Raw genomic sequence first — 230,686 nt, forward strand, 5'->3', positions numbered from 1 at the left:
CCCTCCAGGTCAGGAGGAGATCATGCGCCGGTGCGGGAGGTCGACCCCGCACCAGAGTTTTTCAGCAGCCTGCTAGGCGCTCGGATGTGGGGGCAGGACGAGGTTCTCCCACTCCGCCACGAGAAAGTGATGCAGTGATTGCGCGGCCGTGTAGGCCGCATACGGCTGCCAATCATCGGCCTTGCTGCCATCCGCGAAGTCGCAGACCGCTTTGAAGGCCAGATACGGCGTTTCGGGCGAGACCGTATCTCGACAAGCACAATGCACGGCGTACGCCTCCATTTCGAGGCCGATGAGTTTGCGCCAATGCAGACCGATGTCGTCGACCACCGCGCGAGTCGCGACGACGCTGGAGCCGGATGCAAGCGGACCAATGAGCAATCTGGGCAGTCGATCAGGCTTGGAGCCGTCCCAATTGCGCCAGATGTCATGAAGCCCGTTGCCGCTCGCCTGCCAGTCCCTCAACAGAGACAGAAGTCGCGAATTGAGATGGACTGGCTTGGGGTCGGGCGTGAAGGCGACCTTCGTTTCATCATCCGTGAGCTTGCCCGAGCTGTAGTCGAACGTCACATCTGGGGAAAGGATGTCCCCAAAGCCTCGCGTATCCACCCGGGCTCCTGCCGCGATCCCCACCATCGCGACAAGCCGGGGCTTGAAGCGGAGGATCATCTTGGTGGCCAGCGCAGCAGCAGCAGGAGGCCCCATCTGATTCGGGGCAGCCGCGATCACACGCAGGCGGGTACCCGCCGCAGTCGTATAGACACCCCGATGGTAGGTCTGCGGGTCTCTCACATCCGGGGGGAGCCTCGTCCACCGCTCCGCACCTGTCTTGAGAACCTTCTCGAGCTCCGGCATGCGCAAGGCGCAAATGATGGCCACATCGAACAGCAGGTCTTGAGGCTCCAAGTTCGAATCGCCTTTTGCCGCGCTCAACGGTGCCGGAGCTTGCTGGGGAATGGCATTGCTGGGGGTTGCTGGAAGCGTGAGCGCCAGCCCGGCTTCAGTGTATAGATCAAGCCGCTTGGCCAGGATGCTGAGCCCATAGCGAGCCTTGCCGAGCGCCGCGAGGAGCTGCTCGCCAGAGTATGGGTGGACGACTTCAGGACGCACCAGCGCGGCGTTCAGTGGCGCCAATATTCCTTGAGTGAGCTGAGAGGTGCCGGGGGACAAGTCCTTGAACACCCGTGAAGCATCCTGGGCCCATGCTTGAGCCAGACGAAGGGAGTCGTCGAATTCAAGCTCCGACTCAATGGGGGCCTGAAGGATTTTCTCAAGTTGCGCCTCAAGGCTCTTCAGACGCTCCGTATTGCTTGGGGGCTCAGGCGGAGTGACGGGCGTCGCCAGTACGGTTTGCCTGGAGCCTGTCCCCGACTTCGAGCGATAGGTGGCGAGCTTCTCCAGGTAGGGGGCCACCTCTTTGTAGTCGGGCACGCCAATCAGCTGAATGGGGAGACCGCGCATCTCCATTCTCCGTTGAGTCTCTTGCAGCTCAGCCTCATGAACAATCCAGTAATGGGGACCCTGGATCCCCAGCAAGAACTGAGGCAAGAAGTCCAAAGGCGCGTTTGTTCCAACAAACAAGAGGGTGTTCTTCCCATCACAGACAAGCCGCAGTGCGCCTCCGAGGCGCATCATCCGCAGGCGCTCATCGTCTTCACTGAAAACAGACATTGAGCCATCCAGGGTGAACAGGGCGTCTCCCTCCTTGACTGAGCCGAAGACTGGCCACAATGTCGGACGGGAGTCTACCTTCATTTCCAGCTGTGAAACTGAATCGGAAAGCCTCTCCACCCAGTTGGGTGATGAGTCGTGGATTTCGTAGGGCTCGCCTTTAGGGCATGCCGCACTCAAAACCTGATCGTAAGCAGTCGTAACAACGAAATTATTGCTCACCTGCCACACCGCACGGGGGAGACCAAAATTGGCAGCGTTCACATCACCAAGCGAGGGAGTCAGCGTCTCTCGGAGGAAGTCGGGCCATAGCGGTCCAAGCGACATCCTCGCTTGGACAAGGGCATACTGGAGATCTGGCTGACGGACATCCAGCAAGCCTCGGAGCCGTGTGGCGGCGGCGCTCTTCAATTCCTCATCCAACCATTGCGCGGCATGCGTCACCACCCCGTGCCAGGACGGAATCAGGCCAGTCGAGAGCGTGATACCAGATCCAACGAAGGGCACGATCGTGCCCCGATCCACAGCGGCGCGGAGTGTTCTGGGAAATTTCGGCATCGCATCAGAAGCTACCAGAGGTACGCCCAGAACATTGAGGACGAGAAGGAACAACCAATGACTCAGTGACGAGAGCCAGGGCCTTCGAGTCCGGCATCCCCGTCGCGGTGCCAGTAGGACGCGGCCTTGACCCACTCCGCCGGGTGGCCGCGCTCCTCGATGACGTAGGTCCGCAGCTCGCGCACCCACTCCGCCTCGCCCGCCAGCCACACGAAGCCATCCCCCGGAGGAGGCGTGAACTTCGCCAGTTCGCGCCGCAGCAGCGCGCCATCTCCGGGCCCCGGCTCTCCACGCACCACCCAGGTCGGGTGCCAGGAGGCCTTCGTGACGAAGGTCTGCTGCTCGGACGCGTTGGCCACGACCGCCACGGTCGTCACGGGCACGCCCGGACGCAGCAGCTCCACCCGGCGGCCGAGCGCCGGCAGCGCGCTCTCGTCGCCCACCAGCAGGTACCAGTCGAAGTCATCGGGCACGAGCTGCGAGCCCTTCGGTCCGCCAATCTCCAGCGTGGAGCCGACCTTCGCGCCGGTGGCCCATTCCGTCGCGGGTCCGGAGCCGTGCAGCGCGAAGTCGATGGTCAGTGTCTGGCCGCGGTTGTCGTAGGCGCGAGGCGTGAAGTCACGCATCACCTGTTCCCTCGCCTGCGGGAAGAACAGCTTGATGTGGTCATCCGGCGACGGGCTGCTGAAGTCCGCCAGGTCCGGCGACGCGAAGTGGATGCACCGCATGCGAGGCGTCACGGACTCCACGCCGCTGACGACCAGGCTGCGCCGCCGCAGTTCGTGGCGCACGCGAACGATTTGATGCAGGTCCTGGGTGCTCATGAGCGGAGCCTCTCGATCTTCTGCGCGGCCTCGTCGATCAACGCCGCCACGTCGAGCACGACCTTCTTGTCGACGCCGGGCGACAGCGTGTCGAACAGCACGCTCTTCAGGTTCTGCATCGCGCGCCGGACCGGAGCCGCGTCCGTGCGCTCGCGAATCTCTCCGGCCTCTGCGAGCCGCCGCAGCAGCCCCTCCACTACCTTCGCGTTCTCCGCGAGCAGCGCCTTGCCCTGCTCCGTGATGGCGAAGAGCTTGCGCTGCGTGTCCGTCGTGTCCGGCTCGCCCACCAGCTCCATGTCCTTGAGCAGGGTGAGCGTGGGGTAGATGACCCCGGGGCTGGGGGCATACACGCCCCGGCTCAAGCCCTCGATGGCCCGGATGAGGTCGTACCCGTGCCGGGGCTCCGCGTTGATGAGGTGGAGCAGGACGAGGCGCAGCTCGCCGCCCTCGAACATCCGATGCCGCCCACCGCCGGGGCCGCCGTGCCGCCCCCGGTGGCCCTCCCCGCGCTCATGGTGATGCCAGTGCTCCGAGTCGCCCCGGTCTCTTCCGTGTCTGCCGCGCATGTCGCGTCCTCTCAGGGGTTCAAGATACTTTCCAGATGGCTCTGAGATATATCTCAGCATTGTCTGGAGCAACCCGATCTGCGGGCACTGGCCGGCTGACTACCGGGCCGGCCCTCGGGTGCATGCGCCGCCCGGTCTGGCTGGCTTGTCAGGGCTGACGGTTATGAACGGGTTCTGCACGCCGCACCGGAGTGCAGGCAGGAGGCACGAGCGATGCGCAACCGCGGGTGGGCGGTGCTTTGGCCGCGGTGCAGTTCCTGGAGCGCTCGGTGAAGGGCCTGGGAGTGGACGATGCGCGCTGACGTCCTGCTCGGGTGCGTGGCACTGCTCCTCGCCGGCTGCGCTTCGTTGCCTCCCGGGCCCGGAAGGACGCTGAGCTACACGTCCCGCACGGAGACTGACGCCCCTGGAGGACGAGCGTCGAACGACGAGGCACCGCGTGCATCTGCCTCGGAGCCGAGGGTCACGCCCCGCGAGGAAGCGCCTCCCCTCTACCGGCGCAAGACCGTCCGCGAAGAGGTGACGGGGTACGCCCCGTTCGTGCGGTGGCCCTGGCGGACGCCACCCGCTCCGACGATGTGCAACCGGATGCCTGGGAGCAGTTGCTGACGAACGCGGGACTGGAAGCGCGAGACGAACGCACCCTGGGAGGCACGCTGACGCCCACGCAAGCGGCGCGACTGATGGGAGTGCTCCTGGGCAAGCCCGTCACGTTGAGCACCTTCCCGCCTCGCATGGCCGCGGGCTTCATCCTGCGCGAGGTGATGGAGGGAGGCGAAGTCACCCGGAAGGAGCTGTCGCGACGGGTGGAGCGATTCTCCCGGGAGCAGATCGCGGTGTTGAGACCGGATGGCTACCTCGCGTGGGCACTCACCGGGAGTACCCAACAGAAGGTGGCAACGGTCGAATGGAAGGACGGCGCCTTCCGAGCGCATGGCTTCGAACTGGGCCGCTTCTACAGCGGCAAGGGCGGCGTCTTCCGGAACGTGGACGCGCAGCTTCAGGCTTCGGATTGGCGGCCCCTGGCCGAGGTGTACGACGACGCGGACGTCATCAGCCGCACCCTGGATGGAGCCGAGGACGCCGTCGTGGAGCTGTACCACGCGCTGGGACAGTTGCTCACGCGCCCCGTGGACAGCATCGCGGGATTGAGCCACCTGCCAGCGGGCGTGGCGGCGCTCATCGCGGCATCGCCCGCGTACTGGGAGCGCTTCCAGGCCATGACCCGTGGCGAGCAGATCCGCGAAGTGTCGCGACTGACGACGGGGATGCTCGTCACCTGGGGCGCGGCGTCAGCCACGACACGGACACTGAAGGGGATGTCCGTGGGCGCGGAGGCCACGGTGCCGGTGCTCTCGATGTCGGCGGAGGGCGCGATGGCGTTGGAGCGCGTCGCGGTGCCAGCGGGACGGGCGGCGGCAGTGCTGAGCGGCGGGCCGGGAGCAGCCATCATTCTCCAGCGTTCAAACGCTTCCGGTTCGGTACCTGCGCCATCGAATGGGCCCGGACAGTGGGCGCCTGCAAAGGAATCCATGTCTCCGCGTGCCCGGGGCTACCAGGAGCAGATCACGGGACACTCGGCGGATGAGGCGTATTGGGTGGGGGGTGTGGGGCACAACAACGGAGGCGTGAAGTTCGATGGCTTCAAGGATGGCGTGCTGTTGGAGGCGAAGGGGCCAGGCTACGCTGAATTTTTTGAAGCCGACCTTGCGCCCAAGCATTGGTTCGAGGCATCGGGAAAGGCCAAAGAGCTCGTCGACCAAGCCACGAGGCAGCGTGACATCGTCCTGAACACGGGTGTCCGCATTGAGTGGCACGTCGCCGAAAAGCATGCAGCGGCTTCAATCAAGCAGCTGCTGAAAAGCAATGGCATCACCGGGATTACCGTCATCCAAACTTCCGCACGTCTTTTGGTTCCCTGAGACAAGCTCCGCATGACAACGCTGGATCCATCCGCGACCTATCCCGAGACCTACTACGCCGGTGCCTACTGGGGACCGCGACGGGAGTCCCCTGAGGCATGTGCCCAGCGAGCGGCGGACTTCCTCAACATGCTGGCCGCGTGCGACCCGCTGTTCGCGAACTGGAACAAGATTCCCAAACCACGCGGCAAGGGACGCAAGACGCCCCTCATGCCTCCTGACCTTCCCACCCTGACGGAAGCGTTCCGGCGCGGCGTCAACCGCGAGCCGGGTGGGCCGCCCATCGAGCATCTGGGCTTGACCGTCTCGGCATACAATGACGGTACCAGCCAGGACCATGCTTCCGTGCGGATGACCTGCGGGAGCTACGCACAGCACAGCTCCACCAACGTGTGCGTCCTGTCTCTTCCATCAAAGGGGACGAACGCGGAACGAGTCCTTACGGCATCCGTGCTGACGAACGTGACGCGCAGCATGGCGCTGGCCTGGGAACCGGATTGGGCCGTGGCCATGTCTCACGCACATCGGGACACCGAAGGTGGAGAAGGAAAGGCCGACACCTGGCTCGGCTGGGTGACCTACCTGTCCCGCCACCGGGGCACGGTGCCGCCACTGCCCGCCCCCGTGCGCATCGAGCCCGTGGAGGACAGGGGCACGTTGATCATCCTGACCCCCGAGCGCTTCACCGTGGCCAACCCCGAGCACATCGCACTGGCGCGGCGGGTCCGTGAGCTGCTGGCCCGGGCAGGGCTCATGCGGTCTGACCGGCAGCCCACGGTCTGAAGTCCCGCCACTCAGTCCCGGAAGAACTCGGAGGGATGCGAGTCGACATAGCGCAGGAAGCAGGACTCGAGCTTCTCCTCACCTTGGAGCTGCTCGCTCAGTGTTCCGAGATGCGCGTCAATCCACGCTCGCGGCTTCGTGTCGAGGATGCGCCGACGCGCCTCGAGCGTCCCGGGAGGGTGGGCCCCAAAGAGCGCGTCGAGTCCCCTTCTCACCAGGGCGGCATGTCCGGCGGCGCCAAGCTCCTCGAAGCTCTGCAGCACGAACTCCACCGAGGAGGGAGCGAAGTTGTAGAGGGCCTGATCCAGCCCGCCGTTCCCGATGTCCCGGATGAAGAAGGTCGTGAGGGCCAGCACCTGTTGGCCGTGCGTTCCTTCGACGGCATCGTGCCCCCATGCAGGCTCCATGAGCAGCCACAGCCGCTCCCCCACCGGAAGCCCTTCGACGCTCGCACGCGGCAGCCGCGTATCCTTCCCAGACACCAATGGCGCCTCCCGTTCGCGGCCCAGGCCGTACGGGTTCCTCACATATCAGACGACCGCGAGCGCTACGACAGACGGCCCGGGCAACAGGTGCCCGGGCCGCCGGGTGTCTTCCGCTGATGATCAATGGAGCCGCCATGGAGTGCCTTCGGCATCCTGGACATGCCCTCGGGGGGCATGCATCGACCGGTCTGACTGACTTGTCAGGGCTGACGGTTATGAACGGGTTCTGCACGCCGCACCGGAGTGCAGTCAGGAGACACGAGCGATGCGCAACGGCGGGTAGGCGGTTCGGTGAAGGGCCTGGGAGTGGACGATGCGCGCTGACGTCCTGCTCGGGTGCATGGCACTGCTCCTCACCGGCTGCGCTTCGTTGCCTCCCGGGCCCGGAAGGACGCTGAGCTACACGTCCCGCACGGAGACTGACGCCCCTGGAGTGGGCGCGGAGGCCACGCTGCCAGTGCTCTCGATGTCGGCGGAGGGCGTGCTGGCGCTGGAGCGCGTCGCAGTGCCAGCGGGACGCGCGGCGGCGGTGCTGAGCGGCGGGCCAGGTGCGGCCATCATTCTCCAACGCGTTGATGACTCCGCGGGCTCAGGAGGTGGCGACGATGGAGGCCCACAAGGGACAGGTCCTTCACGCGGGCCGAAGGGTTACTCGTCCTTCAAGTCCTTCAAGCGGGCCATGGGACCTGCGGGTGACGGAAAGGAGTGGCACCACATCGTGGAGCAGACCGAAGGGAACGCGACCCGCTTTGGGCCACATGCTCTCCACAACAGCGAGAACATCGTCGCACTTGGCAAGGATGTTCACAGTGGAGTGAGTTCTCTCTACTCGTCGAAGCGGCCTAGACTCACGAACTCGGAAACCCTGACTGTGAGACAGTGGCTGAGCACTCAATCCTTCGAAGCGCAACGAGACTTCGGATTGGTGGCGATCCAGCACGTGACGAGAGGAATCTGGTGACGGACCTCGAAAAGTGGGTGGAGGAGTTCGCGCTGAACGTGTCAGCGCAGACGGCAGCCATCGCGCGTGGAGATGCCAAGGCGGGGAACAAGCATGCGGATCGTTACATCGCTGCTGTTCGGAAGTTGAAGGGGCAGGGAGATGCGGGGCGGGATGCGCTTGCGGTGCTGCTCAAGCACCCTGACAAGGACGTCAGCACCATGGCGGCGGCATACCTCTTGAGGCATCGGACGGCCGAATCGAAGGCTGTCCTAGAAGAGGCTGCGCAAGGCGAAGGGTTGATCGCCTTTGAAGCCGCGCAGGTGCTGAAGAACTGGGAAGCAGGTGTTTGGGCGCTGGATCCGGGATGATCTTCCAAGGCGCGTGGCGGTGAGGACAGGGGCACGCTGATCATTCTGCCCCCCGAGCACATCGCACTGGCGCTGACAAACGGCCCGGACAACAGGTGCCCGGGCCGCCGGGTGTCTTCCGCTACGGGTGGCTGGCGGGGTCCGCCGGGTTGGTGCCCGCGGCCCGTTCATCACCGTCCAGGAAGCCGTCCAGGTCCCGGTCGATGCCCACGCGCAGGCCTGAGCCCAGCGGCGCGCAGGTGTACGTCAGCACGCCCTGGCTCGCGGCCACGCCCGAGCGCAGCGACGCGGACGGCACCAGCGGCAGCGCCGCTCGGTCCGCCTTGAACTGCCCGCTGCCCAGGTAGCGGAAGCCCATCTCGTACGTACCCGCGCGGCCCTTCGCCACCAGGTCGCATTCGCCCGCGTCCGCGCGCGCCATCAGCAGGTCGATGCGTGTCCCCACCACCGCCGCGTTGGTCGCGGTGAGCGTCACCTGCTGCCCGACGATGGGCGCCAGGTTGGTCTCGAAGGCGAACATGTACTGCTCCATGTCCTTCTTCGCCTGGAAGCCCGCGGGCGTGTCCGGGATGCCCACCTGGTTGAAGATGGGGTGGAAGTCGAAGCCGCTGTTGAAGAGGAACAGCGTGGGGATGGCGCCGTCGCTGTTGAAGCCCGTGCCTCGCACCTGGTCCCCCAGGAACGGATCCACCGGCGTGTTGCCGAAGGGGAAGCCAGCGCCGAACATGCCGACCTTCTGGTACAGGTTCCGCAGGTGCGGGACCTTGGGGAACAGCGGCTCCGCGTCGAAGGAGCTGCGACCGTCCGTGCCGAAGAAGCCCTTGAAGGGGCCCTCGCCCGGGTTCGCGTTCACGTCCACGCGGTGGCAGGACTCGCACGACCCCGGGAAGAAGCTGGTCGTGTTCGTGAAGAAGTCCTTGCCCGCCTGCTGCGAAGCCGTGAGCGAGTTGTCCAGCTTGCGGATGGGGTTGGGCGGATAGACGACCTGGAGGATGAAGTCGGAGAACTTCTGCATCTCCACTTCCGTCAGCTGCGCGCTGCGGCCCAGCAGGTCCTTGAACGCGGGGTTGAACTGCTTGAACGCCGCGACCTCGTCGAAGGTGCCGCTGTTGGGCTGCACGCTGGGCGCGCTGTCGCCGCCGGTGCGGTCTCCACGCCAGTGCATGGGGCCCTGGTTGGCCATGCCGCGCAGGCTCTGCGTGGACAGGGGGCCCTTCATCGGATGGAAGGACGTGTCCTGGCCGAAGGTGGGGTCCGTGCCGAACTCCGGCAGCACCGGGACAATGGGGTTGTAGCTCGCCTTCACGTCACCGTCCGGGTTGCCCAGGTCCCAGGTGGTGCTGTCGAAGTCGCCGAAGATGTGGCAGCTGCCGCAGGACGAGTCTCCATGGCTGGAGCTGCTGCGCGCGTCGTAGAGGAACGGACGGCCCTGCACCACGCTGACCGGCTCCGGGTTGAACATGGGCAGGTGCGCGACCTCCGTCTTCGTCGCGGTGTTGACGACGGAGATGGCGTTGTCGAAGCGGGTGAGCACGTACAGGCGCCCCCGGGCTTCATCCAGCACCAGGCCGGTGGGGCCACCGCCCGTCAGCGCGACCTGGTTCGCGGTGGAGGGCGTGAAGGTGCCGGACTCCAGCTGGGACGTGGCGTACACGCCCAGCTTCGACGAGCCGAACGCGGCGACGTAGAGCGTGGCGCCGTCGGACGTCACGGCCATGCCCGTGGGCTGCGCGAGGCTCTTCTCGCTCTCCGCGTTGGGCGTGGCCGCGCAGCAGGCCGCGTAGTTGATGTGCGTGTTGAGGTGACGAGGCGTGACGGAGGGCGCACTGGGGCCGCCCAGCACGGTGATGCGGCTTTCGTGCAGATGGCCGCGCAGGGTGTTGCCCGTCAGGGTGCCGGGGCCCTCGAAGCGCAGGTCGTTTCGCGCTTCGGTGTTGCTCACGTAGACCTTCCCGCTCACCGGGTTGACGGCCATGTTGAACAGGATGGTGCCCACGCCCGCGTAGGTGCCCGCCGCGCCGGACACCTGCACGGGCGGGTTGGCGTTGGCGGAGATGGCGAAGACGTCCTTGTCCGGCAGGGAGAAGCGGAGCGAGTCCGTCCACGGGCGGTTGAGCATGTCCAACCAGTCCTCGCCGTTGTACTTCACGATGACGGAGACCTCCGGGGCGGGGATGCCCTGGTGGTTGACGTTGGGGCCGGGGACGCCGCCCTCGGACTCGCCGCCGTTGGGCACCAGGCTCTCGTGGACCACGGAGGTGCGGTTGCCGGAGTGGAACGCGGCCGCGTACACCCGGCTGCCGTCCGGAGTCGCCGCGAGCGCGCGAGGCGTGTCACCGAACAGGGTGAGGCGGGTGAGCGGCGTACCACCCAACGTCGTCCCCAGGTTGTCCGAGTCGAACACCCAGACGTCCGCGCGGCCAACGCCCGGCGTGGTGAGCTGCGGGTCGAACCCGGTGTTCTGTCCGCGGTGCGCGGAGGTGATGAACGCGCGCTTCTTGCCAGTGCCCGCGAAGACGATGTCGCGAGGCTCGTCGCCCACGAGCAGCGTGCGCGTCACGCTGCCGCCCTGCCCGTTCGCGTCCACCTTCACGACGCTGACGCTGTCGGACAGGTGATTGACCACCCACACCTCGTTGTTGGTGCGCGCGGCGACTGCCACGGGCTCCAGGCCCACGGGCACGGAGCCCTTGTGGGTGAGGCCGCTCGTCCCCACCTGGAAGATCTCCAACCGGTTGTCCGGCGTGTTGACGGCGTAGAGCCACTGGCCGTTGGGAGACAGGGCCAGCGGACGCACCTGGCCACTTTCAAAGACGGTGAAGTGCTGCGCGTGTGACGGGCTGCCCATGGCGAGGCCCAACAGCAGCGTCGCCGCGGACGCGGTGCGCTGGAAGACGCGGCGCACCGCCGGGTGTCTGACTTTCATGAATGTCTCTCGGGGAAAGGGGGCTGGGGACCCCGGCTTCACGGTAGGGGTGGCGTCTGACATTGAGGAACGGGTGAACCCGGACCCGGTGGAATCGTTGCGCGGCGCAACGACTCCCTCCCTGTGTACGCAGTGAAGGGCGTTCCCTGGTCGGGCCGCCTTTAACGAGGCCAGTCGCGCAGGATCCGTTCGGCGGCATCCTGCTGGTCCCATTGCACCCGGCCGGTCAGCGCCAGACCCCGGTGCTCGATGCGGATTCGCCGCCACACCGGGGAGCCCGGGACATGGCGCGCGTCCACGCGGGCCCAGGCCACGCCTCCAGTGGCCTCCACCATGCGCGACACGCAGGCGTCGAAGTCCGCCTCCGGCAGCCAGCGCAGCGCATCCAGCACCTGGTCCGATTCGAAGTCGCGCAGCGCCGTCGGCCTGCCGGTGACGGCGCTCAAGGACTGGGGACCCTTGCCCTCTGGAATGAAGGAAAGTCCCTGGGGCCCCAACACGCAGAACCCTTCACGCCGGCCGAGCTTCGCGGGGAACAGCGCCACGCTGTCCAGGCGCACACCCGCCCGGGCCGCGCCGCGCAGGGGGGGCTGACGGTGCAGCTCCACGAGCAGGGCGACCGCCGCGACTCCTCGGACGGAGCGTGCATGGAGTCGCCGATCTCCCTCTACCTTGAGGTCCACACTCTGTTCCAGCCGGAAGCCGTCAGGGGAAATGCTGCCCAGCCGCACCTCCTGCGGCTCACCGAACACCGGCGCCCAGATGAGCCGCTCGCTCGTGAGCCGGATCCGCCCCGAGCGCAGGAGCTGTGCTGCCACGAGGCCCAGGGTGCCCGACACCAGGCAGGCCATCACCGGGACAGTCATCGGCCTGGGGAGGACGAACGACAGCAGCAAGGCCAGCGCGGGCAGCGCTCCCAAGGCGAACACCAGACGCGGCGACACTTGCTGCCTCAGGAACATGGGCACGAGGCTCGGGTCCGAGCTTCGCCGGGTATCGTCCTCGAAGACGAGCACCTCGCCCGGCTTCAGCGCCCAGCTCGCGGGTTGGCGCACCAGCGCATCCAACCGCGTCAGCGCCTCTTCCAGCGAAACGTCCTCCCGCGCCACCGTCAGCACATCCAGCCTGCGCCGGGCCAGCCGCGTCAGCCGCTCCCGCCGGGCCGACAACTCCCGGGCCGCCTTCACCACGGGCGCGTCGTCCGGCCAGGCCTCCTGAGCCGCGCGGCGCTGGACGCGCTCCAGCGCCTCCACCACCGTCCGAGCCTCGGCCACGAGCGCGGGCACCAACTCCGGACGCCGCACCAGCGCCCGCCGCCACCGCCGGCCGGACAGCGCCTTCTCCAGCTCCGCATACGGGCGCCGCGCCGCCGCGAGGACCTCCGCGCGGCCCTCCAGCTGACGCTCGACGTCCGCCACCGTGAGGCCTGTCGGGGCAGTGATGGGACGTGACCGCTCGGGCATCGCGCGGGACAGCATAGCGCCGTGGACCGCAAGCCCCCACGCCGTTACTCCACCGGCGGCTCCAGCTCCAATCGCTCACACTGACGCAGCATCTCCTGCGCATCAGCGGGTTCGTCGGGCGAGGGCGGCGCCGCCTCCGACCAGGGCACGGACGGCCGGGCCGGCGTTCCCATCGACTCCTTCAGGAGCGCGATGAGGTCCCTCGCGGGGTCCCTGGGAAACGACGTCACCCCCCGCAACGGCCGAGGCGCGCCGGGCGGCAACTCCTCGCTCGGAAGCGCGGCGGCCTGGAGCAACAGCGCGGGCGAGGGCGCCGGGGCCACCACCGCCACGGGCTCCGCGGGCAGCAGGTCATCCGGGTCGAACCCGAAGGGCACCTGGGGCACCACCTGGAGCGACACGGCCTCGCGCTCCACGTCCGGCCCATCCCCTTCTCTCGGGATGCACCGCAGCGTGTTCAAGCGGGGCGTGGGCGCTTCCTCGAACGTCGGCGTGGACACGGCGTCCATGCGCTCCGGCGACAGGGGCTCTTCCACCCTGGGAGGCCACAGGGGCACCTGCAGCAGCACCACGGCCGGCTCGCGCAGGGGCAGCGAGCGCACGCGCGCGCCTCCCAACTCCACCGCCGCCTTCGTCACCGCGGCGGCGTGCTCCGCGAGCACCCGCTCCGCCCAGGTCTTCAACCACCGCGCCAGGGACAGCACCCAGGCAAGGTGCCGCCGCGCGCGAGGCCGCGCCACCAGGGCCTCGACTGGCGGAGCCGCGTGCATCGTCACTCCTCCTTCACCGGCATCCGGATGATCCACGGCGACGTCCCGGTGGCCAGCCCCTCCGATTCCACCGACAGCAGCTCCCCTTCCGCGCGCACCTCCAGCCGGCCCAGCGACTCCCCCCGCGGCGGGCGGGGAAAGTGGAAGTGCCCCTCCGCATCCGTGCGCGTACTCAACTGCAGCGAGGGCAGCGCCACCCACGCGTCCCGGATGGGCACGTCACCGGGCCCCACCACCCGACCCAGCAGGGGGGCCTGCGCGGACGCCCCGCCCACCAATGACAGACATCGCACCTCCGCCAGGGGTTGCTCCTTGCGCACCTGCACCCGCAGGCGGAAGGAGGGACGCGGCACGGAGCGCAAACCCGCCCACAGCGCCGCCGGCACCGGGCTCAGGTCCACCTCCAATTCCTTGTCGCCCATGGCCGCGAAGACCAGGTCACCCAGCAGCCGGTGCGCGCGCTCGGGCGTCTCCGCGCCCACCGTCACCAGATAGCAGACGGTGAACTGCAGGGCGCCCTGCTTCCCCGCCCGGGTCAGGGACGCCGGCCCCAGCTCCAGGAGGTAAAGACAGACACCCCGGTCCAGGGCCTCGCGGTCGGGCACGCCCAGGTGCACCGGCGCGTCCGTGGCAATGCGTCCCACCCACGCTCTCATGCGCAGATCGACTTCGTCGATCATCCTTGGCCCCCCGGTTTCCGGCCCTGAATGCCACGTCACCGTTTCCTCTCATCATACGCTCGCATCGAGAGGTTTTGCTGGACATCACCCAGGGGATTGAACAGGACGTCCTTGATTTGACAGGCATTGCACGCATTCCCAGGTCCTGGGGTACAGCGCAGCGTGTCGGGAACCGGGCAGTCCCTCCACCGCGGGTCGTGGCATCCCGGAAAGCCCGTACGGGTTTCGCGTGAAGCACTTCATTTCCTGCTCGCCTTCCGCGAAGAATGGCCGCTGGGCCGGCATTCACCGTGGAACTTTCGTCATGACGATGGACTCTTCTTCCTTGAGACGACGACACCCTTCCCTTCTCTCCTCCGGCATCGCCCTGGGGTGCCTGGCGGTGTTGGGCACCGCCACCCCGGCGCTCGCCCAGGACGACGCGCCCCACAGGGTGGGCCTGCTGCTGGACGCGGGCGCTCCGCACGGCATCGGCCTGTCCGCGGTGGTGCGCCCCACGAACTGGCTGCGGCTGCAAGCGGGCCCCACCACGAACACGCTCAGCATCGGCGTGCGCGGCGGTGTGACCCTCCTGCCGATAGACACCTTCATCGCGCCGACCCTCAACGTGGAGGCCGGGCACTACTTCGGTTCGGAGTACAGCGAGGTGCTGGACTGGCTGGGCCGCGAGCCGAGCTCCACGTCGGAGGCCATCCGCGACGTCACCTACAACTACGTGACGGGCAGCGTGGGCCTGGAGGTGGGCACGAAGAGCCGCTTCAACTTCTTCCTGAACGTGGGCCTGAGCTACGTGGCGCTCACCGTCCCGGAACCCACGCCGCTCATCCAGGACGCCTCCGGCGACGACAGCGTCACGTCCGGACCGCTGCATCTGCGCGCCACCATCCCGTCGGTGAAGCTGGGCTTCATCGTCTACTTCTTCTGAGCCAGGAGACCTCTCACCATGCGAACGAAATCCTTCCGCACCCTCCTGCTCGCTGGCGCCGTGACCCTGTTGGGCACGGGCTGTGATTCGCTCTTCACCATCGAGGTGGAGGCCGAGCGCATCTGCAAGACCGAGAACGACCTGTCCTTCCCCGCCTCCCCGCCCATCGCCGGCTCCGTGGAGCAGTCCTTCACGATTCCGCTGGGTGACTTCGCCAGCGCGCTGCCCGAGGACGCCGACGTGGAGACGGAGCTGCGGCTGAAGCTCTTCGACGCCACCGCCAGCACGGACATCAGCGGCATCGAGCGCGCCAGCCTCGCCGTGCGCAAGCCGGGCTCCGCGGAGTACGTGGTGCTGGGCGAGTTCCGGCGCACCGGCACCGGGGGCTCCACGAACAAGCTCGAGCTCACCAGCAGCGGCGCGGTGAACGTGCTGGACCTGGCCAAGCAGGAGGAGCTGGAGTTCCGCTTCCAGGCCACGGGGTCGCCCCCCACGCAGTCGTGGACCGCCGACGTCGAGGTCTGCGTGGGCGCCAAGGCGAGCGCCAACTACTTCGGCCTGCTGTTCTGAAGCCTCCACTCCCGCCCCGGCGCAGGACGCCGCCGGGGCGGCGAGTCGGCCGGAAGCTGGACGGGAACACCCGGCGCCCTTAAGTGGGGAGGGTGGGACGCAAGCGGGCCGTGGGCGGCATCGAGATTCCGAAATGGGCGTGGCTGGTGCCGTGCGCGCTGGTGCCCGTGGTGCTGCTCAACCTGGGCGTGGCGTGGCTGGGCGGGACGCAGGTGTCGCCCCTGTCCTTCTCCTTCCTCCAGACGAAGGCGCGCGCGCTGGGAGCCTACGTGGCACACCGGCCCGAGTGCGTGCTGGACGGACACCCGCCGCTGGAGCCGCTCATCGAGGACACGGAGCGCCGCCACGGGATTCCGCCGGGGCTCTTGAAGGCGCTCATCCAGGTGGAGTCGGAGACGCGGGTGCACCGCATCTCGCCCGCGGGGGCCATGGGGCCCGGGCAGCTCATGCCGGACACGGCGGCGCTGATGCGGGTGGAGGACCCCTTCGACCCGGCGCCATCCGTCGACGCGAGCGGGCGCTATCTGGCCGAACAGCTGCGCAGGTTCCGCGACGTGCGCCTGGCGGTGGCCGCGTACAACGCGGGCCCGGGGTCGGTGAACGGGCGCGTGCCGCACAACGGGGAGACGGAGTTCTACGTCGCCAAGGTGCTCGCGGCCTATGAGCACACGCGGCCGAAGGCACCGGTCGTGGTGAAGCGCCCGGCTGTCTCCGCGACTCCGGTCAAGGCGGTCGCGGTGAAGGCCCCCGTCGCGCGGAAGGCCCGTCCGCCGGATGCGTCCGTGAAGCCGGCCGCCGCACCGAAGCGGACGGCCCCCGTGAAGCCCGCGTCCCGTCCGGCCGCGGGCAGCAAGCCTGCCGCGAAGCTCGCCTCCGCGACGCGTTAGGGGCGAAGCCTGGGTGGGGCCTCCGGGTCACGGCGCAGCACGAAGAAGTAGGGCGCCATCTCCCGTGCATCCATCAGCCCCAGCAGCGTGTCCCCGTCCACCTTCCGGAACACATCGAGGCTGGGCCGGTCGTCGTAGACCATCGTCGCGCTGAGCCGTCCGCGGTACTCCATCACGCGCAGCCGCGCCTTGAACTGCCCGGTCTCCACCACGGCCCGGTGCGGCGCCACGGGACCTGGGAGCTCCGGCGACGGCCACTTGCGCGGATCCACCGGGAACACCGTCTTGCGGTCCTCCGTGTAGAAGAGCAACGGGTGCACGCTCTCCGCGTCGATGAACTGCTTGCCGTACCAGCCGGTCGACGCGAGCAGTCCGTCCAACGGGTGTCCCGTCTGGAACTCGCGCCCCTGCCACGTGCCGCGCATGGACCCGATGTCCACCGCGGGCAGACTGTCGAACAACGCGAGCGCATCCTCCACATGGACACGCCCGGCCTTCACTGCTTCATCGAACGTCATGTCGTTCCGCCTCCTGGCATGCACAGCACCGGTTTGACCGCCACGCGCGCCTCCATGTCGTGGACCGCGTCGTTGATTGCTTCGAAGGGATACGAGCGGCTCAGCTTCTCCAACGGGAAGCGCCCCTCCGCGTTCAGCGCGACCAGCCTGGGGATGAAGGCCTTCGGATCCACATTGCCTTCGAGGATGCCCACCAGCCTCCGCCCCATGAGCAGCGCCGTCATGGAGAGCGAGACCTCCGCGTCCCGGCCAGGAAGCCCGAGCAACCCGCAGGTCCCCAGCGGACGTGTCACGTCGAACGCCTGCCGCAACACCTGGGGCGACCCGACGCACTCCAGCGAGAAGTCCACGCCTCCGCGGGTGAGCGTCACCAGCGTCTTCGTGAGCCCGGGCTCGTCCGCCAGGAACGTGTCCGTGGCCCCCAGTTCACGCGCGAGCTCCAGTCGCTCCGCGCTGAGGTCCACCGCGAGGATGCGAGATGCGCCCGCGACCCGCGCCGCCATGATGGCCGCGAGGCCGACGGAGCCCGCCCCGAAGACAGCGAGCTGCTGCCCCCGCTGAAGCCGGAACGCCTCCAGCACCGCCCCCGCCCCCGTCTGGAACCCGCAGCCCAGCGGAGCAATCCGCTCGAGCGGCACCGAGGCGTCCACCTTCACCGCGTTGTGCTGATGCGCCAGCACGTGCGTGGCGAATGACGACTGATGGAAGAAGCTCGAGCGGACGGGCTCGCCGCGCCACCGCATGGGGAACGAGCCGTCCGGACGCGAGCCGGAGAAGTTCCCCGCGTAGCCCCGCTCGCAGTACGGAAAGTGTCCGCCCGCGCACGTGCGGCAGCCACGGCACGAGAAGTAGCTGAGCACCACCGCGTCGCCAGGCTGGAAGCCCGTCACGCCCTCCCCCACCGCCTCCACCACGCCCGCGCCTTCGTGCCCCAGCACCGCGGGCAACGGGAAGCGGCCCGCTCCCGCCCGGTACGCGAGGTCGGTGTGGCAGATGCCGCTCGCCGCCACCCGCACGCGCAGCTCGCCCTCCCGAGGCGCATCGAGCTCGACGTCGTCGATGACGAAGGGACCACCCACTTCCCGCAGCAGCGCGGCTCGCACTGGAAGACCCATGGCCGCATACTATTGGCACTTCGCCAATAAAGTCACATACCCCCGGCCTTTCGGGGTCGCACGTGCCTTTCCGGGTCAGGTCCGGGCTGCTTCCAGCTTGCGCCCGTGCAGGCCGCTGGCCGCGCCCGTGTCCAGCCAGAGCTCCACGTCACGGTGGAGCTGGAGGAACGACGCGGGCCACCGGGGCGTGAGCGGGCCGTGCACCATCGCCGTCACCGCCGCGGCCTTGTTCACGCCGAACGCGAGCACCACCACCTTGCGCGCCTGGAGCACCGCAGCCATGCCCAGCGTCAGCGCCGCCATGGGCACCTTGGACGGATCATCCCCGAACGCCATCACATGAGACAGCCGCGTCTCCCGCGACAGGCGCGCGCGGTGGCTCGTCGCCGTCAGCACCTCGCCGGGTTCGTTGAACGCGATGTGCCCGTTGGGCCCCACGCCCAGCAGCAACAGGTCCAGCCCCCCGGCCGCCGCGAGCGCCGCGTCATAGCGCGCGCATTCCGCCTCCGCGTCCGGCGCGCACCCGTCGAGGAAGTGGATCCGCTCCGTTGACAGATTCACATGCCGGAACAGGTGCCGGTCCATGTACGCGCGGAAACTGCCTGCGTCCTCGGGTGGCAGCCCCAGGAACTCGTCCACGTTGAACGTCGTCGCTCGCGACAGGTCCAGCGCCCCCTGGGCCGCCAGCTCCACCAGGTTCCGGTACACGTTGAGCGGCGAGCGCCCCGTGACGAGCCCCAGCACCAGCTCCGGCGTGTGGCGCACCGCCTCGGCGATCCGCGCCGCGCAGGTGGTGGCCGCCTCCTGCTCCGTCTGGAACACCCGTAGGTCCATGTGTTGGCCAGCATATGCCGGCCGCCCCGGTCGCCGGCCCCTCAGCCGCCCGGTGCGTGGCGCCGCGCGGCAAGGCCACACGCTTCCGGGAATGACACATGAGCGCCGCGGACGATTGACAAGCCCGGTCCCCCGCACGCCCGGGGACCGGGGGAGGTTTCCCACGGGCACTCCGTGCAATCCGTCCTCACGCGCGGAGGCCGGGTCGCGCTAGAACCGGATCCATGAAAGTCGCCGTGCTCACCGGCGGGGGTGATTGCCCCGGCCTCAATGCGGTCATCCGCGCCATTGTCCGCCGTGCCAGCGAGCACGGCTTCGAGATGATGGGCCTGCGTGATGGATGGAAGGGCCTGCTGGACGACAACCACTTCCGGCTCACGCGGGAGACCACCTCCGGCATCCTCCACCGGGGTGGCACCATCCTGGGCACCTCGCGCGTCAACCCGTTCAAGGTGGAGAACGGCCTGGAGCGCGTGAAGCGCTCCATGGAGCGCAATGGCATCCACGCCGTCATCGCCATTGGCGGCGAGGGCACCCTGTCCGCCGCCACGCGCATGTCCCAGGAGGGCCTGCGCATCGTCGGCGTGCCGAAAACAATCGACAACGACCTCAACGGCACGGACTTCACGTTCGGCTTCGACACCGCGGTCCACATCGCGACGGAGGCCGTGGACCGGCTGCACTCCACCGCGGAGTCGCACAAGCGCGTCATCGTCTGCGAGGTGATGGGCCGTCACGTCGGGTGGATCGCCACCTACGCGGGCATCGCCGGCGGCGCGGACGTCATCCTCGTCCCGGAGATTCCCGCGGACCTGGAGGCCGTCGCGCAGCACCTGCAGCGCCGTCACGCGGGCGGGCGCACCTTCTCCATCGTGGTGGTGGCGGAAGGCACGCGCATCAAGATGTCCGCGGAGCAGAACGAGCAGCTCGTCACGACCGGCTCCCTGGACGAAGCAGGCCGTCCGCGCCTGGGCGGCGTGGGCAACATCGTCGCGGCGGAGATTGAGCGGCGCACCGGCTTCGAGACGCGCGTCTCCGTGCTGGGCCACATCCAGCGCGGCGGCGCCCCCACGGCGCACGACCGGGTGCTCGCCACCCGGTTCGGCGTGCATGCGTGCGACATGGTGGCCCGGGGCGAGTTCGGCAAGATGGCCGCTCTGCGCGGCAACGAAATCGTCAGCGAGCAACTGGCCGAAGCCACCCGCGAACTCAAGCGCGTGCCCAAGGAGTTCTTCGAAGTCGCGCAGGTTTTCTTCGGCTGACATTGACGTAATGCGCCATGCCTGCCCCCACCGGGAGTGGCAGGCATGACGCCGCGCATCCGGTAGCATCCGGCCCTTCCCCCTCTCCCGAAGGGATGGTGCCGATGCTCACCGGTCGCATGATGGACTTCCCGCTCACCCTGACGCACTTCCTGGAGCGGGCTCGCTCCTATTACGCCGCGCAGGAGATCGTCAGCCGCAGGCCGGACAAGTCCCTGCACCGCTACACGTACGCGGACTTCCACCGGCGTGTCTGCCAATTGGCTAACGCGCTCACGCGGCTGGGAGTGAAGCCTGGGGACCGCGTGGCGTCGCTGAGCTGGAACCACCACCAGCACCTGGAGGTGTACTTCGGGGTGCCGGCGATGGGCGCGGTGATGCACACGCTCAACCTGCGGCTGCACCCCAACGACCTGGGCTACATCGCGCGCCACGCCGAGGACACGGTGGTGGTGGTGGACCGTTCGCTGCTGCCGCTGGTGGAGAAGTTCGAGAAGGCCGTCGGCAGCATCAAGCACGTCATCGTCATTCCGGATGACGGGCCGGTGCCGGAGGGGCGGCTGGACTACGAGAAGCTGCTCGCGGCGGAGTCGCCCACGTTCGAGTTCCCGCGCCTGGATGAGAACAGCGCGGCGATGCTCTGCTACACGTCCGGCACGACGGGCAACCCGAAGGGCGTGCTCTTCAGCCACCGCTCCATCGTGCTGCACTCGCTGGTGTGCTGCATGCCGGAGGTGCTGGGGCTGAGGGAGTCCGACACGGTGCTGGCGGTGGTGCCCATGTTCCACGCGGCGGCGTGGGGCCTGCCGTTCGACGCGCTGCTCACGGGAGCGAAGCAGGTGCTGCCCGGGCCGCACCTCGACCCCCAGTCGCTCCTGGAGCTGATGCAGAACGAGAAGGTCACGGTGGCGGGCGGCGTGCCCACCATCTGGCTGGGCATCCTGGCGCAGCTGGACCGGGAGCCGGGCAAGTGGGACCTGAGCCGGATGCGGCACATGGTGATTGGTGGCTCCGCGGCGCCGCCGGCGCTGATTGACGGGTTCCGCAAGCGGCACGGGCAGAACGTGCTGCACGCGTGGGGCATGACGGAGATGAACCCGGTGGGCACGCTCGCGCGGCTCAAGGGGGACCTGCACACGGCGTCGCCGGAGACGCAGCTGGATGCCTACGCGTCGCAGGGCTACTCCGTGCCGTTCGTGGAGACGCGCCACGTGAGCGACACGGGGGAGATTCTCCCCTGGGACGGCAAGGCCATGGGCGAGCTGGAGGTGCGCGGGCCCATGGTGGCGGCGTCCTACTACGGGGACGAGGGCAAGGACCGGTTCACGAAGGACGGGTGGTTCAAGACGGGCGACGTGGTGACCATCGACCCAGCGGGCTACCTGCACATCACCGACCGCAGCAAGGACGTCATCAAGTCCGGCGGCGAGTGGATCAGCTCCGTGGCGCTGGAGAACGCGCTGATGGCGCATCCATCCGTGCTGGAGGCGGCGGTGTTCGCGGGGCGGCATCCGAAGTGGGACGAGCGTCCGCTGGCGGCGGTGGTGTTCAAGCCGGGGCAGGAGGCGACGAAGGCGGAGCTGACGGCGCACCTGGAGAAGCAGTTCGCGAAGTGGTGGCTGCCGGATGACATCCTCTTCGTGGCCCAGATTCCGCGCACGTCGACGGGGAAGTTCCTGAAGATGAAGTTGCGGGAGGATTACGGCGACCACCTGATGAAGGCGTCTGTCGCGTCCTGAAGTGGTTGGAAGGACCGCCGGGCAGCTGACACTGGGAGTCCGTGGCTCGCGCTAGGGCGGGGCTGGGGGTAACGTGGGGGCGTGATGCCCTCTGTCCAACAGCTCCGCCCGTTCGCCTACGCGCCCGTCCAGGCGTTTCTGCAAGCCTCCGGACCGGTGGTGCTGATCCAACAGCCGCCGGAGCCGGTGTTCCAGCAGGTGGCGTTGCGCCTGGCGGAGGCGCGCACGGTGGGGATGGCGCACCGCTCACGGCTGGTGGACCGGCTGCTGGTGATGCTCCAAGCGTTCGACTCGCTGGAGGTCCACTTCCTGGGGCCGGAGCAGGACGGGCAGGAGCTGCGGGTGGGGCGGATGGAGGGGTGCACGCTGATGGTGCACGACCCCTCCGTGTCGAAGCATCACGCGGTGCTGCGCTGGCACGCGACGCAGGGGACGTGCTCGGTGAAGGACCTGGCGTCCATGAACGGCACCTGGCTGAACGCCGCGGAGCTGGGCGAAGGCGAGGAGCGGATGCTCACGGACGGGGACGCGCTGGCCTTCGGGGATGCGCAGTTCCTGTACCTGCGAGCGGAGACGCTGCACTCGCACCTGCGGCTCGCGAGCCCGGGTGGGGGGATGTGACTACTCGGCGGGAAGTTCGCGGTAGTGCACGTCGCTGGGGCCCAGGCGCTGCACGGTTTCGACGAAGCGTTCGCTGACGACGAGCAGGCATGCGCCTTCAACGCCGAAGACGTCGAGTCCTTCGGGCACAGAGGAGCGCAAGAGCCAGCGCTTTGGTGGCAGAGAGAAGGACTCCGGGCGGCCGCAGATGTCGCACGCTGGCGTCTTCCATTCGCCGATGCAGTCGGGGTGCAGCTTCGCCAGGGGCCGGGCTTCCAGTTCGTAGAGCGCAGGCATGTTGCTCCGGCGGGACTTGAGCTCCATCCGGACAGCGATGACGCCTTTCAGGCCTTCAGCCTTGAGCAATTCGACCGCGTCCTCGCGGAGGAGCACCACCCAAGAAGGCCAACAGGTCACAGGGCCGAACTTGCCTTGGGCGGTTCCGACCATGGGACCGAACGAGCCACCTGCATGAACGGGCAGTTCAGGAGGAACAAAGGGACGTACCAGTGCCACCAGCCGCTTGTACTCCTCAAGGGATGTAGGGCCCTTTGGATTTGCGAGCACCGGTTCATCCACGGCTGAAAGGTCCACTGAAGGAAATGCACCTATCCGTGACCAGATGCCGTAACGAGGACAGTCGACACCAGACAGGTGCCATCGGTGGCGTGCTCGGTATTTTCCGCTCCATTGTCCCGGCTCGTCGAAGCTCGGTTTCTCGATAGAGAAGTAGCGCATGGCTCAGTCCTCGGCGGATACGGGCGCGAGTTCTACCTGCTGCCAGTACGTCATCGTCAGCCCAAAGAGTCCGTACTTCTGAATCATCCAGGAGGCATGCTCAAAGTACGTCGGTATCGGTACGTCACCTTGGTCCCGCTGGATGAACGCATCCCAATCCTGGTTCCAAGGTCCACCATCCTTGCCCCGGTGGATGCGCGCATGAACTTCCGCATCAATCGCGATGACGTACTTATGGATGTCGATGCGCTTGTCATCGAAGTGATCCTTGAACGCCTGCGGGAAGATGTGGTGACGCTCCTTCGGCCGCTTCGCCCACTCCTGTTGCGCCTTCTTTCGGCGAAGCTCGCTGGGCAGCTTTTCCCGTGGATGCCAGCGGAACACCATGACGGGCACCGCGTCACGCGGCAGGCCCTGCGCACTTCCCCACGTCCGCTGCGGCCCGCTGCCGGGCGCAACGAAGATGGGCGCCACTGGCATGGCGCCTCGCGTCCGCACGATGCGCTTCGGTGACAGGTCCTCGCACCGGAACAGCGCGCAGACGTCGTCCTCGCAGACGTGCGTGAGGCACTGGTCCTCATCGCGGGCCTCGCACTCCCGCGACGACTCTGCCCGCACCCACTCATTCGCCGGTAAGGGCCCGGGTGCGGATGCACACCCCAGCAGCATCACCAGCCACAGCCACCCGACACGGGCGCCGGCCCCGGAGATTCTTCTCATTTTCCTGTTATTCCACGTTCACTCCCGTGGAGCCCAGGAGGCGAGCAACCCGGTCACGGGGCACAGCGCGCTGTCAGGCGAGCCGTTATCCTCGGGGTTCCTCACACCGAGAGCGCGCACACCATGGGAAGGCTGTTGGTCCTGCTGTTCGTCTACCTGGGCGCGTATCTCGTGCTGCGCAGGCTGTTGCCCGTCGTCACCCGAGGCTGGCGCCATGGCGTGCTGTTGGGCCTCTCTGTCTTCGCGTTCGCGGCGTGGACCGTGCCCGCTGTCACGGGCTACGGCCTGCACCACACGCCTCCGGCCCTCGTGCCGGTGAAGCTGTTCGCCGTGGTGTGGAGCATCGCCGCGCTGCTGGTGATGCTGATGGGCCCGCCGTTCCTCATCCTCAAGCTGCGCGCCGAACGCCGCCAGCAGGCCGCGCCTCCCGGCGTGAACATGGAGCGCCGCAACCTCCTGGTGAAGGCCGGACAGGCCATGCCCGTCCTCGCCATTGGAGCCAGCGGCGTGGGCGTCGTGAGCGGCAGCCTGGGCTTCACCGTTCGCGAGGTGGAGGTGAAGCTGCGCGGCCTCTCCGCCGCGCTGGACGGCTTCCGCATCGGGCAGATCACCGACGTGCACGTGGGACCCTTCATCTCGCCCGAGTACCTGCGCGGCGCCGTGGAGGTGATGAACACCGCGGGCGTGGACCTCCAGGTGATGACCGGCGACCTCATCGACGACGTGAACCAGGTCGACGAGACGATGGCCGCCCTCGCCTCCACGACGGCCCGCCACGGCATGCTCGCGGTGCTCGGCAACCATGAGCACTGGCGCGGGCTCGATGAAGTCCTGGGCGGCTATGAGCAGTTGGCCCAGCGTGGCGCGCCAGTCCGGCTGCTGGTGGATGAAGCCCACGTGCTGGAGCACGGCGGCCAGCGCGTGCGCGTGGTGGGCGTGGACTTCCCCATGTCCGGCGCCAGCCGCACCGGGAAAGAGCGCCGCTGGCAGCGCTCCGCGGAGACGGCCTTCAAGGACGGGAGCCCGGACGACGTGGTGCTCTGCCTCTCCCACCACCCGGACTTCTTCCCCTACGCCGCCGAGCGCGGCGCCCGCCTCACGCTCGCGGGCCACACGCACGGCGGACAGGTGGCCTTCCTGGGGATTCCCCTGTTCGGCTTCGCCTTCAAGCACATGCTGGGCCGCTACCGATTCAAGGACAGCCACCTCTACGTCTCCGGCGGCACGGGGCACTGGCTCCCCTTCCGCATCGGCGTCCCTCCCGAGGTGACGCTGCTCACGCTGCGCAGCGCCTGATCCCTCCGTCGAGGTAACGAGCGTTACAGCCATTCAGGGCGGTACGACATCCCTCTGAGGAGGGATGCCCAAGGTCCAGGCTTCCTCCTACCCTCCGGTGCTTCATCGCCCGCACTGGGGGGAAGCGACCATGTCGGAAGAGGTCACCCGATTCGGCAAGCTCGAGGAGCTTGCCTGGCAGGTCTACCGGGTCCGCACGGGCTCCAGCAGCTACACGGTCGGCGTCTACGAGTACGAAGGGCGCCGCTTCGCGGTCATGCGTGGCCAATCCAAGAACCTTGGAGGCCATGTTGACCTGAGGGATTCCGACCCGAAGGTGGAGGGGCGTTCGCTCTTCGAGGTTCCCCCCTCGGAGTGGGTGGGAAAGAGCCTGGAGATTGGCACCGCGACCACGTCGCGCGTCGTCGAGGTTCAGAGGGAGCGGGACTCCGACATCCTCACGAACATCACCCGGATCCAGGTGCTGGCACCGGCCGCCCCCGCGCCCACGGTCAAGAAGGCACAGGCCGCTCCCGAGCCCAAATACGAGGAGCCGCCCTATCCGGAGAACTGCGTCCAGGATGTCCGGTTCGCGGCGTACCTTCTGCGCAAGGTCTACAACCAGCAGCGGTTGATCGAGGACCTGGAGCAACGCCCGGAACAGTTCGACCGGTTCAAGGTCGCCCTCGCGGATGCCGCCCTCATGATGAAGGCCATTGGCCAGAAGCTCGGATAGGGACCGCCATGACCATCAAAGCCCATTTCGCCATGACCCATGCCACGCCCGATGATCAGGATCGGAGCTGGTCCATGTGGAGCGGATGGAAGGCACGTCACTGGCCGACCTTCGTCCTCCGCCCCGGACTTCACTTCTACGGCTACGACAAGAAGCTGAAACGCTTCACCACGCTCCTCAAGGTGACTCGCGGCAGGGCGTTCGAGTACGAGAACAAGCGTCAGTTCACCCACACGGTGAAACGACTGATTGAGGTCGACACCCATGACAATTCTGGATGGTTGAAAGCCATGCAGCCATCGGGGTTCGGCGTGGCCTTCGATTACGCCCTGGTCGCCAGGGTCGACATCGCGTTCCCCGGAAGCCGCTTCCCGCACCTCGGCTGGTACAAGATGCCGACGAAAGCGGCTCATGCGGCATTGATGGATGACCCGGGTGGCCATGAAGAAGGTGGGAAGCAGTACCGGACACACCTGACCTACGAGCGGAGCGCCCGGCTGCGCGCGGAGGCGAAGTCCCACTGGAGGAACAGGCGGGGCCGGATCACCTGTCACGTGTGCGGGTTCGACTTCGTCGAGCGCTACGGTGCGCTCGGGGAGGACTTCATCGAGATGCACCACGAGGTCCCGGTCTCGGAAGGGAAACGGGTAAACTCCGTGGAGTCACTCATCCCCCTGTGCGCCAACTGCCACCGGATGATTCATCGGAATCCGCAGGAGCTTCTCAGCATCCAAGCGCTTCGGCTCCTGCTCCAGAAGCCCGTTTCAACGAAACGCTAGAGTCAGGGCCGCGCGCCTGCGTCGAGCAGTCGCAGCGGCGTGTCCCGCCCCATGGCGATGAAGGGCGCCCAGTAGTGCGGATGGGGCTGCGCCCTGCGCAGCTCCCGCATCGCTTCGCGCAGCGCCGTGGCCAGGCCCTCACCACCGAGCAGGTGGCGATAGTAGGTCTCCATCAACGTACGCGTCGTCGCGTCGTCCACCTTCCAGAGACTCATCACCACCGTCTCCGCACCCGCCACCAGGAAGGCCCGGCGCAGGCCGTAGACGCCCTGGCCTCGTCGGACCGCGCCCCGGCCGGTGTCACACGCGGACAGGACCACCAGCTGCGTGCCCCACAGGTCCAGGCCCGCCAGCTCCAGCGCCGTCACCAGCGCGCTGTCGGAAGCATTCTTCTCCGTCTCCCCCGCGAGCAGCAGGCCGGAGCGCAGCAGCGGATCCGGCGGGCGCGCGGCCTGCGGATCCTCGCCCAGCGCTCCGAAGGTCGCGACGGCTCGCGCGTTCTCCGGCGCGGCGGCGTCCTCCAGGAAGAAGCCGTGGGTCGCCAGGTGCAGGATGCCCGGTGTGCTCAGGTGCAGCAGCCGCTCCTTGGTCGCCTTCGGCCCCAGGAACAGCTGCGCCTGCGGGAACAGGCGCTGGATGGCCTCCGCCTCCTCGCGCGAGCCCGGCAACGGCACCGGTGCCCAATCCCTCGCCACCAGGTCCTCACGCCGCAGCGAAGGCGAACGCTCCGCCACCACGGACGCGCCTCCCGCGGGGATCGGGGACGCCTGGAGCCCCGTGTTGAACGCGGGATCCGCCAGCACCACCACCGAGGACGCCGGCCTCCGCTGCTGGGGCCGGGGCAACAGGTCCTTGCCGGACGTCACGTAGGTGAAGTCGTAGCTGTCCACCAGGTACCGCCGCCCGTCGTGCAGCGCCGCGAAGGGCACCAGCGCCAGCTGACCATCCGGTGAGAGGAAGAGACGGCGGGCCTTCCCCAACAGCGGGAGCAGCGGCTGGAACGCGAGCCGGTAGAGCGCGTGGGCGGAGTCCTCGAAGGCCGCGTCCCGGCGAGCCAGCGCGTCTCGCAGGCTGGAGGCCGCGGCTTCGATGGGCGCCGCGGGCCCCAGGTCCAACGCGCGGATGTTCCCGTCGGGCAGCAGCACCAACGCCAGACAGCGGAGCTGGGCCGTGCCCCTTCCCAACACGAGGGGACGGTCCTCGTAGGTGATGAACTCCACGAGGGCACCATCGTCCGGCAGGGCTCCCGCGACACGGTCGACGATGTCATCCGGCGCGGGCAGCGCGGACAACGCGCGCAGCGGCGCGGAACGGCTGGCGAGCGTCGCCTCCAATGCATCGCCCTGCTCGGTCAGCGCCGTGAGCTGTCGCTGATAGGAGGACGGTGTGAGCGCCCCGGGCCCGTGCAGCGAGAGACTGGCCAGCTGGGTTCGCAGCTTGCGCAGCTGCTCGAAGGTGCCTCGCTCCTCCGCGCCCAGGCTCCGGTAGACCGCTCGGGAGATGTCCGCCGTTTCCTCCACGGAGCGGCCCTTGAGCAGCAGCGCGGCGCTCAATGCCAGACGCCGGACGTGGGCGGAGTCCGGGTGCGCTCGCACGAGCGCGTAGAGCTGCTCCTCGTCCGCGCGCAGGTGCTGGAGGAAGCTGGCCAGCCGCGCCTCGGAGAACTCGAGCGCCTCGCGACGCAGGCGCTGCTCGGAGACTCCGAAGGCGCGCGTGAACAAGGGCACCGCGTCGTCCAGGCGGTCCTGCGCCAGACGCAGGAGCGCCAGGTTGTTGAGCGACGCAGCGAGGTCCGGATGATTCCGGCCCAGCACGGCTTCGCGAATCGCCAGCGCGCGCTCGTAGAGCGGCTCCGCCTGGCTGTATTTCCCCTGGTCCCGGTAGAGCGTGGCCAGGTTGTTGAGCGACCCCGCGACGTCCGGATGCCTCTTGCCGAGAACCTCCTCCCAGATGGCCAGCGCGCGCGCGTAGAGCGGCTCCGCCTGGCTGTACTTCCCCTGCTTCCGGTACAGCGTGGCCAGGTTGTTGAGCGACGCCGCGACGTGCGGATGGTGCGTTCCGAACGCCTTCTCCCAGATGGCCAGCGCCCGCGCGTAGAGCGGCTCCGCCTGGCTGTACTTCCCCTGCGCCTGGTAGAGCGTGGCCAGGTTGTTGAGCGCGGCGGCCAGGTCCGAAGGGCTGCCGTCCGTCGCCGCCTCCCGGATGGCCAGCGCCCGCGCGTAGAGCGGCTCCGCCCGGTCGTACAGCCCCTGGTCCTGATAGAGATTGGCCAGGTTGTTGAGCGAGTCCGCGACCAACGGATGCTTCTTGCCCAGCGCCTCCTCCCGGATGGAGAGCGCGCGCAGGCCCAGCGGCTCCGCCCGGCCGTACTGCCCCTGGTCCTGGTAGAGCGTGGCCAGCGTGTCGAGCGAGTCCGCGACCAGCGGATCCTCCTTGCCCAGCGCCGACTCGCGCAGGGCGAGCGCCCGCACGTAGAGCGGCTCCGCACGGACATACAGCCCCTGCTCCCGGTAGAGCAGCGCCAGGTTGTTGAGCGAGTCCGAGACGGTGAGGTGATGCTTGCCGAGCACGGTCTCCCGCAAATCCAACGCGCGCGAGTAGAGCGGCTCCGCGCGGCTGTAGAGCCCCTGTTGTTGGTAGAGGTTGGCCAGATTGTTGAGGGACTCGGCGAAGGCGGACTGGTTCTCGCTGAGGGTCACCTCCTGGCTGGCGAACGCCCCCATGCGGCGACGCTTGTCCAGGCTGAACAGGTTGTTCGTCCGCCGGGACATCGCGTGCCCATGGTCGTAGAAGCCCCCGGCCTGACGGTCCGTCTCCATGGCGGGCGAGGCGGCGAAGCCGAGCAGCCTGGCCACCGTGACGGCCTTCACCGCGTCGTCGTTCACCACCGCTTCCCGGATGGCCAGCGCGCGCTCGTGAACGACGCCCGCCCGGGCGAAGTCTCCCTGGAGGCGGTACACCTCCCCCAGCAGGCTCAGGCAGTAGGCGACGTCCGGATGCGAGTCCCCGAGCACGGCCTCCCGCAGCGCCAGGGCGTGCTCACCGGGCGCCACGGCCTCCGCGTACCGACCCTCCTCGTAGAGCGTCGCGGACTGCTCGTAGGCCTGGAGCGCGTCCTTCAGCCGCGGATCCGAGGGTTCCCGCCCCACCGGCATGAGCGAGGCACACCCCAGTGCCATCATCACCATGCACCCGAGAACCCACCGCATGCCGACTCCTCCTGGAGACCGAGGCTGACCCAGCCGCCTCCCCCCTGTCCGACTTAGAGGCAGGGACCCCAAGAATCATGCAGGAACATGTGCGCGGAGCGACGCCTACTGGCCATACCCCCGGAATTGCTGGAACACACGCTCCATTTCCGCGTCGTCCAGCACCACGGGCTCGCCCAGTTGGAGCGCGCGCCAATACATGGCCGCCAGCGTCTCCACCTCCACCGCCAGCTTCCAGGCCGCTGCCAGGTCCATGCCCACGGCGACCATTCCGTGGTTGGCCAGCAGACACGCCTTGCGGCCCTCCAGGGCCACCATCATGTGCCTCGCCAGTTCCGGCGTGCCGAAGGTGGCGTACTCGGCGCACCGGATGTCCGTGCCGCCCGCCGCGGACACCATGTAGTGGAAGGCGGGGATGCCCCGGCGCAGGCAGGCCAGCGTGGTGCTGAACATGCTGTGCGTGTGCAGCACCGCGCCCACCTCCGGCCTCGCCTGGAGGATGTCCCGGTGCAGCTGCCACTCGGTGGACGGCTTGCGGTGACCCTCGTGCGAGCCGTCGAAGCGCATGAGGACCAGGTCCTCCGGCGTCATCGTCTCGTAGTTCATCCCGGACGGCGTGAGGAGGAAGCCGCCCTCCACCCGCTGGCTCAGGTTGCCGGACGTGCCCTGGTTCAGCCCGGAGGTGTTCATCCGCCGCGAGGTGGCCACCATCGCCTCGCGCAGTGCCTGGTGGCCCCCCGCCCCGCTCACTTCGCGGGGCTCCGCTGAGCGCGCCGCTCCGGGAAGAGGGACAGCATCCCCTCCTCCGTCGCGGGACACACGCCGCGCTCCGTGACGAGCGCCGTCACCAGCCGCGCGGGCGTCACGTCGAACGCGTAGTTCGCGGCGGGGCTCCCCGGAGGCGTAATCCTCACCGTGGCGATGTCTCCCGAAGGCAGCCGGCCCGTGACGTCACTGAGCTCCGCACCGTCGCGCTGCTCGATGGGGATCTCCTTCACGCCATCCTGGATGGTCCAGTCGATGGTGGGCGACGGCAGCGCCACGTAGAACGGCACGCCGTTGTCCTTCGCGGCCAGCGCCTTCAGGTACGTGCCAATCTTGTTCGCCACGTCCCCGCGCGCCGTCGTGCGGTCCGTGCCGACGATGCACAGGTCTACTTCCCCGTGCTGCATCAGGTGCCCACCGACGTTGTCCGCGATGACCGTGTGCGGGACGCCGTGCTGTCCCAGCTCCCACGCCGTCAGCACCGCGCCCTGGTTGCGCGGACGCGTTTCGTCCACCCAGACGTGCAGGGGGATGCCCGCGTCGTGCGCCAGGTACATGGGCGCCAGCGCCGTGCCCCAGTCCACCGTGGCCAGCCAGCCGGCGTTGCAGTGCGTGAGCACGTTGAGCCGTCCCTTGCGGCCCTTCTTGTCCCACGCCTCCTGGAACAGCTTCAGCGCGTGCTCGCCGATGGCGCGGTTGATGGCCACGTCCTCGTCGCACAGCGCCGCCGCCTGCCGGTACGCGGCCTCCACGCGCTCGGACGGCTTCAGCGGCGCGAGCACCTGGCGCATCCCATCCAGCGCCCAGTGCAGGTTCACCGCCGTGGGCCGCGTGGCCCGGAGCATGGTCAGCGCCTTCTCCAGCGCGCCGTCGGACGCGTCCTGCCGCATGGCCAGACACACGCCGTACGCCGCCGTGGCGCCGATGAGCGGCGCGCCGCGCACCAGCATGCTGCGGATGGCATGGCCCGCTTCGTCCGCCGTGGACAGCTTCACCTTCACGAACGCGTGCGGCAGGCGCGTCTGGTCGATGACGCCGACGCTCCAGCCGTCGGACTCGACCCAGATGGAGCGCATCGGAACGCCTTGGACTTTCATCGCCGTGTCTTCCTTGTTCGGCCGTTCAGCGCTTGAGGACGCGGCCCGCCACCGCGGAGAGCTTCTCCACCATGGCCGGGTCGCGCGCGTCGGGCGACGTCATGATGGCGTGCTCCAGCGCCGTCTGGCAGCCGGCGTGGCACGGGGTGGAGTGCTGGCTCACGAGCGGCGCGATGTTCTTCACCAGCCCGCGCGCCTTGCCCGCGTTGCCCAGCAGCACCGCGATCACCTGATCCACCGTCACCGCGTCGTGGTCCGGATGCCAGCAGTCGTAATCCGTGACCATCGAAACGCTCGCGTAGCAGATCTCCGCCTCACGGGCGAGCTTGGCCTCCGGCATGTTGGTCATGCCAATCACATCGCAGCCCCACTGCCGGTACATCTTGCTCTCCGCCAGCGTGGAGAACTGCGGGCCCTCCATCACCAGGTACGTGCCACCGCGCACGATTTTGATGTCCAGGCCCTCGCACGCGGCCATCACCGCGTCGCCCAGGCGCGAGCACGTGGGCTTCGCCATGGACACGTGCGCCACCAGCCCCTGCGAGAAGAAGCTCTTCACGCGCGCGAAGGTGCGGTCCACGAACTGGTCCACCACCACGAAGGTGCCCGGCGGCAAATCCTCCCGCAGGCTGCCCACCGCGGAGACGGAGAGGATGTCCGTCACGCCGCTGCGCTTGAGCGCGTCGATGTTCGCGCGGAAGTTCAGCTCCGACGGCGGAATCTTGTGCCCACGCCCGTGGCGCGGCAGGAACACCACCGGCTGGTCGCCGATGCGCCCGAAGCAGAACTCGTCCGACGTCTCACCGAACGGCGACGACACCCGGCGCCACGAGACATCCGTCAGGCCGTCAATCTGATACAGGCCGCTGCCGCCGATGATGCCCAGCACGGGCTTGTTGGAACTCGACATGGGGGAGGCTCCGCTCCGGGAAGGCTCGGGATGAGGAATCAATTCAAGACACGTGCGCGAACGGGTCGAGCGACGTGAAGTCGTGGAACACCGGGTGCCCATGGCCCGGCGGCAGGGCCACCTCGCCCCGGTCCAGGGCCGCGGTGCGCAGGCCCGCCTGCTTCGCCGCGTCCAGTTCCGCCGTGTTGTCGGAGAGGAACAGGATGTCGTTGGGCGGCAGCTCCAGCGCCTGGGCAATCTTCGTGTACGACGCCGCCTCCACCTTGGGTCCAGTGGTGGTGTCGAAGTAGCCGGAGAACACCGGCGTCAGGTCCCCCTCCACGCTGTAGCCAAAAATCAGCTTCTGCGCGGCGATGCTGCCGGAGGAATAGACATACAGGCGCATCCCCTTCGCGTGCCATTCACGCAGGGCCCGGGCCGCGTCCGCGTGGACGTGGCCCTTGATTTCGCCGCGCGCGTAGCCCTCCTCCCAGATGAGCCCCTGGAGCGTCTTGAGCGGCGTGGCCTTGCGGTCCACGTTCAACCAGCGCTGGAGCAGCGCGACGGTGCCCACCTCGTCCAGGCCGGGCTCGCCCGCGAGCGTGCGGGCGTCGGACAGGCACTGGCGCACGGCGGCCTGCTGCCCGTGCGTGGCGATGTACTCCGCCAGGTGCTTCCGGGCGAAGGGGAAGAGGACGTCCTTCACGAAGGCGATGGAGCTGGTGGTGCCTTCGATGTCCGTGACGACTGCCTTGGGAGCACTCACGGCGCGTACTTCGGGAAGCGCTCGGCGATGGTCTCGCCGGTGAAGTGGCCCACCCAGCCGTCCGGGCGGATGAAGAAGCGGATGGCGGCGAACCGGGGCGCGGCGCCCATGTCGAACCAGTGCTTCATGCCTTCCGGCACGCTGATGAGGTCGCCTCGCGTGCACTCCACCTGGAAGACCTTGTCGCCCGCGTGCAGGTAGAAGCAGCCGCTGCCCTCCACCATGATGCGCGACTCGTCCTCCGTGTGGGCGTGCTCGGAGAGGAACTTCGCGCGGGCGGCCTCCACGTTGGGCGCGTCCGGCTTGATGCGCGCCACGTCCACGGTGTTGTAGCCGTGGGCCTTCATCTCCGCGTCCACCACGTGCTTGTAGGCCGCGAGGACCTCTTCCTGGCCCGCGCCGTCCGGCAGGTCCACGGACGCGTCCACGCGCTCGAAGCGCACGCCCGCGGGCTTCAGCTCGCGACGGATGTCCTCGGGTTCGGTGAAGACGCCCAGCGGCGCCTCCGGCTGGTGGTCGTTGTAGACAATCAGCTTGCTCATCGCCGCACCTTCATCTTCTCGAGTTCGTACGTCAGCAGGTGTTCCAGCGCCACCACGTGGCGGCGGGCCTCGGCCATGCTCCGGCCCCAGGTGTAAAGCCCGTGGCCGGCAATGAGATACGCGACCAGGTCCGTGCGTTTCTCGAGCATCGCGGTCACCTTGTCCGCGAGCCGGGGGATGTCCTGGTCGTTGGGGAAAATGGGGATGGACACCGCCGTCTCGTGCGTGCGCGTGTCGCCCAGGGCCTTGAGCAGCTCGAAGTCCTGGAGGACCAGCTCGCCTTCCGGCAGCCGCAGGTTCGACAGGAGCGCGGCCACCACGGAGTGCGTGTGCAGCACGGCCTGCGCCTCCGGCCGGTCTCTGTACAGCTGCAGGTGAAGGGGCGTCTCCGCGGACGAGCCCTTGGGCGGCGGCGCGTGGATGTCCGCGACCAGGATGTCCGCCTCCACCAGTTCGCCCTTGTCCACGCCGGAGCGGGTGACGGCGGCGGTGCGGGCATCCAGCCTGCGGGAGAAGTTGCCGCTGGTGGCGGGCACGAAGTTGCGCACGCTGAGGAAGCGGCCCACTTCGACGATTTCACGGGCCGCTTCGGACAGGGTCGCGGCGGGGGCCGGGTCGATGCTCATCCATCCCTCGGGGGAGCTTGAGGACGCGATGAAACATCGCGTTGATGACACCGAGCATAATCCGGCGCTCACCGGTAGGCGCAAGGGAACGCAACGCAGGACGTCATGCGTCCTGCCGGGCCGCTCAGGTCCCGTCGAGCGCGAACTTGGCCAGCCGCGCGAGATCCTGCTGACCCTCCCGCTCCAGCACGTCGTTGTGGCCCGCGCCTGGCACGGTCACCACGAGGGCGTGCGGGAAGCGCTGGCCCAGCGTGCGGCCCATGTCCACGGGGACCACTTCGTCCTGCTCGCCATGGATGATGAGGACGGGGATGGGGATGTCCTTGGCCTTGTCGAGCGACTGGTAGCGGTCGCGCATCAGCAGCGACACTGGCAGGAAGGGCATGGTGCGCTGGCCCATGGCGACCATGGACGTGTACGGGGACACCAGCACCATGCGTGCACCGTAACCGCGCCGGGCCATCTCCACGGCGACGCCGGTGCCCAGGCTGCGCCCGCTGAGCACGATGTCCTCTGGCTTCACGCCCTGCTCACGGAGGAACTGGAGCGCGGCCTCCGCGGACGCGTACAGACCCGCCTCGGACGGACTGCCCGGCGACGCGCCGTAGCCGGGGTACTCGACCGCGAGGAAGCCCAACCCCACGTCCCCGAGCGCCTGGCCCAGGCCCTGCTGCCACAGGAGCTGCTCGCCGTTGCCGTGGAAGTGCACCACGGTGCGGGCTCCCGGAGGCGCGGGCAGATAGAAGCGGTCCACGTTGAGGCCTGAGGCCAGCGGCACCACGCCGAAGCCCGGCTGGTCGCGCAGGTTCGCGGGCTCCGTGTGGGGCGCGGGGTAGATGAGGGAGCGCTGCGCGGCGAAGGCAAGGGCGCACAGCGCGAGGTACAGCATGCCAGTGACGAGGACGAAGGCCATGAGGAGGCGGCGAAAGCGTTGCACGCCGCCAGTCCATCACACCGTGCGCGTCCGAGGCGACACGGTTCAGGTGAACATCCCAAGGGCGCTGTCCTCCCGGTAGCCGGGGAACACCTTCGCCAGGGCCACGCCGGGGCGGCAGGCGCGGAGGGCCTCGGACAGGGGGGCGCGAACGTCGGTCCAGGAGGGCACGTCCCGGCCGTCCTGGAGGCGGTCCACCGTGAGGGATTCGAAGCGGCCGTGCACGCCACCCTTCACGCCGCCGCCCAGCGCGAACATCACGCCGCCCACGCCGTGGTCGGTGCCCTGATTGCCGTTCTCCTTCACGGTGCGGCCGAACTCCGTCATCACCAGCACCGTCACGGTGTCGAGCTTCGGGCCCAGGTCCGCCGCGAACGCGGCCAGCGCGTTGCCCAGTTCCTCGCAGCGCCTCGCGAACGCGCCCTGGGTGACGCCCTGGGCGACGTGCGTGTCCCAACCGCCCATCTCCGTCGCGGCGACCTCCAGCCCCACGTCGCCCTTGATGAGGCGCGCGATGTCCTGGAGACGGCGGGACAGCGGCGTCCCCGGGTACGTCACACCGGGCGACACGGGCAGCTTCGCGAGGCGGGCTCCGTCCAGCTTCGACATGGCCTCGAAGGCGTCCGCGCCCGCGCCCTTCAGGGCTTGATCCACCGCGCCGGAGTAGAGCGCGGAGAAGCCCTGGCGCGCGTCGCCATGCTGGCGTCCGGTGCGCAGCCGGAAGTCCTCCAACCGCCCCATCGCGAGGGCTCCCGCGTTGCCGTAGAGGGCTCGCGGCAACGTGGGTTGCAGGGCCACGGCGCGCAGGGGTGCGTCGTCCTTCGCATCCAGGAGCGCTCGGTTGAGCCAGCCGTCCACGGTGGCCTTGCGGCCCGGCGTGCCGGACTCCATGAAGTCCTGCGCGTCGAAGTGCGAACGTGGCGTGACAGGAAGCCCCACGCCGGGGAGCACCGCGAGCTTCCCTTCCGACCACAGGGGCATCAGGGCGCCGAGCGAGGGGTGCAGACCGAAGGGGCCCTTGAGCTTCAGTGCGGCGTGCTCGCCCTCGAACTTGAGCGCGAGCGTGGGCCGTGCGCGCTGATAGGCGTCATCCTCCACGGGTGGCACCAACGACAGGCCGTCCGCGCCGCCTCGCAGGAACACCGTCACCAGTGCGCGACGGGCGGGCGCATCGCCTGGACTCGCGGCCCAGGCGCGGGACAGGAAGGGCGGCGCCAGCACGAGGCCCGCGCCCGCCATCCCCAGGGCTTGAAGGAGCTGCCTGCGGGAAAGTCGTGTCGTCATTGTTTCTGGAACTCCGGCGAGCCGAGCAGCAGCCCCGCGATGAGAGGCACGTCCACGGGTGGCGCTTCATCCACGGCGCTCGCTGCCTCTCGCTTCTCCGCCAGTGCCGCGAGGATGGTGGCTCGTGTCTCCTCCGACGGCTTCGCACCCAGCAGCGCCTGCCCCAGGCCGTCCACCCACTCAACGGCCGAGGGTGCCTGCTTCGGCGCGAACGCGTCCAATGACACACGCGCTCCGGGCAGCCGGCCTCCCACCAGGTCCAAGCCGAAGTTGAGTCTCGCCACCAGCGCTCCACTGTTCACCCAGGGCTCCGCCACCTCCGGGAAGCCGGTGGGCGCGGGGGCCCGGTAGAGCGGTTCTCCCATCAGGGCCAGGTGGCGCAGCAAGCGGGGCGTCACCTCCACCTGCGCGTTCGTCGCTCGCAGCGCGGACACCACGTACTCGAATGGCGTCTTCACCTTCGCGGCCCGTGCCTGTGGCGACTGGAACTCCGGCGACTGGAACAGGGCTCGATACACCGCGCGCAGATCCCCCTTCGTGTCGAGGAACACCTTCGCCACTCGCTCCACCAATTCCGGCGATGGTTCGTCCGCGACGAAGCGTTGCGCGAGCTTCCGCGCCACGTGGCGCGCTGTCGCGGGATGACTCGCCAGCAGGTCCAGCACCCGCTCCCCGTCCTTCTCCCCTCCTCCCGCCGGAATCACCTGACCCAGCACCACCTTCGACTCCGCGTCGTGCGCAACCTTGCGGAAGACGAAGCCCGGATCCTTCCTCGGCTGGCGGATGCTCCAGCCCGTGAAGCAGCGCGCGACCTCGCGCACGTCGTCCTGCGTGTAGCCTCCGTCCACGCCCAGCGTGTGCAACTCCAGCAGCTCGCGCGCGTAGTTCTCGTTGAGGCCCAGCTTCGGCTTCGCCTCTTCTTCGCCCTCCGCGTCCTCCATCATCGCGGCCTGGCGGCGGAAACGGCGCGGGTGGCGCAGCTCCTCCTGGCTCAGGCCCTCACGCGTGCTGCGCCAGTTGTCCAGATAGAAGAGCATCGCCGGGTGGTGCGCCGTCGCGCCCAGCAGCTCCCGAAACGTGCCGAAGACGTGCGGCCGGATGGCGTCGCGCTCGTAGGACGTGGCCAGCCACTTCACCGCGCCTTTGTCCTCGGAGACGTTGAAGTGGTTGAACCAGAAGTCCACCAACACCTCCTCCAACTGGCGCGGACTCTCCACTGCTCGCAGCACCCTCGCCGAGGAACGCTCGAAGACGACGCGCGCCGGGCCTCGCTCGCGCTTCTCCTCGCGTGGCATCTCCGGGGGCGGCCTTGGATAGTCCTCCACGAGTTGCGCCATCGACAGGCCCAGCGTGGGGAACGCCTGGAGTTTCGCGCTCAACCCGGGTGGTAGCGCATCACCAGACGCGGGCTGGAGCTGGGCATCCACCCACCCTTCCACGCCCAGCCGCTTCATCTCCGACAGGTCGCTCGCCGAGGGGCCGTACGCCAGCCGCTGCAGCACGTGCACCGCGCGCGCCTCGTCGAAGGGCGCAGGCGCTTCAGGTGCCGTGACCTGCGACCGTGACGCACACGACAGGCACACGGCCACCAGGGGCCAGACAGGGAGGGCGCGCATGGTGATGCATTCAACCCCGGACGCACCCGGAAGTTACGAGCCTGCCTTGAAACTCAGTGCAGCATCGCGCCGAAGAGCGACATGCCCAGGTTCACCGCCGACGCGATGACCAGGCCCGCGCCCACCAGACCCGCCGCCGTGAGGGCCATGGGGTTGCGGTCCGCGGCGCGCAGGCCCTTGTGCAGGGTCTTCTTCAGCATCGTGCGCTGGCAGTGCACGTGGATGCGGCCCTCCAGCGCGGCCTGCAACTGCGCCACCATGTCGTCCACGGACTCGAAGCGCTCCTTGGGGTCCTTGCTCATCCCCTTCTTCACGAACCACATCAGCTCCGCGGGCACCGGGCCCTGCGCGCTGTTCTTGTGCATGGACCCCATGTCCAGCGTGCGCTTCTGCACCGCCGTCATGATGTCCGGCACCGACTGGATGCCATCCAGGTAGTGCGACAGCGACAAGAGTTCGTGGAAGAGGACGGACAGGCTGTAGACGTCGCTGCGCGCGTCCATCGTGTCGTGCTCGCCGCGCGCCTGCTCCGGGGACATGTAGAGCGGAGTGCCCACCACGGAGCCCAGCTCCGTGTGCAGCGGCCGGGCCGAGTGCAGGTCCGTGGGCGCGCCAGCCGGGAGGGCCCTGTCGGAGGCCGCGCCCACGCGGCGCGCGAGGCCCCAGTCCAGCACCGTCACCTCGCCGAAGGGGCCCACCATGATGTTCGCGGGCTTGATGTCGCGGTGGATGAAGCCCTTGCCGTGCGCGTACGACACCGCGTGCAGCACGCCCAGGAAGATCTGCACCCGCACCTGGAACGGATAGCGCACCAGCGCGTCCAGCTCCGAGTGGCGCAGCCGGGCGATGATGGACTCCAGCGTCTCGCCCTTCAGGTGCTTCATCAGGAAGTAGTACCGGCCCTGCTCATCCACGCCCACGTCGTGCACGGGCGCGATGTTCGGGTGGTCCAGCATGCCCACCGTGCGGATCTCTTCCACGAAGCGCAGCACGCGGTCCAGGTCCGCGCCCGGAGGCAGCCGCTTGAGCGCGACCTCCCGCTCGATGTCGTGGTCGCGGATGAGCACCACCTCGCCCATGCCGCCCTGCCCCAGCGGGCGCACTTCTTCAAAGCGTTCGCGCTGCAGCGGCACCACGCTGGGCTGCTGGCCCTTCCACTCCACTCGCGGCAGCACCGTGTTGCGCCGCTGGGTCGTGGACCCACCGGGCGCCAGCGTGGGCGCCAGCGCGGCGGCTCCCGAGTTCGGAGAAATGAGCGTGTTTTCCAGGCCGACCGCGAGCGTTTGACTCATGGGACGCCAGGAATAGCAGGCACTCCCCGCGCGCGCCCACATACGCGCAGTCCATGATGCAAACGCGCGAAACTACAAGGCCAGCAGGCGGCCAGGCGTCACTCCGCGGGGGTGAAGGGCACGTCCAGCACCGGCAATTTCGTAGCGCCGGGCAGGTCGTAATGCCACCACTCCATCCGGTTGCGCTGGAAGCCGGCGCCCTCCATGGCCTTGCGCAGCACCTCGCGGTGTTCGCGCGAGGCGGGGGTGCCTCCGGTGTAGCCGTGGTGCGCCGCGGGGGTGAAGTCGTCGAAGGGGGTGGGCATCTCCACCTCCGCCCCGTCCTTCGTCACCAGGGTCAGGTCCACCGCCCCACCCCGGTTGTGGTTGGAGCCCTTGCGCGGGTCCGCCACGTAGCCGGGCTTCGGCAAAATCTTCCACATCTCGTACTGCACCGCGCGCGGCCGGTAGCAGTCGAACACCTTCAGCCGGTAGCCCAGGGGGCGCAGCGCGTCCGCGGCCTGCGTCAGGCGCTTCACCGAGTCCGGCAACAACAGACACCGCGCGCCATCCGGATACACCTGCCGCTTGAGGAAGTTGTCCTTCGTCGCGTAGCGCAGGTCCAGCACCAGGTCCGGGATGACGGTGGTCGCGTCCACCAGCTCCACCTTCGGCGCGGCGGGCTTCGGCTTCGCGGCCTTCGCATCCTCTGCGAGGACAGGGGAGCCTCCGAGCAGCGCCAGGGACAGCGTGAGGCCCGCCGCGGCGCGCATCAGCGCACCCCGTCCGTGTACACGGTGGGGTCCGGCACTCCCGCTTCCTGGAAGCCCTTGGCGCGCAGGAGGCAGCTGTCGCAGCGGCCACACGCCCGGCCCTGGGCGTCCGGGTCGTAGCAGGAGTGCGTCATCCCGTAGTCCACGCCCAGCTTCACGCCGGCCTGGATGATCTGCGCCTTGGTGAGGCCGGAGAGCGGCGCGTGCACCTTGAAGGTCGCGCCCTCCACGCCCGCCTTGGTGGCCAGCTGGGCCATGGTCTCGAAGGAGCGGATGAACTCCGGGCGGCAGTCCGGATAGCCGCTGTAGTCCACCGCGTTGACGCCGATGTAGAGGTCCGTGGCGCCCACCACCTCCGCCAGGCCCAGCGCCATGGAGAGGAACAGCGCGTTGCGCGCGGGCACGTAGGTGACGGGGACGTCGTGGGACATGTCGTCCTCCGAGCGGTCCTTGGGCACCGGGATGTCATCCGTGAGGGCGGAGCCGCCCACCTGCCGCAGGTCCACCGTCACCACGCGCACGTCGCGCACGCCCATGATGGCCGCGACCTTCTTCGCCCGCTCCAGCTCCACCGAGTGGCGCTGTCCGTAGGCGATGGACAGGCACACCGGCTCGAAGCCGTCCGCCTTCGCCATCGCCAGGCACGTCGTTGAGTCCAGGCCTCCGGACAGGAGCACCACCGCACGCTTCGCCATTCCATCCTCCACTTCGGGGCGGCGCACGTTACACGACGGGAACAGGCCCCGGGTGTTTCAGTCGATGCGGTCGCCGCTCACCGTGTACACGGTGGTGCAGGTGACCGGGTTGCATTTGCAGCTCGCTCCCTTGCCCGGCAGGAAGATGTCCGTGAGCGAGCCGCACGCGAGCGACACGTCGTAGCCGTTCTCCGTGGGCGCGGGGAGGTCACCTTCCGGCACGCCGCCGTCCAGGCGCTTGCAGTCGCGGGCCACGTTGCGCGCCTGGCTGTCGCTCAGGAGCATGACGTTCATGGCCTCCTCGATTTCGGAGTCCTCGCAGCCGGTGCCGCACGAGTCGCGGCGCGCGATGGCGCGGTGGGTGGAGGACACGCTCTGGCCGGTGTAGCCCGCGTCGCGCGAGAACCCCTGCACGGTGAAGAAGCCCGTGCCCGCGTCCGTGTCGCGGGAGAAGGTGCCCTCGAAGTAGAAGCTGCCCGCGTCGTCCAACTGCGCGAAGTCTCGCGCGCCCGCGTCACACGTGGTGCGCGCCGCGTCCAGCTTCGCCTGGAAGCGGAACGTCCCCATCACCTGGTTTCCCGGGTAGACGGGGTCGGAGAAACAACCCACCGCCACGGCCAGGGCCGCCGCGGGGAAGAGCGCCACTGCCAGTCGCTTCAGGTGCATGAGGCGCTCCAGGTTAGGCGTCCAGCGACGCCAGGGCCAATTGGCGGAAGGCTTCGCTGCGGGACAGCACCGCACCCACATCCACGCTGGCCGGGTCACCGCCACGCACGTCCGAGTCCAGCCGCGCCAGCACGCGCCCCGCCGCCAGCGTCGCGGGCATCGCACGCCAGGCCGCCACCGCCGCGTCCTCCCACGTCAGCACCGCGCCGGGACGGGTGAGCTCCACGCCCTCCGAGCCCAGCGCCAGCGCCAGCGCGCACAGCCAGCCCAGCTCCACCGCGCCGAAGCAACCCAGCGCACCCGCGCCCAGCACCAGCGCGTCCGGCGACGTGAGGTACGCCTCCACGCCGCCGCGAGGGTCCACGGACACGCGGACGGCTTCCGCGCCCAGCGACTCGAGCACCGGCTTCAGCGCGACGTGCAGCCGCGCGAGGCTCGACTCCGTCACCGGCACCAGGCCGTCCGGCTCCGGGTGCTGGAAGTCCTGCGCGGGACGCTCCAGCCTGGACACGGGCGCGCGCGGCGCGGGGGCGTCACTGCTCACGAGCGCGGCGCCAATGCCGTCCGTGCGCTCCGCCTCCGGACGTCCCAGGGCGTGCAGCGCTTCCGCGTACAGCGTCCAGCCGTCCACGTCCGGCCACTTCTCACGCAGGAGCGCGGGCCAGAAGCGCACCGCGAGCACCGCGCCGTCCGGGGACGGAGAGAAGCGCTCGGTCACCCACCGCGTCAGCGCGGGCGTGAGTTGCTGCGCGTCCGCGAGCCGCTCCGCCAGGCGCACCGCCGGGCCCACGAGCTGCGCGTCCAGGTAGCCACGGAGGATGACCTCCAGCTCCGCGGGGTCCTGCGTGAGGCGCTCGCGCAGCCGCAGCGCTTCGCCCACCAGGCCGCGCGCTTCCGCGAACTTCACGCGGCGGGCCAGCCGCTCGTCCGTGTCCGGGAGTTGCTCCAGCTGCGTGGCTGCTTCGGCCCAGCGCTGCTGCGCTTCGTAGGCGTCCGCCAGGCGCTCGCGGTACGGCGCCCACGCGTCGGCGCCCGCGAGCTTCGCGAGGGTGTCCGCCAGCGTGAGGAACACCGTGGACTCGCGCGCCTCGTCCACCAGCGCGAGCAGCGACTGCACGGCAGCGAGACTGTCCGCGTCGTCGGTGAGAGCGGCCTCGAAGGCCTCGCGCGCCTCGGCGGGCTGGGCCAGCGGGCCCTGCAGGAGTTCACCGCGCTCCAGGTGCAGCAGCGCGCGCGACTTCGCGTCCTTCGTGTCCTGGGCGATGAGCGCCAGCGTGCGCTCCGCGGACTCCAGCCGGCCCAGCTCGCGCTCCAGGGTGTAGCGCTCGCGCAGCAGTTCCTCGCGGCGCGCGGGCCAGCCGTCCGCGGCGAAGGCCAGGGACTCCAGCCGCGCGGACTCCGGCAACGCGCGCACGCGGGCGAGCACCGCTTCAGCCAGGGCCTCCGGCTCCAGGCCCAGCTCCGGCAGCAGGAGCATCAGGCGCGCGCCGAGGCCGGGCTCTCCGCCCAGTTCCTCCAGGGCGCGCAGGCGCGCGAACACCGGGGCCGGACGGGCGCGCAGCACCTCGTCTCGCAGTGCCACGGCGAAGGCGGCGTCACGGTCGTAGGAGAGGGCCGCCAGCTCCAGCAGGCCTTCCCACTCCGCGTCCTCGCGCAGTCCGTCCGCCAGCGCGGAGGCGTGAGCGGGGTCCGCGTCCGGCATCGCGACCAGGGCCCAGAGGGCCACGCGCGTGCGGGGCACGTCGCCCGCCTGCGCGGCCATGGCCAGCGCGTCGGTGTACTCGCCCGCGGCCATGGCGGGCGCGAAGCCCACGTCCAGGGCGCGCGCGAAGGCGCCCAGGCGTGCGAAGCGCTCGGCCAGCTCCGTCGCGGACAGCATGTCCGGCGCGTCGGTGGCGATGCGCTCGACGACCTCCAGCGCCTCGCCCATTTCGCCCGCCTTCTCCCAGAGGCCGGCGGCCTCCAGCAGCAGCGGGGGACGCTCCTCCGGGGCGGCGAGCCGGGCCGCCTGCAACAGCGCGCGGGCCGCTCGGGGCGCGTCTCCGGAGGCGCGGTGCAGGTGCGCGACGAGCAGCGCGGCGCGCAGGTCCGGCTCCGTGGCGACAGCGGCCTTCGCGGCCTTCAACGCGTCTTCCAGCAGCCCCGCCTTCTCGAAGGCACGAGCGGCGGCCACCAGCAGCGACACGCGCTGCTCGCCCGACGAGAGCTCCGCGCGGGCCACGCGCACCTCGGCGCGGCGCGCGTGCGCGTCACCGAGCAGCGGCTCCAGGGCCTCCAGCGCGTCGGCGTAGCCGGCACCGGAAGCGCCCCGAGCCACCACGACCTCCAGCGCGTCGCGAGCGGCTTCCTCGCGGGTCGCGTCCTTCGCCAGCCCCGCGAACTCCAGCCGGAGCACCGCGGACTCGTCCGCGTCGTCCGTGAGCGGAATCAGCCGCTCCAGCGCGGCGAGCAGCTCCGTGGACTCCTTGCGCGCACGCAGGCCGTCCACCAGCGCGCGCAGGGCGGCCGGGTTCTCCGGATCCGCCTCCGCCGCGCGGCGCGTGAGGGCCCAGGCCGTGTCCGCGTCCGACAGCGATTCGTTCGCCACGGACGCGGCGGCGAGCAGCAGCTCCGCGGCGCGCGAGCCTCCCGCGGCCTCCGCGCCCGCTTCGTAGATGCCCAGCAGGTCGCCGTGGCGGCCCAGGGCGCGCAGGCCCTCCACCGCGCGGTCGATGACGCCCGCGTCCGCCGGGCGCAGCCGGGCCAGGGGCACCAGCGCGTCGATGGCCTCGCGCGGGTCGTCGAAGAGGTCGGCCGCGCGGCGCAGCAGCACCTCTTCCGTCGCCGCGTCCTGGGCCCTGCGCGCCAGCTGCAACGACGCCCGGTACAGCCCGGGGCCGTTGCCCGTGCGCGAGTGCACCTCCGCGAGCAGCGACAGCGCCTCACCGCCGCGCGCGCCCTCTGGCTCCAGCGATACCACCGCTTCGAAGGCATCCGCCGCGTCGTGGAACGCGCCCGACGCGAGCGACGCATGGCCCAGGCGCAGCCACGTGCGCACGCGCACCGGCACCGGCAGCGAGTCTCCGCCCAGCGCCAGCACCCGGCGGTCATACGGTTGCGCGGCGGCGGGGCCTCCACCCTGGGCGGCCAGCTCGGCGCGCGCGCAGAGGGCGTCCACGTCACCGCCCGCGCGGCCCAGGTAATCGTCGAAGGCCTCCGCGGCCTTGAGCGCTTCGCCCGCGTCCAGCAGGCGCTGGGCCCGCTCACGCAACAGGGGCAGCGCGTCCTCGGGGTTCACCGCCTCCGCGCGCTGGCCCAGCAGGTCCGCCAGCCGGCGCACGTCTCCGGCGGCGCGCTCGCGCACGTGCTGGAAGGCCTCCGCGTTGGCGGGATCCAGCTCGAAGGCGCGGTCCTCGCAGAGGATGGCGCGCTCGCGGGCACCTTCTTCGCGGAAGGCGCTCGCGGCGGCGAGGTAGCTCGCGGCGGCCTCGGCGGGCGTCTGGCGCTCGGCGCGGCGGAGCATCAGCTCGGCCAGGGCCTGACGTTCGCCGCTCTCTTCCAGGAAGGCGCGGTGGCGCGTGAAGACGGGCTCGCGGAACGGATCCGCCTCCAGGAGGATGGCGTCGAACTCGGCGGCGTCCGCGGGGCGGCGCACCTGGTGCAGCAGCTCCGCGGCCTGCGCGGTCAGGTTCAGGTCGTCCGGCTTCGCGGCGCGTGCGGCGATGAGCGCGGCGGCGGCGGCCTCCGGCTTGTTCGCGCGGTCGCGGTAGAGGACCGCGGCCTGGTACAGCAGCGCCGCGTGACGGTCGGCGTCGAGCTCCGACTCCGCGCACTCCTCGTACCAGGCGGCCAGCTCCGCGAGCCGACCGTCGCGCTCCAGCAACTCCGCGAGCAGACCTTCTGCTTCCGTGAGCCAGCGGTCCTGGCGCAGGGCCTGGCGCAGGAAGCCCTCTGCCTTCGGCGTGTCCGAGAGCTCGCCCAGGTTCAGGCGGGCCAGGCGCAGCAGCACCGCCGCGCCCTCGCGCGTGCCCGTCATCCGGGGCAGCCCGCGCTCCCACCAGCGCGCCTCGGCGGCCGCGTCGTCGCGGCGCTCGGCCAGGGCCGCGCCCATGCGCGCGGTGTCCAGCTCCGCGGCCAGACCGAAGGCACGCTCCAGCGAGGCCTCCGCCGCGTTCAGGTCCAGCTTCACGTCGCGCAGCAACTCCGCGCGGCGGCGCTCGCAGGCGGCGGCTTCGGCGTTGCGTTCACCAGCGGCGAGCAGGTCACGGGCGTTGGCGAGCGAGCGCAGAGCATCGTCCGCGCGGCCCATCGACTCCGCGAGCCGGGCCTCCTCGTCGTAGGCCGCGAGCGCGGCGTCCACGTCCCCCGCCTGGAGGCTGAGCGCGGCCACCGGCTGGAGCTCCGCGAGGAGTTCCGACGTGCGGCCCGTCTCGCGGTAGAGGGTGACGAGCCGGCGGCGCAGCGGCAGCGGCTCCTTCGCCATCTGCGCCGCGTGGGACAGCAGCGATGCGGCGATGCCCGCGTCCGCCAGCGCCTCGCGCGCCCGCTCCGCCAGCGACACCAGCCGCGCGACGGTGTCCTCGGACGGCGCCAGCACGCGCGCGTGGGCGACGCGCACCTCGAAGGCACCGCGCGGGTCGTCGCGCTCCAGCAGCGCGGAGAGCCGCTCCACGGCGCGCTCGCACAGCGGACGCTCCGTGAGCAGGTACCGGTACGCGGTCACCGCGCGCTTCACATCGCCGGACTGCTCGGCCAGGTCGCCCAGGCGCAGGCTCGTGGCCTCCGCCGCCTCCGGGGCCGCGCGGAAGTCCGCCGCCTGGACCAGGGCCTCCTGCAACGGCAGGGCTTCGCGCACCACGCCGCGCAGGTAGAGCAGGTCCGCTAGCGTGGCCAGGTCCTCGCCCTTCGCGGGCACCCGCGCATGCGCGCGACGCGCCAGGGCCAGCGCCCGGTCCAGCTCCTGGGCCTGCCGCGCGTAGGTGACACCCTCGCGCAGCAGCGCCGCGGCCTCGGCGGCGTCGGCGTCCTCCGCCGCGGCCTCCAGCAGGCCCGCGGCCTCCAGCAGTTCTCCGCGACCGGCCACCAGCGACACCAGCCGGCGGCGCACCGCCGCGTCCGCCGGGGTCAGCCGCAGCGCCTGGCGCAGCGCGGCCTCGGCGGGCGCGCTCTGTCCCAAGCGGTCGAGGTAGAGGCTCGCGAGCTCCGAGTACAGGGACGCGGCGGCGGCGGGCGGAGCATGGGGCGCCTCGGCGGCGAGCAACTCCGCGAGCCGGGCCCAGTCCTCCAGGTCGCGCAGCACGCGCTGCAACGCGAGCGTGGCCTCCTCGTGGCGCGGTGCCAGGCCGAGCGCGGCTTCCAGGTCGCGCGCGGAGGCCTCGCGGTCTCCCTGGCCTTCGAGCAGCGCGGCGCGCATCAGGAGCGCTTCCACGCGGCGGGCGGTGGGCCCCTGGCGCGCGGCCTCGGCCAGCGCGGCGGCTTCGTCCGAGGGCTTGCCGTCGCGGCGGGCCAGCTCGGCGAGCTGGAAGAAGGCATCGCACCGCGCGTCAGCGGGCGGCTCCAGCGAGATGGCGGCACGGAGCGCGTCTCCAGCGGAGGCGCGCTCGTCCTTCTCCAGCAGCACCGTGGCCAGGGCCAGCAGCCGCTCCCGGGCACGGGCGCCCAGGGTGGCATCGGCGGCCACGGCGCGGCGCCACGCATCCAGCTCGGCGGGCGCGTCCGACGCTTCGCGCGCCAGCTCCGCCAGCATCAGCAGCAGCGGCGCGGGCCGGCGCGACAGCTTCGCGGCCTGGGCGCAGTCATCGCGCGCGGGACCCGTGCGGCCGGCGCTCCGGTGCAGCATGGCCCGGCGCGCGAGCAGTTCGGCGCGGGCTTCACCCGACGCCGCGGACACCAGCGTGCCCAGCAGCTCCAGCCGTTCGGACTCTTCTTCCAGCGTGCCCGTGCCGGGCGGAGGCAGCAGCTCCAGCAGCGCCTGCGCCGCCCACGCGTCCTGCGGCTCCTCCGCCAGCAGGCTGCGCAGCGAATCCGCCGAGGCGCTCGCGCGGCCCAGGGCAAGGCACAGCTCGGCCAGCTCGCGGCGGGCCTGACGTCGGGCGTCTCCGGAGAGGCGCGGCCACAGCTCCACCAGCAGGTCCGCCAGGGCCTCGCGGGCGCCGGCCTTGCGGTGCAGCGCGGCCAGCTCCAGCCGCGCGTCCAGGTCCTCCGGCGTGCGCGCGCAGAACTCCGCGAGCAGGCGCCGCGCCGCGTCCGTGCGGTTCGCGCGCACGGCGGCGGTGGCGGCCTTGCGCGTGAGGGCCACGCGCTCCGCTTCGCGCGGGGCATCCACGTCCGCGGGAGGCAGCGCCAGCACCGCCTCGAAGTCCTCCAGCGCGGCGCGGGCATCCGTGGCCAGCCGCAGCTCGCCCCGGCGGATGCGCGCGGGCGCGAACGTGGCGTCGCGCTCCAGCGCCTCGGCGAGGAAGGCCTCTTCGCGGCTCGTGCCGGCGGCCAGCAGCGACGCGCGGAAGAGCAGCTTCGAACCCGCCCGAGCATCCGGCACCAGCGTGGCCCGCCGCGCGTACAGCCGCGCCGCCTCCAGCTTCTCGCCGCGCTCCAGCTCCAGCTCGGCCAGGGCCTCCAGCACCTCCGCGGCGAGCGGTCCCTCGGGGCTCGCCTCCAGCGCGGAGGCCAGGCGCATCAGCGCGGCGGCCTTCTCTCCGCGCTCCAGCAGGGCACGAGCGCTCTGGAGGAACAGCGGCGCCGCCTCCTCCGCCCGATCCGCGCCGGCCAGTGCCTGCGCGCGCGTGGCCCACAGCTCGGCCAGCGCCTGCGTCTCACCGGCCTCCGTGTAGAGGGCCTCCAGCCGAGTGGCGAGCACGTCGTCCAGCCGCCGAAGCGGGAACGCCTGCGCGTATGCGGCGATGGCGCCCTCGCGGTCACCCAGCAGTTCGCACGCGCGGCCCAACCGAGCGCGCACGTCCGCCAGCTTCTCCGGCGCCGCGGTGCGCGGCAGCGTGGCCAGCAGCGACTCCAGCGCGCGCCGGGCGTGCTCGGGCCGCTCGCAGCGCAGGCTCAGGTCCGCCAGGTCCAGCAGCACCGCCGCGTCCGGAGCGAGCCGCGCGGCCTTCTCCAACGCCACCAGCGCGTCGCCCACGCGACCCAGCCGCGCCTCCAGCACGCCAGCCAGTTCACGCAGCGCCGCCGCCGCCAGCCGCTTGTCACCCTGCGCTTCCGCCACCCGCGCGCGGTCCTCCAGCGCGGTGGCGAGCCCTGCCAGGTCGGAGCGCTTGCGCTGCAACGCGCACAGCTCGCCCAGCGCAGGCAGGTCGTCCGGCTCCGCGCGCAGCACCTCCTGCAACGCGTGAACGGCGAGATCCAGATCGAACGCCAGGTCGCGCGCGGCCACCGCGAGGCGTCGGTACTTCTGCGCCCGCTCCTTCGGCTCCGTCGTCAGCCGCGCCAGCGCCGCGAGGCAGCGGGTGAGCTGCGCGCCGTCGCGGCGGGCCTCGGCCAGCGCGAGCAGCGACTCCAGCGCGGGCCGGTGGTCGCCGTCCGCCTCCAGCGCGAGCGTGAGAAGCTTGTCGGCCTTGTCCGCCAGTTGGAGCTTGCCCCGGTACAGCTCGCCCGCTTCGGCCCACAGCGCGGCGCGGGCCTTCGGCTCTTCCTTGAGGGCGGCGGCCTTCTCCAGCGCCTCGGCCAGCTCCTGCGAGCGGCCGGTGACGCGGAAGTACGGAATCAGCTCATCCAGCGCCACCGCGTCACGCGGATCCAACGCGAGCGCCGCTTCCAGGTGCTCACGCGCCCGCGCAGGGTCGCCCAGCTTCGTGCGCGACAGCCGAGCCAGCGCGTGGTGACTCTCGTGCGCTGCGTGACGGACGCTCTCCGAACGAGGCGCCGGCCCTGCCAGCTCCAGCGCCTGCTGGTAGCCGCTCAGGGCCTCCTGCAACCGGCCCAGTCCTTCGGCCACGCGCGCGGAGGCGAACAGCGGCTCCGGCTCACCGGGCAGCAGCGACACGGCCTCGCGGTAGCGCAGCAGCGCGTTCTCCGGCTGCTTCAGGCCCTCTTCCCACACCCGGCCCGCGAGCAGGTCCGCCTGTCCCACGCGGTCCAGCTCATGGCGCGCCATGGACACTTCGCGCAGCCGGTCCAGCGCCTTCAGCGCGCGCAGGTGCTCACCGCCGCGGTGGCACAGCTCGCCCAACAGCAGCAGCGCGTCCGGCTGGTCCGGCGACAAACGCAGCGCGGCCTCGCAGTGCAGCCGGGCCCCCGCGATGTCGTCCTCCGTCTGAGCGCACAGCCGCGCCAGATGCACGTGCGCGTCCGCGGCCTCCAACGGATCGCGAGCCAGGGCCGCGAGCCGCCGGTACGCCCGCACCGCGCCAGCCCGGTCGCGCGCCTGATCCGACGCGCGAGCCAGCGCCTTCAACGACGGCAGGTGGTCCGGCTTGAGGCCCAGCAGCTCATGCAACGCCTTCACCGCCACCTGGGGCGCGGTGTCGCGCGAGGAGCGCGCGGCGGCCTCGGCGGCGAAGAACGCAGCGGCCTCTTCCGAAGTACGACGGGCCAGCGCGCACAGCGCCAGGTAACGTTCCGCCGCGCGGGCACCCTCGCCCCGGCGCTCGCGCACCACGGCCTCGCCCCACAACGCCGCGGGGCTGCGGTCGCGTCGGCGAGACAGCGTGGCCGCCACGTCCAGGGCCAGGTCATGCGCCTGCGGATCCGCGACGAGCAGCGCGAGCAACCGCTCCGCCGCGAACGGGTGCGCGTCCTGCGCGTCACCGGCCTGGAGGTACGCCTGCCGCGCCTCCGCGAGCCGCCCCTGCGCGACCAGACCTTCCGCGTCCGCGAAAGCCCGAGCGCCCTCCAGCGCCAGCATCAGCTCCTCGTCCGGAGCGGCGGGCGGCGGCAGCCCTCCGGCGGCGAAGCGCAGGCGCAGGCCAGTGCTGGAGACCTCCGCCGCGGACAGGCGAGCGGTGTCCAGCGTGGGCACCTTGTAGCCCCGGCTCAGCGAGGCCAGCTCGCACAGCGAGGGCAGCACGCGAGTGGAGAAGCCGGTGGCGCCTCGAACCTCCACGTCCGGCAGCAGGCCCAACGCGCCCACGGCCTCCGACAACAAGCCCGGCAGCTGCACCGACGGCGTGGCGGAGAAGCCATACAGCCGCACGTCGTAGACGTAGACGGCCAGCCGGTCCCCGTCCGCGTCGAAGGCGATCTTGAACGTGAACGGCGTGCGCTCCGGCGCCGGCAGCCGGCCCTGGCCCTCCAGGTAGCCGGGGCGGAAGTGCAGCCGCAGCTCCTCGATGCCCACGAGCCGCCCGGCCAGCTCCGCCACCTTGCGCGTGACCAGGTCCGCGTCGACCGTCAGCTCCAGGAAGCCGAAGAGCAGCTTCTTGCGCTGGTAGCGCGTGGCGCCCGCGCTAACGTTGAACGGGAAGCTGACGTCCGGAATCTGGAGCGCGAAGTCGGCGATGCGCAGCCCGGGCTGGACCTCCAATGCCGGAAAGCCCACGAACGCACGCCGATCCAGCAGGCGAAGCTCGGGGGCGGCGCCTGAAGCAGGCGCTACGGGCTTGGGGGACTCGCTATCGGTGGCCATCGGAGGAGGCTGGGGAGGCTACCATGACCCCTAAGCCCTGGAATTTTTAGGCAAACCCTCGGTAGGGCGGCAGGCGGCGGGGCATGGCGTACCCAGGCGTTTCCCAGGTGATTCCGTCCAGGAGGAACCTCATGCGCCCAAAGCGGAAGCCGTGCAATATGCCGCGCCGTGCTGGCCCCCGACGCACTGGTCCTCGACGGTCGATTCCGGGTTCTCAAGCCCCTGGGCTCCGGGGGCATGGGTGAGGTGTACCTGGGTGAGCAGGTCTCCCTGGGCCGCAAGGTCGCCATCAAGGTCCTGCACCACGATCTGCACGCCCAGGCCGGCATGGCCGAGCGCTTCAAACGCGAAGCGCGCCTGCTCTCCGCCGTGGAGCACCCGGCGGTGGTGCGCATCGTGGACTTCGGCCAGTCCGGCGACGCCGCGTGCCTCGTCATGGAGTTCGTGGAGGGGCAGAGCCTCTACGACGCGCTCCAGGGCGGCCCGCTGCTCGCCCCCCGCGCGCTGGCGCTGCTCCAGCAGCTGGCGGAAGGGCTGGCCGCCATCCACGACAAGGGCATCATCCACCGCGACCTGAAGCCGGAGAACGTCCTCATCTCCCCGTCCGCGCGTGGGGAACAGGCGCGGCTGCTGGACTTCGGCATCGCTCGGCTGGTGGAGCCGGAGGCGGGCAGCGCGCTCAGCCAGGTGGGCGTGGTGCTGGGCACGCCGGAGTACCTGTCTCCGGAGCAGGCCGTGGGCGCGAAGGTGGACACGCGCAGCGACCTGTACTCCTTCGGGGTGCTGGCCTACCGCGTGCTGTCCGGGCGGCTGCCGTTCGACGGACCTTCACCGCGCCACTTCCTGTCGCAGCACGCCTCGCACGCACCGCTGCAGCTGGATCGCGCGGCGCCGCAGCTGTCGCGCTACGTGGGGCTGCTGTCGCTGGTGATGCGGCTGTTGGACAAGGACCCGGCGAAGCGCCCGCAGACGGCGAACGAGCTGGCGGAAGCGCTGGGCCTGGCGCACGCGGCGCTGATGGCGTTCACCCCCAGCCAGGGCACGCCCATCGTCCACGCGAACGCGACACCCTCCGCCGGCACGGCCGCCTTCGGACTGAACCCGGCGGCACCGCCCGGCCCGGGCTCCGGCACGTCGGCGTTCGGCGTGAATCCCGCACCCGCGGGCCCGGGCTCCGGCACGTCGGCGTTCGGCGTGGCGCAGGCTGCGCCTCCGGTCACGGCGCCCCCGGTGCAGACCGCGCCGCGCACGGGCACGGCGGCGTTCGGCATGACGGGCCGGCTGACGGGCCCGCTGGGAGCGGTGACGGGCGGCGCGGTGGTGACGAAGGCGCAGAACGTGACGGTGATGCTCACCGACATCCAGGGCTTCACCGACCGGATGAGCCGGCAGACGCACGAGGAGAACGCGCGGATGCTGGACACGCACGACCGGCTGCTGACGCCGCTGGTGCGCGAGCACGACGGAAAGCTGGTGCAGAAGCGCGGAGACGCACTGGTCGCGATCTTCCGGGCCCCCAGCGCCTCCATCCGCTGCGGCATGGCGATGCAGCAGGCGCTGTGGCGCTACAACCAGACGGTGCCGCAAGAGCACCAGCTCCACGTCCGCGTGTGCCTGCACGCGGGCGAGGTGCTGGTGACGAACGACTCGGTGCTCGGCGAGCCGATGGAGGTCGTGAAGGCGGTGGAGCACGTGGCCGCCGCGGACGAGGTGACCTTCACCGAAGCCGTGAACATGGTGCGAAACCGCGCCGAGGCCGCCGCCGAGCCCTGCGGCACCATTCCCCTGCCCGGACGCGATGAGAAGGTGCAGCTGTACCGGGTGACGCGCGCGACGGAGGGCTCACCGTTCGGCGCGGCGCTGGGCATCCCCGACTCCGGGGCGAAAGTGTCACCACTGGCTGGGCTAGTCTCGAAGGCACGCGAGGGTGCGGCCCTCTTGCGGCAACGTCCGCTCGTGCAAGCTGGCGTCGCGGGAGCGCTGGTGCTGGTCCTGGCGGGTGCGGCCTGGACGGTGCACGCGAATGATCCGCTGGTGCAGGCGCGTGGGTTGCTGAAGGACGGCAAGCCCAAGGAAGCACTCCAGCGTCTGGACGCGCCAGGCGTGCCAAAGGACGCGGCGACGGCGCGGCTGCGCGCGTTGGCGAAGCACGCGGTGGGCGCGCACAACGAGGAGCACGCCCTCATCCTGGGCCTGGACAAGGCAGGCCGGGAGGCTCCGGAGATGCAGCTCCTGGACGGACTGGCCGAGGACTTCGGGGACAACGAGAAGGACCTCTCCGCGCGCAGGGCCCTGGAGGCATTGCCCGCCACGACGGTGCGTTCCCATCTCGAGTCCCTGGCCAAAGGGACTCCCTCGACGAAGCAGTGGGGAGCGCTGCGCTATCTGGACTCGAAGGACAACTCGGGCCTGGACCTGGTGGGGCTCTACTCCACGTCGTTGGAGTCCAGCGACTGCGGCGTGCGCACGAAAGCAGCGTTGCGACTGGCGAGCCTGGGCAACGCGGCCGCCCTGCCCGCCCTCACGCGCGCGGCGGGAAACCCTCCCGGCGGCAAGGCCTGCAACCCGCAGACGTTCAATCGGGCCATTGAAGACCTGAAGAAGAAGTCCGCGCCCTGAGTCCGGCGTGGCTCCGCGGACGCGCGTGTGGCACGCAGGCCACGTGTTCCTCGCGGATCCGCTGTGCATCCATCTTGCACTCGCGGCGGGCCTCCCATGCGTTCCCCTTTCTGGAGCCTCATGAATCCACTGCGCTGCGGCCCTCTCCTGCTCCTCCTCACGGCCTGTGCCTCCACGCCCTCCGTGCCTCCTCCCCATTCCCAGGAGGAGTTCGTGCTCGCGAAGGACGTGCGTGTGCGGCGCATGGCGCCTGGCGTGTGGATGCATGTCACGGAAGCGAGCGGGGACTGGGCGGGTGTGACCGCGAACGGGCTCCTCGTGGAGGATGGTGACGCGTCCATCCTCGTCGACACCGGCTGGACGCCGGAGCACGCACAAGCGCTGCTCACCTGGGCCCGCGACACGCTCCACCATCCGGTGCGCGCCGCGGTGGTGACGCACTTCCACCTCGACCGGACTGGCGGCATCCCCACGCTCGACGCGCAGGGCATCCCCGTCCACGCTCGCGAGGACACCGCGCTCCGTGCGGGCAAGCAAGGCAACCCCGTTCCCTCGCGGCGGCTGGCGGATGCGCAGGACTTCGGACCGCTGTCGGTGTTCTTCCCCGGCGCGGGCCACTCGCCCGACAACCTCGTCGTCATGCACCCAGCGTCAGGCATCCTCTATGGCGGCTGCTTCATCAAGGACGCCCACGCCAAGAGCCTGGGCAACCTGGAGGACGCGGACGTCGCCGCGTGGCCGTCGAGTCTCCAGCGCGAGCGTGAGCACTTCCCCAACGCTCGCATCATCATCCCCGGCCATGAGCAGCCCGGCGGACCGGAGCTGCTCGACCACACCGAAGCCCTGCTGAAGCGCTGAAACACGCGGTGCTTCAGTCGTCCCGGTGCGCGTGGCCCTTCTTCTTGCCACGCCCCGGGCCGTCCCAGTCGTCATCCCAGTCGCGGCCCTTGCCCTTCACCTTGTCGTTCACCTTGATGAGGTTGCGCGAGTACGCGTCGTAGTCCAGGTGCAGGTGGCCCTTCTCGCCCCGGCCATCCACGCGGAACTTCACCTTCCACACGTCGTTGCCGGTGAGCTTCGCCTCCTGCAGGTCGCAGCGGTAGCCGCGCGAACGGCACTGGTCGAACCCGCGCCGCACGGCTTCGTCGTAGTTCATCGCCACGGGGCGTGAGGGCGGTGGTGGCCTCGGATGCGGACGCGAAGGACGCGTCTCCGCCACGATGCAGCCGGACGACAGCAACAGGCTTCCCAGGAGCAGGGGCAGTCTCATGCGAGGGATGACGCCACACCCGCGCATCAATTCAAACGTGCGCGCCGTGCGTCCCCTGCGACTGCCGTGAGACTACAAACCTCCAGGTGAAGCGAACGCGACGAACAGCTCCCCCGCGAGGTACGCGCGCATCCCCTTGCTCGCCGGTCGGATGAAGTCGTTAAGCAGCGCACCGGAGTTCAGCTTGTGCACCGTGGGGCGCGCCAGGTTCATGTGGCTGCGCGCCACGCCCTTGCCCCCGCGGTGGATGAACGTCACGGTGCCGTCCGGCGCCACGCTCTCCACGACCGCGATGTGCGTCATGCCGTCGTTGCGCTTGCCGTCGCGGTTGCGGTCGTACGTCTCCTTGAAGAACGCCAGGTCGCCCGGACGCGGGTTCAGCCGGTGCACCGCGCCCGCCGCCTGCGCGCGACGGAAGATGCCCGTCACCGCGTTCTCGCCCGCGAGGAAGCCGTGCGCCACCAGGTCGATGCCGGCCTGCAGGTACGCCAGCCGCACCAGCCCCGAACAATCATTGGGCACCGAGCGGTCCAACCGCCGCGCGCCCACCAGCTGCGCCGCGCGCGCCACGATGCCGCGCGCCAGCTTCGACGGCGGAGGCAGCAGCTCGTCCCAGAATCCGCCCGGCCCCTGCGTGGGACCGGTGAAGAGCGCCGCGGCCTCCAGCGCCGCCGCGATGACGCCCGCCTCCTCCGGCACCGGGTGCGGATCCGCCTCCAGCAGCGCAGCCAGTCCCGCGCTGCCCTCCGGCGTCACGAAGGCCAGCGGCGGAGGCGCTTCGGCCTTCACGCCAAGTGCGCCCTCCGCGCCCACCGCTGTACCCCTTGGCGCTTCAACTACGGGGGAGCGAGTGACGGCCGAGACCGGAGGTTCCACCGCCATGCGAGGCGCGGCGTCCGGGACGTGCGCACAACCCACCAGGCAGCCCAGCGACATCAGGATGACGAGCGACGAACGGCGCAGCAGCAACAAGTCCTCCGGGGGTGAAAACGGGCGCATTCAACCCCGGAATCGTTTTACGTCAAACAGCGATCATCCCTCCCAGGTCGCGAGCAGGTCGCGCACCCGCCCGTACTTCTGGAGCAGGGTGGCGCGGTGGGCGCTGAGCACCACCATGAAACCCACCACGAGCAGGCCCAGCATCGACAGGAACAGAGCGCCGATGCGGTGGTCGCGCATGCCGAAGCGCACCAGGTTGGCGGCCACCGCCGTCACCAGGAACGCCGAGCCCAGGTACACGTAGGAGCGGATCCGCAGCGCGATGCCCGCCCCCACGCCCACCAGGCAGAGGAACACGCACAGGAGCATCGCCCCGCCGTCGTTGAAGAGCAGCGGCTTCCACGCGCCGGCCACGTAGATGCCCGTCACCGCCATGGCGCGCAGCTGCGCGTAGGCGTCCTGCGACAGGCTCTTGCGGAAGACGCGCAGGAGCAGGAGCAGGGAGAGTCCCGCGGGGATGACGTAGTACTGCGGCTCGCCGGAGCCGGTGCCCAGCCACACGAGGTACAGCGCGGTGTTGAAGGCGGCGACGGACATCGTCGACGCGAGGCCCCTCTGCTTCGTGAACGCCCCGAGCGCCGCGAAGTGCGCCGCGTAGCCCACGAGCAGCGCCACCGCGATGAACGGCTGGCTCCACGGCACCGTCAACAGGCCCGCCAGCGGGAAGAGCCACGCGCCCGCCACGGCGGGACGGCGGAAGGCCTTGAGGCCCGCGCCCTCGCGCCGCACGAAGAGGTACAGGCCGATGAAGGCCGCGCCGCCCATGATGGACACCAGGCTGTCCGCGGCGTCGGGGCGCGCGTTCAAGCCGATGAAGCGTACGCAGAAGTAGCCCATCGCCACCGCCGCCTGCGCGAGCCACGCCGCGCCTTCGTCCTCCTCGCGCGCCGCGTGACGCACCAGCGCGAACAGCAGGAACACCAGCCCGCCGCACGCCACCCACGCCTCGCGCGCCGCGCCGCCCGGCAGACGCACCGCCAGCACCGCGAACAGCACCTCCGTGAGCGCGATGATGGAGAACGCCCGTCCCATGCGCCCGCGCACCGCCTTGCCCGCCACGGACAGCACCAGCGTGGCGAGCAGTGACGTCGCCGCGCCAAAGTACGGGAGGAGGAACTGCGCGCCCCGGCCGGTGGAGTGCGTCGCGCCGTAGTTCAGGATGAAGGCGTGCACGGCGAAGAGGGACGCAAGCCACCCCACCCACTCGCGGTCGCGGCGGCGCAGCACGACCACCCACGCCGTGGCCCACGCGAAGAACACGCACAGCGGCATGCCCGGGTGCGTAAGCGAACGCAGGCCCGCGAGTGACAGCAGCGCCAGCACCGCGCCACCGTTGTGCAGCGCCGCGCCCACCGCCACGCCGCGCTTGTCCAGCGCGAAGCCGACGACGGCCAGCAGCAGGCCCGTGCCCGCCACCATCGCGGGCGCCCACAGCGGCGGCACGGCGGCGACCAGCACCAGGCCCAGCAGCGCCGTGGCGGCGTTCATCATCAGGCGCTCGCGCGTCACCATCAGCGTCAGCGACGCGGCGCCCGCGACCAGCGCCACGGACAAGGGCAGCTCGCCCGGCCCCGCGTCCAGCAGCCGCAGGCCCACGAGCAGCGCCACGGTGCCGGCGCCGCCGGCCCACAGCGGCTCGCTCCAGGTGCCCTCGATGCCGGGGGTCAGGCGCGCGGTGACGTTCGTCAGCGTGCGCTGCACGGCGCCGGACTGGCACAGCGCGGACAGCAGCGCGGAGGCCAGACCCACGGCCGCGACGAGCAGGCCGCCTTCCGGACGCCACTGGCCCAGCGAGAAGACGTCCGTCTGGCCCAGCGGCGCGAGCGCGAATACCGCCACCGCCGCCGTGAGCAACCAGCGCTGCGACAACAGGAACGCGGACAGCAGCACCACCGCACCCAGCACCGTCAGAGCGCCAGGAGTCGGCGACATCAGCGTGGACATCACCGCGATCGCCAGGGCCGAGCCCGTGGCGGAGGCACGCAACGCCGCGTCACGCGGGCCGCGGAAGAAGGCGGCCAGGGCCTGAGGTGCGTGGTGGTCCGCCAGCCCCAGGGCCAGCAACAGACCGGTGGCCCAGGGCCGCGCCGCCGGGATGAACATCAGGATTCCGGACGCGGCGATGACGCGCAAGGAAGGCAGCGGGCCCGTCATGGGCACCAGCGCGATGGCGCAGACGAGGGCCGTGCGTTGGCTCAACCCCTGTTCCGGAACCAGCAGCGCCAGTCCGCCCAGGCACGCGAGCGCCACCTGCATGCACATCGACAACTCGTGACGCGGGCCCTCCTCCCGCGAGCGCAGGAGCAGCGAGGCGGCGGCCGGCACGTGCTCCACGACGCGCACCACCAGCAGCGGGAACAGCGGCAGCAGCGCGACCCACGCGAAGGGCGGGTGCCAGGCCATCAGGGTCACTACGCCGTAGGGCACCATCAGCGCCGCGGCGAAGGGCCGGTGCAGCGAGCGCGTCCACAACAGGGGCAGCAGCGCCGGACCAATGAGCGCGAGCTGAGTGGCGCCGCGCATCTGCGACAGCGCGTGCCCGTCCCACGACAAGGAGGCGTCCGCCAGCACCACCATCGCGCCCAGTGTGGCGACGATGCGGAAGGACTCGCCACCCGCGGCGATGCGCCGCACCGCGGGCACGTCCTCCAGGAGGGCCAGGACGCTGAGGAACGTGGCGAGTCCCAGCAGGGCCAGCGGGCCGGACGAGTGCAGCGCGAAGATGGCCTCGATGGAGGCCAGCATCAGCCCCAACGTCACGGGCAGCGTGCGGGCGGTGAAGAGCGCCGCCAGCGCCGCGCCCATCAGGAACAGGGACTGTTCACTGGAGCGGCCCAGGGCCACCGGCAGCAGCGGCAGGATGAGCGCGAGGATGCCCGCGGTGGTGGTGCTCGCGCTCTTGCCCTTGCGCGCGGCGACGATGGAGCCCACGAGCGATCCGGTGACGAGCAGCACCAACGACAGCCCTGGCGACAGCCCCCACGCGGTGTAGGCGTGCGGCACGTCCGGCAGGAGCGCGAAGCCCACGAGCACGACCGCGAACGGCCGCACACCGGTGAAGGAGCGGGAGGCCACCGCCACCGTCGCGGCGGCGGTGAGGAGCACGGGGCCCATGAAGACCTGCTCGGTCAGGCCCCACACCACCGCGAGCCCCGCGAACAGGAGGCCCGGCACGCCGAACCGCTTGAGCAGGCCGCCGCGCTCGCCCAGGAGCGCCAGCACCAGCGCGCCGCCCACCATCGCGGCGACCAGCGCCTGCGTGGAGTGGGCCGCGGCCAGCTTCGGCAGGATGGCGCCCGCGAGGAAGGCGCCGTAGGCCAGGAAGTTCTCGTCGCGCAGCCGGTACGCGGCCAGCAGGACGCCCGCGGCCCCCAGCGTCATGCCCACGACGGGCGCGGCGACGGGTGTGGTGCCCAGCGCGATGGCGACCCCGCACGTCGCGATGACACCGACCACGGCGGAGATGAAGCGCCGCGTGCGCTCGTCCGTGAGCCGCCACGTGAGGCCCGCGAGGCCCAGGGCGATGATGCCGGACACGACGACCGCGGGGGCCGCGCCGTAGACGCGGAAGGCGCTGTAGGGCAGCAGGCCGAAGAGCACCGCGCCCACGGCGGTCAGCGGGAAGCGCTTGAACAGCAGGCCCGCGCCCAGGGACATCGCGGCCAGGGCGAGCGTGGCGAAGAAGGAGGGCCGCGAGTCGGGCCCCAGGTGGGAGTAGATGACGAACGCGGGCGCGGCCCAGGTGGTGCAGCGCAGGAGCACGTCCGCGAGTCCCAGGGAGCGAGCGTCACCGGTGCGCTCGCCGCGCCTCTGGGCGAAGAACGCGAGCACCAGGCCCGCGAGCACGAACGGGACGGCCGTCAGCGCGCCGTACTGCAAGGGCAGCGGCGCCGCGGGCGGGTAGCCCATGCGCGTCTTGATGGCATTGATGAGGAGCGTGAGCGCGTGCGGGATCAACTGCGCGCTGGACGCATAGCTGAAGTAGGCGCCGGCGTACGCCGGGTAGAGCCACGGCAGGCGATTCAGGGGGCCGCGCGACAGTGACACGAGCGTGCCGGTGAAGATGGCGGCGGTGAAGAAGAAGGCGGGCTTGGTGCCGACGATGGCACCCGCGAGGCACGCCACCTGGAGCGCGATGGTGACGACCGCGAGCGGATCCGCGGCGCGCTTCTCATCGAGCGTGCGGAAGCGCAGGCAGGTGGCGAGCAGGAACGCCGCGAAGGGCGCGTAGGTGCCAGGAGGAACAGAGGTTCCGGCGACGCCCAGGGCCAGGTGCAACCGGATGGCGAACATCGCGGTGAGGAACAGGGGCGCGGCGAGCGCGAAGGTGAGCGCACCACCCTTGCGAGGGGTCTCGGTGGCCTTGCTCGACAGCAGGAAGAAGAGGATGCACGGCAGGGTGTTGAGCCACACCGCCGGAACGCCCACGCGCGCGGCCACGGGGGCCAGGCCCATGATGAGCGTGGCGCCCACGAGGCCCAGCTGGATGAACGGGCGCGAGGGCGCGTCGAAGGACTCGATGGGCTTGCGGGCGAGCCACGCGGCGACGCCGGACCAGGCGAAGAGGAGCGGCACGAGCAGCAAGGGGCGCACGCCGTCGAGGTGGAGCGCTTCACCGAAGCCCAGGGGCCCCAGCGCGACGCCACCCAGCGGAGCCACGGCGGAGCCGATGAGGCCGAGGATGCGGCCCGGCTTGCGCAGGGACTCGCGGCGGGCGAGGTAGCCGCCCCACACGGAGAAGCCGACGGAGTAGCCCACGGTCATGAGGAAGACGGTGAGCGAGCGGGTGACGGACGTCATCCCGTCCCAGGACTCGAAGACGAAGTAGAGCGTGCCGGAGAGGATGAGGAACGCGCCGATGAACCACGCGATGCTCTCGTAGAGGAACGGCCGCCACACGCGGCTCCACGTCGAGGTCTCCTCGACGATGCGGGCGGTGCGGCTGTTCGGAGCGGGCGGATCCACGAAGGGTTCGCCCGGGTTCGGAGGCAACTGGCGAGCAGTCCGCTGTTCGTTGACAGCCCGCGCGCGGGACTCGGCGGAGGTACGGGCCGCGTTCAGCCGGCGAGCCGCGGAGGCATCCGACAGGGAGGCGATACCCAGACACGCGATGAGGTCGAGCGAGTTGAAGTTGAACGAAGCGCCCGTGGAACCCGGAGTCGCGGAGGCGTCGGGGACAGCGTCAGAAGCGGTGGCGGTGGCGGTGTCAGCGACAGCGGCATCAGCAGCAGCAGCAGCAACGTGAGCGACGGAGGCATCGACGACAGCAGCGTGAGCAGCGGAAGCGTCCTCGACGACGTTCGCGGCGACCTGCGCGACAGAAGCGACGTCTACGTCGGAGGCCACGGCCTGCGCGACGGGGGTCTCCTCGACGGCCGCATCCACGGGGGGAAGCGTCACGGGACCGAGGGCGACAGCGCCCTCTCCCATCGTCGGAGGCGTCACGGCCTCGTTGCGAAGCTCGACGGGCGCGGACGTCAGCGCCTCGATGGGCGTCTCGGTGAGGACTGAGAGGAGGACGCGGGCCTGGCGCTCGTAGCGCTCGGTGAGGCGGCGGCCGACCATGGGCGGCACGTCGTGGACATCCCAGCGGCGCACCTCGTCCAGGAGGAAGTGGACATGCGCGAGCTCGGCCTCGATGGCGGAGCGAGCGCGGGCGGCGAGACGATTGCCACAGACGACGCACTGGGACGCGCTTCCCAGGCGTTCTTGTCGGCAGGCAGGACAGTACATGGAACTTCCCCCTCTACAACGACCGTGCCACGGAGAATGCCCTGGAAAGGCGCAGGATTGAAATCCACCGGGGTGCGTCGGGCGCGTGGCGGTTGTGCAGGGCGCTGCACAGGTGCACACCCGTCGCCGCTGGCCGGCGGTCGTGACTCATGGGACCGTGGAGGTCATGAGCACGGAACTGACGTTGAGGCCCATCGAGGCCCGGGACGACACGGCAGTGGCGGCGGTCATCCGAGCGGTGATGCCGGAGTTCGGAGCGGACGGCCCGGGGTTCGCGATCCACGACCCGGAAGTGGACGCGATGACCGCGGCCTACAGCCGTCCCCGGCACGTGTATTTCGTGGTGGAGCATGGGGGCCAGGTGGTGGGAGGCGCGGGCATCGCGCCGCTGGACGGAGGAGCGCCGGACGTCTGCGAGCTGCGCAAGATGTACTTCCTGCCCAAGGCCCGGGGCCACGGCGTGGGCGAGCGCTTGTTGAGACACTGTCTGGACTTCGCGAGAAGCGCCGGCTTCCGGCAGTGCTACCTGGAGACGCTGGCGGGAATGGATCAAGCCCAGAAGCTCTACCGCAAGGTCGGCTTCGAACCGCTGAGCGCCCCCATGGGCCGCACCGGCCACTTCGGCTGCGACCGTTGGTACGCGATGAACCTCACCCCTCCAGCCTGACCGCCCACCAGCCCGGCAAGTGCGCCCGGCCAGTCACGTCCTCCGGACCCAACTTCCCAGGTCAGGAGGCCCGCATGGCGGTCAAGAAGCAGTCCCGGTCCACGACGACAGGTCCACGGCGTGCCCCGCGTGCACAGAGCGCCCGCACCGCGCACGCCGCTCCGTCAGACACGGACAAGCTCCCGTTCGACATCGAAGAGGTCCTCCGCCGCGTGCGTCACGAAGTCCGCTCCTTCGCGGACGCCGCCATGTTCGAGCTCGCCGCGAAAGGCCACGGCTCCCTCTTCGAACAGCTCATCGCGTGCATCCTCTCCATCCGCACGCTCGATGAAGTCAGTCTCCCCGCATCCCTCCGCCTCCTCGGCCGCGCGCACACGCCCGAAGCCCTTTCACGCCTCACCCCAGCGGAAATCGACGCCCTCATCCGCCCCGTCACCTTCCACGAAGGCAAGGCCCATCAGGTCCACGCCATCGCCGTGCGCACGCGTGACGAGTTCCATGGTGAACTCCCCGCGGAGCCGGATGTGCTCCAGTCCTTCAAGGGCGTGGGCCCCAAGTGCGCGCACCTGGCGCTCGGCATCGCTTGCGGCCACGAAGTCATCAGCGTGGACATCCATGTCCACCGCGTCACCAACCGCTGGGGCTACGTGAAGGCCTCCACTCCGGAGCGCACCCTCGCCGCGCTCGAAGCCGTGCTCCCTCGCCCCTACTGGGTGGAGCTCAACCGGCTCCTCGTCCCCTTCGGCAAACACGTGTGCACCGGCTCCCGCCCGAAGTGCTCCACCTGCCCCGTGCTCCCCTACTGCCGGCAGGAGGGCGTCACCTCCCACCGCTGAAGCCTACCGGTCGTGCCCCGCCCACTGCGTGGCCCGCCGCGCGAACCTCCGCCACGGGTTCGTCCGGCCGCCGTTCTCCAGCGAGATCTCCTTCGAGTGCCGCACGTCCTTCTCCCAGCACGCCTCCAACTTCGAAGCAACCTCCCGGTCCTCGAACACCAGCGAGCCTTCGCTCAACTTGTTGAGCGACAGCGAATCCAGGTTCGTGGAGCCCACGACGCACAGCCAGTCATCCACCAGCATCGTCTTCGAGTGCAGCATCGCCGGCTGGTACTCCCAGATGCGCACCCCCGCAGCCAACAGCCGCTCGTACGTGGACCGCTGTGACGCGCGCACCACCGGCACGTCGTGCATCGGCCCCGGACCCATCACCCGCACGTCCACGCCCTGCCGGACCTTCACCTCCAGCTGCTCCAGGATGTCGTTGGGCGGCGTGAAGTACGCGTTGGCGATCCACAGCCGCTTCGTCGCCGAGGCCACCACCAACCGCACCATCCGCTCCGCCTCGGTGATGCCCAACCGCCCGGCGCTGTCGATGAACGCCGCGCATCCGCCTCCATCCGCTTTCAGCTCCGGGAAGCACTCGCGCGGCAGGAACCCTCCGCCCGACTCAATCCAGTGCTTGGAGAACGTCACCTGGATGCGCCGCACCTCCGGCCCCTCCACCCGGATGTGCGTGTCACGCCAGTTGTCCTCCTTCAGCCCGTCCCCCTCCCACACCTTCCAGATGCCGAAGCCGCCCGTGTACGCGATGCGCCCGTCCACCACGACGATCTTCTGGTGCGACCGGCTCAACAACCGCCCCAGCACCTTGCCCGCCAGCAGCCGGTAGTAGTGCACCTCCACGCCCGCGTCCGTCAGGCGCTTCTCGATCTGCTGATCAAAGTCCTTGTCCCCGGTCGTCTCCTCGCTTCCCACCGGATCCACCACCACGCGGCACTGCACGCCCGCGCGCGAGCGTTCAATCAGCGCCTCCACGAACCGGTCCGACAGCTCGCACGGCCGCCAGATGTAGACGAGCATGTGCACGCTGTGCTTCGCCGCGCGGATGTCCTCCAGCATCCGGTCGAAGACCTGGCTGTTCTCCAACAGGTGCATCCGGTGCCCGGGCGACAGCCCCACGCCCGTGGACTGATAGAGCGCGAACGAGAAGCCCTCCGGTCCCGGTGGCAATTCGAACGGGCCCTGCATCTCGTGCTTGCGCGTCTCGTCGCCGCCGTCGAACCCATGCGCCCCCGGCTGGGGCAGCAACTCGTCCATCAGCTCGCTCATGGTCCTGGCAACGTAGGGACGCCTGCCCTCCCCCGGGAGTCACCGCCCACCTCCTGCACCGGCCGGTGAACAAGACCCCATTCCGTCGTTGCCGGAGCCTTTCAGCGTGGCGACACTGCCCGGGTTCCGTTCCCTCGCCTGGAGAGTCCGCATGCTCGACGCCCCATCTCGCCCCTCCGCCCGGGAGCTGCTGTCCCTGTCCAGCCTCGCCCCGCTGGTCCCCATGCTGTACGTCGCCTGGACGGACGGCGAGCTGACGGGCGACGAACTCCGCGCCCTGGGCTCCGCCGCCCGCGCCCAGCCCTGGTTGGACCTCAAGTCCAGCTCCGTCCTGGCCCTCTGGGTGGATCCGCTGCGTCCGCCCCCGCCCCGCGAGCTGGCCCTCGTGCGTGAACACATCCGCGCCACCGCGGAGAAGCTGGCCACCAGCCAGCAGCAGAACCTGGCGGAGCTGGGCGTGCAGCTGGCCCAGGCGCTCGCGGGTGAAGCGCCCCTGAGCATCCCGCCCGCCGAGCTGGCCAAGGCCCTGGCCTCCATCGAGGCCACCCTGGGCGTGGACGGCAAGGAGGCGGTGCGCTCGCTGGTGCCCAGGGCGTCGCGCGTTCCGCACGCGGAGCCCCGCTCGCACACGTCGTCCTTCGACCCGACCGCGATGACGGCCGTGCTGGATCGCACCTACGCGAACGTGCGCCGGCAGGTGCGCGGTTGGCTGGAGGACGCGGACTTCCGCTACAAGGAAGGGCTCGGCACCACCGCCTACCGCGACCAGGTCTTCGACTGGCTCAAGCACCTGGCCAATGACGGCCTGGGACAGCTCGCCTTCCCCAAGGGCCGCGAGGGCGGCGGCGACCTGGGCGCGTTCATCGCCGCGTTCGAGACGATGGCCTTCTTCGACCTGAGCCTCGTCATCAAGGCGGGTGTGCACTTCGGCCTGTTCGGCTCCAGCATCCTGTTCCTGGGCACCAAGCGACACCACCAGCAGTACCTGCCCCGGGTCGCCTCGCTGGAGCTGCCCGGCTGCTTCGCGATGAGCGAGCTGGGCCACGGCTCCAACGTGCGCGACTGCGAGACGGTGGCCCGCTACGACGCGGCCACGAGCGAGTTCGTCATCCACACGCCGTCGGAGACCGCGCGCAAGGAGTGGATTGGCAACGCCGCCCGCCACGCGCGCATCGCCACCGTGTTCGCGCAGCTGGAGGTGGATGGCGAACGGCTGGGCGTGCACGCGCTGCTCGTCCCGCTGCGCGATGAACACGGCAAGGTGCTGCCGAACATCCGCATCGAGGACTGCGGCGAGAAGATGGGCCTCAACGGCGTGGACAACGGCCGGCTGTGGTTCGACCACGTGCGCGTGCCGCGCGACAACCTGCTCGACCGCTACGGACAGGTGACGGAGGCCGGAGAGTACACCTCCTCCATCACCGGCGACTCCAAGCGCTTCTTCACCATGCTGGGCGCGCTGGTGGCGGGCCGCGTGAGCGTGGCGTGCGCGTCGTTGAGCGCGACCAAGAGCGCGCTGACCATCGCCGTGCGCTACGGCGACCTGCGCCGCCAGTTCGGCCCCCAGGGCGCTCCTGAAGTCCGCCTGCTGGACCACCAGGTGCACCAGCTGCGGCTCTTGCCGCTCGTCGCCAAGGCGTACGCGGTGGACTTCGCGCTGGAGTACCTGGTGGACCGCTACGTCCACCGCACGGAAGACGACGCGCGCGAAATCGAGGCGCTCGCCGCGGGCCTCAAGGCCTACGCGTCGTGGAACGCCACCGCCACCATCCAGGAGTGCCGCGAGGCGTGCGGGGGCCAGGGCTACCTCACCGCGAACCGGTTCGCGTCACTCAAGGCGGATACGGACGTGTTCACGACCTTCGAGGGCGACAACACCGTGCTCATGCAGCTGGTCGCCAAGGGCCTGCTCACGGGCTACCGCCAGCGCTTCGAGGACGACCGCGTCTTCGCGGTGCTCCGCCTCATCGTGGATCAGGCCGCCACGGTGTTCACGGACCGCAACCCCATCGCCGGCCGGCGCACGGACACCGACCACCTGCGCGACAGTGACTTCCAGCTGCGCGCCCTGCGCTTCCGCGAGGAGGCGCTGCTCGCGTCGGTGTCCAAGCGCATCCGCAAGCGCCTCACCGCGGGCGTGGAGGCCTTCGAGGCCTTCAACCAGGTGCAGGCGCACCTGCTGGCCCTGGCGCACGCGAGCGTGGAGCGCATCGTGCTGGAGCAGTTCCTGCGCGGCGTGGCGGACGTGAAGGACGAAGCGCTCAAGCCGGTGCTGGGGCGCATGGCGGACCTCTTCGGCCTGTCCTGCCTGGAGTCCGCCAGCGGCTGGTTCCTGGAGCACGGCTGGCTCACGGCCCCCAAGGCCCAGGCCATCCGCAAGGAGCGCGTGAAGCTGTGCGAGGAGCTGCGGCCGGATGCCGTGGGGCTGGTGGACGCGTTCGGGATTCCCGACACCTGCCTGGCGGCGCCCATCGGCCTGGGGCGGCTGGCGCCCGGCGGTGAACGGTTCGACGACACGGCGGCTGACAGCGCCCGTGCGGGCCCGGCAGATTCCCGCGCGTCATGAGGACCTGTGCGTCGTGGGTGGTGTTGGGGCTCGTGGGGCTCACCGGTTGCGCGACGGTGTCCCCGGCGGAACGGGCCCGTCAGATGGGCGAATCCAACAAGGAACGCGCCCGCCTGTTCACCGAGGAGATCTACAACCAGAAGCGCCTGGAGCGCCTCCCGGAGTACATCGCGGCCGACTACGTGGACCGCTCCGAGGGCGCCCCCCAGGACCTCCGCGGCCCGGAGGTGGTGCGCACCCAGGCGGAAGCCGGGTTCACCCTCTTCCCGGACCTGAGGTTCGAACTGCTCCACGTGATGGCGGAGGACGACTGGGTGATGGTGCGCTGGCGCGCGACGGGCACGGACACCCAGGGCCCGCCCACCGCGGACGGCAAGTCCCGCCCGCTCACGTTCCACGGGGACTCGCTGTACCGGCTGCGTGAGGGCCGGCTGGTGGAGTCGTGGGACCTCACGGACCGGCTGGATCCGCTGCTCCAGCGCGGGTTCAAGGTCGTGCCGCCCGAATCCTGAAGCGTCCCGACCCGGGACACGCCAAACGGCCACGGGTCGGGCTCGACGCCGCTGGAGTCAGGAAAAACCGGGGCGTAGCGGGATGTCTCCCCATTGACACCTACGCACCGGACCCATCAGGGTCCGGGGATGAGGATGAACGCGGGACCCATGCGGGCCGCGGACAAGGCCCGACAGAAGGCCTTCCGCACGGCCTTTCCCTCCCACGGCCAGCGGCCGTCCTGGGGCGGCAGGTTGTTGCGCCTGTTCGGATGGGGCCTGCTCCTGCTGGGTGCGTTCCTGCTGGTCGTCGTCATCGACGGCTGGCGTTCGTTCGGCGAGGTGCCGGAAGGAGCACGGCTGGAGCGGATGAAGCGCTCGCCACAGTGGCTGGACGGAAGCTTCGAGAACCCGCAGCCCATCCTGAACAACTGGGAGCGGACGCTGTCGGACCTGTTCCACTCGAGCCCGGATAGCTCGCCCCGGATGCCGGTGGTGGTGGACCGCATCGACCCAAAGCGCTTCGCCACGCCGCCCGAGGACGGACTGCGCGTCACCTGGCTGGGGCACTCGTCCACGCTGGTGGAGGTGGACGGGCACCGCGTGCTCACCGACCCCGTGTGGGGCGAGCGCACGTCACCGCTGGGGTGGATTGGCCCGAAGCGCTGGTTCCCCGCGCCCATCGCGCTGAACGAACTGCCGCCCATCGACGCGGTGGTCATCTCCCACGACCACTATGACCACCTGGACTTCGCCACCATCGACGCGATGAAGGACTGGGACACCACGTTCGTGGTGCCGCTGGGCGTGGGCTCGCACCTGGAATACTGGGGCGTGCCGGCCAACCGCATCGTGGAGCTGGACTGGTGGGAGCGCACGAAGGTGAAGGGGCTGGACATCGTGTGCACGCCCGCACGGCATGCATCGGGCCGGTTCCTCCAGCAGAACAAGACGCTGTGGGCGGGCTGGGCGCTGGTGGGCTCCAAGCACCGCGTCTACTACTCCGGCGACACGGGCCTGTTCCCCGCCATGGAGGAGATTGGCGCGAAGCTGGGGCCGTTCGATTTGACGATGATTGAGACGGGCCAGTACGGCGCAGGCTGGCCGGACTGGCACCTGGGGCCGGAGCAGGCGGTGCTGGCCCACCGGCTGGTGCAGGGCCGGTTGATGCTGCCGGTGCACTGGGGGCTGGTGACGCTGGCGTACCATGGCTGGACGGAGCCGGTTGAGCGCTCGCTCGTGGCCGCGAAGCACGACGGCGTGGGCATCACCACGCCCCGGCCCGGGCAGGACTTCCTCGCGCTGACGCCGCCGCCCGTGGAGCGTTGGTGGCCCGACCGTCCGTGGAAGACGGCGGAGGAATCGCCCATCGTGGCCAGCCAGATTCCACCCAAGCTGCGGGAAGGACACCCGGCGCTGCCGTTGCTCCCGGTGCCCGCGGCCGTGAGTCCGCAAGCCGCGAAGCAGGCGACCCCGAAGACACCAGCAGCGCCGAGCGTGAATCCTCCCGCGCCGCCCGCGGCTCCGCAGGGCGCGAATCCGACCGCCGCGACTCCGCCAGCCGCTCCGCCGAGCGCGGATCCTCCGTCGCCGGCTCCGCAAGGCGCGGGGACGCAGCCCGCCGTCCCAGCGACGGTGGTCACTCCTGTCCCCAGTCCACAGGGCACGGGAGCCGCGGTCGCGATTCCGCATGAGTGACGCACGGCGGGCCGCGCTGCACGGGGCCTTCAAGGATACGGGCTACGTCGTGCGACCGCATCCGCTCGTCGGCGACCGCAAGCACGTGCTGCGCGTGGATGCCTTGCATCCGGAGCTCGACGCCGCGCTCACCGCGCACCGCTTCACCACCTGGGCCTTCCTCACCGCGTGGAACCCGCGCGCGCACGCGCGTCCGCTCCGCACCAACGCGCGCCTCCAGCAACGGCTGCTCGCGCTGCTCGAAGCCCGGGGCCACCCGAGCGTGTCCGCCGTGGGCGTGGCGGAGGACCGCCGCTGGTTCGAAGAGAGCCTCTTCGTCCCCGGCCTGTCCCGCGACGAAGCCCTGCGCTTCGGCCGCCTGTTCGACCAGGAGGCGGTGCTCTGGGGCGCGGTGGGCGGCGCCGCGGAGCTGGTGATGTGCCGGGAGCCCGCGCACTCCTGAGCCCGCGCCCTGTGTCGGCCACGTCACATCCGACGGGACGACACGCATTCGGAACCCCGCCCCCACCTCCGCGCCACGAGACGATGCCAGGGTCCCCGCGCCTCGCCGGGCCTACCGCCTCCCTGTCCCAGGAGCCGTCTCGATATGCAGCCTTCTGTCCCCCGCACGCGTGATGTCGCGCGTCCCAGCGTCTTCCTCCTCGCCGGCGCCTTCGTCACCGGCCTGCTGCTCGCCTTCCACGGCGGCTGCGGCAACAACGAGTGCACCAACGCCTTCGACTGCCAGGAGCAGAACCCCGCGCCGGAAGGCCAGGGCTGGACCTGCGTGGACCACGTCTGCCAGGCCGTCACCTTCCCACCCCCGGCCAACAACACCGACGCGGGCACCGGCGACACCGACGCGGGCACCGACGACGGCGGCACCACCGTCGCCGTGAAGATCATCGCCTTCAACGACTTCCACGGGCAGCTGGAGCCCGCGGCCGGCACCGGCGGACAGATTCACCAGGCCCTGCTGGCGGACGGCGGCGTGGACACCACCACCCGAGTGAACGCGGGCGGCGCCGTGTACCTCGGCCGCTACATCGCGGACCTGCGCGCGAAGAACCCGAACTCCATCGTGGTGTCCGCGGGTGACCTCATCGGCGCCACGCCGCTGCTCTCCGCGCTCTTCCACGACGAGCCCACCATCGAGGCCATGAACGACATCGGCCTGGACATCAGCGCCGTGGGCAACCACGAGTTCGACGAGGGCGGCACGGAGCTCTTGCGCATGCAGTCCGGCGGCTGCCACCCGGTGGACGGCTGCCAGGACGGCACCGGCTTCACCGGCGCGAAGTTCAAGATCCTCGCGGCCAACGTCGCCACCGGCGCGAACAGCACCCTCCTCCCGCGCTACGACGTGCGCACCTTCGAAGGCGTGAAGATGGCCTTCATCGGCATGACCCTGGAGGGCACGCCGAACATCGTCACCCCCACGGGCATCCGCGGCCTGGAGTTCAAGGACGAGGTGGAGACCGTCAACGCGCTCGTCCCGGAGCTCAAGGCGCAGGGCGTGAACGCCATCGTCGTCATCGTGCACGAGGGTGGAACGCCCGGCATCGACTCGCTCTACAACGAGTGCAAGGGCTTCACCGGCCCCATCGTGGAGATCGCGTCGAAGCTGGACCCGGCCGTGAGCATCATCGTCAGCGGCCACACGCACCAGGCCTACAACTGCACGCTGAGCGGCAAGCTCGTCACCAGTGCCGCGTCGGTGGGCCGGCTCGTCACGGACATCGACGTGACGCTGGACGCGGCCACGGGTCAGGTCGTGAAGGCCCAGGCCCAGAACGTCATCGTCACCCGCACCGTGACGCCCGACCCGGAGGTCGCGGAGCTCATCACCCGCTACAAGGGCCTCACCACGCCGCTGGAGAACCGCGTCATCGGCTACATCGACCAGACGCTCATTCGCGGCAACATCCAGCTGGACCCCACCGGCCAGTCCACCATGGGCTTCGTCATCGCGGACGCGCAGCTGGAGGCCACCAAGGGCGCGACCGTGGGCGGCGCCCAGATTGCCTTCATGAACCCGGGTGGCGTGCGCGCGGACCTGCTGCGCGACCCGGCTGACCCCAACGACAAGGGCGCCGTCACCTACGGCGAGGCCTTCACCGTGCAGCCCTTCGGCAACAGCCTGGTCACCCTGACGCTGACCGGCGCGCAGATTGAGCGCTTGATGGAGCAGCAGTTCCAGCTCGCCAGCCCCCGCATCCTCCACCCCTCCGCGGGCTTCACGTATGCGTTCAGCGCGTCCGCGCCCGCGGGCGCCAAAATCGACCCCGCCAGCATCCAGCTCAACGGCGTGGCCATCGACCCGGCCGCCAGCTACCGCGTCACCGTGAACAGCTTCCTCGCCCCCGGCGGCGACGGCTTCACCGTCCTCACGGAGGGCACGAACCCGCTGGGCGGCGCGGTGGACTCGGATGCGCTGGAGGCCTACCTCACCGCGAAGAGCTCGGAGGCCACGCCGCTCCCGGCCCCGGCGCTCGACCGCGTCACGCGGCTGCCGTAGCCATCACTGGGGGCCCGAGCCGCCCGTCGCGGGGCTCGATTCGCTGGGCAGGGAGGTCCTGGGGAGGGGCAGCAAGGAGGGGTTGATGTCGATGAGCCTCGACCCCGTCACGCGCTGCGCCAGCTCGTCGAAGTCCACCTCCAGGAACTTCCCGGAGCCCTCCTCCGGGAGCGCGAAGCGGACCCGCCAGTAGTTGGGGCGGATCCGCACCGCCTCGCCCGCTTCCGCCAGCACCATGCCGCTCTGCCGGGCGTACTCCGCGCCCGCGTCGACGACATTGCGCTCCCCCAACTCCTCCTGGACCGGCTGGGAGCTGGGGGGAACGGGAAGGCGGCCCGTGGGACCGGTGGCACAACCCACACCCGCCAGGAAGGCAGGCAGCAGAGCAGCGGCAAGGAGGCGGGGCAGCATGCCCCAACATTGGGCACACCCCCGTCAAGCTGCACCGAGGGACGGCTTGCGAAGCCGCCACCCATCGAATGCCTGCCCGGAGCAGCGGCACGGGGCCTGCTCCTCCGGTCCCGCTGGAATGGAAGCTACTTGGGCGCCGGCACGCCCGAGGCGCGCTCCACGACCTCGTCGATGAGGCCGTACTGCCGGGCCTCCTCGGCGCTCATGAAGTAGTCGCGCTCGGTGTCCTTCTCGATGCGCTCGATGGTGTGGCCCGTGTGCTTCACGAACAGGCCGTTGAGGTACGTGCGCAGACGGAGGATCTCCTTCGCCTGGATGTCGATGTCCGTCGCCTGACCCTGCGCGCCACCCAGCGGCTGGTGGATCATGATGCGGCTGTTGGGCAGGGCGTAGCGCTTGCCCTTAGAGCCCGCCAGCAGGAGCAGCGCGCCCGCGGAGGCCGCCTGGCCCACGCAGATGGTGGACACGGGGCACTTGACGTACTGCATCGTGTCATACATCGCGAGCGCCGCCGTGACGGAGCCACCGGGCGAGTTGATGTAGAGGTTGATGCCCTTGTCCGGGTCCTCGGACTCCAGGAACAGCAGCTGGGCGACGATGAGGTTGGCCACATCGTCGTTGATGGGCGTGCCCAGGAGGATGATGCGGTCCTTGAGCAGACGGCTGTAGAGGTCGTACGCCCGCTCGCCGCGGTGCGTGGTCTCAATGACGAAGGGGACGTTCATGGCCCCCGTACCCTAATCGTCCCCCTTCCCGCGCGCTCCCCCCTTCTTGCGGGAGCGTGCGCTGTCCCACGCTTTGACCCGAAGTGAAGCGGCCGCCCTTGTTGCCGGCGGGCAGCGTCCCAACACATCCCTCGCCGACACGCACCCACCGTCCGTGCGTCCGGCGTCTCTGTTGGGGGATGTCATGCGTTGGAAGCAGTCGTTGAGCACGTTGGCCGTCTTTCTCTTCTCACTGGGCACGAGCACGGGTTGCGGGTCTCCGGCTCCCGCGTCCGGAGCCGAGCCGCTCCCCGCCGAGGAGGGCCCGAACGAGCCCCTCCCGCAGCCCGGCGATCCGCCGGTGAAGGAGGAGCCCGGCCCGGTGGTGCAGCAGCCGCCGCCGGTGAAGGAGGAGCCCGGCCCCGTCGAAGAGGAGCCCGAGCCCGTCGAGGAGGTCATCGCCTCGCCGTTCCTGGTGAAGGACGTCACGCCCGGGCTCCTGGCCGCGCTCCCCGCCGCGCGGACGGAAGGGTACGTCCCGCTGGGGAACCGCTGGTTCTTCAGCGTGGACGACGGCGTCCACGGCAAGGAGCTCTGGAGCACGGACGGGACGCGGGAGGGCACGGCGATGGTGACCGACCTGCTGCCCGGCGCCGAAGGCTCCAACCCCGAGTCCCTCGTGCGCATGGGAGACCGGCTCTACTTCACCGCCCGGATGCTGCCGGGCCTGTACGCGCTGTGGAGCTCGGACGGCACCGCCGCGGGCACCCGGCGGGTGACCCTGCTGGGCAGCCACGCCCAGAACGTCGCCGTGGGCGATGGCGTCTTCATCTTCAAGGCGAAGGCCGAGGCCGGCTCCTCGTGGTGGAGCAACTCGTACAGCCTGTGGCGCTCGGACGGCACGCCCCAGGGGACCTGGCAGCTGGGGGAGTACGGCTTCTCGGACCGGGTCACCGCGATTGCCCCGGTCTGGGAGGGCGGCACGCTCGACTTCATCGTCCGGCTGTTCGACGGGGGCGCCCAGCTGTGGCGGACGGATGGCACGGCCCAGGGCACGCACCAGGTGATGGGCATGAGCGCCCCCTGGGAGCCCACGCTCATGACGCGGGTGGGCAGCCGCTACGTCTTCTGGGCACGCGGCAGTGAGACGGGCCCCTTCACCCTGTGGAGCACGGACGGGACGCAGGAGGGGACGGTCTCCCTGAAGTCCGTGCGCTGGAGCAGCTCCACGGAGGAGCAGCCGATGGAGCCCCTCACCGTCATCGGGGACACGGTCTACTTCCGGGGCTGGGACGCCGAAGCGGGCCAGGAGCCGTGGAAGACGGACGGCACCCCCGAGGGCACCGTCCGCATCGCGGACCTGCGGCCCGGCGCCGCCGACAGCCACCCCGTCTTCACCGCCACGTTCGCGGGCAGCGCCTGGTTCACCGCGCTCGAGGGGACGGACACCGTGCTCTTCAAGACGGACGGCACCTCCGAGGGCACCGTGCGCGTGACGCCCCCGGGCGCGCGGCTGGACGCCGAGGCGAAGCCCCAGGCCACGCCCTCGGGTGTCTTCTTCTCCGCCTTCAGCACCGCCGGGGGAAACCAGGTGTGGCGCACGGATGGCACCGCCGGTGGCACGCTCCCGGTGAGCGCCGCGGATCCGCGGGGCCTGCCCTGGCTGGCCGGCTGGGGCGGGGACCGGATGTTCTTCACGTCCGCGGAGGGCGTGCTCCAGGCGACGCGGGGGACGCCCGGCACGACGGACACCCTGGCGCCGCTGACCGCCGGCCAGGCGGGCTCCTTCGACGCGAGCACCGAGGTCGTGGACGTGGACGGCACGCTCTTCTTCACCGTGCCCGTCCCCCAGGGCGCCGGTCCGTCCGGACGGGCGCTGTGGCGCTCGGACGGGACGGCCGGGGGAACGCAGCCGGTGGAGCGCACCTCGGAGCACGAGCCCACGCACCTGACGCCGCTCAACGGCGGCCTGCTGTTCCTCGACGGGCGCGACCGCACCTCCCTCTGGTGGATGGACCGCGCGGGCAGTGAGTCGCGGCGGGTGGGAGACCTCGGGGGCAACGCTCCCCGGCTCGTCTCCACGGGGAAGCACGTCTGGTTCGTGCGTGGGCAGCACCCGGACCTGCAGGAGCTGTGGCGCACGGACGGCACGGTGGAAGGCACCCTGCGCGTGGTGGACCGCATCGGACGGGGCATCTACAGCGACATCCCGCCCGTGCTCCGGGCGGTGGGGGACACGCTCTACTTCACGACGGTCCAGGACGTCTGGACGCCGATGAACGACACGCTGTGGAAGTCGGACGGGACGCGCGAGGGCACGGTGCGCGTCCACTCCTTCGCGAACGGCCCCGGCTGGGGTTCCATCCGGAACATCTGGCCCGCGGGCTCGCGCGTCTACTTCCACCTGATGGGGGACTCCTGGACCCACCAGGTATGGGTCACGGAGGGAACGCCGGAGACGACGCGCTTCGTGGCGGAGCTGCCCTTCACCAACGTCCCCGGCCACGAATCCGCGGTGCTGGGCGACACCCTGTTCCTGCCGCTTGGCGCGGGCATCAACGTCCCGAAGCTCTGGAAGACGGACGGGCAGAGCTCCGGGGTCGTGCGCGAGTTCAGCCAGGGCCCCACCATCGGGGGGCCCACGTCCCTCATCGCGCAGAACGGCCAGCTGCTGTTCTGGGCGTCGGATGGCTTGAACGGCTATGCGCTGTGGAAGAGTGACGGCACGACGGCGGGCACGACGCCGGTGGAGAGCGCCCCACCGCCCGACGCCGCCGTTCGCGTCACGTCCCCCAGTCCCCTGGTGTCGCTGCGCCCGGGCGGACCGCTCCTCTTCACCGCGTCGGACAGCGACGCCGGCCTGGAGCTGTGGAGGACGGATGGCACGGCCCGGGGCACGAAGCGGCTGGTGGACAGGGTCCCCGGGACCCGGTCCTCGGCACCCGCGCACCTGACGGTCGCGGGTGACCACCTCTTCTTCTCCGCGTGGACGCCCGAGTCCGGGCGCGAGCTGTGGGCCCTGCCGCGCCAGGCCCCCGAGGCTCCGGCTTCGCGATAGGCCCCGACCCCGGACGTGGAAGTGAAGCGAGGCCCCCGGCCCGGCGTGCCATCCGCGCCAGGCCGGGGGCCTCCTGCGTCGCGCACGAAGCCGCCACCGCGCGCTGCCTCACGTTTGCGCGAGCCCGGAGGAGTCGGAGAAAGCCTACCGATTCGCCGGAGTGTGTCTGTCAAACGCTCCAGCGGATTTGATAGGGATTGCCCCCGCCACGCTGGACCGGACACTCCAGGCCCAGCACAGAGGGGGATGCATGACGTTGAAGTCCGTGAAGCTGTTGCTGGCGGGAGTACTGGCCCTGGGGATGGCCTGCGGCGGGAAGAGCACGCCGGAAGGCCCGCGGGACGCGTACCCCGTCTGGGATGGACAGACGGGCGACCGTCCTGGAAAGAGGACGAGCGCGCCCCGCGACCTGATGGACCTGGGCACCACCCTCCTGTTCACCCAGGACGACGGCGTCCACGGCCGCGAGCTCTGGACGACGGACGGCTCCGCGCAGGGGACCGCGATGATGGTGGACCTGCTGCCCGGGCTCCCGGGCTCCGAGCCGGACACCTTCACGAGGGCGGACGACGGCAGCGTCTACTTCGTGGCCCGGACGACCTACGCCTCCGACACCGCGATTCCCCGAGGCGCGGACACCTTCGCGCTGTTCCGCACCCGGGGAACCGCGGAGAGCACCACCCTGTTGCTGGCGCTGCCCCACCGCCCGGGCTTCCTCGTCACCGCGAGCGGCGGCGTCTACCTGTCTGCGCCGGACTTCACGGACTCCGGCGAGGACGCGGCGTCGCTCTGGTTCAGCGACGGCACGCCCGGGGGCAGCCGGAAGGTGGCGCTACCACCCGACGCCCGCCTCTCCCTGAAGGACTCGAGCGCCGCGACGTTGGGCAACGCGGTGCTCGTCACCGCCCGGACCTCCGTTGGGGGCTGGCAGCTGGTGAGGGCGGACGGAACGATGGAGGGGACGCGGCGGCTGGCGCTCCTGCCCCCCTATGGGAACGTAGAGACTCCCCGGCGGCTCACGACGCTGGGCGGCCAGGTGCTCTTCTGGGCGCAGGCCCTGGGAGGCCTTAGCAGGAGGGTCCTCTGGCACTCGGACGGAACGGAGGAGGGCACCGTCCCGTTCGCGGACATCGCCCCGGACCGCGACCAGGACAGCTTCTTCGTGCGGGACGGCATGGCGTTCTTCAGCGGAGAGGATCCGCTGACCGGCAGCGAGCCCTGGCGGACGGATGGCACGACGCAGGGCACCGCCCTCATCGCCGACCTGATCCCCGGCACCGCGGGCTCCCACCCCACCACGTTCACGCGCCAGGGCTTCTACGTCTACTTCACCGCGCGCACGGAGGTCGGGACGCGCCTGTTCCGCACCCTCGGGGCCGAGGAGAACACGACGCGCGTGAACGTCTGGGACGACGGCGCACAGCAGACGCCGCAGCCCACCGGGGGACGGATGGTCGCCACCGTGGACGCCCTGTTCTTCCTCGCCACCACGCAGGCGGACACGTCGCTCCGGCTGTGGCGCGTGGGAGCGACCACCGCCGGGGCGACGGCCGTGTCGGGGCCGCTCTCCGTGCCCATGAGCCTGGAGATACCGGCGCGAGGCGTCCTCTATCTCAGCAGCCTGGAGGACGGGCTCTGGACGCACAATGGCATGACAGGCCCCGCGACCCAGGTCGTGCCGCCATCTCCCCTGCCCGCGGACTCCTGGGAGGGAGCCACGGAAGCGGTGGACCTGGGCGGCACGCTGTACTTCACCCAGCGCGACCCCACCCGGATGGACACCTGGCGGCTGTGGAAGAGCGATGGCACGGCGGCGGGAACGGTCCAGGCGAAGACTCCCGTCGCGGGCGAGTTCAACCACGTGCAGCTGTCACCGGAGATGCTCACCGTCGTGAACGGGCAGCTCCTGTTCGCAGCCATGTCTCCGGAGCTCCAGGTGCCCTACTCCCTCTGGAGCTACGACCCGGCGTCCGGGAACGCCACGCGGCTCGTGACCTCGCTGGGCCGATGGGTCACGGCGACGGATCCGCTGCTGTTCACCTCCCACCCCGTCAAGGTGGGACGCCAGGCGTACTTCATGGTCGCCGGGAAGGACGGTGGCAGCCCGGACGAGCTGTGGAAGACGGACGGCACCGAGGCGGGCACCGTGCGGCTGAAGGCCGGCCTCGCGCCCTACTTCGCGACGAACTTCATGCCCGTGGGCTCACGGCTCTTCTTCGCGGTGAACAAGAGCGCGACCCGCGCGGAGCTGTGGACCAGCGACGGCACCGAAGCGGGCACCGTGCGGCTCACGGCCCCGGAGTTCACTTCGCTCATCTTCGGAGGTGCCGCCATGGGTGACCGCCTCTTCTTCTGGACCGGGCAGGGCAGCGAGACGCTGGTGCTCTGGAAGAGCGACGGCACGCCCGAGGGCACGGTGCCCGTGGGCGCCATGCCCGGCGCCCAGCCGACCCCGGCGGATCCCGGCGTGGCCCTGGGGGACGCGCTCTACTTCCCCTGCGGCTTCGGCCAAGGCGTGCCCCAGCTGTGCCGGACGGACGGACAGGTCATGAACGCGATGACGGGCACGTTCGGGCCGGAAGGCACGCCCCTGAGGCCCAACCACCTGACGGTGCAGGACGGCCACCTGCTCTTCTGGGCCGCGACCCCCACGAACGGCTACGCCCTGTGGCGCGCGGAGCCGGGGGGCGCCCCCACCCTGCTGATGCAGGCGCGGGCGGGGATGAGCGCGGTGGCCACGCCGGGCCCGCTCGTGCGGAGCAGGCCCGGAGGCCCCTTCCTCTTCGCCGCGTCGGACGGCACCTCCGGCCTGGAGCTGTGGAAGACGGACGGCACGCCCGGGGGCACGGTGCGCGCCGCGGACATCGCGCCGGGGCTCCTGTCCTCCGCACCCGGTTGGCCCATGGTGCCCTCGGGTGACCGCGTGTACTTCCCGGCCTGGACGCCCACCGAAGGCCGGGAGCTGTGGGCCCTGCCCCTGCCGTGAGGCGCAAGGACTAGAGGTTGCCGGTCATCTTCTCCGGCCGGACCCACTGGTCGAACTGCTCGGCGGTGACGAGCCCCAGCTCCACCGCCACCTCCTTCAGCGTCTTGCCCTGCTTGTGGGCCGTCTTGGCGATCTTCGCCGCGTTGTCGTAGCCGATGTGCGGGTTGAGCGCGGTGACGAGCATCAGGCTGCGCTGGAGGTTCTCCTGGAGGCGCGGGAGGTTCGGCTCGATGCCCACCGCGCAGTTCAGGCGGAAGCTGCGCATGCCGTCCGCGAGCAGGCGGCAGCTCTGCAGGAAGTTCTGGATGATGAGCGGCTTGAAGACGTTGAGCTCGAAGTTGCCGGACGCGCCGCCCAGGGAGATGGCCACGTCGTTGCCCATCACCTGGGCGGACAGCATGGTGAGCGCCTCGCTCTGCGTGGGGTTCACCTTGCCCGGCATGATGGAGCTGCCCGGCTCGTTCTCCGGGATGTTGATTTCCCCAATGCCCGAGCGCGGCCCCGAAGACAGCCAGCGGATGTCATTGGCCACCTTGAACAGCACCGCCGCCAGGCCCTTGAGCGCGCCGTGTCCCTGCACCAGCGCGTCGTTGGCGGCCAGCGCCTCGAACTTGTTGGGCGCGGTGACGAAGGCGTGGCCGGTGAGCTTCGCGATTTCCGCCGCCACGCGCTCGGCGTAGCCCGGGGGCGCGTTGAGGCCGGTGCCCACGGCGGTGCCGCCCAGCGCCAGCTCCATCATGTGCGGCAGGGCCGCCTCGATGTGGCCCTTCGCGCGGTCCAACTGCGCCACGTAGCCGCTGAACTCCTGGCCCAGGGTGAGCGGGGTCGCGTCCTGCAGGTGCGTGCGGCCAATCTTCACGATGGACTGGAACGCCTGGGACTTCTGGGCGAGCACGTCGCGCAGGGCGACCAGCTCCGGCAGCACGTGCTTCACCACGGCCTCCACGGCGGCCACGCTCATCGCGGTGGGGAACACGTCGTTGGAGCTCTGGCCCTTGTTGACGTCGTCGTTGGGGTGGACCTTCCGGCCCTCACCGCGCTCGCCGCCCAAGAGCTCCGAGGCGCGGTTGGCCAGCACCTCGTTGCAGTTCATGTTCGTCTGGGTGCCGCTGCCCGTCTGCCACACCAGCAGGGGGAACTCCTCGTCGTGCTGGCCGGCGAGCACTTCATCCGCGGCCTTCACGATGGACTGGGCCTTCTCCTTGGAGAGGGAGCCGTTCTCCTGGTTCACGAGCGCGGCGGCCTTCTTCACCAGCACCAGCGCGTGCACGAGCGCCGTCGGCATGCGCTCGGAAGAGATGGCGAAGTTCTGGCGGCTGCGCTGGGTCTGCGCGCCCCAGAGCCGGTCGGCAGGGACTTCGATGGGACCAAAGGTGTCCTTCTCGATGCGAACATTCTTCGTGCTCACGGTGCGGCCTCCGCGGAAAGGAACGATGTCCCGCGCGATTAACACCGCCGGGCCGTCACGGCAGGGCAGAGTGACGCCCCTGGCATGAGTGTCACTTCGTGAGCACCGCGGGCACCGTGCACGAAGGCGACACCGTGCGCCTGCTGGACGTGAACCCGGACGCCCCGCGCATCATCCGGCCCAAGCTGCCCTGAGCCATCACCGGCTCCAGAGCCTGCCCAGGTTCAGAGGCACCGCATCGAAGGGAACAGCATTCACAGTGCCGCTTCCGAGGTGTACCTCGTGCAGGCGCCACTGGCCGTCCTGGAGACGGTGGATTTCCAACCCCTCCGCCAGCGGGTCGATGAACCACAGCCACTCCACGCCCGCGCGTGCATAGACGCGCATCTTCGGACCCCGGTCCCACCGGTAGGTGGACGGTGACAACACCTCGCCAATCCAATCAGGAGCCAGGGAGAAGACAGGCGTGTTTGGAATGCGAGGCATCCGCTCGCGGCGCCATCCCGCGAGGTCTGGCACCAGCGCATCCCCCGTTCCCGCGAAGCGCAGCTCCGGTTCATACAGGATGACCCATCCACCGGGCCCATTGCTGCCCTCGTCGAACGGCCCATCAAGCCACCCTCCGAGCTTCGTCGCCGCCCTCGCGTGGGGAGACGCCGGCCTGGGACTGACGACCAGCTCCCCTTCGATGATCTCCCCCACCTTCGTCGGCGGCACGTCCTCCAGGGCGGCGTACGACACCGACTTCCCCTTCCCACTCCCGTTTCCATCGCCCATGCGCGCAAGGATGCCCCCTACCCCTGACATCCTCAAGCCAGGGCCGACCCACACCCGAACGGGGAGGCAGGAAGACAGGCCCGTGCAGTGCTGCCTGCCCTGAACCCGATGAAAACAAGCTTAGTTTGAATTAAAAAATTCACACATACCCGGGATGACGGCGCCATTGAGTCCGTGACACACTTTTCTCAATCGTTCTCACGGCTCCTGGGGATGCCTGCATGTCCATTCATTGGCTGGGTTTGGCGCTGGCAGCCTGGGGGCACCTGCCTCCGGACGGCGTCGCGCAGCTCCAGAAGGTGGATGGCGTGATGCCCCACCTGCGGCGTCTGGCGGAGGACCCGGAAGTGGTGCGCGCCCTCCGCGCCCAGAACGCTCACCGCACACCGCTTGCCACCATCCAACAGCTGGACGCGGAATGGATGGCGACCCCGGGCCTCACGCCCCACAAGCAGCGCGTGCTGGACGGCCCCTGCACGGGCGCGCTCCGCCGCCTGCGGGAGCGCCTGGGCCCGGCGATGGCGGAGGCCTTCGCCATGGATGATCAAGGCGCGCTCGTCTGCGCCAGCCGGCGCACGTCCGACTACTGGCAGGGCGACGAGGCCAAGTGGCGCCTCACCTACGCCCAGGGCCGCGGCGGCCCCGCGCTGAGGGAAGCCCCCTTCTTCGACGAGTCCACCCAGGCCTACGTCATCCAGGTGTCCCTCCCCGTCCGCGATGGCGCCCAGGTCATCGGCGCGCTCACCGTGGGCCTGTCCCTGCTCGACCTGTGACACCGACCGGTCCCGTTCCCAACCTGGATTCTCCTGCATGCGACTGCTGTCCGGATTGAAGTTGCGGGGCCGCCTCACGCTATGGATCTGCCTGCTGCTCGTCGCGGCTCTCGTCCCCGCCGTCGGCGCTGGCGTCCACACCATCCGGCGCAACCTGGAGCAGCAGGTGCGCGGCGTCCTCCAGGTGGAAGCGGACGGCCTGCAGGACCTCATCGAAGCCTCGCTGCACGAGCGCGAAGCGAACGCCCACGCGTGGACCGAGGACGCCATCGTGCGTGGCGCGCTCCTCTTCGACACCTACGCCAAGAGCGACGCGGTGCTCGCCTCGCTGAACAACCGGCACACCAGCTTCGCCGGACTGGTGCTGTTCACCCCCGACGGACGCGCCGTCTCCGTGAGCCGGCCGGAGCTGCTCCAGGCCTTCGCCGGCCGCGAACAGGAGGTGCGCGCCGCGCCCTGGTTCCAGACCGCGCTGGAGGACCGGCTGGACCCCGCCGTCCTCACGGGCGCCCTCACGAAGAAGGACCCGTTCCTCGACCGCACCGTGATGCCCCTGGCCATGCCCGTGCTCAGCCCCATCTCCGGAGCCAGGGTGGGCGTGCTGCTGGCCGCGTACGACTGGGGCCAGGTGGAGAAGGTGGTCGAGGGCGCGCTCCAGCGGGCCCAGGACCGGGGCCAGAAGAGCTTCACCCTGGAGGTCCTCGCCCCGGACGGCGCCAGCCTCTTCAGCGCCCGCGCGGAAGGCACGCCGAACCTCATGAGCCCCGTGCGGGCCGAGGTCCACAACGGCACCACCCACCGCTTCGCCGCCGGCCAGGACTGGCGCTTCGTGGCGGCGATGGAGTCGGACGAGGCCTTCCTTCCCCTGCGGCGCTTCCTGCAACTCAGCCTGCTCGCGGGGAGCGCGCTCCTGGGGGTGGCCGTCCTGGCCGCCTGGGCCCTGGCGCGCGGGGTGACGCGGCCCATCGCCACGCTGAGCGCGCTGGTGTCCCGCGTGGTGCGCGAGGGCGACCTCACCCAGAAGGTGGAAGCCCACGGCCACCAGGACGAAGTGGGCGAGCTCGCCTCCGCCTTCTCCCGGATGATGGACCACCTGCGCGAGTCCACCACCAGCCTCCAGCAGGCCACCCGCGTCCTGGGGCAGACGGTGAGCGAGCTCACCGAAGCCACCGAGCAGCAGGAGCGCAACCTCACCCGGCAGGGCACCGCCATCCACGAGACGCAGGTCACCGCGAAGGAGATTCAACAGACCTCGCAGCTGGCCGCGGAGCGCTCGCAGGCCGTGCTCGCGCTGGTGGCGCGGGCGCGTGAAGCGGGCGGCGCCGGACAGACGGCGCTCGGCGCCAGCCTGGACGGCTTCGAACAGCTGCGCGACCACGGCGCGCGCCTGGCGGAAGGCATCTCCTCCCTCAACGAGCGCACGCGCCAGATTGGCGGCATCACCCAGACGGTGAAGGACCTGGCGGACCAGTCCAACATGCTCGCGCTCAACGCGGCCATCGAAGCGGTGCGCTCCGGCGAACACGGCAAGGGCTTTGGCGTGGTGGCGCGCGAAATCCGCAGCCTCGCGGATCAGTCCATCCAGGCCACCGGCAAGGTGCGCGACATCCTGGACGCCATCCGCGGCGGCATCCGCGACACCGTGGCGCTCTCAGAAGAAGGCCAGCGCCGCTCCGAGGCGGGCCTGGCCCAGGTGCGCGAGAGCGGTCAGAGCCTGCGCGCGCTGACGGACATCATCCAGGACAACGCGTCCGCGGCCCAGCAGATCGCCGCCGCCGTCATCCAGCAGAACGCCGGCATCGCGCAGATTTTCGCCGCCGTCACGGACCTGTCCCGGATGATGGACGACACCCTCCAGGCCATGCACGGCACCCAGCGCATGACGCAAGCCCTGCGCGGCGTGGCCGAGCGCATGGAGTCCGTGGCCGGCGTCTGGCGCGTCTAGCAGCGAAACGCGCCAGAAGGACGGCAGCCACGTCAGACGCGCTTCTCCCAGCGGGGCGTGTCGTCGTCCACCGGCGTGTTCGCGACCTTGGACACCCAGTCCAGCGTCCCCTGCAGCGGGGCCCGGCCAAACGCCTTCGCCGGGATGAACGCCCAGAGCAGCAGGTAGAGGGCAGCGCTCATCCCCGCGGACGCGAACAGCATCAGCACGAACGCCACCCGCACCAGCGAAACGTCCACGCCCAGCTCGCGCGCCAGCGACGCGCAGACGCCCAGCAGCGCCCGCCCCTCGCCCCGGTGCATCGGCACCGTGCGCGCACGGCAGTGCGGGCAGCGCTGCGCCTCCCCGGACAGCTCCTTCGAACAGGCCCTGCAGCGTGTCGTGACGTCCATGAGGTGACCTCCCAGTCAGGCCCCCGCTTGGCACGATGGGGGTCCCATACCTACCTACGGAACCCACCGCCCGTGATTGCACCCGCCCCTCCGATGTCGTGATTCCGGGGGTTTCTGGCCGGCTGCGTCAGTGGATTTACAGATTTAATCCAGGCGATGTTGACAGCCTTACAGGCAAGCAGCTTCTAATTCACCAAGGCTTCCCTTCCATAGACGGCAGGGACATCTTTCAGCCCGTTGGACTGCTTTTACAACGCATCTCGTCAGGAGCCGATATGGACGCGCGCACCTCCCAGAACCCCCCGGCCTTCGGCCCCGGCGTGACCGTGGAGGGCGACTGGCACCCGGATTACGCGGAGGTGCTGACGCAGGAGGCCATGGCCTTCGTGGCGAAGCTGGTCCGCACTTTCGGTGAACGGCGGGAAGCACTGCTGGAGCGGCGCAAGAAGGTGGCGCAGGACTGGCGCAAGGGCGAGCGCCCGCACTTCCTCCCGGAGACGGCGGACATCCGCAAGGGCGACTGGACCGTGTCCCCGGTGCCCGCGGACCTGCAGGACCGGCGCGTGGAAATCACCGGTCCGGTGGACCGCAAGATGATCATCAACGCGCTCAACTCCGGCGCCAGCGTCTTCATGGCGGACTTCGAGGACGCCAACAGCCCCACCTGGGACAACGTGGTGCGCGGCCAGCTGAACCTGCGCGACGCCGTGCGCAAGTCCATCTCCTTCTCCGCTGAGAACGGGAAGCACTACGCGCTGAATGAGAAGCACGCCGTGCTGTTCGTGCGGCCGCGCGGCTGGCACCTGCCGGAGCGCCACGTGCGCATCGACGGCAAGCCCATCTCCGGCTCGCTCTTCGACTTCGGCCTGTTCTTCTTCCACAACGCGCGCGAGCAGCTGAAGCGCGGCACGGGCCCCTACTTCTACCTGCCCAAGATGCAGAGCCACCTGGAGGCCCGGCTGTGGAACGACGTGTTCCACCTGGCCCAGAGCGAGCTGAACATCCCGCGCGGCACCATCAAGGCCACGGTCCTCATCGAGACGCTGCCCGCCGCGTTCGAGATGGACGAAATCCTCTACGAGCTGCGCGAGCACTCGGCCGGCCTCAACTGCGGCCGCTGGGACTACATCTTCAGCTTCATCAAGACGCTCCAGTCGGACGCGTCCGTGGTGCTGCCCGACCGCGGGCAGGTGACCATGGACAAGGGCTTCCTCAACGCCTACTCGCAGCTGCTCATCCAGACCTGTCACCGCCGGGGCGCGCACGCCATGGGCGGCATGGCCGCCTTCATCCCCATCAAGGGGGACGCCGCCGCCAACGACGCGGTGATGGCCAAGGTCCGCGCGGACAAGCTGCGTGAGGCGAAGAACGGCCACGACGGCACCTGGGTCGCGCACCCCGGTCTCGTCCCGTTGGCGAAGGAGATCTTCGACGCGCAGATGCAGGGCCCCAACCAGGTGGCCAACAAGCGCGAGGACGTGCGCATCACCGAAGCGGACCTGCTCAAGCTGCCCTCCGGCACGCGCACCGAAGAGGGCCTGCGCCACAACATCCGCGTGGGCATCCAGTACACCGCCGCGTGGCTGGGCGGCCTGGGCTGCGTGCCGCTCTACAACCTGATGGAGGACGCGGCCACGGCGGAAATCTCCCGCGCCCAGGTGTGGCAGTGGATCCACCACGAGGCCACGCTGGAGGACGGCCGCCAGGTGACTCCGGAGCTGTTCGGCAAGCTGCTCGCGGAGGAGATGGCGCGCATGGACCGCGAGGGCGCCACCGAGCGCTACGGCCAGGCGCACATGGAGAAGTCCCGCGCCCTCTTCGAGCAGCTGTCCACCGCACCCGCCTTCGAGGACTTCCTCACGCTGCCGGCCTACGAGGCCCTCGACCCGCGGTCCTGACGCCTTCCAAACGCAGCACCGAAGTCTTTTCAACCCTTCACTGTAGCCCGAGGAGTCCTGGCATGTACGACGCGACACAGACCACTTCCGATGCCTCCCCTCACGCGAAGCTCCACGCGCAGCGCTTCGAGGGAATCAAGCGCACCTACACGGACAAGGACGTGGAGAAGCTGCGCGGCTCCATCCGCGTGAGCCACACGCTGGCGGAGCTGGGCGCCCGCCGCCTCTGGGAGCTGCTCCACACGGACGAGTACATCAACGCGCTCGGCGCCCTCACCGGCAACCAGGCGGTGCAGATGGTGCGCGCGGGCCTCAAGGCCATCTACCTGTCCGGCTGGCAGGTCGCCGCGGACGCGAACTCCGCGGGCCAGATGTACCCGGACCAGAGCCTCTACCCGGTGGACTCCGTCCCCTCCGTGGTGAAGAAGATCAACAACGCCCTGCGCCGCGCCGACCAGATCGACCACGCGGAAGGCCGCAAGGACCGCAACTGGTTCGCGCCCATCATCGCGGACGCGGAGGCCGGCTTCGGCGGTCCGCTCAACGCCTATGAGCTGATGAAGGGGATGATCGAAGCGGGCGCCGCGGGCGTGCACTTCGAGGACCAGCTGGCCAGCGAGAAGAAGTGCGGCCACATGGGCGGCAAGGTGCTGGTGCCCACCAGCCACTTCGTGCGCACGCTGACCGCGGCGCGCCTGGCGGCGGATGTGATGGGCGTGTCCACGCTGCTCGTCGCCCGCACGGACGCGGACAGCGCCAAGCTGCTGATGAGCGACGCGGACGAGTACGACCACGCCTTCATCGACAAGGCGGCAGGCCGCACGGCGGAGGGCTTCTACCGCATCAAGGGCGGCCTGGAGTGCGCCATCGCGCGCGGCCTGGCCTACGCGCCGTACGCGGACCTGGTGTGGTGCGAGACCAGCACCCCGGACCTGGCGCAGGCCAAGGCCTTCGCCGAGGGCATCCACAAGCAGTTCCCCAACAAGATGCTCGCGTACAACTGCTCGCCGTCCTTCAACTGGAAGAAGAACCTGGACGACAGCACCATCGCGAAGTTCCAGCGGGAGCTGGGCGCCATGGGCTACAAGTTCCAGTTCGTCACCCTGGCGGGCTTCCACGCGCTGAACTTCTCCATGTACGAGCTGGCCCGTCAGTACAAGGACCGCGGCATGGCGGCCTACAGCGAGATGCAGCAGTCGGAGTTCGGCGCGGAGAAGAACGGCTACACCGCCACGCGCCACCAGCGCGAGGTGGGCACCGGCTACTTCGACCAGGTCGCCGAGGTGATTTCCGGCGGCAGCGCCAGCACCCTGGCCCTGCACGAGTCCACCGAGGCCCACCAGTTCTAGGCCTGGCGGATCAGGCTCGGACGCCCTGAAAAGGCACTGAAGGCCGTGGCGTTCCAGGGGAAATCCCCTGGGATTCCGCGGCCTTCGCCGTTCGCGAGGCGAAAGAGGCAACTTCCCCGGGGCTGGGGCGATAATGCAGGGAACGAACTTGAAGCCCCACAGGCACGCCTTCGGGTGCGCCGCGCAGACCGGGGCCTTTTGACGGGAGCCGCCATGAACCGCATCACGTCTCTCTCCGGTCCTCGGGTGCAGCCGACCGCGACGAACACCGCCTCCTCCGTGTCGGGCAGCCGCTTCGGCTCGCTGATGTCGGGTGCGGCCGCGCAGCCGAAGATGGGCGCGCAGCTGACGGGCGGTTCGGTGGTGTCGACGGCGCTGGCGCAGATGGGGGCCACGCCGCACGGCGGGCTGATGAACGCCTACACCGCGGGCGCCACCTCTACGCCCATCAACGTCTCGGGCAATCAGACCCAGCAGACCCAGCAGCAGGCCGCGACCTCGCAGACGGGCGCGGAGCCCAAGAGCGAGGAGATGCAGGCCATCGAGGACCTGGCCATCATGTCCGCGGTGTCCATGTCCCAGTCCATCCTGCACATGGGCGGAATGAAGCTGACCCTGGACCGCGAGTAGTCCCCGCGTTCCAAGGCCGTCCTTCACAGCATCTGCTTCACTGAAGCCCTGGGGGAGACCTCAGGGCTTTTTCTTGTCGCTGTCGTCGCTGTACTGGTCGCGGATGCCGTCGTGCCGGTTCCGCGTGTCGTTGTAGGGCTGATCCACGTCGGTGCGCTGCCCGCCGTTCTGCCCGGTGACGTCGTTGAGTTCCTCGGCGCGCCCCTCCGCGGGCACCCGGTCGCCGTGCTCCTCCGGGTCCTTCTGCTTGCTTGGATCCAGCGGGATGCCGGCGCTCTTCTTGAGGTATTCGTCCTTGGGGTCCATGCCGTCACTCCTCCCTTGAGTCCTCAAGGTGGTGACGGAAGCGCCGCACCGGGAGCGGCCGGGCGGACAGGGGGCCCTTTCCTCAGTTGAGGTACTTCGGCTTCGCGGGCGCGGCGGGCGACTGGGCCTTCATCATCTCCAGCCCCTGGCGGGTGAGGACGAAGCGGACGACGCCGGAGCCGCGCTCGGTCTCGATTTCAGCCTCGAAGGCGGGCCCGGCGATGCCGCCCAGGGACACGTCCTTGCGCAGGTTGTTCACGCGGCCGGAGAGCAGATCGCCGGCCACCTCTCGCGAGCCCTCGCCGCGCGTGTACAGCTCGAAGGCGGCCTCGTGCAGCGTCATGGCCAGCGCCGGGGTGAGGGGCTGGGAGCTGAAGAGCACGGAGATGAGGAGCCAATAGGGCGTCTGTTCAGCCATCGCGGAGAGCAGTGTAGCGCCCGCGGCTAGCGGGCGCGCGGCTGTCTGCGAGCGGCGATGCCTTCCGCGAGCACACCCTGCGCCCTCCAGTGGCCATACAGGCGGCCCTGGGACGCGAGGAAGTCCAGCCGCTGCCGGGTGCGCTCGTCCATGCGGCCGGGGGCCGCGTCGCGGTACGGGGTGCCGGGCAGCGGCATGAAGGTGTGGCCGTGCACGCGGGCGCCCAGGTCGGACAGCCGCTGCATGAGGTCCAGCGTGGCGTCCACGTCCGCGGGCTCCTCGCCGGGCAGGCCCAGGATGAAGTCCACGTTGGGCACGAAGCCGCCCTCCACCGCGAGCCGCGCGGCGCGCACCACGGTCTCCACGTCGTGGCCACGCCGGGTGGCCTGGAGGATGCGCTCGGAGCCGGACTGACCGCCGATGATGAGGTTGTCGTTGGCCACGTAGCGCTTGAGCAGCGCCAGGGACTCCGGCGTGACGTGCTCCGGGCGCACCTCCGAGGGGAAGGTGCCGTAGTAGATGCGTCCGTCCGGGGCCATGGCCTCCGTCACGGCGGCGAGCAGCTCCTCCACGGCGGCCAGGTTCACGGTCTCGTTGGGGGTACCGTAGGACAGGGACGTGGGGGTGATGAAGCGCAGGTCGCGCCGTCCCGCGCGGCGCAGTTCTCGGGCCCAGTGGGCGATGTTGGCCACGGTGCGGTGCCGGAAGCGCGCCTTGGACATGAAGGGCGTCTGGCAGAAGCGGCAGGCGTAGATGCAGCCGCGGGTGATCTCGATGGCGCCGAACTTCACGTTCTTCGCGGCGAACGGAGGGAAGTCGTCCAGGCGCACGCCCTCGCCGTGGCCGTGCTGCACGAGCTTGCCGTCCTTGAGGTGCGCGGTGCCGTGCGTGGTGCGTGGGTCCTCGCCCTTGAGGACGCGGGACAGCAGGGCGCGCAGGGTGTGTTCGCCCTCGCCCACGGCGATGAGGTCGAAGCCGGCCTGGAGCGTCTGGAGCGTTTCGGCGGTGGCGTGCACGCCGCCCGCGATGCAGAGGACGTCGCGGCCCTCCAGCCGTTCGCGCACCCAGTTCAGCTCCTCCACGGAGGGGCCGAAGCTGGCGGAGTAGAAGGACCACGCGGCGACGACGGTGTCGCCCGCGTCCGCGCGTTCGCGCACGGTGGTCAGCAGGTCCTCGCGGTTGCGAGGGAAGTGCATCGACACGTCCGCGAGCGCGGGGTCCGCCTCCACGGCGCCGGCGAGCACGGTGAAGGCGTACTTGCCGGGGTACTGGTAGCTCAGGACGAGCGAGACCTTGCGAGGCGTCTGCGACATGACGACCGCGGATGATGCCACAGCGCGGTCAGAGGAAGCGGCGCTCCCACTGGCGGACCTCGGCTTCGGGGAAGAGGCCCCATTCGCCCTGGTGCGCGTAGAGCCAGGGCTCCAGCACGCGGGCCAGCTCGCGGTACGCGGGCAGTGTGTCACCGGCTTCCAGGTCCCCGGCTTCGGGGACGGGGCCCAGGGACACCACGGCGCGGTCCGGGGACAGGGATTCGACCTGTGTCGAGGGTGAGTGAAGCTTGGAACGCAGTCCCTCCACGCCGCCGAGTTCGTTCAGCACCGGAGGGCCCAGGAAGTTGAGCCACGCGGGGGGACGGAGCTTCGTGCCCAGATACAGGGCGAGTCTGTTCAGCCGGTGCACCAGATCGAAGCCCGGGTGACGCCGGGTCACTTCATGGAGGCGCGGCGTGATCGCTTGGGTCCAGGCATGGGCTTCGAGCGACAGTCCCGCGTGCCCCGAGTTCCACGGCAGTTCGCGCCCCAGGTCGATGGCCAACGCGCGGATCCACTCCGGCCCGCGCTCGTCCAGGAACTCGGTGGGCAGCCGGAACTCCAGGCAGCAGGTGTTCTCAGGGTACGTGTCGTGGAAGTTGGGCGCCGTGGTGCCACGTCCTTCGTACTTGAAGCAGATGCCGGTCGCGGAGTGATACAGTTCGTGCACCTCTGCGATGCCGGAGGCAGGCCTGAGCATCCGGGCCCGTAGAACCGCCTCTCCCTCCGCATCAAATCGTGGCCTATCCCCTGTGTAGACATCCAGGTACGCGTCGAACACGCGTGGCTCGATGGCCTCTCGATAACGCTCGAAGGCACGCCAGACCGCTGAAGCGATCTCCTCGTGAGGAGCCCGCACGTAGTAGGCAATGCTGAGGCCCTCTCGAAGCAGGACCACGTTATTGCCCTCGATATCGAGGGTCTCACGGACACTCGGGACTCGCGTGACCATCACCTGACTCCGTAGTTGGGAGACACCGTCTTCGGGATCACGTCATGTCCCAGAAGCTGCCGGTACACGTCATCCTGCCACTGTTCCGCGTAAGGGCTCCCTTCCGGGTATTGCGACCAGACTGCGGGCTTGTCCACCGGGCACGGGAACTTGAAGTCATAGACCCGCTGAATTTGAAGCGGGTTCCCCAAGGCGTGCAGCACCACATCCGGCGCGATGGTCCCCGTCAGTAGGAAGAACTGTCCTGCGGCCAGCCAGCGCGCCACCTCCTCCGGATCCAACCAACGCGTCCGGCCCGTCTTCGCATCACGAAGGTAGCGCGGCTCCAGACTGAACCGCCCCGCATCCGTGGCGCCAAGTGCCTCCTGCACGCACGCCAGTGCCGCCTCGTGCTTCGCGTTCCCCAACTGCACGGCCCGCGTCGTCTCTCGGCCGTTCGCGTCCACCACCTTCTCCTCACAGATCGCGCGAGTCGTCCGCCCTCCGGGCCCCAACAACCGCTCGTTCACGTCGAAGTTCGCCTGCTTCGCGCACTCCACCAGCACGTGCTCCACGCGGGCCACCTCCGCCGCTTCCCACAGGCGCATCACCGCCGCGGCCTGACCTGCCCGGGCCGCCGCGCGGGTCAGCCACGGCAGGATGGCGTCCTGTCCCACCTGCGACGCACACGCCGGATTGCGCAGACATCCTGCCGTCGCGGAGTCCACCGCTGTCTGGGAGTAGCTCCGGGGCCTGCGCACCGCCGGGCCTGCGCACGCGGTCCACAGCACGAGGCAGCACAGCCACCACATCCAACGGGGAGGAGTCATTCCGCGCCTCCTCGCATGGAAGCGTGGACTCCTTCAACCCACCTCCCGCCCCGGGCGCACCGGAGCGGGAGGGTCCTTCACCCGCGATTCAGCTCCGGCGACGGCGAGCCCGCATCAGGCCCAGCAGGCCCAGCAGCGAGAACGCGGCCAACGAACCACCGCTCGCGGAGCAGCCGCCGTGGAAGTTGGCGTCGCCCTCGCCCTCGTCCAGCGGAGACGGCTTCACGCCCGTGCCCGTGCCCGCGTCCACCGGCGTGCCCGCGTCCACCACGGGGTCCGGGTCCTGCGGCGAGCCCGCGTCCACCACCGGATCCGGATCCACCGGGCTGCCCGCGTCGAACACCGGGTCCTGCGGCGAGCCCGCGTCCACGGTCGTGCCCGCGTCCACCGGCGTGCCGGCATCGACCACGGGGTCCGGATCCGGCTGCACCACCGGGAACACGTCCGCGCGGGTCGTCGCCTGGATCATGCCGTCGTGGTAGACGACGCCCACCGGCTTGATGGTGTCGTCCCGGTACAGGCCCAGCTTCAGGTAGTTGTTCTGGCCAGAGAACATCGTCTTGGCCTGGGTCTTCTTCAGCACCTGGACGCCGTTGTGCCACAGCTCCACGTAGCCCACGGACGCGTCCGGGGACCACTTCACGTGGAAGATGAACTCCTGCCACGCGCCGCGCTTGAGCGCCGTGCTCCACACCGTGCCGCTGTCGTTCAGCGTCAGGCGGATGACCTCGCCCTTCACGAAGAACTCCACCGGCGGCGACCCGCAGCAGCCGTCGTGGTGCCACTGCGTGAAGAGCTGCCACGCGTCCACGCTGGGGAAGTCGTTCGCGAACATCACCTTCCAGCGGTACCAGTACTCCGAACCCACCTTCTCGTTGCTCAGATAGACGAGCTCGTTGCGGTTGCCGCTGGAGTTGATGGGATCATCGCCCTGCTTCACCGTGGCCTTGAGCGCGTACTTGCCTTCCGACACCGGGCTCGTCACCACCTGGAGCCGGTCCGAACTCACCATCTGTTCCTTGCTGTATTGGGAACGGTTTCCCGTCTCGAAATCGCCCCGCCAGACGATTTCCGCCGCAGCGAGGCTCGGGAGCAGAACAACCACGAGCCAGAGGTGCAGTGCTTTCAATGCTGAATCCTTGGGGGAGGGGGAAGACTGGGTGCTTTGATGTCAAACTTCGACAAAGGTTGGCAGCAATCATTCCCTGTCTTCATTCCCTCGCCAAACCATTCCCAGACGCCTGACAACACAGCATGCAACCAGGCAGGCCCTCTCCTGGATCGAGACATGTTTCACGTCGGGGGCGGGCCGCCCGTACCCACCGAGCGGACGGCGGAGCGATGTCCTGAACGCAACGCGTCATTGACAGGGGAGCATCCAGGGGGCTGACGGGACGGGGGCGTGGTGTAAGGTCACGGGCCCTTCCGGCGCTCCCTTCCCGGGGCGCTCATCCGTGTGCCCCATGCTCGTACTGCGAGACGTCCAGAAAACCGATTTGCCCGGCCTGAAGCGTCTTGCCGCGGTGCTGAACACGGTCAACCTGCCGAACAACGAAGAGACGCTCGAGGCCATCATCGACAAGTCGGTGAAGAGCTTCGCCGGCAAGGTGAAGGACCCGTTCGAGCGCGAGTACCTCTTCGTGCTGGAGGACGTGCGCAACAGCCTCATCATCGGCACGTCGATGATCATCGCCCAGCACGGCACGTATGACGCGCCGCACATCTATTATGAGGTGAGCGAGCGCGAGCACTACTCGGCCTCGCTGGAGCGGCACCTGCGGCACAAGGTGCTGTCCATCGCGTACAACTACGAGGGCCCCACGGAGATTGGCGGCCTGGTGGTGGACCCGCCCTACCGCGCGACGCCGGACAAGCCCGGCAAGCAGCTGTCCTTCGTGCGCTTCCTCTTCATCTCCATGCACCGGCGGCTGTTCCGGCCGCGCGTGCTGGCGGAGCTCCTGCCGCCGCTGCTCCCGGACGGGCGCAGCCTCCTGTGGGAGGCCTGCGGGAAGAAGTTCACCGGGCTCACCTACCTGGAGGCCGACCGGCTGAGCCGCCAGAACAAGGAGTTCATCAAGGAGCTGTTCCCCGCGTCGGACATCTACGCGTCGCTGTTCCCGGACCGCGTGCAGAAGGTGCTGGGCGAAGTGGGCCCGGCCACGCGCGGCGTGCAGCGGATGCTGGAGCGGGTGGGCTTCCGGTACGTGGAGCGCATCGACCCGTTCGACGGCGGACCGCACTTCGAAGCGAATACGGAGGACATCTCCCTGGTGCGCCGCTACCGCACGATGAAGCTGGCGGAAGAGGACTTCGAATTGGTGGGAGACGACGTGCTGGTCGCCGTCGAGCGCGAATCCGGCCGCAACCGCTTCCGCTCCGTGCGCTGCCAGGCCCGGCTGGACAACACCGTCATCCACCTGCCCGCTCGCGCCAAGGAAATCCTGGAAGTGAAGCCCGGCGCGAAGCTGTCCGTCATTCCGTTCGAGTAGCGCGCACCACGCGGAAGTCTCCGCGCAGAAGCGACAGCCAGCGCTCCCCGGCCTCCAGGGCGGGGCCCTCTGGCGGCACCAGCGCCAGCGCCAGGTGCGTGTCCGGGCGCACGGGGTCCAGGGACGTGGGGTCCAACTCCAGCGTCCCGCCGCCCCGCAGCGCCACCCGCACCCAGGCGTGCGGCCGGGCGGGGCCGCCGTCCACCACCAACAGCCCGTGCACCAGCCCCACGCGCTGGCCTCGCTGGCGAGCCAGGGCCGCGTAGCGCAGGGCGTGGGCCAGGCAGCCTCCGGCCTCGCCCTCCCCGCCCCGGTTCCAGTCCGCCTCCGAGGGCCCCTTGTCCGGGAAGGCGGCGTGCACCTTCGCGGACAGGGCCCGCGCCGCCGCGGGCGTCCACTCCGTCATGCCCTCAAGGCGCCGGGGGACGGACGGCGCGCGTGGCCCGTCCCTCCGAGCCGCGACGAGCGCCAGGGGCCCCGGGGCGTCTCCCTCCACCGGCAGGCCGTCCGAGAAGAGCTCCGGTGGCGGCTTCAGCCGTTCCCCGGGGGTGGCCCGGGTGAAGCGCGAGTCCCCCAGCTCCAGCACCTGGAGCCAGCCCTCCCGGTCATAGGTGGCCCGGAAGGCAGCCCCCAGCATCGTGCCCTCGGCGCGCGTGGGGCCGCGGGACGTGACGCAGTGAGGACCGATGCGCGTGGGGGAGGACAGCTCCTCACGGGCCTCCACGCACCCTTCGGGCGGAGGGCCCCGCCATACCCAGAGCGCCTGGGGCATCACGTCGCGCTCGCGGTCGGTGTCCGTGATGTGCCCCCTGCCGTCCACGTGGATGACGGCCGAGCGCCCCAGCACGCCCGCACGGCCCGAGCGCAGGTGCAGGTGCTCGCTGTCGTACGTGAAGCTCCCCGGCTCCAGCGTCAGGGTGACCGTACCCACCGGCACGCCGCGCCACGCGAAGATGAACCGGGCCCGCGACGCCTCCGTGCGGACCGGCGCCGGGTTTCCGGCCTCGGGGCCCGTGCTGGCGGGGTTTACAGGGAGCGCCAGCATGGCGATGGCGAGCAGGGCCTTCATGGCTCATGAAGCATGCGTCGAAATCAGGACCGGCGCGAGAAGGCGGGTTAGCGTCCACCCGTCCATGGGCGCCAAACGGTACCTCTTCTCGTTCGGGCTGGTGGCAGCCCTGGTCTCCGCACTCATCCTGGGCTTCGTGTTGTTCTGGGTGACGGGCAAGCCGGATGACACGGCTGGGTGGGCGGTGCTGCTGCTCGGCGTGCCGTTCCTCTGGCTCATCGGCAGCTACCTGTCGTGGTTCCGCTTCGCGGCCATGCGGCGGCGCGAGCGGCGCGACCTGATGTCCCGGCTGGCGGAGGGCGACCTCACCACGCCCATCCACACCGGCTTCGAGGGCCAGGAGGACCTGCGCCGCCTCATCCTGTCCCTGCGCCGGGCCATGTCCCAGGTGCAGCGCGTGACGAGCAACCTGCACCGCACCGGCAACGGCGTGAGCGAGCAGGCCCGCATGCTGCTGGAGGCCGCGCGCCGTCAGGGAGGCGCCGTGGAGCGCACGCTCACCGCCGTGGGCGGCAACGGCACCAGCCTCCAGGTGGCCATCAAGCGCGTGCAGCACATTGAAACCTTCGCGCACGAGACGACGGGCGCCCTGCTGGAGATGACCGAGCGGCTGCACCAGGTGGTGGACGGACTGGAGACCGTCAACGACTTCAGCCAGCGCACCAGCGGTCTCACCCAGGCGATGACGGAGCGGCTGACCCACATCGCCGCGTCGGGCGACGAGCTGGGCCGCTTCGCTTCGGAGGCGGAGGACTTCGTCGCGCTGGTGGAGGGCGGCATCGACGCCGTGCGCCGCCGCGCCACGGAGACCAACAGCATGGCCATCGCCGTCACCGCCACCGCCCAGCGCGGCGAGGCGCTGGTGGGCGACAGCGTGCAGGGCATGTACCGGGTGGAGGAGACGGTGCGCAAGGCGGCCGAGCTGATGGAGATGCTCGGCACGCGGTCGCTGGAGATTGGCCGCATCGTGGACGTCATCCAGGAGATCGCCGACCAGACGAACCTCCTGGCCCTCAACGCCGCCATCATCGCCGCGCAGGCGGGCGAGCACGGCCGCCCCTTCGGCGTGGTGGCCAACGAAATCCGCAGCCTCGCCGAGCGCACCACCCGCTCCACGCGCGAGATTGGCACCATGGTCACCGGCATCCGCGACGCGGTGGAGACCGCCGTGGCGCTGGTGCAGGAGGGCCGCGAGCAGGCCACCGCGGGCGTGGCCCTGGGCGACCGCGCCTCCGAGGCCCTGAGCGAGATCCGCTCCATCACCCAGCGCACCTTCGCCGCCGTGGAGGCCACGGTGATGGAGACGCAGCGGCTGGAGGCGCAGGGCGCCACCGTCGTGGAGGCCAGCAAGCGCGTGGCCCGGCGCGTGGAGGACATCACGCGCATGGCCATCGAGCAGTCCGGCAACGCGCGGGACCTGGTGCGCCAGATCCAGGAGATGTCGCGCGTGGGCCAGAGCGCCGGCCAGAAGGCCGAGGCCCAGGCGCGCACCGGCCGCGACCTGTCCGAAGCGGTGATGCGCCTGAGCGCGGCCATCGAGGAACTGCGCGCCGCGCACCAGGTGCTCACCCGGGGTGACGCGTCCATTCGTGAAGAAGTCGCGCAGGTGCGCGAGGACGCGCGCCGGGTCATCCGCATTGGCGACGGGTTGGACCGCACGGTGGACCAGCTGGGCCACGAGACGGCGAGCCTGGAGGCGGAGGTGTTCCGCTTCCAGCTGCCTCGGGCCCGCGTGGGCGGCACGCTGAGGGTGGGCCTGCATCAGTCGGGCTCGCTGCGCGCGCGGCAGACGGTGGATCCGCTGTTCGCCGTGGAGAACCAGATGGCGGAGCTGACGGCGTGCCTCTTCTCCTGCCTGGTGCGGCTGGAGGACGGCATGCTGGTGCCCGACCTGGCCGAGCGCTGGGACGCGGATCCTTCCGCTCGCCGCTACCGCTTCTACCTGCGCCGGGGCGTCACCTTCCACGACGGCGCCCTGCTCACCGCGCAGGACGTGAAGCGCCACCTGGAGCGGCTGATGGATCCGGCGCTGCGCTCGCCAGACCGCAGCCTGCTGGAGGACGTGGAGGGCGCGCGCGAGTACGCCAGCGGAATGGCTCGCGAGGTGACGGGCATCGAGGTCCTGGACGAAGGCACGCTGGAGATTCGCCTGCGCGAGCCCAAGGCGTTCTTCCTCCAGCTCATGGCGCTGACCGCCACGGCGGTGGCGAAGCTGGACCCGACGGGGAAGCTGGTGGGCACGGGGCCGTTCCGCGTCGTGGGCATGCAGGCGGACCGGATGGTGCTGGAGCGCAACGCCACCTACTGGCGCGGCGGGCTTCCGCTGCTGGACCGGTTGGAGTTCGTCCTCACGGAGACGCGTCCGCAGGCGGTGCGGCAGTTGTTGGACGGGCAGGTGGACCTCGTGTCGTTCCTGCACGTGGAGCACACGGAGGCGCATGGGCTGGACGCGCATCAGGTGGTGACCAGCACCACGCCCTCCACGGCGTTCCTGGGCCTCAACCTGAACGAGGCGCCGTACAACGACGTGCGCGTGCGGCGGGCGCTGCGCGCGGGCATGGACATCCCGAGCGTGGTGGAGCAGTTCCACCCGGGCGCGCGCGCGGCCCGCACCTTCACGCCGCCGGAGCTGCTGGACGGGGCACAGGAGCTGGGGCCCACGCCGGTGCCGGACCTGACGCTGGCGGAGCGCCTCCTGCGCGAAGCGGGCGTGCGGCGGTTGCAGCTCACCCTGCACCACGCGGTGGGCCGCGACACGTCCGCCGAGGACGCGGTGCTCTTCCGTCCGCTGATCCAGGCGGGGCTGCTGGAGCTGCGCCACGAGCAGATGCCGCCGGAGGAGTACCTGGCGCGCCTGCGCGAGGGGAAGGTCCCGGCGTTCCGCACGCTGTGGCTGGCGGACTTCCCGGACCCCGACGCCTTCCTGCACTTCCTGCTCAACTCCAGCGCGCAGACGGTGTACCCGCTGGGCTACCGCAACCCGGAGCTGGACCGACTCACCGCCGAGGCGCGCGTGTCCATCGACCCGGAGCTGCGCTCGCAGCTCTACAAGCGCGCGGAGATGCTGGCGCGCGAGGACTGCCCGCTCATCCCGCTGTACCACGACCGCACGCACGCGGTGGCGGTGGCCTCCGTGCAGAACCTGCGGCTGCACCAGACGCCGCCGCAGGTGCGCTACGAGGACCTCTGGGTGGACCCGGCCGCGGGCGGTTAGGGCGCGGCGCGGCGTGTGCCTGCGGGACTGGCGTTGCGCTGGGGCCAGCCTCGGGATTCGGTACGTCCACCGAGGGGATAGGACTCCAGCCACCAGACGCCGTCGCGGCGCAGGGCCACGTGCAACAGGTCTCCGGCGAACACCGCGCCCGCCACCTCCACGCGGCCTGGCAGCGAGCACTGATTGAGCTTGTCGCCGAAGGCGATCCATTCGAGCCACGCCTGGCGCTGACCGTTCGGCAGCTCCGCGTCCGCGAGCACGCCCACGGTGTTCTGCTCCAGCAGCGCGGCTTCATGGAAGGCGCCGGGCAGCACCGGCGAGGGCAACACGTCCACCTCTGAGAGGAGCTGGCCGTCGTCCGAGCTGAAGGAGCGCAGCACCGTGCGCAGCTCCGCGCCGGCGCAGGGAGTTCCGTCCGTGTGGTCGCACGCGAACGCGAACGCATGACCGGTCGCGCCTCCGGGGGACATGAGCACGGGCTCGGCCAGGGGCGACAGCGTGCGTGTGCCCGCGTCCCAATCCAGCGCGGTGAGCACACCTCCATCCGTGTCCACGAAGGCCTGCGAGCCTACGAGCAACCGTCCCGATGCGAGCGCCAGTGATGACGCTCCACCTGGGACACCCGCATCGAGCGGTTCGAGGCTCAGTGATGCGATGCCTCCGTCCTCGAGCGCATCACCGAACGCCATGAGTGTCCCGCCATCCGTGACCGGAGCAGCCGGTGCCTGGTCCGTGAAGGCCAACCGTCCATCCCACGGCGTGTAGAGGTACGCGCCGCGCGCGTCGTCCACGGCGAGCCTCGCCGCTCCGCCGCCGTCCTCCTCCGGCCCCATCGCCAGCGGCATGCCCGCGTCCGCGCTCAGCAACACCAGCCGGGAGCGCAGCGGCTCCGTGCCCGCGTCGTCGCTCCACGTGACGTACGTCAGCACGTCCCCTTCCTTCGTGAGCGCCACCCTGCCCGCTCCCGTTGTGCCGGGCACGACCTCCGGGGTTCCTCCATCCAGCGCCGCATCGGCGAACGCCAGCGACGTGCGCCAGCGCAGCTCGCCCACGCCTCGCGGCGCGTATGCCTCCAGCGCTTCCGGCGCGAGCACCACCACGCCCGCGCCCGACGCCGCGAGCAGCGTCCTCGCGCCTCCGTCCTCATAGGGCGACTCGTAGCGCAGCAGTCCGCTCTCCGTGTACGCGGCAAGCCAGCAGCCCGCGTCCTCACCGCACACCGACGCGTAGACCGTCCCATCGTCCACCAGCAGCACCGGTCCGCCGTCCTCCGCGACGGGCATCCCGCCCAGCTCCGCGCTGAAGACGGACTCCAGGTCTCCCGCGTCCGGGCGCATGCACTCGCCCGCGCTGCATTTGCCTTCATCCTGGCATGGCGTGGCCGGCGCGCAGACGAAGCCGTCCGGCGGCGTCACCGACCGGCATGTGCCGCCAAGGCAGACCCGCGCCGCCTTGCAGCTCACCGCGCCGCAGGGGCTGAAGTCCGCCACGTCCACCTCCTTGCAGCCCGAGTTGCGGTCGCATACGCCCACCTTGCAGGGGTTGCTCGGCACCGGGCACGCGACGCTCGCCGTCACGCAGCCCTGCGTTGGCGAACAACTGTCCACCGTGCACGGGTTGTCGTCATTGCACGTGCGCGGCTGCCCCACGCAGACGCCCGCCTGGCAGCGGCCGTTCTCCTGGCAGCGGCTGCTGGGGATGCATGACGCTCCGTCCGCCTGCGGGGACTCGATGCACAGGCCGGAGTCCAGGTCGAAGCGCGAGTCGTGGCACTCGCTCCGCGGGATGCACGCCAGCGGACGCACGCCCACGCCGGTGAGCTTCACCTTCGCCGTGGTGCGCCCCGCGGTGAGCACCAGCTCCCCCTCCACCGGCGTGCTGCCCGCGGAGAACAGGATGTCCACCGTGCCCGTGCCGCTGCCCCCCACGACAATCTGGGACACGACGACGAAGAAGGGCGCGTCCGTCACCGCGTCCACCGTGACGCCCGCGCGGCCGGTGGCCACCAGCGTCAGTGAACGGCGCACCTGCGTGCCCTCCAGCACCCGGCCGAAGTCCACGACCTCGACCTGCGGCCGGAAGCTGGCGCTCGCACCGCCCACGTTGGGGTCGTCGCCACAGCGGCACCCTCCCACCAGGACGAGCAACACGAGCAGCCACCAGCGAGCACGGATGCGGGACATGCCCCCGACTCAACCGCGCCACCCCGGGCCCGCGCAACGTGCGACCCACCCTGGCGGGTCGTCCCCGCACATTTTCATGCCCGACCGGGCTCGCTACGGTTCCACGGCCGACTCACGCCGCCGCGTCAGCGCCCGCACACCGAACCCCAGCGCCGCCACCACGAGCAGCCCGATGACCGCGTATTGGTAGCGCGATACCAGCACCGTCAACCGCTCCAGGTTGCCGCCCACCGCCATGCCCAGCGCCAGGATGAGCCCGCTGTGCGCCAGCGCGGAGATGGCACCCAGCACCAGCGCGTTGAAGCGCGGCATGCGCGCCGCTCCCGCCGCGATGAAGATGACGCCCCGGATGCCCGGCAGGAACCGGTTCACCAGCAGCAGCCACGGCCCCGCGTGCCGCATCCGCGCCTGCACCTGCTCCAGCCGCGCGTGCGTGAGCCCGAAAAAGGAGCGCCCCGGCTGCGCCTCGAAGCGCTTCGCCAGCCACCGGCCCACCGAGTAGTTGATGAACGCGCCCACCACGCTGCCCGCGGTCACCACCGCGAGCACCAGCCACCAGGGCTTCACCCCGCGCACGGCGTAGACGCCGCCCATGAGCACGATGGTGTCCCCGGGGAACGGCGGCACCACGTACTCCAGCATCGCCGCCACGCCGAGCACCAGGAACCCGAACGGCCCCAGCGCCCCAATCAGCTTGTCGACGTGCTCGATCCACATCCGTGCGGTGCCCTCCAGACCCGGAAGCCCTCCGCGCGAGACTTAAGTCGTCTCCCCTCCCGGCGGAACCCGTGTTCTCCACCAGCCGCGCGGCGGTGAACACGCGCGGGCGTGGACCTCAGGCCTGCCGGGGCGAAGCAGCAGGCGTCGGAAGCACCGTGCCGCCGTACTGGCTCGCCGCCAGCGTGCCGCACGCCGCGCCAATCTCCTTGCCGCCCGAATAGCGCCGCGCGATGGGCGCCTTCAGAATCTGAAGGTGGTCCCGGAACGCGCTCAACTCCTCCGCCGTGGGCGGCAGGTACTTGCCCGTCGGATCCGTCACGTCGATGAGGTCCACCTTGATGGGGATGCCCTCGAACGCCGCCTTCAGCGCCTCCGCGTCCTCGCGCTCCAGGTTGAAGCCCTGGATGGCCACGTAGGCAATCATCGCCCGCTCGCGCCGCGCCTCGCTGTACTCACGGATGGCCTGGATCAGCTCCGGCAGCGGGTGCGTCTTCTCGATGGGGAGCACCTTCGCGCGCTTCTCCGGGATGGCGCTCGTCACGCTGAACGCCAGACGGAACGGGTGCCCTTCCTTCGTGTAGCGGCGAATCGCGGGCACGTGCCCCGCCGTGGAGAACGTGATGGCCGTGCCGGAGATGGAGAACCCCGCCGGGTGCGACAGGATCTGCGCCGCGCGGATGGTCTCCTTGTAGTTCAGCAGCGGCTCGCCCATCCCCATGAACACCACGCCGCCCACGCGCCGGTCCGCCTCCGCGCGCACCTGCATCACCTGATCCAGGATCTCCCAGGTCTGGAGATTCCGCTGGAAGCCCAGCTTGCCCGTCATGCAGAAGTCGCACGCCAGCGCACAGCCCACCTGGCTGGACACACAGACGACGTACTTCTCCTCGAAGATGGGGATGCGCACCGCTTCGATGCGGCCACCCAGCGGTGACTCGAAGAGGTACTTCACGAAGCCGTCTTCCGCCTGCCGCCGCTCCACAACCTTGAGGGACGGCATCTCCGCCTGGGCGCGGAGCAGGTCCGCGACCCGGCGCGGCACCTGGGGCGCCAGCGCGACGGCATCCACCGTGGGACGGGCGTGGGCGAAGACGCCCGCGAACACCTTGCGCACCGCGGTCGCGGACGGTTGGGCCGGCGCGAGCGCTGCTTCCAGCTCCGGCAGCGACAGACTTTTCAGGTTCACGAGCAGGACTTGATCTTCGAGCGCAGGAACTCGGTCAGCTTCGCTGACACTTCCCGAGGCATCTTCAGCGCCATGGCGCGCTTGCACAGGCCGGGAGTCGCCCGATAGGTGCTGAGGAATTCCTCGCAGGGCTTACAGCCCGACAGGTGCTCCTGCAGGTGCCGCGCCTCCTCCTCGGGCATTTCGCCCTCAAGGAACTCAAGCAGGAGGTTGATGGAATCTTTGCAGGTATACATCCGAACCTCGGCTGGCTGCGGCTCCCCTCGTTCCTGTTCGAAGATGCCGAGGCGCCCTGGGGGTTTCACACCCCGCGATTGTCCCGGTTGTAGAACAGGTCGATGGCTTCTCGCAGCGCGAGCCGTGCCCGGTGCAGGCGGCTCTTGATGGCGGGGATGGAATCCCCCGTCACCTCTGCGATCTGTTCGTAGCTGAGGCCATCCACGTCTTTCAAGAGGAAGACTTCCCGGTAGCCCTCCGGCAACCGGTCGGCCGCCTGCTGGATGGCCTGCCCCAGCTCCGCGTCCAGCGCCTTCTCCTCGGCGTCCCGGCTCCAGTCCGAGACGGGGTAGTCCGCCAGGGTCCCCCGCTCCGTGAACTCAGGGGTCTGGAGCTCGGACTCGGCCGCCTGGGCCACCCGCCGGTGACGCAGGCGCATGAGGGCGTGGTTGGCCGCGATGCGGTGCACCCAGGACCCGAAGGCCGCCTCGCCCCGGAAGTCCTTCAGGTGTTGGTAGGCGGACAGGAAGGTGTCCTGGGTGATTTCCGCCGCGTCCGCTTCCGAGCGCGTCATCCGCAGCGCCAGGCCGTACACCCGGTCCTGGTGCAGGCCCACCAGGGCCTCGAAGGCGGACACGTCACCGTCCTGGGCCCGCATCAGGAGCCGCCGGTCTTCTTCCTGCCGGTCTTCTTCCTGGGGAGCCTCGTGGGACATGACGTTTCCCACCCAACCAGTCGAAAGGTTCCGCGTCAAGGCCGACGGCGAGGCCGCCGGGAGACGAAGCGGCTGACGTGTCCACTGTCCCGATCCCACAGCCGGAAGGGTTCAGCGGCCCACGCCCCGGCGTACTCCACGCCAATACGAGGCCCCCGCTCCACCCGCGCGTCCGGCACCGGCGTCCCCAGCGACAGGTACAGCCCCTCCGAGTCCAGCGTGAGGCCGTTGTGGTTCAGGTTGAGCCCCATCACCCGGCACAGCTTTCCCGGCCCGTCCGTCCGCTCGCCGGGCGGGATGCCCTCCACCGGCTCCACGCCCCGCACGAGCACCGCCGCGGCCACCCCGGGCGCGTCCGTCACCACGTTGAAGCAGTGGTGCATTCCATAGATGAGGTAGACGTACGAGCGCCCCGCCGGCCCGAACATCACCTCCGTGCGCGGCGTGCGGCCCTTGGACGAATGACACGCCAGGTCGTGCTCGCCCAGGTAGGCCTCCACCTCCACGATGCGGCCCACGCGCCGGCCCCGGACGCCGTCCACCACCAGCAGGGTGCCCAGCAGGTCGCGCGCTACTTCCAGGGTGGGCCGGGCGTAGAAGGACAGGGGAAGCGGTTTCATGGGGGCGGTCCTTCCCGCCTCATGGGGGTGATCGTCAACCATTGAGCGTCCCGGGACCGACGGCGGGCCCGACAAGCAAGCGTGTGTGCACCGCGTCGCGACGGCAGTTCACACCGGCCCGGGGCTGGGGCAGATTGCGCCGCATCATGTCCACTCCTGGCCGGCTCTCCGGTCTCCTGCTGCCTCTCTTCTCCCTGCGTTCGCGAACGGACTTCGGCATCGGTGATTTCGGTGCCATGGACGGGCTCTTCTCCTGGATGAAGGCCGCGCGTCAGCGCATGCTGATGGTGCTGCCGCTGCTCCCCACCGCGCCCGGCGACCCCAGCCCGTACGCCACGCGGTCCGCGTTCGGTCTGAACCCGCTGTTCATCGACCTGAACCAGGTGCCGGAGTTCCAGGCCACCGGCGCAGAGGGCGCGCTCAGCGACGCGCAGAAGCAGCAGCTGGCGGAGGCCCGCGCCGCGGCGCGCGTGCGCTACGACCTGGTGTTCCCGCTGAAGGACGCCGCGTTCGCTCGCGCCTTCGACCACTTCGAGAAGCATGAGTGGGCCCCGCGCACGCCGCGCGCCCAGGAGTTCCAGAAGTGGCGCGAGGCGCAGGGCGAGTGGCTGGAGAGCTACGCCCTCTTCACCGCCATCAGCGAGAAGGAAGACCGCCGTCCCTGGTGGCAGTGGCCCGAAGGCCTGCGCACGCGCCAGCCGGACGCGCTGCTCGCCATCCAGAAGGAAGGCATGGAGCGCCGCGTGCGCTACCACGCGTGGCTCCAGTGGCTGGCGGAGGCGCAGTGGAACCAGGTCCGCACGCAGGCGAAGGCGAAGGACGTGCTGCTGTGCGGGGATGAGCCCTTCATCATCGGGCAGGACAGCTCCGACTGCTGGGCCCACCCGGACATCCTGCGCCGCGACGCGCGCCTGGGCGTGCCTCCGGACGACTTCTCCGCCACGGGCCAGGACTGGGGCCTGCCCTACTTCGACTTCGCCGCGATGGAGAAGGACGACTACGCGTGGCTGAAGAAGCGCGCGGCCAAGGCGGCCAGCTACTACGACCTGCGCCGCGTGGACCATGCGGTGGGCTACTTCCGCCAGTGGATCCGCGACGAGAAGAACCCCACCGGCTACTTCGTCCCCGGGGACGAGCCCACCTGGCGCCGCCAGGGTGAGAAGCACTTCCGGCTCCTGTCGGAGGGCGCGGGCATCGTCGCCGAGGACCTGGGTGTAATTCCCCCGTTCGTGCGTCAAATCCTCGCGGACCTGAAGCTGCCCGGCTATCGGGTGCTGCGCTGGGAGCGCGACGACAACACCTATCGCGACCCGCACCAGTTCCCCGTCGTGTCGCTGGTCACCACCGGCACGCACGACACGGAGCCGCAGGCGGAGTGGTGGGAGCAGGCGCGCGACGACGAGCGCCAGAACGCCGCGCGCGCGTGGCCGGAGTTCCAGGGCGTGGCGGTGACGCGCGAGTTCACCCCGGACATCCACCGCGCCACGCTGGCCGCCGCGCTCAACGCGGGCTCGGACCTGTGCGTGCTGCCGTGGCAGGACGTGCTGGGCACCCGCGACCGCATCAACCTGCCCGGCACCATGGGCGACGCCAACTGGGCCTACCGCATCGCGCAGAACACGGACGCGCTGCTCACGGAAGCCCAGACGAAGGACGCCGCGGAGCGCCTGGCGTGGCTCACCGCCTCGTCGCGCCGCTAGCCTGAAGCTTCCCCCCCGGGGACCGCTGCCCCGGGGTTCGTGGACGACGGCCGCCTACTGCTGGCCGTTGTCCTCGATGCACTTCACCTGGCCGGGGAAGCCGTCGAACACGGCGCAGCGGCGGCCCGCCTTCGCGCACTCCAACCGGTCGCAGATGTTGTCCACGACGCACAGGGGCGGCGAGCGGCCGAACTCCAGGAACAGCTCCGCGCAGAAGCGGAGCGGATCCGCGCATCCGACCGAGCCACAGTAGGGCGTGTCGGCGAGGTTCTCTCCCTCCTTGAGTTGGACCACTTCGTCTTCGCTCACGCCGCAGCCGGTGGCCAGCACCAGCGTGGCCGACAGCAAGAGTGCGATTCGCCGGACCATAGGGGCCCGAATCTGACGCACCCCGGGCCCGGTTGCACGCGCCACGGAAGTGCCCGGGTTTTGGCGGACACTGACCCCGTCCCCCAGGTCGTGGAATGCGACACTCGCCGCACAAAGAAACATTGCGAAACGCGTCGGGGCTGGCCATCCGGTAAGAAACGTGGCGTGGCCGACGTCCGACTCCTCCGATTCCGCTCCGCCGTGCCCCTCGCGCTGACCGTGCTGCTGACGGCGTGCGCCACCACCTCCAATCAGCCCACCGGCCCCAAGGTGAAGTCCCTGGACATCGAGGGGACGAAGAAGGTGGACGACGGGGACATCAAGGACCGCATCCTCACGTCCTCCACGCCCTGGTACGCGTTCTGGCCCTTCGGCAAGGCGCACTACTTCGACACCAACGCGTGGCAGGCGGACCTGCGCCGCATCGAGCGCTTCTACCAGGCGGAGGGCTTCTACCAGGCGCAGGTGGAGTCCAACGAAGTCATCCCGGACGGCGACAAGGCCGTGCGCCTCAAGGTGGTGGTCAACGAGGGCGCGCCCACCGTCATCGACCGCATCGAAACGCACGGCCTGGAGTCCCTGGGCCAGGGGAAGGACCAGCCGTCTCAGCGCGAGCGGGAGCGCATCCTGGAGGAGCTGCCGGTGAAGACCGGCGACGTGTTCCGCGAGGAGACGTGGTCGGCCACCAAGGACGTGGTGCTCCAGCGGCTCAAGAACCTGGGGTACGCGGAGGCGGAGGTCGGCGGCGAGGTGCGCGTGGACGTGGCCACACAGAAGGCCGTGGTGGACCTGCAGATCGCGCCGGGCCTGCGCTACCGCTTCGGCAACATCTTCATCGCCACGGACGCGAACCCGCAGGTGCCGCCCCGCCGCATCATCGAGCAGGCGCAGGGTGCCGTAGTCAAGGGCGCCTACTTCAGCGAAGCGGCGCTGGCGGAGGCGCAGGCACGCGTCTTCCGCATGGGCGTCTTCGGCGCGGTGAAGGTGAACCGGGGCGCGCCGGACCGGCAGAACGCCACGGTGCCGGTGGTGGTGGACGTGCGCGAGTCGCCCTTCCACTCGCTGCGGCTGGGCGGCGGTATCGGCGTGGACGCCGCGCGGCAGGAAGGCCGCGTGCTGGGCGAGTGGTCCAACCGCAACTTCCGCGGAGGCCTGCGGCGGCTCACGCTGCGCGGACGCCTGGGCTACGCGTTCATCCCCAACGTGCTGGCGAGCCTGCGCAACGACGAAGGCTCCGCCGAGGCCCCCATCTTCAGCTTCACCACGGAGTTCGAGCAGCCGCGCTTCCTCTTCCGCGACCTGGCCCTGCAGGCCTCCGTCACCGCGGAGAAGGGCCTCCAGCAGGCCTATTCGTTCTACGGCGGCTACCTCAAGACGGGCGTCATCTGGACGCCCCACCCGTCCTTCTCCGTCTTCCCCTCATACAACCTGCAGCTCTACCGGCTGACGGGGCAGGTGAGCCTGGACGAGAGCGTCCCGCCCATCATCCTGGGCTGCCCGAATACGGCGGGGCGGTGCGACCAGGCGCTGAGCTTCCTGGAGATTGCGTTCGCCTGGGACCGGCGAGACGACCGCACCGAGCCGCGCGACGGCTACTACGTGGGCTTCTCCATCCAGAAGGGCGGCGGCCCCTTCTTCGGGCAGTACCAGTACGTCCGGCTGCTGCCGGACCTGCGCTACTACCACTCCCTGGGCGACAAGAAGGACCTGACGCTCGCGGTGAAGCTGCGCGCGGGCACGCTGGACCCGGCGGGCGGCGGCCAGAGCTCCATCGTCACCCGCTTCTTCTCCGGCGGCGCCACCGCGATGCGCGGCTTCAACGGCCAGCGGCTGTCCCCCATGACGCCGCTCGCGCCCACCTACAAGAAGGACGACGACGGCAACGTCCTGCTGGACGCGAACGGCAACCCCATCCTGGATTCCTGGGACACCGTCCCCGTGGGCGGCAACAGCCTCTTCGAGAGCTCCGTGGAGCTGCGCTACCTGCTCACGGACAGCCTGATGCTCGCCATCTTCTATGACTCCGGCCTCGTGGGCACGGAGGCGCTGTTCGGCAAGAACGCCCCCAAGCTGTTCGGTCCCGAGCACTACCACGCGCTGGGCGCCGGCCTGCGCTACCTCACGGTGGTGGGCCCCATCCGACTGGACATCGCCAGGCGCTTGAACATCGGGCGGGGATTGCCCGTCAGCGATCCCGGATACATCTATCCGTCCTCTGGTGGATGCCTGGGCTTCGGACGCAAGTTCGACAAGACCTCGACGTCCGCTGAAGCAGCGTACGCGGGTGCCCCGGAAGGGCTGTGCGCGGTCCATATCTCCATCGGAGAGGCGTTTTGAGCGAACCCACGAACCCCGCCCCCTCCGCCCCGCCCCACCGGCGCAAGCGCTGGGGACGGCGGCTCTTGTGGGGCCTGCTTGGCTTCCTGGGACTCATCGTCCTGCTGGTGGTGGGCGCGCTCGTGTACGCCACCAGTCCCGGCGGGTCCGCCCGCATCGCCCGCTTCGGCGTGGACCTGGCGAACAAGCAGTTCGCCGGCCGGCTGGAGCTGGGCGGGTTCGACCTGGACTTCAACGGCGCGGTCCTCACCGGCATCAAGCTCTACACGCCGGAAGGTGACCTGGCGGCGGAGATCGCCCGCGTGGAGGCGCGGCTGAACCTGTCTCCATTGCTGGGCCAGAAGGTGGACCTGACCAAGGTCCGCATCGAGACGCCCCGCCTGTACCTGGTGCAGGACGAGCGCGGCCTCAACGTGATGCGCGCGCTGGAGCCCCGGGAGCCCAAGCCCGAGGAGCCTCCCACTGAGAGCAAGAGCGCCCTGCGCATCCACCTCAAGGACTTCGAGCTGAGCCACGGCTACGTGGACTTCCAGCAGGAGCTGCCGGACGGCGGCGAGCGACAGGTGCGCCTGGAGGAGCTCGGCGCGAAGGGTGAAGGCCACTACGCGCTGGCGGACATGGACTTCGCCGCGGACCTGCAGGCCACGGGCGGCCTCACGCGTCCGCTCACCGGTCCGGTGCGACTGGTGCTCAAGGGCCAGGGCAAAGACGTGGTGCGCCAGGTGGACGCGCAGCTGGGGCTCGCGGGCATCGAGGCGGACCTGGGCGCGAAGCAGACCGGTGAGACGGCCGCGGCCGTGGAGCTGCGCCGGCTGGCCGTTCCTCCCGAGCCGGTGAAGGCCTTCGTGCCCGCGTATCCGCTGGTGGTGCCCATTGAAGCGAAGGGCACCGCGTCCATGGACGGCGACCTCGCGAAGGCCCAGCTGGGCGCGTCCGCGGGCAAGGCCACGCTGGACCTCACGGGCGACGTGAACCTCAAGACGTTCCGCACCTCGGAGACCACCGTGAAGGCGCGCGGGGTCAACCTGGCGGAGCTGATGGAGAACGGCATCCCCACCAACATCGCCGCGGACCTCATCGCGCACGGCGGTGGCGACAGCGTGGAGACGCTGGACGGCGACGTGCTCCTCACGGTGACCCCGTCCGAGTTCCGGGGCCAGTCGGTGGGCCCCATCGAGATGAAGGCCAGCGCCAAGGACGGCCGCTACAACGTGGCCAACCTGCGCGTGATGATGCCGGGCGCGGCGTTCGTCGCGTCTGGCGAAGGCACCTCGAAGGCGCTGGAGGCTCGCGGCAGCCTGTCCGCGGGCAACCTGAAGCTCCTGTCTCAGGCGCTCGACAAGCTGCTGCCCGGCGGCACCGTGCCGCCCATGTCCGGCAGCGGTTCGCTGGAGCTCCAGGTGAAGGGGCCGCCGCGCTCGCCGGGGGTGAAGGCGGACGGCAACTTCGTGGCGCTGAACTACGGCGACATCGCCATCCAGGACCTGTCGCTGAAGGCGAGCGTGCCGGACGTCACCCGTCCGCTCACCACCGACGCCACCGTCTTGGTGAGCGAGCTGAAGACCGGGGGCAAGACGTTCCGCGACCTGTCGCTGGCGCTCACCACCGGCGAGAACCGCGAGCTGAAGGCCAGCGTGCGCGTGGACGGCGACGCGAAGCTCGCGCTGGGCGTGGAGGGCACGGTGGACGAGGACAACGAGGGGCTGGCCATGCGCGCCTTCTCGCTGTCCTGGCCGGAGGCCACCTGGACGCTCCAGCAGCCCACGCACCTGGCCTTCGGTGGCGGGCGCATCGCGCTGGCACCGCCGCTGGCGCTCGCGTCGGGGCCGCAGACCTTGAAGATCGCCGCGGTGAAGGATGGCGAGCGCGTGGACGCGCGCATCGACCTGGGCGCCTTCGACTTGTCGAAGCTGCCGCGCATCGCGGTGCCGGAGGACCTGGGCCTGGGCGGCACGCTGTCCGGCCATGTCGCGGCGAAGGGCCGGATGGCGCGGCCGGACGCGGACGTGGACCTCACGCTGACGGACGGCAAGGCGCGCGGCTACGAGGGCCTGGGGCTCCAGGTGAAGGCGCAATACGTGAAGGACCGCGCCACCGGCACGCTGGGCGCGGAGCTGAACGCGGCGCGCGTGTCCTCGAAGTTCGACGTGCCCGTGCAGGGCGTGCTGCGCCGGCGCAACGAGCCGCTGTCCCTGACGGTGAACCTGGAGAAGCTGGACGTCGCGGAGGTGCTGAAGCTGGCGAACCAGCCGCCCGGCCCTTCCGGTCAGGTCACCGGCACGCTGGTGGTGGACGGCTCCGCGAAGGACCCTCGCCTGGACCTGAAGGTGGTGGGCGCGGACCTGCGCTACCCCGGCCGGCCGGAGGCCCTCTTCGCGAAGGCGCTGGGCTTCGAACTGCACGCGAACTCCGACGCGAACGACGCCACGCTGAGCGCGCGGATGGACGTGAAGGGCGTGGCGCCGCGGGCCTACGTCCTGGTGAAGACGCCCTTCACGCTGGGCGGCGTCATCGCGAACCCGCCCACGCCCGCGCAGGCGCTGGAGGCGCCGCTGCACCTGGAGGCGCTGGTGGCGGAGCTGCCCTTGACGCTGCTCCAAGGCGCGGAGGGCGTGGACAAGCCGGGCGGCACGGTGACGCTGAAGGCGGACGTGAACGGTTCCGCGCTCGCGCCGCAGGGCCGCGTGGAGATGCAGGCCAAGGGCGTCACCGCCAACGGCCTGCCGCCCCTCAACGGCACCGCGCTGGCGCTGGCGGGCACCGAGGACGTGAAGCTGACGCTGGACGTGCAGCGCCCCAACGGGCCGCTGGCCACGCTGGAGGCGCGCGTGCTGGCGCCGCTGGCCGCGCTCCAGGACCGCGAGGTGGTCAGCCGCGTGCCTTTCCGGATGAAGGGCCGCGTGGGGCCCGTGCCCCTGAGTGAGATTCCCGGCATGGCGGTGGCGCCGGCGCAGGGCAACCGCGGGCCGCAGGGCGTGCTGTCCATGGAGCTTTTGGCGCGCGGCACGCCGGAGGCTCCGGAGCTGGAGCTGAACGCGGGCATGCAGGGCCTGGGCGTCGCGCAGACGGCGCTGGGCCAGGCGCGGCTGCACTACTCCTACTCCCAGGCGAAGTCCCTCTTCGACGCGATGCTCACCGCGCCCGGCGGCGGATCGCTGCTGATGGGCGGCACCATGGACCTGGACCTGTCGCTGCCCGCGTTCCAGTCCGCGCAGGGGCCCGCGAAGAAGGCGGAGCGGGCGCCGGTGGAGGTGTCGCTGCGCGCGCGCCGCTTCGACCCGACGTTCCTCTCCGGCATCTCCCCGTATGTGCGCTCGCTGGGCGGCATCATGCAGGCGGACGCGAACCTGGGCGGCACCGTGGGCGCGCCGACCTTCAAGGGCGACCTGCAGTGGAAGGACGGCCGGCTGGGGCTGCAGGGCTTCGGCGAGTACCACGACATCCAGCTCGCGCTGAACGCGTCGCAGGAGCGCATCGACCTCAAGAAGCTCACCGCGAAGTCCGGCAACGGCACGCTGGAGCTGACGGCCACCGCGAACCGCCAGGGCAAGAGCGGCGAGTTCGTGCTGGAGGGCAAGGGCCACACCAAGAACCTGCCCATCGTGGTGGAGGACCAGCTCATGGCCCTCGTGACGCTGAACCTGTCCATGAAGGGCAGCCTCACCGAGCGGCTGGTGAACATCAGCGACCTGTCCATCCCGGAGGCGCACGTCGAGCTGCCGGAGGCCAAGCGCAAGGACCTGCAACCCCTGGAGCGCCCCGTGGACGTGGTGATGGTCCGCAACGGCGTGCCGGTGGACAAGCGCAAGAAGAAGGAGAAGGCACCCACGCAGGTGGCCACGTCGCCGAAGGCGGAAAATCCGCGCAACGCGCCGGACTCGCCCGGCATGCCCGGCAACCCGGAGTCGACGCTGGGCAGCGGCGGCGCGGGCGGCCCCACGTCGCAGGCGGAAGAGGAGACCCTGGCGGAGGATGGCGAGGACGAGGGCCCCCCGCAGCGGCAGTTCTGGGTGAACATCAACGCGCCTCGCAACCTGTGGGTGCGCGGCACGGACCTCAACGTCCAGCTGGGCCTGTCCGAGGGCTTCCGCGTCGAGTACGCCAACGAGGCGCGCATGTTCGGCGAGGTGATGGTGCTGCTGGGCCGCGTGGACGTGCTGGGCCGCCGCTTCGACGTGCAGCGCGACAGCCAGGTGCGCTTCACCGGCCCCGTGATGATGCCGTACATCAACGTCACCGCCGAGCACCGCAACGACAACGCGAACGTCACCGTCTTCGTCACCGTGCGCGGCCAGGGCAAGGAAGTGACGCTGAAGACGACGAGCGACCCGGCCCTGCCGGAGTCGGAAATCTACACGCTGCTCGCCACCGGCCGCCGCACGCTGGAGCGCGGCTCCGGTGCGTCCATGAACGCGGGCGCGCAGGCCGCTTCCGTGGTGGGCTCGTTCGTCGCCAACGAGGCGCGCAAGGCCATTGCCGCGAAGCTGCCCCTGGATGTGCTCTCCATCGAAGCGGGTGACAGCGGCATCGCCGGCACCAAGCTGGAAGTGGGCACGTACGTGACGGACAAAATCTACGTGGGCTACACCGGCCGCGTGGGCGCCAACCTCCAGAAGGGCGAGAACGCCAACGCCGTGCGCTTCCAGTACCTCTTCAGCCCGCGCTGGAGCCTGGAAGGCATGTACGGCGACGCGCGCTCCGGCGGCCTGGACCTCATCTGGACCAAGGAATACTGACCGCCCGGACGCAAGTGCGTCCCGTCCGGGCGGCGGTGTGCCGCCCTACAGCGAGTACGCCGCGTAGCACGTGCCCACGGGCCCCACGCCCGTGCTGCCCGCGCCCGGCGCGTCCCGCCACGTCCCCTCCGCTCCGCACTGCTGCCAGAGGGTGCTGCTCACCTGCACGCAGGTGCGCAGGGGCACGCTCCGGCCCAGGCGCGTGGAGGCGCAGTACGGGAAGGACACGTTGCAGTTGGACGGCTTCGCGGTGGTGCCGCCAATGAAGACGCCCTGCGAGCACTGGCGCCACAGCGCGTCCGACGAGCTCTGCACGCACGAGCCCTCCGGCACCGTGGCGTCCACCGTGCCGGAGAAGCAGCCCTCCGCGGAGGTGAGCGTCCACGCGTACGCCGTCTTGTAGCGGTTGTAGATGGACGCCATCAGCGACGAGCCGCCCACCGTGGTGCGGCCGCACTGGATGGCGTACGCGCCCACCCAGGGCGTGTACGTGTAGAGCGCCGCGGTGGCGTGGTTCACCGGCTTCACCGAGCACGGGTCCGACGTGGACTTCGTCACGCCCGTCTTCCAGCCGGAGATGGTGGCCCGGCCCGCCTCCAGGTCGGTGAGGTAGCCGCGCATCTTCTTCGCACCGCACTCCACCTGCTTGCCGAAGCCCACGTATTGCGCGTCACAGCCGCTGCCGTCCGGACAGCCACAGCCCGTGGCCTTGCTCAGGTTGGTGGACGTGCCGCTCTGGATGAGGCTGGACTCGCCCTGGATGCGCGCCAGCATGTAGAGCGGGCTGATGTTGCTCGCGCGTGAGCGCTCCACGATGAGCGTCGCCGCCGTCTTGCCGTAGGCAGGGTCCGTGTAGCCCGCCAGGTACGAGCCCTGCTGCTGGAGGAACGCCTGCACCTGCGCCGGCGTGATGCCCGCCCCACCCGTGACGTCCGAGTCCTCCAACAGGCGGTGCATGTCGTACTTCGTCGTCGCCTCCTGGAGCACCTGCCCGGTCAGCTCGTCGATGACCGGCTCGGGGGTTTCCTCCAGGGGACCGCAGCCGGCCGCCAGCAGCGCGGGGACCAGCAGCACGCACAAACGGAGCTTCATCACGCACACCTCGGGGGGTAGGCCGGCTGTGGGCCGGTGGGGCGAGCGTGACTCAAGACTTCCAGGCAAGGCTAGGAAAAGCTCCCAGCGGTGAGGGGCATGAGAGGACGGGGGCGGAGTAGAGTTCTGGACATCATGCGGACCCCTGCCCTGTTTCGTCGGAAGTGTTGGCCGTTCCTCGCAGCGGGCCTGCTGGCCGTGGCGGGCTGTTCGGATTCGAGTGAGCCGGGGGGTGAGCCCGGGCCGGGCACGGATGGGCCCGGGGTGACGCCGGGCGACGGCTCGGAGTGTCTGGGCGCGAAGTTCCTCACCACGCTGGGCAAGAGCACGGTGCTGGTGGGCGCGCAGATGGAGGACGACACCGCGAAGGCCGCGCCCTTCGACGTGCGCTACCTCTACATCGCGGCGGGCCTGTTCGATTCGAAGGACGCGTGCAACTCGTGCGCGTCCGGGTGCACGTCCGACGGCGCGTCATGCTCCAACAGCGGTGGCGGCTGCGGGTGGTGGGGCTGCTGGCAGTACGACCAGGAGCCGCCCGGTGCCTACGTGCGCGACTTCATCAAGTCCGCGCAGACGAACGGGCAGATTCCCTTCATCACCTACTACGAGGCCTTCCAGGCCAGCGGCTACACGGAGGGCGAGCAGCAGCTGAAGGCGCTCAACGACTCGGCGTTCCTGGGGCGCTACCTCGCGGACTGGCGCTTCCTGCTGAAGCAGGTGGGCCAGGAGAAGGCGCTGCTGCAAATCGAGCCGGACATGTGGGCCTATCTCCAGTTCTTCCCCAAGGACGGCAAGGCGCAGTCCACGCCGGTCGCGGTGAAGGCGGCGAACCCCACGGACTGCGGCAGCCAGGAGAACAACGGGGCGGGCCTGGGCAGGTGCATGATCGCCATGGTGCGCAAGTACGCGCCCAACGCGAAGGTGGGCCTGCACGCGAGCGCGTGGGCGACGAAGACGGACGTGTCCCAGAATACGGATGCGTCGTTCGACGTGGCGGGCGAGGCGAACAAGGTCGCGGACTTCCTCCTGTCCGTGGGCGCGGGCGACACGGACTTCGTCACGGTGGAGGCGTCCGACCGCGACGCGGGCTGGTACGAGAAGACGACGGGCAGCGCGGCCTGGTGGGATCCGGAGAACCGCAAGCTGCCGCACTTCCACCAGGCCTTCACCTGGGCGAAGGCCGTCTCCACGCGGCTGGGCAAGCCGCACATCTGGTGGCAGCTGCCGGTGGGCAACATGTCCCTGCCCAACAGCAACCAGAAGTGGCGCGACAACCGCGTGGACTACTTCCTCACGCACCCGGGCGAAGTGGCCGCCGCGGGCGGCGTGGGCATGCTCTTCGGCGCGGGAAACTACGAGCAGACCACGCCGGAGTCGGACGGCGGCAACCTGGTGAAGCGCGTGAAGACGTACAAGGACGCGGGTGGCCAGGCCGCGTGCGTGAAGAACTGAGCCGGTGAGTTGAACCGTGCGCCCGGCCTCCATGCCGGGCGCACGCGCCAGGTCAGGCCCGGGCCCGCGTGCGCTTGGAGGCCGCGGGCTTCTTGGCCGGGGCCTTCTTGGCGGGAGCCTTCTTGGCCGCGGGCTTCTTGGCCGGAGCCTTGGCCTTCGCTTCCTTCCGGGCCTGGATCTTCAGGATGTACTCGGTGGCATCCGGCGTCTCGCAGGCCGTGTCGCCCTGATCCACCTCCACCTTGCCCAGCCGCTTCGCCGTCGCGAGCGCCGCGGCCTGGACCGCGCCCCCGGTGGAGCCCACCGCGATGAGCGCGCCGTTCATCGCCTCGCGGACGCGGTTCTTCGCGCCCGGCAGTTCCTGTTCAATCCGCTTCAGCCAAGGCAGCAGGTCTTCCCCGGCGAGCAGCGCGGTCTTCGTGAGCAGCGCGGACAGGCTCTGCCACCCTGCCTGCCCCACCCATTCGGACTTCGACTGTGTCCACGTCAGCGCCTTCACCGCGTGCGGTGAACGCAGCACCACGTTCGACACGAAGACGGGCGTGAGCCCGTACCAGTCCAGCCCCTTCGCCCAGGCGTCCAGCTCCTTCCAGGGCATCTCGGGCGCGTCCACCACCATCGTCGCCAGGAACCGCGCCTCCGTGTGGCCGGACGCCCAGAGCGCCCGGGCGAGCACGCCGTCCGTGCCGATGCGCTTCTTCAACACCCCCAACGGACCGAAGTTCACACCGGACACAGGCTCTGGAGCGCCGTGGCGCAGATAGGTCTTCCGCGTCTGCGCCGTGCCCAGCCGCTCCAGCTCCCGCATCGTCTCTTCGAAGGTCATGTCGCGCGGGATTCTGCCAGCACTAGCTCAAACGAGTGACTGTCACTCCCCGAGTCCCTTCTCCAACTTGCGGCCCGTGAAGGGTGGAGGTCTCACCTTGCGAGGGGGAAGCGATGACCAGCGCTGAGTACCTGTCCGATGTGGAGTCCCTCGACGCCATGGACCCATGGGAGGGCGCGGATGCCCTCCAGGAGATGGAGGCCCTGGCGGATGAGTTCAGCGACCTGGAGGGCTTCGAGGCGGACCCATTCGAGCCCTCGGGCTTCGAGCCTTCGGGCTTCGAGCCTTCGAGCTTCGAGCCTTCGAGCTTCGAGCCTTCGGGTTTCGAGGATGACAGCTTCGAGGAGCTGTTCGCCGAGGCCGAGGCGGAGGACGCCTTCCTGGACGAGGACGGCTTCGACGGGTTCGAGGCGAGCCCGGCCAGCGGTCTGTTCGTGCCGACCTCCAGCAACCGCCTCGTGTCCGGTCCCGCCGCGGTGGCGCTCGCACGGACGCTCAACCCCTTCGTGCTGGAGTCCATGGACGCGGATGACGCCGAGGCCTTCCTCGGCCGCATCACCCGGCGCATCCGCAGCGCCGCGCGCGGCATCGCCCGGGGCGTGCGGCGGGCGGGCCAGTTGGGGGCCGCGGCGCTGCGCCGCGCGGGGCCACTGCTCGCCCGCGCGCTGCCGTTGGTCCAGCGCGTGGCGGGGCTCGCGGGGCCGTGGGGGCGGGTCGTCGCGGCGGGCGTTGGCGCCGCGCAGGGGCTGCTGCGGGGACAGGGATTGCGCGGTGCGCTCGCGGGGGCGGTGGGTGGCCTGATTCCAGGCGTGGGCGGGCGCATCGCGTCCTCTATCCTGCGCGGCGACGGCGCGGACGACGACGCGTCGCTGGATGCGCTCGCGGACATGGCGGATGCGCGGCAGGTGCCGCCCGCCGTGGCCCTGCCGCTGGGCGCGGGGCTCGCGGCGCGGGTGGTGACGCGACAGGCGGTGCCCATGAGCACCACGCTCGGTGGCGCCGCGCAGGGCGTGCTGCGCGCTCGCACACGCGGCGTGGAGCAACTCCTGATGCGGCTCGCCCAGCAGGTGCCGGGCACCTCGGGCCGGCGGCTGCGGCTGATGCGCCTCATCGCCCGGCTGGCGGCGGGGAACCTGCGCCTGCGCGGCACGGGCGGCGCCATCACCGCCCTGCCGAGCGTGGTGCAGGGCGCGGGGCGCCGGGTGCTCACGCGCGCGGTCCAGATGCCCTCGATGGGCGTCGTCCCACCGCGCCTGGCCGCGCGGCGGGTGCATGCCCGGCGGCAGTTGCTGCGCCGCATCCCCGTCGCCGTGGTCAGCGCCGCGAACGTCCGCCGCGCCTACTAGGTCGATCCACTCACGAAGTCTTCAGGACAAGGAGGAGTACCCATGCAACCGCAGCCTTTCGAAGAGGAGTTTTCGAGCCAGGGCGACGAGATGTCCGACCTGTTGGCAGAGGGCGAGGAGGGCTTCGAGGACGAAGGCATGGACGATCCCTTCGAGGGCGAAGGCATGGAGGAGGGCTTCGAGGCCGAGGGCTTCGAGGAGAACCCCACCACCATGGAGGACCCCTTCGAGGGCGAAGGCTTCGAGGACAACCCCACCACCATGGAGGAGGGCTTCGAGGCCGAAGGCTTCGAGGAGACCCCCACCACCATGGAGGAGCCCTTCGAGGCCGAAGGCTTCGAGATGGACAACCCCAACGCCCTGGAGGACACCTTCGCGGACGCGATGGACGCCCAGGACGAGGAGGAGTTCCTCCGCCGCCTGGTGGCCGGCGCGCGCCGGCTGGCCACGGTGGCCGGGCCCACCTTCCAGCGCATCCGCCGCAGGGCCATGCCCATCGCCATGCGGCTCATCCGCCAGGCCGCGCCCCGGCTGGGCGGCATCGCGGGCCAGGAGATTGGCCGCACCCTGGGAGGGCTGCTCCGCGCGGACGCGATGGACGCCTTCGCGGACGCCGCCGGTGACTACGCCAGCGACGAGGACATGGACGCCTTCAACCGCGTGCTGGGCGGGCTGGCGGCGCGGCACGTGGTCCGCTCCACCATGTCTCCCGCGCGCCGCCGGCAGTCGCCCCAGCAGGCCCGGGCGCTGGGACGCGCGGTGGGCCAGATGGCGACGCAGCTCGCTTCGCGCATCAGCCAGCGCTACGGCCCGCGGGCCCTGCCGGCGGTGACGCGCGTGGTGCGTCAGGTGACGCGACTGGTGCGCCAGCAGGGCGCGAGCCCCCAGGCGGTGCCGCGGATGCTCCGCCGCATCGGCGGGCGCGTCATCTCCAGCCCGCGCGTGGTGCGCCGCCTGGCCCGGACGAGCGCCGCCGTGCGGCAGCTGCGGGCGCGCGCGGGCCTGCGCCGGGTGGGGTCTCGCGGCCGGCTGAACCCCATGATGGGCGGCCCCGGCCTTCGCCGGCTGCGGACCGTCACGCTGCGGGGGCCGGTGCGCGTCATCGTGCGGTGAACCAGGGGCGTGAGCGGCAAGGGGGAGGCGGGCACATGGCGGACACGCTTCAGCGGTTCCTGCGGGCCAAGGTCCAGAGCATCACGTTCCGGGCGGGGCGGCTGTCGCGCCTCACGCCGCAGGACGTGGGCATCCGGCCCCGGGACGTCCCCTACGCCCCCTCCGCCGCGCACTTCGCCGCGGCCAACGCGCGCCTGGGCGAAATCGATCGCGACGTGCGCCGCGCCCTGTCGCGGCTGAACGGCCGGCTGCACGACGCCCCCCTCGCGCCTGGCGAGGTGCTGGAGCGCAACGCGCTGCTGGAGCGGGAAATCGACCGCGCCCGCCGCGCCTACGGCCTCTTCTTCGACGTCTTCAGCCAGCGGGGCACGCGGTTCGCGCCGGCGCTGGCGGCCTGCGACGCCATCGCGGTGGACTGCTTCCAGGCCGTGCGGCAGGCCGCGCCGGGACTGATGGACGGTCCCATGCTCAAGCCGCTCACCTACCTGGAGCACGGCTTCTCCCCGGCCACCTTCCGGCGCGGCGTGTTGCTGAGCCGGCTGCTCGGGGAGCGCAACCCCTTCCCGCTCATCCGCGTGCCCTACGAGCGCGTGGAGGCCCCGTGGGGCATGGGCGTCATCCTCCACGAAATCGGCCACAACCTGCAGGCGGACCTGAGCATCTGGCAGGAGACGCAGGTGGCACTCCAGCGGCGGGTGCTGCACGCCACCGGCAACGCGTGGCTCACGCGCCTGTGGGGCCGCTGGCACAAGGAGATCTTCGCGGACCTCATCGCGTGCCTGCTCGGGGGGCCAGCGTCGGTGCACTCGATGAAGGACTTCCTCGCGTACCCGGCGTCACGGGTGCTGACGTTCCATCCGCTCAGCGCGCACCCCACGCCATTCCTGCGCGTGTTCATCCAGGCGGAGATGCTCCGGCGCATGGGCTTCATCCGCCGGGCCTGCGACGTGCGCGACAACTGGGACCGGCTGTATCGCTCGCGGCTGCCCTACGCGCGCATCCCCAAACTGCTCTTGTGCACGGCGGCGCGGCTCATCCCCCATGTCGTGGATGAGATTGCCTTCCAGCCCCGCCGGGGCCTGGCGCAGCGCGCGCTGGTGGACGTGGTGCCGTTCTGGCCGTCGGATCAGGAGCGCATCGACCGGGCCGCGGAGTCATTGGCGCGCGGGCACATCCCGCCGGGGCTGCCGCCGCGCCACGTGGTGAGCGCCAGCCGCGAGGCGCTCGAACGGAGGCTGGCCCCGCCCGAGCGCATCTCTCGGACGGTGCTCAATCATCTGGTGAAGCTCGGCACGCGGAACGCGCGGATGCCGGGCGTGGGCGTCACCCTGGCCGCATGACAGGACCTCAAGGGAGGGACGATGTACGAGAACGTGAAGGGGAGAAGCCCCGGCGCATCCATCGAGCTGGCCTCGAGCGCGAAGTCGAAGTTCGACGAGTTCCTGCGCCGTCAGCTCGGTGTGTCCGATGCGCGTGACCCCAAGGCGGTGGTGTACGCGCTGCGCAAGCTCTACCCGACCACGGCCGCGCGCCTGGACGACGAGAGCAGTGGCCAGCCCATCCGCGTCTCGGCCACGCCCGAGCCGGTCATGGCCCTGATGAATGGCACCCTGGACTCGCCGGGCCAGCGGCGCTTCCGCCAGGAGCGCAAGGCGCTGGTGGACGACCTGGAGATCGCGGTGAACCTGGCCTCCAACCGCGACTTCAAGGCGTCGATGTGCGGCTGGCGCGACTCCATCCTCGCGGAGCTGGACGAGGGCGAGGCCGCGGCGAACATGGCGGTGGACCCCGTGTCGCGCGACCGGGCCTTCTATTCCATCCGCAAGCTGGGGGACACCGCGCGCGTGGCCCGCCTGGTGGGGATGGTGAACCCCACGGTGGTCCAGGAGTTCGGCCGGCTCGCGGCGACCATCGACGACAACGCCACGCTCCTGCGCATCCTGGCGGGCGAGGCGCTCTTCCGCGCCGGCTTCGATAAGGGCGGCACGGTGTTCCAGGTGGCGCTCCAGGACCTGCGCCAGCGCCGCGAGGCGCTCATCAACTCGCTGGAGCAGCTCACCGCCACCTCCATCCAGGAGGGCTACGACGACTGGGGTGACGGCCAGGCGTCCTACGGCAAGCTGTTGGATCAGCTGCGCGCCCGGGGGCAGTCGGACCTGCGCGCCATCGTCCGGCCGGATGCCATGTCGCGGTTGTTGGACGTGCTGCTGAACCACACGCCCCGGCAGAACTCGGAGGACATGCGTGGCATCGCGTCGGCGGTGCCCGTGGAGCTCATCCAGCTGCGGCGCCTGCGGGACGTGGCCGGCAGCCTGCTGGACACGTCCACCACCAGCTTCTCCAACTCCGGCGGCAGCAGCCGAGGCGTCGCGTTGAACGCGAAGGTCCAGGGAGCCTCCGCGCCCCTGGCCGCCTTCACGGAAGCACTCACGCTTTTCATCGACGCGTTCGACCGGCCCAATGCCGGGGCGCGGCTGCTCAACCTGGTGCTCCCCGTCCCGCTGACGTTCCGGGACCTGACGGGCAAGGAGCAGGCGCTGAACGACAAGTTCCGGGATCGCAACGACACCCAGGAGCTCATCGAGGACCTGCTGATGGACCCCAGCACGTCGGTGGAGTTCTGGAAGGAGCTGGCCCGGTTGGATCGCAAGCTCTACCACCTCGACCGGATCATCGACCTGTTCCTGCTGGACTACGACGAGGCCGTGGTGCCGGGCGGCAACCGCGTGGACCTCCACGAGGACATGATCGAGCAGCTGGACGCGAACGTGGACGTCTTCAACGTGAGCCCGGCGTTCCTCCGGGAGCAGTGCGGACTGGAGGAGGACTCGCTGGAGCTGGCGAACACGCTGACCCAGGAGGCGCCCGGCCAGTCGGAGGAAATCGAGGACGACCGGAACCACAAGTACGGCTTCCCGGAGGGCGCGCACTGCAACACCGGCGAGCCGTTCACGGTGCCTCCGCCGATCCGCGTCTCGCTGGACCGCATCGAGAAGGACCTGGAGCCAGGCATCAACCCGGGGGCCGTGGAGCACCCGATGGAAGCGGAGCCGGGCGAGCGGGCGGCACCCGCAACCACGGTGGGTAACGGGGCCAGCCTGAACGACGTGGCCTCGCTCATCGAGAAGAGCCGGGCGCGCATCATGACGGACGTGAAGCAGCAGCTGGAGGCCCAGGGGCCGGAGCTGGCCCGTCAGCTGGAGGCAGCGTTCTCGGATCAGCTCAAAGCCGTGGAGCGCATCATCTCCGGCAAGGGGCGGCACGCTTCGGACGGACAGCCCGCGCCGCCCAACGGGCACACCAAGTCGGGCCACTCCCGCCGCCACGTCCGCCACGCTCGCAAGCCATGAGCGCGCACGCACGGGCCTGAAACCCATTCCTTCAACGTCATTGACCCAGGTGGCATGCCATGAGCATCGGTACGGCAGAAGCCCTTCAGCGGCTGTTCGCGCAGTGGAAGCGGGAAGTCCTCTCCAACGTCACGTCGGATGAGCAGCGCACGGAGCTGCAGAAGCAGCTCTCGCTCCGGGAGGAGGAGCTGCTCACCAGCGCCTCCGACGGCTCGACGGCGTCGCTCTTCTCGGACCTGATGGGGTTGGGCAAGGACGGAGCGCCGTCCTTTGACTCCATCAGCCGGCCGCTGCTCGTCCAGGACTTCGACGAGTCCGTCATCGAGACGCAGCTCCACGCGACCGCGGAGCTCTATTACATCTACCAGCACGAACGGATGAAGGTGTTCCAGGTGGCGGGCGTGCTCCTGCGCCTCTTCCACGACGGGCGCATGCGCATCCAGCGGGGTCCCGGCGCGCGGGCGCTGTACCTGATGGAGAAGCACCAACCGCTGCGTTACAAGCCGCGCGACCGGCAGCTCGCGTACCGGCGCGCGTTCAACTACGGCAGCCTGGCGGCGCCAGCGGGCGCGGTGATGTTCCGCAACTTCCACCGCGAGTTCGTCGCCTTCGTGTCCGCCATCGCGCAGTACTTCCGCGACCTGCTCATTGGTGAAGTCATCCGCGGCTCGCAGCAGCTGAACGAGCGGCCCTTCGCGAGCCAGGCCACCATCCAGCGACTGGGCACGGACATCCGCTGGCAGATTGACCGCGCCACCTACGGCAACATCCTGGCGCTCACGGTGGAGGTGGGCGAGTACCTCAAGACCATCCTCGACGCGATGGAGACGCCGGACATCAAGAAGGCGTTCGACGCGAACACCAAGTGGGACGTGATTGAAGTCGTGTCGCAGCGCTACCTGGGCGGCGCGGGGGAGATTTCGCAGCGCTCGAAGATGGCGGACGCGGGGCGCCTGCTGCTCAACTTCGTGGCGGACAATCCCTTCAAGACGCGCGACTTCAAGGCCTTCCAGACGGAGGTGATGCCGCTGGGGCCGGTGGCGGAAGAGTGGATCGCCGCGTACCGGATGACGCCAGACGGCCGCTCGTTCCGCGGTGTGTCCCCCACCCTGCGCCAGACGCTGGGCATCACCAGCCCCGCGCCGGCGATGCGCTGAAGGAGGGAGGCACGGCATGGACATCCCGCTGCATCCCCTGATGGAGGCGGGCATGGGGGCCGCCTCGGCGCCGCGCACCAACGTGTCGCGGATGGTGGCCTCCGCGGTGGCGGGACAGGTGTCCCATCCCGTCGTGCGCGCGTCGCCGTACCGCATGGGCCGGGATGGGGTGCCCCGGCTGGTGCCGGGCAGCGGCGGCATCGTGCTCAACCGCCGCGTGGGAGACCGCGCGGTGGGGCTGGCGGCGGACCACATGGAAGCGGGTGTGTCGCTGCACAACACGGGGAAGGACGACGTCGGCCAACGCGGTGGCTCCAACCGGGCGCTGATGTTCTATGCGTGCGTGGGCAACCGCGCGCGCGTGACGAGCGGTCCCGCGAGGGGCGCGGTGGGCACCGTGGTGGGAAAGCACGGCGGCATCAACCACGTCATCGTGGACTTCCCGCCCGCGGTGAAGCGCCGGCTGTGCATTGGGGACCGCGTGCAGTTGGACGCGTACGGCCAGGGGCTGGAGCTGCCGGACTTCCCGCAGGTGCGCGCGCTGAACCTGTCGCCCCGGCTGCTTCGGCAATGGGGCGTGCGGACGGAGCGCGGGCGGCTGGTGGTTCCCGTGACGCACACGGTGCCCGCGGAGCTGATGGGTTCGGGGTTCGGGCGTTCGGAGGGCGTGCTGGGGGACCTGGACATCCAGCTGTCGGACGCGCGGCTGGTGCGCAAGCACCGGCTGAATGCGCTCCGGCTGGGGGACCTGGTGGCGGTGTGTCCGTTGGACTACCGCTTCGGGCCTTCGCGGCGGGCGGGGGTCATCACGGTGGGCGTGGTGGTGCATTCGGACAGCAAGGTCGCGGGGCATGGGCCGGGGGTGACGCCGCTGCTCATCTGCCCGGGGGAGTGCGTGCGGCTGGTGTGCCGGCCCCAGGCCAACGTGGCGCTCGTGCTGGGGCTGCGACAGAGCGTGGCGCCGCCGGCGCGCGGGCCGTCACGGGGTCGGGGGTAGGGACACCGCGCCCAGGCAGCGCGACACCATGGCGGCGCGGGTGTCCACGCCCAGCTTGACGAAGATGCGCCGCAGGTGGGCCGCCACGGTCCACGCGCTGATGTTGAGCTTCGTGGCGATCTGCTTGTTGCCCCAGCCCGCGCAGACGCACGAGACGACCTGCAGCTCGCGCGAGGTGAGCAACCGCACGTCGGACGCGGGCGCCGTCGCGGGGCTCGCGGAGGGCTCCGCGGGCACCAGGTGGTAGCGCTGACCGTTGAGGATGAGTTCGCCGGCCAGGACGCGGTTCTGCTCCTGGGGAGCAGCCGGGGCGCCGGGGTCGGGGACCACGAGCAGGACATGGCTCCCGGGAGGAAGAAGCGTCCGCATGGCGTGCGCTAGGAAGGGTCCGCCAGTTCGGGAGAGGTGAGGATGCGCCAGACCTCGGAGGCTTCGCGCGAGCGGCCGGTGGCGCGCAGGTCCTCCGCGAGGCGTTCACCCGCGTGCGCTCCCGCGACGGATGGCTCCGGCCGCTCGCGTGCGAGCGTCACGAGCCGCGTGACGCCGCGGCGGCCGAAGCGAAGCTCGGAGTGGAAGAGCAGGGCCAGCGCGCGAGCCGAAGCGAAGAGTCCACCGGGAGCGTCCACGGCCGTCTCCGCCTGGGCGCAGGAGGCCAGCATGGGGCGCAGCACGTGCGTGACGAGCGTTTCGAGTTGCGCCCGTTGAGCGCCGCGCTCCCGGCCGGCCCGGGCAAGCGCCGCGAGCAGCCGGGGGTCTTCGGCGAGCAGGGCCAGGGCATCGTGGCCTTCGCTGGGGGACGCGAGCCTGGAGCCCAGGAGGCGCAGCGAGGCGGCTGCGTCCGGCTGCGCTGGGGTGGCTTCGAGTCCCAGCCGTCCCAGGCGCGCGTCGAACGCCTCGGGTTCGTGCTGCTTCCAGTGGACGAGCGCGGAGATGAGCAGGGGTCCTGACAATGGCCAGGCGCCCCACCGGGGCTCGCCGCCAGGCTGGGGCTCGGAGGTGACGGAGTCGAACGGGTGCCCGAACCACGTGAGGACGAAGTCCAGAGCGCGGGCCTGGGGTTCCGTGAGGCCTGGTCCCATGACCTCTTCACGAGAGGGTGCGCACGGCCCGCGCACCGCGACGGTGCCGCGATGGATGGGCTTGCCGCCCTCGTTGCCCAGGACGATTCGAGCGCCATCCGGGAAGGTGACCACGGGCCCCTGGAGCCGGAGTTCCTCACGGGCCGCGCGGAAGGGCGAGTCCTGTACTTCCGCTTCGCGGAACCGCGACTCGGTGAAGAAGTCGGTTCCGGAGCGGAGGTGGGCGTTCTCCTCCCGGGAGGTGCGGGCAGGTGCCGACTCGGAGTCCCTGAAGGGGTCTGCTCCGGAGCGCGAGTGATGGTTCGCCTCACGGACCGAACGAGCAGAGGCCGCCTCCAGCGCCGCGAACGGATCCGCACCCTGGCTCGAATGGTGTCTCGCCTCACGTTCCGGACGAGCAGCAGCCGCCTCTGACGCGAGCGGATCCGCACCCCGGCTCGAATGGCGGCTTGCCTCACGATTCGAGCGAGCAGCAGCCGCCTCTGACGCAGTGAACGGAACCGCTCCGGACCTCAGGTGGCGATTTGCATCACGGGCCGAGCGTTCCGATGCCGCCGGCATGAGGGGCGCCTGTTCGCTGAACGGATCCGTCTCAAGGTGATGATCCTCGCGCGCCGCGCGAACGGAATCGACGCCGGATTCCTGTTCGCCGAACGAAGTCGCTTCGCGGCGGTGCTTCTCACGGGCCGCGCGGGACGAAGCGAGGGGGCCGCCCTGCGGCATCCGGGGACGGGGCGCTGACTCAGCGAGCGAACTGCGGCCAGAACGTGGAGGGCGCACTCCCTCGCCAGAAGCGGAGCCTCCACCCTGCGGCATCCGGGATCGGGACACGGACTCGGCGAGCGTGCCGGAACCGGACCGTGGAGGGCGCATGCCTTCACGTGCGGCGCCAGGAGCCTCGGATTCAGCAGGAGTGCGGGGCCTCGATTCGGAGAACGGCTCACGGTCAGGACGCGCAGGGCGCCCCTCCCCCCTGGTCGCGCGAGACGAGGCATGACGGCTGGGCCCCGGTTCGGCGAAACGCTCTGGGTTCTGACGAGGAGGACGCAGCGGCGCACTCGCTGTCCCCGATGATTCGTCTTCCCTCGTGTAAGCAGGAGGCCTGGAGCCGCGACGCGGAGGACGCATCTGCTCCCGGGTCGCGCGAGAGGAAGCAGCGGGCTCACCCTGCGTCGTCTTGTCACCTGGGCCGAGCTCATCGAGCGGATCGTCACCAGAGCGAGCAGCGGCTCCGGAAGTGCGCTGACGTGGTTCCGGCGCATCCTCTCGCGCAAAGGGAGCATCCCGTTCGAGGTCGGAAACCCAGCGATCCAGGAGCGACATCACGCCCTGGGAGGCAACGGGCGCACGGTTCCGCTTCCGCCCCGAATCATCACCAGCCACGGCAACCTCCCCTGAGAACCAACCTGCCCACGCACAGTAGGAATCACCCTTGCGCAGGGAAGTTCGACCCGGAGCCGGGCTCGACGGTTGAGTTCAGGATGGAGGCGCCACGGCGGCTCCCCAGGACGACAGTGCGGTCATCCCGGAAGGCTGTCCCCACGCTGGCTCGCCTGCTCTCGGCGCGTGCTCAGAACAGACGCGAGTACGTTGCCGGTGCCCCCGGTCGTGGCGTCCAGCGCCGCGCGTCGCGGGGCAGCCACAGGAGCCGGAAGGCTCCCGCACGCCCTTCATAGCGAAGGGTGTGCTCGCCCCGGGACAGCGTGAACTCAGGCGTGGTGACGCGCTCGCCATCGATGAACAGTGCGCCGGTGTCGAGCGTACTCGCGGGCTGGACGAAGTAGCGGTCTGCGCGCACCGCGAGGAAGTGATCTTCCAGGGCACCGGAGTCCGAGGGCACGAGGTAGCGCTGTCCCCACAGGTACAGGTCACCGTCATAGGGCTGGTAGTGCGCGTCGAGGAAATGGCGCAGCGCCGGAGGAAGGCCGGAGGTACGCAGGTCATCCACCCGCAGCACACACCCCTGTTCCATGAGGACACGAGGCATCTCGTCGGACAGCAGTTCCGCGAGCGAGCCGCGCAGATACGCGTCCGTATAGAAGTAGAAGTGTGCGTGCGGCCGGCTCACGTAGCCGCCCGAGTTGTCGTAGACGACATCCCCCGGTCCCGTGAGCGCCGCGATGCGAGCGAGCACTTCGCGCTGCCGCGCATTGCCGCCACCGTCCAGCGACAGCTCCACCTGCGCGGCTTGAACGGCGAACAGGCAGCCCAGCCCGGCAACTCCCACGGTCCGCACAGCGGGAGTGCGCAATCCAGAGAGCACCACGAAGACGCCGCGCGCGGCGAAGGGCGCGAGCACGCCCAGGAACGGCAAGAGGCTGTACGGGAACGGGGCGCGCTGGAGCGCATAGGCACCAAAGGTCGCGGGCACGGCCACGAACAGGAGCAGGTCGGGAGTGCGCGGGTGCTTCAGCAAGCGAAGGAACGTGGCGACGAACCCGACAGCGGCGAGGACGAAGAACGCGGGTTGCGCCCCCAGGGCCGGCACGAGGTATTCGCGCCAGGAGAAGCCCGGGTAGTAGCGCTGGTGCTCGGAAGCCCAGACGAAGCACCACTGCCACCATGCGCCCCACGAGCCCGTCACCGTGAGGTAGGCGGCCACCGCGCTCGTCGCGGCGATGATGCCCGCGAAGAAGGCGCGAGGCGCGGAGATGAGCGCGGGAGAACCGTTCCTGCGCGGCAGGAGGTCCGCCAGGAGCACCGCGGTCACGAGCCCGCCGAAGAAGAGCGCTTTCTGTGAACCCCACGCGGAGGCGACGAGCAACGCACCCGCCAGGAACGACGAACTGACGGATCCGGGCTGCACGGCCAGCGCGGCGAGTGCGCCCAGGAAGAGCGCCGCGGTGAGGGCATCCGGACGCACCTCGGTGGCGAAGTGCAGGAAGCCGGGGGTGCAGAGCAGCAGCACCGGAGCCAGGAGCGCGGCGATGCGTCCTTCCCGCCGGTTGAGGAGGAACACGGAGACACACGCCCCCGCGAGCGGCACGAGCATCGCGGCACGAAGCGCGACCACGTTGCGCGGATCATCCCCGAGCAGCCAGAACAGCGGAGCCAGCAACTGGTACACGAGAGGAAAGTGCACCTCGAAGAAGTCGCGGTACGGCATCTGCCCGTGGGCCATGAGCCACGCGGCATGGGCGTACTGGAACTCGTCGATGCTGAATGCCTTGTGCAGTGCGAGGCGCGACGCCTGGAGCGCGAGCACGCCCAGCGCGACACCCAGCCCCCACCGCAAGGCCCGGGGCTCCGTCATCGGCGCCGTCATACCGCGAAACCAAGCCCGGCTTCAGGGCGCGGAAAGGGGCACGGACCGCCAGGCCCCCCGGACACCCCTGCTGTCCACCTCCCGCACCGCGCGGTCCCAAACCGGTCCGACAGTCGGACAAGTCTTCCGCTGCCTAAGTGGACCAGGGGCCCGCGCCGAGGTTCTCCAAACCTGTCCGACTGTCGGACAAGTTTTCCGCGGCCCAGGCGGACCGGGAGCCCCTCGCCGAGGTCCTCCAAACCTGTCCGACTGTCGGACAAGTTTTCCGCGGCCCAGGCGGACCGGGAGCCCCCAGCCGAGGGCCATCAAGCCGGTCCGACTGTCGGACAGGTTCGTGGGGTACGCCGCTGCCGGGCAGTCCCAGCAGGGTTCTCCCTTCTCTCCCTTGTCGGACAGCATGGCGCGCAGAGAACCTCGCGCCGTGCGCGGACTCGCGCACTCGAGAACCTCGGCTCAGCGCCCCGTGCGACGCCGTGCCCGCGCTCGTGCGGCCTCCAGTGCGGAGTCCACTCCAGTGGGCGGTTTCGGAGGCTCCGGCTTCTGCTCGGCGGGTTCCTCCTGAACAGGATTGGGCGTCGTCGCGGAGGGCTTCACGTCCGTGCGTGGGGCCGCCGTCGGCTCTCGTGCGCTGACTTCCTTCACGGGCCTTTCCCGTGCGGCACGCACTCGCGGCGCGGAGAGGAACCTGCGCACCGCGATCTCCGCCAGCATCGCTGCCAGCGCGAACGCGACCAGCCAGGGCGCCAGCGCCACGCGGCCTTCCGACTCCGGCGCCTCCGCGAACAGGCCCGTCATCGACAGTCGCTCCTGGCCTCCGCCCACCGCCGCCAATGCCCGCAGGAGCTTGAGGCCCTCCTTCGCGCTGCCCGGCTCGAACTCCGGCGCGTATGGCAGCGCCACCGGTGGCGCCCTCAACACGCGCCCGCCCCACTTCACCACCGGGTGCCAGGTGCCGCTGCCAGTCAGCGGGTACTCGACCACCAGCCGGTCCTCGTCCTCCCAGTGCAGCGGCTTCTCCACTCCAGAGCGCCCATCGCCCGCCAGCAACACCGCCGTGGGCAGCGCGCCCGGCATCGGCTCACCCGGCGGCAGGTCCAACGTCACGCGCAGCACGTTGCCCTGGCGCTCCGAGCGCACCACCGCCTCTTCCTTCGGCGTCGGCCGCCCCATCGACCAGCGCACCACCGCCTCCAACGTCGCCCGCAGTGCGCCCCACTCGCGCAACTCACCCGTGTACTTGCCGTCCACCTCCGCCGTGAGCGCCACCGTGCGGCCCGCTCCGTGCGGCCACAGCGCCAGCACCGGCGCGGCGTTCGTGTCCAACGTGCGCAGCGCCACGTTCGCCCGAGGCTTCAGATAGGTGAGGTTGTAACCGCCCACCTGCGGCAGACCCGTCGTCGGCAGCGGCCCCAGCAGCGGCAGGTCCGGCGCGGCCTCCAGCGACGCGGGCTCGTCCACGAACGTGGCCCTCGCCACCGCGAGCGTCTCCTGGCTGAAGATGCGCGGCAGGCTCATGGCGTCCTCCGCGAAATAGATGCGTCCGGCGCCGCGCCGGGCCACCTCGCGCAGCAGATCCGCGTCCGGATCCGTGGGCTTGCCCAGGCCGATGACCGACACCGTCACGTTGGCCGCTCGCAGCGACGCCAGCGTCTCCCGGTAGTCGCCCGGCTCCTCGGAGTCCGCCGCGTCGGAGAACAGCACCACGTGCCGCGTGGGCTTGTCACTGCGGAGGATCTCCTTGCTGCCCGCGCGCAGGGCCGTGCCCACGTAGATGCCGCCACCGCCGCTGAAGCCTCGCGCCACCTGGTCGAAGGGCAGTCCCTTGCTCACCGGACTCAAGGGGAAGATTTCATGCGGCTCCGTGTCCACCATGTGCACGGAGGCTTCGTCGTTCCCGTTGAGCAACGTGAGCGCCGCCGTGACGCCCTCCGCGGCCAACTCCATCTTCGTGCGCCCATCCGGCACCTGCATGCCCATGGAGCAACTCGAATCCATGAGCACGCTCATCGCCACCGACGCGCGCCGCTGCTCCTCGCGCATCTCCAATGACACGGGCAGCAGTGGCTCCACGGGCGAGCGCCGGTAGCCGCCCTCGCCAAAGCTCGACCGTCCTCCCGTCATCACCAGCCCGCCGCCCGCCTGGTCCACGTAGTTCGCCAGCGAGTTCAACCCCGTCTCGCCCAGCGCATTGGCGTCCACGTTCTCCAGCACCACCACGCCCACCCCGTCGAGCGCCTCCAGCGACAGGTGGAACGGCGCCTTCACTTCCACGGTCATGCCCGTCGCCGTCAGCGCCTTCGCCAGCGTGCCCGAGGGCTGCGCGGTGAGCAGCAACACGCGCGGCGGCCCCTCCACGCGCAGCACGCCCACGCCCACGTCGTTCTCCGGGACGCCGTCTCCGGGCACCTCCACCGTGAGCCGGTAGTGCACGAGCCCCGGCTCCTCCAGCAGGTCGCGCAGGGGCAGCAGGTTGGGCCCGGGCTTGAAGTCGTACGGCCCCTTCACCAGCACCTTCCCGTCGCGCTCCAGGCGCACGGTGCCGGTAACGGCCGACGTCGCCTGCACCACGGCGGAGAACTGGAAGGGCTCGCGCACGGAGACCGTGGCGGGCACGTCCAGCGACACCACGGCCACGTCCAGCGCGGGCTCCGGCCGGGACACCTGCCGGTAGTCCACCGCGATGCCTCGCGCAGCCAACCGCCGCGTCGCACCCCGGGCATCCGCGCCCGTGGCCCGGCCGTCGGAGACCACCAGCACCCGGCCCGTGCGCTCGGGGGGAATGAGCGCGCCCGCCGCGTCCAGCGCGGCCGACAGGTCCGACGCCTCCGCGTCCACCGGCCGCGTGAAGCCGCCGAACCGGCTCCGCTCCGACAGCGAGGACTCCACCCGGGACTCGCGGCCGAAGGTGATGACGCCCACGCGGTCGCCCGGCCGGCGCTGGGACTCCACCAGCGAGATGAGTTCCTCCGCCACGCGGTCCACGTCCAGCGGCATGGAGCGTGAACGGTCCACCACCACGGCCACGTCGCTGCCCGCGTTCGCCAGCCGCAGCTCCGGCCCGGACAGCGCACCCACGCCGAGCACCAGCAGCGCCCACCGCAGCACCATGGGCGGGCCGGGCCTCCGGCCGTAGCGCCACAGGAAGAGGCCCAGCGGCAACAGCAGCAGCCACGCCTGGGGAAGGGTGAAGGTCATGCCTTCCTCGTGACGTAGAAGTCCGCCAGCAGCGCGGCCAGCAGCACCACCAGGGGCCAGCGGGCGCGCTCATGGCCGCTGTTCCCTTCCGAGTCCTCGCCCGCTTCCTTCGCGGCCACGTCCACGTTGCCCCGGCCGCGCAGGTCCGACTCCCGAGCGTCCAGCGCCAGCACCTCCAGCGAGTCCACTTCACGGCCCTCGCGCTCCAGCACATAGCGGCCGGGGCTGGTGGGCGCGGGCAGGCTCAGCGCGCCCGCGCCGAACACGGGCTTGCGGCCCGAAGGTCCCTTCAGCGCGTAACGTGCACCGGCCTCCGTCACCACGGCGAGCGACTCGCCCAGGTTGAGCTGACGCCGGGGGAAGCCCTCGCGAAGCCGCCGCGCATCACGCACCACGTTGCCCAGCAACACGGGCCAGGCGGTGGTCCGCTGGAGGTTGGAGCGCGCCAGGTCCACGTTGAGGTGCAGCCGCCCGCCCTCCTCTTCCGACACGAGCACGGCTTCGCCCGCGGTCATCAACGGACGGCCCGGAGGGTTCGCGCCCGCCGTCCACCGCACGCCCGCGAGCTGCACGTCGTCCATCAGCGTGCTGCCCTTCTCCGTGAAGAACGGCCCCACGAAGGTGCGCAGCGCTCCCTCCGCGCCCAGCGTCACGCGGGCCTCCGCGCGCGCGGGGCCAACGGACAGCACCGGCGCGCCGGGAACAGGAGTGCCGCGCGCCACATCGGGAGACACGGCCAGGAAGCGCTCCAGCGCCTGCTTCGACGCGGGCGACAGGCCCTCCGTCAGTCCCACGGCCACCGGCATCACGGGGGACGGGGGCAGGCGCACGTGTCCGTCCTCGGGCAGCGCGTCGTCCGGCAGGGACACCTCCACGTCGCCGGCCTCGCGGAACGTGAGGCGCACCGTCGCGGCGCCTTCTTGCGGTAACGCGATGCGCTCCGTGCGTTCAGTGCCTTCACGCGCGCCCGGTCCAGGTGCCGCGCGCACGCGTGCTTCAATCTCCGAAGGCCCCGCCCCGAAGCGAGCGACCCGCAGCGTCACCGTGGCCCGGCCGCCCTCGTCGCGCCGCTGCGCGGAGACCACCGCCACATTGCCCTGGGAATGGCCCAGCGCCGTCCAGCGCACGGAGGGCGGCACGGTCGTGTCCTCGGAGGGCGGCGCGTCGGTGAAGAAGTGCACGTGCTTGCCCGGGCCGGCCAGCTCCTGCGCCCACAGGAGCGAAGCCGTGACGTCATGGTCCGGACCGCGCGCCTGGAAGGACTCCAGCGCACCCAGGGCCCGCGACGCATCGGCTTCCGGTCCAGCGAGGACCAGGGGCGCCACGCCGCTCGCGAGCACCGTGACGTGCGTCGCGCGTTCCGACTCCACGCGCTTCGCGGCTTCCGTGCGCACGTGCTCCAGCACCGTCTTGCCATCCGGAGTCCGCGCGGACATGGACAGGCTGCCGTCCACGACAAGCACCAGGTGACGGCGTCGAGCGTTCTCCCCCAGCCGCACGTCCGCCAGGTACAGCGCGGCGGCCAGCACGGCGAGCGCCTCCAGCAGCAGCGACGCCTCACGCGTGAAGCGCTCCCACCGGGGCCCGCCCTCCGCGCGAGGACGCGGCGTGCGCCACAGGAACAACGCGCTCACCACCACCGGCTTCTGCCGGCGGCGCAGGAAGTACGCCGCGACCAGCGGCACCAGCGCGCCCAACGCCAGCAGTCCCCAGGGAAGTCCGAAGCTCACGCCCCGCCTCCCGCGACGAACAACGCGCGCAACGGCCCCGCCACCTGCGCGCGCAACCCCTCCGCCGCGTTCACGGTGAGCAGCGTTCCCCGCGCCCGCACCGCCGCGCTTCGCAGCGCACGCTGATGCTCCGCGAAGCGGCGGGCGTAGGCGGCCAGCACGCCGTCCGTCAGCAACTCCTCCAGCGCCACGCCACTCTCCGCGTCCACCAGCCGCGCGCCCTCACCGCCCGTAGGCTCCAGGTCCTCCGCGTCCAGCACCTGCACCAGGAACAACGCCGACGCTCCTCGCGACAGCCGGGCGCACAGCGCCTCCAGGTCCGTCTCGAAGAGGAAATCGCTCACCACCACCCGCAACCCGCACGGCCGCAATGGCGGCAGCCGCCCCAGCGCCGACGCCAGGTCATCCCGCGCCTCGAACTCCGCCCCTCGCAGCGCCGCGCGGCACGCCGGTCCCTGAACCCGCTCCGACCGCGCCCCGCCCCACAGCAGCGTCGGCGTCAGCCCCTGCCGCCCGCCCACCTCCACCGTCAGCAGCGCCACCTCCCGCGCCCCCGCCGCCTTGCGCGGCGACAGCCCCATGCTGCGCGAACCGTCCAGCAGCACCTCCACGCGCGGCGACACCTCGTCCTGGCGCACGCGCAGCACCAGCTCCCCCGTGCGCGCCACCGCGTTCCAGTCCAGCTGCCGCAGGTCATCCCCCGGCTGGTACGCGCGGAAGTCGTGCAGCTCCATCGCGCTGCCCGCGGACGTGGCGCGCACCTCGCCCACCCGTCCCCGTTGCGGCAGGCGCGGCAGCGCCAGGCTCAGCCCTGGCGCCAGGCGCGCCACCTCCGCCTCATCCAACATCGTGCTCACTGCTGGTGGGCCCGCCGCTCGCGGTCAGCGAGCACCCGATCCGCGGCGAACGCCGCCAGGACCGCCACCAGCGCCACGCACAGGAGCAGCTCCGGCGGCATCTTGAGACCGCTCGGGTCGCTGTAGTCGTACTTGCCGAAGTTCAGCGTCCCCAGGATCGGGTTGAGCAGGTTGAGCAACTCATCGCGCCCCGCCAGGTTCAGGAACACCGCCAGCAACGGCGGCACGCCGGCCCCCAGGATTCCCACCAGGACGTAGAGCAACCGCACCGACACCGGCGACGCGAACCGCCCCGAGCGCGGCATCCGCCCCAACAGCAGCGCCACCGACAGGTACAGCACCCCGTAGAGCGCCAGCGCCGCCTGCGACATCCCCATCCGCAGGCTGCTCGTCGAGCCATCCGACAGCCACAGCAACACCCCGCACCCCACCGCCCACCCCACGAGCAGCAGCACCGACAGCCGGAAGCCGCGCAGCGCCCCAGGCCTGAACAGCGTCCACGCCCGAGTGCCCGCGCGCAGCGGCCGCGACTGCCCGTCCACATCCGTCGCCATGAAGAGGGTGGCGAAGATGAGGTGCAGCCCTCCGAGGATGCCCATCACCCCGGGGATGTCGTCATCCCGGTCCATGAGCCACCACACCGCCGTCATCCCCACGAACGTCAGGAACACCTGCACCACCAACGCCCGCCGGGGATGGCGCGTGTAGTTCTCCGTCACGAGCGACAGCCGCGCCACCGCCGTCTCGAACACCAGCCACCCGTCCGACACGAGGAGCCAGAACGCCGCGCCCAGCCCCAGGAAGAAGTTCCTGTCGAACGAGAACCCGCTGCCACGCTCGTTCGTCACCACGAAGGTGAACGTCAGCGCCTGGAAGAACGTCACCACCAGCACGGCCACCAGCGCGAACCGCACCGCGGCCCGCCCCATCCGGCTGTCCGCCACCGTCGCCGCGCACACCGACACGAGCGTGAGGAACACCATCCACGCCCCGCCCAACATCAGCACCATCAGGATGGTGGGCAGGTCGATGCCGTTGAGGAAGTAGCTGAACAGCAGGAACGGCCCCACCGCCGACGCGTACAGCACCGCCTGCACCAGGAAGGACGCCACCTTGCCGCGCAGGATGCGCCGGGGTCCCAGCCCCGTGAGCAGGAGCAGCGACCACGTCTCGTCCTCGCGCTCGCGCGCCAGGGAGCGGTACGCGTTGAAGGGGATGAGGCCGAAGTGCACCAGCGCCAGGCACACGAAGAAGGAGAAGAAGTACGACCGCCCCTCGCGCGTGTACGTGCTGTCGTGCGTGTTCGCGAACGCGATGAGCGACAGCACCAGGCACGCCGCGAGCAGCAGCCCGAAGCTCACCCAGAAGACGCGCGTGCGCAGCCCCTGCCGCACCTCCTTCACCACCAGCGGGTTGAGCCGGTCGCCCCACTTCTCCCAACGGTCGGACACCGCGGCGGGAACACCCGGCGAGGGGGCGGACTCGGCCGCGCCCGACGCGGGACTTGCTTGCGTGCTCACGCCACCCTCCCCTTCGTCACCGTCATGAACGCGTCCTCGAGATTGCGCTCGCGCGGGCTGAACGCGCACACCGGCAACCCCTGCGACACCAGCGCCGCGAGCAGCGCCGCCGCGGCCGCTTCCGTCTGCGCCGGCCCCGCGTCCGCCTCCAGCTCCAGCCGCACGCGCAGCGCGCCGCCCTCGCGAGCCACGTCCTTCACGCGCGGCTGCTCCAGCAGCGTGCGCTCCGTGCGAGACCACAGCGCCTCGGCCTCGTCGCCCTGCGCCGCCAGCCGCACCGTCAACTCCAGCACTCGGGACGGGCCCGCGCTCTGGCGCAGCAGGTCCTCCACCTTGCCCTGGGCCAGCAGGCGCCCCTGCTCGATGATGACGCAGCTGTCGCAGATCTCCGCCAGCTCCGTGAGGATGTGGCTGGAGATGATGACCGCCTTGCCCTGATCCGCCAGCGCGCGCAGCAGTTCCCGCAGCTCGATGCGCGCACGCGGATCCAACCCGTCCGCAGGCTCGTCCAGCAGCAGCAGCCGAGGGTCATGGAGCAGCGTGCGCCCCAGGGCCACGCGCTGGCGCATGCCCTTGGACAGCTCCGTGGTGAGCTTGTGCGAGAGCGGCCCCAGCCCCGTGAACTCCATCACCGAGTCCACCCGCTGCTTGCGCTGCGCGCCCTTCAGTCCGTACGCGCGTGCGAAGAAGTCCAGGAACTCCCTCACGGTGACGTCGTCGTAGGTGCCGTAGCGGTCCGGCATGTAGCCCAGCAGCGGCCGGGCCCGGTCCGGCGCGTCCACCAGTGACGTGCCGTCCAGCAGCACCGTGCCCGCGGTGGGCACGTCCAGCGTGGCCAGGATGCGCAGCGTGGTGCTCTTGCCCGCGCCGTTGGGCCCGATGAAGCCCAGGATGCCGCCAGCCTCCAGCGTGAACGACACGTCGTCCACCGCGCGCAGCGCGCCGTAGTCGCGCCGCAGCCCCTTCACCTCCAGCAGGCTCATCGTCGTGCCTCCTCGACCTGACCGCGCACCACGTGCAGCGCGGCATCCAGCTCCACGTCCAGCGCCGCAGTGGGCGTGAAGCCACGCCCGCCCAGCCGCGCCACGAACGCGCCGTCCTCCAGTTCCTGAATCAGGGGCGCCACCGCGTCCTGGAAGCGCATGCGTGGCTCGTGCTCCAGGCCCAGCAGGTCCACCTCCCCGGCCTCTGCCTCCTCCGGCGGGGCCAGCCCCTCCGCGCCGTCCGCCAGCTCCGGCAGGACATAGAGCTGGCCGTCCAGCTTCAACGTGCCGCCCATCAGGGGAGCGCCCAGCGCGTTCTGCACCTGCACGCCGCCGTCGGTCTTGTGCGCCGTCAGCCGCGCGCGAGAGGGAACCACGGCGACCTCGCCCCACTCGCGGTAGCTGCGCGAGGGCAGGAAGCTGTTCTTCACCACCAGCCCGTTCGTCCAGTCCAGGAAACGCGGCGGATCCTCCGGGCCCGTCGAGGACGCCGGGGCCAGCAGCACGCTGGAGGCGGGCATGCGCACGCTCTCTTCCGCGAGGTTCGCGTACCAGGCGTTGAGGCCCACCGTCACCGCGCGGGACCGCTCGCGGTCCAGCAGCGTGAGGCTGTAGCGCGCGGCGTGCACGCTGAAGCCATCCACCAGCACGGACCACGCCACCAGCCCCAGGCTCGTGAGGACCGCCAACGTGGGCACGGCGATGAGCACCGCGAGCGGTCCCTTGCGCCGCGCGAGCATCCACCCACCAGGTCCCACCGCGAGCACGAAGAGGAAGATGAGCAGCAGGAAGCGGCCCACGGGCGCGCGGGCGCTCGACAGCAGCGGCAGGCGCCCATCGCTGAGCAGGTCGTGGCGCTCCCAACGGGGCGGCGGGCCCGCGGGCTCCACCACGGCCGGCGACCGCTCCGTGTCCTCCCAGAGTCGGAAGCCGCAGCCCGGCGGCTGCTTCCGGCAGTCGCGGAACTGGCGCACGGAGCCGAAGCCGTAGGGTGACAGCTCCGCCTTCTCATCCTGGAGCAGCGGGAAGCGCAGGCGCGGATTCGCGGGGGGCTGGTCGAGCACCAGCTTTCCGCCGGTCACGGCGAACGTCTCCAGCACCGCCCAGACGTCGTCGGGCACCTGGTCCGCCGGCACCGCCACCAGCACCGCGTCGTAGCCCGAGTAGGCCGCCAGCTCGCGCGGCGCGGTGCGCGGATCCACGAAGCGCGTGGCGACAAGCGGCTCATTGTTCTCCGGCGCGCGGCTCAGGCCGGTCGCCACCTCGAAGGACTTCACGTCGCCCAGCACCATCACGCGGGCTCCCCTGTAACTGTCCAGGTAGAAGCCTCGGGACGCGGTGGCCATCCCGGGCGAGTCCAGGTTGAGGGTGCCCGACTGCAGGTCCGCGGGCATCAGCAACCACGTGACGGTGCGCTCGCGGGGGCCCAGCTCCAGCGAGCGCTCCATGACGCGCCCCTGCGAATAGATGGACAGACGCACCGGGCGCGGCTGGCCGCCGTTGTTGTGCACCGTCACCTGGATGGGCGTGTAGCCCCGGTTCGGCACGAGCGTGACGACGCGCACGCTGGCCTTGAGGTCGCCCTCGGTGGGGAGGTTCTCCGTCGTCTCCACCACCTCGCGGTAGCCGCTGGCTTGGGACTCCTCTTCCCGCGCCTCCACCGCCTTTGGAGGGCTGGTCGCGAACGCCGCCGTCCCGCCGGGAACGCCCGGCAAGCCCGTCCAGAGCATGGCTCCCATGAGCACGGCGAAGGTCAGGTGCGCGCGGCTAGCCACGGGGCACCTCGGGCGTGGCCTTGAGCAGCTCGCGCACCACGTCCGGCGCGGTCACCTTCTCCAGCGACGCCTCGTAGGCCAACACCAGGCGGTGGTTGAGGGCGGCGGGCGCGGCGGCCACCACGTCGTCGAAGCCCACGTTGGGCCGGCCTTCGAGCAGCGCGCGAGCACGGCCCGCGGCGGCCAGGGCCAGCGCCGCGCGAGGGCTCGCGCCGAAGCGCACGAAGCGGCGCACGGGTTCCGGAGCGGAGGGCTGGCGTGGGTCGGACGCCTCCACCAGCCGGCCGATGAAGTCCGCCACCGGGCCGGGCAGGTGCACGCGGTCCACGGCGGCGAACAGGCGCGACAGGCCTTCGGCGTCCAGCACCGGCTCCTGCGCGGGAGGCGCGCCGCGCACGCGCGTGGTGAGCAGCGTGCGCAGCGTCTTGGCGCCCACGGGCGGCACGAGGATGCGGAAGAGGAAGCGGTCCAGCTGCGCTTCGGGCAGCGGGTACGTGCCTTCGAGCTCGATGGGGTTCTGCGTGGCGAGCACGAAGAAGGGGTCGGGCAGGGGCCGCGTCTGGCCCAGCACCGTCACCGACCGCTCCTGCATGGCCTCCAGCAACGCGGACTGCGTCTTGGGGCTGGAGCGGTTGATTTCGTCCGCGAGCACGAGGCTCGCGAAGAGGGGGCCCTCGCGGAAGACGAAGTCGCGGCGCGATTCGCCCTCCAGCACGTAGGTGCCGGTGATGTCGCCGGGCAGCAGGTCGGGAGTGAACTGGATGCGGCGGAAGGGCAGCGCCAGCAGCCGCGCCAGGGCCTTGCACAGCTCCGTCTTGCCCAGGCCGGGCAGGCCCTCCAGGAGCACGTGGCCCCGGGCGAGCACCGCTGTCACGACCTGCTCGACGACCGTCTCCTGGTCGAGCATCACCTGGTTGAGCCCGGACTTGAGCCGGGACGCCACGTCCGCCGCGCCCTGCGCTTCGGCGGGACTCAGAAGCTCCGCTGCCACGTCGTTTCCCCCTTCTGGACTACGGACCACCGAAGTACCGCTTCACCAGGTCGCGGTTGCGAGGCAGCAGCGGACCGGAGGTCGGTCCCGCCGTCGCATCGCCCTTCGCGCCCGTGCCCTTCGCGCTGGACGGCCCCGCCTGCCCCGTGCGGGCCTGCGGATCCGCTGCGCGAAGGCCCCACAACTCTTCCGCATCGCCGCCATTGCCATCCGGCAGCGGCTGGAACGCGAGCCGGTTCGGATCCATCTCCGCCTCGCCGCCGAAGACGACCGGCTGGCTCTCTCCGCCCCGGCTCACGCCCGCGCCCTCACCCTTGCCCTGCCGCGTGTTCCGGCTCGCGTGCTGACTGCCCTGCTGGCCCTCGCCGTCGCCCTCTTCACCGTCACCTTCGCCCTGCCCCTCCTGACCCTGGCCCTGCCCCTTCTGGCCCTGGCCCTTCTGTCCCTGTCCGGACTGCTGACGCCGGGTGGGACGCCGGGCCTGGGCGCCGCGGTTCCTTTGTGAGGCGTTTTCCTCTCCGAAGCGCTGGGCCAGGGACTGCTGCCGCCGCTCCAGTGTGCGGCGCAGGTCAGCGATCTGATCCGGAGAGCCAGAGGCCTGGGCGCGAGCGGAAGCACGGGCCTGGGCCTCGCGGGCCGACGGGTCGCTGGAGCCCTGCTGCTGTGAGCCCTGCTTGTCGCCGCCCTGTTCCCCCGTGCCCTGCGCCTGCGAGCCCTGCTGCTCGCCATCCTGTTCACCGGCACCCTGGCCCTGGGAGTTCTGCTCGGACGCGGAAGCCGCCTGCTCACCGGTGGCGTCGTCCTCCGAGGTCCCGCTGGCACGCGCATCGAGCGCCATCAGTGCCTGCTCCAACGACTCGCGCTCACGGGTGGCGGCCTCGGCACCGCCAGCGGCGGCGAGCGCGTCCTCCAGTTCAGCGGCGGCCTCGGAGGCGCGGTTGAGCTCGGCGGCGGCCTCGGATGCGCGCTCGGCGAGCCGTTGCTCCAAAGCATCCGCGGCTTCCCAATCCGCGGAGTCGAAGCGGCCCTGCGCGACTTCTTCCGACAACCGGCGCAGCTCCTCCTCGACATCGGGGCCCAGGGGCTCCTCACGGGCCAAAGCCTCGGCCTGCGCCTGCACGGCGGCGACCTGGGTCGCGGCGGCGGCGTTGATGTTCGACGTGCGCAACGCCGGAAGCGGAACGAGGAACCCCACGGCGAGGAACAGGAGCGCGCTCAGGAGCGCACCCACGGGCCGGCCCCAGGGAACCTCCGGAGGCTTCACCTGCTGGGCGAACTGGTTGAGGCTCAACTCCCACTCGCCAACGGGACGCTCCAGCCGCGTGAGCAACAGGCCCCCGGCATTGGCGGAGCGGTCCGCGAGCACCGCCGCGTACTCCAGCGACACGCCGCGCGAACGGGCACGAACGAACCACCACGCCAGCCCCGCGATGACGAGCGGAGGCACGGCCCAGACAGCCAGGTCACGCAGCAGCAACCGTGACAGCACGCAAGCGGTGGCCATGGCCCAAAGAGGAGCGATGCCCGCGCTGCTCCAGGCGACGACGTTGAGCCGCCGCTGCACGCGCCGGATGGGCGCGAGCACGAGAGACTGGAAGCGGCGTTCGTCACTGGCGGCCATGCGTGGAAGCCAGTGTCGGACACCCGGCCCACCGTTCACAAGCGACGCCCGGGAACGGTCGAATCCCGCCGTGGACGGTCGCCCGTCCGACTCCAGCTGTCGAGAAACCGCGAAACCCGAGCGGACCTCCAAAGGCGGCGGTTAGTGTGCCGCCCCCTATGAACTTCCGATTCCTTGGTCGCAGCGGTCTGAAGGTCAGCGAAATCTCCTTCGGCAACTGGCTCACCCACGGCTCCCAGGTGGAGGAGGACGCCGCCATCGCGTGTGTGAAGGCCGCGCTCGACACGGGCATCACCACCTTCGACACCGCCGACGTCTACGCCGGCACCAAGGCCGAGGCCGTGCTCGGCCGCGCCCTCAAGGGCCAGCGCCGTGAAGGCTATGAGCTGTTCACCAAGGTCTACTGGCCCACCGGCCCTGGCCAGAATGACCGCGGCCTGTCGCGCAAGCACATCATCGAGTCCATCCACGGCTCCCTGCGCCGCCTCCAGACGGACTACGTGGACCTCTACCAGGCCCACCGCTTCGACGCGGAGACGCCGCTCGAGGAGACCATGCTCGCGTTCGCGGACATCGTCCGCCAGGGCAAGGCCCTCTACATCGGCGTCTCCGAATGGACCGCCGAGCAGATTTCCGCCGGCGCGAAGCTCGCCCGCGAACTGCGCGTGCCCTTCATCTCCAACCAGCCCCAGTACTCCATGCTCTGGCGGGTCATCGAGTCCAAGGTCATCCCCACCTCCGACGCCGAAGGCCTGGGGCAAATCGTCTGGTCCCCGATGGCCAAGGGCGTGCTCAGCGGCAAGTACCTCCCCGGCAAGCCCCCGCCCGCGGACTCCCGCGCCGCCACCCCGGGCTCGCAGTTCATGACCAGCTTCATGACCGACGACGTGCTCACCCGCGTCCAGCAGCTCAAGCCGCTGGCCCAGGAGGCAGGCCTGTCCATGGCGCAGCTCTCCATCGCCTGGGTGCTCCAGAACAAGAGCGTCTCCTCCGCCATCATCGGCGCGTCCAAGCCGGAGCAGGTGCTCGACAACGTGAAGGCCACTGGTGTGAAGCTCGACGCGGAGCTCCTGCGCCGCATCGACTCCATCCTCGGCCCCGTCGTGGAGCGCGATCCCGCGCAGACCACCAGCCCCAACCGCCGACCCTGAAAACGCGCTCATCCACCCGGCGGGCAGGCGCTCCGACGCCCGTCCCGCCTGGTGCCTGGGATATGACATCCGCGCCCTGGTTTCGCCGCGCCCGTCCAGTGGCGCGCGACAGCGGGGTGAACTCCACCCCGTTCCATTTGACTTTTAAGTTGGGGGGAACAAGAGACTGCGCCGCGCGTTAACGCGGTCCCACTCTTGAACCGGGCTTTCCCCACATGACGTCCTTCTTCCTCCTGGCCCAGGCGGCCCAACCCGAACTCGGATGGTTGAGCAGCAAGCTGCTCGGGGTGACGTTGGGCAGCGCCGAGTGGGTGCTCTGGCTGCTCGTGTCGCTGTCCATCATCTCCATCGCGGTGATGCTGGAGCGCGCCGTCTACTTCTCGCGCCACCGGCTGGCCAACTCAGAGGCCCTGGCGGTGCGCCTGGCGCGCGGCGAGTTCGACGCCGTGGCCGGTGAAGTGAAGAACCAGAAGGGCATGGAGGCCTCCGTCATCCGCGAGGCCCTGGCCTCCGCGCAGCAGGGCCCCGACACCGTGGAGCAGGTCATCGCGTCCACCGTCGCCCGCGAGCGCCCCCAGTACGAGCGCGGCCTGTCCATCCTGGGCACGCTGGGCAACAACGCCCCGTTCATCGGCCTGTTCGGCACGGTGCTCGGCATCATCAAGGCCTTCAACGACCTGGGCGCCATGAACGCCAAGGGCGGCGCCATGCAGCAGACGGTGATGGCCGGCATCTCGGAGGCGCTCGTCGCCACCGCCGTGGGCCTCGCCGTCGCCATCCCCGCCGTGGTCGCCTTCAACATCTTCAACCGCCAGCTGAAGACGCTCACCAGCCGCACCACCGCCCTGGGCCACGCGCTCGTGGGCGCCATGAAGGCGCGCAAGCCGGGCGCCGCGGGGGGCAACTAGCCCATGGCCGGCGGCGCGAACGACAGCGACGAGGAAATCTCAGGCATCAACGTCACCCCGCTGGTGGACGTGGTGCTGGTGCTGCTCATCATCTTCATGGTCACCGCCAACTTCATCGTCCGCGAGACGGTGGAGGTGGACCTGCCCCGCGCCGCCAATGGCGGTGAGACGGTGCAGGGCCTGGTGAACGTCGTCCTCGACAAGGAGGGCAAGCTCTACTTCGACGGCGCGGAGGTGACGGAAGCCGACCTGTCCCGCCGCGTGACGGAGGCCGTGGCCAAGGACAAGGACACGCGCGCCATCATCAGCGCGGACCAGACGCTCGCCTACGGCCGCGTGATGCGCCTCATCGACGTGGTGAAGGGCCAGGGCATCGCGAAGTTCGCCCTCAACATCGAGAAGGACGCTGGCCCTGCCCGGACCGCGCCCGCCACGCCCTGACGAGGCTTCGCAACGATGAGCCAGGCGGTCCTCGAATCCTCTTCCCTGCCCCAGCGCGACCGCTCCACGCGGTTCCTGCTCGTGTTCGTCCTCGTGTCGCTCGCGCTGCACGGAGTCGGCTTCGGTCTTCTCTCCACCCTGGAGGGCCGCAAGCTCGCGTCCATCCAGAAGCCGGTGGAGCTGGTCATGGTGGAGGTGCAGAAGCCCCCGCCCCCGCCGCCTCCTGAGGAGAAGCCGGAGGAGCCCAAGCCTCCGCCTCCCCCGAAGGTGAAGGTGAAGCCGCCGCCCATCAAGGTCGCGGAGGCACCCAAGCCGCCGCCCCCGACGGAGGCCCCGCCGCCTCCCAATGACACGCCGCCGCCGGAGCCGTCCGCCAAGCCGCCGCCGTTGGTGGTGGGCATGACCATGTCGTCCACCACCAGCGCGGGCTCCTTCGCCGCGCCCGTGGGCAACACCGCCTACGGCAAGGCCAACGGCACCGCGAAGGCGCCCCAGGACGTGAAGGGCTACTCCGCGCCCAAGTACGTGCCCGTGTACCAGGTGGACACGGAGCCCTCCGTCGCGTCCGAGGTGAAGATTCCCTACCCGGACGAGGCGCGCCGCGCGGGCATCGAGGGCACCGTCACGCTCTCCATCACCATCGACGCGGAGGGCAAGGTGAGCAACGTGAAGGTCATCTCCGGGCCCGGCTACGGCCTCAACGAGGCCGCGCGTGACGCCATCCGCCGCTTCCGCTTCAAGCCCGCCATCAAGGGCGGCGAAGCGGTGGCCACGGAGATGAAGTACTCGTACACGTTCCTGCTGGACTGAAGACGCGCGCCCCGGAAGCTTCGGCCTGAGCCGTGGCTCCGGGGCGATGCGCCTACTGCGTCTTCAGCGCGCGGCGCATGATGTCGCGCAGCGCCGCCAGGTCCTCGTCCGGCATCGCGGCGATGAGGGGCGGCGGCGAGCTCAGCCGCGCCATCAGCCGGCCGCGCAGCTCCGCGCCGGCCTCCGTCAGCACCAGCATCTTCACGCGGCGGTCCTGCTCGCTGCTCTTGCGCTCCACCAGCCCGCGCGCCTCCAGCCGGTCCACCAGCCCCGTCACGTTGGACGCGTCACACGACAGGTAGTTGGCGAGCGTGCTCATGGCGAGCGCTCCCTCGCCCAGCTGCCTCAACACGTGCGCCTGCACGGGAGACAGGTCGAACTCCGCCGCCAGCGCGGGGAAGTTGCGCATGTGCGTGTGGAGCAGCTCGAAGAGGAGCGTCCACGCCTGCTCCGGCAGCCCACTCCTACCCTCCGACAGGTCGGTGGTGGCCGTCGACCGGCGCATCACCTGCTCGCTTGGACCGTCGCTGAAGCCGTTCATAGTGAAGTTACGTTAAGTCATCGGACGTACATAAACAATTGACATCATCAACCATTGACCGCTACTACATTCCGCATATTCCAACATCCGACAGTGCGGAGTACTTTCACGAGGCTCTGGGGTCGGGTAGAGGACGCAACGCAGTCGTCCATTGGACGGATCCGCCTCGCGCTCCCGCGGGTCGGTGAGGAGGTCGAAGCGGTATGAGTACCTTTCTGGCGCTGTCCCTGTCGGCCACCCTGGCAGCGGCGCCCGTACTGACGCTGGATGAGGCACTGGAGTCCGCCCGCCAGCAGAACCTCGATTTGAAAATCGCCCAGGAGCGCTTCGAGCAGGCATCGCTCGCGACGCGCAAGGCCTGGTCGGGCTACCTGCCCACCATCACCGCTGGGGCCTCCATCACGCGCAACAACGTGGCGGCCATCATCCCGGCAGGCCCTATCGCCCCGGTGGACATCACCATCCAGCCGCTCATCCAGAAGGGTGCGCAGCTGGAGGCGCGGCAGGCCATCATCGCGCCGCAGCTGTGGGCGGGCATCGCGGCCTCCTACAAGTCCGTGCAACTGGCGGAGCTCAACACGCAGACGGCGCGCCGGCAGGTGCTCTTCGGCGTGGCGCAGGCGTACTACGGCGCCGCGGCGCAGCAGGAAGCCCTGCGCGCGCAGGAGCGGCTCCTGGAGCTGAACCAGGCGCGGGAGAAGGACACCCAGGCCCGGTTCGACGCGGGCACGGTGACGCGCGTGGCGCTGCTGCGCGCCCAGCTGGACCGTTCGCGCGCGGAGCAGGACCTGGTGCGCGCGAAGAACGCGCTCGCGGGCCTGAAGCTGGCGCTGGGCACGCTCATCCAGCGCGAGCCGGAGTTCGACCTGGCCCCGCCGCCGGAGCCGACGGTGCCCGCGCAGGCGTCGCCGGACGACCTGGTCAACCAGGCCATCCAGGAGCGCTCGGACGTGCAGGCCGCGGAAGTGGGCCTGAAGCTCAGCCGCATCAACAAGACGGGCGTCATCCTGAGCTACCTGCCCACGCTGGGCGTGACGGGCGCCTACCGCATCGCGAACGCGGCGGGCTTCACCGGCCAGAACGAGACCTGGGCCATCACCTTCGGCGCCAGCTGGACGCTGTTCGACGGCGGCCTGCGTGAGGCGAACCTCTCCGAGGCGTCGTCGCGCGTGCGTGAAGCCACCGTCACCCAGGTGCTGGCGCAGGCCCGCGTGAAGGAAGAGGTGCGTCGCTCCAAGCTGGACCTGGAGAACGCGCTGGCCAACCGCTCCAAGGCCGAGGAGGCCCTGGAGCTGGCGCGCGAGTCCAACCGCCTGACGGACGTGAGCTTCAAGGCGGGCGTCGCCACCTACCTGGAAGTCGCGGACGCCAACACCGCGCTCACCAACGCGGAAGTGGGCTTCGTGTCCGAGCGCCTCCAGGCCTCTCTCGCCGCGCTGCGCCTGCTCAACTCGCTGGGCTCCTTCGAGTCCGGTTCGGTGAAGAAGGACGCGGCCGCCCTGGGTGCGCAGCCTGGCGCGGGCGCGCCGAAGTCCGAGCAGCCCGCGCAGGAGCAGCCGGCTCCGCAGCAGCCCGCGCCCCAGCAGTAGGCGCGGTGTGACGTGCCATTCCCGGCGCCCGCTTCAGGGCGCCGGGTCCCCTGCCCTCCCGGGCGGGAAGCAGGTGCTTCGTTGTGGGGGTCCATCACCGGCCCCACCCTCCTCTGTAGGACCCGTTCCACGAGGAGGGAACCATGGCGGATGAATCCTGGGGCAACTGCAAGAACTGTCGGTTCTTCGCGGGCAACAGCGACGAGCCGAGCGAAGACGCGACGCAGAGCTGCAATCAGCCGGAGCTCCAGCAGTTCGCGCTCGTGGTCTCCGGCAACAGCGGCTGCAACGCCTACGAAGCCCGCACCGGTGAGACGGTGCCCTCATACGAAGAGCCCGCGCCGATGCACTGAGGACCCGCGTGTCCCATCGGTCCTCGCGATGCCACGGCTGCCCTGTCGTTCAGGTGCCGGTGGCGTCGCGGACCTGGGGCAGCGCCGGTTCAGGCGGGTGCGCGTAGTAGATGCGCTCCATGAGCTTGCGCTGGTGCACGAGCGGCTTGTCGTACTTGTCCAGCCGCATGCCCTTGTGGCTGTAGGGCGTGTCCGCGACGGTGGAGATGAAGCGCGCGTCATCGCGCACCTCCCACCAGGTGAGCCCCAGCGCGGCCTTCGCCGCCACCGGCAGCAGGGGCCTCAGCGCGGGCACCGTCGTGCGCAGGAAGGAGAAGACGTGCAGGCGCGTGGTGCGCGCCGTCTCCGGCACGAAGAAGATATGCGCCTGCGTGATGAAGGGGCGCGGCGCTCCCGAGGGCTGGATCCAACTGACGGTGTAGACGCTGCGCACCGGGTCGAAGCGCGTCACCCAGTCATTGAGGAAGAAGTCCCCCTTGCCCACCGCGAGCAGGCGCATGATGGGCGCGGGCCGCTGAGGGGCGCGGTAGTGCACCTCCGTGTGGTCGTCGTGGTTGTGCGCCTCGAACTCCACCGCGCCCGCCTGCGAGCCGCTCCACCCCAGCCGGGTGTGGACGAAGGGCGTGTGCTCGTCCTCGCTGAAGTTGTCGAGCGCCACGTGCAGCGGCGCCTGGAACAGCGTGGAGAACGTCCCGCCGAAGACGTAGTCACCGCTGGCGAGCTCCGGCATCGCGGACTCGGGCGTGTCCGCGTGCGCGAGCCAGAGGTAGCCGTGGCGCTCCACCACCTGGAAGCTCTTCGCCTCGCAGTGGCGCAGCTCCGGCTGGCTGGGGTTGGTGCCGTGGCCTTTCGAGTCGAAGCGCCAGCCATGGTACGGGCACTGGAGCTGGCCCTCCTTCGTCACGAGGCCCTTCGACAGCGGCGCGAAGCGGTGCGGACACGCGTCCGACAGCGCCGCGGCCTTGCCGGAGGCGTCCCGGAAGAGCGCGTAGGCGTGGCCCGCAAGCTCCACCCGGACGGGCTGGCGGCGGAGCTGACGGGAGGGGAGCACCGGATGGAAATGCCTGACGACGTCGGGGGTAGGCTCCATGGCGCCAGCAGTATAGCGGGCTGTCGCGGTGGACCCCGGTGGGTCGCACGAAGACCTGAAGGTGTGGGAGGCCGGCCTCGCGGGTGGCATAGACTGCCCGGCCGTGAAAGCTCCCGTCCCTCCCCGCCGCCGTGCGCGCTGGTTCGCCGTGGCGACCATGGCCGTGCTGGTGGCGCTCGCCACGGGGGCGTGGCTGTACGTGCGCGGCTTCCTGCCGGCGCCGGTGCCCCCAGCAGCAGGGCCCTTCAGCTACACGGACTATGCGCAGGCGCTGAGCCACGTGCGCCCCAGCGGGGACCTGGACTTCGAGGGCCTCCGGCGTGACCGCGCGGTGCTGGAGCGCTTCGTCGCGTCGCTCGCGGCGGTGTCGCCACACCGGAAGCCGGAGCTCTTCCCGTCGCCCGAGGACGGGCTGGCGTACTGGATCAACGCGTACAACGCGCTGGTGCTCATGCAGCTCGTGGAGCGCTACCCGAACGGGGTGGATGCCTCCTGGTTCGGCCGATTCTACTGGGGCCGCACGTGGCCGGTGGGCGGCGAGCGGCTGACGCTGTACGCCCTGGAGCAGCGCATCCTCCTGGGCGAGTACGCCGACCCGCGCGTGCACTTCGCCCTCTTCCGGGGGACGCGCGGCGGGCCCCGGCTGGACGGCGCCCCCTATCAGCCGGAGTTCCTGGACGCCCAGCTCAACGACGCCAGCCGCCAGTACGTGGGGGATGCGCGGAACGTGAAGCTGGAGGACAAGACCGTGCGACTGGCGCACCTGTTCGAGGACCGGAAGCAGGACTTCCTCAACGCGCTGCCGGAGGGCCGTGGCGGCAACGTGCTCCAGTTCGTCTGGGCCTTCCTGCCGGACACCTGCGAGGAGCGCCCGGGCTGCGACACGCGCGGCGACCTGGACCGAGCCTGCGGCCCCGACCTGGACAAGTGCCGCATCGCCTTCGTCCACGAGGACACCTCGCTGCCCGACGCCGCGAGCACCGCCGAGCGGCGCTGAGTTAGCGTCCCTCCATCGCGGACGAACACGCGGGAGGCAGCGGCGCATGACGATGGGAGCGGTGTGGCTGGCGACGTGGCTGGTGCTGGGGAGCGCGGACATGAAGTGGGAGCCGCAGGCGAGCGGGACGACGGCGCGGCTGCGCGGCGTGAGCGCGGTGGACAGCCGCGTCGCGTGGGCCAGCGGCGACAAGGGCACCGTCGTGCGCACCACGGATGGTGGAAAGACGTGGACGCGAGCCCCCGTGCCGGATGCGGACGGGTTGGACTTCCGCGACGTGGATGCCTTCAGCGACCGCACCGCCTACGTGCTGTCCATTGGCGCGGGCGACAAGTCGCGCATCTACAAGACGACGGACGGCGGCGCGCACTGGACGCTCCAGTTCACCAACACCGTGCCCGGGGCCTTCTTCAACGGCATGGCCTTCTGGGACGAACAGCACGGCATCGCGTTCAGCGACCCGGTGGAAAGGCACTTCGTCGTCATCACCACGGAGGACGGTGGCGCGACGTGGAAGCCCGTGCCGCAAGGGGCACTGCCGGCCGCGCTCGAGGGTGAAGCGGGCTTCGCCGCCAGCGGCACGAGCATCGCGGTGTACGGCAAGTCCCACGTCTGGTTCGGGCTGGGGGGCACCATCGCGCGCGTGCTGCACTCGGCGGACCGGGGCAAGACCTGGGGCATCGCGCCCACGCCGCTGGCCACGGGTGAAGGCGCGGGCGTGTTCTCGCTCTACTTCTGGAGCTCCATGGCGGGCGTCGCGGTGGGCGGCAACTACAAGCAGCCGGAGGTGGCCACCGGCAACGCGGCGCTCACGATGGACGCGGGCAAGCGCAAGTGGACCGTGCCGGGCACGCCGCCCGGGGGCTATCGCTCCTGCGTGGCCCCGTTCACGCCCGAGAAGAAGATGTGGCTCATCACCGTGGGGCCCACGGGCTCGGACGTGTCGAAGGACACGGGCAGGACTTGGGAGCCGCTGGACTCCACCGGCTTCCACGCCGTGTCCACGCCGCCGCGCAAGCAGGACACCGCCTGGGCCGTGGGTGAAGAGGGGCGCATCGCGAAGCTCGTCTTCGCGAGCGCGGCGCCAGCGCCGAAGCAGCCGTAGCGCTCCGGCGTCCTTCCCGCCGCGGAACAGCCATGCGTGGCGCAAGCCGCATCGCATGGCAGCGGCTTCGCGCCGCGAGCGCCCTGACGGGACCTGCATGGCGCGGGGGAGCAGGCTCCACCCGCGCCAGAAGCCTCACTTCACCAGCAGCGCCGCGCCGATGATGCCGCTGTCGTCGCCCAGCTCCGCGTCGGCGATGAGCAGGCCCTCGCGCGACACGCGAGACGCCCACTGCTGCACGCCGTCCAGCACCAGCCGCTTGATGCCCGGGCAGTGCGTCAGCACGCCGCCGCCCAGCACCAGACGCGACGGGTTGAGCACCGTCACGTAGTTGGCCACCGCGACCGCCAGGAATTGCGCCGCACGGGCGTGGATCTCCCTGGCCTTCGCGTCACCCGCCTCCGCCGCCGTCTCCAGCGTCACCGGGGTGATGGTGTACGGGTCGCCGTTGGTCAGCTGCTCCAGCACGGGCGAGCCGCCGGACGCCAGCAGCTCCTTCGTCTGCGCGATGAGGTTGTGGCCGCCCGCGTACGCCTCCAGGCAGCCGTGCTCACCGCAGCCGCACAGCCGGCCGCCGGGCACCACCTTGATGTGGCCCAGCTCGCCCGCCACGCCGCCGCCGCCCTGCACCAGCCGCCCATCCGCGATGATGGCGCTGCCCACGCCGGAGCCCACGAACACCACCAGGATGTCCTGGGCGCCACGACCCGCGCCCGCGTGCAGCTCGCCCCACGCCGCCGCGGACAGGTCGTTCACCACCTTCACGTCGAAGCCCAGCCGCTTCGTCAACATCGCCGCCAGCGGCACGTCGCGCCAGCCCAGGTTGGGCGCCACGGAGATGACGCCCGTGTCCTTGTGGATCTGCCCCGCCGCGCCCACGCCGCAGCCGTCCACCTTCACACCGGACTGCTTCACCGCCTCTTCCGCCGCCTGGGCGATGGTCTCCACCACGCCCTGCGGCTTGCGGTCCTGCACCGCGACCTTGGCGCTCGCGAGGATTTCACCCTTCCCGTCCACCACCGCGGCCCGGGCGAACGTCCCGCCCAGGTCGATTCCCAGCGTCGGCATGTCCAGCTCCCTCCCTTACGTGCGTGTGCTTCGCGTGGAGCGCGAAAGGCTCAGGCGCCGACTTCCTTCTGCGCCTGGGCGACCGTCTTCTCGATGAGCGCTTGAATCTCCTTCACGCGGGCCTCCGTGCTGGCCTCGTAGCGCAGCACCAGGATGGGCTGCGTGTTCGACGCGCGGATGAGGCCCCAGCCGTCCTCGAACGTCACGCGCACGCCGTCCACGTCCACCACCTTGTGGCCCGCGTCGCGGAGAATCTCCGTGGCGCGCTTCACCATGGCGAACTTCTTCTCCTCCGTCGTGTCGAAGCGCAGCTCGGGGCTGGCGAAGGTCTTCGGCACGTCGGAGAGCAGCTGCGACATGGACTGCTTCTCGTGCGTCAGAATCTCCAGCAGGCGCGCGGACGCGTACACCGCGTCGTCGAAGCCGAAGTAGCGGTGCTTGAAGAAGATGTGGCCGCTCATCTCGCCGGCCAGCTCCGCGTGCTCCTCCTTCATCTTCGACTTGATGAGCGAGTGGCCCGCCTTCCACATGATGGGCTTGCCGCCGTGCTTCGCGATGTCGTCGTACATCGTGTAGCTGCACTTCACCTCGCCGATGATGGCCGCGCCCGGGGACTCCTTCAGCACGTAGCGGCTGAAGAGCACCATCAGCTGATCACCCCAGAGCACGTTGCCCTGGTCGTCGATGACGCCGATGCGGTCGCTGTCGCCGTCGTACGCGATGCCGACCTCCGCCTTGACCTCCTTCACCTTCTTGATGAGGTCCTGGAGGTTCTCCACCACCGTGGGGTCCGGGTGGTGGTTGGGGAAGTCCGCGTCCATCTCGCAGAACAGGGGCACCACGTCGAAGCCCATGCTCTCGAACAGGGGCACCGCGATGGCGCCGCCCGTGCCGTTGCCCGCGTCGATGACGATCTTCATCCCCTTGCGGCCCACCTTCACCGTCTGACGGATGAAGTGGTTGTAGGGCGTGATGATGTCGAAGGGCGTCACCTTGCCGGGCTTGTTCGAGGTCGCGAAGTCCTTGGCCTCGATGAGGCGGCGCAGCTCCTTGATTTCAGGGCCGTGGAAGGTCGTCTTGCCGGCGCCAATCTTGAAGCCGTTGAACTCCTTCGGGTTGTGGCTGCCGGTGATCATCGCCAGGCCGTCCACGGGCAGCGTGTTCGCCGCGAAGTAGGTCAGCGGCGTCGGCACCACGCCCACGTCGTAGACGTCCAGGCCGGTGGCGGTAAGGCCCTTCGCGAGCGCGTCGCGGAAGCGCGTGGAGGACTCGCGGCAGTCGCGGCCCACCACGATGGAGGTGCCGCCCTTGCGGCGGATCATGGTGCCCAGGCCCAGACCCAGGAGCTCCACCACCTCGATGGTGAGGTCCTTGTCCACCAGGCCTCGGATGTCGTACTCGCGGAAGATGTGCGCGTTCATGGCAGTGTCCCCACCCTCGACAGGAACCGGGAGGGCGTAACGGAAGGCGTCGGACACTACACGAGCGGGCCCGGGGGCTGCACACACCCGAACGGGCCCGGCTGACTGTTGAACGCCCGGCCCCCCTGGGAGGGCGGAACCTACCCCCGGCGGGGGCTGATGGCCCCCATCAGACCATGGCCCCGGGGGCCTGGGCACCAACACCGGCTCCGGAGCCTGCTAGCACCCGCCGCAGCAGCGACTGGTAGTGCTTCAGCCAGGACGTGTTCAGCGGGTCCAGCTTGAGGGCCTCCGCGTAGCGCTCCAGCGCGGCGGGAACGGCCCGTTGGACCTCCAACGCATGTCCCTGGGTGAAGAGGGCGCGGGCCTTCTTCTCCACCTCCGGACGGGCGGCGAGGAAGGCGCTGCGCAGGGCCTCCATGGTGGGCTCCGGGACGCCCGCGGCGACGCAGCGGGCAAGGCCGCTCACGTTGCCCCGGGTGGCGTCGTAGCCCACGCGGGAGAGCGGATCGCCGAGCATCCGCTGCGCGGCCAGCACGCGCACGCGCAGGGCGTCCAGGGCCTGGCGCTGCACGGTGGGCAGCGGGCGGTGCTGGAAGGCGAGCAGGCGGCGCAGGGCGGCCTGGGCACGGCGGTGGATGTCACCGAAGTCGGCGTCGTGCTTCGCGCCCAGCAGCGTGTAGGGGTCCCGGGCGACGGCCTCCGCGCGGGACAGCATGCGGGCAAGCTCCCCGTCGGGCGCGGGCTCCGCGTCCTCCATGAGGGCGCGGGAGAGCAGCCGGCCCAGCGCGGGGAACTCGTCGGAGAAGTGGACGAAGACGCCCGCGGGCACGTTCCAGGTGCGCGCCTCATCGAAGGTGACGTGGCGGACGACGTCGCAGGCGCCCAGGGCCGTCTCGCCCCGGAAGGACACCTCCACCGTCAGCCGCGCGGCGAGCGGGGGCAGTGAGCCCTGGCACTCGGCGAAGAGACCCTCGGGGGCGACGTCGCTCACGGAGACGGACTGGAGGACTTCGCCCGGCGTGAGGCCCAGGCGCACGCGCAGGTCCGAGGGCGCGTCCGTGCGGGGCGCGGAGGCCTCCAGGGGCGGCAGGGCGTTCACCAGCGGAATGGGCGCGGCGTCATCGACGACGTCCACCAGCGGAATGGGCGGAGGCGACAGAATGGACACGGGCTCCAGCGACGGCGCCAGGGTCATGAACGGGATGGCCGCGGCGCCCAGCGTGGACGTGGGGTTCATCGCGGGCTGCGCCGTGACATCCAGGGGCGAGGCCGGATCCACCAGCAGGATGGGCGCGGCGGTCTGGAGGGAGTTCGGTTTGACGATGCCGAGCTTCATCGTCTTGGCCGGCGCGTTGGGCACGTAGCCCTCGGCCGGCAGCTCCGGTTCGGCGGATCCCAGCAGCGCGACGGCGGAAGCCCAGAACGCGGCCACCTCCGCGCGCATGTCCCCCTCACCGGGACGGACGTTGGACGGCACGCCATGCGCCGCGCGCAACGCCGCATCCCCCACGGACGAGGCGGCCATGCCCCATTCAGGCACGTCCTCCACGATGTCGAAGTCGTCCGCCGCGTCGTGCTTCGCGGCAGGCTCCTTCGCCGTGGCGACCACCTCCACCACATCGGACACATCCTCGGGAGCATCCGCGAACGCGTTGCGCACCGGCGCCTTCAGGCCCAGCGCCTCCGCAAGCGCGACGCGGAAGGCCCACGCGCTGTCGAACCGCTCCTCCGGCTTCGCGGCCAGCGCGCGCAGCAGCACGGTGGACAGCGCGGGCGGCACGTTCGGATTGATGGCGTGCGGCGGGAACAGCGTCACGTCCGCGGAGCGCCCCAATCCGAACGGCAGCCGGCCCGTCACCAGCAGGTAGCCCGCCACGCCCATCGCATGCACATCCGCGCGAGTGCTCCGGTTCATCCCCTCGCACTGCTCGGGCGCCATGAACGTGGGCGAGCCCACCGTCACGCCCTGCGTGCGCTCCTCCAGCGACAGCGCCGCTTCCCGCACCGCGCCCGCGCCGAAGTCCCGCACCCGCACGCGCCGCTCGCCCTTCGCGTCGCGCGTGATGAACATCGAATCCAGCGTGAGGTCCCCATGCACCAGCCCTCGCGCGTGCGCCGCCTCCAGCCCCGCGAGCGCCTGATCCAACACCTCGCCCACCTCGGCCGGCGACAGCGGCAGGGGCATCGCGCTCAGCGACTCACCCTCCGGCGCCTCCTGCAGCACGCAGGGCAGTCCTTGCGGACCGGGGCGCACGTCCAGCACGCGCGCCACGTGGCGGTGCACGACGTTGCGCTGCGCCAGCGCCTCCGCGATGAACCTCGCGCGCACGGAGGGACGGGCCGACAGGTGCGCATGCAGCACCTTCACGGAGAAGCGGTGGCCGGTGGGCACGTACTCCGCCAGGTACAGCGACGCCACCGCCCCCACCTCCAGCCGGCGCTTCAGCATCAGCGGCCCGTGCCGCTGACCCTCCAGCGAATCCCCCGACACCGGAGGCCGGGCAGCGACGGGGCACGCCTCCCCATCCCGGTGTTCGCCCACGCAGCGCTTGCAGCCCATCGCCATCCCCGCCTGTCGCCCCGGAAATGGGGCGGACCCGGGATGGACTTGCAACCCGCGCGCCTCATGCCCGGGGCCCGCTTTCGTCCGGACCGCGACACTCCAACACCCGCGAGTGCCAGCAAACCCCGCAAAACGAACCAGGGCCCCCTGTAGAAACGACAGGGAGCCCCGGGAAGAAATGTGTGGGGTGAAACAGGAGGCGAAGTCGCCTCCAGGCCTACAGCAGCTTGGTGCGCTTCCGGGCCTTGAGGGCCTCGACGACCTTGCGGACGTCCTGGCTCTTGTCCTTGGGGACCACGAGCACGGCGTCACCGGAGTCCACCACCACCACGTCGTGCATGCCCACGACGGACAGCGTGCGCTTGTCGGCCAGCACCACGCAGTGGGTGCAGTCCACCAGCACCGCGTCGCCGGAGACGACGTTGCCCTGCGCGTCGGCGGGGCGCACTTCGGGGATGGCGGCGAAGGAGCCCACGTCGGACCAGCCGAAGTCGCCGTCCAGCACCGCGATGTTCTCCGCCTTCTCCATCACGCCGTAGTCGATGGAGATGGAGGGCAGCTTGGGGAACACGCGCTTGAGCACGGCCGGGAAGGTGCGCTTGCCCGCGGCCTTCTGGAGCGCGTCCAGGCCCTTCTGCATCTCCGGCATGTGCTTCTGGAAGGCCGCCAGCATCACGTCCGCGCGGAAGACGAAGATGCCGCCGTTCCACAGGTAGTCGCCGCCGGCCAGGTACTCCTGCGCCGTCTTGAGGTCGGGCTTCTCCTTGAACGCCTTCACGCGGCGGCCGCCGCCGTCCAGCGCGGCACCGACCTGGATGTAGCCGTAGCCTGTCTCCGGGCGCGCGGGCTTGATGCCCAGCGTGACGATGTGGCCGCCTTCCGCGATGCGCGCCGCTTCCGCGAGCGTGCGCTGGAAGCCCTTCACGTCCGCGACGTGGTGATCCGACGGCAGCACCGCGAGCACGCCCTTGGGGTCGCGCGCGGCGACCTGGAGCGCGGCGAGCGCGATGGCGGGCGCGGTGTTGCGCGCCACGGGCTCCACCAGGAGGTTGCCCTTGGGCAGCCCCTTCACCAGCTTCAGCGCCGTCTTCGCGTGCACGGGGCCGCACACGATGAAGGTGTTCTTCACCGGCGCCAGTCCCTTGAGGCGCTGGGCGGTGTCGGTGAGCAGCGGCTGCTTGGAGGCCAGCGGGAGGAACTGCTTCGGACGGGCCTGGCGGGACAGCGGCCAGAAGCGGGTGCCGGAGCCTCCGGCCATGATGACGGGGTAGAGGGCCATATACGGGTGCGAGCTCCTAGGGGCGCACGCCGGCCCATGGCCTGGCGCGCACGGCGGCGCACCATAGCGCGTCGCGCCAGCGGAGGAAGGGGGCCCGGCCGCCTACCCTCCGAGGGATGGGGCGCGACAATGTGGGCAGAGTTTTGACCCGTCCCCAAAAAGCCAGTCTCATGCCCCGGCGTTGAGCCTCAAGCCCACATCCACCGGATGGACGCTGGCCTTCACCGTGCTCCTGGCGGTGGGGTTGTCCCTGGCGCCATTGCCGGAGAAGTTCCGCCCCCTCCCCAGCCTCCGTCAGGAAGGTTCGCTCGGGCCCAAGCTGGCGGCGCTCGTGCTGCCCGCGTCCCTGCGCGGCGTGAAGGCTCCGCGCCCGCCCTCGGACACGATGGTCCCGGACGCTCCGCCCACCGCGGTCGCGGATGCGGACACCGCCGCCAACGACACGGATCCGAAGGCGGGCCCGCAGGTGGGGGAAGCCCCGGCCGTGCCCGGCATCGGGCTGGAGGAGCTGAGCGCCCCCACGCTGGCGACCGCGCTGGAGCTGGAAGCGCTGCGCGAGCGGATGGGCGCGAAGCACGTGGACATCGAGCTCAACTGCCGGAAGACGCGCGCGGACGGGACGTGTGAAGAGGACGGTCTGGCGCCGTTCATGAAGGCGCTGGGAGATTTGCGCGCGGACGCGCGGCGCACGCCGGTGCGGGTGGTGCACCTGGGCGATTCGCTGATCGCCTCCGACTACGTCACGGACGTGGTGCGCGACCGGCTCCAGGAGCGCTTTGGTTCGGGCGGTCCGGGCTTCCTCTACATCCACCGGCTGGCGAGCGCCGGCCGCGCCACGCGCGCGGGCACCGCGAGCACGGACGGCTGGAAGATGGAGCGGCTGGTGGACACGCACTGGCCCAAGGACCGCGTGGGCTGGACGGGCGTGGCCTTCTCCACGAGCGGCCCCGCGCAGTCCACGCGCTACTCCGTGGAGGGCGCGCGCGAGGCGGAGCTGTTCTTCCTGGCCCAGCCCGCCAACGGCTCCGTGCAGGTGGCGGTGGACGGAAAGAACACGCAGCGAATCCAGACGCGCGCGTTCGGATCCAAGGCAGAAGCGGCCTTCGCGCGACTGAGGATTCCCGAGGGCGCCAAGACGCTGACGCTCACCACGAGCGGCAAGACGGAGCTGCACGGCGTGTCGGTGGAGTCGGGCACGCCGGGCGTCGTCTACGACACGGTGGGCCTGTTGGGCGGCATGGCGGAGGTGTACCTGCGCGCGCAGCCCCAGGCGTTCCGTGCGCAGCTCAAGCACCGCAAGCCGTCGCTGGTGGTGTTGATGGTGGGCGGCAACGAGGCGTTCTTCCTCTCGCGCGACCGCACCACGCTGGACGAGGTCCGCTCGCAGATGAAGGAACTGGTGTCGCGCGTGCGCACGTCGGTGCCGGACGCGGCGTGCCTCGTCATGTCGCCCATCGACGCGGGCGTGCGCACGCTGAGCGGCGAGCTGATCACCCGCCGGCACTCGGCGGAGGTGTCGGAGGTGTTCCGCGAGGAGGCGCGCGCGGGAGGCTGCGCCTTCTACGACACGCTGGCGGCGATGGGCGGCGAGGGCTCCGCGCTCAAGTGGCTGGAGTCCGGTCTGATGCTGGAGGACCTGGTGCACCCTCGAGTGCGCGGCTCCAACCTGCTGGGCCACCTGTTCGACCTGGCGTTGCAGCGGGCCTTCGCGCGCACGCATCCGCCGCGGCTGCCGGGCACGGACACGACCGGCCTGCAGAACGCGGCCCCTTCGCTGCGCCGCACGTTCGAATCACTGGCACGCCGGGAGTCCGGCGCGAAGCTGCGAGTGGGCATCGCGCAGCTGGGCGCGTCGCACACGGCGGCGCACTACTTCTCCGACAAGGTCCGCGACGCGCTGACGAAGCGCTTCGGTGACGCGGGCCGGGGCTTCATCGCCGCGGGCAAGCCATCCTCCCGGCTGGAGGGGGCGCGCGTGACGCGCACGCTGGACGGTGCGTGGACGGTGGAGGACGCGAAGAGCACGCCCGGAGGCATCTGGGGGCTCACCGGCATCCGCGCGGTGGGAGCGCCCGGCGCGAGCCTGGGCATCTCCTTCTGCGAAGGCTGCGCGGAGGACAAGAACCGCCAGGGCCGGCTGGACCTGTACGCGCTGGACGCGCCAGGGGCCGCGGCGCCTGAAATCACGGTGGACGGCGAGGAGATTCCGCCGGAGGCACCGCCGCCGGAGCCACTGACGCAGCCGACGGTGCGCATCCGTTCGTTCCCGGTGACGGGCGTGGCGCACTCGGTCCAGGTGAAGGTGCCGGAGGGTGGAGGGAGCGCGACGGTGCTGGGCGCGTCGCTGGAGTACGACGTGCCGGGGCTGGTGTACGACGCGCTCGGGCTGCCTGGCTCCACGGCCTTCACGGCGCGGGACATGGATGCGCCGGCGATGGACGCGCAGCTGACCGCGCGCCGTCCGGACCTGCTGGTGTTCTGGTACGGCACCAACGAGGCGGAGCTGCCGGGGCTGGACGCGAACGGGCTGCGCCAGGACTACGCGGCGTTGATTGCGCGCATGCGCAAGGCGACGGGCGCGGAGTGCCTGGTCATCGGGCCCACGGACCGGCTCCAGCAGGAAGCGAACGGCCAGTGGGATGAAGCGCCTTCGCTGGCGAAGGTGCTGAACACGTTGCCGCAGGTGGCGAAGGACGCCGGCTGTGCGTACTGGTCCGCGCGCGCGGCGATGGGCGGTGAGCGCTCCATGCAGCGCTGGCAGCGGCAGCCGGAGCCGCTGGGCCACGCGGACGGGGTGCACCTGACGCCGCAGGGTTACGCGGTGCTGGCGAACGCGTTCGTGAAGGACCTGATGGCGGCGTACGAGTCCACGAAGAAGGGCGGCGAGCCGACAGCCTCCGCCGCGGGAGCGCCCTGAGCCGTGCTGTCCCACAGCCTCCAGTACGTCGTCTTCGTCATCGTGGTGTTCGCGCTCTACTGGGCGATGCACCGGCATTACTGGCCGCGGATGCTGTTGCTGCTGGCGGCCAGCCTGCTGGTCTACGTGTCGTTCCTCCAGGTGCCGCTGACCGCGTTCGTGGGCGGGATGCCGCCAGGCGAGTTGGTCGTGAAGCTGGTGCCGCTGTTCATCTTCCTGGCCGGCGTGACGGTGGATCACCTGCTGGTGAAGGGGATGGGGAGCACGGAGCGGCCGGGGCTGCGCAAGCTGCTGGTGGTGCTGTCCATCGTCTCCAACCTGGGGCTCCTGGCGGGCTTCAAGTACCTGGAGCTGTTGCGCAGGACGGTGTCGTCGCTGCTGGGTCCCTGGGGCGTGGAGGTGCGGCCGGAGCCGTTCCATTTCCTGTTGCCGGTGGGCCTGTCGTTCTTCGTGTTCCAGGCCATCAGCTACACGGTGGACGTGTACCGGGGGAAGGCGAGCTCCGAGCACTCGTTCGTGGAGCACCTGCTCTACATGCTGTTCTTCCCGCGGGTGTTGAGCGGGCCGATTGTCCGCGCGTCGGAGTTGATGGCGCACTTCCGGGAAGTGCCCACGCTGTCGTCGGATGACGGGAACAAGGCGTTGTTCCGCGTCGCCGTAGGGCTGGTGAAGAAGCTGGTCATCGCGGACGTGCTGGGCAGCGGCATCGTGGATCCGGTGTTCGGCAGTCCGCACGCGTACTCGTCGGCGGAGTGCGCGGTGGCGGCGGTCGCGTACACGTTGGAGCTGTACTACGACTTCTCGGGGTACTCGGACATCGCGATTGGTGTGGCGTCGCTGTTCGGCTTCAAGTTCCCGGAGAACTTCGCGAGGCCGTACCTGGCGAAGAACCTGTTCGAGTTCTGGAACCGCTGGCACATGAGCCTGTCGTCATGGCTGCGGGACTACCTGTACATCCCGCTGGGCGGCAACCGCCGCTCGAAGCCGCGCGTGTGCTTCAACCTGATGATGGTGATGGTGCTGGGAGGCCTGTGGCACGGGGCGGACTGGCGCTTCGCGGTCTGGGGCGCGGTGCACGGCGTGGCGTTGTGCGGGGTGCGGTGCTGGTGGTGGTTCAAGGGCAAGCAGCAGGAGCCGGGCCCGGCGCGCGTGGCCATCGGAATGCTGGCCACTTTCACGCTGGTGGTGTTGACGCGAGTGGTGTTCCGAGCGCCGGACATGGCGCACGCGGGTGAGTTCTACGCACGGATGCTGGCGGGAATCCCCGGCCTGGCGAACGTGGGTCCGCTGGTGTGGAGCATGCTGGCCATCGCGGTCATCGCGCACGCGGTACCGATGAAGCTCTACGACACTGCGGCGCTCGTGTTCCTCAAGATGCCCGCGCCCGCGAGGGCGGTGGTGCTGGTGCTGCTGGGGTTGGGTATCCGCCAGCTGTCCACGCTGGAGACCCGGCCGTACGTGTATCTGCAGTTCTGAGGACGTTGCCATCCTCGACGGAGCCTGATGGCAACTTGTAGGCCGGGTTTACAAGCTCGCTGGGAGGGCATCCGGCACCTCGCCGTTGGCGTCCGAATGCGTAGCTAACGCGTACTTGCCATTCCCAAGTACGCTACCGCCCGATGGCCTCCATCCGACAACGACTCGGATTCACCGTGGCGTGCCTGGGTATCGCATGCGCGAGTTCAGGTGCTCGGCGATTCTACGTAGCATCGGAACTCCCCACGCAGGATGGTTTGGAGGGGCTAACCATTGCTCCTGGGCCATGGCCGGAGATTCCCGCTGTCTTGACGCAATTCGCGCTTGTTCCAGATGACCTGGTGATTCCAACGCTCCAGGCCTTGCTCGAGCTTCCTGGGGCAGTTGACGCATGTGACTCGAACACAGGGCGTCCACGTCCGGAGGCCTCGGAGTACTGCGTCGCCCTATATCGGACACCTTCGGACTGGCGCGTTTCCTGGCCCGTGCGCAACACATTGAAGTCGAGCGGTTCCTGCATGCCTCCCTTTGGAGGTGTCGACGACGCGGACCTCGGCAGGAACCTTCCGGTCTTTGGCTACGCGCACAACCATCCATGCGCCTCCGGCCTGAGCAATCAGGACCTGCGCACCTGGCCCATGGCGAAGTCGGAAGGTGCATGGGTGATGGTCGCCTATGGCACGACGCCGGATGGACGGCTCGCGCGTGACGAGCAAGGACAGGTGATTCCAGCTTGGGGTTGGCTTGCCACCGGGCACCGTGATGCGCCCCGGTTCTACAGATGGAACCAGAAAGGCGATGTCTTCCGGTGGGATGTCGATAGGAAACGTTGGGACTTCCAGGCACGCTGCGAGCCCAGTCCCCCCAGCATGCTCAGGCCTGAAGGCATTCCCCCCAACTGCTCAGCGGCACTCAACCCTTAGAGGCCCATGAGCTATCCAGGTGCAACATGTTGAAGGCTCCGCACTCCATGTTGATTGCATCGTTGCTGCTGGAGACAGGACTCCTTGGGACGCCTCTCTGCAACAGACGGCCGGATCCAAGTCCGGCGGCGGCGCAAGCACAGGAGGCCCCCCCAGACGCGGGAACATCCGCGACCGGCTCTGAAGCAACGATCCCCTGGCCCAAGCAAGACCTGACGCCACTCGCCACCCTGGAAGGGCCCGCCATCCAGGCCGCGCATGCAGCACTGGAAGAAGCGCTGAAGCAATTTCCGAAGGAGTCCAAGGGTCAGTGCGCCTTTTCCGCCAAGGCACTGGAAGTCGTCATCGGTCAGGAGGCGGGCTGGTACTTCGCTCGCGTCAATCGCCGCGTGGACAGGTGCCCCGGCTTCGGTCCAGGTGTCACGGGCCTCGAAACGGACTGGTTCGAGCTGTACGCGATCTCTCCAGACGGAGACATCACGCGATATCCCTATCAGCCCTGATTCACACGTTCAGGGCATGGACGGATACCGCGCCAACACCTTTCCCTCGGGTGAGACGGCGTACATTTCGAACACGTCGAACCCGAGCACGGTGCCGGGTGCCCACCCACACTTGTCGGGCCGTGGGTTGATGCGGACGAAGTACAGCCCTCGCTCCTCGCCCACGATGACCTCCATCCCCTTCGCCGAGAAGGCACAGCTCTTGGCGTACTCCTTGGGGTACCGGGAGAGGACTCGCTGCAACGCGGCGTGCGCGGCAAGGACCGCGGGCCCGTCCAGGGTAGCCAGGGGCTGAAGGTCATCGGGCCACTGGATGCCTTCCGCGACAGTAGGCGGGCGTGTCGCGCCTCCGTCCTGAAGGAGCGAGACGCACAGGAGCACGTGATGCGGCTTCAGCACTGGAACCTCCACCACGCCTCGGCGAGACGCGCTGTCCCGCCGAGCCTACCCCACCGCTTCAGTTCGCCTGGAGGGTGAGCAGGGTCACCCGGTTGTCGGGGGTCAGCCCCACGCGGTACCGCCACATCGCGGCGCCGAACTGCACCAGGTACGTGTAGAGGCGGTCGTCGCCTCGCGTCTCACGGTTCGCCAGCACCAGCGGCCCCGCGGCCCCAAGCCCCTGCAACACGGACTTGAAGAACGGACCTGCCTCCTCGAAGTACCTGGCCGGCACGTAGGCGAACATCGACGGCTCCCAGGCGCCCTGGCGCGTCTTCTCCAGCAACTCCGTGAGCCTCGCCGTCACCTCCGGCTCCGTGTCCGGAATGGGCTTGAGCGACGGCACGGCGAGCGCCGGATTCACGATGGCCGCGATGCCCTCCACGAGCAGCGCCGGGTTCGACTTGTCCAGGTTCGCCAGCACCACGATGGACAGCTCATCCCCCAGGAAGCGTGAATAGGCCGTCCGGAATCCCTGCCACGATCCCGTGTGCTTGTGCAGCGGCTGACCGTTGCGCTCCAGCACCTCCCAGCCGAAGCCGTACGGCTGGCTGGCACCGCTGTTCAGCTTCACTGGCGACAACACCTCCCGCCAGCTGTCCTGCGTCAGGAGGGCCCGCTTCGCCACCGCCTCCTCCCAGGCCAGCATGTCCTTCAGCGAGAAGTAGAGCGCGCCGTCCCCCGTCGTGTTCAACGACTGCGACACCCACTGCTGGTTCTTCACCACGCCCCCCACCAGCTCGTAGCCCGCCGCGCGGTTCGGGATGACATCCGCCTCGCTGATGCCTCGCGCTGTCTTCATGCCCGCGGGCTTGAAGACCTGGCGCCCCAGGACCTCCTGATACGTCATGCCCGCGACGCGGTTCACCAGGAGGCCCAGCAGCACGTAACCGGAGTTGCTGTAGTTCCACCGCAGCCCCGCTGGGAACTCCAGCGGCAGCTTGTAGATGAACTCCGCGAACTCCTGCTCCGTGTAGTCCTTGCGCTCGTCGAGCAGCCCCTCCAGGTCCTTGATGCCAGACGTGTGCGTCAGCAGGTGGCGCACCGTGATGGGCTTCCACGTCGCGGGCGCATCCGGGAAGTACTTCGTCACGCTGTCGGACAACGCCACGCGCCCCGCCTCCACCTGGAGCATCAGCGCCGTCGCCGTGAACATCTTCCCCACCGAACCCGACTGGAAGAGCGTGTCCGTCCCCACCGGGACCTGGTGCTCCAGGTTCGCGAAGCCGTACCCCTTCGCCAGCACCACCCGGCCGTGACTCACCACCCCCACGGCGAGCCCCGGCACGCCCAGCCGCTTCTGCTCCGCGCGCACGAACGCGTCGATGCGCTCGCGGAGCGAGTCACGGGCCTGAGCGGGACGGGCCATCAGCAGGCCCATCAGGAAGACGACAGCCCACGTGAGCGGCTTCAGGGAATGGCGCATGGGGATTTCCGACATCCGGCCCTGCATGGGCCGGGCATGGCATCCCATCATGAGTCCCCAACCGCGCGAACGATGCACTCCCCGCGATATGAACAGCTCGCCATGAGCCGTGCGCCATCCGTGGGCCCTCCCCCGCCTCCGTTCCGCTTCCGCCGACGCCTGCTGGCGGTGATGCTGCTCGCGGGCCTCATCCCATTGGCGTTGCTGGGTGCTCTCGCCCAGGGCGTACTGGAGCGCGTGCTCTCCATCTCCATCGCGCCCGTGGAGGCCGTGCTCGACAATGTCTCCGATGAGCTGAGCCGCCGGGGACTGCCACCGGATGCGCTCGACGAGGCCCGGTTGAACCTGGCGCAGGCGGAGCTGGCGCGGCGGGCCCTGGTGCGCCGCGTGCCCGTGTTCATCGCCGGGGTGGGCGCTATCGCCGCCGTCGTGCTGGCCATATCCGCGGTGCTCCTGGGCCGAGTCCTCACGCGCCCCATGGCCACGCTCCTGGAAGGCATGCGGGCCTACTCCCGCGGAGACCTGTCGGTCCGCCTGCCCGTCCCAGAGCCTGCTCGCGACGAACTCCAGTTCCTCCTGGGCCAGTTCAACCGCATGGGCCAGGAGCTGCTGGACCAGCGCGAGCACCTCAAGGCCGCCGAGCAGATCGCCGCGTGGCAGGACGTGGCGCGGGCGCTCGCCCACGAGCTGAAGAACCCCCTGACCGCAATGAGGCTGTCGCTCGCGCGTCTGTCTCCGCAGGATGCCGGCACCCTGCCAGACCCGACGCGCCTCGCCGAAGCGGTGGCGCTCCTCCAGGAGGAGGTGGACCTGCTCATGCGCATGACCCAGAGCTTCTCCACCTTCGCGCGCCTGCCGGCCCCCCGCTTCCAGGATGTCGCGCTGCGTCCACTGCTCGCGGAGGTGTGCGCGCTGTACGCGGGCACTTCGCCGGTGCCCGTGGTGCTGGACCCCGGTGAGGAGGTGTCGCTGCGTGCGGACCCCGACGGACTGCGCCGCCTCTTCGGCAACCTGGTGAAGAACGCCACCGAGGCCTCCCCACCCAACGCCCCTCCGGTCCACGTCGCGCTACACGAAGCGGCGGACGGCCGCGTGCACGTCACCGTGAGCGATGGCGGCAGCGGTGTCCCGGGCGTTCTGGAGGGCCCTGTCCTCACCCGAGGACTGTTCAGCACCAAGCCGGGCGGCAGCGGGCTGGGCCTGCCCATCGCGCAGAAGATCGCCCACGAGCACGGCGGCACCTTGAGATTGGAGCCGGGCGCCCGGGGTGGCACCCGGGCCCAGGTGGTGCTGCCTTCCGACGCTTCCCAGGTGGCCGCATGAAGACCGGAGCCCGCATCCTCATCGTCGACGACGACCCCGGCGTCCTGAGGGCCGTGCGTGGATTGCTCCAAGACGGAGGCTTTACTCCCGTGGAGGCCCGCTCCACGGCGGAGGCCGCGCGTTTGCTCGAAGCGCCGGACGCGCCTCCCGCGCTGATGCTGCTGGACCTGCGCATGCCGGGCGAGACGGGGCTGGAACTCCTGGCACGTCTGCCCAAGCCACTGCCCGTGCCGGTGGTGGTCCTGTCCGGCGAAGCCTCTCCTTCCGAAGCAGTGCAGGCCCTGAAGCTGGGGGCCACGGACTTCGTGGAGAAGCCTCCGTCCCCCGAGCGGCTCCTCACGGCGCTGCACAACGCGCTGGCCCTGGGCGCGCTGCGCGAGGAGCGCGAACGCTTGCTGGACGCGCTGGCACAGCCGGGGAACCTGGTGGGCGAAAGCCCGGCCATGGAGTCCCTGCGCCAGCTCATCGCGCGCGTGGGTCCCAGCGACACGGCCGTGCTGATCACCGGCGAGACAGGCACCGGCAAGGAGCGCGTGGCGCAGGCGCTGCACAAGGCCTCCGGGCGCAAGGGCCGGCTGGTGGCGGTCAACTGCGCGGCCATTCCTTCGACGCTGCTGGAGAGCGAGCTGTTCGGCCACGAGCGAGGCGCCTTCTCCGGCGCGGTGGCGCGCCGCGCGGGCCGCTTCGAACAGGCGCAGGGCGGCACGCTGTTCCTCGACGAGCTGGGGGACATGCCGCTGGAGCTCCAGGCCAAGCTGCTGCGAGTCCTGGAAACACGTCAGGTGGAACGGCTGGGAGGCACGCTGCCGGTGGCGGTGGACGTGCGCATCCTCGCGGCCACGCACCAGGACCTGGGCCGCGCGGTGAAAGAGGGCCGCTTCCGGCAGGACCTCTTCTTCCGCCTCAACGTGCTGCCCCTGCACCTGCCACCGCTGCGCGAACGCTCCGAGGACCTGCTGCCCCTCGCACGCGTCTTCGCCGCCGAACTCGCGGGTCCCAAGACGCCGCTCGTGCTCGCGCCAGGAGCGGAGGCCGCGCTTCGTGCCTACCCGTGGCCCGGCAACGTGCGCGAGCTGCGCAACGTCATCGAACGGCTGAACCTGCTCCGGGGTGATGGTCCGCTGGAGCTGGGGCCGGACGCGGTGTCGGCTCCCACGGGCACCGCGCCCGCGCCGCGCACGACGTTGGGGGACAAGAGCTACCGCGAGCACGTGGAGGACTTCGAGCGGGACCTCATCCGCGCCGCGCTCCGCGAGGGCGAAAGCATCGCCGGGGCCGCGCGCATCCTCCAGGTGGACCGAGGCAACCTCTACCGGCGCATCAAGGCCCTGGGCCTGCCCGTCTCTTCGTGAGCCGCGCGATGTCACGGCCACAACCGCCCGACACATCAGGATGTGTCCATGACATCCGCCCGGCTGCTCGCCCTCCGTCGTTCCGGGCACTTGCGGTGAGGCCGCACCTGGAACGGAGCATGCTCCTGTCGCCTTCCATGAACCGTCTCGCACTGGCGCTCTGCTTCATCTCGCTCGCGGCCCTGGGCCAACCCTCACCGGATGCCGGTACCTCCGACGCGTCCGTGGCCCTCTCCCCATCCACCGCACCACCAGAGGGCGAAGCCGCCTCGGAGGACTGGAGCTACCCGACGTGCCCGGAGGGCTTCAACGAGGACGAAGACGACCTCTCGGACTCCACGGTCCTCGGAGCCCTGCAGGTCGAGGTCGACGGCCGGGGACTCACGCCCACGGGCCTGGAGCTTCGCGGGCTCCAGCGGCTCACGGATCCGCAGGTCCGCAAGCTCGTGGGTGCGCCTCCCGCGGAAGACTCGCGGCCCCTGACGGCCACGCAAGTGCAGTCCCTGCTGCATCGCCTGGGACGCACCGGCCTCTTCGCCCGCGTGGAGCCCCGCGTTCGCGTCAGTGATCAGGGTCCGGCCCTGCTCGAAGTGACCTTGCAGGAGAACCCCACGCTCACGTCGGTGGAGTTCGAAGGCCTTCAGGACCTCCGGCCAGACGAACTGTGGGGAGCGCTGTTCGAACTGTCCTCCCTCGCATCCGACGCGGACGACACCGAGGACGAGGTCACCACGCTGCGCGTCCACAAGCGCCACGGGACACTGCGGGTCGTCAGCCCCTGCCCCGCGCCGCGACCGCCCCGTCCGTGGCTGGCTCGACGAGAGGAGGGCGCGTTCCGCCCCGGCATCATGCTGGGAGGCCTGGACGCCGCGCTCGACCGGGTCCTCAAGACCCTTCGCGAGGACGACGGTTACCTGCTCGCGACGGTGTCCGCCACGCTGTCCCCCGAAGGCCGGCTGGTCGTGACGGTGGATGAAGGCCAGCTGGAGTCCGTGGAGGTGCGCGGCGTGGACGACGCAATGGCCACGCGCGTGCGTGAAGCCCTGGGCCTGGAGCCCGGCGACGTCTTCCTCCGGAGTGATGCCCGCCGTGCCATGGAGCGCATGGAGTCGCGGCTGCCCTTCCTGCGAGCCGTGGACAGCGATGACCTCCAGGACGAACGCACGACCGTGCGCATCGTCGAGGAACGCGAGGACGACGGCACGCGGCTCTACCGCACGAAGGAGGAGCCCCGTCGCAAGTCGCGGCGCCACGAGCGCGTGGAGTTCGAGGTGGGCTGGAGCCGGATGTTCGGAGAGGTCGACGCCGGGAGCGACGGCCTCACGCTGGAGGGAAAGAAGCTGATCGTCCACGTGCGCCCGCGGCCTCCGGACCTGGACGTGGACCTGTTGCCCGTGCACACGCAGGTGACGGGCTTCGCTCCGGGGCTCTCGGCGAGCCTGCGCATCTTCGACTCGCGAGACCGCGTGCACACGACGCTGGAGGGAGCCTTCTTCATCCCCCTGCGGCTGGGCGGCCAGCGCATCCCGGGCGATCCGGAAGGCACCAGCAATCAGCGCCACGTCAACCTGCTGGGCGGCGCCAAGGTGCAGCTGCCCGCGCTGGGCATCGAGGAGCTCGGCGCGCAGGTGCACGACTTCATCGACACGCTGGACCGCTGGCGGCTGGGGGACTTCGACTCGTACTTCTACTCGTTCCTCATCAACCGGCCGGACCGGGACTACTTCCGCCGTCAGGGCTTCACGGCCTTCGCCACCTGGCGTTGGGCGGAGTCGTGGCTCGCGGGCGTGGAGGTGCGCGGTGACACGATGAGTTCGCTCCAGTCGTTCACGCCGCCGCTCAGCCTCTTCCGGAGCGACGACCCGCCGTTCCCCAACTCGCCAGTGAACGAGGGCCGGTTCCGTTCAGCGGTGGTGCGGCTGGAGTACAGCGGCGCGGCGGAGCGTGGCACGCGCGTGGGCTCCCTCTTCCGCACGCCGGAGACGTCCCTCTTCGAGCGCCACAAGAACTGGAAGCGCGAGCCCGCGCTGCGCGGCTTCGTGACGCTGGAGGTGGGTGAAGGCCCGGGCGCGGGCGGCGCGGATGCGCGCTTCTGGAAGCTGGTGGGCGACGTCGCCATGGACGTGCCCATGAACTGGCACACGGGCCTGAACCTGCGCCTGCGAGCCGCGATGGGCCACGACCTGCCGCTCCAGAAGCAGGAGGCGCTGGGAGGCTGGACCGCGCTGCGAGGCTTCGGCTTCAAGGAGTTCCGAGGCGGCGACAGCTCGGTGCTCGCGAGCGCCGAGTACCGCTGGCACGGCATGGGCATCTTCGCGGACCTGGGCGCGGTGCATGCCGCGAACGCGTGGTCGGGTGCGCAGCTCGGCCTGGGTGGCAGCTTCCACTTCAGCGACGCCGTGCGCTTCGAGGCCGCCTGGCGCATCGACGAAAAGGCCCAGCTCACGCCCGAAGCGCGCCTGCTGTTCAACCGGACCTTCTGAGCCATGGGAAGGCACGCAACAGAGAGCAGGCATGGCGCGGCGCTCGTCGTCGCGGCAGGCCTGCTCGCGTCCGGAGCGCACGCGGAAGAGGCGTCCGCGGCCTGCACCGCGACGCTCTCCGGAAAGCGCGTGATGGTCCGGCCGGAGGCACGCGCCTTCATCTCCCCGGAGCTGGACCGGCTGGTGCGGCTGGGACTCGCGGGAAAGCTGGAGGTGGAGCTGACACTCTGGCGGCGCCGTTCCTTCTGGTTCGACGCGCACCTGGACAGCGCACGAATCACCCAGGTGCTCGCGTTCACCCGCGAGGGTTACGTGCTGGACGGGCGCGAGCTGACGGGAGGCGTGGGCACGCTGGAGCTGGAGCGCGTGGCCTGGACGCTGGACTCAAGGCCCGGAGCGGACGAGCACTTCGTCGTGCAGGTAGAGGTGCGGCTCCAGGTCGTGACGGCCGCGAGCCTGGGCCGCATGGCGCGCTGGCTCACCCAGGGTGAGGCTTCCTCCTCCGGCGCACCAGTCCTGGGGAGCCTGCTGCGCTCCGTGGCGGAAGACCTCGCGAGACAGGCCACCGGTCGCTGCGACGTGAGCCGTCAGCCCTGACGCGGGGCACTCAACCCCGCCGCGCCACCAGCGCCACCAGCGCGATGCGCTCAACGCCTGTGTACGGCGTCTTCTCCAGCTCCTCGCCGAACACGTCCGGATCCAGCTCCTCGTAGCGAACCTCCGCGAGCGGCGCTTCCCGCCACACCGGCTCCAGCGCGGTGCGCAGCAGGTCCTCGCCGTCCACCACCGGCGCACCGGTGTAGAGCACCAGCGTGCCGCCCGGCTCCAGGCGCTCCACGCCTTCACGCACGATGCGCACGGACAGCTCCGTGCCGTGCGTGCCGCCACCATCCCGGTACGTGCGCTTGTCCGTGTCCGCCAGGTACGGCGGGTTCGCCATGATCAAGTCGAACCGGCCGGACACGTCCCGCAGCAGGTCCGAGTGCACCGCCTGGACCCCATGCGAGCCATTCAGCCTCGCGTTCACCCGCGAGAACTCCAGCGCCAACGGGTTCAAATCCGCGAGCACCACCTCCCCGCTCCGCCCCGCCACCGACAGGCCTCCGGCTCCGGAACCACACCCCAGGTCCACCACGCGCCGGAAGCTGCCCGGCACCCGCTGGAGCAACGCGCAGAACCGGTAGGTGTCCGGCCCGAAGAACACCGCGTCCTGCTCCGACGTGGGCCACGCGGAATGGACATACAGCCCCGCCCCCAGGCAGGAGAACCGCACCCGGCTCCGGTGCGTCCCGTCCCGGCAGTCCACCAGCGCGCCCGCCTCCTCCAGCAGCGCCACCATCCGAGGCTCCAGCACGCCGGGCCCGAAAGGACGGCTCCACCCGAACACGTCGCGGACCGAATAGGCCTGCTTCGCCCCCGGCCGCGCATTCACCCGCCGGTGCGTCTCCGGAGTCACCGTCGTGAAGGCGTACCCCCTGGCGCGCAGGACCTCTCCCAGCGCCACCAGCGCGGCCTCCCTCACCTCCATGGCCCCGGACCCACTGCCACCATCCACGTCGCGCCCTTTCGAAGGGTTTCCCCCTCAACGTGGGACCGGCCCTCCAGGGCGACAAGGCACCTTCCGCCAGGGCCGCCCGCCAGCACGGACTTCGCGGTTCAGCGGTCAGCAGGCGAGGGAGCGTCCAGCAGGTCGTGGATGCCCGGCACCTCCACCACGAACTGCAGGAAGTTGCGCAGGATGCGCCCCGTGGCGCCCCAGATGACGTGCTCGCCGTGCGTGTAGAAATGCACGTCGTGCTCCATCCCCTCCCACATGTGCCGCTCCACCCGGAGGATGGCGGGGTCCAGCAGGCGCACCAGCGGCACCTCCAGCACCAGGTCCACCTCCGCCGGGTTGGGCACGTACTTCCCATCCCCCGGGATGACGCCCACGTAGGGACGGATGCGGTACGCGGACGTGGTGGGCGTCTCGTCCAGCAGCCCCAGCACGCGCACGTGGGTGCGCGCGACGCCCAGCTCCTCGTCCGTCTCGCGCAGCGCGGTCTCCAGCGGGGTGACGTCCCGCGCCTCCTGGCCTCCGCCCGGGAACGCGTACTGCCCCGCGTGCGTGCGCAGGGTGGCGGGCCTCCGCGTGAAGACCACGTGCGGCACGCCGTCCCGCTCGAAGAGGGGCACCAGCACCGCGGCCTCTCGCAGCGCCCGCCCCTTCCACTCGAACGTCCGCGCCGGCCTCGCCGTCAGCCGCGTCTCCAGCGCATCGAACAGGGCCTGCACGCGCACGACCTCTCCCTTCCTCAGTCCGTGATCTGCTTCTCCACCGGCGGCTTCGTCGGCGCATCCGGCGTCGCCAGGTTCTCCACGCCAGACATTGGCTTGAGGATGTTCGCCTGCAACAGCCCCAGCAACAGCACGCCCAGCGCGATGCGGTACACCACGAACACCAAGGTGGTGCGCCGCTTCAGGAAGCTCAACAGCCACGCGATGGCCGCCATGCCCGACAGGAAGGCCACCAGCGTCCCCACCACCAGGGCCACCGTCGACGGACGCTGCGTGGCCTCCAGCAGGTGCTTCAGCTCGAAGATGCCCGCCAGCGTCGTCGCCGGAATGGACAACAGGAACGAGTAGCGCGCCGCGTCCTCGCGCTTGAGCCCCAGCGACAGGCCGCCCGTGAGCGTCGTGCCGGACCGGGACGACCCCGGCACCAGCGCCAGCGCCTGCCACAGGCCGATGATGATGCCGTCCTTCCACGTCATGTCCGCCACGGTGCGCTGGTGCGACGCGCGCTTCTCCACGACGAACAGCACGATGGCCAGCACGATGAGGCTGCCCGCGATGACGTAGAGCGAACGGAACTGCGTCTCAATGACCTTCTTGAACGCGAGTCCGCAGATGCCGATGGGCAGCGTGCCCACGCCCACGAACCACGCGAGCCGCGCCTCCATCGTGCCGAACGGGTCCCGCTTCACCAGCCCCACGACGAACGCCTTCACCAGCGCGACGATGTCCTTGCGGAAGTAGATGAGCACCGCGGCCACCGTGCCCAGCTGGATGATGGCCGAGTACGCCGCACCCGGATCCGGCCAGCCGAACAGCTCCGGCGCGATGCGCAGGTGCGCGGTGGAGCTGATGGGCAGGAACTCCGTGAGACCCTGGACCAGACCCAGGACGATGGCTTCAAGCAGGCTCATAGGGGACGTGGCCGCCAGGGATATGCCCTGCCCCCCTGCCCCGCAAGCGCGAAGGTTCCCCACACCACGGCCCAGGTCCGCCACCCGACCGTCCACACTGGAAGCCGGAAGGGGGAACCCGGGTAGGCTTGGCCCCGCCATGCCCCCCCTCCCCCTGTGTCCCTGCTCCTCCGGCCAGCGCTACAAGCAGTGCTGCGCCCCCTTCCACAAAGGCGAGGCGGAAGCCCCGGACGCCGAGCGCCTGATGCGCAGCCGCTACAGCGCCTTCGCCTGGCGCGAGGCCGCCTACCTGTGGAAGACGCTCCACCCCGACCACCCGATGCGGGCCCGTCCAGAAGCGGACGTCGTGCGCGAGCTGCGCGCCTTCGCCCAGGCCCACCAGTACCCGGGGCTGGTGGTCATGGGCCACCAGCCTCCGGACACCACGGGGCTCGCCCGCGTCCTCTTCTTCGCCAAGGTGTTCGAGAAGGGGAAGGACCAGTCCTTCGTGGAGCGCTCGGACTTCCGCCACGACGGCACCGGCTGGCGCTACCTGGACGGCGTCCTCAAGCTGCCCCGCGAGCTGAAGGTCCCGCCCGAGTCCCTCACGCTGGAAACCTTCCCCGTGGACTGACGGCGCGGCCGCGAAAATCCCCCGTCAGGATTTTCGCGGCACTTGCGTCCCTGGGAGTGCTGCCCGGCCGGAGAGGCCCTACACGCTCTGGTAAAGCTCCACCACAATGGGGCTCGCGGTTCGAATCCGCCTTGGCCTGAAACGCCACCCAATCGTGGCTTCTCCACTCGGGCAGCACCCTTTTCCTCCCTCCGTCACCCTCGGGACCGCGCGTCCCGGTCGAGTGACGAGAGGTCCCGGTCATCGCCGTCACCGCCCGGTGCGCCATCCGCGCCCAGTGACACGATGGCCGGCACGCCCCTGTCCAGCGTGTACACGTAGTCATTGCCCCACGGGTCGCGCGGCAGCTCCGGGAGGATGTTCTCCTCCACCAGCACGCGCAGCCCGGAGGTGGTGTCCGGCAGCCGGCCCTTCTTCATCGCGTACAGCTGGAGTCCCTGCCCCAGCGAACCGAAGTCCAGGCCCACGCGCTGCTGCTTCGCCTGGCCGAACTGACTCATCACCGACACGCCCACCGCGGCGGCGATGAGGCCCAGGATGGTGATGACGACCATGATTTCAATCAGCGTCATGCCGCGCTGACGTCGCTTCTTCCTGTCCATGTCTGTCTTTCTGACACGCGGACCGGCACGGGCCTGGGTCAACGTGTCCCTCACGGAAGGCCCCTCTGCCTTCCGGGATGACTGCCATTGCAACCCGTGGGCCCACTTCACTCCGCCAGGAGGACGCGAGAGGAGTGGTCCGCGTCCGGGCCTTCGCCGTCCGGGATGCCATCACGGCCATAGGACAGGATGACCGGCGTGCCCGCCTCCACACGGTACACATAGTCATGGCCCCAGGGATCCACGGGGATGCGCTCCAGGAGGCGTTCCTCCACGAGCGCGGAGAGCCCCACCGATGGCGGCGGCACGTGTCCCGCCCGCTCCGCGTACCGAGTCACCGCCTTCAGCAGGTGCCGCATGTCCAGGGCCACCATCCGCAGCTGCGCCCCTCGCTCCAGGTTCATCATGGACAGCGCCAGCACGGCGTAGCCGATGAGGACCAGCGCCACGAAGACAAGCAACCAGCTGTAGGTCTTGAGCCAGGGACGGAGGCCGATTCGAGAGGGCATGTCTGTCTTTCTGGCGCGAACGTCATGTGCGACGCGCCACCGTGTCGTGTCACCGCGCGCACCGGGCGCGGCCTCACTGCGCCACCGTGCAATCGCCGCACCCACCCCACCCCCTTGCGCGCGAGGCGCCTGCCGCGATACACGCCCGCCTCGAATCGACTTTGCGAATCAATCTCAAATCAGCCAGCCAAAACGGTAATCCGTGAACGGCCAGCGAGGCGAGGCCATGCGGGGACACAAAGCAATGTGGAGTGCGTGGGTGGCGGCGCTGCTGCTGCTCGGAGCGTGTGGTGACGACGACCCGACGCCCCAGCCCTCGGGCAACACGGATGCGGGTGTGACCGTGGACGCGGGCACGGATGCCGGCACGCAGCCCGTCCGCCATGACCATGCGTTCTGGAATCACAGTCCCCGCGTGCATCCTCGTCATGATGCTCGCGTCCTGCGGGCAGTCGTCCCCCCGCTTCCGGACGACCCGCCCATCGACACCCCGGATGAGGTGCCGCTGGAGGTCGCGCCGTTCGACCCGGACGAGACACGGTCCGGTGGTGCCACCACGGTGCCCCACGCCGGCCCCGAAGCCTTCGTGCAGTCCCCCGCCAACATCACGATGGAGCACAGGTCGCGCTTCCTCCTGGGCGAGGCCAACTTCGAGGTGGACTGGGTCCCCGCGCCCTCGGGCCAGCGCGACCGTGACGGCCTGGGCCCGCTCTTCCACGCCACCTCGTGTCTCGCCTGCCACGTCGCCAATGGCCGGGGCGCGCCCGTCGCCGGCAACACGAAGGCCCCCGCGTCCCTGCTCGTGCGCCTCTCCGTGCCCGGCACCGGACCCCACGGCGAACCCGTGCCGGAGCCCACCTACGGCGACCAGTTCCAGCCTCGCGCCATCGACGGCGTCCCCGCCGAAGGCCAGGTGCAGGCGACCTACGCGTCCCTGCCCGCCCTGTCCCTCCGGGGCGAAGGCAGCGTGACGCTCCAGTCGCCGAGCTACGAGTTGCTGGACCTGGGCTACGTCCCGCTCGCGCCCGACGTGCGCCTGTCCCCGCGCATCGCGCAGCCCATGGTGGGCCTGGGCCTGCTCGCGGCCATTCCAGATGCGACGCTGCTCGCCTGGGCCGACCCTGACGACCGTGATGGCGACGGCATCCGGGGCCGCCCCAACCGCGTCTGGAATGCGAAGGAAGGCCGCGAAGTACTGGGCCGCTTCGGATGGAAGGCCAACCAACCGGACCTGGAGCATCAGGCCGCGGGCGCGCTGCTGGGCGACATGGGCCTCACCTCCACACTGTTCCCCCAGCCTCCGTGCACCGCCGCGCAGTCGCAGTGCCTCAAGGGCGCCACCGGTGGCGAGCCCGAAGTGGACGCCGCCAACCTCGCCTCCCTCTCTGACTACTCGCACCTCATCGCCGTGCCCGCGCGACGTGGCGCGGACCGCGAGGACGTGCGCACGGGCAAGGCCGCGTTCCTGCGCGCGAGCTGCGACCGCTGCCACCGCCCCAGCACCACGACTGGTGAGCTGCCCGGATTCCCGGAGCTGTCGAACCAGCGCATCTGGCCGTACACGGACCTGCTGCTGCACGACCTGGGCGAAGCGCTCGCGGACGGGCGCACCGACTACCAGGCCACCGGAACTGAATGGCGCACCCCGCCCCTCTGGGGCCTGGGGCTCACCGCCACCGTGAACGGGCACACGCGCCTGCTCCACGACGGACGCGCGCGCTCCGTGCTGGAGGCCATCCTCTGGCACGGCGGCGAAGCCCAGGCCTCGCGCGAAGCCGTGCAGCGCATGTCCCCGAAGGAGCGCGCCGCGCTGCTCACGTTCCTGGACTCGCTCTGACCCGACGTCCGCTCACCTTAACGCGGAGGTCGGGCAGGGCTGGGCAGCCGCGCGTGGGTTCCACGGTGGCGGTGGGTGGCTCGAAGCATGAGCCCGAGCGCCAGAAGAGGCAGCAGTGCGCCAGGGAATGCCCCACCGGCCGGGCTGGAGGAACATCCGGATGATTCCGAGGGCGGCAGGGAGTGAGGCAAAGGCTCGTGGAACACGGGGACGCCTGAATCCCGACTTCCTGCGTCTGCCTCGATGGAGCCCGCGTCCGAAGCAGTGCCAGCATCCGGAATGCCCCCATCAACGGCGACTTCACCCGCGATGGTGAAGCTGACCTCATCAGAGTGGCCGGCGCCACCTGCGTTGTAGGCGACGACGCCCCAGGAATAGACACCCGGAGGCAACGCATCGCCCTCCTCCAGGGTGATGCGGGTCTCCGCCGTCTGGAAGGTTGCGACGTTTACGCCGCCTTGGCGAATGGCCACGCCATAGGTCAGCGGCCAACCCCTGGGGTCCGTGGACGCTTCCCATTGCAGGGTGATGAGGCCATCCGGAAGGAGCGCATTGGCTGCCGGTGAAACGAGGATGGGCTTGGTGATGAAGTCGAAAGATTGCTTCAAGTCCAACTGCGTGACGGCCTGTGATTCAACGGCGAATGGCAGAGGGGCGGCGGCGGCAGGAAGCGCGGACCCGGTCAGGAAGACGAGCGTGCCAATGGCACAGCGCATTGCCGCGGGCATGGGGGTTGGCATTGTTCCTTGTCCTGGGGGAGGGGGAGCGGGCCTGGAGACGTGCCAACCCTGGCGATATTCATTCACGTCGTCAGGTGCGGCAGCGGACGCAGGTGGTAGCGGGCCTCGAACGCGTTGAACAAGTCCAGGTACTGCTCCAGGTAGCGCGTGAGCAGGAAGCGGCGGCGCACCGTCTCGTGCGCGTGGTGCCCCAGCTGGTTGCGCAGCTTCGGGGTCCGGAGCAACTGCACGATGCGCTGGGCGCACTGGTCCACCGAGTCCACCAGGAAGCCGTTGTGCCCGTCCTCAATCTGATGACGGATGCCGCCCACGTTCCCTCCGATGACGGGCGTGCCCTTCCACATCGCCTCCGCCACCGTGAGCCCGAAGCCCTCGCGCAGTGACTTCTGCACCACCACCGCCGCGCGGCGCTGGAGCGCGTTCACCAGCGCCGTGTCCTCGCGGCTGAGGACGATGAGCCGCTCGTCCTTGTGCCGCATCACCTCCTCATAGACCTTCTGCCCCTCCGGGTCGTCCGCCGCCATGTTGCCCAGCAGCACCAGCGTGCACGGCATCTCCTTGCGCGCGATCCGCCACGCGGCCACCACTCCCTCCGGATCCTTCCACCGGTCGAAGCGTGACACCTGCACCACCAGCGGCAGGTCCGTGGGGATGTGGTGATGCTGGAGCCGCTCCTCAATCTCCGCCTCGCTCATCTCCCGGTTCTTGATGGAGAACGGATCAATGGCCGGCATGAAGAACACCTGCGGGGTGGACAGCTCGCGCGCGTACTCCGGGATGCTCAACACCGTCGCGTCGTACTGCTCCACGAACGGCTTGAGGTACGCCCACAGCGACGGCTCCGGATTCGACAGGTCCACGTGGCAGCGCCAGATCCACGGCCCGCGCTTGCGGCTGTACCGCACGATGGGCAACGGCTGCGGATCGTGGATGACGACCCGGTCGTGGTCCAACCGGTTGCGCACCGCGTTCTCGTAGACGACCTCTTCGTAGATGGTCGCCTTCAGCGACGTCAGGTGGATGTCCGCGCCCTGCAGCGCGTTGTGCATCTTCTTCGTGATGTTGAAGAAGTCTGGCGGCCCCTGGATGGCCCGCCACTCGGTGGCCATGCCCACGCTGTTCATCAGCAGCGTCAGCGGTGACAACAGCTCCGCCACCCCGCCGCCGTAGTACGTGGAGTTGACGTGCACGACCCGCAGGTCCTGCAGCGGGCGCGCCTTCTCCAGGATGCGCTCCACCACCTCCGCGCCCACGTAGCGCTCGTAGTTCTCGACCTGGACGAGGGGGTAGGGGTCTCCGGGATTCTTCGCCATACCCTTGTGTGTGTCCGCCCGTCGGCAGGTGCTACCCGCGCGACCCCATCCGCTCGCACGGCTGCCCGCCGTGACTCCTCCTCAGGCCTCCTCCGGCGCGTGCGACACCACCCAGAGCGGCGTGTCCCCACACTGCACCAGCAACTCGTCTCCCTGACGGGCCAGCAGCGTGCCCGGCTCCGCGCAAGGCTTCTCGCCCCGCCACATCCGCGTGCGCTGCACCCGGACCCAGCGGCCATCGAGCCGGGCCCTCGCATCGCCCCTGCCCCCACGCCACCCGGCGAAGCGGCACGCGCGCACCTTCAAGTGCACGGAGCGCGCGCTGTCGCGCCAGTCGATGTCCCGATACGCCGGCTCGAAGAAGGGCGCGAAGGTCGCGTCGGCCCCCGCCTGTTGCTCGCCCACGTCTCCCCGCGCCACGCGCTCCACCACCCCGGGAAGCAGCCGGCGCGACGCGAGCATCAGCTTCTCGAAGACCACTTCCTCCGTGTCCTCGTCCGTCACCGGGAACGCCCCCTGCGCGAGCACGGGCCCGGTGTCGAAGCTCGCGTCCATGCGGTGGAAGGTGAGCCCCAGCTCGCGAGCGTCCTCGCGCAGCGCCCACCCCAGCGGACAGGGCCCCCGGTATCGAGGAAGCAGGGACGGGTGCACGTTCACCGCCCCCAGCCGCGCCAGCGCCAGCGCCTCTGGCGGCAGCCGCCACGGAAAGAAGAAGCACAGCAGGAGGTCCGGCTTCAGGCCCGCCAACCGGGGCGTCAGGTGTGCCCGCTCGCTCACCAGCAACACGTCCACTGACGGCGGCGCGGCCTCGAAGAGCCGCCCCAGCTCCGCCCACCCTTCCATGTCCAGCGGGCGCAGGCCCCGGATGCCCGCCGGCACCACCAGCGCCACCACGTCATGCCCCTGGGCCCTCAGCGCCAGCGTGAAGTCGTGCGCCACCGCGGGGGCCACGGTGAGCAGCACGATGCGCCAGCCAGGCGCGGCACCCGAAGTCGGCATGGCCGTGTCCTAACAATTCACCCACCGTGTGCGCCCGGCCAACGCACGCGCCATGCCCGGAAATGAAAACGCGCTCGCCCCCGGGGAGGGGACGAGCGCGTGGGCTCAACCGGAGTGCTTCCGGTGCGTCAGACCGCCTTCAGGCGGGGCGTGCGCGTCTTGGGAGCAGGGGCGGCGACCGCCTCACGGAGCGCGTCCTTCTTGTCCGTGCGCTCCCAGGTGAACTCCTTCTCCGCACGGCCGAAGTGACCGTACGCGGCGGTCTTCTGGTAGATGGGCCGCAGCAGGTCCAGGTGCTCGGTGATTTCGCGCGGGCGCAGGCCGAACGTCTGGCGCACGGCGCGGGCAATCTGCTCCTCCGGCACCGTGGACGTCCCGAAGGTCTCCACCATCACGCTGACAGGCTCCGCCACACCGATGGCGTAGGACACCTGCACCTCGCAACGACGGGCCAGGCCCGCCGCCACGACGTTCTTCGCGATGTAGCGGCCCATGTACGCGGCCGAGCGGTCCACCTTGGACGGGTCCTTGCCGCTGAACGCGCCGCCACCGTGACGGCCCATGCCGCCGTAGGTGTCGACGATGATCTTCCGGCCCGTGAGGCCCGAGTCGCCCATGGGGCCGCCGATGACGAAGCGGCCCGTGGGGTTGATGAAGAACTTGGTCTTGTTGTCGATGAGCTTCTTCGGCAGGACCTTCAGGATGACGTCCTCGCGGATGGCCTCCTGGATCTTCTTGTTGGAGACGTCATCCGAGTGCTGCGTGGACAGCACCACCGCGTCGATGCGCAGCGGCTTGCCGTCCTTGTACTCCACCGTCACCTGGCTCTTGCCGTCCGGGCGGATCCACGGGTGGTTCTTGCGGCGCACCTCCGCCAGGCGGCGGGTCAGCGCGTGCGCGTAGTGGATGGGCGCGGGCATCAGCTCCGGCGTCTCGTCGCACGCGAAGCCGAACATCATGCCCTGGTCGCCGGCGCCCTGGTCCTTCTTGTTGTCCACGCCCCGGGCGATGTCCTGGCTCTGGCCTTCGATGGCCACCATGACGCCGCAGGTGTTGCCGTCGTAGCCCATCGCGCTGTCGGTGTAGCCAATGCGCGTGATGGTCGAGCGGACGATCTTCGGGATGTCCACGTAGGTGTTCGTCGTCACCTCGCCCGCGACGATGGCGAGGCCCGTCTTCACGAGCGTCTCCACGGCGACACGCGCCTGCGGATCCTTGGCGATGATGGCATCGAGCACACCGTCGGAGATCTGGTCGGCGATCTTGTCCGGGTGGCCCTCGGTGACGGATTCAGACGTGAACAGGAAGTCGGTAGGCATGTCTTCTCGGGCTTCGCGCTAATTCGGTGACGCAGCGCAGGGGGCGGACACTAAACGTGCGGTCCCAGCAGAGTCAAACCTGTCGATACAGGGGTTTATTCGGCGAAAGCGCCCTTCAGACAGGCGGACCCGATGCCGCGGGTGTGCCTGCTCGCCGGATGAATTTATTGGTTCGCGCGGCGTTCCCCTGGGCTACAGGACCCGCGCCCTTCTTCTGGAGGTCACAGACCCATATGAACGCCATCGCCCGCCTTCGCACCCTTCCCTTCCTGGTTGCCATCACCTTCGCCGTGCCCGCGCTCGCCGCGCCCAAGGCTTCCGAAGCCATCACCAAGCCGGTGAAGACCGTGGTGCAGTCCGTGCGCTACGAGAAGGACCTCAAGGCCCTGGAGAACCTGGGCAGCGACCAGCAGGGACTCTTCCTGCTGGGTGACGAGTGGACCAAGGCCACGGACGCCCAGCGCAAGGAGTTCACCCAGCTCTTCCAGAACCTGTTCGCGAAGATCGCCTTCCCCAAGGTGCGCGAGAACTTCAAGAACCTGGACTCCATCACCTACGACGAGCCGCAGGTGACGGGCGACAAGGCGCTCGTGGGCTCCACCATCTTCATCAACCACCCGCTGAAGAAGCAGGAGATGAAGCTCAAGTACGCCGTGGAGAAGGTGGGCAGCGGCTGGAAGGTCGTGGACGTGTCCGTGCTGGGCGATTCCATGCTCACCGGCATCCGTGATGATCAGGTCCGCCCCCTCTTCAAGGAGGGCGGCTGGGACGGGCTGCTCGGCGCCATGCGTGCGAAGAACAACGAACTGGGTTCGGTGAAGGTGAAGTAATCCAGTCAGTTGCCGCCTGGGCAGCCAGGCAATCAGGCCCTCGCCATCCCTCCGGGTTCCGGGGGAGGCGCGGGCCGGTTAGGCTGGGGCGTTCCTCCTCCCCCGGAGCGCCTGGCGAATGACTGTTTCGACCCCCGCCCCGCGGCTGCTGCTCCGGGGTGTGCCGTCCGACCGTGAGATGGACGCGTTCTGCGTCCAGTACGCGCCCCGGGCCCCCGGCCACCCCGCGGTCCGGGACCTGCTCCGGCTGCTGTCGGAGGTCCCCGACGACGGCCTGGAGCCGCGCCTGGAGTGGGTGGAGCGGTGGATCCACTGGATGCGCGACCGCATCCCCGCCCAGGGCCTCACGGACGCGGACGACCTTGCGCTGTCCCCCTCGAACTCCCGGCTGTCCCTGCTGGTGCGCGTGCTGGAGGGCGAGGGCGCCCTGCGCGCGTCCGTCACCCGGCTGGTGGCGGGGGTGTGCGCGAGCAGCCGGGGGCTGAAGCTCTTCGCCCAGGTGGGCCTGAGCGCCGGCAACGGCTTCTTCTCCGAGCTGACGGACCGCCTCGCGCGCGGCGTGCTGCCCGCGCCGGCGGAGCCGGGCAAGCTGTCGGAGCTGCTCCTGCGCCTGTTCCCGGTGCCGGAGGACGCGGAGTGGCTGAGCGCGCTGTCCCCCTTGCTGCTGGCGCGGCTGACGGCGCTGGTGGGCGACCCGCCCCCACCTGAGCCCACCCCGTCCTCACGCGTGCGCGGGGACCTGATGGACGCGCTGGTGCTGCTGGGCGTGCAGGTGACGGGGCTGGGGCTGGCCGAGGACGTGCGCGACCGCATTCCGGACATGTCCTTTCGCGCGTCGCCCTTCCTGCGGCTGCGGATGGCGGGCGACGCGGTGCTGGCGCGCGACGGGGCCCAGGAGTCGCTGGCGGACCTGCTCCGCGTGGTGGAGGACTGCCGCGGCGTGGTGCGCACCGTCACCCAGCACCTGGAACACTTCGGCGTCAGCGTGGACCTGGTGTACCGCCTGGAGTGCATCCAGCGCGGCCTGGACCGGATGGAGGCCATCGCGCGGGTGCTGGGCTCGCCCCGGGGTGAGCCGCGCTGGCGCGAGGCGCTGGAGCTCCTGTCGGACCTGCTGCGGCTCGCGCACGAGGACCGCTCCGTGCGTGCGCTGGTGCGCCGCAACGCGCGGCTGCTGGCGCGAAAAATTATCGAGCGCACCGGCAACACGGGTGAGCACTACATCACCTCCACGACGGCCGAGTTCCACCACATGGTGCACTCGGCGGCGGGCGGCGGGCTCGTCGCCGCGGTCGCCGTCGCGCTGAAGTTCCTCCTCACCGGCCTTCCGCTGGCCCCCTTCTTCGCGGGCCTCTTCGTCGCGCTCAACTACGCGGGCGGCTTCGTGGTGATGCAGCTGCTGGGCTTCACGCTGGCCACCAAGCAGCCGTCCATGACGGCCTCCACGCTGGCGGCCGCGGTGGGCGAGGACGCGGGCCTGGACGAGGGCACCCGGCGCATGGAGCGCCTGGCGGCGCTGGTGCCGCGCATCACCCGCTCGCAGCTCGCGGCCATCCTGGGCAATCTGGGCTGCGTCCTTCCCGTGGCGGTGGCGCTGGCGCTGGGCTTCCAGTTCCTCAAGGGCCACGCCTACCTGACCGCGCAGCAGGCGCAGCACGTGGTGGAGACGCTGCACCCCTGGAAGAGCGCGACGCTCCTCCACGCCATCCTGACCGGGGTGATGCTCTGGGCCTCCAGCGTCGCCGCGGGCTGGTTCGAGAACTTCATCGTCTACCGCCGCCTGCCAGAGGCGCTTGCCCACCACCGCGTGCTGCGCGCGCTCTTCGGAGCGACGGGCGCGCGCAAGGTGGCGGACTCGCTGATGCACCACGCGGCGGGCGTGGGCGGCGGCGTCACCCTGGGCGTGCTGCTGGCGGTGATGCCGGGCGTGGGCGGCTTCTTCGGCGTCCCGCTGGACGTGCGGCATGTCACCTTCTCCTTCGGCGCGCTGGCCTTCGCCGGGTGCGCGCTGGGCCCCTCCGCCGTGATGGAGCCGGGCTTCCTGGCGGCCGCCGCGGGGGTGCTCGTCGTGGGCGTCGTCAACTTCGGCGTGTCCTTCACGCTGGCCCTGGGCGTGGCCCTGCGCGCTCGCGACGTCCCGGTGAGCCAGGGCCTGCGCTTCCTGGGCGCGGTGTTCCTGCGCTTCCTGCGAAACCCGCTCCCCTTCCTCATCCCGCCCCGCGACGAGCCCGCTACGGGTGGGACGCAGGCGCAGGTCGTCCCCCTGGCCGGGCCTCCAGGACACTGAAGTCGCGGTTTATTCCCCTGCGATAAGAGGCCCTGTCTCGCGCGGAGGTGGGGCGGACAGGCACCCCGGGCTTTGCTTCCGGGCGGGGACGTTCGGCGATAGGGTCCCGCGCCCATGAGCGGCAATCCTTCTTCCCATCCCCCGCCCCGCCTCGCCCTGGCCTACGCAGAGATGCTGGTCCGGCGCCCCGGCACCGTCATGCTCGTGCTGCTGTTGCTGCTCGGCATCTCGGTGTGGGGCACGTCGAAGCTGACCATCAATTCGAACCAGCTGGACCTCATCTCCCAGGACCTGCAGGAGGTGAAGGACGTCAAGCGGGTCATCGACATGGTGGGCGGCAGCGGCTTCTTCATGCTCACCTTCCGCGGTGACGACGAGGCCACGCTCAAGAAGGTCGCGGACGACCTGGCCGCCATGGTGGGCAAGGACAAGGAGAACGCGCGCTCCGTCACCTACAAGATCCCCGTCGAGTTCGTTCAGAACAACATGGTGCTCTTCGTGAAGACGGAGGACCTGGCCGAGGGCAAGCGCCGCATCATGGCGTTCCTCAAGGATCAGATCCGCCGCGCGAACCCCTTCTACATTGAAATCAAGAAGACGGAGCCGGTGAAGCTGGACCTGCAGGACCTGGTCGACAAGTACTCCAGCGTTGGCAACAAGAGCATCGCGGACGACTACTACATCTCCCAGGACCGCAAGCTGCTCCTGCTCCTCATCAAGCCGATGTGGGACACCAACCAGATTGGCCAGACGAAGCAGTACGTGGACAAGCTGCGCGGGGACCTGGAGCAGTACTCCAAGAGCAACCCCGCGGGCGTGCAGTTGGTGGAGGACTACTACAAGATGGGCGACAAGAAGACGGTCGCCTACGGCTTCACGGGTTCCTACAAGACGGCGGTGGACGACTCGTACGCCATCGAGGACTCGCTCCAGCCGGTCACCATCATCGCGCTCGTCGCCATCTTCGCCATCACCATCGCGTTCTTCCGCAAGTGGGCGCCCACGCTCATCGTGGTGAGCGGCACGGTGGCGGGCACGCTGTACACGCTGGGCTTCACCTACGCGACGCTGGGTGAGCTCAACATGATCACCTCCATCCTGGGCGGCATCATGTTGGGGTTCGGCATCGACTACGGCATCCACTTCATCTTCCGCACGCGCCTGGAGCTGGGCGCGGGCAAGCGCTACGACGTGGCCATCCGCGACGCGGTCGTCAACGCGGGCCGGCCCGCGCTGGTGTCCGCGGTGGTGGTGGCGGGTTCCTTCTACGTGCTGATGGTGAGCGAGTTCAAAGGCTTCTCCCAGTTCGGCCTCCTGGCCGGCACGGGCACGCTGATCCTAGGCTTCACGCTGTTCTCCTGGTGCCCGGCGATGCTGGCGCTCGCGGGCCGCCGCGACCCGGAGCTGCCGCAGAAGCTCATCGGCGTGATGAAGCCGCCGCCCACGAACAACGCGTCCGGCAAGGAGCTGCGCATCCCGCGCCCCGGCCTGGTGCTGGCGGTGGGCTGCGTGATTGTCGCGGTGGTGTGCGGCGCGGCCATCCCGTGGAAGAGCGGCGAGCCCCCGGCGGACGCGGGCTTCTTCGCGCGGCTGCCGTACGGAGTCCGCTTCAACTACAACACCCGCGCGCTGATGCCGGCGAACCAGCCGTCCGTGGTGCTGCAGGATGAAATCAACGCGCGCTTCAAGATCGCCAGCGACCCGCTCGCCATCTACACCAAGGACCTGGCGGAGACGGAGGCCCTCTACAAGGAGCTGACGGCGGACCCGAAGAAGCGCCCCGCCATCTCCCAGGTGATGAGCCTCTTCACCTTCGTGCCGCCGGAGGGCATCTCCCAGGCGAACGCGAAGATCCTGGAGGAGTGGCAGGAGGAGCTGAAGGAGATCGACGTGAAGGCCCTGCCGCCGGAGACGCAGGAGAAGGCGGCCCTGTTCTTCAAGATGCTGGAGGCCCGGCCCTTCGACGTGCACCAGGTGCCGGAGATCTACGCCTCGCAGTTCCGCCACCTGCCCACCACGAGCCCGGAGAACCACGGCTACCTCACGTTCATCTACCCGAGCGTGGACCTGTGGGACGGCAAGCAGATGCTCCAGTTCGCGGACCAGACCCACTCCATCAAGGGCATGGTGACGCCGGGCAAGTTCACGGAAGGCGGCCCCACGGGCGCGCCGGTGGAGAAGGAGTTCCGCGCCGCGGGCGCCACGCAGCTGTACGCGTCGCTGGCGCGCATGGTGCTCAAGGACGCGAAGCTCACGGTCATCCTCACCGCGCTGTGGATTCTCGTGATGCACTTCGCGGACTTCCGCAACACGAAGCTGGCGCTGGCGTCCGTGATTCCGCTGACGGTGGGCCTGGCGATGATGATGGGCTTCATGGCGCTGTTCGACCTGCGCCTGAACTTCATGAACATCATCATCCTGCCCATCCTGCTGGGCTTCGGCGTGAGCCACGGCCTCTACCTGCTGCACCGCTTCCTGGAGGGCACGTCCCCGCTGGTGGCGCTGCGCAGCGTGGGCGCGGCGGTGGTGTCCTCCACGCTGACGGCGGTGGCGGCCTTCGCGGCGCTGCTGGTGGCCAGCCACAACGGCCTGCGCTCCATGGGCCTCGTCGCCTGCATCGGCCTCATCACCACGCTGCTGGTGTCCTTCACGGTGCTGGCCGCGGTGATGCAGCTGATGCACGACAAGCGGCAGAAGGACGCGGGACGTTCGCCAGAGGGCGGTTCCGCCACGGGCGGTGACACGTCCTCCACACGCGCCGCCTGACAGCGCGGAGGAAGCGCTTAATATCCGCGCCGGACCTTTCGGCCCCGCCTTCCCTTGAAGGGAAGCGCGGGGCCGTTCTTTTCTTCGGGAGCTTCAAGCCATGGGGACGTTCAAGCGGGTGGGCGCGGTGCTGGGTCTGATGGTGCTCACGGGTTGCGCGAGCGCGGTGAAGAGCCAGCGGCTGCGTGCCGACTACGCGACGGTGGACCGGCAGCAGGTGAAGCGGCTGGCGGTGGTGACGCAGCCGTTCCCGCAGGGCCAGCAGTACATCGGCGACCTGTGGAGCCTCATCGCCCGGCAGTGGCTGAACCAGAACCGGGACTACATCGTGAAGGCCAACACGTCCCTCCCCGAGCGCCGCACGGACCTCACCTTCCAGGACCAGTGCGTGGAGGGCATCGAGGGCGTGCTCTGGCTGGATCCCACGGTGAAGCGCGTGGGTGACGGCGCGGAGGTGGCGGTGAAGGCGCAGCTCATCCGCTGCCGCGACGGCGAGGAGGTCTGGGCCGCGGAGGCCGGCGGCAGCTGGGACTCCGAGGACAAGAAGTACGTGGAGCGCAAGGAGCAGTACGTGACGGAGCTGAGCAAGGACGTAGAGCCCTACGTGGTGCCGTCCTACAAGCTGCTGGTGGCCACGCTGGACACGCTGCCCAATCCCGAACTGAACGACGCGGACAAGGACGAGAAGATCGACCTGGGCGAGTAGCGTCGCCCGGGTGGAACCCCAGGTCCTCATTGGCAGGCTGGTGCTGGCCACGCTGCTGGGCGGCGTGCTGGGCGTGGAGCGCGAGGCGCGCAACCAGGCCGCGGGGCTGCGCACGCACACGCTGGTGGCGCTGGGGGCGTGCTGCTTCACGCTCTCCAGTGTCTACACGGAGGAGTTGCTCCGGACGGGCGCGAACCCCAGCGGCACGCAGACGGACATCAGCCGCATCGCCAGCCAGATTGTGGTGGGCATCGGCTTCCTGGGCGCGGGCGTCATCCTGCGCCACGGGGAAGCGGTGAGAGGGCTCACCACGGCGGCGAACCTCTGGTTGACGGCCTCGGTGGGCCTGGCCTGCGGGCTGGGGCTCTACGTGGCGGCCGGCGCCACCGTGGCCCTGGCCCTCTTGTCGCTGGTGGTGCTGCGCCCTATCTCCCGGAGGCTGTCGCCCGAAACAGGACGGCACGCCGGGCGATACAGGAAGCCGCCAGACGGCAGAAACAGCGAGGACGGGCCCCCCACGGGTGAAGAGGAGTCCCGTCCCGAGTGACGTGCGGGGTGCGTGCGGCCACCCGCCAGCCGCCCCCTATTCCACGGGCACCAGCGCGCCCGTCAGGTCGTGCGTGTAGACCACCGGCCGGTGCGCCCTGTCCGGGTGGCAGTTGTCGTCCTCCAGCTCCAGCGCGCCCTCGGCCAGCATGGCGCCCGGGAGACTGGCCAGGTCCCGGCGCAGGTAGACGTCGTCCCCGTCCAGGTCCGCGACGTCGGAGAAGCGCACCGGATATTCCCGCTCGAAGATGCGCCCCGTGCCGATGGTGAAGCCGCGCGGGTCCACCGCGACGATGCCGCCGAGCGCTTCGCCGTCCCGGTCCCGCACCGTCATGCCCCGCTGAATGTCCGTTGGCTTGAACACGCTGCTGCCTCCTGCATTCGTGTCCGGCGAACGTGCGCACTCCGCCTGGGAACGGCGACCCCCTCCCCTCGCATTCATGCGAAGGGAGCAGGGCCTACACGGACTCAGGTTCAGGATCATGCGCCGGCGGCAGCAGCAGGCCTTCCTGGCCGCCGCCGAAGCGCCGGTCCATCTCCGTGCGCACGAAGCGCTCGATCTCCTCGGCGGTGGTCAGCTCCATGGCGCCCTGGAGCATCTCCACCGCTTCGCTCCGGCTCACCCGGCGCATCATCCGCTTCACCACCGGAATCTGCCCGGACGTCATGGACAGCTCGTCGAAGCCCAGCGCCAGGAGCACCAGGGTGAAGAGCGGATCGCCCGCCATCTCGCCGCACATGGAGACGGGGATGTTGGCGGCCTTCGCCGCGTCCACGATGCCCTGGAGCATGCGCAGCACCGACAGGTGCAGCGGCCGGTAGAGGTACGCGACCTCGCGGTTCTGGCGGTCGATGGCCAGCGAGTATTGGATGAGGTCGTTCGTCCCGATGGAGAAGAAGTCCGCTTCCTGTGCCAGCCGGTCCGCGATGGTCGCCGCGCTGGGCGTCTCCACCATGATGCCCACCGGGAAGCGCTTGCCCACCGGCACTCCCGCACGCCCCAGCGCCGTGCGGCACGCCTCCAGCTCGCTGCGCGCCTCCCGCAGTTCGCTCACGCCGCAGATGAGCGGGAACATGAGGCGCAGGTTGCCGTGCACGCTCGCGCGCAGCAGGGCGCGCAGCTGGACGCGGAACAGCTCCCGGTTGGACAGGCAGTAGCGGATGGCCCGCAGGCCCATGGCCGGGTTGGGTTCCTTCTCGTGCTTCGTCTTGCCCGGCACCTTGTCGCCGCCCAGGTCCAGCGTGCGGATGGTGACGGGACGGCCGCCCATGGCTTCCAGCACCTGCTTGTAGGCGCGGTAGTGCTCCTCTTCCGTGGGCGCCGTCTTGCGGTCCAGGAACATGAACTCCGTGCGGTACAGGCCAATGCCCTCCGCGCCGTGAGCCAGGAGCGAGGGGATCTCCTCCAGGAACTCCATGTTGCCGTTGAGCCGGATGCGGAAGCCGTCCGTGCTCACCGCGGGCTGGTCCTTCGTGGCCAGCGCCAGCTGCTCGCTCTCCAGGTAGCGGCGCTGCTCCTCCCGGAACAGCGCGAGCTGGTCCTCCGTGGGGTTCACCAGCACCACGCCGCGCGTGCCATCCATGGCCACCAGGTCGCCCGGCGAAATCTGCTCGCTCGCGCGCCCCGCGCCCACCACCGCGGGCGTCTCCCGCGCGCGGGCGACGATGGCGGTGTGGCTCGTTTGTCCGCCCAGGTCGGTGACGAAGCCCGCCACGCGGCCGCTGCGAGCCATCATCGCAGCGTCCGCGGGCGGCAGGTCATGCGCGACGACAATGGCCTCCGCGGGCACCTCCACGTCCTCATCCACCACCTGGCCCATCAGGTTGCGGATGATGCGGTCGGCCACGTAGTCCACGTCCGAGCGGCGCTCGCGGAAGTACTCGTCCGGGATGTTGTCGAAGAGGTGCTTGATCTTGCGGGCCGTGCGCCGCACCGCCCACTCCGCGTTGATGCGGTCCTCCACGATGAGGCGGTTCACCTCATCCACGAGCATGGGGTCGTGGAGCATCAGCCGGTGCGCTTCCAGGATGAGGGCGTGGTCGCTGCCCTCCGTGCGCGTAATCTGGTCCTTCAGCTCCGCCAGCTGGCGGTCGGACAGGTCGATGGCGGTCTTCATCCGCATCCGCTCGGGTTCCACCTCCGCGTCCGCCAGGCGCAGCTTGGGCGTGCGGATGCGCTTCCTGTCCAGGATGAAGGCGTGGCCCACCGCCACGCCCGGGGAGGCGCCGATGCCCGACAGCCTGAGTGTAGGGGTGGCCTGGCTGCTCACGGTTCTCCTGACCTCTTGGGGAGTCTAACTCCCCTTTCGACGCTTACTGCGCTTCGCCAAACCGGTCCTCGATGAGCTTTTTCAATTCGGACAAGCAGGCCTCGGCGTCCTCGCCCTTGCAGGTGAGGGTCACCTGGGTGCCCTGGGCCGCCGCGAGCATCAGCACGCCCATGATGGACTTGGCGTTGGCGCGCTGTCCGGAGGCCTTGATGAAGACCTCGCTCTTGAAGCGGTTGGCCACCTTGACCATCTGCGCCGCGGCCCGGGCGTGCAGCCCCAGCGCGTTGATGATCTCGAAGGTTCCCTCGGCTTCACTGGCCATCGTGCGACTCCCGCTTCACTCGACTGTTCGTACTCACAGAAAGGCACCCGCCGCGCAGGCCAATCCCGCCGCGACGTAGAGGACCACGTAGGTGGGGACGCGCCGGTTGACGAGCACGTACGCCAACACGCCCACCGCCAGGCACCCCACCGCCAGGAACGGCGCCCAGGTCCCGCCCGCCGTTGCCCCGAAGCTCACCGCCAACCACGCGGCCAGGCCGCCGGCGCTCGCCGCCGCCACGCCCCTCAAGCGGGCGCCCTTGGCGGGAAGGTTCACCCGCGCCACGGCCTCCACCAACCGGTCTCCCAGATTCAGGCCCAGCCAGTACAGCCGGATGCGCAAGAGCAGGTGCACCACGTTGTACAGCACCAGGAAGAGCGCCACCGCCCAGACACCCAACAGCGGCACCATGGCCGCGCACAGCCCGCCCACCGCGGGCTTGAGCGACAGCCAGAAGAACCCGTCCCCCAGCGCCGCGAGCGGCCCCATCAGCGCCGCCTTGAAGCCCACCACCCGGTCCGGCGTCTCCTCCCCCCGGGCAATCTTCTGCTCGTGGTTCACCACGCCGCCCACGATGGCCGCCGCCACGTACGGGTGCGTGTTGAAGAAGACCAGGTGCCGGCGCACCGCCGCCTCGCGCAGCGGGCCCGGTGGGTACAGCTTCGCCAGCGCCGGGTAGACGGCGTACGCGAGCCCCAGGTTCTGCATGCCCTTGGGGTTCCACGACGCCTGGAGGAAGAGCGAGCGCAGGAACACGCGCAGCAGCGTGCCCCGGGACAGCCGCACGGGCGGCGTGAAGGCCGGCGCGGCGGCGGGCGCGGAAGGCACGGGCGTGGGCGTCGTGCTCAAGGCCGCTGCTCCTGCAGCTGCACCAGCACCACCACCGCGGTGACGGCCGCCGCGGCCAGGCCCGCGTACAGGGGCGCGCGCTTCGCGTGGCTGGACTGCGCGGCGATGGCCGCCGCCACGGACGCCATGGCCGGGTACGCCCACGCCAGGCCCCGCACCATCCCGTGCGGCAGCGCCACCATCAGCGGCTCCAGGAAGTAGCCGGCCAGCGCGCACACGCCGGTGATGGCGCCGTAGGACACGAAGTGCGGCCACATGCCCCACAGGTTCTGCCGCATGGCGCGGTTGAGGTTGCCGGCCTCCGCGGACGACAGCGCCACGCGCGCGAGCCGGGCGGAGTAGCCCTCCAGCAGCCGGTCCAGCCTACGCCCCACCCGCCCCAGCCCGATGAAGAGCAGCACGGCCAGCGACCAGATGGCCGGCGTGGAGCCCGCGCCGGTGGCGGCGGTGAGGGTGGCGGCGGCGGCGGCGGTGCCGGTGGCCGCGAGCGTGTCGTTCTCAGGGAGTGAGGCGCCCAGGTTGGCGGTGCCCAGGTAGAACAGCTCCAGCAGCATGCCAACGGACAGGCCCCCGCCCACGTCGCCCAGCAGGGCGCCCATGAACGTGGCGGCCACCAGGGGCCGGGACAGCATGGCCTGGAGGAACGCCTTGCGCTCCACGGCCACCAGCCCCCCCCAGAGACACGCGAGCGCCACCTGGGTCCAGCCGACGTTCACCGGCTCACCCGGCCTTCGACCAGCGCTCGGTCAGGTCCGGCAGGTCCACGGACTTCTCCGCGGGCACGGCGCGCGCCTCCACGCGCACGCCCTGCGCGGACAGCTGCTGGAGGGCCTGCAGCTCCCCTTCCGCCAGGAAGACGGACGGCGACACCTGCCGCCTTCCGGTGCCGAAGTGCACGTTGCCCAGGTTGAGCTGGTCCATGACCAGCCCGTGCTGGAAGGCGAAGGGCACGGAGGCGACATCCCTCAGGAGCACCAGGGTGCGAACGCCGTCCTTGGACAGGGCGGCGAAGTCCACCTGGGCCAGGGGGAGGATCAGCACCTCGATGGCGCTCTGCACGGCGAGCGCCATGGCGGCACGGATGAGTGGACTGGAGGCCGCCTCATCGTCCGCCACCACCACTCGGGACACCTTGAGGTGGGGGAGCCAGGCTTCGACAACCTGACCATGGATGAGGCGGTTGTCGACGCGGACCAGGGTGATCACGGCAGTCTCGAATCGCCGACCCGTACGGGTCCGTCAAGTTCGCGGCTGCTGCTGGGCCTCGCGAAGCAGGGCGGACGCACAGGTGATGTTGCGCTGGCCGTACGACGCCAGCTGGTTGGCCATGTCCGACAGGGCCATCTGCTCCGAACGGAGCGAGTTGGCCTTCAGCAGCATGGGCAGATTGACGCCGGCCAGGACTTCCAGATTCATCCGCTGACACATCATCAGCGATTCCTTACAGGGGGTACCTCCGAAGAGGTCGGCCATGATGATGACACCGTCCCCTTCATCCACGGTCTTCACCGCCTGCTTCATCTTGGCGCGGAGGTCCTCGACAGGGGCCCCCGGCTCGATGCTGCAAGTAGCCACGGCGGGCAGCTTGCCCACGATCTGTTCAGCGGTTGAGACAAGCTCATCCGCGAGACGCCCGTGCGATGCGATGACGAGGCCGACCATTGATCACCCCTGAGCCACTTCCCGGGAGAATTTGCGTCCTACGCCCATCAACGACCGGACGCAACTCCGGCGAAGTATTCCGCCTGCACCTGGGAACCGCTTCCCCAACGACTTCGCTTCGAAGGTAAGGCGACTGCGCCCACCATGCCTGGAATTTCAGGTCCGGGGAAGGGACAGGGTGTCGTCTGCCGGACGGGGAGCCGGGCGCGGTCTCCCCACGCTCTAGGAGATGCGCGGTGCGGCCCCGCGGTGCGTGCCCCGCGGGACGAGCCCGGCGCCCCCGCTCGGTGGGTAGGAAGGCGACCGTGCCGTCGCGCGGGAGCGGCTGTATCACCTGGGAATCCCGGGAGGGCCCGCGAGGTCCAACGGTACTCGGGGCATACCGGATTCTTGGGACCTGTCGCATCGGGTGCGGTGTCTCAGTGGACGACCAGGCGAGCCCTCTGCTCGGCGGGACGGATGCGGGCGGTGGCGCCGGCGCCGAAGGTGAGGAAGTCCTCCTCCATGCCGTCGCTGAAGATGACGCCGCCCTGGGGCATGCGGGACTCGAGCACCAGCTCCGCCTGGGCGGTGACGAAGCCGCCGACGATGTCCGCGCCGGAGTGACGGCTGACGAAGGGCTCGCGCACGACGAAGGCGAGCCGCGCGTCCTCCCAACCGAGCGTCCAGGGCTTCCCTGGCGTGCCGCCCGTGCAGCGGGTGAGCCCCTGCGCGAGCGCGAACACGGACGACAGCCACCCGCTGGAACCCGCGCCCGTGGACACGAGCACCCCGCTGGAGGACTGCGACTCCTCCTTGCCGCCGTAGCGGACCTGGTAGCGGGCGGACACGTGCGTGCGCGCGCCGATGAACAGGTCGTTGAAGGCGAGCAGCCGCTGGCCGTCCTGCAGCCGTGCCTCCGCCAGCTGCACCTGGCGCATCCTCGCGCGGCCCTCCAGGGTCCGCTGCACGGCGCCCCGGGCGTCGCGAGGGAGGAACGGAAGGAGCACGCCGTCGAAGCGCTCCGGGTCCGGGTTGATGCCCACGAGCGGCTGGCTGCCCACGTACTTGGCCACGTTGGCGACGAGCCCGTCCTGCCCCACCGCCACCACCACCTCCTTGCCGGTGAAGAGGAAGGTGGGCACGAGCGAGCGGTCCACCTGCTGCACCGGCAGGCCCACGTCCAGCTGCGAGCGGAGGGCGTCCACCGCGCGGCGGTAGGTGTCGTCCTCCGCCTCGAACCCGTTGAAGTCCTGGCCGTTGTGCTCCACGTAGAACTTCGCCTGCTTCTTGGTGTTGAAGCGGACCACCAGGTCCGCCAGCCGCGTCTTGCGCGTGACGAGGACGACCTTCTCGAACATGGCGAGCCTCCTTCGCGGGACTTCAGCGGTCGCGGGGGTCGAAGTTGTGGACGTCCGGGCGGCCGGGCTTGGGCGCGGGGCCGGGGTTGTTGCCGCGAGGGCCTGAGGCCGCGGGCAAGAGCGAGCGCAGCAGGTCCGGCGACACGTTGAGCTCGCCGATGCGCTGCGCGTTCTCGCCCATCTCGCGGAAGGCCAGGGCGATGTGGAGCGCGGGGTCGGCGCCGTTCGCGGACGTGGCCAGGAGCGTCTTCCAATCCACGTTCTTCACCGGCTCCAGCGTCTTCTCCAGGGCGTACGCGCGCGCGTCCGCGGACTGGCGCTCGTTCTGGACCCAGCGCTCCATGAGGGCGGCGCGCTGCTCCTCCACCGCGATGTCCGCGGCCATCTTCGCCTCGCGAATCTGGCGCTGGCGCTCCTCCACCACCAGCTCCGTGGCCAGCTCGCTCTCCTTGATGCGGCGCTCCTGCTCCACGGCCGCGTTGCGGCGGGCGTAGATGGCCTCGTCCGCTTCACGCTGGAGCCCTTCGCGCGCGGCGGCTTCCAGCGCGCGCGCCATCTCCGGCGTGGGCTGGATGGAGAGCACGGAGAAGGCCATCACGTGCACGCCCAGCGCCTTCACGGACTCCGCCTCCGCCAGCGCCGCGAGCACCCGGGCCTCCAGCATGTCGGACTGCACCAGCACCTCGCGCAGGCTCAGGGACTGCACCACCGCGCGGGCCCGCACCTGCGCGGCCTGCACCAGCCGGTCCGACAGCTTCTCCGGGTCGTCGGAGCGGTGACGCCCCGCCGGGGTGATGGAGTAGTCCAAGAGCCCTGCCAGCCTCCGCGCGTCCTCCACCCGGTATGTCAGCTGCCCCTGAATCGTCACCGGCTGGAAGTCGCGGGTGACCTCGTTGAAGGCGAACGGGACGTCCGCGCTCGAGAGGGGCACCGCCACCAGCGTCGTCGCCGGCTTCCAATAGAGGAACGACAGGCCCGCGCCCTCGCGGACCACCTCGCCGTCCCGGTACTGCATCACGTACGTGGTCGGCGTCGACTTCATGTACCCGAAGAACATCCGCGCATCCCCCTCACCTGCTGCGTTTGGTTTGTGTAACCTGGACACCATCTTAGTGTTGTTAATACACATTCGCAACAGGACGTGCGGGAAAGCGGTGTAGGTGGCGTGGATGCCGGTGGACGGGGTGGGCCCGGGCGTCCTTGAATCGGGGGTATGACGCGCAAGCTCGGGGAGCAGTTGGTCCTGGATGGAGTGCTGACGCCGGAGGTGTTGTCCCGGGCGCTCGCGCGGCAGAAGGAGACGGGGCTGAAGCTGGGCGAGTGCCTGGTGCGGCTGGGCGTGGACGAGACGCCGGTGTTGCGGCTGTTGGCGCAGGAGTTGAAGACGCGCTTCGTGTCCACGGAGAAGCTGGCGCAGGCGAAGGTGGACGCGGCGCTGTTGGAGCGGGTGCCGGTGCGGCTGGCGGAGGGCTTCGACTTCATGCCGCTGCGGTTGGTGCAGGACGCGCTGTACGTGGCCATCTCCGAGCCACAGCGGCAGCGGGCGTTGGAGGAGATCGCCAAGACGGTGGGCGTGGCGCAGGTGCTGCCGTTCGTGGCGGTGCGCAGGTCCATCCGCGCGGCCATCCGTAAGCACTACTACGCGGACGCGCACGCCTTCGAGCACCCGCCGGAGGACCTGGCGTGTCCGCACTGTGGCGCGTCGTGCAAGCCAGGGGATTTCCAGTGCGCGCGCTGTGAGCTGTTGCTGGTGAGGAGCGTGGAGGACCTGCCGCCCCGGGACAACGTGTCGCTGGTGCGCGCGCTGCTCACGAGGCCGGAGCAGACGGGAGCGCGCGGAGTGCCCCGTCCGCCGCAGCAGGAGGCGACGCGGGTGGTGACGTTCCAGGCGCAGGCCCAGCCGAAGACGAAGGGGCCTCCGGTGCGGCCGGTCATCGTCGCGAGCCTGGACCTGGTGAACCGGCCGCTGAGCCCGTTCGAGGCGTACGTGCTGTCGTTCGTGGACGGGCGCACGGCGCTGGCGGACATGGCGATGATCACCCAGGTGACGGAGCTGGAGCTGCGCGCTGTGTTCGAGTCGCTGTCGGAGCGCGGCGTGACGAAGCTGGTGGGCACGCTTGCGTCGGCGGAGGTGGCGTTCACGGGGGATGGCGTGCCCGCGTTCTCGCGCGAGCCGAAGACCGTGCCTCCGGCTGCGGCAGCGAAGGTGGCGGCGGCTCCAGCGGCTCCAGCGGCTCGTGCCCAGGCTCCGCGGCAGGCGCCGATGCCTTCGGTCTCGCTGGCAGCCGCGCTGGCGGCGAAGCCTCATTCCGTGGCGCCGGCTCCGGTGGCCAGGAAGGAGGACGCGCAGGAAGAGGTGCTCCAGCGTGTCGTGCGGCTGGAGCAGGCGGGGAAGATGGCGGAGGCGCTGGACCTGCTGGAGCGCAGCATCGGGCTCTTGCCGAAGCCCGCGCCGCTCTACAACCGCATGGGGATGATCCTCCTGAACCACCAGCGTGATTACGAACGCGCCAGTGCGTTCTTCAAGATGGCCTCGGACCTGGAGCCGGAGAACAGCGTCTACACGATGAACCTGTACTCCGTGCTGGCGCTCAATGCTGAAGCCACGAACGCTGGGCAGAAGAAGCCCCGGCGCTGAAGGTGCCCTCATGCCCTCCCCTTCCGAATCGTACCTGCTGGACTTCCATGCGCGCCTCGCGGGCGTGACGTCGCGATGGTTCGGGCATGCGCCCGTGCAGCGGGATGGGGAGACGGCGCCTTCAACCTATGCGCTGCTGGAGGCGGTCGTGCCTCGCGATGCACGGCCCCTGACGGTGCTCGACCTGGCTTGTGGGGATGGCTACCTCCTGGAGTTGCTTGCACAGAGGAATCAGTCCGGGCTGTCCCTGATGGGGCTCGACATGAGCGAGCACGAGCTTGTCGCGGCACGGGCGCGGTTGAACGGCGCCGCGACCCTGTTCCAGGGACGCGCGCAGTCGCTTCCGTTCGGGGATGCCAGTGTCGATGTCGTGTTGAGCCACCTGGCGCTCATGCTGATGGACGACGTGGAGACCGTGCTCGCGGAGCTGCGGCGCGTGCTGAAGCCGGGCGGATGGGTGTCCATCGTCGTGGGTGGAGACCTGGTGCCGGGCAACGCGCTGGAGGTGTTCGCCGGACTCATGAAGAGCGCGGTGGCGGTTCCTCCCACGCGGCTGGGCGATCCGAGGGTCCGATCCAGCGATGGGTTGCGAGAACTCTTCGCCGAGGGCTTCGCGGACGTCACGGTGCAATCCCTCTCCGTGCAGGGTGATGGATCACCGAGCGAGGTCTGGGAGTCGCTGCTCACGACATACGACGCGGACCGTCTGTCCCCGGCGGCCCAGGCGTCGCTCAACGCCTCGTTCCTCCAGGCCCTGGAACCACTGCGACGCTCGGATGGCAGCGTCCCGTTGCGCTGGGGAATGCGTCAGCTGACCGCGATTCGGCAGCCCTGATCAGAATTATGTCCTGGCGCTCAGGCGCCGGCAGACGAACCCCTCCTGAGTGGGAGTACAGGCCGTTGCTTCGAGTTCCTCGAAGACGTGCCGCAAGGTTGAAGTCAGCTTGACCCCGAAGACCTCGATTTCGGACCACGGGGGGTCATGTGCGAGCTCACCATGATGCTCGTTCACATCACCGGCGATCCTGGCACACATCGCCTCGGGAGATTCTCCCTCGAGAGCGGCGAATGACGTGACGCCCACCGCAAGAGGATCGGCTGCCGCATCCGCCAAGCCGCTCTTCCAAACGCTTTGGATGACTGGAGTGTTCTCTCGCGATTCAACGACCCACACGTGAAAGACGCGAGCCAGCTCAGCCACCCGGTCTCCGAAGCCCTGATCAACCACGATCCCCACTTTGTGCGTCGGCATTGGCATGGCGCGGTCCCAACCCGCCTCACCCGCGCGGCGCCCACGGGACGACGTGCAGCGTGTTGCCGTCCTCCGTGAGCTTCGTCTCGTGGAGCGTCATCGCGAGGGCGCCCGTCGCCGCGTCGCGCGTGTGATGCACGATGAGCGCAGGGGTGGGAATCCCCGGCATGGCTTCCGTCAGCCACGCGTAGCCCTCCTCGGGGGTCTTCGCCTCCAGGACGGCGATCGTGGCGTGTCCTGTTTGCGCCGCGGTGCAGAGCATCTGCATGTCCTCCAGCGTGCGCACCTCGTCCGCGCAGACGAGGTCCGGGTCCTGCCGTAGGAACGAACGCAGCGCCTGCACCAGCTTCAACTCAGCGCTCACCTTCACGACGCCAATGGCGCCTCCCGGCCCTCCCTTCGGCTCCTCCACGGCCGCGAGCGCGTGCACGTTGTCGGGCAGCGCATCCATCACCGCCCGCAGGGTCGTGCTGCGGCCCGTGTTGGATGCTCCCGTGAGCAGCACCAGCTGGCCGTTGAACAGCGTCTTGTCCAGGCGGTTGAAGAGCCCCTTGAGGAACTCCGCCGCTTCTGCGGAGAGCGGGAGGCTGGAGATGCTCGGGTACGCCTTGCGCGTCTCTTTGTCCCTCGCCAGCACCGTGGTCCACGTGCCCAGTTCGTCTTCGCGGAAGGACACTCGGAACTCGATGTCCGGATCCGCCGCGCCCGCCGGGAAGGACACATGGCCCCGGGCGGGCATCACCGGATCCGCGCCCCGCTTCGCGTGCGCCGCCAGCGCCTTTCCCAGCGGCCGATACAGTTCGTACGCCATGGGCTGACGCACCGGCACCCGCTCCGCGCCCAGCAAGCCCACCGTGCCCGGCGTGTCCTTCGCGATGAAGAACAGCGTGATGCCCGCGTTGATCACCCGGCCACCCGTCTCCGCTCGGGCTTCGCCGCCGTCGTCTTCGTCCTCCTCCGCGACGCTGTCCGTGTCGTCCGCAGCCCAGACGGAGAACATCGCCGCGCCTGTCCTGCCCGCCACGTCGAAGAGGGCCGCCGCCAATGCTTCCGGCGTCCTCGGGGAGGCGGCCGCTCCGGATGGCGCCTGGCCCGCTTCCCCCATCTTCTGGAGCAGGCTGGCGAACACGGCTTCCGGCGCGGCGGGGGCTTCGGACTTCGGGCTCGGAGTCGGCATGTGCGCGGACCATGGCATGGCCCCTGGCGGCCCGACCACGGTGGAGACGGTCCCCGGGAAGCCCCTTCCTCCTGGGAAACCGGTACGGCCGTCGGCCTGCCTTGAGAACAAGCGAGGAAGCCCCACTGAGGGGCTCCCCTCCAGCAGGCGCTTGGGTAACATCGCTTGATGTTCCGGCGTCTTACCAACGCGCTGCGACGGCTGTGGCTCCGCCCCTCCGAAAGCAGCCCCCCGAACCGGCAGAGCCTGCCCGACGGTACCGACCCCACCGTCGCCACGCCCCGGCGCTCGCGCGCGTCGGTCTCGGAGGAGTCCTCGCCTCCGGTCCGCACCAGCCGCCCACGCCGCCCGGCCGTCCGCATCGTCGCGCACGGGGCCGCTCCGCACGTCAGCAACCGCAAGACGTCCAGCCGCGCCGGCGTCCCCCCCCCGCGCTTCTACGACCTGCACGACGACTTCCGCGCCCCCGGCCGCTGGGAACCCGGCGACCCGCTGGACCCGGAAGACAAGGAGGTGGGCGACATGTGGATGTTCACCGCCGGGCGCCCCGTGAACCCGCCCGGCCCCCTCCACATCTCCAATGAGCTGAAGGCCGCCCCGCTGGACTTCAGCCTCGCCGGCGCCAGCCTCACCCCCGTGGTGCACCCGCGCGTCGCCGCCGTGCTCGCGCGCCTGGCGCCGGAGGACGTGCAGCTCATCCCCGTGCACATCGAGGGACAGATGGAGCCGTACTTCCTCGTCGTCGCCACGCGCCTCATCCGCTGCGTGGACGAAGCCGCCTGCCTGGAGGTCCACCACTATGGCCCCGGCGACGGCGTCCCCTCGCGCGTGGGCCAGTACCGCTCCGTCCGAGGCCTGCGCATCGACCCCGACCAGGTGGGCCGCGCCCGCGTGTTCCGCCCCTGGGGTTGGCCCGTCACCCTCGTCGTCTCCGAGGCCGTGAAGGAGGCCCTGGAGAAGGAGGGCATCACCGGCGCCTGCTTCACGCCCGTCACGGACACCCGGCACTGAAAGCCGGGGGTCCGCAAGGACGTTCCAGCGCCCTACTCCTTCTCGATGTCCCGGTCCCACAGCTGCACGCGGCCGTAGTCCGCGGACAGCCGGCGCACCATCTCCGCCGCCAGCGCCACCGAGCGGTGCTTGCCGCCCGTGCACCCCAGCGCCACCGTGAGGTACGCCTTGCCCTCCTTCTGGTAGCGGGGGAACAGGAACCGGCAGAGGTCCACGACCTTCTCCAGGAACTGCTGCGTCTCCTCGCGCTCCAGCACGTACCCGGACACCTTCGGGTTCTTGCCCGTGAGCCCCTTGAGCTCCGGCACGAAGTACGGGTTCGGCAGGAAGCGCACGTCGAACACCAGGTCCGCCTGCGGCGGCACCCCGTACCGGTAGCCGAAGGACATGATGGACAGGCTGGGCCCCGTCGTGGGCTCCGGGCTGAAGCGCCCCTGCACCATGCGCTTCAGGTCGTGCACGTTGAGCGCCGACGAGTCGATGACCTGGTCCGCCATCTCCCGCAGGTCCTTCAGCGCCTCGCGCTCCGCGTGGATGCCCTCCGCCACCGTGCCGTCCGGGGCCAGCGGGTGACGGCGGCGCGTCTCGCTGAAGCGGCGCATGAGGCTGTCGTCGCTGGCGTCCAGGAAGAGCACGTCCACCTGGTGGCCCGCGCGGCGCACGTCCGCGAGCACGCGGGGCGCGTCCTTGAGGAAGACGCCTTCGCGCGCGTCGATGACCAGCGCCATGCGCTCGATGTTGCCGCCCCCCGCCAGCTCCGTGAGCTTGGGCAGGAGGAGCACCGGCAGGTTGTCGATGCAGAAGAAGCCGGCGTCCTCCAGCGCGCGGATGGCCGTGGACTTACCGGAACCTGACATGCCGGTGATGACGATGATCTGCTTCGCGGGGGCGGTCACTCGACCTCTTCTCCCAAGGTGCGGCGCATCGCCCCCTGGGCGATGGCTCGATTGAGTCGTTCGGCGAACTCTCGCGCCGAATGGTGGCCCTGAAGCTTCAACAACTGGTTGCGCGCGGCCACCTCCACAATGGTGGCCATGTTGCGTCCAGGACGCACGGGGACGACCGACAGGGGGATGTCCACGCCAACAATCTGCAGGTGCTTGTCCTCCACGCCCAGTCGGTCGTACTCCTGGTGCGGATCCCATTCCTGCAGCTCAATCACAAGCTCAATCTTCTTCTGTTCCCGGACGGCGGACACTCCGAAGAGGTCCTTGATGTTGATGATGCCCAGTCCGCGAATCTCCATGTGGTGCTTGATGACCGGATTGCCCGCGCCGTAGACGGCCCCCTTGCGCCGGGTGACATCCACGATGTCGTCCGCCACCAGCCGGTGGCCCCGCATCACCAGGTCCAGGGCGATTTCACTCTTGCCGATGCCGCTCTTGCCCAGGAGCAGGATGCCCACGCCGAAGACGTCCATCAGCACGCCGTGCAGGCTGCTGGACTCCGTGAGCGCGTCCTCCAGGAAGTTCTGCACCCGCTGGATGAACTCGCTGGAGAGCAGCGGCGTCTTCATCAGCGACAGGCCCGCGGCCTCGCAGGCGTCCACTAGCGCGCGCGGCACGTCCAGCGCCTTGGTGACCACCACGCACGCCAGGTCCTCTTCGCTGAAGAGCTTGGCCAGCGAGGCGTGCTGCGCGTCCTCCGCCAGGGTGGCCAGGTAGGAGATTTCGGTGTTGCCGAAGACCTGGACGCGGTGCGGGTGGAGGTGCTCGGTGAAGCCCGCCAGCGCCAGGCCCGGCTTCTGGATGCGCGAGGAGTCCACCGTGCGCGCCAGCCCCTGGGTGCCCGCCATCAGGGTCAGCCGCAGGTCGTGGCCCTGGTCCTCGAGGAGCTGGGAGATGCGAATGGATTTCATCGTCGGGACCTGGATATCACCCACCGGCCTCCGGAGGTGAACCGCACCGTGTCCGCCGTCCCCCCCGCCTCCCCTACAGCCACCAACCCCCGGCCCGGAGCGCTGGTCGGTGTCCCAACGGATGCGCCCGCGGGGGCAAGCGCCGAAGCCCCCTTCGAGCGCCGGCTGGGCCTCTTCCTGCTGGGGGGCGTGCTCGTCCTGGGCGCGGCCTTCCGCCTGTACTGGGCGCTCCACGACGACGGCATCTACTGGCCGGACGAGGTCTACCAGAGCCTGGAGCCGGCCCACCGCCTGGTCTACGGCTACGGCCTGGTCGCCTGGGAGTTCGTCCAGGGCGCCCGGAACTGGGCCCTGCCCGCGCTGGTGGCGGGGGTGCTGGGGCTGGGGCGGCTGGTGGGGCTGACGGACCCGGCGGGCTACCTGGGGCTGGTGAAGGGCTTCTTCGCGCTGGTGGGCACGGCGACGGCGTGGGCCACGTGGCGGCTTGCCCGAGCGTCCGGGGCCTCCACCCTGGCGGCCTCCGGCGGGGCCGCGCTGTTCGCCCTGGCGTCGGTGCCGCTGTACTTCGCGCCCCGGGCCATGAGCGAGAACGCGTCCGTGCTGCCGGTGGTGCTGGGCCTGGCCCTGGCGCTACCGAAGGCCGCGTCCCGGCGCTCGCTGCTCACCGGGGCGTCCCTGCTGGGGCTGGCGGTGCTGCTGCGGCTTCAGAACGGCGTCTTCTGCGTGGGCCTGCTGGCGGTGCTCCTCTGCCGGCGCCAGTGGCGTCAGGCGGGCGTGGCGCTGGCGGTGCTGTCCGGGTGGGCGCTGGCCTTTGGACTCCTGGACAAGCTCACCTGGGGACGGTGGTTCCACTCCGCCATCGTCTACCTGGACTTCAACGTGGTGCAGGGCAAGGCGGCCCAGTGGGGCACGGAGCCCTTCGAGTACTACCCGCGCATCCTGCGCACGGCGATGCCGGTGCTGACCGTCTTCACGGCCGCGCTGGCCGTGCTGGCCGTACCCCGGGCGTGGGGGCTGTCCTTCCTGGCCGCGGCGTTCTTCCTCCTGCACGCGAACCAGCCGCACAAGGAGCTGCGCTTCCTGGTGCCGGTGCTGCCCCTGTTCGCGGCGCTCGCGGGCGTGGGGCTGGACTCCATCCTGCGGGTGCTGCGCGGCGCTCCGGCGAGGGCCACCGCCACGGTGGCGGTGGTGGCGGGGGCGCTGTTGTCCGGCGCGGGCGCGGGGGCGCTCACCTTCGGGGACGTGGGCCAGTACGAACGCGTGCGCCCCAAGGACAGCGCCTGGGATGACCAGGGCACGGTCAACCGGCTGCTGGAGGCGGCGGGCCGGCGCGACGACGTGTGCGGCCTCAAGGTGGAGGCGGTGCACCTGGCGTGGACGGGGGGCTACAGCTACTTCCACCGGAAGGTGCCGCTGTATCCCCACAACGGCCCCGGGCGGGACTCCCGCCGGTTCAGCCACGTCATCACCCGGGCGGGCTTCGAGGGCGCGGGCACGCTGCTGGTCCAGGACGGCCCCCTGGCGCTGGTGAAGCTGCCCGTGGCGGACTGCACGCCGGACCCCGGATATTCGTGGCGACTGCCCTGAGCGGGACAGTTGGGACGCGGAAGACCCTTCCGGCTCCACCCGCGGGTTGGTAAGCCAAGGCCATGCCCGAATCCGACTGCCTCTTCTGCAAGATTCGCGATGGCCTCATCCCGGCGAAGATCGTCCACCAGGACGAGCACTGCCTGGCCTTCGAGGACATCAACCCCCAGGCCCCCACCCACGTGCTGTTCATCCCGCGCAAGCACATCGCCACGGTGAATGACATCACGGCCGAGGACCGGGAGCTGGTGGGCAGCCTCTCCATGGCCGCGGCGAAGGTCGCGCGCGAGCGGGGCCACGCGGACACGGGCTACCGCGTGGTGATGAACACCCAGCGCGACGCGGGCCAGACGGTGTTCCACATCCACCTGCACCTGCTCGCGGGCCGCACCCTGCACTGGCCGCCAGGCTAGCCGTCGTCCCAGTCCCGCCCATCATGTTCAGTGCCCAGTCGTCGCCCCAGTCCCGCCGTGCCTACTCCCGCCTCGCCGTGCTGCTGGCCTCCGTGGCCGGCGCGGTCAACGCCATGGGGTTCGTGGCGCTGGGCGCGCACACGTCCCACATGTCCGGGAACATGGCCACGCTGGGCGAGTCCCTGGCCCAGGGCCGCTGGGACACGGCGCGGCTGCCCGCGCAGCTGATGGGGCTGTTCGTCGCCGGGGCCTTCTGCGCCACGGCGCTCCTGGATGCCTCTCGGCACCGCACGCGGGGCCGTCACGTGGCCGCGCTGCTGGTGGAGCTGCTCGTGCTGAGCGGCGTGGGCGTGGGTCTGGCGTCCATGCCGGACACGCGCGCGCCGGAGCTGCTCTGGGGCTTCGCCTTCGCCATGGGGCTGCAGAACGCGCTCGTCACGCGGGTGTCCGGCGCGGTGGTGCGCACCACGCACGTGACGGGGATGCTCACGGACATCGGCATCCAGCTGGTGCAGATGCTGGCGTGGGTGCGCGACGGGGTTCGCGGAGGAAGCGCGACAGGGCTGTGGCAGCGCGTGCGGCACCTGCCCTCCGCCGTGGAGTTCGAGCGCACGCGGCTGCACCTGGGCCTGGTGCTGGCGTTCCTCGCGGGCTGCACGCTGGGCCCCTTCCTGTTCCTGCGCCACGGGGCCGTGACGCTGGTGCTGCCGTGCACGGTGCTGAGCGTCCTGGCAGCGCTGGACGCGCGGCTGACCGTCAAGCCCGCGCCGTCCCCCACCGCGCCGGACCGCTAGGGCGACGCGGGCTGGACCACGGGCTGCGTGGGCTGGACCTGGGCCCGCGCGGGCGCGTCCATGACGTTCGGATTGGCCCCGGCAGGGCCCTGGGCCCTGGGGCGCAGCGCCTGGAGCACGCTGCTGCGCTCATCCGTCCAGACGTATTCCGGCTCGCCGCGCAGCACCAGCCGGCGCACGCGCGCCCGGGTCTTGCTGAAGGTGGCACCCCCGAAGAACTCCTTGTCCGGGCTCAGCAGCATCCACGAGCTGGCCACCGCGTCGCCGTCGCTGTCCCGCGCGACGAGCGCCGCGGTCAGGCCGGCGGCCCCCGCGTGCGCCAGGCTGATGGGCACCAGGTCCAGGTGCTGGTTGCTGATGTGCATCGCCAGCAAGCCGTGCGGCGCCAGGTGCTGGAGGTAGAGCGCCACCGCCTCCTTCGTCAGCAGGTGCACCGGGATGGCATCCGAGCTGAAGACGTCCAGCGCCAGCACGTCGAACTGGCGCGAGCCCTGCTCCAGCTCCTTCTCCAGGGAGATGCGCGCGTCGCCTTCCACGACCTCCACGTGCGCGGGCGTGTCCGTCAGCGTGCTGAAGAAGCCGCCCTGTCCCTTGGCGAGGTCGATGATGTCGGGGTTGATTTCATAGAAGCGCACGTCGTCCCCGGCGGCCATGAGCGTGGCGCTGTTGCCCACGCCCAGCCCCAGCATGCCCACGCGCAAGCCGGTGGGCAGCCCCTGGGCCTGACGCAACCGGCGCTGCTCCGCGAGCGCGAGCCCCAGGCCGGCGTCCTTCGTGTAGTACGCCGTGGGGAGGTTCCGGCGCTCCGGGCGGATGTACTGCCAGCCGTGGGTGATGGCGCCGTGGCGCAGGACGTACTGGTGCTGCTGGGGGTCGTTCGCGGACAGCTCCAGCACGCGCACCACACCGAAGAAGTTGCGCCCGGCGAAGCGCACGCGATCCAGGTCCGTGAGGACGAGCACCGGCAGGTGCACCGCCACGCCCACCAGCAGCGCCCCGCGGAAGAGGCGCTGCGTGCGCGCCACCGCCGTCTCCTCCTTCGGCCTGCGCATCAGCCCCGCGAAGGCCACCGCGCAGCACGCGGCCAGCGCCAGCGGGTGCTCCCAGTAGGTGGTGAAGACAGCGGGCGCGACCAGGTTGACGAACACGCCGCCCAGCACGCCGCCCACGGACACCCAGAGGTAGAAGGCGCTCAGGTAACGCGGAGCCGGGCGGCGCCGGTACAGCTCGCCGTGGCACACCATGGCGCCCGTGAAGAGCGCGGACGCGTGGAAGAGCACCTGCCACCCCAGGCCCAGCGCGGGGCCCTCCTTGTGCGCGTACGTCACCAGCACCACGGAGGCGATGAGCCCCACCGAGTACGGCGTGCGCGCGTAGAAGGACTCGCGCGAGAAGGCCAGGATGAAGGTGACCAGGTACACCGCCAGCGGCATCACCCACAGGAAGGGGCCCGCCGCCACGTCCTGGGAGAGCTTGTTCGTCGTGGCCAGCAGCAGCACCGACGCGCACGTGCTCAGCGCCAGCCAGGTCAGCGTGGGCCCCATGCCCGGACGCGCCGAGGCGGTGGAGGCCTCGGAGCGGGCCTCCGTGCTCGGGCTCGTGGAGGGCTCGGGGGGGGTTGTCGCGGGGGCGCGGCGCAGCAGGTCCCGGGCGCAGGCGAGGACACAGAGGACGAAGAGGACGAAGCCCACGGCCCAGCCCCACGCCTGCGCGCTCCGGCCCACCCAGGGCTCCACGAGGAACGGGTAGCCCAGCAGCGCCAGCAGCGAGCCCGCGTTGGAGAGCGCGTAGAGCACGTACGGCGAGCGCTCCGGCCGCGCGCGCGCGAACCACGACTGGAGCAGCGGGCCGGTGGTGCTGAGCACGAAGAAGGGCAGGCCCAGCGTGGCGGCCAGCATCCGCATCAACCGGAGCACGGGCAGGTGGTCGTCCACGGGGCGCCAGCCGTCCCCTGGCGCCAGCGGCGAGCCCGTCCACGAGGCCCGCGCCGCGAGCGCCGCCAACGCCACCACCAGCAGGCTCAGGTGCAGGGCGGCCTGGGCGCGCGGGCGCAGCCGGGAGGCCACCGCGTGCGCGTAGGCGTAGCCCGCGAGCAGCACGGCCTGGAAGAACAGCATGCACGCGGTCCACACCGCGGGCGTGCCGCCGTACCAAGGCAGGGCGTAGCGGCCCGCCAGCGGCTGGACGCCGAAGAGCAGGAAGGCGCTGGTGAAGATGGCGAGGGCGTAGCGCACCATGCGGCCTCGGGGGCGGGGGGAAGACGCACGGCGTAGGGGTCCCGCGCTCCGGGTGTTTCCCGCCTGGGCGACAGTCTTGTCAACACGGGCACGTCCCGGAGCCCGGCGGGCGGCCAGGCGGGCATCCGTCGGGGCGGGTGGGTGGCCCCAGGGGACAGCGGTCCTAACTTCCCGGACGGGCAGGCGCGGACTTCCTCGCGCCCGAGGGGGAAACCATGACGGGCTTCAAGCGCGCGGTGGGATTGGGACTGTTGGTGGGTGGCGCCCTGGGAGGTTGGGGCTGCGGCAGGGAGCAGCCCTCGGAGGAGACGCAGGGGTTCCAGGACCCCGTCCAGCTCCAGCACCGCTCCCGCGCTGAACCGGCCGGTAAAGCGGCGGGCAGCCCGCTGCGCGATGAGGGCGGCGGCAAGCCGTACAACAGTGACAGCCTGGGCTCGCTGGGCGGCGGTACCGCGGCCCCCCACCGGATGGAGGGGAACACCGGCATGGGCCAGCGGACGGGTGGCAGCGGGGAGCTGGGCACGGGGCTCGCGGAGAGCTACCGGGGCACGGCCTCGGAGGGCACCGGTGGCTCCGGGCGCGACGCGGGCACGGAGATGATGGACGCGGGCACGCGGCGTTGAGGCACGCCACCTGACGAGGGCGTCCTCGCGGGCGCCTCCTAGTCCTGGCGGCGCTTCACGTTCTTCAGCTGTTCATGCAGGTCCTTCACCTGCTTGAGGGTCGGCGTCTCACTGCCGCCCACGGCGAAGTCGTCCGCCAGCCTGTCGAAGAGCGTGCACTGCATCGACATGGCCTCGCAGCCATGGTTGTTCTTGAGCATCCGGTGGAGCGCCTTCGTCTGCGTCCACTCCTTTTCCAACTCCGGAGGGAGGCTGCTCTCCTTGACGGGAGCACGGGTCGGCGCGGCGCGCTTGCCGGGGCGTGACGGCGCCGCCTTCTTCGCGGCGGGAGCGGCGGGAGCGGCGGCGCCCGGCGCCGGCGGCGCCTCCGTGCCAAGCAGGACGTCCAGTTCCACCTCCTGCGCGTCCGTGGAATCCGGCTCGGTGGGGGCCTGCGTGGACTCCGCCGGCGTGGTGGTGGGCGCCGTGGCCACGTTCTGGGCAGGAGGCGCGGGCGGACGCCCCTGGGGGTTCGCGGGCCGCGTGGGAATCTGCTGCACCGGGGTGGGCGGAGGCGGCGTCGACGTGCGCGACTGCTCCAGGCCCACGGCCACGCGCAGCTCGGGGACGAAGTAGAGCCCCGCGCCCACGATGGACAGCGCGACGACCATCAACAGAATGAACACCAGCGCCGAGCGCAGCGCCCCGCCCTTGCGGACCGGCGCTGGCTCGCGCCGCGCGGCACGCGGCGGCTCCGAGGGTTCCGGTCGCACCGGCACGGCCTTGCGCCGGGTCGCGTCGTCGCGCGTCGCGCGCGCGGTGGACGACTCGTCCGGATCCGCGGCGGGCGCGGGGGCGCGGGTGACGGCGCGCATGCTCGACGCGGTGCTGGAGCGCGGGGGCGGCGTGCCCGGCGACGAACCGCGCACGGCGCGCCGGGACCCGGTGCGGCCCCGGGCCGGCGCGGTGGGGCCGGTGTCGGCCTCACGCTTGCCGGTGGAAGAGGAGGTCTCGCGCAGCTGCGCCTCGTCCAGCATCACCCGGGCCTGCGGCTCCTCGCGGCGCGAGGCACGGGGCATGGAGATGCGCGGGTGCGTGTCCGCGTCGCCCTCGCGCGCGGCCGGGGCGTCGTCCGGCTCCGCGGAGATGTACGGCACGCTGGAGTCCGCCTCCAGGGCGCGGGCATCCACCGAGACCAGGTCCTCCGACGGCCGCGTGTCCTGCATCGTGGGCCGGGGAGTCGGACCCGAATCGAGCGGCTCGGAGTCCCGCGAGTCCTCTTCGGCCTCGAAGGAGTGCAAGGCGCCGGACTGGATGGAGGGCACCTGGATGGTGGGCGCCGCGTACGACGGCAGCGGCACTGACGCTGGCACCGGAGCCGACCGGTTGCCATTCGACGGCGTCGTCACGCCGGGGCGCGAGGACGCCAGGGACGGCATCGCGGCCGTGGGGCGCTGGCCTTCCGGGACGCGGGCTTCCACGGCACGCGCGGACTCGGCGGCGCGGGGCGCATCGAAGCCGCGGGACGGCTCGGAAGCCCGGGGCGAGTCGAAGCCCCGCGACGACTCCGACGCGCGCACCGGCTCGTAGCTCGGCAGGGGCTCCGAGGCGCGAGCCGCATCGAACGCGGACGGCGGCGCGGGACGGCTGCCGTTCGACGGCGTCATGGCTCCAGGGCGCGCGGACGACAGGGACGGCATCGCGGAGGTGGGGCGCTGCCCCTCCGGGATACGCACCTCCGCGGCGCGAAGCTCGGCTCCCGCGGAGCGGCCTCCCTCGGGGATGGGCTCCGGCCACGGATAGGCGCTCTCGGGAAGCTCCTCGTCATCGGCGAACGGGCCGTCCGGCGGAGGCGGCGGCTCCATGAACGGCAGCGACTCACCCGCCGATTCAAACCGCGCCGCCCCGGAGTCGAAGGAAGGCAACGGCGGAGGCGCCACCGGCCGCGACGCATCCACCGGCACGACGGGAACGGGGCCATCCGCGGGCCGCACGGCGGGAATCGGCGCCATCGGAGGAGGCGGCACGCCCCGCGGGCCCACCGAATCGGAGAAGGGCAACGAAGCGCCCCGCCCTCCCGCGTCCGCGAACGGCCGCGACACCGGCACGTCCGGCACTGGAGGCGCGTCACGCGACGGCAGTGCCGGCTCCGCGTACGGCAGCGACGTGGCGCGCGGCGCGGTGGGCTCCCCGTGCGACTCGGCGGCCGGCAGCGCGTCCGCTCGGGGCGCGGTGGGCTCTCCCAGCAGCGGGGCCGCAACCTCCGCCTCCATGACACGGTCCGAGGGAAGCCGGATGGCCGGCAGGCCCTCGAGGATGGTGGGCCGGTCCATCGCGTCCTGGCGGACCTCCACCGTGGGCGACGGCTCCGACGACGCGGGGCTGGGCCGCATCTTCGCGCGGGCCGCCTCCTCCAGCGCCTCCACCGGGAACGCGGGACGCGTGGACTCGTCCACCATCACGCCGGGGCGCGTCTCACCGTCGTCGCGCGCGCCGCCGCCGTCCTCGCGGCTCCGGGGCGTGGGATGGAAGGACAGGGGCTCCACCGGACCATCCAGGCGGATGGTCTTGGCCGGCAGCGTGGGCGCCTGCATCGTCGCGCGCGGCGCGGGGCCCAGCGACTCGTACGTGCCGCTGGCGCGCACGTCGCGCGGCACCTCGCGCAGGGACGTCAGCAGGCGCCGCTCGGACTGGTAGTCCGCGGAGAACAGGTCGCGCATGAAGCGGCTGACGCTCTCCGGGCCCGCGCTGGTGTCGATCTCCGTCAAGCACGCCTGCAGGCGCACCCGGAAGTCCTCCGCCGTCTGGAAGCGCTGGCCCGGCTCCACCGCCAGCGCCTTCGCCACCAACTGCGACACCGCCGGCGGCGTCAGCGGCTCCACGTCACTGAGCGGCGCCACCTTCGGGTTCGCCACCGCGGACATCAGTTCGCCCGGCGGAAGCGCGTCGAAGGGGTTCTTGCCGGAGATGAGCTCGTAGAGGCACAGGCCCGCCGCGTACAGGTCGCTGCGGCGGTCCACCGGCTGGTGCCGGGCCTGCTCGGGCGACATGTAGAGGAACTTGCCCAGGATGATGCTGGGGTTCGTCTTCGCCGCCGACAGCCGGCTCTTCGCCAGGCCGAAGTCGATGACCTTCACCTCCCCCTCGTAGGAGATGAGGATGTTCTGCGGCGAGATGTCCCGGTGGACGAGCTTCAGCTCCTTCTCTTCCTCGTCCCGCTTGCGGTGCGCGTACGCCAGCGCGTCCAGCACCCGGCCCATCACGTACAGCACGAAGGTGAGCGGCAGCGGCGTCTGCCTGTCGCGCACGCGCGCGGCCACCTTGCGCAGGTCCTTGCCGTCCACGTACTCGAGGGCCATGTAGGCCTCGCCCTCGTGCACGCCCATGTCCAGCACCTGCGCGATGGACCCGTGCCCCAGCCGCACCAGCGTGCGCGCCTCACCGACGAAGCGGTCGACGAAGTCCTGGTCCTCCGCGAACTGCGGGAGGATCTTCTTGATGACGCACAGCTTCTCGAAGCCCTGCGCGCCCTCCAGGCGGGCGAGGTAGATCTCCCCCATGCCGCCGGTGGCCAGATGCGACAGGAGCGTGTACCGGCCGAAGGGTTGCGGCCGGAAGGGACGCAATCGGGCGGGCTGGTTCGAAGGGTTCATGCGGTGCGGGGGTCCACCACGGAAAGCGCATTGAACCCCGGGCAGGGGCCCCGCTTCAACCCGTCAACCGGCCGCGCCGGCCGCCTCACCGGATACCGGGGTTGGTCAGCATGCCCATGTCCTCTTCAATCACCTCGAAAACCGCCACCTTGTCGCGGGGCAGCCGCACCACCCGCTCGCCCAGGGGCATCACGTCGAAGCGGGCCCCGGTGGCCGCCAGCAGCTTGCCGGTCATCAGCACCTGGCCGGGCGCCGCGGTGGCGGCCAGCCAGCCAGCCACTCCCATGCCCTCTCCCACGGCGCTGTACTCCGTGCGGGCCTCGGTGCCGATCATCCCCACCAGCGCCTTGGTGGAGTGCAGGGCGATTCGCAGGTCGCACCGCTCGTCCTGGGGCCTGCGGGCCATGCCCCGTTCCCAGTCCGCGCGCAGGGCCAGCGCCGCGCGCACCGCGCGGACCGCGTCGTCGCCCTTGGCGTAGGGCACGCCGAAGAGGGCGCGCATGGACTCGCCCATGAAGCCTTCGACGGTGGCCTCGAAGCTGAAGACGATGCCGCTCATGCGCGCGTGGAAGTCGTTGAGCAGCTGCGTGGCCCGCGCCGCGCCCAGCCGGCCAATCACGGCGCCGAAGTCCGCCAGCTCCGCGTGCAGCACGGTGAGGTTCTTCTCCTCCAGGCCCGGCAGCTTGCCGCCCGTGCGCTGGGCCTCGGCGGCGCGGCGCTCGGCCACCTCCGGCGAGTGGAAGCGCTCCAGGTTGCGCCGCATCCGGTCCGTGCTGGAGCCGTCGCGCACGGCGAAGCGCTGCACGCCGGCGGCCACCAGGTGGGCCACCGCGGTGCACGCGTCCAGCATCAACTCCAGGCTGGTGTCGCCCCCGCCGGGCACGTTGACGTAGAGCACGCCCGCGAAGGGCGGCTCGGTGCCAATGGGGATGCACAGCACCCGGTCCACGCCGTACATGATGACGCTCTCGCGTCCGGCGAAGCGGCGGTCGTCCTTCACGTCGCCCACGGCGATCGCGCGGCCCTGGCGGATGGCCTCGTCCACGATGGCGTCCGACACGGGCACTTCACCCTTGGCCAACCGTCCCCGGTGGCGCACCGCCGCGGGCACCAGCGGCCCGGTGGCGTGCTTGAGCAGCACCACCGCCGTGGTGGCGTCGGTGCGCTCCAGGAGCCGGTCCATCGCGGACTCCAGGAACGCGGTCAGCGTGCGCGCGGTGGCCAGCGCCTCCGCGGCGTGCACCAGCAGCACCAGCGTCTCGTAGGACACGCGCGGGCTGGCCACGGCGGAGCCCGCGGGCACGGGCGAAGGGCCGGAGAACGCGTCGTCGAACGGCAGCGGCCCCACGTTGTCCAGGAGGCGCAGCACGTCCGCGTCCTTGACGTTCTTGGCCATCAGCACGGACGGGCCCACGTCCGTGCCGTGCCCGAAGCGCACGACGCCGCCCGCGCCCAGGTCCATCATCTCCGTGGCGGCGTTCTCCACGGTGTGCGGCTGGCGAACCGCCAGGGTGTTCTCCCCCAGCGCCACGGTGTCGCCCGCGTTCAGATGCTTGCTGCCCTGGAGCGGCGCACCGTTCACCCGGCTGCCGTTGCGGCTGCCCAGGTCCTCGATGCGCAGCACGTCACCTTCGACGTAGAGCCGCGCGTGCCGGCGCGACACCAGGTCGCCGCCCAGCACGATGTCGTTCTCGTCCGCCCGGCCGAGGCTGGTGACGCCCTCCGGCAGGTCGTACGACGTGTCGAAGTAGCCGGGGCCGTTGATGATGATCTGCCACATCGGGCGCAAGACATTACACGACCTCCCAATCTTCCGAGAGTCCGAGACGCTTTCCCGTGGAAGACGGGCGTCCGGCCGAGGCCCCGGCCGCCCTCCCGCGTCGCGTCATACCCGGGGGTCCCGCCGGCAGCTGGGGTCGGAGTTCACCTGGGGCGGTGGATGAAGAGGGAATCACCCACGCGCAGCGTGCGGAATGCGGTCAGCGGACGGGACGCGGGGCCCCGGAGCACGCCGCGGGTGGGTGCGGGTGCTCACCTCACGGCACGCCACCGTCGGGGAGCTGGCCGTTCACCACCGACAGCGCGTCCAGGTCGAAGCCTCCGGACGTGCCGCCGTAGCTGTTGAGCCCCGTGTCGGTGAGGCGCACGAAGCGCGCACGGGGGAGGCCTACGTCCGCCAGGTCGAAGCCGTCCCCGCCCGCCACGGCCGGGTCGGTGGGGGACACGCCGTTGTCCGGGGCCGAGAGCACCGGATGCGTGCCTGCGCAGCCCGGATAGCCGCCGTCCTTGTCGGTGGGGGCGCAGGGGAAGTCGAACCAGGTGACGCCGTCGTCACTGACGGACACCTGGGCCGTCTCCGCGAAGATGTCGCCGCCCACCTTCTGGAAGGCGTTCTCGAACACGAGCAGGTCCACGCCCGGGCCATCCACCGCGAACAGGTCGGTGAACTCCAGGGTGATGGAGCCGCCCCGCCCCAACGACAGCACGTCCAGCGAACCCGCGAACTGCCCCGCCCCCTTGGGCGGCCCGAACACGACGTCCGGGAAGCGGTCCTGTCCGAAGCCGGCCGAGTCGCCGAACTGGTAGGCCGTCACCCGGTCCGCGAACGGATCCACCGGCCGCGAGCCCGCGTCGACACCGGCATCCGTGTCCGTCCCTGCGTCCGCGTCCGTGCCTGCATCGGAGACACCGGCATCCGCGTGGGTGCCGGCGTCCACGATGTCCTCACCCGGAAGCGGACCGGGCTCGGAGTCGCCCGTGCACGCGCCCAGGGACAGCAGCGCGCCGAGCGCGAGCAGCGGGCGCTTCATCACTGGCCCTGCCGGATGCGCACGAGGCGGCGGCCGTTGACGTCCTTCACGCCCACGAGCAGGTCCGCGCCCAGCGACGACAGCAGGTCCACGGTCGTGCACGCATCCGGGGCGTTGAGCACCGCCGCGCGCGTGCCCACGCTGATGGGCTGGCCGCCACCCAGGCCGGGCGTGAGCGAGAAGCGCGACACGTCGGTGACGCCGAAGCCCGCGGCGCCGTAGCCGCCGCGCGCCACCGCCACGCCGTTGCCGAAGCTCGCGGCGGCGTTGAAGTCAGAGCCCACGTCCACCTTCGGCTCGTTCGTGAGCACCACCGGCGTGCGCGAGGCCAGCGCCTCGCCCAGCTTGGTGTTGGACACGGCGTAGGCCACGTTCACGTACGTGTCCGCCTCCGAGTAGCCGAACACCGCGATGCCGTTGTCCGCGACGGCGGTGAAGCCACTGGCGCCCACCTGCGCAGGGAAGTCCGCCACCTTCACGGCGACGTAGGGCTTGGCGGAGGTCACCAGCGCGTAGACGCCCAGGCCGCCCGTCACCGTGTCCAGACCGCCGCCATTGATGAAGAACGCGTCCGTGGTGCCCGCGGCGGTGTAGTTGCCCGGAGCGTCGAGGTAGAGCGCCGCGTCGCGCGCGGACGGATCCACCACCGCCACGGAGCCCGGGAAGCCCGCGCCGGACTTCGTGTAGCCCGCGAGCAGGCGCGTGCCGTCATAGGCCAGGAAGTAGGACAGGAAGGTGTCGGCCGCGTTGGCGCGGTCCGCGGGCGCGAGCACCGTTTCGAGCGCGGCGGTGCCCAGCGTCACGTCCGGCCAGGTCCCCAGCGCGAAGAAGTCGCGGCCCGTGGCCGTCTCGCGAAGCGCGAAGAGCGAATACGTGGGGCCGGGAGTGGACACCACCGCGCGAACCTCCGTGGACAGGTCCGCGGACTCCGCGACGCTGAAGCCCGCCTGGAGCTGGAGCGTGCCCAGCACCTGCTCGCGAGGCAGCGGGGCGCAAGCGACCGTGCCGCCATCCGTGCCCGCGTCCGTGCCGGTGCCCGCGTCAGTGCCGGTGCCCGCGTCGGTCTGCGTACCCGCGTCGGTCTGCGTGCCCGCGTCGTCCCCTTCGATGTCGACGACGACCTGGGTGCACGTCTCCGAGACACAGGCCCAGGCCTTGCCCGCCGGAGCCGCGCCCTTGTCGCGGCAGTCGAAGGCGTCCACGCACTCATCATCGCCGCAGCCCGTGCCCCCCAGCACCACCGCCAGCAGGGCGCCCATCAGCGCCGCGCGCTGGCCCTTCGTGCTCATCCGCTTCATGTCGGTCCGCATCGCGTCCTCGCTCCTGGCCTTCCCGCACGGAGGCGGAAGAAGGCATTCCCCTGTCGGGAGGCCGCGCGGACGAAAGGCGCCGGACCGCAGGGCGCGTATCGCGTCCTGGAGGCCTGCCTTCGCCGTCAGCTCCCCGCGGAGGTTCCGGTCTGTCGCCGGGCCCTCCGTGGAGAGGACGCCGGATCGTCGCCAGGTCTTCGGACTCGCGGAAACGGGGTTCGTACGAACGCTGTTCCTGCTTACCGCTGCGGGGCAGTCCCGGACTCACACCGGGTTCCCTGGAAGCCCTCACGCCCCATGGCGTGAAAGCATCGATGACGAGGCGGGACTATGGCGCCACAGGGGCAAAGTCAATGCGACGCGGGCCCGGCGCGTCGGTCACGCATCAACACGTAGCGCCGCGTGCTGCCGTCCACGACGACAGTGGACACCACGCGCCAGCCCTCGCCCCCCAGCCGCTGGAGCTCCACGAGGTCCTCATCCGGACTCTCGCGCTTGACGAAGGTGTACTCGTACGCCGGTGCCGGAGGAGGCGCGGACGGCGGCGGAGGCACTTCCTTCCTCGGCGCGGCGCGGGACGTCTGGGCCCAGACCACCGAGGGGAGGAGGAACGGAGCGGCCACGCCGAGCAGGGCGCCCAGCAGCACGAGGAGTGAGGCGGAACGACGGTTCATGGAGGCACATCCGGGGGAGGGACAGCGGGCATCTAATGCCGCCACCCCCACCCCGGAAGCCTCGTGCGGTCCGGACTCGCCGTATGGGCGCGCGAGGCCACCGGGACCGTCCGCTGGAGAACGGCCCCGGCGCTCGTGCGCGACTACGGCAGCTGCACGCCGTTCACCACGGCGACGGCATCCAGGTCGAAGCCACCGCTGGTGCCCGCGTAGCCGTTGGCGCCCGAGTCGCGGATGCGCACGAAGCGGGCACGGGTGAGGCCCACGCTCGCCAGGTCGAAGCCGTCCCCGCCCGCCACGGAGGGGTCGGTGGCCGGGATGCCATTGGCGGGGTGCGAGTACACGGGCGTGACGCCCGCGCAGCCCGGGTAGTTGTTCGCCACGTCGGAGGACGCGCAGGGGAACTCGTGCCAGGTGACGCCGTCGTCGCTGACGGCCACCACGCCCGTCTCCGCGAACGGCTTGCCGCTCGGCTTGAGGAACGCGTTCTCGAAGACGAGCAGGTCCACGCCCGGCCCGTCCGTGACGGCGATGTCCGTGAACTCCAGGACGATGACGCCGTTGCGCCCGAGCGACAGCACGTCCAACGAACCCGAGCCCGCGCCGTCCCCTCGCGGAGCGCCCAGCACGAAGCCCGGCAGCTCGCTCTGACCGAACCCGGCGCCCGTGCCCGGAGAGAAGGACACGATGCGGTCCGCGAACGGGTCACCCACCAGCGGCTGGGCCTGGATGGAGTCCTGCCAGTCCTCGCCACCGCATGCCACGGTGAGCAGCGCGGTGAAGCCCAGCGCGAACGACTTCGGAAGAAGGGTCTTCTTCATGAGCGTGCTCACCGGAACTGAGGGGCCTGCTGGATACGCACCAGGCGCGGGCCGTTCTTGTCATCCACGCCGACGAGCAGGTCCACGCCGATGGCGGTCATCCCGGTCACGCGCGTGCACTGGTCCGCGTAGACGAGGACCGGCTGACGGGCACCGACGGTCACGGTCGCACCTTCATCCGTCACGGTGAAGGCGAAGCGCGAGACGTCCGTGCCAGCGAAGTTGTAGTCGGGCGGGACGTAGTCGCCGCGGAGCACCGACACGCCTTCGCCGTGACCGGAGGCGGCCACGAAGTTGGAGCCCACGTCGAGCGCGGGCGCATCCGCCACGACGAACGGCGTGCCGGACCTGAGCGCCTCGGTGATGGCCGCCGGGGCCACCGCGCGGCCCTCGTTGAGGAAGGTGTCGTCGGAGAAGTAGCCGAGCATCGCGACGCCATTGGTGGCCACGGCGGTGAAGCCGCTGCCGCCCGTCTCCGGCGGGAGCGTGCCCACCTTCAGCGCGGTGAACGGAGAGCTGTCCGTCTTCAGCGCGTAGACGGCCAGACCCGCCGACACCGTGTCGAGCCCACCGCCGTTGATGAGGAACGCGCCCGGCACGACGCCCGCGGAGAAGTTGCTCGGCGCGGAGACATAGGTGGAGTTGGCGGGCGCGGAGATGTCATACACGCCCACGGAGCCCGGGAAGCCCGCGCCGGACTTCGTGTAACCGGTGAGGACGCGTTGGCCATCCGTCTCCACGAAGGGACTGAGGAAGAGCTTGGTGCCAGCGGCCCGGTCAGCGGGAGCGGCCACGTCGAACAACTGCGCCGTTCCCAGCGACACCTGCGGCCATGTGCCCAGCGAGTACAGCGCGTGCGGCCCCGTGGAGCTGCCCGACACCACCGTGTAGAGCGAATACGTGGGGCCGGGCGTCACGCCCACCGGACCCGCGGACGCGGGAAGCGACGCGGACTCACCGGCCACGAAGCCCGACTGGAGCTGGAGCGTGCCCAGCTTCGGGTCGTAGGTGGTGGTCTCGCACGGATCCGTACCGGCGTCGGTCTCCGTGCCCGCGTCGGTGGTCGTACCGGCATCGGTCTCCGTGCCCGCGTCGGTGGTCGTACCGGCATCGGCGCCCGTGCCCGCATCCGTCGTCGTACCGGCGTCGGCGCCCGTGCCTGCATCCGTCGTCGTACCGGCGTCCGTGGTCGTGCCGGCATCAGTCTCCGTGCCTGCATCCGGCACGATGATGGACGTCAGCTCGCACTTGTTCTCGGCGCAGGTGAAGCGCTGTCCCGCGGGGACGGCACCCTGGTCGCGACAGTCGAAGTCATCGACGCACTCATCGCCGCAACCCGTGCTGGTCAGCGCCATCGCGAGGGTCGTCAGCACCCACGCGAAGCCCTGGAGTCCCCGTCCCGTCATCATCCGCTCTGTCTTCATCCGCGACTGCTCCCTTGCATCGCCCCCACGGGCGAGGTGAATCCAAGGGGCGTGGACGGAGAGCGGACCGCGAACGAGGGACACGTCAGGACACGACACGCCGCGCGAGCGGAAGACCTCCGTCACCTCCCCTCGGAGGCTCCGGTCTGGCCATGCCCGGAGGCATGGGTCGTGGCAGGTCTTCGGACTCACAGGCGCGGGAGGCCCTCATCGGGTCACCCACCTACTGGCCGTCGCTTCCCAGCCCACTGAAGGGCCAGTGCTTGCGAGGACGGCGTTCGTTCCTGCTCACCGCTGCGGGGCAGTCCCGGACTCACACCGGGTTCCCTTTAAACGCCGCACCCTGCGAGTGCGGCGTACCATCGACGCGCGCTGGAGTATGGCGGACGGCAGGGCTTGTCAACACAAGCAGGGTCAAAGCCTCACGGCACCGCGACGATGTCGATGGCATTGGAGATGCCACGCCGAGGGTCCACCGGACACGCATCCAGCGCCGGACCCGCTGCTTGCGGTGTGGAGTTGCCGCGCCGCTCGACGAACTGGCCATCGCGCACCTCCACCACGAACACGCGGCCCGCGTTCACATCCGTGACGTACACCGCGTTGCCCACCACCGCGAGCCGTCCTCCCACCGCGAGGTCGCAGCCGTTCTCCGGCCCCCCGGTGCAGCCCGGCGACAGCGCATACGACGCCACGGGCTTGTCATCCTTCACCAGCACCAGCCCCGTGGCCCGAACCGCCTTGGCGCGGTAGCCACTCGCGGTGTCGAACACCGCCTCGCCCAGGCAACTCACCACCAGCTGGTCGCCCACCGCCTGCACGTCGCCCGCGTTGAGGCAATCCTTCGCGCCCAGGTCGATGGCATGCACCCCACCATCCGCGGGGTCGATGCGCGCGAGCATCCCGGGCCCGTTGGGCAGATAGTCATTCGCGGGGTTCAGGTTGGTGAGCGCGACATACACGCCCGAGTCCACGGACACCGCCGCGTACGGAAGCGCCATCGTCGTCCCGCCATCGAAGGACTTCAGGTCCAGGCCCGTGAGCGGAACGGTGTCCACGAGCCGGGGCTTCTCCGGGTCGCTCACGCTGACGCGAGCCACGGCATTGCCCTGCTTGAAGTCGGAGCCGGCCGTGCCGAACAGCGGGATGTAGAACGTGTCGCCGCGCTTCGCGATGACCTGCGGGCTGGTGTTCGCGCCCAGGTTCACCTGCCCCACCGTGCGCAATCCCAACCCACCGCCCTGCGCGGCCCCTTCCCGCTTGAGCACCTGGAGCGTGTTGTTCACCGAGTCGAGGACATACACATACGGAGGGTCCACGAAGATGTCATTGGGCGAAGCCGCCACCGCGCCCAGCGAGTCCTCCTCCGCCACCGTCCCCAGCGCACCCGCCGGTGCCTGCGACAGCACCGAGCGCGCCGCGTCCGCCGCCAGCACCACGCCATCCCAAGCCGCCAGCGACTGCACGCCCGAGCCGAACTGCCGCCGGGGCCCCATCCGGTCCGTCCCCGCCTGGATGCCCACGAGCTGCCCGTTGGTGTAGCAGGCCGTCACCACGTCATACAGGCACCGGCCCGAGTGGCAGGACTGCACGTCCGGGCACGCCGCGCCGCAAGCGCCACAGTTGAGCGGATCATTCGCGAGCACGACGCAGCTGTCCCCGCACCGCTCCGCACCGGCGGAGCATCCCTCGCGGCAGGTACCGGATTCGCAGACCTGGCCGGACGGACACGCGGCGCCGCAAGCGCCACAGTTCAGCGGGTCGCTCGCGAGCGCGACACACGCGTCACCACACGTCTCCGTGCCCGACTGGCATCCGCAAACGCCCGCCTGACACGTCTCCCCTGCTACGCACGACGCGCCACACGCGCCGCAGTTCGACGGGTCGCCCTGGAGGTCCACGCATTCGGCGCCGCAGACGCTGAGGCCGGACGTGCACAGGACCTTCTCCTCAGGGCAGCCGGTGAGGAGCGCCGCCGCCAGGGCCGACAGCAGCAGCGCGAGCCGAGCATCAGGGAGGGGATGCGACATGGGAGTCCTCGGAGGGAGAAGGGTCGAGCGCCACGGAGAGCGTCACGTAGGCAGCGCGGCCGGGCAGCGGCATGCCGGTGTAGTCGGCGGTCCGCGCATCGAGCAGGTTCTTCACGTCGAACGACACGGTGAGGTCCGGCCGGTGCAGGAAGGTGCTGGAGGCCCCCACGCTCACCCAGGTGCGCGAAGGAAGGGACAGCCGAGCTTCGCCCACGCGGTTGATCAATTGTGAGGACTGGACGAGGACTTCGGTGCGGCCATTGAGCCAGTCCGGTCCTACGCGCAACCGGCCCACCCACTTGTGGCGAGGGCGATACGGCAACTCCTTGCCGAAGTAGCGAGGGTCGCCGTAGCGGTTCTGCGTGCGGGTCCACGCATAGCTGCTGGTGACGGTGAGCCACGCGCGGGGCCGCGCCTCCAGCTCCACCTCCGCGCCCCACACGCGAGCGGCGGCGAAGTTGTAGGGCTTGGCGAGATTCGGGGGGTACAGCTCGTAGGCGATGAGGTTTTCGTACACCGCCGCGAAGCCGCCCGCGGTGACGTTCCAGATGTCGTCGCGCCACAGGGCCGCGGCGTCCACGGACAGGGCGCGCTCGGGCTTGAGCTCCGGGTTGGGCAGCAGCAGACCCTGACGGATGTAGAGCTCCAGGAACGACGGCGCGCGGTGGGACTGACCCGCGTTGGCGCGCACGCCGAAGCCGTGGCCCAGGTCCACGCTCGCGCCCAGCTTGGGCGACAGGAGCGAGTAGTGCCCCACGCGCTCCACGCGCACTGAAGGCACCAGCTTCAGGCGTTCGGAGAACAGGGACAGTTCGTCCATGGCCATGACGCTCGCGCGCCACCACGACGCGGCCTGCCCGCCCACGGCCTGCGTGACGGACTCCGATGATCCGGCCAGCGTGACGGCGAGCGCATTGCGCCCCAGCACCGCGCGCCCCTCCACCTCCACGCCGCCCACCGTGTAGCGCTGCGCGCCGGAGTCCACCCCTGTGGAGCCACCAGCGACATCCAGCCAGTCGCGACGGAAGAAGCCGCGAGCACTGCCCTCGCCCGTGTCACCGAAGGGCCGTGCCCAACGAGCGCCCAGCGACAGTCGCGTCTGGTCCTGGCGTCGGGACACGGTGGGATTCTGAACGGTGCCCGCGAGCGCGCGGTCCTCCAGCGACAGCTCGGCGAGCACATCCACGCGTCCGCCGCCGTCCAGGCCATGCCGGTACTTCAGGAGCGCACCGCCGCCGCGAGCGTCATTGCGCGTGCGCACCTCCTGCGTGAGCGGGTTGTCGTCCAGCGCGGGCAGTTCGTCCACGCGGTAGCTGAAGTCGCCCTGGGAACGGCCGCCATGCAGCAACACCAGCGCCTGCCCCTCGAGCAGCGCGCCCGACGCGGCGACGTGGGCCATCACGGTGTCGAAGCTGCCGTAGGTGACCTCTCCGCTGGAGAGCAGCCGTGACGAAGGCGCTCGGGTGACGAGGTTGACCGCGCCGCCCAGTCCGCCCGCGCCGTAGCGGGCACCTGCCGCGCCGCGGAGGATCTCCATCCGCTCCAGCAGCGCGACGGGGATGAGCGACAGGTCCGCGACGCCGCCCGCGCCGTTGAGCGGGATGCCGTCCAGGAACACGAGCACGCCATTGGACGAAGCGCCGCGAACCACCAGGCTCTTGCTCTGCCCGTATCCGCCGGAGTCCTGCACGACGAGGCTCGCGGATCCGCCGAGCAGCTCCGCGGTGTCGCGCGCTTCGCCCGCGCGCTCGCGAGCATTGATGACGGTGATGGCGCCGGTGGGGTCGCGGCGTCGAGCGGAGTCGACGGGTGCTTCGGGGACTTCCTTGCCGATGACCTCCACGGTGGGGAGGACGAACTCAGGAAGCGGCGGCTCGCTGCTCTCGGGCGCAGGCGTTTCCTGCCCGGCCCGGGCCTGTCCCTGGAAGCTGAGCACCAGACCGACGACGGTCCGGGCGAGAAGCGAGCGCAACATGCTCCGCCTTCCGCTCCCTCCGTCGAAGAGAGAAGGCCTCACGGCAGCACCGCTGCCGCACCCCTGGGCAGGTCTCCTGGCTGACAGGCTCCAGACGTGGGCGCACGCTGCACCCTTCTGGAAGGAACCCTCCACCTTCCCTTCGCATCCGCTGACGCGAAAGTGGTGACAGCCGAGGCTTCCGGCCCTGGACCTCAGGGCAACCCGTTCACAGTGGCGGGACCGCGCCGGACTCGCACCGGCTTCCCTCTTGAAGGCCCGGCATGGGCACCCAAGGGCCCGGCCCTTCTAGGAGGTCACCCCCAGCCCGTCAAGGCACGGGCGCCGACGCGCCGTAGCGCAGTCCGTCGATGAGCAGGTCGACCATCCTGCGAGTGAAGCCGGGGCCGACCTCCGCGACAGGAACGCAGAGATTCGCCACGCCACGCAGGAGTTCGTACGCGTTGACGTCCTTGCGCACCTGCCCTGCCGCCGCCGCCGCGCCGAGCAGCGACTGAAGCACCGGTTCGAGGTGCTCCCGGAAGTACGCGGGCAGCGCCTGATACGCCGGATCCTGGGCATTGAGCGACGCGGCAAGCCCTCGCTTGGTGGCGATCAGGCTCGTGAACCGGTGAAGCCACCGCGTCAGCGCTTCGAACGCCTCATGCTCGCGCGCCAGCGCCGGGGCTTCGGCCGCGCATGCGTCGATTTCGCGCCGGTACACGGCGGCGATCAAATCGGCCCGCTGTGGAAAGTGCCGATACACCGTCGCGATGCCGACGCCAGCACGGCTCGCGATCTCGCGGACGGGCGCGTCGACTCCGGACTCGGCGAACACGGCCTTCGCCGCCTCAAGCAGCGAGTCGAGGTTCCGCTGGGCATCCGCTCTGGGTGTCTTCTTCATCGCCTTGACAAACGGAACATCGTTCCGCATATGAAAGTCCGCACCGGAACAACGTTCCGTATAGCCCAACCGCAAGAGGAGAGGAAGCCATGACCCCGACCCACCGCACGACGCAACTCGGCATGACAGGCCCGCGGGTATTCCCCATCGCGCTCGGCTGCATGGGCATGTCCGGGGCGTACGGGCCGTCCGACGAGGCCGAGAGCATCGCGACGGTCCGCGAGGCGATCGACCGAGGGGTGACGCTGCTGGACACCGCCGACTTCTACGCCAGCGGACACAACGAGTTGCTCATCCGCCGCGCGATCGAAAGCCAGCGCGACAAGGCGCGGCTCTCGGTGAAGTTCGGGGCCATGCGGGGGCCGGACGGGGTCCCAGTGGGCTTCGATGGTCGCCCCGCGGCGGTGAAGAACTTCGTCACGTACAGCCTGCAGCGGCTCGGCGTCGATTACATCGACGTCTATCGCCCCGCCCGGCTGGACCCGACCGTGCCGATTGAAGACACGGTGGGCGCGATCGCCGACCTGGTGAAGGGCGGCTACGTGCGAAGCATCGGGCTCTCCGAAGTGAGCGCCGAGACGATCCGCCGCGCGGCGAAGGTGCACCCCTTGAGCGACCTGCAGATTGAGTACTCGCTCATCACGCGCGAGCCTGAGAAGACCCTCTTCCCCACGCTCACCGAGCTGGGCATGAGCGCGACGCTTTACGGCGTGCTCTCCCGCGGACTGTTGACGGGCGCGAAGGTGGAGGGTGCCCGCATGCACTATCCTCGCTTTGCTGGTGAAGCGGGCCAACGCAACGCAGCAACCGTCGCGCGCTTCCATGCGTACGCCGCGGAGCGCGGGATGACGCCCGCGCAGCTCTCCGTGGCGTGGGTGCTGGCGAAGCAACCGGCGTTCGTGCCCGTGGTCGGCGCACGCACGCGCAAGCAGCTCATCGACGTGCTCGGCGCGCTGGAGAAGCCCCTGTCGCCCGACGACGTGGCCGCCGTAGAGGCGATCCTTCCGAAAGAGGCGATCGCTGGTACGCGCTACCCTGAGCAGCAGATGAAGCTGCTCGACAGCGAGCGCTGAGACGACGTCCATGGGAGACGGGCGTGGGAGGCCATCCGCCTTCCGCGTCAGGAGCGTGCCTCCAATTGTCTCCGCACCGCGGAGACAATCCGGCCGCCATCCCTGCTCCTCGGTAACCGCGGTGCGGAGGCCACGTCCCGACTCTCACCGCGCAAGACACGCACTGGAGCATCCACGCCCATCCTCGCGCGTGGACGCCGCGAGCACCGCCGCACGGTGCGCTGACTTCACTTCAGAGGAGCACGCCGCTGGCACGCGGGCTGCTCAAGCCCGGACGCGACCTCAGGCGGTCGAGCCAGCGAGGTGCCCGGGCCGTGGTGGCGCGGGATTCTGAAGGGGGAAGCGTGTCGATGCTGATGGCGGGGAAGCGGTTGGCGGTGTTCTCCATCCGCGAGGGCAAGGGCGGGAGCATCTGGGTGCGCGCGGGCAGCGCGTTCGTCAACAAGGACGGTTCGCTCAACGTCCTGCTGGACGTGCTGCCCCTGGACGGGAAGCTGCACGTGCGCGAGGCGGCGGAGAAGCGCGACACGGCGGCCGGCAGCCGCTTCGGCGGCGAGCCTTCGCTGGAGGCGGGCGCGGAGGGCCACTCGTGAAGTGGGCCTGGGCGTGGGTGTTGGGCTGCGTGCTGATGGGGCCGGGGCGTGCGGATGCCGCCAGCCCGCGCATGCAATACGTGGGGGTGGTCAACCTGAACGAAGCCACGGCGGCGGAGCTGGACCTGCTGCCGGGCGTGGGTGAGAAGGCGGCGCAGCGCATCCTCGAGCACCGCAAGAAGCGGCCCTTCGGTCGCGTCGAGGAGCTGGTCCGGGTCAAGGGCTTCGGCAAGAAGAAGTTCCTCAAGCTGAGGGCCCACCTGGCCCTCACCGGCCCCACGACGCTCAAGAAGGAGCAGGTCCCCGCCCCCCTGCCGCCGGGAAGGGAGGCAAGCGCCACGAACCCATGACAAATACAACCATCGGTTGAGTCAGGCTCAGGAAGGCCGCCATTCCCAGGTCCCAGCAAGCCCCGGGGATGGCGGCTTTCCGCCGACTCCCAAGGCCTCCAGTCAGGCGGCCCCATCCTGACGCGAGCACCCATTCCGGATTTTGCTGGAACGCCCAAGCCGACGCGCTAGGACACGCCCACCTTTGGAACACAACGGAAAGACAGGGAGGCATGAGGTGAGGGAGGATGCGCCCATGAAGGACATACAAGCCCCGGAGTCGATACAAGGCCCGGACGGCAGCAGGTCCCGGGGTCCGCAACAGCCGCAGCCGTTGGGCGAGGTGCTGGAGTTCATGCGCCTCCTGTGGGCCGTGGATCATGGTCTGCAGTCCACGTCCAAGCGGATGGAGTCCACGCTGGGACTCACCGGCCCGCAGCGGCTGGTCATCCGCCTGGTGGGCCGCTTCCCAGGCATCACCGCCGGCGCGCTCGCCAACATCCTCCACGTGCACCCCAGCACGCTCACCGGCGTGCTCAAGCGCTTGGAGAAGCGCGGGCTGCTGGAGCGCAAGTCGGATCCGCTCGACGGTCGCAAGGCGCTCTTCGCGCTCACCGACTCTGGCCGCGCGCTGGACATCCCGTCCGAGGGCACCGTCGAGTCCGCCGTTCAGCGCGTGCTCGCCCGCCTGCCCCGCGACCGCATCGTCGTCACCCAGGAAGCACTCAAGGCGCTCGCCGAGGAGCTGGGCGGCCTCTCCGCGCCCCTGGAGGACACCCCGACTCCGTCCCGCCCCATCCCTCCCGCCGAAGGCTGAGCGCGTCCCCTTGCCCTCCCACCGTCCCCACCGGACGGGGAGGGCCCGGGTCCCCCTTCCGCGTTGTCCCCAGAACCCTGCCGTCCGCCCCCCTTCGTGCGGCGGACACAGGCTCCTCCCTTTCTGTCCTCCGCCCCGGCGATGCACGCGCGAAGACGGCGGGAGTGCGTCACAATTGGGAAATAGCCCGCCCCGCCCGGGGTTGGCTCGCGACCGACGAGCGGACAAGCCAGCGTGAACCTCGAGACACCGCAGAGCCCAGCCCCCGAGCTGCCGCCCCCGCCGCCTCCTCCGGCCCCGCCTCCCCAGGCCCGGCGTGAATCGCGCGCCGGAGGCGTGGCGGAGCTGCTCGCCCAGGTGCGCGCCCGCCAGCGCCGCCAGCTCTGGGCCCAGGGACTTCTGCTGGGCGCCGTCGCGGCCCTCGTGCTCCTGTTCGCCACGGGCCTCCTGGGCCGGGCGGTGCCGGGGCTCGCCCAGGGACTCATGTGGCTCGCCCTGCCCGTGGGCGCGGCGGTGGCTTACGTCTTCGGCGTCGTGCTCGCGCACCGGCAGGTGGGCGACGACGCGCGCACCGCCCGGCTCGTGGGCCAGCGCCGCCCGGAGCTGTCGCTGGATGTGCTCGCCGCGGTGGAGCTGTCGCGCGAGCGCCGTGAGGAGGCCGGCTGGTCCCCCCAGCTCGCGGACGCGTTCCTGAGGCAGATGGACGAGCGCGCCCGCACGGTGGACCCCGGGCTCGTGGTGGACCGCCAGCCGCTGCGCCGCGTGGCCATGGCGTGCGGCGGCGTGGTGCTGACGCTCGCGGTGCTGATGTTCTTCGTGGGCGGCCGGTGGGCCGCGGGCTGGAAGCACCTGCGCGAGCAGGCCGCGCGTCCGGAGACCGCCGCGCAGGCGGAGCCCATCACCGGCGACATCGAGCTGACCTACCGCTATCCCGCGTACACCGGCCTCGCGCCGCGCACCGTGCCCGGCACCAACGGCGAGGTCAGCGCGCCCGCCGGCACCGAGGTCGCGCTGAAGACGCGCTCGGACCGCCCCATCGAGCGCGCGGAGGTCGTCGTCAACGACCAGGTGCTGCCCCTCACCGTCACCGGCGGCCGCGAGCTCACCGGCAGCTTCGTCGCGAAGCAGGGCGGCCATTACCACTTCGTCTTCTATGCCTCGCGCGCGAAGCCGCTCGCGGTGGGCCCGGACATCCCCCTCACCGTGGAGGCGGACAAGGCCCCCCAGGTGACGCTGCTCACGCCATCCACGGAGATTGAAGTCGACCCCGGCCAGACGGTGACGCTCAAGTTCGAGGCCACCGACGACTACGGCCTGTCCGGTCTGGCGCTGGTGTACCGCATGCCCGGCGCGAAGCAGGAGACGCGCGTGAACCTGCCGCGCGAGGACAGCCGCCGCAGCCGGGGCACCTTCAACTGGGACCTGGGCCCGCTCAAGCCCGCCCCCGGCGACCGCATCACCTACTACGTGGAGGCGAAGGACAACGACGCGGTGGAGGGCCCCAAGAAGGGCGTCAGCCGCACGCAGACCCTGCGCGTCTACAGCGCCGCCGAGCACCGCCGCGCCGCGCTTGAGAAGGCCGAGGTCCTGTGGGGCCGCCTGGTGGACCACCTGGCGGACCGCCTGGAGGGGCCCGACCGCGCGAAGCAGAAGGACGCGACCGCGGTGGAGACCGCGAAGTCCGTGGACACCAGTGGCCAGCAGCTCGCGGACGACTTCCGCGCTCAAGGCGCCGAGCTGTCGCGGGAGAAGGACGTGCCCAAGGAGATCGTCTCCGCGCTCCTGAACATCGGAGGGGAGCTCAAGCGCAGCGTGGGCACCACCTCCGACTTCCGCCGCCTGTACCTGCGCACCCAGCGCGCGCGCGGCGAGGACTGGGGCACCGGCACCCGGCTCACCGCCGTGGTGGAGGACGAAATCGAGGGCCTGGAGCGCGACATCCTCTACCTGGAGTCGCTGCTGGACCGGCAGAAGCTGGAGGCGCTCCAGGAGCTGACGAAGCAGCTGGCCAACGAGCGCCGCGACCTGTCGCGCCTCATCGAGCAGTTCAAGGCCAACCCGGACGAGGCCGCGCGCGAGCAGGTGATGCAGCAGATCCAACAGCTCAAGTCGCGCATCCAGGAGCTGATGCAGCGCATGGCCGAGCTGCGCAAGGGCATCCGCGACGAGCACCTCAACGCGGAGGCGCTGTCGGAGATGATGCAGCAGGAGGACATGCAGGGCGCCATGGATGAAGTCGAGCGCCTGATGCAGGAGGGCAAGGCGGACGAGGCCCTGGCGAAGCTCCAGGAGCTGGGCATGCAGATGGACGAGATGCTCGAGTCCATGGACAAGTCCCAGGAGGACTTCGGCGCGGAGCAGTACCCGGAGCTGGCGGAGAAGTTCGGCAAGTTCATGGACGACCTGCAGGGCACCATGAGCGAGCAGCAGAAGGTCGCCGAGCAGACGCGCGCCCTGCGCGACCAGGCCCGCAGCCAGAACCGCGACCGGCTCAAGGAGAAGGGCCAGGCCCTCAAGGACGAGCTGAACCGCAAGCTGAAGCAGGTGCAGGAGGACTACCAGAAGCTCGATCCAGGCCGGCTCAACAGCCGCGCGGCCCGCCCGCTGGAAGAGGCCCAGTCCGAGCTGCGCAACGTGGAGAACGCGCTCAAGGTGGACGACTTCGACCTCGCCGCGGAGTCCGCCGCGCGCGCCGAGGACGCCGCGCGCCAGCTGTCCAGCATGGGCGAGCAGCAGCGCCAGCTGGATGAGATGTTCGGCAACCCGCCGGAGGTGCGTCAGCAGTCCGCGAAGCTCGCGGAGCAGCTCAAGAAGGACTCGCGCGACGTGTCCGACGTGAGCCAGCAGCTGCAGAACCTCTTCCCGCCGCCGGGCTCGCAGCTGTCGCCACAGGAGAAGCAGCAGCTCCAGCAGCTGGGCCAGCGCCAGCAGCAGCTGGAGCAGCGCGCGCAGGGCCTGCGCCAGCAGATGGAGGACATGGAGCAGACGGCGCCGCTGTTCGGCGAAGAGGCCGGCCAGCAGATGGATGAGATTGGCCAGCGCATGGGCGAGGCATCCCAGCGCATGCAGGGCAAGGACCCCGGCCGCGGCTACGGCGAACAGCAGGCCGCCATGGAAGGCCTCAAGCGCTTCCAGCAGCAGATGCAGCAGAGCCAGCAGGGCCGCAAGGGCGGCCGCGGGCTGCCCATGCCCATGGGCTCCGGCCGCCGCCAGGAGGGCAACGGCCGCAACCCACAGGACAAGGTGGAGCTGCCGGACGAGGACGCGTTCCAGGCGCCTCGCGAGTTCCGCAAGGACCTGCTGGACGCGATGAAGCAGGGCGCGCCGGAGAAGTACCGCGAACAGGTGAAGCGCTACTACGAGGAGCTGGTGAAGTGAGCCGCCGCATGCACGCGACCATCCCGGGCCTGGGCGTCCTGTGCGCCCTCCTCCTCGCCGTCCCCACGGCCTTCGCGCAGCCGCCCGACGCCGCCCTCAAGGAAGAGGTGAAGCAGCGGCTGGGCAAGGTGGAGCAGTCGCTGGACGACTGGGACGTGGGAAGCGCCCGCCGCGAGCTGGCCGAGGTCGAGAAGCGCGTACCCTCCGAGCTGGAGCCCCTGAAGTACTTCCAGGGGCGCGTGGCCTTCGAGGAGGGCCAGTACGACGACGCGGTGACGCTGCTGGAAGGCGCCAACATCGAGGACAAGCCGGGCAGCTACCTGCGGCTCGCCAAGGACACGCGCACCATCGTCAAGGACCACCAGCGCGCGGAGAGCGAGCACTTCATCTTCTTCTACCCGAAGGGCAAGGAGGAGATTCTGGTGCCCTACGCGCTGGAGACGCTGGAGGCCATCCACCGGGCGCT

The 230,686-nt window shown here is 70.3% G+C and carries 180 protein-coding genes and 3 riboswitches (1 of these 183 cut by a window edge); of the genes, 75 read left to right on the plus strand and 105 right to left on the minus strand.

Translation table 11 applies throughout. From position 1 onward, the window contains the following. Positions 1-72: 72 nt before the first annotated feature. From GTZ93_RS20150 to GTZ93_RS20160, 3 genes are read right to left on the minus strand one after another with little or no spacing between them, the layout of a single operon-like run. Positions 73-2,283, minus strand: a complete 2,211-nt coding sequence (locus GTZ93_RS20150; protein WP_139919945.1) for a phosphorylase family protein — start codon at positions 2,281-2,283, stop codon at positions 73-75. Between the two features lie 8 nt (positions 2,284-2,291). Continuing rightward, a complete protein-coding gene (locus GTZ93_RS20155; protein WP_139919946.1) occupies positions 2,292-3,053 on the minus strand; it encodes a siderophore-interacting protein in 762 nt (253 codons plus the stop codon). Then, a complete protein-coding gene (locus GTZ93_RS20160) occupies positions 3,050-3,619 on the minus strand; it encodes a PadR family transcriptional regulator (protein WP_257979325.1) in 570 nt (189 codons plus the stop codon). Before GTZ93_RS20160 ends, GTZ93_RS20155 begins: the two co-directional genes overlap by 4 nt. A 545-nt stretch (positions 3,620-4,164) precedes the next feature. Between GTZ93_RS20160 and GTZ93_RS20165 the strand changes: the two genes are divergently transcribed. Together GTZ93_RS20165 and GTZ93_RS42860 are read left to right on the plus strand one after the other, a co-directional pair. Beyond that, positions 4,165-5,541: a restriction endonuclease fold toxin 5 domain-containing protein gene (locus GTZ93_RS20165; protein WP_257979326.1), complete on the plus strand. Its 1,377-nt coding sequence runs from the start codon at positions 4,165-4,167 to the stop codon at positions 5,539-5,541. A gap of 12 nt (positions 5,542-5,553) precedes the next feature. Beyond that, positions 5,554-6,324 (plus strand): immunity 52 family protein, encoded by a 771-nt coding sequence (locus GTZ93_RS42860; RefSeq protein ID WP_167548258.1) that lies wholly within the window; start codon positions 5,554-5,556, stop codon positions 6,322-6,324. 11 nt (positions 6,325-6,335) lie between these two features. Here the strand turns inward: GTZ93_RS42860 and GTZ93_RS20175 are convergent, their stop codons facing one another. Beyond that, positions 6,336-6,806: a DMP19 family protein gene (locus tag GTZ93_RS20175; protein WP_139919948.1), complete on the minus strand. Its 471-nt coding sequence runs from the start codon at positions 6,804-6,806 to the stop codon at positions 6,336-6,338. Between the two features lie 402 nt (positions 6,807-7,208). After that, entirely contained in the window at positions 7,209-7,370 is a 162-nt protein-coding gene (locus GTZ93_RS20180; RefSeq protein ID WP_161662936.1) for a hypothetical protein, read from the minus strand. 396 nt (positions 7,371-7,766) lie between these two features. On the opposite strand from GTZ93_RS20180, the gene GTZ93_RS20185 reads away from it, so the two are divergent. Next, the gene (locus GTZ93_RS20185) at positions 7,767-8,120 is read left to right on the plus strand and encodes a hypothetical protein (protein ID WP_370457270.1); all 354 of its coding nucleotides are present in this window, start codon (positions 7,767-7,769) and stop codon (positions 8,118-8,120) included. A gap of 121 nt (positions 8,121-8,241) precedes the next feature. On the opposite strand, the gene GTZ93_RS20190 is transcribed toward GTZ93_RS20185, so the two are convergent. From GTZ93_RS20190 to GTZ93_RS20205, 4 genes are all read right to left on the minus strand, one after another. Next, positions 8,242-11,046, minus strand: a complete 2,805-nt coding sequence (locus tag GTZ93_RS20190) for a hypothetical protein (RefSeq protein ID WP_390624885.1) — start codon at positions 11,044-11,046, stop codon at positions 8,242-8,244. A gap of 161 nt (positions 11,047-11,207) precedes the next feature. Next, complete coding sequence (locus GTZ93_RS20195) at positions 11,208-12,509, minus strand: hypothetical protein (protein WP_139919951.1); 1,302 nt, start codon at positions 12,507-12,509, stop codon at positions 11,208-11,210. A gap of 44 nt (positions 12,510-12,553) precedes the next feature. Continuing rightward, positions 12,554-13,279: a hypothetical protein gene (locus tag GTZ93_RS20200; protein WP_139919952.1), complete on the minus strand. Its 726-nt coding sequence runs from the start codon at positions 13,277-13,279 to the stop codon at positions 12,554-12,556. A gap of 2 nt (positions 13,280-13,281) precedes the next feature. After that, on the minus strand, positions 13,282-13,959 hold the full coding sequence (locus GTZ93_RS20205; protein WP_139919953.1) for a carboxypeptidase regulatory-like domain-containing protein: 678 nt from the start codon (positions 13,957-13,959) through the stop codon (positions 13,282-13,284). Positions 13,960-14,284: 325 nt separating this feature from the next. Between GTZ93_RS20205 and GTZ93_RS20210 the strand changes: the two genes are divergently transcribed. The 3 genes from GTZ93_RS20210 (at position 14,285) to GTZ93_RS20220 (ending at position 16,341) form a co-directional block, all read left to right on the plus strand. Further along, positions 14,285-14,884 carry a hypothetical protein gene (locus GTZ93_RS20210; RefSeq protein ID WP_233596595.1) on the plus strand — a complete coding sequence of 200 codons (600 nt, stop codon included), beginning with the start codon at positions 14,285-14,287 and terminating at the stop codon, positions 14,882-14,884. Positions 14,885-14,902: 18 nt separating this feature from the next. After that, positions 14,903-15,454 (plus strand): hypothetical protein, encoded by a 552-nt coding sequence (locus GTZ93_RS20215; protein WP_139919954.1) that lies wholly within the window; start codon positions 14,903-14,905, stop codon positions 15,452-15,454. Positions 15,455-15,546: 92 nt separating this feature from the next. Then, on the plus strand, positions 15,547-16,341 hold the full coding sequence (locus GTZ93_RS20220) for a lytic transglycosylase domain-containing protein (RefSeq protein WP_139919955.1): 795 nt from the start codon (positions 15,547-15,549) through the stop codon (positions 16,339-16,341). Here the strand turns inward: GTZ93_RS20220 and GTZ93_RS20225 are convergent. The 3 genes from GTZ93_RS20225 to GTZ93_RS20235 all read right to left on the minus strand — a co-directional run bounded on the left by GTZ93_RS20225 (position 16,338) and on the right by GTZ93_RS20235 (position 18,808). Then, positions 16,338-16,859 carry a DUF4334 domain-containing protein gene (locus tag GTZ93_RS20225; RefSeq protein WP_139919956.1) on the minus strand — a complete coding sequence of 174 codons (522 nt, stop codon included), beginning with the start codon at positions 16,857-16,859 and terminating at the stop codon, positions 16,338-16,340. The two genes, GTZ93_RS20220 and GTZ93_RS20225, sit on opposite strands and share 4 nt — an antisense overlap. Beyond that, on the minus strand, positions 16,856-17,974 hold the full coding sequence (locus GTZ93_RS20230; protein WP_161662937.1) for an NAD(P)-dependent alcohol dehydrogenase: 1,119 nt from the start codon (positions 17,972-17,974) through the stop codon (positions 16,856-16,858). Before GTZ93_RS20230 ends, GTZ93_RS20225 begins: the two co-directional genes overlap by 4 nt. Positions 17,975-18,049: 75 nt before the next feature. Further along, the gene (locus GTZ93_RS20235; protein WP_139923718.1) at positions 18,050-18,808 is read right to left on the minus strand and encodes a glucosamine-6-phosphate deaminase; all 759 of its coding nucleotides are present in this window, start codon (positions 18,806-18,808) and stop codon (positions 18,050-18,052) included. Positions 18,809-19,032: 224 nt separating this feature from the next. Between GTZ93_RS20235 and GTZ93_RS20240 the strand changes: the two genes are divergently transcribed. The 3 genes from GTZ93_RS20240 to GTZ93_RS20250 all read left to right on the plus strand — a co-directional run bounded on the left by GTZ93_RS20240 (position 19,033) and on the right by GTZ93_RS20250 (position 22,430). Beyond that, a complete protein-coding gene (locus tag GTZ93_RS20240; protein ID WP_120574557.1) occupies positions 19,033-20,070 on the plus strand; it encodes a 6-phosphofructokinase in 1,038 nt (345 codons plus the stop codon). Between the two features lie 104 nt (positions 20,071-20,174). Beyond that, positions 20,175-21,809 (plus strand): long-chain fatty acid--CoA ligase, encoded by a 1,635-nt coding sequence (locus GTZ93_RS20245; protein ID WP_139923720.1) that lies wholly within the window; start codon positions 20,175-20,177, stop codon positions 21,807-21,809. An 84-nt stretch (positions 21,810-21,893) separates the two neighbouring features. After that, a complete protein-coding gene (locus tag GTZ93_RS20250; protein ID WP_120561334.1) occupies positions 21,894-22,430 on the plus strand; it encodes an FHA domain-containing protein in 537 nt (178 codons plus the stop codon). On the opposite strand, the gene sitI6 is transcribed toward GTZ93_RS20250, so the two are convergent. Continuing rightward, positions 22,431-23,147, minus strand: a complete 717-nt coding sequence (gene sitI6 / locus GTZ93_RS20255) for a SitI6 family double-CXXCG motif immunity protein (RefSeq protein ID WP_139915724.1) — start codon at positions 23,145-23,147, stop codon at positions 22,431-22,433. A 3-nt stretch (positions 23,148-23,150) separates the two neighbouring features. Continuing rightward, positions 23,151-23,867, minus strand: a complete 717-nt coding sequence (gene sitA6, locus GTZ93_RS20260) for a SitA6 family polymorphic toxin lipoprotein (protein WP_139915723.1) — start codon at positions 23,865-23,867, stop codon at positions 23,151-23,153. Between the two features lie 123 nt (positions 23,868-23,990). Between sitA6 and GTZ93_RS20265 the strand changes: the two genes are divergently transcribed. From GTZ93_RS20265 to GTZ93_RS20275, 3 genes are all read left to right on the plus strand, one after another. Continuing rightward, on the plus strand, positions 23,991-25,163 hold the full coding sequence (locus tag GTZ93_RS20265) for a metallophosphoesterase (protein ID WP_139915722.1): 1,173 nt from the start codon (positions 23,991-23,993) through the stop codon (positions 25,161-25,163). A 130-nt stretch (positions 25,164-25,293) separates the two neighbouring features. Further along, positions 25,294-25,878, plus strand: coding sequence for a hypothetical protein (locus tag GTZ93_RS20270; RefSeq protein WP_139915721.1), 585 nt, complete (start codon positions 25,294-25,296; stop codon positions 25,876-25,878). Between the two features lie 8 nt (positions 25,879-25,886). Continuing rightward, a complete protein-coding gene (locus tag GTZ93_RS20275) occupies positions 25,887-26,657 on the plus strand; it encodes an HNH endonuclease (protein ID WP_139915720.1) in 771 nt (256 codons plus the stop codon). Between the two features lie 2 nt (positions 26,658-26,659). On the opposite strand, the gene GTZ93_RS20280 is transcribed toward GTZ93_RS20275, so the two are convergent. The 15 genes from GTZ93_RS20280 to GTZ93_RS20350 form a co-directional block, all read right to left on the minus strand. Then, the gene (locus GTZ93_RS20280) at positions 26,660-29,866 is read right to left on the minus strand and encodes a CHAT domain-containing tetratricopeptide repeat protein (protein WP_139915719.1); all 3,207 of its coding nucleotides are present in this window, start codon (positions 29,864-29,866) and stop codon (positions 26,660-26,662) included. A gap of 105 nt (positions 29,867-29,971) precedes the next feature. Beyond that, positions 29,972-30,616, minus strand: a complete 645-nt coding sequence (locus tag GTZ93_RS20285; RefSeq protein ID WP_139915718.1) for a class II aldolase/adducin family protein — start codon at positions 30,614-30,616, stop codon at positions 29,972-29,974. Continuing rightward, positions 30,613-31,728 carry an S-methyl-5-thioribose-1-phosphate isomerase gene (gene mtnA, locus GTZ93_RS20290; RefSeq protein ID WP_120593590.1) on the minus strand — a complete coding sequence of 372 codons (1,116 nt, stop codon included), beginning with the start codon at positions 31,726-31,728 and terminating at the stop codon, positions 30,613-30,615. The genes GTZ93_RS20285 and mtnA overlap by 4 nt, the downstream gene beginning before the upstream one ends. A gap of 25 nt (positions 31,729-31,753) precedes the next feature. Further along, complete coding sequence (locus GTZ93_RS20295) at positions 31,754-32,638, minus strand: S-methyl-5'-thioadenosine phosphorylase (protein WP_139915717.1); 885 nt, start codon at positions 32,636-32,638, stop codon at positions 31,754-31,756. A gap of 43 nt (positions 32,639-32,681) precedes the next feature. After that, positions 32,682-33,383: an acireductone synthase gene (gene mtnC, locus GTZ93_RS20300; protein ID WP_139915716.1), complete on the minus strand. Its 702-nt coding sequence runs from the start codon at positions 33,381-33,383 to the stop codon at positions 32,682-32,684. Beyond that, positions 33,380-33,925 (minus strand): 1,2-dihydroxy-3-keto-5-methylthiopentene dioxygenase, encoded by a 546-nt coding sequence (locus tag GTZ93_RS20305; protein ID WP_120574542.1) that lies wholly within the window; start codon positions 33,923-33,925, stop codon positions 33,380-33,382. Before GTZ93_RS20305 ends, mtnC begins: the two co-directional genes overlap by 4 nt. Then, complete coding sequence (locus GTZ93_RS20310; RefSeq protein WP_139915715.1) at positions 33,922-34,551, minus strand: methylthioribulose 1-phosphate dehydratase; 630 nt, start codon at positions 34,549-34,551, stop codon at positions 33,922-33,924. The genes GTZ93_RS20305 and GTZ93_RS20310 overlap by 4 nt, the downstream gene beginning before the upstream one ends. A gap of 124 nt (positions 34,552-34,675) precedes the next feature. Beyond that, on the minus strand, positions 34,676-35,488 hold the full coding sequence (locus GTZ93_RS20315; protein WP_120574541.1) for an alpha/beta hydrolase: 813 nt from the start codon (positions 35,486-35,488) through the stop codon (positions 34,676-34,678). A gap of 42 nt (positions 35,489-35,530) precedes the next feature. Then, a complete protein-coding gene (locus GTZ93_RS20320; RefSeq protein ID WP_139915714.1) occupies positions 35,531-36,769 on the minus strand; it encodes a DUF1501 domain-containing protein in 1,239 nt (412 codons plus the stop codon). Further along, positions 36,766-38,385 carry a DUF1800 domain-containing protein gene (locus GTZ93_RS20325; protein WP_139915713.1) on the minus strand — a complete coding sequence of 540 codons (1,620 nt, stop codon included), beginning with the start codon at positions 38,383-38,385 and terminating at the stop codon, positions 36,766-36,768. Before GTZ93_RS20325 ends, GTZ93_RS20320 begins: the two co-directional genes overlap by 4 nt. Positions 38,386-38,438: 53 nt before the next feature. Next, positions 38,439-39,677 carry a serine/threonine protein kinase gene (locus tag GTZ93_RS20330; RefSeq protein ID WP_139915712.1) on the minus strand — a complete coding sequence of 413 codons (1,239 nt, stop codon included), beginning with the start codon at positions 39,675-39,677 and terminating at the stop codon, positions 38,439-38,441. 98 nt (positions 39,678-39,775) lie between these two features. Beyond that, positions 39,776-40,429: a D-alanyl-D-alanine dipeptidase gene (ddpX, locus tag GTZ93_RS20335; RefSeq protein ID WP_139915711.1), complete on the minus strand. Its 654-nt coding sequence runs from the start codon at positions 40,427-40,429 to the stop codon at positions 39,776-39,778. Continuing rightward, a complete protein-coding gene (queC, locus tag GTZ93_RS20340; protein ID WP_120574538.1) occupies positions 40,429-41,124 on the minus strand; it encodes a 7-cyano-7-deazaguanine synthase QueC in 696 nt (231 codons plus the stop codon). Before queC ends, ddpX begins: the two co-directional genes overlap by 1 nt. A gap of 57 nt (positions 41,125-41,181) precedes the next feature. Then, positions 41,182-41,790, minus strand: a complete 609-nt coding sequence (locus GTZ93_RS20345; protein ID WP_121776503.1) for a hypothetical protein — start codon at positions 41,788-41,790, stop codon at positions 41,182-41,184. Positions 41,791-41,803: 13 nt separating this feature from the next. Next, complete coding sequence (locus GTZ93_RS20350; RefSeq protein WP_139915710.1) at positions 41,804-51,343, minus strand: tetratricopeptide repeat protein; 9,540 nt, start codon at positions 51,341-51,343, stop codon at positions 41,804-41,806. A gap of 168 nt (positions 51,344-51,511) precedes the next feature. Here GTZ93_RS20350 and GTZ93_RS20355 point away from each other — a divergent pair, with 168 nt between their 5' ends. Together GTZ93_RS20355 and blaCOR are read left to right on the plus strand one after the other, a co-directional pair. Continuing rightward, complete coding sequence (locus GTZ93_RS20355) at positions 51,512-53,962, plus strand: protein kinase domain-containing protein (protein WP_180946003.1); 2,451 nt, start codon at positions 51,512-51,514, stop codon at positions 53,960-53,962. 120 nt (positions 53,963-54,082) lie between these two features. Next, the gene (blaCOR, locus tag GTZ93_RS20360) at positions 54,083-54,820 is read left to right on the plus strand and encodes a COR family subclass B1 metallo-beta-lactamase (protein WP_257978975.1); all 738 of its coding nucleotides are present in this window, start codon (positions 54,083-54,085) and stop codon (positions 54,818-54,820) included. A gap of 13 nt (positions 54,821-54,833) precedes the next feature. Here the strand turns inward: blaCOR and GTZ93_RS20365 are convergent, their stop codons facing one another. From GTZ93_RS20365 to GTZ93_RS20375, 3 genes are all read right to left on the minus strand, one after another. Next, entirely contained in the window at positions 54,834-55,232 is a 399-nt protein-coding gene (locus GTZ93_RS20365; protein ID WP_257978974.1) for a hypothetical protein, read from the minus strand. Positions 55,233-55,304: 72 nt separating this feature from the next. Then, positions 55,305-56,231, minus strand: coding sequence for a CHAP domain-containing protein (locus tag GTZ93_RS20370; protein ID WP_257978973.1), 927 nt, complete (start codon positions 56,229-56,231; stop codon positions 55,305-55,307). 33 nt (positions 56,232-56,264) lie between these two features. Beyond that, positions 56,265-61,964, minus strand: coding sequence for a hypothetical protein (locus GTZ93_RS20375; RefSeq protein ID WP_139915708.1), 5,700 nt, complete (start codon positions 61,962-61,964; stop codon positions 56,265-56,267). A 166-nt stretch (positions 61,965-62,130) separates the two neighbouring features. Between GTZ93_RS20375 and GTZ93_RS20380 the strand changes: the two genes are divergently transcribed. After that, complete coding sequence (locus GTZ93_RS20380) at positions 62,131-62,631, plus strand: GNAT family N-acetyltransferase (RefSeq protein ID WP_139915707.1); 501 nt, start codon at positions 62,131-62,133, stop codon at positions 62,629-62,631. 74 nt (positions 62,632-62,705) lie between these two features. After that, the gene (locus GTZ93_RS20385) at positions 62,706-63,467 is read left to right on the plus strand and encodes an endonuclease III domain-containing protein (protein ID WP_139915706.1); all 762 of its coding nucleotides are present in this window, start codon (positions 62,706-62,708) and stop codon (positions 63,465-63,467) included. Positions 63,468-63,470: 3 nt separating this feature from the next. Here the strand turns inward: GTZ93_RS20385 and GTZ93_RS20390 are convergent, their stop codons facing one another. Continuing rightward, a complete protein-coding gene (locus tag GTZ93_RS20390; RefSeq protein WP_139915705.1) occupies positions 63,471-64,739 on the minus strand; it encodes a phospholipase D-like domain-containing protein in 1,269 nt (422 codons plus the stop codon). A gap of 151 nt (positions 64,740-64,890) precedes the next feature. Here GTZ93_RS20390 and GTZ93_RS20395 point away from each other — a divergent pair, with 151 nt between their 5' ends. From GTZ93_RS20395 to GTZ93_RS20415, 5 genes are all read left to right on the plus strand, one after another. Further along, on the plus strand, positions 64,891-67,305 hold the full coding sequence (locus GTZ93_RS20395; protein WP_139915704.1) for an acyl-CoA dehydrogenase family protein: 2,415 nt from the start codon (positions 64,891-64,893) through the stop codon (positions 67,303-67,305). Next, positions 67,302-67,817 carry an ester cyclase gene (locus GTZ93_RS20400; protein ID WP_120575283.1) on the plus strand — a complete coding sequence of 172 codons (516 nt, stop codon included), beginning with the start codon at positions 67,302-67,304 and terminating at the stop codon, positions 67,815-67,817. Before GTZ93_RS20395 ends, GTZ93_RS20400 begins: the two co-directional genes overlap by 4 nt. A 135-nt stretch (positions 67,818-67,952) precedes the next feature. Next, positions 67,953-69,494: an MBL fold metallo-hydrolase gene (locus GTZ93_RS20405; RefSeq protein WP_276528789.1), complete on the plus strand. Its 1,542-nt coding sequence runs from the start codon at positions 67,953-67,955 to the stop codon at positions 69,492-69,494. Further along, the gene (locus GTZ93_RS20410) at positions 69,487-69,936 is read left to right on the plus strand and encodes a DUF3293 domain-containing protein (RefSeq protein ID WP_139915703.1); all 450 of its coding nucleotides are present in this window, start codon (positions 69,487-69,489) and stop codon (positions 69,934-69,936) included. Before GTZ93_RS20405 ends, GTZ93_RS20410 begins: the two co-directional genes overlap by 8 nt. 144 nt (positions 69,937-70,080) lie before the next feature. Further along, positions 70,081-71,991, plus strand: a complete 1,911-nt coding sequence (locus GTZ93_RS20415) for a bifunctional metallophosphatase/5'-nucleotidase (protein WP_139915702.1) — start codon at positions 70,081-70,083, stop codon at positions 71,989-71,991. A gap of 3 nt (positions 71,992-71,994) precedes the next feature. Here the strand turns inward: GTZ93_RS20415 and GTZ93_RS20420 are convergent, their stop codons facing one another. Next, entirely contained in the window at positions 71,995-72,402 is a 408-nt protein-coding gene (locus GTZ93_RS20420) for a hypothetical protein (protein WP_120575286.1), read from the minus strand. A 125-nt stretch (positions 72,403-72,527) separates the two neighbouring features. Then, positions 72,528-73,127, minus strand: coding sequence for an ATP-dependent Clp endopeptidase proteolytic subunit ClpP (gene clpP / locus GTZ93_RS20425; protein ID WP_014399808.1), 600 nt, complete (start codon positions 73,125-73,127; stop codon positions 72,528-72,530). Between the two features lie 184 nt (positions 73,128-73,311). Here clpP and GTZ93_RS20430 point away from each other — a divergent pair, with 184 nt between their 5' ends. Beyond that, the gene (locus GTZ93_RS20430; protein WP_139916566.1) at positions 73,312-76,164 is read left to right on the plus strand and encodes an ELWxxDGT repeat protein; all 2,853 of its coding nucleotides are present in this window, start codon (positions 73,312-73,314) and stop codon (positions 76,162-76,164) included. 250 nt (positions 76,165-76,414) lie between these two features. Beyond that, positions 76,415-79,150, plus strand: a complete 2,736-nt coding sequence (locus tag GTZ93_RS20435) for a hypothetical protein (RefSeq protein ID WP_139916568.1) — start codon at positions 76,415-76,417, stop codon at positions 79,148-79,150. A 10-nt stretch (positions 79,151-79,160) separates the two neighbouring features. Here the strand turns inward: GTZ93_RS20435 and fumC are convergent, their stop codons facing one another. Together fumC and GTZ93_RS20450 are read right to left on the minus strand one after the other, a co-directional pair. Beyond that, positions 79,161-80,558, minus strand: coding sequence for a class II fumarate hydratase (fumC, locus tag GTZ93_RS20440; RefSeq protein ID WP_139916570.1), 1,398 nt, complete (start codon positions 80,556-80,558; stop codon positions 79,161-79,163). Between the two features lie 198 nt (positions 80,559-80,756). Then, positions 80,757-81,299 carry a Uma2 family endonuclease gene (locus tag GTZ93_RS20450; protein ID WP_276528791.1) on the minus strand — a complete coding sequence of 181 codons (543 nt, stop codon included), beginning with the start codon at positions 81,297-81,299 and terminating at the stop codon, positions 80,757-80,759. 257 nt (positions 81,300-81,556) lie between these two features. On the opposite strand from GTZ93_RS20450, the gene GTZ93_RS20455 reads away from it, so the two are divergent. Then, positions 81,557-82,108 (plus strand): PDC sensor domain-containing protein, encoded by a 552-nt coding sequence (locus tag GTZ93_RS20455; protein WP_126933475.1) that lies wholly within the window; start codon positions 81,557-81,559, stop codon positions 82,106-82,108. Between the two features lie 37 nt (positions 82,109-82,145). Beyond that, positions 82,146-84,053 (plus strand): methyl-accepting chemotaxis protein, encoded by a 1,908-nt coding sequence (locus tag GTZ93_RS20460; protein WP_139916574.1) that lies wholly within the window; start codon positions 82,146-82,148, stop codon positions 84,051-84,053. A gap of 32 nt (positions 84,054-84,085) precedes the next feature. On the opposite strand, the gene GTZ93_RS20465 is transcribed toward GTZ93_RS20460, so the two are convergent. Then, positions 84,086-84,445 carry a PspC domain-containing protein gene (locus GTZ93_RS20465; protein WP_120575294.1) on the minus strand — a complete coding sequence of 120 codons (360 nt, stop codon included), beginning with the start codon at positions 84,443-84,445 and terminating at the stop codon, positions 84,086-84,088. A 275-nt stretch (positions 84,446-84,720) separates the two neighbouring features. On the opposite strand from GTZ93_RS20465, the gene aceB reads away from it, so the two are divergent. The 3 genes from aceB (at position 84,721) to GTZ93_RS20480 (ending at position 88,322) form a co-directional block, all read left to right on the plus strand. Beyond that, on the plus strand, positions 84,721-86,343 hold the full coding sequence (gene aceB / locus GTZ93_RS20470; protein ID WP_139916576.1) for a malate synthase A: 1,623 nt from the start codon (positions 84,721-84,723) through the stop codon (positions 86,341-86,343). A gap of 62 nt (positions 86,344-86,405) precedes the next feature. Then, positions 86,406-87,692, plus strand: a complete 1,287-nt coding sequence (aceA, locus tag GTZ93_RS20475; protein WP_139916578.1) for an isocitrate lyase — start codon at positions 86,406-86,408, stop codon at positions 87,690-87,692. Between the two features lie 213 nt (positions 87,693-87,905). Beyond that, the gene (locus tag GTZ93_RS20480) at positions 87,906-88,322 is read left to right on the plus strand and encodes a hypothetical protein (protein WP_139916580.1); all 417 of its coding nucleotides are present in this window, start codon (positions 87,906-87,908) and stop codon (positions 88,320-88,322) included. A 60-nt stretch (positions 88,323-88,382) separates the two neighbouring features. Here the strand turns inward: GTZ93_RS20480 and GTZ93_RS20485 are convergent, their stop codons facing one another. The 6 genes from GTZ93_RS20485 to GTZ93_RS20510 form a co-directional block, all read right to left on the minus strand. After that, a complete protein-coding gene (locus tag GTZ93_RS20485; protein ID WP_139916582.1) occupies positions 88,383-88,628 on the minus strand; it encodes a hypothetical protein in 246 nt (81 codons plus the stop codon). An 82-nt stretch (positions 88,629-88,710) separates the two neighbouring features. Further along, positions 88,711-89,046 carry a hypothetical protein gene (locus GTZ93_RS20490; protein WP_139916584.1) on the minus strand — a complete coding sequence of 112 codons (336 nt, stop codon included), beginning with the start codon at positions 89,044-89,046 and terminating at the stop codon, positions 88,711-88,713. Between the two features lie 26 nt (positions 89,047-89,072). Next, positions 89,073-90,359, minus strand: coding sequence for a TIGR04013 family B12-binding domain/radical SAM domain-containing protein (locus GTZ93_RS20495; protein ID WP_121752641.1), 1,287 nt, complete (start codon positions 90,357-90,359; stop codon positions 89,073-89,075). A gap of 28 nt (positions 90,360-90,387) precedes the next feature. Further along, the gene (locus GTZ93_RS20500) at positions 90,388-91,311 is read right to left on the minus strand and encodes a type VI immunity family protein (protein ID WP_139916586.1); all 924 of its coding nucleotides are present in this window, start codon (positions 91,309-91,311) and stop codon (positions 90,388-90,390) included. Beyond that, on the minus strand, positions 91,311-92,120 hold the full coding sequence (locus GTZ93_RS20505; protein ID WP_139916588.1) for a hypothetical protein: 810 nt from the start codon (positions 92,118-92,120) through the stop codon (positions 91,311-91,313). The genes GTZ93_RS20500 and GTZ93_RS20505 overlap by 1 nt, the downstream gene beginning before the upstream one ends. 88 nt (positions 92,121-92,208) lie before the next feature. Further along, entirely contained in the window at positions 92,209-93,132 is a 924-nt protein-coding gene (locus GTZ93_RS20510) for a heparin lyase I family protein (RefSeq protein WP_306464181.1), read from the minus strand. Between the two features lie 451 nt (positions 93,133-93,583). On the opposite strand from GTZ93_RS20510, the gene GTZ93_RS20515 reads away from it, so the two are divergent. Beyond that, positions 93,584-94,609 carry an arginine N-succinyltransferase gene (locus GTZ93_RS20515; RefSeq protein WP_120575303.1) on the plus strand — a complete coding sequence of 342 codons (1,026 nt, stop codon included), beginning with the start codon at positions 93,584-93,586 and terminating at the stop codon, positions 94,607-94,609. Here the strand turns inward: GTZ93_RS20515 and GTZ93_RS20520 are convergent. Further along, on the minus strand, positions 94,593-95,678 hold the full coding sequence (locus GTZ93_RS20520; RefSeq protein ID WP_139916592.1) for a lasso peptide biosynthesis protein: 1,086 nt from the start codon (positions 95,676-95,678) through the stop codon (positions 94,593-94,595). The genes GTZ93_RS20515 and GTZ93_RS20520 overlap by 17 nt on opposite strands. Before the next feature lie 64 nt (positions 95,679-95,742). Here GTZ93_RS20520 and GTZ93_RS20525 point away from each other — a divergent pair, with 64 nt between their 5' ends. Beyond that, on the plus strand, positions 95,743-98,892 hold the full coding sequence (locus GTZ93_RS20525; RefSeq protein ID WP_139916593.1) for an ABC transporter substrate-binding protein: 3,150 nt from the start codon (positions 95,743-95,745) through the stop codon (positions 98,890-98,892). On the opposite strand, the gene GTZ93_RS20530 is transcribed toward GTZ93_RS20525, so the two are convergent. The 6 genes from GTZ93_RS20530 to GTZ93_RS20555 form a co-directional block, all read right to left on the minus strand. After that, on the minus strand, positions 98,889-101,075 hold the full coding sequence (locus GTZ93_RS20530; RefSeq protein ID WP_139916595.1) for a hypothetical protein: 2,187 nt from the start codon (positions 101,073-101,075) through the stop codon (positions 98,889-98,891). The genes GTZ93_RS20525 and GTZ93_RS20530 overlap by 4 nt on opposite strands. A 93-nt stretch (positions 101,076-101,168) precedes the next feature. Next, complete coding sequence (locus tag GTZ93_RS20535) at positions 101,169-101,792, minus strand: DedA family protein (RefSeq protein ID WP_139916597.1); 624 nt, start codon at positions 101,790-101,792, stop codon at positions 101,169-101,171. Positions 101,793-101,910: 118 nt separating this feature from the next. Then, positions 101,911-102,981: a radical SAM protein gene (locus GTZ93_RS20540; RefSeq protein WP_139916599.1), complete on the minus strand. Its 1,071-nt coding sequence runs from the start codon at positions 102,979-102,981 to the stop codon at positions 101,911-101,913. After that, positions 102,978-103,217 carry an anti-sigma factor family protein gene (locus GTZ93_RS20545; RefSeq protein WP_014399836.1) on the minus strand — a complete coding sequence of 80 codons (240 nt, stop codon included), beginning with the start codon at positions 103,215-103,217 and terminating at the stop codon, positions 102,978-102,980. The genes GTZ93_RS20540 and GTZ93_RS20545 overlap by 4 nt, the downstream gene beginning before the upstream one ends. Positions 103,218-103,282: 65 nt before the next feature. Further along, positions 103,283-103,912: an RNA polymerase sigma factor gene (locus GTZ93_RS20550; RefSeq protein WP_120575309.1), complete on the minus strand. Its 630-nt coding sequence runs from the start codon at positions 103,910-103,912 to the stop codon at positions 103,283-103,285. A gap of 35 nt (positions 103,913-103,947) precedes the next feature. Further along, positions 103,948-104,532, minus strand: coding sequence for a DNA-3-methyladenine glycosylase (locus GTZ93_RS20555; RefSeq protein ID WP_139916601.1), 585 nt, complete (start codon positions 104,530-104,532; stop codon positions 103,948-103,950). 146 nt (positions 104,533-104,678) lie between these two features. Between GTZ93_RS20555 and GTZ93_RS20560 the strand changes: the two genes are divergently transcribed. After that, complete coding sequence (locus GTZ93_RS20560; RefSeq protein WP_139916602.1) at positions 104,679-106,232, plus strand: 4-alpha-glucanotransferase; 1,554 nt, start codon at positions 104,679-104,681, stop codon at positions 106,230-106,232. Positions 106,233-106,286: 54 nt separating this feature from the next. Here GTZ93_RS20560 and GTZ93_RS20565 read toward each other — a convergent pair whose 3' ends face one another. Next, the gene (locus GTZ93_RS20565; protein ID WP_139916603.1) at positions 106,287-106,601 is read right to left on the minus strand and encodes a hypothetical protein; all 315 of its coding nucleotides are present in this window, start codon (positions 106,599-106,601) and stop codon (positions 106,287-106,289) included. A 165-nt stretch (positions 106,602-106,766) separates the two neighbouring features. Between GTZ93_RS20565 and GTZ93_RS20570 the strand changes: the two genes are divergently transcribed. Beyond that, entirely contained in the window at positions 106,767-108,938 is a 2,172-nt protein-coding gene (locus GTZ93_RS20570) for a BamA/OMP85 family outer membrane protein (protein WP_257979065.1), read from the plus strand. Then, positions 108,935-113,674 (plus strand): translocation/assembly module TamB, encoded by a 4,740-nt coding sequence (locus GTZ93_RS20575; protein ID WP_161662938.1) that lies wholly within the window; start codon positions 108,935-108,937, stop codon positions 113,672-113,674. The genes GTZ93_RS20570 and GTZ93_RS20575 overlap by 4 nt, the downstream gene beginning before the upstream one ends. 45 nt (positions 113,675-113,719) lie before the next feature. Here the strand turns inward: GTZ93_RS20575 and GTZ93_RS20580 are convergent, their stop codons facing one another. Further along, complete coding sequence (locus GTZ93_RS20580) at positions 113,720-114,766, minus strand: hypothetical protein (protein WP_139922702.1); 1,047 nt, start codon at positions 114,764-114,766, stop codon at positions 113,720-113,722. Positions 114,767-114,901: 135 nt separating this feature from the next. Here GTZ93_RS20580 and GTZ93_RS20585 point away from each other — a divergent pair, with 135 nt between their 5' ends. Continuing rightward, positions 114,902-116,218, plus strand: a complete 1,317-nt coding sequence (locus tag GTZ93_RS20585; RefSeq protein ID WP_257979484.1) for a hypothetical protein — start codon at positions 114,902-114,904, stop codon at positions 116,216-116,218. Between the two features lie 52 nt (positions 116,219-116,270). On the opposite strand, the gene GTZ93_RS20590 is transcribed toward GTZ93_RS20585, so the two are convergent. Continuing rightward, entirely contained in the window at positions 116,271-117,044 is a 774-nt protein-coding gene (locus GTZ93_RS20590) for a DNA alkylation repair protein (RefSeq protein WP_139922696.1), read from the minus strand. Between the two features lie 113 nt (positions 117,045-117,157). On the opposite strand from GTZ93_RS20590, the gene GTZ93_RS20595 reads away from it, so the two are divergent. Genes GTZ93_RS20595 through GTZ93_RS20620 form a run of 6 tightly spaced genes read left to right on the plus strand, consistent with a single transcriptional unit; the run spans position 117,158 to position 125,007 of the window. Continuing rightward, positions 117,158-118,390: a serine/threonine-protein kinase gene (locus tag GTZ93_RS20595; protein ID WP_161662939.1), complete on the plus strand. Its 1,233-nt coding sequence runs from the start codon at positions 117,158-117,160 to the stop codon at positions 118,388-118,390. Positions 118,391-118,432: 42 nt separating this feature from the next. Then, the gene (locus tag GTZ93_RS20600) at positions 118,433-119,503 is read left to right on the plus strand and encodes a hypothetical protein (RefSeq protein WP_139920028.1); all 1,071 of its coding nucleotides are present in this window, start codon (positions 118,433-118,435) and stop codon (positions 119,501-119,503) included. 35 nt (positions 119,504-119,538) lie between these two features. Beyond that, a complete protein-coding gene (locus GTZ93_RS20605) occupies positions 119,539-120,843 on the plus strand; it encodes a hypothetical protein (protein ID WP_139920030.1) in 1,305 nt (434 codons plus the stop codon). Between the two features lie 21 nt (positions 120,844-120,864). Beyond that, complete coding sequence (locus tag GTZ93_RS20610) at positions 120,865-122,853, plus strand: hypothetical protein (RefSeq protein ID WP_139920032.1); 1,989 nt, start codon at positions 120,865-120,867, stop codon at positions 122,851-122,853. Between the two features lie 59 nt (positions 122,854-122,912). After that, positions 122,913-124,010 carry a hypothetical protein gene (locus tag GTZ93_RS20615; RefSeq protein ID WP_139920034.1) on the plus strand — a complete coding sequence of 366 codons (1,098 nt, stop codon included), beginning with the start codon at positions 122,913-122,915 and terminating at the stop codon, positions 124,008-124,010. A 16-nt stretch (positions 124,011-124,026) separates the two neighbouring features. Continuing rightward, the gene (locus GTZ93_RS20620) at positions 124,027-125,007 is read left to right on the plus strand and encodes a DUF4438 domain-containing protein (protein WP_139920035.1); all 981 of its coding nucleotides are present in this window, start codon (positions 124,027-124,029) and stop codon (positions 125,005-125,007) included. On the opposite strand, the gene GTZ93_RS20625 is transcribed toward GTZ93_RS20620, so the two are convergent. From GTZ93_RS20625 to GTZ93_RS20675, 11 genes are all read right to left on the minus strand, one after another. Continuing rightward, a complete protein-coding gene (locus GTZ93_RS20625) occupies positions 124,990-125,376 on the minus strand; it encodes a response regulator transcription factor (RefSeq protein ID WP_139920037.1) in 387 nt (128 codons plus the stop codon). The genes GTZ93_RS20620 and GTZ93_RS20625 overlap by 18 nt on opposite strands. 8 nt (positions 125,377-125,384) lie before the next feature. After that, entirely contained in the window at positions 125,385-126,200 is an 816-nt protein-coding gene (locus tag GTZ93_RS20630; protein WP_139920039.1) for a hypothetical protein, read from the minus strand. Between the two features lie 1,456 nt (positions 126,201-127,656). After that, the gene (locus tag GTZ93_RS20635) at positions 127,657-129,351 is read right to left on the minus strand and encodes a hypothetical protein (RefSeq protein ID WP_139920041.1); all 1,695 of its coding nucleotides are present in this window, start codon (positions 129,349-129,351) and stop codon (positions 127,657-127,659) included. Between the two features lie 453 nt (positions 129,352-129,804). Next, positions 129,805-132,546, minus strand: coding sequence for a VWA domain-containing protein (locus tag GTZ93_RS20640; RefSeq protein WP_139920043.1), 2,742 nt, complete (start codon positions 132,544-132,546; stop codon positions 129,805-129,807). After that, entirely contained in the window at positions 132,543-134,276 is a 1,734-nt protein-coding gene (locus GTZ93_RS20645) for a vWA domain-containing protein (RefSeq protein ID WP_139920045.1), read from the minus strand. Before GTZ93_RS20645 ends, GTZ93_RS20640 begins: the two co-directional genes overlap by 4 nt. Then, positions 134,273-135,124, minus strand: coding sequence for a DUF58 domain-containing protein (locus GTZ93_RS20650; protein WP_167548260.1), 852 nt, complete (start codon positions 135,122-135,124; stop codon positions 134,273-134,275). Before GTZ93_RS20650 ends, GTZ93_RS20645 begins: the two co-directional genes overlap by 4 nt. 5 nt (positions 135,125-135,129) lie before the next feature. After that, positions 135,130-136,653, minus strand: coding sequence for an ABC transporter permease (locus GTZ93_RS20655; protein ID WP_180946160.1), 1,524 nt, complete (start codon positions 136,651-136,653; stop codon positions 135,130-135,132). Continuing rightward, positions 136,650-137,636 carry an ABC transporter ATP-binding protein gene (locus GTZ93_RS20660; protein ID WP_139922265.1) on the minus strand — a complete coding sequence of 329 codons (987 nt, stop codon included), beginning with the start codon at positions 137,634-137,636 and terminating at the stop codon, positions 136,650-136,652. The genes GTZ93_RS20655 and GTZ93_RS20660 overlap by 4 nt, the downstream gene beginning before the upstream one ends. After that, positions 137,633-139,411 carry a hypothetical protein gene (locus GTZ93_RS20665; RefSeq protein WP_139922267.1) on the minus strand — a complete coding sequence of 593 codons (1,779 nt, stop codon included), beginning with the start codon at positions 139,409-139,411 and terminating at the stop codon, positions 137,633-137,635. The genes GTZ93_RS20660 and GTZ93_RS20665 overlap by 4 nt, the downstream gene beginning before the upstream one ends. After that, positions 139,404-140,402 carry an AAA family ATPase gene (locus GTZ93_RS20670; RefSeq protein ID WP_169822253.1) on the minus strand — a complete coding sequence of 333 codons (999 nt, stop codon included), beginning with the start codon at positions 140,400-140,402 and terminating at the stop codon, positions 139,404-139,406. The genes GTZ93_RS20665 and GTZ93_RS20670 overlap by 8 nt, the downstream gene beginning before the upstream one ends. Positions 140,403-140,421: 19 nt before the next feature. Beyond that, complete coding sequence (locus tag GTZ93_RS20675; RefSeq protein WP_139922268.1) at positions 140,422-142,023, minus strand: hypothetical protein; 1,602 nt, start codon at positions 142,021-142,023, stop codon at positions 140,422-140,424. A gap of 158 nt (positions 142,024-142,181) precedes the next feature. Here GTZ93_RS20675 and GTZ93_RS20680 point away from each other — a divergent pair, with 158 nt between their 5' ends. The 4 genes from GTZ93_RS20680 (at position 142,182) to GTZ93_RS20695 (ending at position 145,333) form a co-directional block, all read left to right on the plus strand. Beyond that, a complete protein-coding gene (locus GTZ93_RS20680; RefSeq protein ID WP_139922271.1) occupies positions 142,182-143,174 on the plus strand; it encodes an aldo/keto reductase family protein in 993 nt (330 codons plus the stop codon). A gap of 215 nt (positions 143,175-143,389) precedes the next feature. Then, entirely contained in the window at positions 143,390-144,082 is a 693-nt protein-coding gene (locus GTZ93_RS20685; RefSeq protein ID WP_120581012.1) for a MotA/TolQ/ExbB proton channel family protein, read from the plus strand. 3 nt (positions 144,083-144,085) lie between these two features. Continuing rightward, complete coding sequence (locus GTZ93_RS20690; RefSeq protein ID WP_121755850.1) at positions 144,086-144,523, plus strand: ExbD/TolR family protein; 438 nt, start codon at positions 144,086-144,088, stop codon at positions 144,521-144,523. A gap of 15 nt (positions 144,524-144,538) precedes the next feature. Beyond that, on the plus strand, positions 144,539-145,333 hold the full coding sequence (locus GTZ93_RS20695; protein WP_161662941.1) for an energy transducer TonB: 795 nt from the start codon (positions 144,539-144,541) through the stop codon (positions 145,331-145,333). A gap of 52 nt (positions 145,334-145,385) precedes the next feature. Here GTZ93_RS20695 and GTZ93_RS20700 read toward each other — a convergent pair whose 3' ends face one another. After that, positions 145,386-145,838 (minus strand): MarR family winged helix-turn-helix transcriptional regulator, encoded by a 453-nt coding sequence (locus GTZ93_RS20700; protein ID WP_257979192.1) that lies wholly within the window; start codon positions 145,836-145,838, stop codon positions 145,386-145,388. A 239-nt stretch (positions 145,839-146,077) separates the two neighbouring features. Between GTZ93_RS20700 and GTZ93_RS20705 the strand changes: the two genes are divergently transcribed. After that, positions 146,078-147,463, plus strand: coding sequence for a TolC family protein (locus GTZ93_RS20705; protein ID WP_120594795.1), 1,386 nt, complete (start codon positions 146,078-146,080; stop codon positions 147,461-147,463). Between the two features lie 143 nt (positions 147,464-147,606). Continuing rightward, positions 147,607-147,816, plus strand: a complete 210-nt coding sequence (locus tag GTZ93_RS20710) for a hypothetical protein (RefSeq protein ID WP_120578416.1) — start codon at positions 147,607-147,609, stop codon at positions 147,814-147,816. 49 nt (positions 147,817-147,865) lie between these two features. Here the strand turns inward: GTZ93_RS20710 and GTZ93_RS20715 are convergent, their stop codons facing one another. Further along, positions 147,866-148,906, minus strand: a complete 1,041-nt coding sequence (locus tag GTZ93_RS20715; protein WP_139918743.1) for a Rieske 2Fe-2S domain-containing protein — start codon at positions 148,904-148,906, stop codon at positions 147,866-147,868. 103 nt (positions 148,907-149,009) lie between these two features. Here GTZ93_RS20715 and GTZ93_RS20720 point away from each other — a divergent pair, with 103 nt between their 5' ends. Continuing rightward, positions 149,010-149,903 carry a DUF547 domain-containing protein gene (locus GTZ93_RS20720; RefSeq protein ID WP_257979190.1) on the plus strand — a complete coding sequence of 298 codons (894 nt, stop codon included), beginning with the start codon at positions 149,010-149,012 and terminating at the stop codon, positions 149,901-149,903. 46 nt (positions 149,904-149,949) lie between these two features. Beyond that, positions 149,950-151,008, plus strand: a complete 1,059-nt coding sequence (locus GTZ93_RS20725; RefSeq protein ID WP_139918741.1) for a WD40/YVTN/BNR-like repeat-containing protein — start codon at positions 149,950-149,952, stop codon at positions 151,006-151,008. A gap of 135 nt (positions 151,009-151,143) precedes the next feature. On the opposite strand, the gene GTZ93_RS20730 is transcribed toward GTZ93_RS20725, so the two are convergent. From GTZ93_RS20730 to GTZ93_RS20745, 4 genes are all read right to left on the minus strand, one after another. Continuing rightward, positions 151,144-152,076, minus strand: coding sequence for an ROK family protein (locus tag GTZ93_RS20730; protein ID WP_139918739.1), 933 nt, complete (start codon positions 152,074-152,076; stop codon positions 151,144-151,146). A gap of 50 nt (positions 152,077-152,126) precedes the next feature. Continuing rightward, complete coding sequence (locus GTZ93_RS20735) at positions 152,127-153,497, minus strand: phosphomannomutase/phosphoglucomutase (RefSeq protein WP_120561255.1); 1,371 nt, start codon at positions 153,495-153,497, stop codon at positions 152,127-152,129. A 169-nt stretch (positions 153,498-153,666) separates the two neighbouring features. After that, the gene (locus GTZ93_RS42865; protein WP_261778684.1) at positions 153,667-156,060 is read right to left on the minus strand and encodes a serine/threonine-protein kinase; all 2,394 of its coding nucleotides are present in this window, start codon (positions 156,058-156,060) and stop codon (positions 153,667-153,669) included. 220 nt (positions 156,061-156,280) lie between these two features. Next, positions 156,281-157,342: a mannose-1-phosphate guanylyltransferase gene (locus tag GTZ93_RS20745; RefSeq protein ID WP_139918737.1), complete on the minus strand. Its 1,062-nt coding sequence runs from the start codon at positions 157,340-157,342 to the stop codon at positions 156,281-156,283. 181 nt (positions 157,343-157,523) lie between these two features. Here GTZ93_RS20745 and GTZ93_RS20750 point away from each other — a divergent pair, with 181 nt between their 5' ends. The 3 genes from GTZ93_RS20750 (at position 157,524) to GTZ93_RS42870 (ending at position 163,161) form a co-directional block, all read left to right on the plus strand. Then, on the plus strand, positions 157,524-160,259 hold the full coding sequence (locus GTZ93_RS20750) for a GDSL-type esterase/lipase family protein (protein WP_139918736.1): 2,736 nt from the start codon (positions 157,524-157,526) through the stop codon (positions 160,257-160,259). Between the two features lie 3 nt (positions 160,260-160,262). After that, positions 160,263-161,735 (plus strand): MBOAT family O-acyltransferase, encoded by a 1,473-nt coding sequence (locus GTZ93_RS20755; RefSeq protein ID WP_139918734.1) that lies wholly within the window; start codon positions 160,263-160,265, stop codon positions 161,733-161,735. 949 nt (positions 161,736-162,684) lie between these two features. Continuing rightward, positions 162,685-163,161 (plus strand): hypothetical protein, encoded by a 477-nt coding sequence (locus GTZ93_RS42870; protein WP_257979188.1) that lies wholly within the window; start codon positions 162,685-162,687, stop codon positions 163,159-163,161. A 9-nt stretch (positions 163,162-163,170) separates the two neighbouring features. Here GTZ93_RS42870 and GTZ93_RS20765 read toward each other — a convergent pair whose 3' ends face one another. Together GTZ93_RS20765 and GTZ93_RS20770 are read right to left on the minus strand one after the other, a co-directional pair. After that, positions 163,171-163,560: a hypothetical protein gene (locus GTZ93_RS20765; RefSeq protein ID WP_257979187.1), complete on the minus strand. Its 390-nt coding sequence runs from the start codon at positions 163,558-163,560 to the stop codon at positions 163,171-163,173. 58 nt (positions 163,561-163,618) lie between these two features. Next, on the minus strand, positions 163,619-165,025 hold the full coding sequence (locus GTZ93_RS20770) for a serine hydrolase domain-containing protein (protein ID WP_139918731.1): 1,407 nt from the start codon (positions 165,023-165,025) through the stop codon (positions 163,619-163,621). Positions 165,026-165,127: 102 nt separating this feature from the next. On the opposite strand from GTZ93_RS20770, the gene GTZ93_RS20775 reads away from it, so the two are divergent. From GTZ93_RS20775 to GTZ93_RS20790, 4 genes are all read left to right on the plus strand, one after another. Beyond that, positions 165,128-166,348, plus strand: a complete 1,221-nt coding sequence (locus GTZ93_RS20775) for a sensor histidine kinase (protein ID WP_167548261.1) — start codon at positions 165,128-165,130, stop codon at positions 166,346-166,348. Next, positions 166,345-167,700, plus strand: coding sequence for a sigma-54-dependent transcriptional regulator (locus GTZ93_RS20780; RefSeq protein ID WP_120578423.1), 1,356 nt, complete (start codon positions 166,345-166,347; stop codon positions 167,698-167,700). Before GTZ93_RS20775 ends, GTZ93_RS20780 begins: the two co-directional genes overlap by 4 nt. Before the next feature lie 119 nt (positions 167,701-167,819). Beyond that, on the plus strand, positions 167,820-170,183 hold the full coding sequence (locus GTZ93_RS20785; protein WP_139918730.1) for a BamA/TamA family outer membrane protein: 2,364 nt from the start codon (positions 167,820-167,822) through the stop codon (positions 170,181-170,183). A gap of 3 nt (positions 170,184-170,186) precedes the next feature. Beyond that, a complete protein-coding gene (locus GTZ93_RS20790) occupies positions 170,187-170,780 on the plus strand; it encodes a DUF4390 domain-containing protein (RefSeq protein WP_139918728.1) in 594 nt (197 codons plus the stop codon). A gap of 10 nt (positions 170,781-170,790) precedes the next feature. On the opposite strand, the gene GTZ93_RS20795 is transcribed toward GTZ93_RS20790, so the two are convergent. The 3 genes from GTZ93_RS20795 to GTZ93_RS20805 form a co-directional block, all read right to left on the minus strand. Next, entirely contained in the window at positions 170,791-171,711 is a 921-nt protein-coding gene (locus tag GTZ93_RS20795; protein WP_161662942.1) for a methyltransferase, read from the minus strand. A 128-nt stretch (positions 171,712-171,839) separates the two neighbouring features. Continuing rightward, positions 171,840-172,463, minus strand: coding sequence for an NUDIX hydrolase (locus tag GTZ93_RS20800; RefSeq protein WP_139924117.1), 624 nt, complete (start codon positions 172,461-172,463; stop codon positions 171,840-171,842). A gap of 14 nt (positions 172,464-172,477) precedes the next feature. Next, the gene (locus GTZ93_RS20805) at positions 172,478-173,371 is read right to left on the minus strand and encodes an undecaprenyl-diphosphate phosphatase (RefSeq protein WP_120594780.1); all 894 of its coding nucleotides are present in this window, start codon (positions 173,369-173,371) and stop codon (positions 172,478-172,480) included. A gap of 139 nt (positions 173,372-173,510) precedes the next feature. Between GTZ93_RS20805 and GTZ93_RS20810 the strand changes: the two genes are divergently transcribed. Next, a complete protein-coding gene (locus GTZ93_RS20810) occupies positions 173,511-173,984 on the plus strand; it encodes a YchJ family protein (protein ID WP_161662943.1) in 474 nt (157 codons plus the stop codon). Between the two features lie 194 nt (positions 173,985-174,178). On the opposite strand, the gene GTZ93_RS20815 is transcribed toward GTZ93_RS20810, so the two are convergent. Together GTZ93_RS20815 and GTZ93_RS20820 are read right to left on the minus strand one after the other, a co-directional pair. Next, the gene (locus GTZ93_RS20815) at positions 174,179-174,586 is read right to left on the minus strand and encodes a type II secretion system protein GspG (RefSeq protein WP_139922425.1); all 408 of its coding nucleotides are present in this window, start codon (positions 174,584-174,586) and stop codon (positions 174,179-174,181) included. A gap of 107 nt (positions 174,587-174,693) precedes the next feature. After that, entirely contained in the window at positions 174,694-175,095 is a 402-nt protein-coding gene (locus tag GTZ93_RS20820; protein ID WP_139922428.1) for a type II secretion system protein GspG, read from the minus strand. A 259-nt stretch (positions 175,096-175,354) separates the two neighbouring features. Here GTZ93_RS20820 and GTZ93_RS20825 point away from each other — a divergent pair, with 259 nt between their 5' ends. After that, the gene (locus GTZ93_RS20825; RefSeq protein ID WP_257979471.1) at positions 175,355-176,932 is read left to right on the plus strand and encodes a di-heme oxidoreductase family protein; all 1,578 of its coding nucleotides are present in this window, start codon (positions 175,355-175,357) and stop codon (positions 176,930-176,932) included. 17 nt (positions 176,933-176,949) lie between these two features. Here the strand turns inward: GTZ93_RS20825 and GTZ93_RS20830 are convergent, their stop codons facing one another. From GTZ93_RS20830 to metK, 4 genes are all read right to left on the minus strand, one after another. After that, complete coding sequence (locus tag GTZ93_RS20830) at positions 176,950-177,660, minus strand: MYXO-CTERM sorting domain-containing protein (protein ID WP_139922433.1); 711 nt, start codon at positions 177,658-177,660, stop codon at positions 176,950-176,952. A gap of 74 nt (positions 177,661-177,734) precedes the next feature. Next, positions 177,735-178,985: a glycosyltransferase gene (locus tag GTZ93_RS20835; RefSeq protein WP_139922434.1), complete on the minus strand. Its 1,251-nt coding sequence runs from the start codon at positions 178,983-178,985 to the stop codon at positions 177,735-177,737. Between the two features lie 81 nt (positions 178,986-179,066). Beyond that, positions 179,067-179,984 carry a methionyl-tRNA formyltransferase gene (locus GTZ93_RS20840; protein ID WP_120594774.1) on the minus strand — a complete coding sequence of 306 codons (918 nt, stop codon included), beginning with the start codon at positions 179,982-179,984 and terminating at the stop codon, positions 179,067-179,069. A 128-nt stretch (positions 179,985-180,112) separates the two neighbouring features. After that, positions 180,113-181,303, minus strand: a complete 1,191-nt coding sequence (gene metK, locus GTZ93_RS20845) for a methionine adenosyltransferase (protein WP_139922438.1) — start codon at positions 181,301-181,303, stop codon at positions 180,113-180,115. A gap of 233 nt (positions 181,304-181,536) precedes the next feature. Between metK and GTZ93_RS20850 the strand changes: the two genes are divergently transcribed. The 5 genes from GTZ93_RS20850 to GTZ93_RS20870 all read left to right on the plus strand — a co-directional run bounded on the left by GTZ93_RS20850 (position 181,537) and on the right by GTZ93_RS20870 (position 188,439). Beyond that, positions 181,537-182,133: a Tgt2/MlaC family protein gene (locus GTZ93_RS20850; RefSeq protein WP_120594772.1), complete on the plus strand. Its 597-nt coding sequence runs from the start codon at positions 181,537-181,539 to the stop codon at positions 182,131-182,133. A gap of 118 nt (positions 182,134-182,251) precedes the next feature. Continuing rightward, complete coding sequence (locus GTZ93_RS20855; protein ID WP_161662944.1) at positions 182,252-184,420, plus strand: site-specific recombinase; 2,169 nt, start codon at positions 182,252-182,254, stop codon at positions 184,418-184,420. Positions 184,421-184,534: 114 nt separating this feature from the next. Continuing rightward, complete coding sequence (locus tag GTZ93_RS20860) at positions 184,535-187,186, plus strand: efflux RND transporter permease subunit (RefSeq protein WP_139922383.1); 2,652 nt, start codon at positions 184,535-184,537, stop codon at positions 187,184-187,186. A 100-nt stretch (positions 187,187-187,286) separates the two neighbouring features. Continuing rightward, on the plus strand, positions 187,287-187,892 hold the full coding sequence (locus GTZ93_RS20865; RefSeq protein WP_126933942.1) for an MXAN_6521/LA_1396 family lipoprotein: 606 nt from the start codon (positions 187,287-187,289) through the stop codon (positions 187,890-187,892). Positions 187,893-187,902: 10 nt separating this feature from the next. Further along, on the plus strand, positions 187,903-188,439 hold the full coding sequence (locus GTZ93_RS20870; protein ID WP_257979468.1) for an MgtC/SapB family protein: 537 nt from the start codon (positions 187,903-187,905) through the stop codon (positions 188,437-188,439). A gap of 36 nt (positions 188,440-188,475) precedes the next feature. Here GTZ93_RS20870 and GTZ93_RS20875 read toward each other — a convergent pair whose 3' ends face one another. The 9 genes from GTZ93_RS20875 to GTZ93_RS20915 form a co-directional block, all read right to left on the minus strand. Continuing rightward, positions 188,476-188,802 (minus strand): hypothetical protein, encoded by a 327-nt coding sequence (locus GTZ93_RS20875; RefSeq protein ID WP_139922385.1) that lies wholly within the window; start codon positions 188,800-188,802, stop codon positions 188,476-188,478. 94 nt (positions 188,803-188,896) lie between these two features. Continuing rightward, positions 188,897-190,708 carry a phosphoenolpyruvate--protein phosphotransferase gene (gene ptsP / locus GTZ93_RS20880; RefSeq protein WP_120579871.1) on the minus strand — a complete coding sequence of 604 codons (1,812 nt, stop codon included), beginning with the start codon at positions 190,706-190,708 and terminating at the stop codon, positions 188,897-188,899. Positions 190,709-190,751: 43 nt separating this feature from the next. Beyond that, positions 190,752-191,030 (minus strand): HPr family phosphocarrier protein, encoded by a 279-nt coding sequence (locus tag GTZ93_RS20885; protein ID WP_120561227.1) that lies wholly within the window; start codon positions 191,028-191,030, stop codon positions 190,752-190,754. Between the two features lie 33 nt (positions 191,031-191,063). Then, complete coding sequence (locus GTZ93_RS20890) at positions 191,064-191,858, minus strand: PTS system mannose/fructose/sorbose family transporter subunit IID (RefSeq protein ID WP_390624902.1); 795 nt, start codon at positions 191,856-191,858, stop codon at positions 191,064-191,066. 17 nt (positions 191,859-191,875) lie between these two features. Further along, positions 191,876-192,595 (minus strand): PTS sugar transporter subunit IIC, encoded by a 720-nt coding sequence (locus GTZ93_RS20895; RefSeq protein WP_161662945.1) that lies wholly within the window; start codon positions 192,593-192,595, stop codon positions 191,876-191,878. A 4-nt stretch (positions 192,596-192,599) separates the two neighbouring features. Then, positions 192,600-193,085, minus strand: a complete 486-nt coding sequence (locus tag GTZ93_RS20900; RefSeq protein WP_120561225.1) for a PTS sugar transporter subunit IIB — start codon at positions 193,083-193,085, stop codon at positions 192,600-192,602. Between the two features lie 33 nt (positions 193,086-193,118). After that, entirely contained in the window at positions 193,119-193,541 is a 423-nt protein-coding gene (locus GTZ93_RS20905) for a PTS sugar transporter subunit IIA (RefSeq protein ID WP_120580288.1), read from the minus strand. A gap of 419 nt (positions 193,542-193,960) precedes the next feature. Further along, positions 193,961-194,881: a diacylglycerol kinase catalytic domain-containing protein gene (locus GTZ93_RS20910; RefSeq protein ID WP_139922900.1), complete on the minus strand. Its 921-nt coding sequence runs from the start codon at positions 194,879-194,881 to the stop codon at positions 193,961-193,963. A 22-nt stretch (positions 194,882-194,903) separates the two neighbouring features. Then, a complete protein-coding gene (locus GTZ93_RS20915; protein ID WP_139922902.1) occupies positions 194,904-195,938 on the minus strand; it encodes an SPFH domain-containing protein in 1,035 nt (344 codons plus the stop codon). Between the two features lie 156 nt (positions 195,939-196,094). On the opposite strand from GTZ93_RS20915, the gene GTZ93_RS20920 reads away from it, so the two are divergent. Both GTZ93_RS20920 and GTZ93_RS20925 read left to right on the plus strand, forming a co-directional pair. Beyond that, positions 196,095-197,519 carry a GspE/PulE/PilB domain-containing protein gene (locus GTZ93_RS20920; RefSeq protein ID WP_139922904.1) on the plus strand — a complete coding sequence of 475 codons (1,425 nt, stop codon included), beginning with the start codon at positions 196,095-196,097 and terminating at the stop codon, positions 197,517-197,519. 10 nt (positions 197,520-197,529) lie between these two features. Further along, positions 197,530-198,354: a class I SAM-dependent methyltransferase gene (locus tag GTZ93_RS20925; protein ID WP_139922905.1), complete on the plus strand. Its 825-nt coding sequence runs from the start codon at positions 197,530-197,532 to the stop codon at positions 198,352-198,354. 442 nt (positions 198,355-198,796) lie between these two features. Here the strand turns inward: GTZ93_RS20925 and GTZ93_RS20930 are convergent, their stop codons facing one another. Further along, complete coding sequence (locus tag GTZ93_RS20930; RefSeq protein ID WP_139922908.1) at positions 198,797-199,948, minus strand: ATPase, T2SS/T4P/T4SS family; 1,152 nt, start codon at positions 199,946-199,948, stop codon at positions 198,797-198,799. 168 nt (positions 199,949-200,116) lie between these two features. Between GTZ93_RS20930 and GTZ93_RS20935 the strand changes: the two genes are divergently transcribed. Beyond that, positions 200,117-200,959: an imm11 family protein gene (locus GTZ93_RS20935; RefSeq protein ID WP_161662946.1), complete on the plus strand. Its 843-nt coding sequence runs from the start codon at positions 200,117-200,119 to the stop codon at positions 200,957-200,959. A 32-nt stretch (positions 200,960-200,991) separates the two neighbouring features. Here the strand turns inward: GTZ93_RS20935 and rapZ are convergent, their stop codons facing one another. Continuing rightward, entirely contained in the window at positions 200,992-201,855 is an 864-nt protein-coding gene (gene rapZ, locus GTZ93_RS20940) for an RNase adapter RapZ (RefSeq protein ID WP_139924066.1), read from the minus strand. Continuing rightward, a complete protein-coding gene (hprK, locus tag GTZ93_RS20945) occupies positions 201,852-202,817 on the minus strand; it encodes an HPr(Ser) kinase/phosphatase (protein WP_120581488.1) in 966 nt (321 codons plus the stop codon). Before hprK ends, rapZ begins: the two co-directional genes overlap by 4 nt. Before the next feature lie 48 nt (positions 202,818-202,865). Here hprK and GTZ93_RS20950 point away from each other — a divergent pair, with 48 nt between their 5' ends. From GTZ93_RS20950 to GTZ93_RS20960, 3 genes are all read left to right on the plus strand, one after another. Then, positions 202,866-204,404 (plus strand): glycosyltransferase family protein, encoded by a 1,539-nt coding sequence (locus GTZ93_RS20950; RefSeq protein WP_161662947.1) that lies wholly within the window; start codon positions 202,866-202,868, stop codon positions 204,402-204,404. 62 nt (positions 204,405-204,466) lie between these two features. Beyond that, positions 204,467-204,817 carry a histidine triad nucleotide-binding protein gene (locus GTZ93_RS20955; protein ID WP_139923737.1) on the plus strand — a complete coding sequence of 117 codons (351 nt, stop codon included), beginning with the start codon at positions 204,467-204,469 and terminating at the stop codon, positions 204,815-204,817. Between the two features lie 23 nt (positions 204,818-204,840). After that, positions 204,841-205,611 carry a YoaK family protein gene (locus tag GTZ93_RS20960; RefSeq protein ID WP_139923735.1) on the plus strand — a complete coding sequence of 257 codons (771 nt, stop codon included), beginning with the start codon at positions 204,841-204,843 and terminating at the stop codon, positions 205,609-205,611. Here GTZ93_RS20960 and GTZ93_RS20965 read toward each other — a convergent pair. Then, a complete protein-coding gene (locus GTZ93_RS20965) occupies positions 205,608-207,848 on the minus strand; it encodes a spermidine synthase (RefSeq protein WP_161662948.1) in 2,241 nt (746 codons plus the stop codon). The two genes, GTZ93_RS20960 and GTZ93_RS20965, sit on opposite strands and share 4 nt — an antisense overlap. Before the next feature lie 215 nt (positions 207,849-208,063). On the opposite strand from GTZ93_RS20965, the gene GTZ93_RS20970 reads away from it, so the two are divergent. Next, positions 208,064-208,471 (plus strand): hypothetical protein, encoded by a 408-nt coding sequence (locus GTZ93_RS20970; RefSeq protein ID WP_139923315.1) that lies wholly within the window; start codon positions 208,064-208,066, stop codon positions 208,469-208,471. A gap of 38 nt (positions 208,472-208,509) precedes the next feature. Here GTZ93_RS20970 and GTZ93_RS42875 read toward each other — a convergent pair whose 3' ends face one another. The 10 genes from GTZ93_RS42875 to GTZ93_RS21025 all read right to left on the minus strand — a co-directional run bounded on the left by GTZ93_RS42875 (position 208,510) and on the right by GTZ93_RS21025 (position 224,060). Further along, on the minus strand, positions 208,510-212,103 hold the full coding sequence (locus GTZ93_RS42875) for a serine/threonine-protein kinase (RefSeq protein ID WP_257979515.1): 3,594 nt from the start codon (positions 212,101-212,103) through the stop codon (positions 208,510-208,512). A gap of 85 nt (positions 212,104-212,188) precedes the next feature. After that, on the minus strand, positions 212,189-213,883 hold the full coding sequence (locus GTZ93_RS20980) for an FHA domain-containing protein (RefSeq protein WP_139923317.1): 1,695 nt from the start codon (positions 213,881-213,883) through the stop codon (positions 212,189-212,191). Between the two features lie 256 nt (positions 213,884-214,139). After that, positions 214,140-214,913: a cell surface protein gene (locus tag GTZ93_RS20990; RefSeq protein WP_161662949.1), complete on the minus strand. Its 774-nt coding sequence runs from the start codon at positions 214,911-214,913 to the stop codon at positions 214,140-214,142. Further along, entirely contained in the window at positions 214,913-216,223 is a 1,311-nt protein-coding gene (locus tag GTZ93_RS20995; RefSeq protein ID WP_139921599.1) for a cytochrome c family protein, read from the minus strand. The genes GTZ93_RS20990 and GTZ93_RS20995 overlap by 1 nt, the downstream gene beginning before the upstream one ends. 171 nt (positions 216,224-216,394) lie before the next feature. Continuing rightward, a riboswitch (cobalamin riboswitch) is annotated at positions 216,395-216,551 on the minus strand. A gap of 22 nt (positions 216,552-216,573) precedes the next feature. Next, complete coding sequence (locus GTZ93_RS21000) at positions 216,574-216,897, minus strand: hypothetical protein (protein WP_139921597.1); 324 nt, start codon at positions 216,895-216,897, stop codon at positions 216,574-216,576. Between the two features lie 143 nt (positions 216,898-217,040). After that, on the minus strand, positions 217,041-217,718 hold the full coding sequence (locus tag GTZ93_RS21005) for a cell surface protein (protein ID WP_139921595.1): 678 nt from the start codon (positions 217,716-217,718) through the stop codon (positions 217,041-217,043). An 8-nt stretch (positions 217,719-217,726) separates the two neighbouring features. Continuing rightward, positions 217,727-219,142: a hypothetical protein gene (locus GTZ93_RS21010; RefSeq protein ID WP_139921593.1), complete on the minus strand. Its 1,416-nt coding sequence runs from the start codon at positions 219,140-219,142 to the stop codon at positions 217,727-217,729. A 156-nt stretch (positions 219,143-219,298) separates the two neighbouring features. Beyond that, positions 219,299-219,522, minus strand: a riboswitch (cobalamin riboswitch). Positions 219,523-219,564: 42 nt separating this feature from the next. After that, positions 219,565-221,172 carry an MXAN_6577-like cysteine-rich protein gene (locus GTZ93_RS21015; RefSeq protein ID WP_139921591.1) on the minus strand — a complete coding sequence of 536 codons (1,608 nt, stop codon included), beginning with the start codon at positions 221,170-221,172 and terminating at the stop codon, positions 219,565-219,567. Continuing rightward, a complete protein-coding gene (locus GTZ93_RS21020) occupies positions 221,153-223,147 on the minus strand; it encodes a TonB-dependent receptor plug domain-containing protein (protein ID WP_139921589.1) in 1,995 nt (664 codons plus the stop codon). The genes GTZ93_RS21015 and GTZ93_RS21020 overlap by 20 nt, the downstream gene beginning before the upstream one ends. A gap of 49 nt (positions 223,148-223,196) precedes the next feature. Continuing rightward, positions 223,197-223,437: riboswitch (cobalamin riboswitch) on the minus strand. A gap of 20 nt (positions 223,438-223,457) precedes the next feature. Continuing rightward, entirely contained in the window at positions 223,458-224,060 is a 603-nt protein-coding gene (locus GTZ93_RS21025; protein ID WP_139921587.1) for a TetR/AcrR family transcriptional regulator, read from the minus strand. A gap of 59 nt (positions 224,061-224,119) precedes the next feature. Between GTZ93_RS21025 and GTZ93_RS21030 the strand changes: the two genes are divergently transcribed. The 6 genes from GTZ93_RS21030 to GTZ93_RS21055 all read left to right on the plus strand — a co-directional run. Beyond that, positions 224,120-225,103 (plus strand): aldo/keto reductase, encoded by a 984-nt coding sequence (locus tag GTZ93_RS21030; RefSeq protein ID WP_139921586.1) that lies wholly within the window; start codon positions 224,120-224,122, stop codon positions 225,101-225,103. A 350-nt stretch (positions 225,104-225,453) separates the two neighbouring features. Further along, on the plus strand, positions 225,454-225,696 hold the full coding sequence (locus GTZ93_RS21035) for a hypothetical protein (protein ID WP_120579228.1): 243 nt from the start codon (positions 225,454-225,456) through the stop codon (positions 225,694-225,696). A 35-nt stretch (positions 225,697-225,731) separates the two neighbouring features. Then, positions 225,732-226,046 (plus strand): helix-hairpin-helix domain-containing protein, encoded by a 315-nt coding sequence (locus GTZ93_RS21040; RefSeq protein ID WP_167548296.1) that lies wholly within the window; start codon positions 225,732-225,734, stop codon positions 226,044-226,046. Positions 226,047-226,281: 235 nt separating this feature from the next. Beyond that, a complete protein-coding gene (locus GTZ93_RS21045) occupies positions 226,282-226,842 on the plus strand; it encodes a MarR family winged helix-turn-helix transcriptional regulator (protein ID WP_139921584.1) in 561 nt (186 codons plus the stop codon). Positions 226,843-227,076: 234 nt separating this feature from the next. Beyond that, positions 227,077-230,220 (plus strand): DUF4175 family protein, encoded by a 3,144-nt coding sequence (locus tag GTZ93_RS21050; RefSeq protein ID WP_161662950.1) that lies wholly within the window; start codon positions 227,077-227,079, stop codon positions 230,218-230,220. Positions 230,221-230,228: 8 nt separating this feature from the next. Beyond that, on the plus strand, positions 230,229-230,686 hold the 5' end (the start) of the coding sequence (locus GTZ93_RS21055; RefSeq protein WP_167548262.1) for a peptidase MA family metallohydrolase. Its footprint extends 1,303 nt past the window's final position; only the first 458 of its 1,761 coding nucleotides appear in the window; it begins with the start codon at positions 230,229-230,231; the stop codon falls past the right edge of the window.

This window comes from Corallococcus exiguus, assembly GCF_009909105.1.
GTDB classification, from domain to species: domain Bacteria; phylum Myxococcota; class Myxococcia; order Myxococcales; family Myxococcaceae; genus Corallococcus; species Corallococcus exiguus.

Coding starts and splice junctions, on each gene's coding strand:
- GTZ93_RS21020 (WP_139921589.1), bottom strand. CDS start 223,147: ATGTTGCGCTCGCTTCTCGCCCGGACCGTCGTCGGTCTGGTGCTCAGC.
- GTZ93_RS21030 (WP_139921586.1), top strand. CDS start 224,120: ATGACCCCGACCCACCGCACGACGCAACTCGGCATGACAGGCCCGCGG.
- GTZ93_RS20680 (WP_139922271.1), top strand. CDS start 142,182: ATGAACTTCCGATTCCTTGGTCGCAGCGGTCTGAAGGTCAGCGAAATC.
- GTZ93_RS20840 (WP_120594774.1), bottom strand. CDS start 179,984: ATGCCGACTTCGGGTGCCGCGCCTGGCTGGCGCATCGTGCTGCTCACC.
- GTZ93_RS20330 (WP_139915712.1), bottom strand. CDS start 39,677: ATGAGTCAAACGCTCGCGGTCGGCCTGGAAAACACGCTCATTTCTCCG.
- GTZ93_RS21015 (WP_139921591.1), bottom strand. CDS start 221,172: ATGTCGCATCCCCTCCCTGATGCTCGGCTCGCGCTGCTGCTGTCGGCC.
- GTZ93_RS21025 (WP_139921587.1), bottom strand. CDS start 224,060: ATGCGGAACGATGTTCCGTTTGTCAAGGCGATGAAGAAGACACCCAGA.
- GTZ93_RS20490 (WP_139916584.1), bottom strand. CDS start 89,046: ATGGCTGAACAGACGCCCTATTGGCTCCTCATCTCCGTGCTCTTCAGC.
- GTZ93_RS20965 (WP_161662948.1), bottom strand. CDS start 207,848: ATGGTGCGCTACGCCCTCGCCATCTTCACCAGCGCCTTCCTGCTCTTC.
- GTZ93_RS20815 (WP_139922425.1), bottom strand. CDS start 174,586: ATGGACAGGAAGAAGCGACGTCAGCGCGGCATGACGCTGATTGAAATC.
- GTZ93_RS20595 (WP_161662939.1), top strand. CDS start 117,158: ATGACCAGCGCTGAGTACCTGTCCGATGTGGAGTCCCTCGACGCCATG.
- GTZ93_RS20155 (WP_139919946.1), bottom strand. CDS start 3,053: ATGAGCACCCAGGACCTGCATCAAATCGTTCGCGTGCGCCACGAACTG.
- GTZ93_RS20160 (WP_257979325.1), bottom strand. CDS start 3,619: ATGCGCGGCAGACACGGAAGAGACCGGGGCGACTCGGAGCACTGGCAT.
- GTZ93_RS21000 (WP_139921597.1), bottom strand. CDS start 216,897: ATGAACCGTCGTTCCGCCTCACTCCTCGTGCTGCTGGGCGCCCTGCTC.
- GTZ93_RS20590 (WP_139922696.1), bottom strand. CDS start 117,044: ATGACCTTCGAAGAGACGATGCGGGAGCTGGAGCGGCTGGGCACGGCG.
- GTZ93_RS20245 (WP_139923720.1), top strand. CDS start 20,175: ATGCTCACCGGTCGCATGATGGACTTCCCGCTCACCCTGACGCACTTC.
- GTZ93_RS20735 (WP_120561255.1), bottom strand. CDS start 153,497: ATGAACGCGCACATCTTCCGCGAGTACGACATCCGAGGCCTGGTGGAC.
- GTZ93_RS20195 (WP_139919951.1), bottom strand. CDS start 12,509: ATGCCCGAGCGGTCACGTCCCATCACTGCCCCGACAGGCCTCACGGTG.
- GTZ93_RS20280 (WP_139915719.1), bottom strand. CDS start 29,866: ATGCGGTGGGTTCTCGGGTGCATGGTGATGATGGCACTGGGGTGTGCC.
- GTZ93_RS20830 (WP_139922433.1), bottom strand. CDS start 177,660: ATGCCCGCGGCAATGCGCTGTGCCATTGGCACGCTCGTCTTCCTGACC.
- GTZ93_RS20250 (WP_120561334.1), top strand. CDS start 21,894: ATGCCCTCTGTCCAACAGCTCCGCCCGTTCGCCTACGCGCCCGTCCAG.
- GTZ93_RS20460 (WP_139916574.1), top strand. CDS start 82,146: ATGCGACTGCTGTCCGGATTGAAGTTGCGGGGCCGCCTCACGCTATGG.
- GTZ93_RS20725 (WP_139918741.1), top strand. CDS start 149,950: ATGACGATGGGAGCGGTGTGGCTGGCGACGTGGCTGGTGCTGGGGAGC.
- GTZ93_RS20885 (WP_120561227.1), bottom strand. CDS start 191,030: ATGGCCAGTGAAGCCGAGGGAACCTTCGAGATCATCAACGCGCTGGGG.
- GTZ93_RS20790 (WP_139918728.1), top strand. CDS start 170,187: ATGGGAAGGCACGCAACAGAGAGCAGGCATGGCGCGGCGCTCGTCGTC.
- GTZ93_RS21040 (WP_167548296.1), top strand. CDS start 225,732: ATGGGGCCGGGGCGTGCGGATGCCGCCAGCCCGCGCATGCAATACGTG.
- GTZ93_RS20770 (WP_139918731.1), bottom strand. CDS start 165,025: ATGCGCCATTCCCTGAAGCCGCTCACGTGGGCTGTCGTCTTCCTGATG.
- GTZ93_RS20320 (WP_139915714.1), bottom strand. CDS start 36,769: ATGACGACACGACTTTCCCGCAGGCAGCTCCTTCAAGCCCTGGGGATG.
- GTZ93_RS20515 (WP_120575303.1), top strand. CDS start 93,584: ATGCTCGTACTGCGAGACGTCCAGAAAACCGATTTGCCCGGCCTGAAG.
- GTZ93_RS21005 (WP_139921595.1), bottom strand. CDS start 217,718: ATGAAGAAGACCCTTCTTCCGAAGTCGTTCGCGCTGGGCTTCACCGCG.
- GTZ93_RS20510 (WP_306464181.1), bottom strand. CDS start 93,132: ATGGTGAGTTCGGACCGGCTCCAGGTGGTGACGAGCCCGGTGTCGGAA.
- GTZ93_RS20565 (WP_139916603.1), bottom strand. CDS start 106,601: ATGGTCCGGCGAATCGCACTCTTGCTGTCGGCCACGCTGGTGCTGGCC.
- GTZ93_RS42870 (WP_257979188.1), top strand. CDS start 162,685: ATGTTGAAGGCTCCGCACTCCATGTTGATTGCATCGTTGCTGCTGGAG.
- queC (WP_120574538.1), bottom strand. CDS start 41,124: ATGGCGAAGCGTGCGGTGGTGCTCCTGTCCGGAGGCCTGGACTCAACG.
- GTZ93_RS20190 (WP_390624885.1), bottom strand. CDS start 11,046: ATGAAAGTCAGACACCCGGCGGTGCGCCGCGTCTTCCAGCGCACCGCG.
- GTZ93_RS20455 (WP_126933475.1), top strand. CDS start 81,557: ATGTCCATTCATTGGCTGGGTTTGGCGCTGGCAGCCTGGGGGCACCTG.
- GTZ93_RS20560 (WP_139916602.1), top strand. CDS start 104,679: ATGTCCACTCCTGGCCGGCTCTCCGGTCTCCTGCTGCCTCTCTTCTCC.
- GTZ93_RS20275 (WP_139915720.1), top strand. CDS start 25,887: ATGACCATCAAAGCCCATTTCGCCATGACCCATGCCACGCCCGATGAT.
- GTZ93_RS20610 (WP_139920032.1), top strand. CDS start 120,865: ATGTACGAGAACGTGAAGGGGAGAAGCCCCGGCGCATCCATCGAGCTG.
- GTZ93_RS20235 (WP_139923718.1), bottom strand. CDS start 18,808: ATGGACCTACGGGTGTTCCAGACGGAGCAGGAGGCGGCCACCACCTGC.
- GTZ93_RS20910 (WP_139922900.1), bottom strand. CDS start 194,881: ATGTTCGAGAAGGTCGTCCTCGTCACGCGCAAGACGCGGCTGGCGGAC.
- GTZ93_RS20500 (WP_139916586.1), bottom strand. CDS start 91,311: ATGGTCACGCGAGTCCCGAGTGTCCGTGAGACCCTCGATATCGAGGGC.
- GTZ93_RS20535 (WP_139916597.1), bottom strand. CDS start 101,792: ATGTGGATCGAGCACGTCGACAAGCTGATTGGGGCGCTGGGGCCGTTC.
- GTZ93_RS20925 (WP_139922905.1), top strand. CDS start 197,530: ATGCCCTCCCCTTCCGAATCGTACCTGCTGGACTTCCATGCGCGCCTC.
- metK (WP_139922438.1), bottom strand. CDS start 181,303: ATGCCTACCGACTTCCTGTTCACGTCTGAATCCGTCACCGAGGGCCAC.
- GTZ93_RS20380 (WP_139915707.1), top strand. CDS start 62,131: ATGAGCACGGAACTGACGTTGAGGCCCATCGAGGCCCGGGACGACACG.
- GTZ93_RS20695 (WP_161662941.1), top strand. CDS start 144,539: ATGAGCCAGGCGGTCCTCGAATCCTCTTCCCTGCCCCAGCGCGACCGC.
- GTZ93_RS20995 (WP_139921599.1), bottom strand. CDS start 216,223: ATGCGGACCGACATGAAGCGGATGAGCACGAAGGGCCAGCGCGCGGCG.
- GTZ93_RS20675 (WP_139922268.1), bottom strand. CDS start 142,023: ATGGCCGCCAGTGACGAACGCCGCTTCCAGTCTCTCGTGCTCGCGCCC.
- GTZ93_RS20970 (WP_139923315.1), top strand. CDS start 208,064: ATGACGGGCTTCAAGCGCGCGGTGGGATTGGGACTGTTGGTGGGTGGC.
- GTZ93_RS20350 (WP_139915710.1), bottom strand. CDS start 51,343: ATGGCCACCGATAGCGAGTCCCCCAAGCCCGTAGCGCCTGCTTCAGGC.
- GTZ93_RS20410 (WP_139915703.1), top strand. CDS start 69,487: ATGAGTGACGCACGGCGGGCCGCGCTGCACGGGGCCTTCAAGGATACG.
- GTZ93_RS20990 (WP_161662949.1), bottom strand. CDS start 214,913: ATGAAGCGCCCGCTGCTCGCGCTCGGCGCGCTGCTGTCCCTGGGCGCG.
- GTZ93_RS20325 (WP_139915713.1), bottom strand. CDS start 38,385: ATGCGCGCCCTCCCTGTCTGGCCCCTGGTGGCCGTGTGCCTGTCGTGT.
- aceB (WP_139916576.1), top strand. CDS start 84,721: ATGGACGCGCGCACCTCCCAGAACCCCCCGGCCTTCGGCCCCGGCGTG.
- GTZ93_RS20650 (WP_167548260.1), bottom strand. CDS start 135,124: ATGTTGGATGAGGCGGAGGTGGCGCGCCTGGCGCCAGGGCTGAGCCTG.
- GTZ93_RS20685 (WP_120581012.1), top strand. CDS start 143,390: ATGACGTCCTTCTTCCTCCTGGCCCAGGCGGCCCAACCCGAACTCGGA.
- hprK (WP_120581488.1), bottom strand. CDS start 202,817: ATGAAATCCATTCGCATCTCCCAGCTCCTCGAGGACCAGGGCCACGAC.
- GTZ93_RS20835 (WP_139922434.1), bottom strand. CDS start 178,985: ATGGCGAAGAATCCCGGAGACCCCTACCCCCTCGTCCAGGTCGAGAAC.
- GTZ93_RS20660 (WP_139922265.1), bottom strand. CDS start 137,636: ATGAGCCTGCTGGAGGTGAAGGGGCTGCGGCGCGACTACGGCGCGCTG.
- clpP (WP_014399808.1), bottom strand. CDS start 73,127: ATGAACGTCCCCTTCGTCATTGAGACCACGCACCGCGGCGAGCGGGCG.
- GTZ93_RS20370 (WP_257978973.1), bottom strand. CDS start 56,231: ATGCGCCCGTTTTCACCCCCGGAGGACTTGTTGCTGCTGCGCCGTTCG.
- GTZ93_RS20200 (WP_139919952.1), bottom strand. CDS start 13,279: ATGCACGCGGCTCCGCCAGTCGAGGCCCTGGTGGCGCGGCCTCGCGCG.
- ddpX (WP_139915711.1), bottom strand. CDS start 40,429: ATGCGCGCCGCGGCGGGCCTCACGCTGTCCCTGGCGCTGCTCGGAGGC.
- GTZ93_RS20850 (WP_120594772.1), top strand. CDS start 181,537: ATGAACGCCATCGCCCGCCTTCGCACCCTTCCCTTCCTGGTTGCCATC.
- GTZ93_RS20215 (WP_139919954.1), top strand. CDS start 14,903: ATGCGAACGAAATCCTTCCGCACCCTCCTGCTCGCTGGCGCCGTGACC.
- GTZ93_RS20625 (WP_139920037.1), bottom strand. CDS start 125,376: ATGCGGACGCTTCTTCCTCCCGGGAGCCATGTCCTGCTCGTGGTCCCC.
- GTZ93_RS20820 (WP_139922428.1), bottom strand. CDS start 175,095: ATGCCCTCTCGAATCGGCCTCCGTCCCTGGCTCAAGACCTACAGCTGG.
- sitA6 (WP_139915723.1), bottom strand. CDS start 23,867: ATGAGAAGAATCTCCGGGGCCGGCGCCCGTGTCGGGTGGCTGTGGCTG.
- GTZ93_RS20580 (WP_139922702.1), bottom strand. CDS start 114,766: ATGAAGCTCCGTTTGTGCGTGCTGCTGGTCCCCGCGCTGCTGGCGGCC.
- GTZ93_RS20310 (WP_139915715.1), bottom strand. CDS start 34,551: ATGAGCATCGACCCGGCCCCCGCCGCGACCCTGTCCGAAGCGGCCCGT.
- GTZ93_RS20980 (WP_139923317.1), bottom strand. CDS start 213,883: ATGTGGCAGATCATCATCAACGGCCCCGGCTACTTCGACACGTCGTAC.
- GTZ93_RS20465 (WP_120575294.1), bottom strand. CDS start 84,445: ATGGACGTCACGACACGCTGCAGGGCCTGTTCGAAGGAGCTGTCCGGG.
- GTZ93_RS20265 (WP_139915722.1), top strand. CDS start 23,991: ATGGGAAGGCTGTTGGTCCTGCTGTTCGTCTACCTGGGCGCGTATCTC.
- GTZ93_RS20615 (WP_139920034.1), top strand. CDS start 122,913: ATGAGCATCGGTACGGCAGAAGCCCTTCAGCGGCTGTTCGCGCAGTGG.
- GTZ93_RS21035 (WP_120579228.1), top strand. CDS start 225,454: ATGCTGATGGCGGGGAAGCGGTTGGCGGTGTTCTCCATCCGCGAGGGC.
- GTZ93_RS21010 (WP_139921593.1), bottom strand. CDS start 219,142: ATGAAGACAGAGCGGATGATGACGGGACGGGGACTCCAGGGCTTCGCG.
- GTZ93_RS20705 (WP_120594795.1), top strand. CDS start 146,078: ATGAGTACCTTTCTGGCGCTGTCCCTGTCGGCCACCCTGGCAGCGGCG.
- GTZ93_RS20345 (WP_121776503.1), bottom strand. CDS start 41,790: ATGCACCTGAAGCGACTGGCAGTGGCGCTCTTCCCCGCGGCGGCCCTG.
- GTZ93_RS20430 (WP_139916566.1), top strand. CDS start 73,312: ATGCGTTGGAAGCAGTCGTTGAGCACGTTGGCCGTCTTTCTCTTCTCA.
- GTZ93_RS20240 (WP_120574557.1), top strand. CDS start 19,033: ATGAAAGTCGCCGTGCTCACCGGCGGGGGTGATTGCCCCGGCCTCAAT.
- GTZ93_RS20920 (WP_139922904.1), top strand. CDS start 196,095: ATGACGCGCAAGCTCGGGGAGCAGTTGGTCCTGGATGGAGTGCTGACG.
- GTZ93_RS20545 (WP_014399836.1), bottom strand. CDS start 103,217: ATGTATACCTGCAAAGATTCCATCAACCTCCTGCTTGAGTTCCTTGAG.
- GTZ93_RS20530 (WP_139916595.1), bottom strand. CDS start 101,075: ATGTCCCGCATCCGTGCTCGCTGGTGGCTGCTCGTGTTGCTCGTCCTG.
- GTZ93_RS20420 (WP_120575286.1), bottom strand. CDS start 72,402: ATGCTGCCCCGCCTCCTTGCCGCTGCTCTGCTGCCTGCCTTCCTGGCG.
- GTZ93_RS20505 (WP_139916588.1), bottom strand. CDS start 92,120: ATGACTCCTCCCCGTTGGATGTGGTGGCTGTGCTGCCTCGTGCTGTGG.
- GTZ93_RS20225 (WP_139919956.1), bottom strand. CDS start 16,859: ATGACGTTCGATGAAGCAGTGAAGGCCGGGCGTGTCCATGTGGAGGAT.
- GTZ93_RS20855 (WP_161662944.1), top strand. CDS start 182,252: ATGACTGTTTCGACCCCCGCCCCGCGGCTGCTGCTCCGGGGTGTGCCG.
- GTZ93_RS20435 (WP_139916568.1), top strand. CDS start 76,415: ATGACGTTGAAGTCCGTGAAGCTGTTGCTGGCGGGAGTACTGGCCCTG.
- GTZ93_RS20745 (WP_139918737.1), bottom strand. CDS start 157,342: ATGGCCCTCTACCCCGTCATCATGGCCGGAGGCTCCGGCACCCGCTTC.
- mtnA (WP_120593590.1), bottom strand. CDS start 31,728: ATGAAAGTCCAAGGCGTTCCGATGCGCTCCATCTGGGTCGAGTCCGAC.
- GTZ93_RS20780 (WP_120578423.1), top strand. CDS start 166,345: ATGAAGACCGGAGCCCGCATCCTCATCGTCGACGACGACCCCGGCGTC.
- GTZ93_RS20935 (WP_161662946.1), top strand. CDS start 200,117: ATGTTCCGGCGTCTTACCAACGCGCTGCGACGGCTGTGGCTCCGCCCC.
- GTZ93_RS20905 (WP_120580288.1), bottom strand. CDS start 193,541: ATGGTCGGCCTCGTCATCGCATCGCACGGGCGTCTCGCGGATGAGCTT.
- GTZ93_RS20550 (WP_120575309.1), bottom strand. CDS start 103,912: ATGTCCCACGAGGCTCCCCAGGAAGAAGACCGGCAGGAAGAAGACCGG.
- GTZ93_RS20600 (WP_139920028.1), top strand. CDS start 118,433: ATGCAACCGCAGCCTTTCGAAGAGGAGTTTTCGAGCCAGGGCGACGAG.
- GTZ93_RS20205 (WP_139919953.1), bottom strand. CDS start 13,959: ATGATCGACGAAGTCGATCTGCGCATGAGAGCGTGGGTGGGACGCATT.
- GTZ93_RS20960 (WP_139923735.1), top strand. CDS start 204,841: ATGTTCAGTGCCCAGTCGTCGCCCCAGTCCCGCCGTGCCTACTCCCGC.
- GTZ93_RS20525 (WP_139916593.1), top strand. CDS start 95,743: ATGGGCGCCAAACGGTACCTCTTCTCGTTCGGGCTGGTGGCAGCCCTG.
- GTZ93_RS20520 (WP_139916592.1), bottom strand. CDS start 95,678: ATGAAGGCCCTGCTCGCCATCGCCATGCTGGCGCTCCCTGTAAACCCC.
- GTZ93_RS20480 (WP_139916580.1), top strand. CDS start 87,906: ATGAACCGCATCACGTCTCTCTCCGGTCCTCGGGTGCAGCCGACCGCG.
- GTZ93_RS20555 (WP_139916601.1), bottom strand. CDS start 104,532: ATGAAACCGCTTCCCCTGTCCTTCTACGCCCGGCCCACCCTGGAAGTA.
- GTZ93_RS20305 (WP_120574542.1), bottom strand. CDS start 33,925: ATGAGCAAGCTGATTGTCTACAACGACCACCAGCCGGAGGCGCCGCTG.
- GTZ93_RS20230 (WP_161662937.1), bottom strand. CDS start 17,974: ATGGGTCTTCCAGTGCGAGCCGCGCTGCTGCGGGAAGTGGGTGGTCCC.
- sitI6 (WP_139915724.1), bottom strand. CDS start 23,147: ATGCGCTACTTCTCTATCGAGAAACCGAGCTTCGACGAGCCGGGACAA.
- GTZ93_RS20375 (WP_139915708.1), bottom strand. CDS start 61,964: ATGTACTGTCCTGCCTGCCGACAAGAACGCCTGGGAAGCGCGTCCCAG.
- GTZ93_RS20690 (WP_121755850.1), top strand. CDS start 144,086: ATGGCCGGCGGCGCGAACGACAGCGACGAGGAAATCTCAGGCATCAAC.
- blaCOR (WP_257978975.1), top strand. CDS start 54,083: ATGAATCCACTGCGCTGCGGCCCTCTCCTGCTCCTCCTCACGGCCTGT.
- GTZ93_RS20365 (WP_257978974.1), bottom strand. CDS start 55,232: ATGAGACTGCCCCTGCTCCTGGGAAGCCTGTTGCTGTCGTCCGGCTGC.
- GTZ93_RS42865 (WP_261778684.1), bottom strand. CDS start 156,060: ATGGGCTGCAAGCGCTGCGTGGGCGAACACCGGGATGGGGAGGCGTGC.
- GTZ93_RS20810 (WP_161662943.1), top strand. CDS start 173,511: ATGCCCCCCCTCCCCCTGTGTCCCTGCTCCTCCGGCCAGCGCTACAAG.
- GTZ93_RS20915 (WP_139922902.1), bottom strand. CDS start 195,938: ATGTTCTTCGGGTACATGAAGTCGACGCCGACCACGTACGTGATGCAG.
- GTZ93_RS20785 (WP_139918730.1), top strand. CDS start 167,820: ATGCTCCTGTCGCCTTCCATGAACCGTCTCGCACTGGCGCTCTGCTTC.
- GTZ93_RS21045 (WP_139921584.1), top strand. CDS start 226,282: ATGAAGGACATACAAGCCCCGGAGTCGATACAAGGCCCGGACGGCAGC.
- GTZ93_RS20180 (WP_161662936.1), bottom strand. CDS start 7,370: ATGATGGCCGCACCTGGCCCGCCGCTCAGCACCGCCGCCGCGCGTCCC.
- GTZ93_RS20405 (WP_276528789.1), top strand. CDS start 67,953: ATGAACGCGGGACCCATGCGGGCCGCGGACAAGGCCCGACAGAAGGCC.
- GTZ93_RS20385 (WP_139915706.1), top strand. CDS start 62,706: ATGGCGGTCAAGAAGCAGTCCCGGTCCACGACGACAGGTCCACGGCGT.
- GTZ93_RS20620 (WP_139920035.1), top strand. CDS start 124,027: ATGGACATCCCGCTGCATCCCCTGATGGAGGCGGGCATGGGGGCCGCC.
- GTZ93_RS20805 (WP_120594780.1), bottom strand. CDS start 173,371: ATGAGCCTGCTTGAAGCCATCGTCCTGGGTCTGGTCCAGGGTCTCACG.
- GTZ93_RS20395 (WP_139915704.1), top strand. CDS start 64,891: ATGCTCGACGCCCCATCTCGCCCCTCCGCCCGGGAGCTGCTGTCCCTG.
- GTZ93_RS20585 (WP_257979484.1), top strand. CDS start 114,902: ATGCGGACCCCTGCCCTGTTTCGTCGGAAGTGTTGGCCGTTCCTCGCA.
- GTZ93_RS20775 (WP_167548261.1), top strand. CDS start 165,128: ATGAGCCGTGCGCCATCCGTGGGCCCTCCCCCGCCTCCGTTCCGCTTC.
- GTZ93_RS20415 (WP_139915702.1), top strand. CDS start 70,081: ATGCAGCCTTCTGTCCCCCGCACGCGTGATGTCGCGCGTCCCAGCGTC.
- GTZ93_RS20635 (WP_139920041.1), bottom strand. CDS start 129,351: ATGACGGCGCCGATGACGGAGCCCCGGGCCTTGCGGTGGGGGCTGGGT.
- GTZ93_RS20955 (WP_139923737.1), top strand. CDS start 204,467: ATGCCCGAATCCGACTGCCTCTTCTGCAAGATTCGCGATGGCCTCATC.
- GTZ93_RS20295 (WP_139915717.1), bottom strand. CDS start 32,638: ATGTCGAGTTCCAACAAGCCCGTGCTGGGCATCATCGGCGGCAGCGGC.
- GTZ93_RS20930 (WP_139922908.1), bottom strand. CDS start 199,948: ATGCCGACTCCGAGCCCGAAGTCCGAAGCCCCCGCCGCGCCGGAAGCC.
- GTZ93_RS20640 (WP_139920043.1), bottom strand. CDS start 132,546: ATGACCTTCACCCTTCCCCAGGCGTGGCTGCTGCTGTTGCCGCTGGGC.
- GTZ93_RS20700 (WP_257979192.1), bottom strand. CDS start 145,838: ATGCGCCGGTCGACGGCCACCACCGACCTGTCGGAGGGTAGGAGTGGG.
- GTZ93_RS20715 (WP_139918743.1), bottom strand. CDS start 148,906: ATGGAGCCTACCCCCGACGTCGTCAGGCATTTCCATCCGGTGCTCCCC.
- GTZ93_RS20795 (WP_161662942.1), bottom strand. CDS start 171,711: ATGGAGGTGAGGGAGGCCGCGCTGGTGGCGCTGGGAGAGGTCCTGCGC.
- GTZ93_RS20730 (WP_139918739.1), bottom strand. CDS start 152,076: ATGCCGACGCTGGGAATCGACCTGGGCGGGACGTTCGCCCGGGCCGCG.
- aceA (WP_139916578.1), top strand. CDS start 86,406: ATGTACGACGCGACACAGACCACTTCCGATGCCTCCCCTCACGCGAAG.
- GTZ93_RS42875 (WP_257979515.1), bottom strand. CDS start 212,103: ATGAACCCTTCGAACCAGCCCGCCCGATTGCGTCCCTTCCGGCCGCAA.
- GTZ93_RS20400 (WP_120575283.1), top strand. CDS start 67,302: ATGAGGACCTGTGCGTCGTGGGTGGTGTTGGGGCTCGTGGGGCTCACC.
- GTZ93_RS20605 (WP_139920030.1), top strand. CDS start 119,539: ATGGCGGACACGCTTCAGCGGTTCCTGCGGGCCAAGGTCCAGAGCATC.
- GTZ93_RS20860 (WP_139922383.1), top strand. CDS start 184,535: ATGAGCGGCAATCCTTCTTCCCATCCCCCGCCCCGCCTCGCCCTGGCC.
- GTZ93_RS20710 (WP_120578416.1), top strand. CDS start 147,607: ATGGCGGATGAATCCTGGGGCAACTGCAAGAACTGTCGGTTCTTCGCG.
- GTZ93_RS20865 (WP_126933942.1), top strand. CDS start 187,287: ATGGGGACGTTCAAGCGGGTGGGCGCGGTGCTGGGTCTGATGGTGCTC.
- GTZ93_RS20390 (WP_139915705.1), bottom strand. CDS start 64,739: ATGAGCGAGCTGATGGACGAGTTGCTGCCCCAGCCGGGGGCGCATGGG.
- GTZ93_RS20485 (WP_139916582.1), bottom strand. CDS start 88,628: ATGGACCCCAAGGACGAATACCTCAAGAAGAGCGCCGGCATCCCGCTG.
- GTZ93_RS42860 (WP_167548258.1), top strand. CDS start 5,554: ATGACAACGCTGGATCCATCCGCGACCTATCCCGAGACCTACTACGCC.
- GTZ93_RS20495 (WP_121752641.1), bottom strand. CDS start 90,359: ATGTCGCAGACGCCTCGCAAGGTCTCGCTCGTCCTGAGCTACCAGTAC.
- GTZ93_RS20270 (WP_139915721.1), top strand. CDS start 25,294: ATGTCGGAAGAGGTCACCCGATTCGGCAAGCTCGAGGAGCTTGCCTGG.